We start from the raw sequence: 230,686 nt of genomic DNA, 5'->3' as shown, positions 1-230,686 counted from the left end.
ATGGTCGGCGTTGTGTTTTTCTTCGCAGCATTCATGTGGGTGTCAAGGGAATTTCTCTGGAGCGAGGGAGGACTTGTGGAGATCCCGGGACTGTCTGATGGAATGATTGCCGTTACGGCAGCGGTGCTGTTGTTTGCGATTCCCTCTAAAGTTGGCGGTCGCATTCTCAGTTGGGCGGACTCAAGAGATATCCCTTGGGGTGTGCTTCTCCTCTTTGGTGGAGGGTTAGCGATTGCAGCCGGCTTCCGTGAGACCGGCCTGTCTGATTGGATGGGTGAACAGCTTACGGTGTTGGATGGCCTTAATATGATCATTATTATCGCAGCAGCGACACTTCTGATTCTGTTGATGACGGAGATTACCTCCAATACGGCAACAGCGACGATGATTCTGCCTGTAGTCGCCGCACTTGCTCTTGCACTGAACATTCACCCGTTCGCGCTGATGATCCCGTGTGCCATGGCGGCCAACTGTGCGTTCATGCTTCCGGTTGGAACACCACCAAACGCGATTATTTTCGGAACAGGGAAATTGAAGATCATTGAAATGGTCCGAACCGGGTTTTTGGTGAATATCGTGGCAACGATTATTATTGTTTTGGCCGTGTACTATCTTGTTCCCGTGGTTTGGGGGATTGATTTGAATGTTTTGCCTGACGCACTCGATCAGTAAATAAAAGGGAAAACCCGTGAGGTCCTATAATCTCACGGGTTTTCTTGTCTAGCTCCAGTGGGTCAAAGCTCGAGATTTTTCAGTCCTGAACCGAAATCCAAAACCGAGATTTCTAGTCCAGGCCTCCAACAGTCTCGCTTCTGGGCAACCCATCTGCGCATTTCGGCTTTTCTGCCTTACACCGGAACAAGCGGCGTAAATACTTCAAAATGAATACGTGCTGGGTCCACACTCGCTCTTTGTAAATAGCCTTCCATTTGCTGTACAAACGGGACAGGGCCGCACATGTAGAACTCTTGATCTACTTCTGAAACCAGCCGGTCTATGTCGACTTGTGTGAGAAACGCCTCTTCTCCTGAGTCGGTATAGCGAAGATCTAAAGAGAGGTTTGGGTGACGGTCGGCTAGAGCCTCGATTTCGGCACGGAGCGCGTGAGTCTCTTCATTGTTTGTGGCATGAATAAATGTGACCGTTCGATTTAACTGGGTCTCCAATGCTCCTTTCGCCATACTCATCAGTGGGGTTAGGCCAATCCCGGCGCTAATGAGCACAAGGGGGTGGTCCGATTGGAGATCAGCGGCAAAGTCTCCCGCAGGGGCGGTTAATTCAACAACCGCTCCTTCTTCAACTTGACCATGCATATAGTTGGAGAGGGTTCCCGCCCCTTCTCGTTTAATCGATAAGCGGAAGTGCTCTTTCCCTGGTGCGTCCGATAAGCTGTATTGACGGAGATGTGTGTAGTCATCTGAGGTGCTATACCCTTTGACCGTCACGTATTGCCCTGGAGAAAAGGACGGAAGGAACCCTTTGTCTTCTGGCACGAGATAAAAAGAGGTAATCAAATCGGTTTCTTGCTCTTTCCGTTTCACAACAAAGCGACGATATCCTTCCCAGCCCCCGCTAGTGGAGGCGGCCTCTTCGTACATCTCTTTCTCAATGGAAATGAAGATCTCCGCAATAATGCCGTACGCGACTCCCCAAGCCTCTAGCAACTCATCTGTGGCCGCTTCTCCTAGCACTTCATCAATTGCCCCGAGTAAGTATTCTCCGACGATGGGGTAATGTTCAGGTTTTACTTGCAAGCTTCGATGTTTGTGGGCAATTTGTCTGACGACAGGCAGTAAGGATTCTAGGTTTTCAATGTTTGCCGCAGCGGCATAAAGCGTGTTGGCAAGTGCCTGTTGCTGTTTGGATTTCTGTTGATTGGCTTGGTTAAACATATTCAAAAGTTCCGGATGCGCTTCAAACATATAGGAGTAGAAGCGCTTGGTGATTGTGACGCCATGTTCGGCGAGTACAGGGACACTTGCTTTAATCAGAGCGATTTGCTTTGGTGTTAATGATTGAGCCATGAAATCCTCTCCTTCAATAAAAGATGTATTTATAATACAACTTTAATGATACACTCTTTGGCAAAGGAATCAAGCACTTTAGAAGACAATTCATTTTTTGGCAACATCTTTTTAGAAGAGTCTATGAAAACAGCTGTGCTATAATTGGAGGGAGGGGGTGAGGATCATGCAATTGACCTCGTACACCGATTATTCATTGCGGACGCTTTTGTATGTTGGAAGCCTGCCGGAAGAGAAGCGTGCACAAGTCAAAGATATCGCCAACGCCTATCATCTCTCATTAAACCATCTCCAAAAAATTGTTCACGATTTAGGAAAAAAAGAATTGCTTGAGACGGTAAGGGGAAGAAACGGTGGAATGAAACTAGCTAAAAGCCCTGAAGAGATAAATATAGGTGAGTTGATACGAATGCTCGAAGACCTAGAGTTAGTGGAATGCTTTAGTAAGGATGGAGGGTGCTTGATTAGCGGCTCGTGTCGGCTTCAATCCGTGCTATACGAGGCACGAGAAGCCTTCTTGCAAGTCCTCGATCGTTACACACTCGCTGACTTACTTCAGAATAAAGACGATTTATACGATCTTTTTAAAAAAGGTACATCTATATAGTCGAGAGCCTCTGGCTTCCAATTTGGAAGGTGGAGGCTTTTGTCTAGCTCCGGCGTGTAGAAGCGCCGAGATTTTTCGCCCCGATAACGAAATCCAAGTTCGGGATTTCTTTTATCGGGTCTCCAAAATTCGCGCTTCTAGGCGACCCGCCTGCGCCTTTCGGTGTTTAATTAAACGTTTGATTAACACGCCCGACTTGGTCCCCACTAAAGCCAACGTTTTTGATCTTTTTAGTTGATTTCCTAGTAAGCTTCTTATATATTAGTAAAAAGGTAGGAATACTTTATTATTTAGGAGGGGGATTTCGTTGTTTAAAAGATCCCGTTTTATATATCCCGTTGGTGTAGCACTCATTCTAGCGGGCTGTGCTTCTGAACCTGAAGAAAGCGAGGAAGCTACTTCTACGCCTTCTCCGGAGACAGAAGATGAATTAGCGATTGCTATAGGAAGTGACATTATTTCCCTTGACCCACAGGGGGCGAATGATCTGGCTTCCTCAAACGTGAACCAGAACATGTTTGATACACTCGTCACACTAAACATGGAAACACAGGAGGCAGAGCCGAATCTTGCGGAAGAGTGGGAAGAAATTGATGAAACGACTTGGGAGTTTACGCTTAGAGACGATGTAACATTCCACGATGGCAGCTCGTTTACAGCGGATGATGTGAAGGCGACCTTTGATCGAATTAACGATCCTGACGTCGCTTCCCCTCGAGCCAATCTATTTACCACCTTTGAAGAAGTAGAGGTGATGGATGAGACCACCGTTCGCATTCATCTCGAGCACCCATTCGCGCCACTTTTTAATCATCTCGCTCATGCGGGAGCGTCGATTTTAAGTGAGGAGCAGATCGAAGCTGATTATGAGTTAATGGAAGAAGGAAGTCAGCCGAGTTCTGTGATTAATGCTGAGCCGATAGGGACCGGACCCTTCGTTTATGAAAGCTGGGTATCCAATGAGTCGATTGCCCTGACACGCAATGACGACTACTGGGGGGACATGCCTCACTTTGCTTCTGTCCTGTTTGAGATTATTCCTGATGAGCAGACGCAAGTAGCGGAACTTCAGGCAGGTGGCATTGATATGATGGAATCGACTCTTCCTAATCAGGTGGCTGAGTTAGAAGCGGCGGAGGGCATTGATGTTATTCAACAAACCGGGAATGCAATGTTTTTCCTTGGCCTGCACACGCAAAAAGAGCCTTTAGATAACACGCTTGTGCGGCAGGCCATCGCTCATGCCATTGACAAACAAGAAATCATCTCAGGGGTTCTCGAAGACAATGCAACGGAAGCGAACAGTCCACTAACCCCCGCTGTTTTCGGGTATGACGACAGTTTGAACGGGCATGAGTTTGACCCTGATCGCTCAAGAGAACTACTGGAAGAGGCCGGTTACGCGGATGGGTTTGAGATTGAACTATGGATTGACGGCGATCAACAACGACAAGATATTGCGGTCATTTTAGAAAACCGGCTTGGAGATGTTGGAATCGAGGTGGACATCCAGACGATGGAATGGGGCACATATGTAGACCAGACCACAAGCGGCTTGCATGAAATGTTCCTTCTAAGTTGGACGAGCTCAACCCTAGACGCTGACCAGTCGATGACGCCTCTATTTGGAGAAGAGTCGGCGCTTGATCGTTTCTTTTTAGAGGACGATGAGTTTGAATCCATGCTTCAAGGAGCTCGACGGGAAACGGATGAAGGCGAAAGAGAAGCGATTTATGCGGAGATGCAGCAGTGGCTAGAAGATGAAGCGCCGATCGTTCCATTCTTCTACGCGGATAACATGTTTGCCACCCGTGATACGCTCGCCAACGTCCATAAACTGCCGAACAACCTTATCGACATCCCGAGTATTGAACGCGTGGACAGTGAGTAAACGAAGAGGCAGGCATTTTTCAGTTGTGAAAATGCCTGCCTTTTGATTTAGCTCCGGCGCCCTCTCGCTCGAAGTTTCTTCACACTGCCAGATCAAGCCAAAAACGGGCTCGATCCTGCCGTCGCTCCAGAACTTGTCGCTCGTGAGCAGGGCGCTTGCGCATTTCGGTATGGTCTAGCTCCGCGCTTCTGTTCGACCCTCCTGCGCATTTCGATCGCATTAACTCTGCAAGGTGAGATAGCGGATAAAACTAGCGAACGCGGCAATCGCAATCACAATCATATAGATGATGCATACTTTTCGTTCAGATGGATTGCTTGTATTTAATGATTTGATAATGAGCAAAGCAATCAGCACCATATTTAATAGAGAGATGATAAAGAACGACAACAGGTTCTGATAAATTTGTGATGAAACGATACCTGTGATATTCATTAGAACAACAATGATCATTAGCCACATGTAAATCATGAGTATTAAGGACGGCCGTTCTTTTCGTTTTGAAGCCATGAGTTCCCCACTCCTTAAAATTATCCTCATTTTCTATTTTACCATTTCCATAGAAAGGGCAACACCTTTCACAAGTTGTCGAATAATTCTTTCTTGTGCCATACAAGAGGAAGGCAATTTGGGCGAGGGGGTGGTGTTACTCCCAACAAGAGGCGCGAAGTCCAGGCGAGAGGAGCAGAATTCCGGATGAGAGGAGCAGAAATCCAGAAGAGGACAGCAATAATCCGGACGAGAGCGGTATCAAACCGTCAAGACCACGTCACAATCTCTACACACATCCGTCCCTACTGATAGTAAGAGCCTTAGCTCCTTCTCTGGGGAAGGAGCTAAGGCCCTAAGGGCTTGAGTTCGCCTACTTCTTAAATCACCGCTCCGCCATCGACGCTCAGTACGGTCCCGGTAATAAATGCGGCCTCATCCGAAGCAAGAAAGGCATAGGCATTTGCGACATCTTCAGGTCTTCCCATCACACCGAGGGGCGATTGTTCTTTCATCATCTCCAAAACCTTCGCTGGCATTTTAGCAGTCATAGGTGTAGCGATAAAGCCTGGGGCAATAGCATTCACGCGGATGCCGTACCTCCCTAGTTCCTTGGCCCAAGTTTTGGTCATGCTAATTACACCTCCTTTTGAGGCAGCGTAGTTGGTTTGCCCAAAATTCCCATAGAGCCCGACGACGGAGGCGGCATTAAGAATGACCCCTCCGTTTTGTTCCTTCATTACTGCGGCGGCCGCCTGACCGACATTGAAGACGCCTTTTAAGTTAATATCGATGACTTGATCCCACTGCTCTTCGCTCATCTTGGCGAGCGTCGCGTCTGCGGTGATCCCGGCGTTATTGATGACGGCATCAATGCGTCCGTAGCTTTCCAGGGTCTCCTTGAATAAGGCTTGAATGTCTTCCCGGCTAGTGACATTGGCCACCACTGTTTTGACCTCACAGGCATGCAGTTCGGCTTCAAGTTCCGACAACAATTCCGCCTGTAAGTCTGTTAGGATAAGAGTAGCCCCTTCTTTGGCGAATGTTTTCGCGGTAGCGGCTCCAATTCCACGAGCGGCGCCTGTAATCAGGGCCACTTTGTTCTCTAGTTTCATTTTCATCTCTCCTAACGATAGTGTCACGAATGGAATGCAATTTTCATGCCAAAGATGTAAGCGTTATCCATTATATAAGGGGGTGTATGTCTTGAAAACAAGGATCGAAGGCCATTCGCAAGAAGAGGTGGATGTCTACTCTCCTCCTTTTATTGCCACGCTTGAAAAGATGTTTGATCGCATCCCTGTGCCAGTAATTCTGTTAGCAAGGGATACGAGAATCTTAATGATTAACACGATATTTGCGGATTTTCTGGGCTATCATAAGGACGATATTATTGGGAAGCCTGTGCTCGAAGTCGATGCGAGCAGTCGTTTTCCGGAAGTGATTGATACGAAAACAGCGGAAATAGCCTGGAAGCATACGTTTTCCAATGGGCGTACGGCGATTGTCCACCGAATTCCGGTGCTTGATGATGAGAACGAGCTCATGTTTGGCTTTGGGCTATTGCTTTTTCAGGACATGAGTGAGTTTAAGAAGCTGATTGAACGTAATAAGCTGCTTGAAGATGAGCTAAAGAAGGCCAAGAAGCAGCTGCGTGAATACCACGGCGCGAAGTATACCTGGGGCGATATTGCCGGGAAGAGCAGGCCGATGCTTGATACGTTTACACTGTCAAAGAAGGCCGCGAAAACCAATTCCAACGTGTTGCTTCTCGGGGAGAGCGGCACAGGAAAAGAACTTTTTGCTCACTCCATTCATAACGAAAGCAGCCGTGGGCGAGAAAAATTTGTGAAACTGAACTGTGCGGCCATTCCAGCGGAACTGTTGGAGTCCGAACTTTTTGGGTATGAAAAGGGGTCATTTTCCGGAGCGAACAAAGCAGGGAAGGTCGGCAAATTTGAGCTTGCTGATAAAGGGACGATCTTTCTCGATGAAATCGGGGAAATGCCGCTAGGAATGCAAGTAAAGCTCCTGCGAGTTTTACAGGAAAAAGAGATTGACCGCGTCGGAGGGACGAGTCCGAAACCGATCGATGTGCGTGTGATTGCAGCCACGAATCAAAACCTATTGGAGTTAGTGAAAAAAGGGGAGTTCCGCGAAGATTTATACTACCGATTAAATGTGATGGCTGTCGAAATTCCTCCCCTGCGTGAGCGTGGGAAGGACATACAAACGCTAGCTCATTACTTAGTGGAGAAAGTAGCTAAACGATTGGGAAAGGCTGTAACGGAAATTTCAGAGCAGGCCATTGACTGCTTGCTTCGCTATCACTGGCCGGGGAATGTTCGTGAGTTAGAAAACGTACTGGAACGGGCAATTAATTTGACGGATACGAGCACCATTCAGTTGGAAGATTTGCCAAGCTACCTCGTATACCCGAAAGGTGAAGGTGATCAGGGAACATTAAAAATGAAACTTGCGGCAATGGAAAAGGAACTGATTGAAGAGGCACTAATAACCGCTAACGGAAATAAACAGAAGGCCTCAAAACAGCTAGGGATCAGCCGTACCTCGCTTTATGAAAAGCTTGAAAAGCACCAGCTTGGGTAGTAGTGTAAGGAAAACCGACGTATGTTCGGTTTTCCTTACACTTTTTTGGCCTCAGATTGCAAACGGTTCCCGTCAAAACGATTGGCACAGGTTTTGCATTAAGGTGAGTAAGAACAGGTTAAAGGAGGAGACACAATGAACGATAGAATGATAGCGCTTTTATTTGGAACTTCTACCCTAATGCTTGTTGCACTTTTGTTTGACGTTGTCTGGTTATTTGCCCTTTCATTCCCGATTGTTATGTTTGCATGGATGTTTTTAGGGGCGTTAAGGAAAGGAAGAATTGGGAGGGGTTATGCCTTTTCCTTAATCTCTGTACTCGTGATCTGGCTCGGCGGCTTTCTAACGATGGCGCTAATGGACGACACGGCCCAGCCGACCATCTATTTGTTAGGCTTTCCCGTTCCTACATTTATTATGGTTTACGGGGTTTGGCTCTTGCCCTTCTTCTTCGGTTCCTATCTTTATGGCGTGTTCTTTGAGAAAGACAGCATGAATCAAGCCGAGTGGGAGAGGATCAAGCAGGAGCTAAATGAAAAGGGAGGGAAGGCCTCATGAATACGATCATGATTATTGTAGCCCTGTATTTGGTTGTTATTTTCGCAATTGGCTACTGGGCGATGAAAAAGACAAAGACATCCGCGGACTTTTTTATTGCTGGTAAAAGCCTCGGTATGTTTGTGTCGGCGATCGCCATTTTCTCAACGTCGCTTAGTGGTTTTTTGTTCATTGGTGGCCCCGGCTTAACTTATGAGCTCGGAATGGGCGCTCTCTGGTTTACCTTCCCAACGACGATCTCTTTTGCGATGGCCTGGTATATTCTTGGAAAGCGCATGCGCCTTATGACAGAGGCAACCGGAGCGATGACGGTCGCTGACGCCGTCTATCATCGCTACAATAGCCGCGTGGCCAGTGGCTTAACCGGGGTTGCCACCCTTGTGGGCATTGTCGTCTTTCTCGGAACACAGGTGCTTGCCTTAGGAACGATTATTGCGTTCATTTTTGATATATCCGTGTCCGTTGGTGTGGTCATTGGCATGTTTATTGTCGCACTCTATTCTGCGGCAGGAGGCATTATGGCAGGGACGTACACGAGCGTATTTCAAGGTTCGATTATGGCAGTTGCCTCTCTCGTGATTTTCTTTATCTCCTTAAATGTTGGGGATGGTCTCACCAATATCACGCAAACGATCGCGACCCAGCCGTTTACGGACATGGGGCAGGCCATGCCTGAGTTTGTTGGCCCCTGGGGACTTGCGACGCCGATTCTCGCGATGAGCTGGTTTTTTGCTTTATCGATTGGCATTGTCGGCCAGCCCCATGTTGTCTCCCGTCTATATATGATTCAAGACGTAAGCAAACTAAAATGGGGACCTGCCTTGGCTGCCGTGCCAGCGGTGCTTGGTGGCTTGCTGCTTATCGGAGTGGGGCTGGTGATGCGCTATCTAGTTATCACGGGGGAAATGGCACCGCTTGCCAATCCAGACGATGCAATTCTCGTCTTCCTAGTTGAATATACGCCGGCGATCCTGGCAGGCATTGTTTTCGCTGGGGTGGCTTCTGCCATCATGTCCACCTGTGATGCTTTCATTAATATCGCTTCTGCAGCGATGGTTCGTGACATCCCATTTGCCCTTAATCGCACGCTTTCGGATGAAAAGCAACTAAAATTTGGGCGATTTGCGGTCGTCGTGATTTCCATTGTCACCGTACTTGCTGTGCTAAGTTTAGGCGACCGCGGGATTGCCTTGCTTGGAGCTGTTGGCTGGGGGACCTTCGCCGCTGCCTTAGCACCTGTCCTTGGTATTGGACTCAATTGGAAGAAAGCAACGAAAGAAGGGGCGATTGCTTCCATTCTTGTTGGGTTAGTGCTTAGTGTGGTGATCGAAGTCTTGGCGACGCTCGGCATATACACGCTTCCGCATGGCATCTACACCGGCGCCATTGCTATGGTGATTTCGATCATGACCTTTATCGCCGTTTCCTATGTAACCAAACCACAGCCGCTTCCGGAAAACATTGAGAGAGTGATGGACGCTTAGAGAGAGACAGAAAAAGGAGGGGAAGGAACATGAACGCACGTACTACTGTAGGTATTGCAAGTACTGGCATTTATCTTCCTGCCGGGCGTATGACGGCAAAAGAAATTGCCGAAGCCACAGGAGGGCACTGGACGAAGGAAGCTGTAGAAACAAAATTAGGTATTTACGAAAAAATAGTCCCTGGAGAGGAGGATGGCACGCAGGAAATGGGCGTATGCGCAGCGTTGGATGCGTTGAAAAATGGAGGAGTCGATGCGAAGGAGCTAGATGTTATCCTTTGTATCGGTGAGGAATGGAAAGAATATCCGCTCACGACTTCATCGATCTACATCCAAGAGCAAATTGGGGCGACGAACGCCTGGGGCATTGATGTGCAGCAGCGCTGCTGTACCTGTGTCGCTGCCATGAAAATCGCCAAAGACATGATGATAGCCGATGAAGAGGTCAAGACAGTGATGATTGTGGGCGGGTATCGAAATGGCGATTTGGTCGATTACAGCGACCCTGTCTCATCCATGCTTTACAACTTAAGTGCGGGCGGAGGGGCACTGATTTTAAAGCGAAACCACCCGTACAACGAGGTGCTCGGCACCCATCTTTTGACGGATGGCTCGATGGCCCGCGATGCGGGGGTAGAGGTCGGCGGCACTGCCAACCCGATCAATCAAGACAATTTACAGGAAGCTTACCAGTCGCTGAAACTGATGCGCCCGGACCATATGAAGGAACGGCTGAACGAAGTCTCAATGAAAAACTGGTTCAACTGCATAGACCGAGCCTTTGAGAAATCAGGCCTTTCCAAAGAGGAGTTGTCCTACCTAGCTGTCCTGCATTTCAAACCCTCTATGCATGCTTATATGCTCAAAACGCTAGGGCTAACGGAGGCGCACACTACCTATTTGAGCCGCTACGGCCATATGGGGCAAATCGATCAAATTCTTTCTCTTCATATTGGAAGACGTGAAGAGAAAATTCAAGAGGGGACGGTCGTGGCGATGATTGCTGCAGGCATTGGTTACGCCTGGGCCGCCAATGTCATCCGCTGGGGTCCTGTAAAGGAGAGAGAAGAATCATGATTTCATCCGTGGAAACGACGCATCAAAGACTTTATGAACAAAAGCGGCTGACGATCGAAGAAGCGCTGCGTTTGGTGAAGACCGGCGATCACATCGTCTCTGCCCTGGCCGCCGCAGAGCCGACCGGCTTGCTTTCCAAACTGCATACGGTGGCGGGGGAGGCAACGGATATGACCGTTTCCACCTGCCTTCCGATGCTAGACTATCCTTATTTTACGGATGAGAGGTATTTTGACCATTTTCACATGGAAGGCTGGTTCTACACCCCTGCAATTCGCAACATGCATCAAGCAGGGAATGTCTCATTTATCCCGAACCACCTGCATTTTGCTGGCTCCAAACGTCTCGACCATCGACAAGTCAATATTTTTCTCGGCAGCGCTTCCTTGATGGATGAGAAAGGCTACCTTTCCCTTTCGTTAAGTGCCACTTACGAGCGGGAAATCATGGAGGCCGCTGATCTTGTCATCCTCGAAGTAAACGCTAATATGCCGCGAACCTTTGGGGACACAACGGTGCATGTTCGCGATATTGATTATCTCGTGCGGCACGACGCTCCGATTCCGCAATTTCCATCGCCTGAATCAAACGAAAAAGACGAAGCGATTGGGGCCTACATTGCCGACTTCATTGAAGACGGCTCGACCATTCAATTAGGAATTGGCGGGATTCCAAACGCCGTCGCTTCCCAGCTTATGAACAAAAAGGATCTAGGCATCCATACAGAAATGCTGACGGATGGGATGGTCGACCTGTTTGAAGCGGGGGTCATCACCGGCAAGGAAAAAACGCTTGTGCCCAATCGTATGGTCGCCACTTTTGCCCTCGGTACCCAAAAGCTTTATGACTTTATCGATGATAACCCAGGTGTGCAGCTGATAAATGGGAACTGGGTCAACGATCCTTATGTGATCGGGCAAAACCACCAGATGACCTCGATTAATACGACGCTTGAAATTGATTTAACCGGACAATGCAGTTCCGAATCGATCGGCCACAAACAGTATAGCGGAACAGGAGGGCAGGCGGATACCGCCATCGGTGCCCAATTATCCAAAGGAGGGAAGGCTTTTATAGCCCTTTACTCGACGACCAATGTGCGAGTGGCCGGAAGCAGCGAACGGAAAACGGTTTCCAAAATCGTTCCGAGCCTTGCGGAGGGAGCAGCTGTGACCCTTTCACGCAATGATGTTGATTATGTTGTGACGGAGTACGGCGTTGCTTCGCTTAGAGGGACCTCGATTCGCGAGCGAGTGGAACGTCTGATTGCCATTGCTCATCCGGATTTCCGAGAAGAGTTGAGGAGGGAGGCAGAAGAGAGGGGAATTCGGTAGGGGGAGTGACTTTACAAAGAAGGAGAGGATGAAGATTGAAAGAAAAACGAGTGCTGTATGAGTTGGTCATGGTGATGAGTGCAATGGTTTTTCTTTTCTTTGGTTCGACAGCATCTGCGGAGGCACAGGGGACAACCAACGGGTCGTATAGCGGAAAAGCGTACCAGCTTTATTCGCCGGAAGCAGCTAGCAACACAGGAGAAAAGCCGCTCGTTGTGATGCTACATGGATGCACGCAGGACGCTAGCCAATTCGCCGCAGGAACAGAAATGAATACGGTCGCGGATCAAGAAGGATTCCTCGTTCTGTACCCAGAGCAAAGCACAAGAGCAGACATTACACGCTGTTGGAACTGGTTTGATTCTGCCCATCAGTCGAGAGGATCTGGAGAGCCAGCCGTCCTTGCTGGAATGGTCCAGAAAATCATTGAAGAAGAGGACGTAGATGAGGACCGAGTGTATGTCACGGGTCTATCGGCAGGAGGAGCGATGAGTGCGATTTTAGGTGCAACGTACCCTGATGTTTTCACAGCGATTGGTGTAGGTTCCGGGTTGGAATACAAGGCCGCCACTACCCAACTTGAAGGGTTGAATGCCATGAGCAATGGCGGCCCTGATCCTGTTCGGCAAGGAAGACTCGCCTATGAAGCCATGGGTGAACATGCACGTGTGGTTCCTACGATTGTATTCCATGGAACAAATGACTCAACCGTAGATGTGGTGAACGGTCATCAAGTGCTAACCCAGTGGGCCAAAACCAATGATCTTGCTTTAGATGGACGTGATAATGACCGAATTAACGACACAGCTGATGAAGTAGTGGAAGGGCAAGTGCCTGGCGGAAGAAGTTTTACCGAGGAAATGTACTACGATGAAGGCAACCAATTGGGGATGAAGAAAGTTCTTGTTGATGGGATGGGGCATGCGTGGTCGGGCGGCAGCGTGCAAGGAAGCTACACTGACCCTCAAGGGCCCAATGCAAGCGAAAAAATGTGGGCGTTTTTCAAAAATTTCTCAAGAAACGAAGGTTCATCTCCGCCACCCGAACCTGTGCCAGAGGAGCCATTTTTGAGAGCTGAGCCGGCTGGGGGTACGTTTACCGAGCCCGTTTCAGTGACATTAACGGCAAGTGAAGGGAGCGTTATTCACTACACGGTAGACGGAAATGAGCCCACTCGCTCTTCTTCCGTCTATGAAGAGCCTTTAACAATAGAAGAAGATGCCACACTGAAATTCATGGCAGTCGATGAAGCAGAAAATCAAAGCGATACGGTCACGGAAATCTACACTTTTGAGGAACAGGGGGTCCCGATCGAGAAAATCGCTCTAGGGGCTGAGCCGAATTATACTGGGTTTGTTGGCAGATTGGCAGCGGATGGTCTTGGGATCTCTTCGCTCAAAGTCGGGGATAAAGGCATGTATAACACGGATACCTTCCGTTCCATCGTATCTTTTCACTCCTCTGAGTTGGAAAAATTAGGTGGGGACGAGAAAATGAAACTTCGGTTGTACTTGAAAAAGAAGGAAGGAACTGTGAACCACATAACGATTGATGGACAAAATGGATATTTTGGCCCAAGTGCCTCGCTTGAACGGACCGACTTTCATGCTCCCGCAACCACAGAAAGCATCGCCTCCTTCTCTCTTGAAGAAAGCGCTGAAGAGTACGTGGAGGTGCAAATACCAACGTCCTTCGTCTCACAAGTCGGGGGAGAGGAAAGAATTCAATTCCGCCTAGCTGCTTCTACTCAGGCGGGGTTTCATCCGAATGTTTTAGAATTTTATTCAGCTGAAGATGAAGAGCTTGCACCAAAGCTAACAGTGGAAAGGGAATAGAAGCAGAGGGGGACTGTTGTAGCATTATAGAGGACTGATTCTAGGGATATGGGAGGGAGCTTACTTGTTAAAAAGTGGGCTTCTTTTTTGAGGTGGGTTAGTAAAGAATCGAAAACATCTTCCTCCTGAAATCGCCGCACGAAACGAGACTCACGGGCGAACATGGTGTTATGATCATAGAGGTAACCACCCCCAACCAGAGAGGAAGAACGCACTAACATGAGATCCGGCAACCCGAGTTTATCGACCCATCCATTCCGCGCTCGTGCGGCATCGGGTGAAAAGGTCATGACCTTAAATGGGACGCTTCACCGCGCGATGTTTTTGCTCGCGGTTACAGTGGCCGTGGCGACGTTCGCGTGGAGTACAGTTTCCGAACAACCCGAACTCATTCCAGTATTTATTTGGGGAGGGATTATCGCTGGGCTTGTGATGATGCTCGCCTCCATCTTTGCGCCTAGAATCGTGCCGTTCACAGCCCCTATTTATGTGATTTGTAAAGGGGGATTCATTGGAGCTTTTTCGTTTCGATACGAAGCCCAGTTTGACGGGATTGTTCTGCAAGCTGTCTACGTGACCTTTGCGGTATGCGCGGCGATGCTGCTTCTATACAGATTTAAAATCATTCGTCCAACGCCAAAGCTGCGCACGGGCATTGCGGTTGCGACAACGGCGATTTTCCTCGTGTACGTGGTCTCGCTAATTGGCAGGTTCGTCGGTTTTCACGTTCCGCACTTGCATGAATCGACGCCGCTTGGAATTGCGCTAAGCGTTGTTTTCGTGGCGGTGGCGTCGTTTAGCCTGATTGTCGATTTTGATGACATTGCCAAAGGCGTGAGGAACCGATCGCCGAAGCTTTATGAGTGGTACGGCGCGTTTAGTCTGCTGGTGACGCTGATCTGGCTCTATATTGAGATTTTGAGATTGCTACGGAAGTTGAGGAGTCGGTAGTTGCTTGGGAAGAAGCTGTTCCTGTTCTGGAAGGCTTCTTTTTTTGTCTAGCGCAGGCGGGTAGGAGCTTCGAGATTTGTGGCCCCCGCCTGCGCATTTCGGTTTTGTACTAAAACTCCCACCAATACGCATAAGAGATAATGACAGGTATCAATGGGCTGCCTTCGAGCATTCATTTATCCTTCATCCCTTGGCGCCTCCGCCTATGCTTGTTTCGTCTTTCCTCGCGGTCTTGTTTCTTTCTCCACTGTCTCCATTCTCTGTTCTCGCGTCTCTTCTTCACTTGTTCCTTCGTATTTTCTAGTCTCAGTGCTTTGAAAAGGGCCACGACCATTAGCACCATGATGATGGAAAAGGGAAACGCCACAAGGATCATCGCATTTTGCAAGCCCTGAAGACCGCCGCTGTAAAGAAGCACACCAGCGGTAAGCGACATTAGAACGCCCCATGTCATCTTCACTCGGGTGGGCGGATTTAATGAGCCGTTGGTTGACTGGCTTCCGAGGAAAAATGTCGCAGAATCGGCAGATGTCACAATGAAAAAAGCGACCAAAAAGAGTGTAACGTAAGAGGTAATGGTGCTGATTGGCATCGTTGCGAGCACGCCAAACAGTCTTTCCTCTTCAGCAAGAGAAGAGATGATCGCAAGGCCTTCCGACTCGACGGAAATCGCCGTCCCGCCAAGAAAGGAAAACCAAATGAATCCGACTACTGAGGGGAGAATCAGGACGAAAATGATGAATTCTCGGAGCGTGCGCCCTTTGGAGACACGGGCAATGAACGTGCCAACATAGGGAGACCAGGCCATCCACCAGGCCCAGTAGAACAGCGTCCACGCGTTGATCCACTCTCGACTTTCCGGGTTGGTTGGTGCAATGCGAAAGCTAAGCTCTGGCAGGGTTTGAACGTACCGGCCCAGCGTGTTTGTAAACAGGTTCAGGGAAAAGAGTGTCGAACCGAAAACCATAAAGAACAGAAGCAGCAAAAACACGAGTATCATGTTCACACTACTAAGAATACGTATCCCTTTATCCAGGCCCGTACTCGATGAAAATAGGAACAATACGGTAATGACCGCAATAACAACCACTTGCATCCAAAAGCTGTTCGGCAAATCTGTTAAGAAGGAAATTCCGCCGTTCACTTGAGCGGCGCCGAACCCGAGGGTGGTGGCGATCCCTGCAAGCGTGGCGACAATCGCAACAACGTCAATCCCCTTCCCAAGAGCCCCGTCTGTATTGAAAAGCGGTGAGAGCGTCGCACTGATCAACCCGGGTTTATCCTTGCGAAAGTTGAAATAGGCAAGACAGATGGCGACAATCGCGTAAATGCTCCAACCGTGAAAGCCCCAATGAAGGAACACAAATCGTAAAGACTCCATCGCCGCTTCCTCCGTGCCTTCCACAGCCGTGGGCGATTGAAGCGCATAATGAGCAATCGGTTCAGCCGCGCCAAAGAAAAGGAGGCCTACGCCAAGTCCTGCACTGAAAAGAAAGGCGAACCACGTGGGGTAGTTATACTCCGGCCGGTCGTCTTCCTTTCCGAGTCTGATTTTCCCGTAAGGACTGACCACAAAGACGAGGCAGACCACCAGAAAAAGCGTGACAACAATCAAGTAGTACCAACCAAAAAAAGTAGAAATAAACGATTGAGCCGTTTCTGTCATGGATTCAAACAGGTTTGGCACGAAAACACCAGTTAAAATGAAAACAATCATAATCCCAATGGTCCAGTAAAACACGGGGCTTACTTTGGCTTGATCAGCTTTTTCCATAGGATGAACGCCTCCTTGCAGCAGAGTAAGGAAAACTGCATCTAGGAGTAGAATGCCCGAAAATGTGTTAAACATTTGTTTAAATGGAAATTCGCCAATGCTGTTTGAAAAGAAGAAGCTCTTTGCGCGCTTCAGCAGCTCGGGAAGGGATTGTCAGTACGAACGTTATTGCGTAAAATAATAGCAGTCATCTTAGGAAGACAATGCTTGGAAGTGAAAATAAGAAACGTACTTCGAGCATCAGTTACGGCGGTGAGTTTGCTTTTGTTTATCTAACAAAGCACGCATCAAGAGTTCTCTTTCTCGCTGTTACTGTTCATTTTCTCCAGTAATTCAATGATTTTGTTGTTTTGATTAATCATCTCTTTGTTTTGATCCCGGATTTTGGAAAAATCAAAGACGAATACGAGCAAAATGATGACAATGAAAAGTCCCCACACATTACCCCTCCTTGCCTTGTGCCGTTAGTTTAGCTAGTAAATCGAAGTCTCTCTATTGTGAGTGATTAGTTTCAAGATGCCAACCAGCGATGACACTTTCTTTCTTGAAAAGTGAGTGGATACAGATTGAACCAAGGAGGACCGCTATGCCGATACACAACAAACTCGTGCGCGATCAAATTCCGGAATTGATTGAAAAGGCGGGCAAAACGCCTGTCACGCGTACGTTGGCTCTAGGAGAATACAAGCAGGAATTGCGCGCGAAACTCTTAGAAGAAGTTCAGGAATACATAGAAGCTGAAACGAACACAGAGGCGGTAGAGGAGCTGGCGGATGTACTTGAGGTGATGCGAGCATTGGCTTCTGTGCATGAAGCATCCATCGTAGATGTTGAGCGAGTTCGAAAGGAAAAAGCAAATAAGAGAGGAGGTTTTCGGGAGGGGATTTTCTTGGAAAAGGTCGTTGACGACTGAGGTTGAACATTATTCATAGATAGTGGCCGCCTCGATAGAAGCGACCAGACAAGGTGGGTCGTCCGTGTGAATCTCACGTCAAGCGTAGCCCCTAGGATGCGCTTCGTCAGACCCTTAGAAATAAAGCCCAGACTTAAACGGAGATTTCTCGGTCATTCGTTTGATGCGAGAAGCTGTTTTTTCTACTAAAAGCAAATCAGCATTAGAAATCGGTGAAAAATGGCAGACACGGTTGCGGACATAGTTGGTTTTCTTGAGGTCAGATGCAAGTTCGGGGGGGAATCGGTTGCTGTACATATGAAGCACATGCGCAATGGTTAGCTTGTACGAATCTTTGCTTTCATCAGGCACCCGGTAATGCCTCACCAGCATGCGGTGCATTTTAAACAATAAATCGTATGCGGCTGTGTTATTGTTCATACCAGCACTCACCTCCTAATTTCTAGTATACTACGAAATCAAAGCAATAGAAACCCGTTGTTTCCCTACCATTTACCGTGTTCCTGACGACATTTTTTCTTTCGTCTAACGAAGCAATTGCTTTAATCTAACTATCCTGATACGATTACCTTATCTTAATGATTGCTCTTATTCAGACATCGGGGAGAGCGACAGGTCTAGTAGAGCGATGCTGTTCTGAAAGAGGTCAAAGGGTTCTTTCTTTAACAGAGCAAAGAATTGAGTGTACAGCACAGACATTTACTGAAAGAGGGAGGGGAACGGCCATATGAAATACGGATTTTGGTTGCCGATTTTTGGCGGATGGTTACGCAATGTGGAGAATGAACAAATGCCAACGACGTTTGAGTATGCAAAAAAAGTCGTTCAAGCAGCAGAACAATGGGGATACGACACGACCTTAATTGCAGAACTCTATTTAAATGATATTAAAGGACCCGGCGAGGACGCGCTTGAAGCGTGGACGACGGCGGCAGCGCTCGCCTCGGTGACAGAGAAAATCGAGATCATGTCGGCCATTCGCCCGGGCTTTCATAACCCGGCGGTGGCGGCGAAAATGGCCGCAAATTTGGACCAGATTAGCAATGGCCGCTTTACTCTCAATGTTGTCTCTGCTTGGTGGGAAGAGGAAGCGCGTCAATATGGAGGGGCGTTTACCGAACATGATGAGCGTTATGCGCGGACTGAGGAATTTCTCGATGTGTTGAAAGGTCTGTGGCACGAGGAGACGTTTTCGTATGATGGCACGTATTATCAAGTGGAAAATGCCAAGTTGGCGCCAAAGCCCGTTCAACGGCCTCACCCCATTTTATACGCAGGGGGCGAGAGCGAGAAAGGCAAGGAAACGATTGCGGCCACGTGTGATGCGTATGTGATGCACGGGGGCACGGTGGAAGAAGTCGGCCTAAAGATTGAAGACATGAAAAAACGCCGTGCCGCCACCACTCATCCGCCTTTCTCCTCGTTTGGAATGGCCGCGTATGTGATTTGCCGCGATACGGAGGCAGAAGCTGAGGCGGAACTTAAGCGAATTACCGACGTCAAAGAATCGGATGCGTACGCAGGGTATAACGACTTTACAAGCAAATCGCAGCTGGAACAGCAAATCAAGCTGCAGGATTATTCGGTCTCCAACCGCGGCCTGCGTCCACAGCTGGTCGGAACACCCGAGCAAATTGCCCGACGTGTTCTTGAATACGAAAAGGTCGGGTTGGATTTACTGCTCTTGCAGTGCTCCCCTCAATATGAGGAAATGGAGCGCTTCTCTAAAGAGGTCATGCCACTTGTAGAAAAGCTGCGAAACTACACCAACACGTTTGCGTAAGGAGAGATTCCGATGAAAAAAATCTATGTCATTCACGAAAATCAAGAATGGACCGAGCCGCTGTTTCAGCGTCTGGAGGAGCTCGGCCTGCCGTATGAAGAGTGGCATCTCGGTTCAGGGGCGATCGACCTGAGCCAAGAACCACCAGAAGGAGTATTTTACAGTCGTATGAGCGCCTCAGCGCATACGAGAGGCCATCGTTTTGCTCCTGAGTTAGCAGATGCGGTACTTACCTGGTTGGAGCGCCATGGCCGAACGGTCATTAACAATCAACGAGCGCTGCAACTAGAAGTAAGCAAGGTTGTCCAATACATGGAACTTGAAAAACACGGCATTCGCACTCCGAAAACCATCGTCGCTGTCGGCAAAGAGGAACTGCTGCGAGCCGCCGCCTCGTTTGATGGACAAGCCTTTATTACAAAGCATAACCGTGCAGGAAAAGGGCTCGGCGTTCAACTGTTTCAGGATGTGTCCGCCCTAAAAGCCTACGTTGAAAGTGACGACTTTGAAGAACCTGTGGATGGCCTCACTCTCTTACAGGAGTATATTCAAGCCCCAGAACCGTATATCACGCGCTGTGAATTTGTTGGAGGAACGTTTATGTATGCTGTGCAAGTGGACACTTCGGGAGGCTTTGAACTATGCCCGGCGGATGCTTGTTCGATCGGCGATCTTTTTTGCCCGGTCGGAGAGGAAACCACCTCCAAGTTTCAAATTGTTGAGGCGTTCAATGAACCGATTTTGGAGAAGTATGCGTCCGTGCTGAAAGCGAACGGCATCCAAATTGCAGGGATTGAATGCATCCGAGATGAGAACGGCGCCCTCTACACGTATGACATCAACACGAATACCAATTACAACTCGGAAGCAGAACAACGAGCGAATGTCTTTGGCATGCTTGAAGTCGCGAAGTTTTTAGGAAAAACGTTGAAACAAGAAGAGGCTGTGTTGCTATAAAAAAACGGTGCAAAGGAGGGTCCTTTGCACCGTTCTTTATGGATGGGGGGGATTGTACTCTTTAATCAAAGGTGCCTTTCCAACAACGCGCGAACGCCATCAAATAAAATAGTCGTACCCTGCCCTTTCTGTTCTGCTATGATAGGGAGAGATGAAGAAATTTTCAATGAAATGAGGAGGGATAGCAAATGGTAGAAGTGAACAAAGAAACATTCATCTACAGTTTTGCAAAAGACGCAGAGGTGGCGGCAACAGTATCGTCAGGAAGCACGGTACGGTTGGAGACCTATGATGCCTTCACCAATCAAGTGACGGATGAAAAATCCACGTACGATGCGATCGACTGGGCCTCTGTGAACCCAGCGACAGGCCCAATCTATGTCGAAGGGGCGGAACCAGGGGATCGGCTGAGAGTAAGGATTGAAAAAATTGAGTTGGCACCGCAAGGCGTGATGGCGGTAAGCCCGGACCTTGGCGTATTAGGCGATGAGGTCGAATCTTTCGAGACACGAGTGATGGAGATTACAGAAGAAGGCGTCCAGTTTAATGATGCAATTACGATTCCCCTCCGGAAGATGATTGGCGTCATCGGCGTTGCCCCAAAGGGAGAAGCGGTTCCGTGCGGCACGCCTGGCGATCATGGTGGAAACATGGACAACACGAAAATTACGGAAGGAGCCACGCTCTACTTCCCGGTAGAAGCTCCCGGCGCCCTCTTTGCATTAGGAGACATCCATGCCGCGATGGGCGACGGGGAAGTAGGCGTGACAGGGGTAGAAGCCGCCGCGCATGTGACGGTCACGTTGAGTGTTGAAAAGAAAGCCGTACATCTGCCATGGCTAGAGGATGAACAATCGGTGTCCGTCATTTCCTCTGGGGATTCCTTTCAAGCATGTGTGAAGCGAGCGGTGAAAGAATTGGCGTCCCACGTACGCGATCACTCCTCCTTGTCTTATCATGAAGCCATAATGCTATTAAGTGCTTCGGCAGATGTGGAAGTGTGCCAAGTAGTCAATCCGTTGCTAACGGTCCGAATGACGATAAGCAAAGACATGTTGCGTCAAGCGGGTGTAGGCTTGTTAAGCGAAATGCGGTAACTTTTTTCAAAGTCATTCTAGCATCCTGTTCGTTCACGTTTGGCACCTCCCCATTTCGGCTATAGGAGGTAAAAGTACTAGAAAGGGGGAGGACAAAAGATGCCTTGGACCATGAATGATTACCCATCTTCTTATAGAAACCTCGACAAAAGCGTCCGTAAAAAAGCGATAAAAATAGCGAATGCCATGGTTCGTGATGGATATGACGAGGGACGAGCGATTCCCATTGCGACAGAGCAGGCAAAAGAATGGCATGAAAATGCAAGCCAAAAGGAAATCCAGCAGTTTCTCGAGAGTGCAGACACGAGCCCGGATGAGGAGCGGGATCCAAGTAGCCGACCAGAGCTGATGGAAAAGCCGCAATTTGTGACGCCTCACCCGGACGGCGGTTGGGCGATTCAAGCGGAAGGAGCGAAAAAGCCGGCGGAAGTTTATGAGAATAAGCAAGAAGCCGTCAAACGCGGCCGTGAAATTGCCCGTAACAAAGGGACGCACCTTGTGATTCATAAGCAGGATCATAGTGTGGAGGAAAAGGTGAATTACGAACGTTAATCAATAGGCGTGGGGCTCTCCGGTCATAAGCGACCGGGGAGCTTTTTGGTGGCAGCAGGTATAATTGTGCAACCTCTCAAAGATTCAACGTTTCTAGATCCGGTACCTATATTGAAAGACGTTACGGAACGTTTAATCAAACGTTTAATTAAATAGATATTCGTCCTGAACTTTTAGAAAATTAACTTGACAGTCAAAAAATGAATCACTAGAATGATGGTAACGTTTACAGCATGAATTACATAAAGGAAGTGAACACCCATTGTCTTTTCGCGAAAGGAAAACCGCCAAAAGAAAAGAGGAAATCATCCGTTCGGCCATGAGCATTTTAGCTGAAAAAGGCTACCACGGGACGACGATGGAGGAAATCGCATCGACGCTTCTGATGACGAAAGGTTCGGTTTACTACTATTTTAAAGATAAACAGGATTTGTTATTTCAAGGGCAAGAAATGCTCTTGGAACAAAGCATTAAAAATGTTCAAGCAGTTCAACGGCAGCACTTGCCTGTAATTGAAAAGGTAAGAAGGGCGGTGAAGGTTCACATCGAGTACCTCATCAGTGAACGATCTGGGTTTGAAATGATGTTGAATCCAAAACAATCGTTTTCAACCCAGCAGTTGGAGAAGATTCTGACGTTAAGGAATGATTATGAGAAATGCTTCGATCAAATGATTGAAGAGGGAATTGTAAGGGGTGAATTTGTTTCCTCGGACATAAAAGTAGTAAGAAACATTATGTTAGGAGCCATGAACTGGGTGACGCAATGGTATACAGTGGAAGGAGAAAAAGACCAATCGGAAATGGCCGAGGACGTTTCTAAGTATCTACTAAGAATTCTTGTTAAGGGAGGCATCAGCAATGAACATTGAACAGAGTGTGGCCGTCGTAACAGGAGGAGCGTCAGGCCTTGGCGAAGCGACTGTAAGAAACATCATCTCACAGGGGGGCAGAGCTGCTATTCTTGATTTAGCAGAAGAAAGGGGATGGAAACTGGCCGAGGAGCTAGGGGAGGCCGCTATGTTTGTGAAAACGGATGTCACGGATGAGTCCAGCGTGGAGGCTGCGCTGAGTCAGGCGGTCAACCGATTAGGTTTCATTCACATTCTCGTCAATTGCGCTGGAATTGGCAGTGCTGAGAAGACCGTCGGGAAGAGAGGTGTGCATCAATTGGATTCTTTCTCAAACGTCATCGAGGTGAATTTAATCGGTACCTTTAATGCCATTCGCCTCGCTGCTGAGAAGATGAGTACAAATGATATCAATGATGAGCAAGAACGAGGGGTCATCATTAATACGGCCTCGGTTGCCGCTTATGACGGCCAAATCGGTCAGGCTGCTTACAGTGCTTCAAAAGGGGGAATCGTCGGGATGACATTGCCGATCGCGAGGGATCTTTCCACGCTTGGCATCCGCGTGATGACGATTGCTCCTGGTCTGTTTGAAACACCGCTGTTTGCGAGCCTTCCGGATAAAGCCAAACAAGCACTCGGAGAAATGACACCGTTTCCATCAAGACTTGGCTATCCAGCGGAGTATGCCCAACTCGCCAAAAGCATCATTGAAAATCCGATGCTCAATGGCGAGACCATTCGCCTGGACGGGGCGATTCGGATGCAGCCGAAGTAACGACATCCAAAGGAGGATTCCCATATGGAAGCACCTTACCTAAGTGAAGAACATGATATTTTTCGTCAGTCCTTGCGCAAGTTTCTTGAAAAGGAAGCCGTGCCTTACTTTGACCAGTGGGAAGAGAACAAGCAAGTGCCAAGGTCTTTCTGGAAAAAGGCGGGCGAACAAGGCTATCTTTGCCCGCAAGTGGAGGAGGCATATGGAGGGGTAAACGCTGATTTTGGTTACGCGGTGGTCATCAGTGAAGAACTCGATAAGGTTGGTGCAGGACTTGTTGGAATCGGCCTTCATAACGACATTGTCATTCCCTACATTGAAACCTTTGGTACAGAAGAACAGAAGAAACGCTGGTTGCCTGGAGCAATCAGCGGGGATTTGATCTCGGCGATTGCGATGACAGAACCAGGGACAGGGTCCGATCTAGCCGCAATCAAAACGACGGCTGTCAAAGATGGCGATGACTACGTGATGAACGGCGAGAAAACGTTTATCACGAATGGGTTCTATGCAGACCTTGTGGTGGTGGTTTGTAAAACAGACCCTAAGGCCACCCCGCCTCACAAAGGAATCAGTCTATTTGTGGTAGAAGCCGGCACCCCGGGCTTTTCAAAGGGAAAAAAGCTGCAGAAAGTCGGCCAGCATGCGAGTGACACAAGCGAATTGATCTTCGAGGACGTCCGTGTTCCTGCTGCCAACATGCTCGGGGAGGAAAACAAAGGCTTTTATTATTTAATGGAAAAGCTGCAGCAAGAACGCTTAATGGTCTCGATTTCGAGCATTACAGCAGCTGAAGTCATGGTAGATCAAACGATTGACTACGTAAAACAACGAAAAGCGTTTGGGCGAAGCATCAGCCAGTTTCAAAACACACAGTTTAAAATCGCTGAAATGAAAACGGAAATTCAAATCGGAAGAACGTTTGTCAATAAACTCATTGATGATCATATCGCCGGAAAAGAGATGGTCAATGAGGTTTCGATGGCCAAATGGTGGATCACGGACCTCGCAAAGAAAGTGGCGGGGGAGTGTATGCAACTGCATGGCGGGTACGGGTACATGGAAGAATACGAGATTGCGAGAAGGTATCGTGATGTCGCTGTTAACTCGATTTATGCAGGGTCCAATGAGATTATGAAAGGGATTATTGCCAAAAATATAGGGCTGTAGAGAGGCGATCTGAATGAAATTTGAGGAGTTTTCCATTGGAGATCACTATGTCACTGAAACTGTTACCGTGACAAAAGAGGAGATTATTGAATTCGCGGAGAAATATGATCCACAGTACTTTCATATTGATGAAGAGGCTGCCAAAGAGAGTCCATATGGATCATTGATTGCCTCGGGATTTCATTCACTGGCCGTTGTCTGGGCGGAGTGGGTGAGAAAGGATATCCTTGGCAGCGATTGTCTAGGAGGCGTTGGAGCAGAAATACAATGGAAGGCTCCTGTGCGACCAAACGACCAATTAACAGGCGAGTTCACAGTCGTTGATAAGAAACAAGCGTCAAATGGAAAGCGTGGGCTACTAACGATAGACGTAGTGATCAAGAATCAAAACGAACAGAAAATACTGACCTCCAATACAGATGTATTTGTAGCGGTGTAATCAAAAAACAGAGGGGAAAGGAACATGCATATGCGTGAAGCTGTGATTGTAGAGGCGGTCAGAACACCCGTCGGTAAGCGAAACGGAGCGTTAAGTGGCATCCATGCCGCGGAACTCGGTGCGAAGCCGTTAAAAGAAGTGGTGAAAAGAGCGGGGGTTTCCCCTGAAGAGGTCGAAGATGTAATTTTTGGCTGTGTGACCCAATCTGGGGAGCAGGCTGGCGATATTGCAAGGCTAGCTGCGTTGATTGCTGATTATCCGATTGAGGTGCCCGGCACAACGATTGACCGTCAATGTGGCTCGAGCCAGCAGGCGGTGCATTTCGCTGCCCAGGCGATTATGAGTGGGGACATGGATGTTGTGGTCGCTGGCGGGGTTGAGAGTATGTCCCGTGCCCCGATGTTTTCGAATGTGCAAGGAGCGAAGATGAGTGAGGAATTGACCTCAACGTATGAAATCATCAACCAGGGGTTATCGGCAGAGTTGATCGCAAGTAAATGGGGGATCAGTCGCGAGCAAATGGATGCGTTTTCACTGGAAAGCCATGGGAAAGCTGTGGCTGCAAGAAGTGACGGGCGCTTCGTCCGGGAAATCATGCCTTTAGAAGTGACGCTTCCAGATGGAACGAAAACGACCATCAAAGAGGATGAAGGGCCGAGAGAGAATTCGACGCATGGAAAATTAGCTGAACTTCAACCCGCCTTTAAAGAAGACGGAAGCGTAACGGCTGGAAACTCGAGTCAAATCAGTGATGGAGCCGCAGCACTCCTGCTTATGTCTCGCGAAAAGGCGGAGGAACTTGGGTTGAAGCCTCGTTTTCGAGTCGTTGCCCGCTCTGTGGTTGGCTCCGATCCGACATTCATGCTGACAGGACCGATTCCGGCGACGGAAAAAGTGCTGAAAAAGGCAGGCCTCTCGATCGATGATATCGACATGTATGAAGTGAATGAGGCGTTCGCCTCTGTCCCGCTTGCTTGGCTGCACGAAACCGGTGCCGATCCCAAAAAGCTCAACCCGAATGGCGGGGCGATTGCGCTTGGCCATCCCTTAGGAGCAAGTGGCGCGCGGTTAATGATCACGATGATGCACGAGCTGGAGCGAACGGGAGGACGATACGGGCTGCAGACGATGTGCGAGGGGCACGGGATGGCGAACGCAACGATTATCGAGAGGCTGTAGCGACGAAAAAAGGAGGATCTTGAGTGCCGTTAACATCCATTCGAATTCTTGATTTGACCCGTTTGCTTCCAGGTCCTTACTGTACGATGCTTCTCGCTGATTTCGGGGCGGAGGTTATTAAAGTGGAGGATCCGAAAGTCGGCGATTATGCGAGAGCATATGAGCCGAAGCTTGGCGAGGATAGTGCTCTTTTTCATTCTCTCAATCGTAATAAGAAGAGCATTTGCGTTAATCTAAAGTCGGAAGAGGGAAAAGAACAGTTTCTCAAGTTGGTGGAAAACGCGGATGTGGTAGTGGAATCGTTCCGTCCGGGTGTGATGGAGCGACTGGGCCTAGGCTATGAACCATTGAACACCGTTAATCCCGCTCTGATCTACTGTGCGATCACAGGCTATGGGCAAACGGGCCCTTACGCAGACCGCCCCGGGCATGACATTAATTATCTTAGCTATGCAGGGTTATTGAACCTAATGGGAGAAAAAGACGGAAAACCGGTTGTCCCTGCCGCGCAACTCGCGGATATTGGCGGAGGAGCTCTTCCAGCGGCCGTAGGGATCCTGCTTGCTTTGTTCGAGAGAGAAAGATCAGGGAAAGGGCAATTCATTGATGTTTCCATGATGGACGGCGTTATTTCCTGGTTGCAAACGCTCCTTCCGAACTACTTAGTGGAGGATGTCGAACCGAGGAGAGGCGAGCAAGTGTTAAGTGGAGGGCTAGCCTGCTATGAGGTCTACGAAACGAAAGACGGCCGCTTTCTCTCTGTTGGCGCACTAGAGCCAAAGTTTTGGCAAAGCTTTTGTCAGGTGATCGACAGAAGGGACTTTATCCCGTTACTAGACGCGCCCCTACATGAACAGCACCGGTTAAAGTATGAGATCCAAACGATCATTTCGCAGAGAACACTGGCCGAGTGGCTCGACAACTTTTCCGGCAAAGACGCGTGTGTGGCTCCGGTTTTAAATTTTCACGAAATGGTTAACGATCCCCAAGTGTTGGCTCGTGAGATGATTCAATCCGTACATCATTCAACACTCGGGGGGACGAGGCAAATTGGCATTCCCATTAAATTATCAGAAACGCCCGGGAAAATACAATCGCAAGCCCCGAAGCTCGGGGAACACACGGCTAAGGTCATGGAGGAAATCGAGATTTCTAGGAAAACAATAAAGGAGCAAAGGAGAAACGTATAATGATGAACACACAGTTGACGTTGGCATCAATGATTGAACATACGGAAAGATATCTTCCCAAAAAAGAAGTCGTTTCACGGACGCTTGCTGGAACTAGAACGTTTACCTATCAAGAGATTGTACGGCGAACGCGCGCTCTTGCTAGTGCCCTTGAAAATCTTGGCGTTGAAAAAGGAGACCGAATCGGCACATTCGCCTGGAATCATCACCGCCATCTCGAAGCCTATTTCGCCGTTCCGAGTATGGGCGCAGTGTTGCATACGATCAATATTCGTTTATCGGAAGAGCATATCGCTTATATTATCAATCACGCGGAAGATAAGGTCTTACTCATCGATGAGGATTTGCTTCCTCTCATCGAAAAAGTCAAAGATCAACTCAAAACGGTCGAAGCCTTTGTGGTGATGACGGATGAAGACAGATTGCCCGAATCAACATTGGAGCCCCTGTATTCTTATGAAACCCTGCTTGAAAAGGCAGATGAAACCTATCAATTTGCTAGCGACATTGACGAAAATGACCCGGCCGGCATCTGCTATACGTCAGGGACGACCGGGAAACCAAAGGGAGTCGTGTATTCGCACCGCGGCATCTACTTACACAGCATGGCCATGGGGTTGGCTGATGCGGGTGGGCTCTCCGAATCCGATGTCGTCATGTCTGTCGTCCCAATGTTCCATGCGAATGCATGGGGACTGCCTTTTGCGGCGACTTGGTTTGGCTCCACACAGGTCCTTCCAGGTCCCAATATGACACCGAAAATCCTTGCTGAGATGATTGAAGAACAGAAGGTGACGATGACAGCCGGGGTGCCGACCATTTGGCTTGGATTGCTAAAAGAACTGGAGCAGGGCCGTTACAACACGAGCAGTTTACGGAGAGTTCTTTGCGGAGGCGCGGCCGCACCGAAAGGGATGATCAAAACGTTTGAAACCAAGTACGGGATTCCCTTTATCCATGCATACGGCATGACCGAGACGACCCCTCTCGTCACGCTCTCCAGACTGAAAAGCTACCAGTCCGATCTTTCTGAAGAAGATCGACTGGAACTGCGCTCGAAACAGGGGATGGTGGTTCCGGGACTTGAAGTGAAAGTGGTGAATGAAAACGGGGAAGCGAAAGCAGATGGAGACGATATGGGAGAGCTCCTCATTCGTGGGCCGTGGATTGCCGATTCATATTACAACGATGATCGGAGTGACGAGGCTTTTCGGGACGGGTGGTTGCACACCGGTGATGTGGTGACCATGGATGAAGAGGGAACGATTAAAATCGTCGATCGCACCAAGGATTTAATTAAGAGCGGCGGCGAATGGATTTCTTCCGTTGATTTAGAAAATGCACTGATGGCCCACGAGTCTGTGTTTGAAGCGGCCGTTGTGGCGATCCCTCACCCCAAGTGGCAGGAGCGTCCGATTGCGTGCATCGTGCGGAAAGAAGGGGAGGAGCACAACGTTTCGAAACAGGACATCATGGACTTTCTAACCCCACAGTTTGCCAAATGGTGGCTGCCGGATGAGGTTGTTTTCATCGCTGAAATTCCCAAAACATCAGTGGGTAAATTTTTGAAAACAGCGTTGCGGGATCAAGTGAAAAGTCAGGTTATGCAAGAGTAGTCACAGGGGAGTGGAGTGCTGGCGAGCGCTTCACTCCTTTGTTGTTCCGGGGCGTTCTGGAAGCGGACGTTGCCTTCATGTCGATTTCATTTCGCTTGGCAGTTGCTTATGTTGGCTCTTTTTCGCTATCATATAGGAAGTGCCTTTTCTGCACTCGGCTTTTTTTGCCAACAACCTGTTTCTATCACTGAAGGCACGATCCTTGTTCTAGGTGCGGAAGTTGAGCTACGTATAATTAAAGGGTGAAGCTATTCCTTCAATAGGCCTAGGCAGTGCCGGAAAGCTCAATGTTGAAGTAAAAGGAAGGTCATTGATGACGGAAGAAAATATAACGCGAATACATTTGAATGGCAAAGACTTTATCCTGATTGGCACCGCACATGTTTCCAAACAGAGCGCGGAACAGGTAAAGGCTGTCATAGAAGAAGAAAACCCTGACGCAGTCTGTGTCGAGTTGGATGAACAGCGTTACCAGTCAGCACAAGAGGACAACAGCTGGAGAGAGATGGATATTTTTAAGGTGATTAAAGAGAAGAAAGCCTCTCTCTTATTAATGAATCTTGCCATCTCTTCGTTTCAAAAAAAGATGGCCAAGCAGTTTGGAATTACCCCCGGGCAAGAAATGATTCAGGGAGTTGAGTCTGCTAAAGACACCCACGCAGAGCTAGTATTAGCGGATCGTAATATCCAAATTACGTTCGTTCGGATTTGGCGCAGCATCGGCTTGAAGGGAAAGGCTCTTCTGCTTGCACAAGTCATTGCTGGTATTTTCAGTAAAGAAACGATATCAGAAGAAGAATTAGAAAAAATGAAGCAGCAAGACACCATCAATACAATCTTGCAAGAATTTACCGATTCGTTTCCGAAATTAAAGGAGCCATTAATCGACGAGCGAGACAAGTATTTAGCTCAGAAAATCAAAGAAGCACCTGGCAAGAAGGTGGTTGCAGTTATTGGGGCAGCCCATGTCCCAGGGATTCAAGAGCAAATGAAACAGGATCATGATTTAACTAAATTGGAAGAAGTCCCACCAAAATCAAATGTACCGAAACTGATTGGCTGGTCTATTCCCATTTTTATTATAGCGATTATCGTGTATACGTTTATGACGAACCCTGCCGCGGGATGGGAACAAACCGTAAGCTGGATCATTTGGAATGGTGGCTTGTCGGCCCTAGGTGTAGTCATTGCATTCGGCCATCCACTAACGATTCTTACGGCCTTCTTGGTGGCGCCCCTCTCCTCGTTGAACCCTCTACTTGCGGCTGGCTGGTTCGCAGGATTCGTTCAGGCTTATGTTCGCAGACCGTACGTTCGGGACTTCGAGACACTAGCAGAGGATGTGTTTACAGTAAAAGGATTTTGGCGAAACAAAGCCACTCGAGTGCTGTTGATCGTTGTGCTTGCAAATGTAGGAAGCTCCATTGGAACCTTTATTGGCGGTGTAGATGTGATTCGGGTCTTTTTAGAAAATCTATAGGTGCCTTTCAACACACAAAGGGGATGATTTCTATTACTGGTGATAAAGAAACACAAATCATTGATCACATAATGGAAAAGATTATTTCTAAATCGATAGAACCTGAAGAAAAGCTTCCGTCTGAGAACAAATTGGCACAGAAGTATGATGTTCCGCGAATGACTGCTAGAAAAGCCTTAACGATTTTGGAAGAACGGGGCTATATCTATTCCAAACAGGGAAAAGGTAGATTCTTGAAACAAGCATCTAGACCGATACAGCTGAATCTAACGGGAAACACGAGTTTTACCGATAAAATGAAACAGGCTGGTTATGATTTAACAACAACAACGATGTACTGTGAACCAATAGCCTATGATAAAAAGGTTTTTGACCTATTACAGGCGGGAGTGAACGACAGCATCTATAAAATTGGCAGGCTACGTTACATTGACCGAGAGCCAATTGCCATACACCAGTCCTTTGTTAGTGAAGCGAAGTTCCCAACCATTTCTGATGAAGGCCCTGGGATTGTCTCTATGTTTGACTATTATCGGAGCTTAGGCTATAAAGCGTTTACGAGCAATCAAACATTTCTAAGTATTACCTTTCCCACATCTGACGAGCAACAGCAATTAGTTTGCGGCAGTATGGTGCCGCTTATTGTCGTAGAGAGTGATTGTTTGGATGCCGAGACGAACGAAAGACTGGAGCATACGAAAATTTTATATCGTAGTGATAAATTTAAATATGATATCACCATGAAAGAAGCAGGCGAGGGATGAAGCATCCCTCGCCTTTTTGGCTAGCTCTGGCAAAATCCTCGCTTCTAGGCGACCCGCCTGCGCTTTTCGGTATTGGCTAGCTCCGGAGGGTAGAAGCTCGGGATTTTTCAGTCCTGCCCTGAAACCCAAGGTCGGGGTTTCTAGTGCAGGCCTTCCAAGATCCGTGCTTCTGGGCGACCCGCCTGCGCCTTTGGGTATTGGCTAGCTCCGGCGGCAAGCAACTCGCCTATGCTTTTCGTTCTTTAAAGGCCTGTTTACAAATGCTTTACGTTTTCTTAAAACCAAAGCACTTGGCAACAAGTTACGATGGATTTGTAGAGGAGGTTGCATGAAATGAAGAGGCGTAGAAGAACAGAGATTCTTGTTCAAACGAGCGCTGATTTAGCAAAACAACTTGCAGAAACGATCTTGCAGAAACACAACTGTAAGGAAATTGTCTCCCCACGTTACGGGTTAACAATGGTCAAGATGCGAGAATCAGCGAAGCAGTCATTATTTTATATCGGTGAAGTACTCATAACGGAAGCGAAAGTGGAAATTCAGCAGCAGACAGGCATCGGTTTGGTGCAAGGGATGGAAGACGAACTGGCAAAGAATCTAGCGATTATTGATGCGGCTTACAAGGCCCATTTACCAGAAACGAAACAGTGGCAGTCGTTACTTTTACAAGCCGAAGCTGAGCTGAACGCAAAAAAAGCCAAAGAACAGGCGGAATTGCTTCAAACAAAGGTTCAATTTGAAACGATGGACGGGTAAGGTTGTTGAAAATACGGATCAGGAGAGATGATATGGTCATTGATGAAGTGCATGATTTACAGCAAGTGTACCGAAAGATCCTGCATTGTATGTCTCGTCCGGGGACGATTTCAAGCCTCAAGGAAGGTGTGGAACACGGCGACCTTGATGTGCCATGTTATGACGCCACTTTCCTTAGTGCGTTGACGTTGTTAGATGCAGAAGTATCATTTGCTGTTGTTTCAGAAAACAGTCCCTTTTTTAGCGAAACGCTTGCTGCCTATACATTGGCAAAAGTAGCACCCACTCATGAAGCGGATTACATCATTGTTTTGCAAGATGCATCGGAACACGCCGTTTTGGAAGCTTTGCATCAATGCAAGGTTGGACAGTTAATCGATCCACAGCGTTCGGCTACGTGGATAATGGAACGTTCACTCATCGAAAATCAAGCTGAGTTGCGGTTAACTGGGCCAGGGATTCAAGAGGAAGCCGTGCTGAAGATGGGTTTTCCAAGCAAGATGTGGCAAGTTCGAAACGAACGTGTGAAGGAATATCCACTGGGGATCGACATGATTTGCACAGATGTTCAGGCACAACTTGTCTGTATCCCCCGAACCACAAAGGTCGACGTATTGGAGGGAATGTAAATGGGGTATGTCGCCGTAAAAGGTGGGACCAAGGCAATTGAAGCCTCGCTAGAGCGGCTGAAGTACGAACGGTTGAAGGATGGAGAAATCATTGAGATCCAGACAATTATGGGCACGATGCGGGCGTTAATTGACCAAGTAATGTCAGAGAGTAGCTTATATTCGCCGTTTCTGGCAGCTTTATCTATCAAACAAGCAGAGGGCAGTATGGAAGAAGCTGTTTTTATCATGCGTGCACATCGATCGACGTTGCCAAGACTCTATTATAGCGACACCGTAGAATCGGAGACCATGTTCATCGAACGCCGCATCTCTGCAAGCTTTAAAGATATTCCTGGTGGTCAAATACTTGGAGCAACAACTGATTATACCCATCGATTGCTCGATTTTAGCTTAGTCAACGAGAGTGAAGACCGCAATGAAGCTTGGCTCTCCACCTATACACAAGCAGTAGAAACCATAGAAAGACAAGGCGACGAGGGTTTATATTTTCCTAAAGTAGTGGACTATTTAAGGCAGGAAGGGCTGTTCGAAGCCTATGACCTCAATAATACAAACCCGATGGATGTTACAAAAGAAACCCTTGCTTTTCCTGCTCCAAGAAGTGCTCGGTTACAAACGTTGACTCGCGGTCAAACAGGGGCCGTTACCGCCTTAGGCTACGCCTCTTTACGTGGGTATGGTCAAGTACACCCGACGGTTGGAGAAGTCAGGGTTGGAACATTGCCGATCTATGTTCGTCATCCGAATGAAGCTGAACAGGATGAAGCGGACAGTTACTATATTGGGGGTATAAAAGTATCTGAAGTCGAGTCCTTTGTACCGGTTCCTGTGAAAAATGAACAAAATGAAGAGGAATTAGAGTTCGAAATCGGCTACGGGATTTGCTATGGCCAAAATGAAACAAAAGCAATTGCGATGAGCATTTTAGATCAATGTTTGGAACACCCGGAAGCGGATTTCCCAACACATGATGAGGAATTTGTGCTTTTACATATTGATTCCGTGGAATCCACAGGCTTTATTTCACATTTGAAGCTGCCGCATTATGTGACGTTCCAATCCAAGTTAGATAGCATCCGTGAGGTAAAAAAGGAGAGGGAGCAGCATGAAGACAAAGACACACTTTGCCTTCTTCGATGAAGGATCAAAAAAAGAGATTCGTCGTGCGACGTTGAAAGCCGTTGCGATTCCTGGTTACCAAGTTCCCTTTGCATCGAGAGAAATGCCGATTGCTAGGGGCTGGGGCACTGGGGGACTTCAGCTGACCCTATCGTTAATTGGTAGGCAGGATACGTTAAAGGTCATTGACCAAGGCGCTGATGAATCTGTGAATGCCGTTAGCATTAAGAAATTAGTGAAGGAGACCACAGGCGTTGAATTAACGGAACAAACCGAAGCAGCAACGCTCATTCAATCTAGGCACCGTATTCCAGAGGTTGCACTAAGAGAAGATCAAATCCTCGTTCTGCAAGTCCCGACTCCAGAGCCGCTTCGCCATGTGGAAGCGCGTGAGTATGTCACAAAAAGGCTTCACGCAGAAGACGAGTACAGCGGGGCGTGGCTGCTATTGTTTGAGCAGATTATGAAATACGGCAAAACAGCGACAGGGGCAGATCACCCAGTTTATGTCAATGACCGTTACGTGATGGCTCCTAGTCCGATTCCAAGGTTTGATAATCCGAAAATGAATCATTCAAAAGCACTCATTCTCCTCGGGGCCGGGAGAGAGAAGAAGATCTACGCCGTCCCTCCCTATACCGATGTCGCCTCGCTTGCATTTGAAGATTATCCGTTCGCGGTCGAATCCGTTGCAGAACAAGAATGTCATTTATGCGGAGCAACTGATGTTTTCCTCGATGAATTCATCGAGGAAGCTACAGGAGGGAGCTATTATCAATGCAATGATACTAGCTATTGCATGGAGCGGTTAACTAGTGCGCAACTTCGGGAGGAGGCACAGGAGCATGTGTGAGCAAGCCCTATTACGTGTACGGAATTTAGACAAACGATTTGGTCCCGGCTGTCGGCAATGTACCCAGCAATCGTCTCGACATTTAGAGAAAAACTATTGTCCTGCTTGTGGCAGCGTATATGCCTGTCAGAATGTCTCCTTTGATTTATTTCCCGGAGAAATCCTCGGTATTGTGGGGGAGAGCGGCAGCGGCAAATCCACCATGATGCAATGTTTATACTTTGACACAGAGGTTTCATCTGGGGAAGTGCTGTTGAATGACCCGGAATTTCGCGAACAGAACGTGCTCCGTCTATCGTCTCAAAAAAAGAGGCATATTCGCAATCACAACTATGGGATGGTCTACCAGAACCCAGTGAATGGGCTGAAAATGAATTTCTCCTCCATGGGCAATATTGCCGAAAAGCTCATTGCAGCAGGCAATCGAAATGTAACGGAAATGGAAGGAACCGGAAGTCAGCTATTGGAAAATGTTCATATCCCTTTGGTTCGTTCCAAGGAAGAGCCCCGAAATTTCTCTGGGGGCATGCAGCAGCGGGTTCAAATTGCAAAGGCGTTATCCAATAACCCCCCCATCCTATTTTTAGATGAGGTGACGACAGGGCTTGACTTGTCTGTTCAAGCCAATGTGCTGGATTTGATTAAACAGATTCAACGAGAGTCTGGAATTAGCATGATCGTCGTTTCACATGACCTTGCCGTTATTCGGATGTTAGCGGACCGCACGATCGTGATGCTGAACGGTTCCATTATTGAGCAAGGCCTGACTGATCAAATTTTGGAAGATCCCCAACATGCGTATACGCAGCAACTCGTCTACTCGTTGTTATAGGAGGAATAGTTACGGTGTATGTGATTCATAATGGAAAAATCATTACAGAAGAAGCAATTGTCGAAGGCTGTGCCGTGATTGTCGAGGGAGAACGGATTAAGATGATGGTCCCGGAAGAAAGCATCAGAGACTATCCCCATGCGCATAAAATCGACGCTAATGGAGGGTTTATTTCACCCGGATTCATCGATATTCACTCTGATTATATTGAAACGGTCGCTTCCCCAAGGCCAACGAGCATGATGGATTTTCATATTAGCTTAAGAGAAGCAGAAAAAATATTAATTAGCCATGGCATTACGACCATGTTTCATTCGCTCTCGTTTTACCGTGAAGACGTGTTTACCCATAAGCCTTTGCGCTATCCAGAGAATGTGCAGCGGCTGGTGGATGCGATTGCCGCAACCCATAACGAGCTGCATTTAATTCGGCACCGGATGCATGCTCGGTTTGAAATTGACAATCTTTCAGAGGTAGACCGGCTCATTCAAAATATGGAAGAAAATAAGGTTCATCTTCTCTCCTTCATGGATCACACGCCTGGGCAAGGACAGTACCGAGATTTAGAAGTGTACCGACAAACATTACAGGGGTATCAAGATCTATCAGACGATGACGTGCAAACAATTATTTTAGATCGCCAGCGTACGGAATGTCTAACGATCGAACAGATAAAAGAGATAGCCGCTTGCGCCATTTCCAAAGGGATTGCTGTTGCTTCACATGATGATGACCATTCCGAGAAGTTAGATTTAGTCAGCTCATTTGGAACCACCATTAGTGAGTTTCCAATAACGTTGGAGGTCGCCAAGCACGCCAAAGAGTTAGGGTTACAGACATTGGCTGGCGCTCCTAATGTTATGCTTGGCGGCTCTCATTCTGGGAATCTATCAGCGGCTGAGGCTGTATCAACCGGTTGTATTGATATTCTATGCAGTGATTATTATCCAGCTGCCTTGCTACATGCCATTTTTGAATTAAGCGAAGGCTATGGCAATGATCTACACGACATGTTTATGAAGGTGACACTCAATCCAGCGAAAGCCGTGCGTATGGATGATGAAATTGGCTCTATTCGTTCAGGCAAGAAAGCGGATATCGTCGTGATTGAACGAATGGATGATGGCTATCCGATGTTAACAGCTACGATGGTGAATGGTTCGTTAATCACTACAACGAACTATCGGACAAATTGAAACGGATCGGAGGTTTCTGCAATGGCAATGTTGGAGATGAAGAACGTCGGAAAGCAGTTTACCATTCATCATCTTGGTAAAACGATGCAGGCAGTCGAACAGGTGAACGTTTCCTTGGAGTCAGAACAATTCATGGGAATCGTAGGCAAAAGCGGCAGCGGGAAGTCTACGATTCTGAAAAGCATTTACCGCACTTATTTGCCAGACAAGGGAAGTATTATGTACGATTCCAGGCGCTACGGGCTGATTGATTTGGCGCGCGCAACGGAGCGAGAGGTGCTGTATTTGCGAAAACACGAAATCGGCTATGTCTCTCAGTTTTTAAATGTCATGCCGCGTACGACATCTAGACAACTCGTAGAAAAAGCGCTGCTCGAGATGGGAGAACACGAGTCGATTGCCCAGTTAGAGGCGGAAAAGGCACTGGAGCATTTTGAGCTGGATCGAAAGCTATGGGATACCTACCCAAATACGTTTTCTGGAGGGGAAAAGCTACGCTTAAATATTGCAATGGCGACCGTAAAGAAGCCAAGGCTGCTTTTGTTAGATGAGCCGACCGCAAGCTTAGATCAACAATCGAAAATAAAGGTCCGTGAAATCATTGAAAAGCTAAAGGCAAATGGCACGACGTTGGTTGGTATCTTTCATGATATTGAATTTATGGAAGGCCTCTGCGACAAAGTCCTTGATATGAAATCCAATACAGTCCAGATTGCGAAGGAAGGGGAGGTTCTTCTTGAGGGCTGACCTCCATGTGCATAGCGATTATTCGGATGGATCGGAGTCTGTTCATAGGATCTTACAGAAGGCGGCTGCTCAAGCAGTGACGCATCTCAGTTTTGTCGATCATGATAGCACGGACGGGTTAATAGAAAAACAAGCATTGGGAGAATCTTTTGGCATTCACGTGATCCCTGGAATTGAGATTTCTGCTTACGATTTTAAACGGGATCGGAAAGTCCATGTGCTAGGGTATGACTACCAAACACCAGCGAAACATATAGAGCTCCTTTGCCAAGTCGTGCAACGAAGGCGTCAACACCATACGTTATGGCAGATGGAGCAAATTAATAAACGTGGGTATGACTTAGATAAACAAGCGATCATGAAGTCGGCAAAGCCTAGTCCAATCATTTATAAACAGCATGTGATGAGTCACTTAACGGAGGCGGAATTCGCCTCCTCCGACTATCAGTCACTGTATCAACAATTATTCAAAGGAAGCGGTCCTGCTTCAGGTGACATTACGTATGTGAATGCGGTTGATGCTGTACGAGCCATCGTCGCTGATGGAGGACTTGCAGTGATCGCCCATCCTGGCCAGCTTGATTCCTATGAGCTCATTCCTGAACTGATAGAGGTTGGACTAGGGGGGATCGAGCGAAACCACTCAGACCACACCGAAGAAGACCATCGGAAAGTAGAAGAATTGGCCGATAAGTACAGCTTGATCATGACAGGAGGGACGGATTACCACGCGCAATTTGGTATGCCCATTGCCATCGGCTCCCTCCCAAGTCCTTCACTTCCAATTCAGAAAAAGCGAAGCAAACCAATTGTTGAGGGAATGTAAACAAACTTAAGTGATGGTTAAATCTTGTAAATAAATACGATATTTAAAATTATTTGTGGTTTAATGAGAGAGGACAATGAAAGAAGGATATGGACATCTGGCATCTAGTGTGGTTGCCACAATCTATGGATAAGGAGTGTTTAACATGAGAAGAGCGTTGTCTAAGTTCGCTGTTTTACTCTTACTAGTCGTGTTTTTGGTTGGCTGTTCCACAAGTAGTGCAGATAGTGGGGGAGACGGTGATACCATTGATATTGTGTGGTATCCCAACGAATCTGGAGAGGATTTGAAATCCTCGCGTGATGAGATTGGGGACGTAATTGCCGACGCAACTGGAAAAGAGGTAGAACACCACCTAACGACAGATTATGCCATCGCGATTGAAACGTTAGTCAATGATAACGCAGATTTGGCTTTCATGGGTGCGCAAGGGTATGTCGAGGCAAGAGCTGGCAATGACGCCGTTCAGCCGTTGGTTGTTTCTACTGGGCCGTCAGGGACGATCGATGATGCTGTATACCACAGCTGGTTGGCTGCAAATGTAGAGAACCAGGAAACCTTTAAAGTAGATGGAGAATTCTCACTTGATACGATCGCTGATAAGACCATCTCTTTTGTTTCAAATAGCTCCGCATCGGGATTTAAAGCACCTGCTTCTAGTATTCTTACCCATTTCACAGAACAGGAGGAGTATGCAGATCTAACGGAAGAGGACTTGATGGAAGGTGGACCGCTTTTCTCTCAAGTGCTATTTGGCAACTCGCATCAAGGGGCTGCGGTTCATTTGTTGACCGAAAACGCGGAAGTAGCTGCGTTTTGTGACACGTGTGTGGAGAATTATGTGGAAGTGGCAGAAGGAGAAGAGAATACGGTTGGTTCCATTTATCGAGTAAAGGAGGACGCTGCTGAGCCGTTCCACCAAGTGACTGGTAGCGAATTTACGCTTATGAGTGTCACGCCTGTATTAAATGCTCCATTTGTTGCAAATATGGATACATTAGGGGAAGAGGATTATCAAAAGGTACAAGAAGCATTAACCTCTGACGAAGTCGCGAACAACGAATCCATCTTTGTACCGGAAGATGCAGAAGGGTCTGCTTTATTCTTTAAATCCGGTGACGAACGATTCGTTCCAGTAGAAGATGCTTGGTTTGATCCATTTCGAGAATTGTCTAAGTAAATACGGCTTGTAAATAAACCAATAGAGTATGCACGGTAAAAGGGCATACTCTTATTCCTTACAAACCGAGAGGAGAGTAAACATGGCATTGTTACAAATCGTGGGGCTTGGGAAATCGTATGATGCGGAAACAAGCGTATTAAAAAAGATTCACTTTGATGTAAAAGCAGGGGAATTTGTTTCCATTATTGGTCCATCTGGGGCGGGAAAGTCAACATTGCTTCGCTGTATTAATCGCATGGTATCAATTAGTGAAGGAACTGTACGTTTTGATCAACAAGATGTAGGTGGATTAAAGAAAAAAGAGCTAAGAAAGCTGCGTACGGATATAGGGATGGTGTTCCAACACTACAACTTGGTGCCACGGCTGACGGTTATTGAAAATGTTCTACATGGGCGCTTTGGCTATAAATCAACATTGCAGGGGGTCATGGGAAGATTTAGCGAAGATGAAAAACAACAGGCATTCTTCCTCCTTCAGAAGCTTGGAATCGAAGAACATGCGTATAAACGTTGCGATCAATTAAGCGGTGGACAGCAGCAGCGTGTCGGCATTGCTCGTGCACTCATTCAAGATCCGAAGCTAGTGTTGTGTGATGAGCCCATTGCCTCTCTAGACCCGAATTCCTCGAAGATTATTATGGATCATTTAAAGAGCATTACTTCGGAGCTAGGCATCACTTGCCTTGTCAATCTCCATCAGGTAGAAGTCGCTCAACAATACTCTGATCGAATCATTGGATTGAACGAGGGGGAAGTGGTCTTTGATGGAACGAATCACCAATTAACGACGGACCGCATCAACCGCATTTATGGGATAGAAACAAGAGAATTAATTACGGTGTAAGGAGAAATCAATAGTGAGTGAAAAAGTCATGCAAAAACGAAAATGGCACACAACGTTATTTCTAATCCTTATCATAGCGATTACGTATTTATCCGCGTTCATCACAAACTTTAACGTAGCGGATGGGTTAGTGGCATTTCCTCAAGCAATAGGATGGATGCTCTCTAATTTGCTCATTACCCAGGAATCACTAGAAAGACTTCCAACGATTCTAGAAAAGCTTACGGAAACGATCTTTATGTCGATTGCAGCGACAACCACAGCTGCAGTCGTTTCCATTTTTTTAGGAATCATGGGTTCAAAAACAACAAGCATAAACGGTGTGTTAAGTATCGTAGCGCGATTGGTTGCCTCTGTATCAAGAAACATTCCAGTCGTAGCGTGGGCATTGATTTTGCTGCTATCCTTTGGCCAAAATTCCGTAACAGGGTATCTAGCTTTGTTTGTAGGCACCGTTGGGTTCTTAACCAGGGCGTTCATTGAATCGATAGATGAAGCGAGTCATAGTTCGGTTGAGGCTTTAACGGCAACGGGCGCCACTTACTTTCACATTGTTAATAAAGCGGTCCTTCCACAAAGCCTTCCACAGATCATAAGCTGGATTTTGTTTATGATTGAAACCAATATCCGAAGCGCGACGCTGGTAGGAATCTTAACAGGAACAGGAATTGGCTTCACGTTTGATATGTATTATAAGTCGATGAATTATAACGCAGTGGCGCTTGTGACTCTTAGTATTGTCATTGCCGTCATCCTCATTGAATTGCTCTCAAACTATATACGGAAGGTGATTCTATAATGGAAATTGTATCAAAGCCGACGTATATGAAACGAAAAAAAGACGGTCGTATTTCCATTAAAGCCGGGAGTAAATCGGGGTTGGTCATTCGTCTAACCATCATAGCGTTCGTGTTGTTAACGATGATTGCTTTTTTGCTTTTTGATTACACCGGTCTACATATCCCTAGTGCAATCACGGAAACCGCCCATAACCTGCAAGTGATGTTCTTCCAACCTGCTTTAAATCATTTCAGTTGGGGGGAAGCTTTCTACCAAGTAGGAATCACCCTGGGGCTGGCTGTTCTATCAACAGTGCTTGGAGCCGTCATTGCCTTGTTTCTTTCATTGTTGGCTGCGACCAATCTTTCCAAAGAGTGGGTATCCAAAACAGTAAGAGTGATTGTTGCGTTTATTCGTGCAGTGCCAACCGTTCTGTGGGTATTGATTTTCGCAATCGCAGCAGGGCTTGGTAGCGAAGCAGCTGTTCTCGGGATGCTCTTTCATTCGATCGCTTATCTAGTGAAGGCTTTCTCCGAGGCTATTGAAGAAGTGGATGAAGGAATCCTGGAAGCATTGCGATCAACAGGCTCCAGCTGGTGGCATGTGGTCATGCACGGTGTCCTGCCTTCTACGTTTACATATTTATTATCCTGGACGTTTCTGCGCTTTGAAATAAACTTCGCGGTAGCGGTGGCAATGGGAGCTGCAGCAGGTGCTGGTGGAATTGGCTTTGAGTTATTCATGGCGTCCGGCTTCTACTTTGACCTCAGTGAGGTTGGGTTCATCACCTATGCGATATTACTGATCGCCATCATCCTAGAGGTATTCTCGGTCCAGTTAAAAAAACGTTATTTCCCTACGTCGGTTCGTCATTAAAGAAGAACGTAAGTGCCTATATGGATGAATTAGCGTGGAATACAAAGAGCGGCTCTCCAATAAAACAAAAAGGCAAACCAAAAAGCTGGAGCGCTCCAGCTTTTTGGTGTTTAGCTTCTAGTTGAGTCGTCAACGTTTGACAACAAGGGGAGAAAGACAATGTATGGTTCACCTACAGTTCGCTTAAACTAATTTGAAGTCATGAATGGACTAGTTCCCCCTAGTCGCAATGAAAAAGGTACTGGAGGAAGTGATAGCGTGAGCCCGAAAACCAAACCAATAATCGGAATTTCCAGTTCCGTTGAAACGCATAACAACATTCCAAGTGTCCTTGTACACGAGGCCTATATTCAATCCGTAATCGAAGCGGGAGGGGTACCGGTCGTTCTCCCGCTCGGTTCAGTGGAAATGGCAAAAGAGTGGATGTCTCTGTGTGATGGGCTCCTTTTAAGTGGCGGCGAAGACATTGACCCCCATTCGTTTCAGGCAGACCCGTCGCCCCAGCTAAAAACAACCAATGGAAAACGCGACAAACTCGAAATCGAGCTCACTCGAATCGCGCAAAAACAGCAAACGCCGATCTTGGGCCTTTGTAGAGGGATTACTTTGCTAAATGTCGCTTTGGGAGGCACAGTTATACAGGACATTCCAACCAAAAACCCGAAGGCCATTAACCATTATCAGCAAGCGGCAAGACCAGAAGCCACCCATGGTATTCATATTGATTCGAACAGCCGCCTCTATCAGGTTCTAGGGCGTTCAAGCACACGAGTCAACAGCATGCATCATCAGGCGATTGACGAGCTCGCACCTACGCTTAAAGCGGTGGCAACAGCTCCGGATGGGGTGATTGAAGCGGTTGAAGGAACAGAAGAGTCCCCTCTGCTGTGGGGCGTCCAATGGCATCCGGATGAGATGGCAGGTGAAGATCCAAGCATGGCTCGTTTGTTTAAAGAGTTCGTGATAGAGTGTATAAAAAAGAAGTAAGCGCATGAAGGACGTGATGGGATGGCTCCAACAAACTATGTATGGTATGCAAGCTATGGCTCGAATTTGAGTGTAGATCGGTTTTTATGCTACATCCAAGGCGGCAAGCCAAAGGGCTCTGAAAAAGTGGAAGTTGGGTGTAGGGATCCTTCACCCCCCGTTAACGAGGCCACATACATGATGAACTATCCGTTGTATTTCGCAAAAGAATCTGCTCGTTGGCAAAAGCAAGGTGTGGCTTTTATCGGACTGGACAAGGACGAGGACTACAAGACCTACAGTCGAAAATACTTGATTACAGAAGACCAATTTAAGGACGTTGTCAAACAGGAAAATGACGGCATTGAACTAACGTTTGATTTAGAAGAAGTCAAGAAAAGCGGGCATCAAACACTCCGGGATTCATGGTACGGAACCATTCTCTATGTGGGGGAAGAAGAAGGATACCCCATCTTTACGTTTACAGCAGATTGGGATTTGGACGTTCCGCTTAATCAACCTTCCGAAGAATACTTAAGCATGATCATGGAAGGGTTGAAAAAGAATGTGGGGCTGGGAAATGAAGAAATTGTTGCCTATATCGGCTCCAAACCAGGCGTGACGAGTCATTATAGAGGGGTGGAGATTGAGGAGATGATACAGAAATTATAATAAAGATGGGTCAATGTACAACCAGCAGAGGAAGGGGGAGGGAAGGATAAGCCCGTTTTCGGAAAGGCGACTTAAGTAATGACAAACGCTTACGGAATGGGGTACAATGTCTAGATAACGGGAATATGGACAAGAAGAAAAACTATCTGACGAACAGAAAGAGGCCATCGAATCCTTCTCTTGCAGCGACAGCAAGGGAAGTCCTACGGCTGTTGAGGGGTACTTAAAAGAACATGCGCTCACTGATCAGCATAAACGTGTAGCCAATACCCGACTGCTCTTTAGTGAATCTAAAGAGTGGGTCGGGTATTTTACGTTATAGCTAACTGCTAACTAAGGACGTTACGATAACACGAATCTAAGAAACGAGTCGGAAAGGAGTCGTTGAATGGCAAATAACAGACAGAAGAGCGAGACTCGTTTTAAAGTCGCGAACCGTGAAGCCTTGATTGGTTGCGCTTTGGCTGTATTTAATATGGTATGGTGGTTTGGCTTTGCTTTCGGGCTCGGGTCCAAGCCTCCGGAAGAGTACACGTATATCTTGGGATTTCCTGCGTGGATTTTTTTCAGCTGCATTGTCGGATTTTTAGTAATGGTTCTATTAGTCTCGCTGGTGGTGAAGTTTGTCTTAAAAGATGTCTCGCTTGAGGATGAAGAAGAGGAGGATTCCAAATGAATTGGGAAGTGGTCACTCCGTTATTGACCTTCCTCGTGCTAGTTTTTCTGGTTGGCATCTGGTCGAACCGAAAAATGGCCAAGTCCTCGTCGTTTCTTAGTGATTACTTCCTGGGCAGCCGCGAATTTGGGGGCATTGTGTTAGCGATGACAATGGTGGCGACATACGGAAGTGCCTCTAGTTTCTTAGGAGGGCCTGGTGCTGCCTATTCCATCGGCTTTGGCTGGGTACTGCTCGCTATGACACAGGTAGCGACGGGGTACTTTGTATTACTGATTTTAGGGAAAAAGTTTGCAATAGTCACAAGAAGATACAATGCCGTTACATTGATTGACTTTTTAAAGGAAAGATACAAAAGTACGTCGGTTGTGTTGTTGTCAGCAGGCAGCATCATTGTGTTCTTATTTTCTGCGATGGCCGCACAGTGGGTCGGAGGTGCTTACTTAATTCAGTCGCTAACCGGATTGTCCTACACGGCGGCTTTATTTATTTTTACGATCTCTGTATTGATCTATGTAACGATCGGGGGATTTCGTGCGGTTGCGATCACAGATACAATCCAGGGGATAGTGATGTTCTTTGGGACATTCATTTTGCTGATCGCAGTCATTGTTGCTGGCGGCGGATTATCAAACATTTTTGCTGATTTAGTGGCAGAAAATCCAAATCTGATTACGCCATACGGCCAAGACAGGCAACTGACCGCTGCCTATATCTCGTCCTACTGGATCCTTGTAGGAGTTGGCGTCGTCGCTTTGCCTCAAGTGGCAGTGAGGGCGATGTCGTACCGAAATTCAAGGGCCATGCACCGAGCGATTATGGTTGGGACGGTTGTTGTAGGTGTGATTATGTTGAATATGCATCTAATCGGTGTCTTTGCCAGACCTGTGCTGCCAGGCATTGACGTTGCGGACCAAGTGATTCCATTGATTGCTTTGGACGTTCTGCCCCCTTGGCTTGCTGGAATCGTCCTCGCGGCACCTTTGGCGGCGATGATGTCAACGGTGGATTCCTTGTTGCTGCTCGTTAGTTCTTCTGTGGTGAAGGATGTCTATATGAACTACATACGGCCAGCATCGTCCGATACCCATGTTAAAAAAGTCAGTATGGGCGTCACGGGGCTGATCGGTGTTGGGGCATTCCTCATAGCCATCCACCCTCCTGAGTTGCTCATCTTTTTAAACTTATTTGCCTTTGGCGGATTGGAAGCAGCCTTTATGTGGCCACTCATACTTGGATTGTATTGGAAATATGCGAATAAAAGTGGGGCGATCGCCTCGATGATTACGGGAATAGGCTCCTATATCGCCATTCATTTTTATAATGGAGCTTATGGTGATTTACTGGGTGTCCATACGGTGACTGTCCCCGTGGTTCTTTCGTTGCTAGCATTTGTGGTATTTAGCCTAGTGTTTAAGCAGGAAGCCTATGAATTTCCAGCACGAACCATCAGTAGAAAGACGTAACGAGACTTTTTCCCAATATAAATGGAAGCTTACTATTGATAACGTACAATGAGACCATAAAACAGAAGGAGGCGAAGCGATTGAATAGTAGGAAGGCCGTGCTCGCGCTCTCAGTAACGGCAGCGGCAGTCGTCTGGTCATCCGATGCAGAGGCTGCGACCACCACTGTACAGATTTTGCACACAAACGACTCTCATAGCAGGGTGTTTGAAGGAGAATTGGACGGCATGGGGTTTGCCAAGCTCTCTACGTTGATTGAGCAGGAAAAAGACGATCATTCCCTGCTTGTAGACAGTGGCGATACGTTTCATGGCACGACGTTTGCTTCGCTTGATCGCGGGGAACCGCTAGTTCAGGTGCTGAATGAACTAGGGTATGACGCCTTGGTGGCCGGCAATCATGACTTTAATTATGGTCTCGACCGACTCATGGAACTTACCGAGCAAAGCGATTTTCCTGTACTTGGCGCAAACGTACAGGATGAAGGTGGCGAAGCGATGCTAGAGCCTTACACCATTCACGAAGTAAACGGGACTTCCATTGGACTCTTCGGTCTTGCCACTCCAGAAACTGCGTACAAAACCAACCCTGAGAATGTCGCAGATGTCACCTTTGCAGACCCATCCGAAACTGCGGAGGAAATGGTCGCAGCTCTTGAAGAAGAAGGAGCAGATGTGATTGTGGCACTGGCTCATCTCGGCGTGGACAAGTCCAGTACCTATACAAGTGAGAAGGTCGCAGAAGACGTCGAGGGCATTGATGTGATTGTGGATGGCCATAGCCATACCACTCTGGAAGAAGGGCTGCAAGGAGCCAATGATACCCTTATTGCAAGTGCCGGCGAATACTTGCAGAATTTTGGCGTGGTTGAGCTGCAACTGGAAGACGGAGAGCTCCCGGAGAAAACAGCTCGGTTGATCAGCCAGGAAGAAGCGGAAGGCGTCGAACCTGATCCGGAAATAGAGACGCTGCTCCAAGAGATCGAAACCGCGCAAGATGAAATTCTCGCTGACGTCGTTGGGAAAACAGCCGTGGAGCTAAACGGGGAACGGGAAGCAGTGAGAGTAGAAGAAACCAATCTTGGAAATTGGATCGCCGACGTGCTTCGTGATGCCACGGGAGCCGACATTTCCCTGACGAACGGCGGTGGAATTCGTGCTTCCATCGCAGCGGGAGAGATCACAAAAGGAGATCTTGTTGCCGTCTCCCCATTTGGGAACTTCGGCGTTACGAAGGAAGTAACAGGAGCACAACTGGTCGCAGCCTTGGAAAATGGGGTCAAAGGTTATCCCGAACCAACCGGCGGCTTTCCGCAAATTGCAGGGTTCACGTTTCAATTTGATCCAGAACAAGCGCCTGGAAACCGTGTACACCACGTCGAAATCGATGGCGAGCCTTTGGAGGAAGAGGTAACCTACCTTCTTGCCACCAACGATTTCCTCGCAGCCGGAGGAGATGAATACGACAGCTTCGCCCAAGGGGAACTGGTCAATGAGTACAGCGCTATAGATGAGTTGCTCATTGAATCCCTCGAAGAAAACGGTGAAATTGCTCCAGAGGTAGGAGGAAGAATCGAAACATCAGTAGCATCTGAGGAAGCACTCTCTGTAGATGAACCAGACGCAAAAGAGGCAGGGGAGGGCGTCTACACCATACAGCCAGGAGATACTCTGTTTGAAATCGGTCTCCAATACAATATGTTATGGACGTTGCTTGTCGACATGAACCCTTCGATTCAAGGTCCGGATCTTAACTATGCTGGGGAGATGTTGTATGTGACTGAAGGTAAGTAGAGAGGACCTGTTGGGATGAACGAGGGAGCGCGGAGTTGTTGCTCCATTCATTACTTTCTCTTAGGGGTTTTCAGGATAATGGCACCGGCTTCCTTCTCGGTCGACGATTCCTGTGTCCCAAAGGGTGAGCATCCGATGCTTACCCTTTTTTCGTGTATCCAATCTTGCAACATCCACTGTTCGTTCGCGCCCGTTTGATTGATTGCACACATCTTTGAGAACCAACCACCCTACTTGCCTAGGACGACGGTTGGTGCCTTCTACACGCGATAATAATAATTCGCTCAGCATGGCTTTGTTTGGTTCCTCATTCGTCATGCCCTTACTTGTTTGAACACGAGGGAAAAAGGAAACGTCTCTGGCTAGCAGTAGTCGTGATCGATCTGCCCACCCGTTAAAAAATTCTGTCCCCCACTGTTCTGTTAACGCTCAAGACATCTATGTCGGTCGTAACCAGAGGTTTATTTCGGATAGGCCTAACCAAGGGCTGGCCCTCCCCCGAAATTGGATCGACAATACGTTTCGGCAAACGCCTGCATGCTGGAAAGCGACCACCGTCCATCTCCATCTCGCCAGTGACAGAGATTCTTATTACCTAGCTTGATGGCAAACGCTGCGGCAAGCAAATGCCGCGTCCATCCGCTTGCTAAGTGTCCGCTCCGGGTTTATCAAACGCTTTCCCTTCTTCACTTTGGAATTGACACATGAACAACATCAATTCCTACGCACGCTGGGGATTGAGGTTCCTCCAGAAGACCTTCAACATTCAACCAAACACCCATGTCTAAAATTCTTGCAGAACCGCAAATCTGTGCCCTATTTGCGGATTTTGGTTGCTTAGCACTTTAGACTCAAGTTTCATCAAGGCTCCGCGTTCAGCAAGTGGTTTGTGACGGCTTCTTCTTACTCAAACGTCAAACGATCGAACCGAATCACCATGTACCATCCTTGTAGGCACAAGCGTTTTAGCAAAAGAAGAACTATTGCCTTTAATGCGCTTGAACAAGGAGCTCGAACTTGTTTGACCCAGCTCACTTACAGGGATCTCAACGGTTGTTAACGATGGCGACAAAAAAGGCGTGTGGCTCGAGTTACTAAATCCAACGATAGAGAGGTCGGTTGGAATGTTCAATTGCATTTCCGCCGCCACCTTGTAAGTGCTTGTAACCTTGAGATCATCTGTGGCGAAGATCGCGGAAGGTTTTTTCTTAAAACTTAAAAGATGTGTTAAGGCTTCCTCGCTCTCCTGATTCGTGTACCCTCCGTTGACAATCAAGTTCTCACCAACGGGCAGGGCGTGATCACGCATACATTCTTTGTATCCTTGCAGGCGATCGGCAGAGACATGGTACTCCACAGGAGAATGGAGGCAGGCAATACGTTTATGTCCTTTTGAAATTAAGTGTTTGGTAAGACTGTAGCTGTCTGCATAGTTGTTTGTATCGACAGAAAAAACGTTCAAGTAGTTGCCATCAACTTTCCCAACGACAGCAATCGGCAGGCCGTATCGGTCAAGTTGTTCATAGAGATCCTCATGAATCGGCGAGCTAAGCATGATGATTCCTTTGATCATTTTCTGTTCAATCTTGGCTATACATTTGGCACGTTCGTCTTCGCTGTTCTTCGAGGTTTGCACGATGACGTCAAACGATTCCTCTTCTGCTTTTGCGGAAATGGTGTGCAGTATGTCTGAGAAAAATGGATTGTTCTCTGTCGTTTTTTTTGAGCGGATAACGACCATAATCGCATCGAATCCGGAGGAAAGCCCCCTAGCAAGTTTACTAGGTTGGTAGTTGAGTTCTTGAATTGCTTGTAGGACCCGTTTTTTCGCGTCCTCAGAGATGTTCGTCTGATTGTTTAATACTCGTGAAACTGTGGATTTTGAGACGTTCGCTACTTTGGCTATATCGTAAATGGTTGGCATGTAAAAAAACTCCTTTTAGGGAAGACATTTCTTTTAGTGTGCGTTATATAGTGAAGTCAGTATTGAAAAAAATCACTTATTGACAGAAAACGCTTCCCGTTATATATTACACTCATGGGAGCGGTACCACAAGCTGTTTGAACAAAAATGAGGAGCTTATCTTTTTTAGCTTTTTATGGGAGCGGTACCACGGGAGGTAGACAATGAACAAGATAAAGCAAAGACTGAGGCGGATTTATGGAGAACAGGAAAATATAGAGACGATCTATCATTCGATTTTGCAACGCATTGAGGAGACGAAAGCGAAGAAGTTGAAGCAAAGAAAACCACAGTGGGACGAGAAGGACGTTGTTTTAATCACGTATGGGGATCAATTCCAGCAAAAAGGACAAGCGCCGTTGAAAACGTTTAAGCAGATGTTTGATCGTTATTTAACTGAGTCGTTTTCGCTGACGCACATCCTCCCATTCTATCCATATTCTTCGGATGATGGGTTTTCTGTGATTGATTACAAGCAAGTGAATGAAGAGCTTGGCACGTGGAAGGACATTGAACACTTATCTCACTCCACAAGGTTAATGTTTGATCACGTATGCAATCACGTCTCCCAGGAAAGCCAGTGGTTCCAAAAATATCTAGCTGGGGATCCTGAAGTCGATAATTATTTCATCTCACCAGGTCCAGACGTGGACACTAGTGCTGTGACTCGTCCTAGAGCGACTCCGCTTCTTTCGCGGTTTACGATGCATGACGGGGAAGAGCATTACATTTGGACAACGTTTAGTCGCGATCAGGTCGATGTGAACTATGAGAATCCATTGGTTTTGCTTGAAATGATTGATGTTCTTTTGTTCTATATGGAGCAAGGGGCTGAATACGTGAGGCTTGACGCTATCGGGTTTATGTGGAAAGAGATGGGAACCGCTTGCATTCATCATGAAAAAACACACGAAATCATTAAACTGTTCCGTGATGTTACGGACCTGGCGGCTGAGGGGACGGTTCTCATTACAGAGACGAACGTGCCGCATGAGCATAATATTTCGTACTTTGGCAACGGAAACGATGAAGCTCATATGGTCTACCAATTCCCTTTGCCTCCACTGGTTCTCTACTCCGTTTATAAAGGAAGCGCAGAGGTACTTTCACAATGGGCAAGGTCCTTGCCTGCGGCTCGAGAAGAAAACACATTCTTCAACTTTTTAGCTTCGCATGACGGCATTGGGCTTAATCCAATACGAGGGTTAGTTCCAGAGAAAGAAATTCTTGATATGGTTGAGGGTCTTGAAAAAGAAGGCGCTCTTGTCTCCTCTAAACAAAATGAAGATGGGAGTGAAAGCCCGTATGAGCTGAATGTGACTTACATGGATGCCCTAAGCAAGCAAACAGATGATGATACGCTTCGGCTAAAAAGAATGCTTGTCGCCCACTCCATTTTGTTGACAATGCCGGGTGTACCCTCGGTCTATATTCAAAGTATGATTGGTTCCAGAAATGATGAGGCAGGGGTTGCGCAAACGTCGATGAATCGCTCGATTAACCGTAAAAAATTTGATTACCCGACGTTGCAGGAGGAACTCGACCACGAGGGCAGCCTGAGAGAGCAAACATTACTTGAACTTAATCGACTTATTGCAAAAAGGAAGAATGAACCGTTGTTCCACCCCGCTTCCAGAATGGAAGTCTTGCAAACGAACGAGAAACTCTTTGCTTTTATTCGCAAAAAGAGGAACGAGGAGATGCTGGTCGTGCATAACCTTTCAAGCGAGCAAGCGACGATGGGGTTGCATGGATCGTATGTGGACATCCTGACTGATCAAAGATGGGGAACGCCGACTTTACTAACGTTGGACCCTTATCAATTTGTATGGTTGAAAAAGGTAGAGGAGGGTGTTTGATGATAAAGAGGAGAATCGGAGGGTTTGTTCTTGGGGCCGCTGCCGGATTCCTTCTTGCTGGCTGTGGCGATGATGATGATCGGACAGTCGTGGAATTCATGCATTCGTCAGTGGAGCAGGATCGCCTTGCAGTGATCAATGAACTCGTGGCCAAATTTGAAGAGGAGAACCCCTCGGTTAAGGTTGAACAAGTGGCGACAGAAGAAGATAGCTACAACACGAGGGTAATTACACTGGCAATGTCTGGGCAACTGCCAGCCGTGATTGAAGTGAGTCAGGACTACGCCAAAGTGATGGATCGAGACGAGCTCATTGACAAACCAGCAGTGAATGGACTCTTAAATGACCTCGGAGCCGAAAACTATTATGATGGGGCGCTTGATGTGTTTCGTACAGAAGACGGGGAAAGTGTGACAGGCATTCCCATGAGCGGCTGGGTGCAAGGCATTTGGTACAACAAGGAGATGCTTGCGGAGGAAGGGTTTGAAGAACCGGAAACGTGGGAGGACGTCCTTGAAGTCGCGGAGACGTTTACTGATGAGAGCGAAAACAAGTATGGCATCGGGCTCCCTACGGTTGATGGTCTATTCGCGGAACAATCTTTTTCACAATTTGCTCTTTCCAATAATGCAAACGTTTTAAGTGAACACGGAGATCTGACGTTAAATACACCGGAAATGCAAAAAGCACTCGAGTTTTATCAATCGCTTTCCGCCTACACAATGCCAGGTTCTAACGATACGACAGAAATTAGGGACGCATTTACGAACGGCACGGTGCCAATGGCGATCTACTCGACGTACCTTCTCCCATCCATCTATGAGGAAGGTGAGGCCGATAATATTGGGTTCGCGGTCCCTACTAAAGAGTCCAGAGCTGTCTATGGAAGCGTGTCGTCGCTAACGATCTCTTCAGGCTTAGAAGAGGAAAAGAAAGAAGCTGCGGAGGCTTTTGTATCGTTCATGGCTCAACCTGAAAATACGGCGGAGTGGATTTTGATGTCCCCAGGTGGAGCTCAGCCGGTTCACGAGTACGTGGTGGAGGAAGAGAGCTACAGTGAACACGAAGTCGTGAAAGCGTTTGGCGGTTTGTCTGAGGAATTGGCGGAATCCTTTAATGATGTGCAGATATTTGGGTTGGTGGATGGGAAGAACTTTTTGAAGATGGGCGATATTTCCAGCTCTGGAGTGATTGCCAGCATGGTCAATGGTGTTACTGTTGGTCAGCGTGAGGTGAATCAAGAAATTGAGAACGCCGAAGCGACGATACAAGAAGCGATTAGTGAAGACTAGGCTAGGGGGACACTATGAAAAAGATAAAGAATAAAGGCGACCTTAAGCTTGCGCTCTTGTTGTTGTTTCCAAGTTTGTTTCTACTTGGTGTGCTTGTCGTTTATCCAATGTTTTATAACATTCAGCTCAGCTTCTTCGATCAGCCGATTAACCCGCGGCTGGAGTCGACATTTGTCGGGCTAGACAATTATTTAAGCATTGTTCGTGATACGGAATTTCTGCGGTCTTTGGGCATTACCATTCTTTACACGGTATTGACGGTGGGAGGCAGCACCGCGCTGGGGCTGGCTGTGGCGATTTTTTTCAACCGCCCGTTCATGTTTCGAAAGACGGCGCGTGCGCTCATTATCCTCTCGTACGTTACACCGTCGATTTCGCTCGTGTTTGCGTGGCGGTACATGTTTAATACTAACTACGGCATTGTGAACTACCTGGGGAGAGACGTCCTTCAATTATTCGATAGTGCTCCGCTCTGGTTTGACAACCCAGTAAGTAGCTTCGTGCTAGTCGTCCTCTATGCGATCTGGAGGTACTTTCCTTATGCCTTCATTTCCTTTTTAGCGATCCTGCAAACGATCGACAAATCGTTGTATGAGGCTGCATCGATGGACGGGGCCAATGCATGGCAGAAGTTTAAAGTTATTACGGTTCCTGGGATTATGCCTATTCTCGTGACCGTCATTACGTTGCGGACCATTTGGATGTTCTACATGTTCGAGGATGTGTATCTCTTAACGAATCAAGTGGACGTGCTCGGGATTTATTTGTATGAAACGGCTTTTGCTTACAATGACTTAGGGACAGCATCAGCGATATCGGTGATCTTGTTCGCGATCTTAATTGCGATCATTATCTTTGCCAGAAAGAGGGTGAATACGAATGGCAATGGCTAGTACAAAGAAAAGCAGAAGGGTTCGAAAGGCAGCTTTTTATCTTACGTTGATCGCATTGCTTGGTTTCAGTCTCTTTCCTTTCTTTATTATGTTGATGACATCGCTGAAAACAACGTCGGAGGCCATCTCGGTAGAGCCGACATTGTTTCCAAGAGAATGGACACTAGAACATTATCGTGCCATTTTTGATCCGGTCATCTTCCCCTTTCTCGACTATTTTCAGAACAGCTTAACCGTCTCGCTGACAGCGGCGTCTCTTTCTGTACTGGTGGCGATATTCGCTTCTTATGCACTGTCGAAGCTCAACTTTATGGGGAAGACGACGATTCATACAAGCTTCTACACGGTGTACATGTTTTCCGGGATTCTTTTAATTGTTCCGTTGTTTAAAGTGATTTCGGCATTCGGGTTGTATGATACGAGAACATCGCTGATTATCATCATGATTATCCAAACACTGCCGACAGCCGTCTTCATGTTAAAAAGTTACTTTGACACGATCCCAGATGAGCTGGAGGAGGCAGCAAGAATCGATGGATTATCCCGCTTCAAAGTTATTTTTAAAATCATCATCCCGTTATCGGTTCCGGGAATTGTCTCTGTATTTGTCTATGCGTTCATGATCGCGTGGAACGATTTTCTATTTGCCTCGATTTTCCTTTCGGATGTCGGGAATTTCACTCTCCCAATTGGACTGAACGCGTTATTTTCTACTCCTGATTACATCTGGGGACGAATGATGGGGGCTTCTCTGTTAACGGCCTTACCTGTAGTGATCATGTACGCGCTATCAGAAAGGTTTATCAAAGGGAACTTGACAGACGGCGGGGTCAAAGGCTAATAAATAAGAAATGGAGAGTGGAAAGAAATGAAGAAATTAATCGCACAAAGCCCTAGAGTGGCAGCGCTTGTTGAATACGAGGACCGGGAAGTCAGAGCTGAGGAAGTGAAAATCAAGGTCTCCCACGCTGCCCCTAAGCATGGAACGGAAGTCGCGGACTTTCGTGGAGTGACTCCTTTTATAGATGAGCAGTTTTCCGACGAATGGAAGATGTTTATGCCTCGTGAGAAGTCGGAGAAGAGAGGCATTGTTTTTGGCGAATTTGAGCTAGGCAATATGGTGGTTGGGAGCATTATCGAGAAGGGCGAGGAGGTCACGGAGTATGAAATCGGAGATACCGTTTGTTCGTATGGACCCATTAAAGAAACCGTGATTGTCAAGGCCGTCAATAATTATAAGTTGCGAAAAATGCCTTCGGGCGGCGATTGGAGAAACGCCGTATGTTATGACCCGGCCCAATTTGCGCTTGCTGGTGTCAGAGACGCCAATGTTCGTCCTGGGGACTACGTTGTCATTGTCGGGCTTGGGGCAATTGGCCAAATTGCGATTCAGCTTGCCAAGAAGGCAGGAGCGAGCATTGTTATTGGGGTGGACCCGATTAAGGAAAGATGTGACACCGCCTATGAAAATGGAGCAGATCATTGCTTTGACCCGACGTCCTCCGATGTTGGCTACGAGATTAAACGAGTGACCGATAAAGTAGGGGCAGACTCGATTATTGAGACGAGTGGCCATGTGACCGCCTTACAAAGTGCATTACGAGGGATCGCATATGGGGGGACAATTGCCTACATGTCATTCGCCAAAGCCTTTCCGGAAGGGTTGAATTTCGGAAAAGAAGCTCATTTTAACAATGCAAAAATTGTCTTTTCCCGGGCAGCGAGCGAACCAAACCCGGATTACCCGAGATGGTCGCGCAGGAGAATTGAGGAGACGTGCTGGGAGATACTTATGAATGGCCATCTTCGCTGTGAAAAGCTGATACACCCCATCGTTTCGTTTGAAGATAGTGCAGAAGGCTATATGAAATATGTTGACCAACAGCCGGAATTAAGCATGAAAATGGGCGTAAGTTTTTTAGATTGAGAACTTAGGAGGTAGCAAAAAGCCAGAACTCAACAGGGGGCGGACCAAAATGAAGCTTGGTACACAGAACCAGTCATTTTTTCCAGACGATTTTGAGGAGAAGTTCCATTATCTTAAAGAATTAGGACTCGATCGGTTTGAAATAGATGGGAGTGTACTCGTAAATCACTTTTCAGAAGTTGAAAAAGCGAGCCACAATACAGGGCTAGAGGTAAAAACTGCTTGTGGCGGGTACAACGGTTGGATTGGCGACTTTATTGAAGAAAGGCGCAAGAATGGTCTCAAAGAGATTGCGCAAATCCTAGAAAAGCTTGGGCAATTAAATGGTACGGGCATCATTGTTCCTGCAGCCTGGGGGATGTTTACGTATCGTCTGCCGCCAATGGATTCTCCAAGGAGCCAAGAAGGGGACTTTGGGGCTGTCAGTGATTCACTCACTTATTTGGATGAAGTGGCAAGGCGAACGGGAACAAAAGTTTTTCTCGAGCCGCTGAACCGCTATCAGGATCATATGATTAATACGGTGGCTGATGCGAGGCACTATATTAAAACGAATCAGCTTCGCCGTGTTAAAGTTATCGGCGACTTCTACCATATGAACATCGAAGAAGACGAGTTAACACGCTCGCTGCATGAAAACAAAGACATCATTGAGCATATCCATCTTGCTGATAATCATCGGTTCCAGCCAGGTAGTGGCTCGATTAATTTTAAAGCGAATTTTGAGCAATTGAGACAGGACGGCTATGAAGGCGACTTGATTCTTGAATGCCGCATCCGCGCAAACGATCCGAAGCAAGCGTTCGAAGAGTCAATCGACTTTCTTCAAGGAAGTCTACGTTAAAGGAGTTCTTGTATGGCGAAGTTAAAAGTGGCCATTATTGGGCCAGGACAAGTGGCCGAGAAGGCCCATCTTCCCTTTTATCGGTCGAAGGAAGGCGTTGAAGTCGTTGCTGTCGTAGGAAGAAACGCGGAACGAACGGCCGCTTATGCCAGGCGGCTTGGCATTCCTCGATATTATACAAATGAAGAGGAAATGTATGCACACGAACAACCGGATGCCGTTAGCATCTGCACGCCCAACAATCTTCACTATGAGCATGTTTTAAAAGCGCTCTCCTATCATTGCCATGTTCTTTGCGAGAAACCTCCTGCGATTAAAGCCTCGCAAGCAAAAGAAATGGCGATGCTAGCGAAGAAAAACAAGTGCTTGCTCGCCTACAACTTGCATCATCGTGCCTCCGATGATGCACGGCAGCTAAAGGCAGAAATTTCAAAGGGTACACTCGGTGAGGTCTATTGTGTGAAGGCAAAAGCCCTGCGTAGATCAGGTGTGCCGGGCTGGGGGACATTTACGAACAAGGAAATTCAGGGCGGAGGCCCATTAATCGATATCGGCATTCATATGCTTGATGCCGCCCTGTACCTTCTATCTTTTCCGAAAACCGTCAGCGTTCAGGCGAAGAGCTTTCAAAAGATCGGGACAAAGAAGAGCCACGGCACATTTGGAGAATGGGATCCGCACAAATTTACCGTCGAGGACTCGCTTTTTGCCTTTATTGAACTAGAAAATGACGGGCTTTTACAGGTAGAAACGTCGTTTGCGCTGCAAATGAAAGAGGAGTCGATCTTGAACGTCGAGTTGTTTGGCGAAGAGGCCGGAGCGACGCTTTTCCCGCTTCACATTTACGCCGATAAAGACGGAACGCTCGTTCATCACTTGAGGAAGCAGGAAGCCGACTCGTGCAGGCAGGAGAAGAGCATCCATGTATTCATCGATGGCTGTCTTGGAAGGCAAGCTGACCTCGTAACGGGAGAAGAAGGATATGTGCTCATGCGCATGATTGAAGCAATCTATGAGTCTGCGGAAAAAGGTGAGAAAATTAGACTATGAGACAAGATGCGTGTATCACGGAATCAGCGTTTGATCTAGAAGCAATCAATTCACTCGCAAGCAATATGGCTCTAAGCAACGGATACATGGGAGTTCGAGCTTCCCACGAGGAAGATTATCCGGAACAAACGCGGGGCATGTATGTGGCAGGTATATACAATCGCCCTGCGGGAAGTGCCTCCGCCGAGCTTGTCCATCTGCCAGATGTCCTCGCCTTTAAAATTGAACTGGATGGGGAACTATTCCATTTGATGAGCGGCGAAGTCCTTTCCTATTGCCGCCATCTCGACCTTAGTAACGGAGAGCTCATCCGAGAGATTGAATGGAAAAGTGGGAAGGGCTGGCGCTACAAGTTCAGCTTTCATCGCTTTGTCTCTAAACACGACAAACACTTACTTGCGACAAAGGTAGAGGTCACAAGCCTTGATAAAGACGCAGCGATCCGCATAAAAACAGGCATTGATGCTCAGAAAACGAATTTTGGTCAGCAACAGCTGATCGAACAGGAAGTACGCGTCTTCGATGAGCATATCATGCAGGGCACCTATCAAACCATCGAATCCGAAAAAAACATTCTGATCACCACCGCCTGCAAGACGACATTTGTCAGCGACCCTATTTTCAAATCGAAAAATAGGCAACTTCTGCTTCAACAGAGCGGCTCACTTAAAAGAGGGAGAAGCATAACCATTGAGAAAGTCACATCTGTGCACAGCTCATTGGATGAAAATTGGCGGACGTCTTTCTCCAGCCAGGCCAGCCATGAAATCAGCAAGAATGCTGAGCTTGGCTACGGAGAGTTGCTACGCCAATCAGCGGAAGACTGGCAGAGATTTTGGAGAAAAAAAGGAATTACCGTTTCCTCCAAGAATTCATTTGATCAGCTCGCGATTCGCTTTGCCTTGTTTCACTTGGAGAACATGATGCCCGCCCATAACGAAAAGCTAAGCATTGGAGCCAAAGGCTTAACCGGGGAAGGCTATAAAGGCCATGTCTTTTGGGACACGGAGATCTTTCTCTCGCCGTGGCACCTGCACAACGAGCCGAAAAATGCACGGAAGCTCCTACGGTACCGTTACAACCTCCTTCAACAAGCAAGAGAGAAGGCAAAACGAAACGGCTACACGGGCGCCCTTTTCCCATGGGAATCAGCATACACAGGTGAAGAGGAAACCCCTGAATACGCTGCGATGAATATTCGCACTGGAAAACGGCAGAAGGTTGCTTCCGCTCAGGCCGAACACCACATCGCGGCTGATATTGCTTATGCAGCAATCGCTTATTTCAAGGCGACAGGCGATGAAGCCTTTATGAAAAAGGAGGGTGTTGCTCTCCTAGAAGAAACAGCGAGGTTCTGGTTGAGCCGGGCAACAAAGGAGAACGACCAGCTCGTCATTAACGATGTAATCGGACCCGACGAATACACCGAGCACATTAACAACAACGCCTACACCAACTACCTGGTCCACTCCAACGTTAAACAGGCCTTGCGCTACTTGAAAATGTACGGGCACATTTCAAAAGCGTCCATCAATGAAATGGAGGCGTTTCTTGAGCAATTGTATCTCCCGCAAGTAAATCAAGAGGGCCTTATCCCTCAAGACGACACGTTTCTCTCGAAGCCTTCCATCAATTTAGAGCCATACAAGGACCGGCAAGGCAGCCAGAGCATTCTCCTGGATTACTCTCGGGCAGAGGTCAATGAGCTGCAAGTGTTAAAGCAAGCCGATGTTGTCATGCTGATGTATCTTTTTCCCGACTTATTCAATCAGGAAGTGATCGAGAAAAATCTTGCCTACTACGAAAAAGCTACTATCCATGACTCTTCGTTGAGCAAGGCCATCCACGCCATTGTTTCGGCACGCGTCGGTAACACCGAACAAGCCTACGCGTTCTTTCAAGAAGCGTGCTTGATTGACCTCGGGAAAGACCCGCACTCATCGGACGAAGGTATCCACGCCGCGTCGATTGGGTCCCTTTGGCTTGCCCTTGTTTTCGGCTTCGCCAATGTGTCATTTAAAGAAGAGACACTGGAGATCAGTCCTCGTCTGCCGCAGGCATGGCAAGAACTCACATTCCCTTTTCATTTCCGTAATCGGGAAATGCTCGTAAAGGTAACAAAAAAGCATGTTACAATTAAAAAACTAACTGGAAAGCCACTGCCCGTTCAATTCGAAGGAGCCACATACAAAATTGTGGATGAGCTTGTTCTGAAACGAACGGTCCTTGATCAACCAAACGAGAGCAACGTTGAGGCGGTTGTTTTTGACCTCGACGGGGTGATTACTGATACAGCCGAGCTCCATTTTAAAGCATGGAAGCAGCTCGCAAGTGAAATTGGAATTGATTTGCCGAAAGCATTCAACAACCAGCTCAAAGGAATCGATCGAAAGGAATCGCTCGAACGAATTCTAATCTATGGTCAGAAAGAACACCAATTTAGCAACGAAGAAAAAGAAACGCTGACGGCCCGAAAGAACAACGCCTATGTAGCGATGCTCCAGAGCCTAACAAAAGAGGACATTCTACCTGGAGTACTCCCTTTCATTGAAACAATTAAGGCAGAAGGACTTCCAATGGCGATAGCGTCTGTCTCTAGGAATGCGTCTTTCATTTTGAAGAAGCTAGGCATTCTGCAGTTGTTTGATCATTGTGTAGACGCCTCCACACTAAGCAGCGGAAAGCCAGATCCGGAAATCTTTCTAAAGGCCTGCGATGCGTTAAATGTCCCTCCCACGAAAGCGATTGGGATTGAGGACTCGCTGGCTGGGATGCAGGCGATAAAGGCGAGTGCGATGTTTGGGGTGGGGGTTGGTTCTGAGTTTGGAGCCACTAGTGCTGATTATGTAGTGGGCAAGACCGAAGAGTTGGATTGGGCAAAAGTGAAAAGGGCGTATCAAGAAGTGTAAATTTCCTATTCTGGATTGAGGCAAGAGATTTAAAAATAAGGATGAGATGGTTGGTTTTTATAGGTTAAACCATTTCAATAGGCCCTGGGGGTAACTCAATTACCTTCCCTGTTAGAGCAATGTTATTGTGTTGCCCTAACGGGGGCGGGGGTTATAGTGAATCGATTGCTTCTTTTACTAAATTAAAAGTCATAGCACAGCAATGGCTTTGATGGAGCTATGACCGGAGTAAAGCGAACCCGCTTCTCTCCAGAGGGGAGGCGTTCATCAATGACGTTATCATCATGCTTCCAACGGCCGCCCTCACCAGCAACGTATGTGTAAAGGTCCCGGTGGAGCTGTAAGATGACGTTCGAGTTAAGCGGAATGGCCTCATAAGATGCATGGATCGTATGTAAGACATCCCGGTATCCTGCGATTTCTCCCTCAGAGCGGTCAAAAGGTTCAGTCTTATTCGCCATGATCGTCTCAAGTCGCTTGTCGGTAATGACAATCCCTTCAATCACATTGGAAGCCTTCGTTGATTGAATCAACGCTACATCTCTAAGGGAACTTAGGATCTGAGGAGATTGTTTTTTGTACAAATCCTGCTTGCCTTTGTACTCACTAATCTTGCTAATGAGATGGACGGTTTCCATTGGCAACAGTGTAGTTTTTAATGCTTCATAGTCAAAGGTTTTCAAACCATACTCCTCGAAAACGTAGTCATTAATGTATTCATGACTATATTATATCCCAAATGAACCCATTCTTAAACGAATAAACGTATTCATTTTGTCTTTCGTGAGTATGTTTGTTTAGAGTTGATTTTATAATGAAAAGTGGGGGCAAAGGGGAATGTGAATGAGTACAAACTAGGCACCTTCTCAGAGGCGGTCACAACGCAAATCTTAGCACACTGGAGGTCCTTATCGAAAAGCTAATTGCCGTTTTGTCAACAGTGTGCTTTACCCCTGCCCGTCCCCGGCTTCATTTGCATTAACGTCCATCTTCTTTCTCTCAATCGCAGCCTTCCACTGTTCTAGATGAAATAGCCTTTCATTTACAACCATCATCCCACCTTCTAGCTTCCTGATAGAATCGGTATATTCTTTGTCCTTTTCCTTCAAGAACTTGTCCATGGCTGCAATTTGTTGCAAGGTTCCTTTTTGCATTCTTTCCATAGCATCTAGGCGGTTATGAACTTCCTTAAAGCCGTCATTCATTTGTTTTTCCATCGCATCTACGCGATCATTCATCGCATCCATGCGGTTACTCATCGAGTCCACGCGTTCATTCATCGAGTCCATGCGTTCATTCATCGAGTCCATCCGGTCATTCATCTTAATAAGAAGGTCTAAAATCTTCTTTTCGTTATCCATTTGTCATCCCCCTTGATTTTGATTGAAGCTATGGCGTAATTCACACAGCATCTGTCCGTTGACTCAGTATAGCACAGCAAAGGCTTCGATGGATCTTTGTGTAATCAAACGTTAAAATTAAATTCTACTAAGAAGAAAGTCGATACGTGGTAACTAACGCAACCCTAACGCAAACGGTAGCACCGCAACCTCCCCCCTGTTTCAAGAGTCCCGACAAGTGGTACTAAGATAACAGTACATAGTAAACTCTTGAGGAGAAGGTGAAGTTGTGTCGTTAGAAGTGGTGGGGTTTGCGCTGATTGTCCTTAGTATGATTTTAGTGATGGGGAAATGGATTAGGTTGAAAGTGCCGCTGTTTCAGAAATTGTTTTTGCCGAGTTCGTTAATCGGTGGGTTTTTCGCTCTGTTGCTTGGACCGGAAGTGCTTGGTCGGGTAATCACAGCAGTGAGTGGGAATGAGGTTATGGCTTTCGGCCTTTTTCCGGAAGACTTGTTTGAGGTCTGGTCAGGCCTCCCGGAGCTGTTGATTAATGTGGTGTTTGCGAGTTTGTTCATTGGGTTTGCTCTTCCGAACCTTAAAGAGGTCTGGCGTGTGGGTGGGCCTCAGGTGGCACTTGGGTATACGATTTCCTGGGCTCAGTATGTCGTGGGGATATTGCTGGCGATCACGATTCTCACTCCCTTTTTTAACATGAATCCAGCCGTAGGTGCTTTGATTGAGATTGGCTTTGTCGGTGGTCATGGGACGGCTGCCGGGCTAAGCGGGACTTTCGAGGACCTTGGTTTTGCCGAAGGGTACGATCTGGCGGTTGGCCTGGCTACCGTGGGAATTCTGTCCGGTGTGATCATCGGGATTATTTTGGTGAACTGGGCAGCGAGAAAAGGAGTGTCGCAAACGCTTCGTCACCCGGATGATATTTCGATTGACCAAAAAACAGGGATTGTCCAAAAAGAAAATCGCGAGTCGGCCGGAGAAGTGACCACCTCGCCGATGTCCATTGAACCCTTGGCCTTGCATGTCGGTCTGGTCGGGATTGCTATTTTTATTGGCTATTTTCTGCTCGAAGGCTTTGTTTGGCTAGAGGCTGTCACATGGGGAGCAGCGTCTGGGGTGTATTTGTTTGAGTATGTGCCATTGTTTCCTTTTGCGATGATTGGTGGGATTCTGTTGCAATTCATTTTAGGGAAAATGGATAAACGCAAGGTTGTTGACCGAGCGACGATCACCCGTATCCAGGGGCTCGCTCTCGATCTCTTGATCGTCAGCGCTATGGCAACTTTGGCCCTATCGGTGATCGGTGAAAATATTGTTCCATTCCTTATTCTATCGGTGGCAGGGGTTCTCTTGAATGTCTTCTTATTCTTGTACCTAGCCCCCCGAATGATCAAACGTTACTGGTTTGAACGGGGGATGGGCGATTTCGGACAATCGACGGGTGTGGCGGCGACAGGGATTATGCTATTGCGCGTCGTCGATCCAGAAAACAAGTCGCCGGCCCTCACCGCATTTGGCTACAAACAGATCCTGTTTGAACCGATGGTCGGCGGAGGTCTGGTGACCGCAGCCTCAGTTCCGTTTATCGTCCAATTTGGTCCGGTTCCTGTACTCGTTGCTGCCAGTATTTTTATGATCGCGTTTTGGTTGCTTGGGGTGTTGTATTTTGGAAAAGGGAAACCGGAGTGAAGGTTTTTCCTAAAAGACACAAAAAGAGAGCTGCTCCCAACGTTGGGGACCAGCTCTCCTCTTGCGTGCTTTAGTTTCCTTTTCGAATCTTTTCAATCTCATCGGCCACAAACTGTACTTGCGTTCCAACGACGACTTGAATGTTATGATCAGACACGACATTAATGCCCGGCACACCGGTACTTTTAATTTTCGCCTGATCGACTTGATTCATATCCTTCACTTCAAGACGCAGACGTGTGACACAGTTGTCGACAGAAAGGACGTTGTCATCGCCGCCAAGGCCTTCATAAATGGTAGCGGCCATTGCCCCTATCTTTGAGGTTCCTTCCTCTAGGTCATTGTCTGATTCATCCAAGCTTTCTCCTACAGGCTCACGCCCAGGTGTCGTGATGTTAAATTTCACGATGAGGAAACGGAACAGGAAGTAATAGATCACGGCAAAGACAAGCCCCTGAACAAGCAACATCCAAGGCTGATTCGCAAGTGGAAGCGGGAAACTCAAAATGAAATCCAGCAATCCAGCGCTGAAACTGAAACCGGCGGTCCATTGGAAAAAGGCAGCAATCGCCAAGGATAACCCAGTTAAAGCGGCGTGTACAACATAGAGAAACGGGGCAACAAACATGAACGCAAATTCAAGCGGTTCTGTGACACCTGTCAGAAAGGCTGCAAAACCAGCAGCAAGCATTAACGAGCCAATTTGTTTCTTTTTGCTTTCGTGTGCCGTATGGTATATCGCCAGTGCTGCTGCAGGCAACCCGAACATCATGATGGGAAAGAAGCCTGCCATATATCTCCCGGTGATGCCTAGCTCACCTGTGCTATTCCAGAAATTCCCGATATCGTTAATGCCAGCCACATCAAACCAGAAGACCGAGTTCAGGGCGTGATGCAGGCCCGTTGGGATCAAGAGGCGGTTAAAGAAGCCATACAAACCAGCGCCAATAAAGTCAAGCCGGCTGATCCATGTACCAAAGGAGACGAGTCCTGTATAGATAAACGGCCATAAAAAGAAAAGAAGGCCTGACAGAATGAGCATGAAAGCAGCTGTGACAATCGGAACCAGCCGTTTACCGCTAAAGAAGGCAAATGCATCTGGCAACTGCACATGACTGAAGCGATTGTACATAATCGAAGCAACGACCCCTGAAATAATTCCGATGAACTGGGTCTCTATGACACCAAAAGCCGCATTCACATTCTCCTCAGCCTGATTAGTCAGCTCGGCCACGGAGCCGAGAGACAATAAGTTTGTAATCACTAAGAAGGCGACCAACCCACTTAACGCGGCGGAACCATCTTTATCCTTAGACAAGCCCAGTGCGACACCGAGCGCAAACAACAGCCCCATATTGTCGATCAACGACCCGCCGGCCGTTTCAAGAAAAGCAGCAATGCTACTGCCTTCCCCCCACGGCGTGGCCCCAATCCAAGCTCCGACCCCGAGCAGGATCCCCGCTGCCGGCAAAACGGCAACGGGAAGCATGAGCGACCGGCCCAGTCGCTGCAAATAATTCATCATAACTCTTTCACCCTTTCTTCTATGAGTTTTTATAAAAAAGGCCATAAAAAAACCCAAATAGCGTAAGTCCGTTCCTAGATAGGATGGACGTTTGCTAATTGGGTTATGCCTGTTTTACCAGTAGCACTCCAAATGATTATGTGATTAATCTCCAAATATGGAGGGTGAGATACAGTTTTTCGTTGACTGAAAGATCCCATTCATAACGCTTTGCTAAAAAACGGGAGATTTTTTCCACGCATTCATAGGCGTAGGAATACTTATCTTTAATCATATGAATCATGTCCTGGTCCAACTCGTTTTGGTCCAGGTTTTCTTCATGCAGCTGACGCAGAACAAAATAACGAAGATGCGTGAGCAAACGGGAGTAGTTGGCCGACTCTTCATTTAGCTGCATCTCATAATGGTATTCAATAATTTCAATGATACGGTTTATCACTTCCGTCATTTTCATGGTTTCGGACAGTTGGTGACGGGGTCCTTGCGCATTCACAAAGTGGTAGGTTAAAAACGACTCTTCGCTTCTTGGGAGTAGCACATCTAGCTCGTCATAGACCACCCGGATCGCTTTTACCGCTGCTTGATGTTCTTTCGAGTAGAGCTTTTGTAGCTCCCATCGATCCATATGCAGATCATCGACATTATCCTTCACACGCTGTATGGCAAAGTTTAAGTGATCCGCAAGCGATAAAAACAGATGATGGCTGAGTTTCACACCAATAACGGCTTCCGCGGTTTTCATCATATTGGCGGTGGTTTCAAATATCGAGACCGGGATTTGATCAACCATTTCTAAAAAAGGCTGACGTGTTTTCGCTGAAGTTTCGGCAATAAATTTTCGCTTGATGGCTAATTCGTCAACGGCCTCGCCTTTTTCCTTGCCAAAGCCAACCCCAGTTCCAAGGACGATCCATTCCGTTCCGGAGGCGTCTTTAACTAAAGCAATATTGTTATTGAAAGACTTGATGAGGTACATTCCATTGACCTCCCCCTGAACGAAACCAGAAAGTAATGCCTGATCGAATCAGTAACACCCTTTACTATAAGCCTATTATATGATAAGACGGGGCTTGAGTAAATGAATAGTGAAAAATGATGTGGTGGGGTAAGGCAAAGTAAAATAATTGTTAGAAGGAAAGCTCTCCACCTTTTGACACCCTCCTCTCGACTCACGTACACTATGAGAAGCAGCACCATCAACTTAAAATGAGAGGATGTCCAGCATGGCTCAACCATCGGTTACACGGGATGTTAAAAAGGCGGAGCGCCTGTTCACAGTGTTGAATCTTCTTAACGAGCGAGAGACAGTAACAGCGGGTGAGCTTGCGGAGTACTGTCATACCTCCGTGCGAACGATTCGCAGAGATATGGCATTGCTAGAAAGTGTCGGCGTTTATTATGTGGTGGAAGGTAAGTTCGGCTACCGTTTGATTCAAGGCCCCCGTGCCCCAACTCGGAAGTTATCCCAAGAAGAGTGGCTCGCGTTGACCGTCTACCCTTTAGTGACAAATGAGATTATTTCTAGCGAACACCCGGTTCATCATGCCTACAAATCAGGCTTAGAGAAAATGAAAGGGCTAACACGCGAGGCTGCAACTCCTCAGTTGCTTTCGCTGAGTGAAGAGCTGGGAGAGCGGATTCGTATTCATGATCAAGCTGGTGAGAAAGACACGCATCAAGTGATGCCGCTTCTTTTTCAAGCCATCGCCGAAAACCGAGAAATTGAGATTGACTACTATGCGATCTATAGGGATACCACTTCAACGCGAATCATTCACCCGTACTACATCTTGCCTCGGAGTGGTCACCTCTATGTGACTGCGTATTGCACGAAGCGAGAGGACTTTCGCATTTTTCGGTTGAATCGCTTTCGGACTGTGAAGCTGCTGGAAAAGACATTTGAGATCGCGCCGACCTTCAACTTGGACGAGTATTTAGCCAATCGTTGGACAATCTTCGCAGATGACGAGGAAGAAACCACCTTTCGCGTTCGATTTCACAAAGACATTGCTCGCTACGTTCACGAATTTACCTTTTATGCAAAAACGGATGTGGTAATAGAGGAAGACGGTTCCGTACTGCTTGAAGCGACGCTAAAAAGCAGAAAGGAATTCCTGCGCTGGGTCCGTGGGTTCGGTCTTGATGCGGAGGTGCTTGAACCGGAAGATGTGCGCAAAGAGTTGCGTGAGGAATTTCAAAAGCAAATGCAGCGTTATACATAATACCTGTCAAGAAATCGTTACCAATTGCTTAAAATTTTTTTCTCATCCCTGACAGTAGTTGTCACCCCTAAAGGTAAGATGAATCCATAGAGCAAGTGAAAACACATCTTTGAGGGGGAAAACGGGAATGAAAACGTATGTAGGACTCATGGGAATGGCGGCGACGCTTGTACTGCTTGGTGCGTGCGAAGAATCTGCGGTGGAACAGGTCGATCAAGAGGCAGGTGCCGAGGAAACGGAAGCGCAGGCAAGCGAGGAATCAACAAATGACGAGGAAGCGACGGAGGATGAGGTTGTCGAGGACACGATCTCCACGGGCGATACGATGAACTTTGACGGGCTGGAGATTACGCTCAATGACGCGTACACCAGCGAAGGTTCGGAATGGGAGACGCCAGAAAACGGCCATTATGTGATCCTTGATCTAACCATTGCGAACACGACGGAGGAATCCGCTAATATCTCGACGCTCATGCAAATGAGTCTTCAAGACGGCGAAGGGTACACGCATGATGTGGCCTTGTATACAGAAGCCAAAGGATCTCTAGATGGCGAGATTGGCTCTGGGCGGGACATGCGCGGGGAAGTAGCATTTGATGTAGACGACTCTGAAGCCTACGAATTCATCTTTGAAAATCCGTTCACCAGTGGGCAAGCGATTTGGACGATTGAAGAACTTTAGTATTCGGACCCCTGACAGGGAGTGTCAGGGGTTTTGCATGTCGTGGAAGATTGTAACGTGATGACTGATTGTGGACTATGAATAGTGGGCTATTATCAGTTAAAATGGAAACAAGATAAAGATGATCACTAGGCTAATAGAAAGGGTTTGGGCCATGGGACTTGATTTTTTAGAAAGAATCTCACCCGATTTGTATCAGCTTGGGAAAGAAATCGAGCGTCTCCTTTTTAAAGAACCTCAGGCGGTCTTGTCGAAAGCGCGAATTTTTGCTGAGAAGTTGGCGCTGCTTCTAAACGAAAAAGAAGCCATTTCCGAAGTGTATGAGGTCAAACAGGTGGATCGCGTTCGGAAGCTGCAGCGCAAAGGCATCATTGAAGAGGAACAGCAACGAACGTTTGACTGGGTCCGAAGGGAAGGAAACAAGGCCGCTTACGAAGCAAGCTACGGTACGGTGGAACAGGCGATTGTCGCCCATCGGCATTTGTATGACCTTGCCGGCTGGTACCTTGCGGAGGGGAAGGTGTTTTGGGGTGGCCATCCGTTAGGAATAAAACACCCGCTCCAACCCTAGATTTGTTACGGTACAACGATCCGCCAGCACTTTCGCATAATGAAGAAAGGACATACCCTTAAGTTTCTCTAATAGAAGCTGAAGTTCTTTCTTTTCAAATTCCTCCCCCTCAGGGATAGAGAGGAGAATCACTGTGCCAAAAGGGTGAATTTCGTATCGATTCGCTCCTTTGTAGCTTTTGACGTCTGCCAGAATCAAGAGGGCGTCTTCATCATCGGCATAATAGACCATGCGGGCATCTTCGTTGACCCATCCTGTGTGTTCGATAACGATACTTTCGCCTTGTCGAGAATGGTCTTCAATAACTATGACTTCACGTAAGGACATGGGGGAGACCTCCTTAATAGGTTTGTTTTAGACAACAAAACGTTGTCATATGGGCGTTTTCATTTTGCTATACTGACTTCAGACGAATCTACAAGGGTGGGGTCTTCTTGGAAGAATCACAGTTCATTGTCAAATCGAACTTAAAAGAAATACTGGATAAAAAAGGGTGGTCCATTCGTAAATGCTCGGACATGTCAGGGTTGAAGTTCGAAACGGTGAGACGGCTTTATAATGATACAACGCAGCGTTATCAGCGAGAAACTCTTGCTGTTTTGTGTGAGACGCTTGAAGTGGAGATAAATGAATTGCTTAGTTTAGAAAAGAAATAATGGATTTTTGACAACGTAACGTTGTCATCTATAGAATAACCTTTTACAGTCTATTAGTCAAATAATAATTTGAGAATTGTTTGATTCATTTTGATAGAGACAAAAATCCAAGAGGTTTTTAAGCTATCAACCGAGTGAGTGCCTTCAAGAGATAATTGAAGAAAGGAGCAACCGTCATGAATCAGGTACTATGGCTTGTGTGGCAAAACCTTGAGACAAGAAGCAAGTATCATGTGGGAACCCTTATTCACAGTGAAGAAAACGGCTACTACATTGAATACTACAAAGGTCATAAGTCACGAGGGCTGCACGAGGCGATAGAAGCAGGCTTCACTTGTCTCACAGCTAGACCGTGTGTATTATGCTCCTTTCTTGTTTCACGCCTTTAGAAAGGCAAAAAAGTGGATCGACCCCAGGTTTAGAATTCCTAAGCAGTGGGGTTTTAATTATGTCTATTCAAGGTCCATTTTTGTGAACCCCTCTAAGCACTAACATCTGAGCCTAAAACAACGTATAATGAGCGTACCGAAAGGAAGTGAGCAATCTTGAACCTTTACAATTTACACAGTCACATGGATGCAAACATAGTGGATAGAGGGAGAGACTATGTTCGTCGCGGCCACGTGCTGTCGGTAGAAGCATTGGATCATTTGCGTTTCCGGGGCGAGGTGGAAGGCAGTGATGTGTACGAGGTGTATGTCCAACTTGATGAAGAAGAGGATGTGCTCTCGGCTGAGTGCGATTGTCCGTATGATTATGGACTGTTCTGTAAGCATATCGCGGCGGTATTGCTTATGCTTCAAGAGGATAGGAAAGAAGTGATTAACACACAACGTAGCGAGACCTCAAGGCGTGAGGATACATCCCTAAAGGCATTGCTTGAGAATGAGAGCAAGGACAGTCTTATTTATTTGATCGGTTTGCTTGCGGACGAGCATAGAAAGGTAGAACAGCGGGTGAGACTTTATGTAGAAGAGGACGGCAGGGGGTCTGGTGAGCTCGATGGATATCGAAAAATCATTCAGACCTACATTGAAGAATGTGAAGACCATCATGGATTTGTGAGATGGCGAGATACGGGGAAGGCCGTTAAAGGGGCGGAACTGGTGGCCGAGAAAGCGGAAGAAGCCGTGCTAAATAAGGAATGGACCCAAGCCGTGGAGATCAACCTTTGTATCATGGAGGAAATGGCTGATCTTATCCAGTTCGCGGATGATTCAAGCGGCGACATTGGGGATGTGATTGAAGAGAGTCTGGAACGCTTGCATGACATTATGGAAAAGGATCAATTGATGCAAGAGGGAAGAATGGTTATTTTTCAGCGCCTGTTGGAGGGATCAGCGCAGTCGCAATTTGAGGGCTGGCCCGATTGGCAACTGGCATTGCTTCGTTTTGCCTCGCAGCTTGTATTTACGGAGGAGATGCGAGAAAAATGGGAGAGACAAGCTTCTGTTTTGACGGCGAAGGAAAATGACGGGGGATGGACAAGGAACTACTTTTCTGAGGAAGTCGCGTTCATGCGTTATCAGCAGATGAAAAATGAGTCGGAAGATGAGCAGGCACGCGACTATGTGAAGGAACATCTCCATCTACCAAAGTTCCGAGAAATGGCTATAAGGGAAGCTTTACAAAAAGCCGAGTATGACGAGGCCATTTGTCTCGCGGAAGAAGGGGAAATGCAAGGGAAGGAGAGCGGGCTTCATGGCTTGGTTAACCGCTGGAAAGCATTTCGGTTCGACGCCTACGCTCGTTCTGGACAAATCGAAAAGCAAAGGGAGCTTGGGAAGGAGTTTCTATTGAATGGAGACTTCTCGTATTATGATCGACTCAAAGAAACGTATTCGCAGGAACAGTGGGTGGCTGTTTACAAGGATTTGCTACAAAGACTGGAGCAGGGCGGGAGAAGAAACGCTATCTATACGAAAATTTTAGTCGAGGAAGAAGAGTACACACGTCTCCTGGCTTACGTGAAGGAGCATCCAAACACGATTGAAACCTTTCATCCACTTTTAAAGGAATCCTTTCCTGAAGAGGTTAAGGAGTTGTTTTTAATCCATATTGAAAATCAAGCGGATCACTCAACCGATAGGAAACAGTATGCCGACGTTTGCAAAATCATCCGGAAGCTAAAGCAAATAGGAGGTCAGGAAGAAGCGAGGCAGATCGTGCAAAAACTGCTGGCTAAATTTCCAAGGAAACCTGCTTTTCGTGATGAGTTAATGAAAGTGGACACTCGGTAGGAAGGGAAAACGGCTTCTTCGGAGCAAAGAAGAACAAGAGTGTACGTTGATGCGATCACTGTATCTGAAGAGGGAGCCTGTCGAGTGAGGAGCAGCGCGGTGTGTGACGGGAAACGCGCTGCTCTCTCGTTACACTAAATGCCTGCACACATGGAAGCTTGTCATCTCTTCAGTCTATTAAACCATTCAGTTAGAAGGGTTTCCTCTTCCATGGTCTCTATCCGGTCATATAAGTAATCTTTATCGACTTGCGCTAGGTTTCGAGCAAGAAGCTGAAAACCCCATTTAGAGTCTTCTTCACTTTTCCAATGAACGGCTGCTCGCAATCGGTCCATGATGATATCCTCTCTGCCAATAAGGTAGATAAATTTTCCATCCTGAAGGTCGACCTTGAAAACTCTTTCATAGTCACCCTCTAGGCTATTGGATGGAATTTCAATTGCTATTTCAGCTTCTTTATGGAAAAAATCTTTTCCTTGTTTTTGGAAGCCTAGATTCATAAGTATCTGATATTTTAGAATATCCATCGGCTACAAAATCAATATCTCTTGTTGAGTAGTCTTGCTCGGTATATATTTCCACCGACAAGCCACCAACAACAATAGGCTGTATGTTGTGTGGCTCTAATAAAACAGTGAGAACAGACGCGGTCTGAATCATAGCTTCAAATTTTGAATTGTTGTGCTTCTGGTTGTTTATTATGTCACGGGCCTCATCAATATTCCATTCTTACCTTCTCTTGAAACGCGAAAGGATTTGCTCTTCTTCCTTGCTTCTGGGTCGTACACGTCCTTTGCGTAACCCTTTGGTCTCAATTTCTTGAATATAATCAGCAATTTTATCTTTATTAGCCTCTGAGTTTCTCTTAACCTCATTTTGAATGGAAGAGAGTGTTACAACGGTCATGTTTTTTCCACCCTTCAATTGCTTTTGCACACATACACCACCTTATTAGAGGGTATGTGCATTATTTAAAGTTATTATACCATTCTATGTAAGAGAGGTTAATCCCGGTATTTCATTCTGCGCTGCTTACATAATTTTCACTTTTTTGACTGCGCATCTGCTCTTCCCGCCATAATCACAGCCGTATAAGCTTTGAGGGTTAGACCCCACTATGACTGGGTGTTCGCGAGCATGGAGGGTAAAAAAACAGCGACCTGCGCATATCGGTCGCTGTTCCCACTACTTCTTCGTTCAGAGAGCAGTTCCACTACTCTTCTTTCAGATCCCCAATCGAATCAATATCCATATACTCAGGAACGACAAGGCCGATTCTCGTCCCCGTTGAGTTCGGTCCAAGGTCCTCAAATTGCCCTTCGTAGTCGTCGTAAATGTGCTGCTGAGATGGGAGCCAGGAAGCGAGCATCGCGTCGGCACTTTCAGAAGCAAGGGCTTCGTACATGGCGTTAATGGTGACTTCTGTCAGCGTCGGCTCATAACCGAGATCTTGAAGCATGACGCTTGCCATATTGGTGGCAGCTTCTGCATCTGCCCAGTTCACGAGAACAAGCTCAACGGCCTCCCCATTGCCTTCTTGGACACCGTCTGTCCATTCTTCCACGCGTTCAGGGTTTTCCTCCAGCCACTGGCGGGCGGCCTCTTCTGGATCCATTTCTTCTACTTCAATGAACTCCATCACTTGTTGCTGCTCATCCAACTCAAATTGAAATTGGTCGAGCAACTGATACGGGCCAGGAAGGTCTTCAGAGAGTCCGTGGCGCACGAGTGTATGTACGTCATTGTCTTCACCGTATACAAGGTTCGGGTCATCAAGGAACTTTAGGTCATGAACCGTAAACTTCCAATGCGGTTCCCAGCCTGTGACGATGATTGGCTCTTCATTTTCAATTGCATCTGCGAGCGTGGCAGTCATGACGGCGTCCGAACTCGTAACAAGCTCCCACTCCTCGCCTAAGTCATACTCGCTAAACGCCTCTTCTGTGAAATCCATAATGCCTGTACCGGGATCAATGCCGATGATCTCGTAGTCAACTTGTTCGCCGACACCGCCTTCCTCATTCTCTGCATCCGTGCTTTCGTCTCCGCAAGCTGCTAATACGGATGCGATTCCAATCGATACCATTCCACTCCATACATACTTCCTATTCATGAAAAAAGTAACCTCCATTGTCTTTGTCCAGATGGTCAGATCAATATAGCGTTCTTCATTTATACAACGTAACGGTGTCATCTTCCACGCGTAGTTTGTATTCCCGTAGCTTGTACTTTGGATTGGCAAGCATGCGGCCGTGGTCTTTTATATGAAACTCTCTCCCGTGCCAAGGGCAGCGGAGAATGTTTCCCTCGTTTTGATAATTGTACTCACCAATCTGGTCCGTCGGCTCGGGAGCCCCGCACAACTTTCCTTTCCCAAGAGGGGCCCCTTGATGCGGACAAAGGTTCGTGAATGCGTGGAATTCTCCGTCGCTCGCGCGGCAAATGACCACTGGTCGCCCATCAAACTCTGCCTCAAGCATCTCACCGGGGGCAAGATCGTCCGTCTGGCATATCACTTTTTGCATCGTGATTCTCCTTTTCTATCGAAGTTTGGGGTAGAAACGACGGGCGTTTTCAGAGAAGATGTTTCTCTTTAACTCTTCATCAAGCCGTGGCGGTAGCGCTCGCTCCGGGGAATCGTAGTCCCAGTGAGGATAATCGGTGGAGAATGCAATGATTTCGTCGCTTCCCATTTGCTCTAGCATCTGCATCAGTTCCCACTGCCTGAGCTCTTCAAGCGGTTGAGTCGTGAAACAGAGATGCTCCCTGACAATGTCACTGGGCATACGTTTGACCCACGGGACTTCATGACGCAAGTCTTTGTATTGCTGATCCATTTTTCTCATCAAAAATGGGGCATATGTAAAACCGCCTTCAATCATCATCAATTTCAAGTTGTTGAATTTTTCGAACACCCCTGAGAAAATCATGTTCGTTACTTGATTCATGTGTGCGGTGGGGATTAGCGTGTGCCACTCAATAAAATACCTTGGCCATTTCCCGAAATGAACGGGAGGCTCATTGTGATGCATACCAATCATTAACTGATGTTTCTCAGCCGCCTCGTAAATTGGGTGATAGAAAGGATCGCCCCATAGAATATCATCGATCGGCAACAAGATCTGTACCATTTTCGGGTGGTCCCCCACTCGTTCAATTTCTCGAACGGCGGCTTTTGGATCCTGGGCGGCAATATGGACAGAGCCATACAGTCTAGGGTCCTTCTCAAGCCAGTTTTCAATCTGCCAATCATTGTAGGCACTCGCAAGGGCGGTCGCCATTTCGTACCATCCATGCATCGAGGACGGGGAAGGATCAAGCGCTCCTGTGAGAATTCCATATTCATGGCCGCACTCATCCAGCAGTTGCTCCTGCATAAAGCCAAGGTCCGAACCAGCAGGCCGCCCATCCGGAACGCGTGCATCTGCCCGGTCGACACCGGCGACGGCCGGCTGTGTATAAGGCATATGTTTTTCCTGTGTCCAGTTGCAATCCGTTATGTAGCGACGCCACGGCTGTTCTAAGTAAGGGAGTAGATCCTTGTAACTGACCCGTTCATGAATATCGGTATCGATGAGGCCTATTCCCTTTTTTGTCGTAGACAAGGCATTTCCCCCTAGTTGATTTCAATTGATATAGACATTTTTAAATCCTAGCACAGGGGCTGGTCTGCGAACAAATGCGCTGAAGGGGGAAGAGCCAAGCTCTCCTCGCTCAGTGCGAGTCAGTGAAGGCCAGTGAGCGTTTTTTATATTTTTTCAGATTGATGAGGTGGGGAGATGTCGGGAAAGATGAATGACAAGTAAAAAACCTGAGCGGATCAGTAGAGGTGCAGAACTCGACAAAGGGGAAGCGCAACATAAATTCGGCATACAAAATAACTTAACCGCACCAGCTACATGGTGCGGTTAAGTGCTGACCGAAAATGCGTTCACTCACCCTGCTGATCCATGCCAAAACAAATCGGCTGAGGTATAGGCAAAGCCTTCCATGAGCCGACGGGAGGTGCGAGCGACGGCGGCTCTTTCAATGGTGACATGGTCATTGGTGTCGTTCACATTGACAGAGAACTCCATTTTCCCGGATGGATGACCAATGAGGACGGTTTCTGAATTGTGTTCTTGTTTTACACATTCGTTAACGATGGTTCCTTTCAGCTTGGAAGCAACAGCTGTACAGAGGCCACCTGTAACTGGAAAGGTTTTGTGCATTTTTTGCATGGACATCGCTCTACTGACGAAATCAATATCTTCCTTGTCAATGGTAGCGCCTGTGCTGCTTTGGTAAGCGATACGCGGAGCAACGAGGATTACCTTTGGACTGGCGGGTGTTCGTGTCGTCGCTTGCTGGGCTGTTTCCACGAAACCGAGGTGTTCGGCGACCGTTGAGCGAATGTCTTCGAGCTGGTGTAGATGAACAGCGGAGAGCTCGTGAGGTTGCTCTGTGCCCGTTAACCCTAAAGAACGAGCATGAACAAAGACCACAGGGGCGCTGGCATCAACCACGCTGACTTCAACGTCCCCCAAGCCACAGGAAAGAATTTCTTTACGCTTTCCGGTTGGAAACAGAGCGCCCGTTTTCGCCCCAGCAGCATCGAGGAAGTTCAGCAAAATTTTTGCCCCAGCGCCCGGGACGCCGTCAATTTGAAAAGTTCCGGTCGATTTAGCGCGACCGTCGACAACAGGGACGTGAGCTTCGATCACTCGGTTGGTATTTGTATTACATATGCGAATGTTTGTAAAGGGCTCTTTAGCTGGCACTAAGCCTTCATCAATCGCATAGGGGCCTACACCACTGAGTATGTTTCCGCAGTTGGAGTTATAATCAATTGTCCCGGTGCCGACGCCCACTTGACCAAATGTATACTCTACATCAGCATCTTCTCTCGGGGAGACGCGAACCATCGCAAACTTGCTTGTTAAGGAGTCTGCTCCACCCAAGCCGTCAATTTGCCGGGCATCGTCCCCACCATATAAGGAAAGGATTACTTGATCTCGAATGTCGGGATCAGAAGGCAGTTCGTTTTGCAAAACGAAGACGCCTTTGCTTGTTCCTCCCCGGATAATAGCAGCGCGTATACGTTCAAATTCTCTCATTGCAATTCTCCTCCTTTTTTACAGTCCAAGAACATTTTGTGGCCAATAGATACCAAGCAAAGAGCTAGCAATCGACAGCATCCCTAAGACAGCAGCGACGGAGAAACTTGTTTTCAAGAACGTAACTTTTGATTCAAGGATGAGAAAGGTGAAGAGGAAAACGGTCGTTGCCACAAGTAAACCGGAAAGGTAGATAAGTACGAGATAGCCAAGAAACCAGGCAATGTAGCGAAACGGTTTTCCAAAGAAGAAAAAATTCTTCCCTTCTTCATCACGAATCCGTAGATAGCAAATAAGCTGCATCACAAAGTAAATGCCAGAAAAAGCAGCTCCTGCAACGGAGACATACAATGGGAAAAACTGAGCAAGCCTCGAAAACTCCAGTGCACTAAGGGCAGCCAGAGAAAAGAGCACGAACAGAAATCCGGTGAATAGTACATTTAAGATGTCTTTATTCATGAGGAAATCTCTCCTCCCTTTGATTCGATCGTTTTACTAAAGCGCTTCATGATGGTACCACCTGTTAGAAGTAAGAGAATGATTACAGCCAACGTAATAACAAGCGGATTGCTTAGCCACTCCCAGCCGTAACGCTCGATAGAAATCCAGTAATACCGCTCTGCGGAAAGAGCAAGAACAAAACCAATCAGTAAAGGCGGGCGAGGCCAATCGAGAATTGTCATTACGTATCCGAGCAGACCGATGATGACAAAGACAATTAAATCACCCCAGGAAAAGTTGCTCTGATATGCACCAACGACGAGGAGAACAAGCAAGAAGGGGACGATTTTTTCCCCGGGTACCATGCTAATTTTTGAAATTGGTCGAATAAGGATCATGCAGAGAAGCGCACCAAAAATATTGGCAAATACAAGTGTCCAAACAATCGATAACGTCAAAGGCAATTCGCTTGTCAGCATGCGTGGCCCTGCTTCAAGACCCATAAGCGTCAGTCCGCCGAGCAAGATCGCCGTTGTTCCTGATCCCGGGATGCCAAAAAGGAGAGTGGGGACAAGGGAGCCGCCTTCTTTGGCGTTGTTGGCACTTTCGGGGGCGATAACTCCACGAATGTCACCTTTCCCGAAGTCGTTCTGTTTAACCGTTTTTTGTGCCGCTCCATAGGCAATCCAATCAACGACACTCCCGCCAAGTCCGGGGACGAACCCGATGAGCGCCCCGAAAACGGCACTGCGAAACACAAGGAACTTATTGCGCAGGGCGTCCATGACTCCTGTTAAAACGCCGCTTTTTAATTGTCCTGATTTTGCGATGCTTCCTTTTTCGGTCAGCATCGTGATCATTACTGGGAAGGCAAAGACTGCAAGCGCAACGACGGGTAAAGACAGACCATTAGATAAATAGAGTGAATCGAATGTGTAGCGGTATTCAGCGACAGCAGGTGCACTGCCAACCGAACCAATTAACAACCCAAGTAAACCAGAGATGACGCCTTTCATCGGCGACTTTCCAGCCAACAGCCCAGCCATACTGAGTCCAAGCATCGTCAGCATAAATAACTCGGGTGAGCTGAAGGCAGTGATGAGCGGTCTTGCAAATGGAATGGTCAAATAGAGGGCAAGACCTCCAATGACGCCCCCCACCATCGAGCAAAAGAAAGCAGCTCCCATGGCTCGAGAGGCTTGCCCCTGCTTTGAAAGGGGAAAGCCATCCATAATCGTCGCTTGAGACCCAGATGATCCGGGTATACCAAAAAGAATGGAAGGGAAGGTATCGCCGGTATGAACGACAGCGACCATCCCAATTAAAAGCGCCATTCCTACAAAAGGATCAAGCCCAAACACAAATGGAAGGAGCAAGGACATTCCTACTGTCCCACTCAAACCTGGAAGAAGTCCGACAATGATGCCGATGAATATTCCTAGAAACATAAAGCCGATTCTTGATGGGTGTAGCACAACGAGCAACGCTTCCCAAGCAGCTTCGAGCATATGCAGCCCCTCCTTTACAGTTTGTTGATATCTACGTCATATGTTTCAAGCAGAAACTCGGAAACCCAATCAAGCGTATCTGGAGACATCTCAAGCATGGCATCGACACGGGTTTGCAACTCACCTCCGGTAAATGGCTCATAATTCTCAAGAATTTCTTCCGATTGATCAATGAAAGACTCATTCTCAATCAAGCTTTCCATGGATTTGGCTAGGACTTCTTTATGCGTCTCGGGAGCGTCGCCATGAACCCAAATGACCTTTTGCATGGTAAAAGAAGCACCTACGAATTGCATGTAGGCTTCCCAAGCCTGCCCGCTAGGTGGTGTGCCATAGATGCTTTCGTGAACTTCTTCAATCGTTGGCAGTTCAGGAAATTGGGGGTCACGCACAAGGTCGCCATTCTCGTCGATTTGTCCGAAGCTATACATCGGAACAGCCGACCCTTCTTCAACAAGCGGTTCAACATTCTGGTTGTACGCAGTGGTTGTTTGGTAATCGATGTTGCTTTCCCCTTGTTCAAAAGCTACACGCGAAGGACCTCTACCTTCATAGCCGAGCACCGCTTTTACGTCCATATCAAGGACTTCAAAGGACAGCAAGGTGATAAGGTCTAACCCTGTCGGGGAGATGCCTGCGTAAAATAACTCATTTGTACTTTCGGCTAGCCCCGCCATGCCTTGCTCGGCAAATTCTGGAGCCATGTAAACAACTCCGCCGGTAGGAGCGCCAATGACCGGAGTCATCTCGCGTAGATCATATTGCACAGAAGGCTGATTGAGAATGAACGGGATATGTGTAGAGGCACTGGTGGTTAAAATACTATACCCATTAGGCTCCCGTGACAGGGAATACTCATTTGTGCCGGTGATGCTCCCACCTCCAGGAATGTTCTCGACCTGGACGCGAGGTTCTCCTTCGATATGACTACTGAAATATGGTGTCATAAAGCGAGCAAACACGTCCGTTCCACCACCAGCTTGATATGGAACGACAAACGAAATTTCTTGATTTTCATAAACAGCGCCCTCTGAAGCCTCGTTCTCTGTATCTGCATCAATCGTGTTGCAGCTTGCTAGAAGAATAAAAGAAGCACAGAAAGTTGTACAAAGCCATGTTCGATTCATCGTCTCACCTCTTGTAGAATATCTTGAATCAGATTGTAAGCGATTCCAACACATAAGTAAAATAGCATTATTCTATAAATTTCGATAAAAATAGTTAATAACCCCTCTAAAGTGGGGAGGAATTCGCTCTTCTTTGGCGTAAAGAAGAGTGAGGCAAATAAAGGAAGAAGGGAGAGATTATTTGTGGACCAAAAAGATTGGCAACTGATCAATACTCTTTACATCCACAAGAACATCACGCGCACGGCCGAAAAGCTTTTTGTGTCACAGCCCTCACTCAGCTATCGGCTAAAGCGAATTGAAGAAGAATTCAAGGTACCGCTATTTTTTAAGACGAAGAAAGGCATCGAGTTCACATCCGAAGGTGAATACCTCGTAGCCTATGCACGGCAGATGATCGATAAGCTGGAGGAAACCAAAGATTACCTGGCCAACATTCAGGACAAGGTAAGTGGCACGTTGCGGATTGGTGCATCCAGCAACTACGCTCAGTACTTACTTCCAAAGGTGTTGAAGGGGTTTTCAACAAAGTATCCGGATGTACGGTTTCAAGTACGGACAGGCTGGAGCACTCAAGTACTTGAGCTTCTTCAGCACTCTTCGGTTCATGTTGGCATTCTGCGCAGTGATTATACATGGTCCGGGGAGAAACATTTGCTAGGAGTAGAACAGCTGTCTCTAATTTCGAAAGACACGATTAATCTGGATAGCCTTCCAAAACAGCCTTATTTAAGCTACAGCACGGACAGCTCGTTGCGAGATACAATTCAAAGCTGGTGGAGTGATCGCTTTGAAGAACCACCCTATACAGAAATGGAACTTGATCGATTGGAAACGTGTAAAGAAATGGTCAAACAAGGGTTGGGTTATTCAATTGCTCCTGAAATCTCGCTTTCTGCTAGGGATGAACTTTTCATAAAGCCTCTGTCCTATACAAATGGAGAACCGGTCTTACGACGAACCTGGTTACTGTGTAGTAATCAGACATCGAATCTAGCAGTCGTTTCCCATTTTAAGGAGTACATTAAGGACTGGAAAGACACATAATAAAAATTTCTTATACCAGTTGAGAAAAAGAGAGTATTTTACAAACAACTAGCTCGCTCGCTAAGCTAAAAGAGAGGCAGGAAAGGATGGATCACATGCGAAGCTATAAACTAGGTGTGTTAGCTGGGGATGGAATTGGAAGAGAGATTATCGAAGCAACGACGGCCGTGCTTGAAGCTGCAGCAAAAAAGAAAGAGGTTAAAATTGAGTGGGTGCCCTTACCAATGGGATTTAAGGCGATTGAGAAAAATGAACAACCGATGCCGGAGTCGACGATCACTGCACTCACCGGGTGCGATGGTTGGCTATTAGGTCCCCATGATTCAGCGTCCTACCCAGAACGGTATAAGGCAATACGCAATCCAAGCGGAGAGCTAAGGCATAGGTTCGATTTGTATGCCAATATCCGTCCCGCGAAATCGAGCCCTTTCGTGGAAGGCCTTGTTCAAGACGCTGACCTCATCATTTACAGGGAGAATACAGAAGGTTTCTACGTGGATCGCAACATGTATCAGGGAGTAGGCGAATGGATGGTGACAACCGATGTCGCGGTGACGGCCGGTGTTTTTACCCGCCAGGCAATCGAGCGCATTGCTCATGCCGCCTTTCAAAAAGCAAGAACCCGCCGCAAGAAAGTGACCATTGTCCATAAGGCAAATGTGATTCGCCTTGGGACAGGGCTCTTTCTTCGTGTTTGTCAGGAAGTGGCCAAAGAGTATCCGGATGTGGAAGTGGATGATTACCACATTGATGCCATGTGCGCGCACCTCGTTCGCCGTATTCATGATTTTGATATCGTCGTAACGGAGAATATGTTTGGTGATATTCTTTCTGATCTGACAGGTGAGTTGGTCGGTAGTTTAGGACTAGCTCCTTCCATTAATGCCAATGATACCTACGCCATGGCGCAGGCGGCTCACGGCTCTGCCCCGGATATCGCGAATCAGGATATTGCCAACCCAATGGGCATGCTACAGTCGGCTGTGATGCTACTCGATTGGCTTGGTGAGCGTCATGATGATGTGAACCTAGGCGCAATGAGTGCGAGCATTGAGGAAGCTGTGTCAAAAACGTTGAGTCAGGGTGTTCGAACGAGAGATCTCGGAGGGGAAGCAGGGACAAGGGAGTTTGCCCAAGCCATTATCAAATCCTTGTAATAAAATATTTTTATGAGTAACGACAGAAAAATGATATTTCCTTTATTTCTTGTTTTTCTCTACACTGAAAGAGACAAAACGAATTAAAGGGAGCGTGTAGGGAATGAGGGCTACAGAAGAACCAACCGTAGATGTTGTGATCGTTGGGGCCGGCAATGCAGCGCTTTGCTCGGCGATTGCTGCTAGTGAAAACGGGTCAAAGGTGCTTGTGTTGGAGAAAGGACCAGAGCATAAGCGAGGCGGAAACTCTTTTTTCACCGATGGAGCGATTCGATGCGCGTACAACGATATCTATGGACTGCAATCGGTGATTCCGGAGTTGACGGATGAAGTGATTCAAGGGACGGTAATGCCGACCTATCAAGAATCGGATTTTATGGATGATTTGAAAAGAGTAACGAAAGGCAAGAGTGATCCAGCACTTGCACAGCAGCTTGTCATTGAATCATTTCCAACGATTCAATGGATGCATAAGCAAGGCGTTGTCTTTGAACTCAATGAAAACCAATACTTCGTTGAGCAAGGCAAGCGTCAGTTCTGGGGAGGTCTCCCTATGAAAACAGAGAGAAAAGGCATTGGTTTAATTGAAACTCTTTTCAATCGTGCGATAGAGCTTGGGGTAGATGTTTGGTATGGAGCGAGAGCGATTGAGATCCAGACAGAGGGTGGAAAAGCGAGCGCTGTTGTTGTCGAGAAAGATGGAACTAACCTTCAAGTGAAGACAAAAGTGGTTGTTCTGGCGTGTGGAGGCTTTGAAGCAAACACAGAAAAGCGGATGGAGCATATCGGCCAAGAGTGGGAAAAGGCGGTGGTGCGCGGAAGTGAATACAACACAGGCGACGGACTGGAAATGGCGCTCGCCATCGGAGCGCAAGCATACGGCGATTGGTCTGGGTGCCATGCGCACACAACAGATTACGAGGCGCCCCGTGTCGGTGACTACGCGAAGCCAGGCGATATTTACAAAAAATCCTCGTATCCACTTGGCTTAATCGTGAACACTGGAGGAAAGCGCTTTGTTGATGAAGGGGCAGATTTTCGCAATTACACATACGCCAAATACGGCAAAGAAACGCTCAAACAACCGAATCAAAAAGCGTTTCAACTGTTTGATGCGCAAGTTCGCAGCCACTTACGAACAGAGTACGACCTAGAAGAAGCAACGTGCCTCAAGGCTGATACGCTTGACGGACTAGCAGAGAAGATGGGAATTGATACAACGGCTTTCAAAGAGACGGTCGAAACCTACAATCAAGCCGTTCAAGAAGGCGACTACAACCCAGGCATCAAAGATGGCAAAAGCACGAAAGGAGTCACCCCGCCAAAATCCAACTGGGCACTACGGTTCAAACAAGCGCCATTCTACGCCTACCCTGTCACATGTGGAATTACCTTCACCTTTGGCGGCATTCACGTCAGCCCAGAAGGCGAGGTATTGGATAAAGAAGAAACACCTCTTCCAGGCGTCTTTGCAGCAGGGGAGATGGTTGGTGGTTTGTTCTATCATAACTACCCTGGCGGCTCCGGTTTAATGTCAGGGGCAGTCTTTGGCAAGCTAGCTGGGGAATCTGCGGCGCGCTTTGTGAAGAGGAGGGAGCAAGAGGGAGTAAGGGTAGGAGGTCAAAATTTAGATAGTGATAGAACATACTAAGGGAGAGTCCTCGATTTGACGTCTTTTTTGATTATTGAAAGATTAAGCAGTTTCTTTTGGTTTTTGTTAAAGGATAAATTATTTGTAACTACTTAGGTAGGTCTAAAAGAGGAACTTTCCAGATTGGATTGCGATAAGGGAGGTAAGTACCTTACGTTTCTGTTTTCGGAGAGTGGAAACGAAGCTGCGGATTCGCGAAGATCGCTCGGAGCCTTCGAGGGTGCGGAAAGCCCCGGAGACCTTTTGTTTCACTTTCATCATTCGAAGATCCTGCTCTGCCAAATTGTTATCAAAAGGGACACGATCATCTCGAATAAACCGCAAAATTGCGGTTTTGTGAAGTCGAAAACGTTCGCCCAGATTTTCACCCTTACTTTTTTTCTTTCGCCCGCGTTTAATGGGAGCGTTGGGATCAGGCGGTATATGCCACTCCTTTTCCCCTTGGTTTAAAATGATGTCGTAACGGGTTTCCAAGCGGAAACTTTGGAGGCTTCTATTGGAATCTCTGCTTCTCTGGCCTGCTTGGTCTCTGTCCATATTTCCAGAAGGAGGTTTTGCATATCTGCCGCCCACTGGTGGCCATCATAGTCGATGATCCCCTGGCATTCCCGCATAACGCATGGTCAAATGAGTAATCTGTTGTAAAATAGCTTGCCCAGCAGTCGTGAACCAGAATCCCTTCGTAGCTAGGAAGTATGCCGTGATCGTTGATGGCCTCTTTTCCTCGTTTTTCATGAACGTGATACAAGGTCCAATTGGAACTGCTTACTGTATGTAACCATTGCGTTTGATTTTCAATACGCATACCAGTCTCATCGGCAGGCAGGACATCGCTTTTTAAAATTTCCTGTTGAATGTAGGTCTCAATGGGTTCAAGCTTTTCATGATAGGTATTCAAGTAGTGGAGAAGTGTGGCTTCACTTGGACGATAGCCCGTCATGTCTTCAAAAAGCTGACTTATTCGATCAAGGGGTAAAAGTTGGTAGGTATGTAACTAAGCGCACCACGCAGCAAAGCTATTCCCGTACTGGACCGGCGCTTTTACGTTTTCCGGAAATGAGGCCTGTTGTTTGGCTGTGCAGTTCGGACAACATTTCTTTTAGGGGGCTTACTGCTGTTCGTACTTGGCGCTCCAGCCCTTTCAGACGGGTTTCCAGTTGTTCGACTTTGGATACAAGGTCTGTGATCACAGTTGCAATCTCAGATGGGGTTCCCTGACTAATCTTCTCTATTTCCCTGGTTGAGTAGGGCATGGTGTACATCTCCTTTCCAAACTGAGTTAGTAGATAGTACCCGTTTTGTAGCATCCTAAACATTAAGTGACCTAAGTAGTTAAAATTATTGTTAAACTAAGTTTATGAAGCCCCCTTTCAAAAGTCTCAACAGGTAAAACCTATTGAGACTTTCTTCTGTGTAGAGGAGTCGGGGCTCGTTGCGTGAGGGGTATTATCTGTTAGACAGAGCTTAAAGCCCGTCCCTCATAATCTAATTCTGGTAAATCAACACGCATGTGTTTATGCTCTAAATTTTTATCGGTTAGTTGTAATAATATAAATTTTTCTGTATATTTAAGTGTATTGAGCTTTCTTATTATCTTTCCTATTACGTGACCAATTATTTTTGAATTTTTCTATTTACAAACTGAAGTCATTTATATATACTCATTAGTAAGCGGTTTTAGTTAACCGTTTAACTAATAAAAAACGAGAAAAGAAAGAAATGAGTAATTATGGCTACTATTAGAGAAGTTGCAGAAAAAGCTAATGTTTCTATTGCTACAGTATCTTATGTACTTAACAATACCAAGCCAATCAGTAAGGAGGTTAAGTGTAGAGTTTATGAAGCAATAGCAGAAACTGGGTATGTAGCAAATAGTATTGCAAGAAGTCTTAAAAGACAGGAAACGAAGACAATTGGAATGGTAGTAACTTACATTGATAATCCTGTGTACTCTGGAATCTTTAAAAGTATAGAGAAAAAAGCTCAGCTCGAGGGATATGCTGTAATGGTTTGTACAAGTAACGACGATCCAGATATTGAAGAAGCACAGATAAAATTACTTTTGTCAAAAAAAGTAGATGGGTTGATTATCGTTCCTTCAAAAGGTAGCAAATTACAAAAAAATAGAATTCTTCCGCAAGGCTTCCCGATTGTATTAATTAATAGAGAGGTGCCAGGACTTGAGGCAAGTCTTGTAGCCATAAGAAATGAGGAAGCGGCCTATGAAGTGACGAGCCATTTGTATACACACCATCAAATAGAAAGTGTTGGTTTGATCATTGGCAGTGAAAGGCCAAACCGGCTATCAAGGGAAAGAAAAACAGGCTACCAAAAAGCATTAAAAAAACATGGGCTTCGGTATAGACCTGAATGGGAGATTGAAGGAGGCTCCAATTTTGAAGGGGGAATGAAGGCTGCGAAATGTATAATGGAGATGGAAACACCGCCACGAGCGATGTTCATTACAGGGACAACAATGATGTTGGGGTTCATGTTCCAATTGAAAAATATGGATGTGAAATGTCCGAGTGATATTGCAGTTATTGGTTTTAGTGACTCAAGTATGAGTGTATTGATAGAGCCAACCTTGTCGAGTATAGCACAGCCGATTGAGGAAATGTCCAACCATACATTGAAATTAATACTAGAAGCAATTGAAAACAACCATATGAAAATAAAGGAAGTAGTGTTGCCATGTACAATACATTACCGCAAATCTTGTGGTTGTGAATGGGAACCGAATTCAGCTTTTTATAATTCTAATTTAAAGTTTTAATTAGAATTGAAATCTGAATTCTTGATGAAACCATCCATCTTACAGGCCTAGAAAACTTTAAGGAATCAAGCCGTGGTTGAGTTCCCATATGTCATCGTTGGAGTGAAAAAGCAGAGAAGCGGCTGCTATTTAAATGTTTAAATACTGAATAGTAGACCGCTAACAGTTATTAAAAAGAAATTGGAAAACATTGATCAAGTAATATTATGGAGGAGTTGATAGTGGTCAAAGCCTAGTAGTAGGTCATTGTAAAAATGTTGCCGTTTATAGATATGCAAGCTAACCAATTGGAGATCCATGGTCGCATTTAGCTAAAAGTAAAACGCGAAAATAGTGATACGTACTTGATCACTTTTCGATTGACATGCAGGCCCGTCTTAATGCATATGTTGCCGATTCTTTGTTCGTATACCGACAGTCTTTAGGAAGAAGAATGCACTGTATTTAAACGTTTCACTAAATGGAGGTTTTAAATTATGAAAAAAAGGATTAAAGGTTGCATGATATTTTCAATGTCTTCCGCTCTATTTATTTGTGGGTGTAACTCTGGCTCCTCTGATTCCAGTGCTGGATCAACTGATGGCTTTTATGAAAGCGGTGACACTATCCAGACAGTAGTTCCGTTTAGCGCAGGGGGGGGGACCGACGTTACAAGTCGGTTATTTGCAGAATATTGGTCTGAGTATACAGAAGGAAACCCTGCCTTCCAAGTGGAAAATATTGAGGGAGGCGGCAGTGTAAATGGTGCTAATGAATTTGCTAACTTAAGGGAGGCGGATGGTTATAACGTCCTGTCAACCAGTGCTTCTACTAAAATACCCTACTTGATTGGAGAATCTCATGTGGATTTTGATCTACAAGGGTTACAACCTGTTGTTGGGTTCCCGACAGGAGTTGCCGTATACACTTCTCCATCCACAGGGGTCGAGGAACCAACAGATCTGTTAAACCCCGATGAAGAATTGGTAATGGCAGCAACAACACCAACTGGTATTGACGTAATGACTTTGCTAGCTCTTGAAGTCTTAGGAATTCGTGAAGACATGAATATTATCTTTGGTTATGAAGGAGCTGGAGCCTCTCGTGTTGCTTTTGAACAAGGAGAATCAAATATTGACTACCAAAGTGTTCCAGCATATTTGACGAATGTGACACCTATTATAGAAGCCGAAGAAGCTGTTCCACTTTTCACTCTTGGGTTTTTGGATGATGATAACAACCTAATCGAAGATCCAGCATTACCGGATCTTCCTACTGTAGAAGAAGTACATGTGGAAATGTATGGTAAGGATCCTTCGGGTGAAGCTTGGGATGCCTACTTAGATTTTGTTGGTGTAGTTAATAATTTGCATAGAGGTTTCTGGATGCATGAAGATGCACCTGAAGAAGCAGTTGAAGCATTAAGAGAAGGAGCAAGTTTAGCAGCAGAAGACCCTGATTTTTTGAATGAATCTGAAGAACAACTTGGTGGCTATGATCCATTGGTAGGAGAGGAGCTAAGCAATGCTGTCTCAAACCTACAGGAGATTGATCAAACCTCTTTAGACTATGTGCGGAATTTTCTGGAGAAGGAATATGATGTTACAGGTTTAGGGGAATAAATCCTATCTCATCAATTTTGGATGGCTCCAATAATATTGTGGTCATCCAAATAATCTGGGAGGCGAGATTCGCTCATGCTAGAAACTGCTCTAGAAGCGTTAACGTTGGTATTGGACCCCTCAAGAATTATATTTATTATTCTTGGAACTTTTATTGGGATTATAATAGGCATACTTCCGGGACTTGGTGGTCCTGTAGGTATGGCCCTGGTTTTACCTTTTATATACGGGATGGACCCAGTAGCTGGGATTGGATTATTAATTGGGATGATAGCGGTTATTCATACTGCTGACACGTTTCCATCCGTCCTACTTGGTGTTCCTGGGACATCGGGTTCTCAAGCAACTATCCTAGATGGTTATCCATTGACACAGCAAGGGCAAGGTGCCAAGGCCTTGGGAGCAGCTTTCTTTTGTTCTCTGATCGGTGGGGTCATTGCCGGAGTTGTGCTGTTCTTAGCAATTCCAATTGGACGTCCAATAATTATGGCTTTCGGGTCACCTGAGCTATTCATGCTTTCTTTGCTGGGTATCAGTATGGTAGGTATTCTTGCTGGTAAAGCACCAATTAGAGGGGTAGTCGCCGGTTTAATAGGTATGATGCTAGGTACAATTGGGGGAGCCCCAGGGGCTCCCGAATATAGGTTCACTTTTGATACGGTATATTTGTACAACGGTATACCTTTAGCGGTATTTGCTCTCGGTTTGTTCGCCCTACCTGAAATAATTCAACTCGTTTCAGAAAAGCGTAGCATCTCAAAGGTAGGAATATCAGGCAGTCGTCTAGAGGGTATTAAGGCAGCGATCAAGTATAGATGGTTGATGTTTAGAAGTGCAGTATTGGGATCATTTATAGGATTTATTCCAGGTCTGGGGGGCAGTGTAGTTGATTGGATAAGCTATGGTGTTGCTAAACAAACAACGAAAAACAATAACTTTGGTCAGGGTGATATACGTGGTGTGATTGCTCCAGAAAGTGCGAATAATGCAAAAGAAGGTGGGTCGTTAATTCCAACCTTGCTGTTTTCTATTCCTGGTAGTGGGACTACTGCAATATTATTAGGTGGCCTAGTGATGCTTGGGGTTGAAGCAGGACCAAACATGTTGGCTTCGGATTTGCCTATTACATTATCTATTGTTTGGACTCTAGTCATTGCAAATATTTTCGGAGCTTTATTGTGTCTTATGTTAGCTAAACGGATTTCGCTTTTGAGCACTGTTCCAGCCGTTAAACTCTTTCCTTTCTTGATTGTCATTATGATTTTTGGTTCATATCAGAGCACAAGACATTGGGGCGATATAGTGTTTTTCCTATTAATTGGTTTAATGGGATGGGCAATGAAGCATTTAGAGTGGCCCCGTGCCCCACTAATTGTAGGATTTGTTTTATCTACAGCTGCTGAACGGTACCTTCACCTGTCTATGTCTGGATATGGTTGGTCATGGTTAACGAATCCAATAGTCTTGATTATTGGATTACTAATATTGCTTCTATTATTCTCTACTGTTTTTATGAGCAGATTAAAATCTTTAAGCTTATTTAATGGAGGAAAATCAAATGACTAAGAGAGGCTATTATTTCATCTTTTCTGGCCTGTTGTTTGCTTTGTTTGCGTGGGCAATTTGGGAGTCTTTAGAGTTTCAACCAATCGCCCGCTATTATCCAATGTATATAGGCATAGCCGCTGCAAGTCTAATCGTGCTTGATGTGAGCCTACAGATTCAAAAGAATAGGAAATCAGTGCCTGCAGAGGAAGAGGAAGAAACAAGCACTGTAAATGGGAAGAGCTCACTTCTTTATGTAGCTTGGATTATTGGCTATTTGATACTTATCTATACTTTAGGTTTTGTTGTGGCCACAGGGTTATTTCTAATCTCGTTTCTTAAAGTTGAGGCGAAATTTAATTGGCTCAAAAGCGTTTTTTTCACCTTAATTGCAATTGGGATCATCTTTTTGTTTAGAGAATTTATGACGACTTATTGGCCAACCGGGCTTTATGAAGTTATTTGAGTGGCGAATGTCAAGGAAGGCCTTCTGTTATTTTGTATTTCAGTAAAGCAACATTTAGACCAAAACGAAGAGGTGTTGGAGCTAATAGATGCTTTGATATTTCATATTGGGGGCTGAAAAAATGGTAACACTGTTAGCGGCGTCAGGCATGTTAGGAACTGGTTTTTCCATTGAAAGCTTTAATCGAGCAATGAAGAATTGTCCAGATATGATTGGGTGCGATGCCGGATCCACCGATCCAGGTCCTTACTACTTAGGAAGCGGTCGTTCCATGGCTTCCAAGGAATCAGTGAAGAGGGATTTAGGAATAATGCTACGTGGGGCTGTGGAAAAGGATATTCCATTAATTGTTGGATCGGCAGGTACGGCAGGTGGTAATAAGCAAGTAGAGTGGACAGTTGATATTATTCGGGAGATTGCCGAAGAGGAAGATTTTCATTTCCCGATGGCGAAAATATATTCTGAAATCGATAAAGACTTACTACTAGAGTATTACTCTAAAGGGAAAATTAAACCTTTAGAAAATGCACCAACTTTAGGAGAAGAACAAATCAGACGGCTAAAAAGGGTTGTTGGACAAATGGGACCAGAACCAATTATTGATGCGTTAAATAAGGGCGCAAAAGTAATCATTGCAGGAAGGTCAAGTGATACTTCGATATTTTCAGCACTCCCGATTCAAAAAGGAATTAGCGATGGTAAGGTTTGGCATGCCGCCAAGATAATTGAATGTGGAGCTGGTTGTGTGGAGAATCGAAAACACCCTGATTCAATATTAGCGATGATTCACGACAACTATTTTACCATAGAGTCACCGAATCCTCAGTTTAAAGTAACGCCACTGAGCGTTCTCTCTCATCTTATGTATGAAAATCAAAACCCCTATCAATTGGTAGAGTGTAACGGAACTCTGAAAACAGAGGCTGCACGGTATGAATCGAATGGAAAAGGTGTTGATGTGTTTGATAGTGAGTTTAGTAGAAGTCATATCTACACCACGCGGTTGGAGGGAGTTGAGCATATAGGGCACAGGCGTATCGCTATCGGAGGAATAAGAGATCCATTCGTTTTAATGCAACTGTCGCAATTCATTGAAGAAGCGGTTTCTAGTGTTAACAAAAAAGTACAAGAAAGTTTGGGGATAAAAAAAGAAGAATATGATTTATCCATTCGGACATATGGTGCATCAGGCGTTATGGGAGAGAGGGAATCACATAAGGACGCTATTGGTCATGAAGTTGGAATATTATTTGATGTCATTGCACAAACGCCTGACAAGTGTAATTCTATCATGTCAATCTTGTGGCATACAGTGCTGCATCATCCGATTAAAGAGTGGTCAGGCTTAGTCAGTCAGATAGCTTTTCCGTTCTCACCCCCAGACGCGGATATGGGAGAGGTTTATGAGTTTTCTCTTAATCATGTGGTTGAATTGCAAGATCCTCTGGAATTAGTGGAAATTCATCATATTCAAATTTAATGAAGTGGAGGGGTCTATATGCAACTAGGTAGTCTAGCAAGGCTAATTCGTTCAAAAAACGCCGGTCCTTTTCTATTAACGATTGACATTCTATTTGAAGAGAATAGACACTATGAGCGAGTGAAAAAATCTGGGAAGCTGAATAAATCTAAGATCGCATTGTTGTATCAATTAAGGGAAGAGCAAATTCAGATTTATGAGTGTGATCAAGCAAAAGCAATAAAGATTTCTTTTCCTAGGAACGTGAGTGCAGGTAGTAGGTTTGATTTGGATGTATTCGGGGGGCAACAACATAGTCCACTTATAGAACTGGATATATAGCAAAGTATTACCATGGCTGCAAAATACAAGTCAAGTAGTGGTGGGTTATTAGAAACTATAAGGGAGGAAACATACGTGGAAAAAGAATATATTGTTAGCAGTTCTGATTATATTAGTATGGGAATGGAAGTTATAAGACAATATGGGGTATCTAAAGAGCATGCTGGTATTCTAATGGATAACTTTCTTGACTGTGATAAAAAAGGGATATTTACACATGGATTTGTTAGATTGCCCACGTATATTATGCAGATTAAACGAGGGAACATTAACCCGCAACCCAAGATTAATAAAATAAAAGACGATTCGATTGTGAAATTAATAGATGGGGATCACGCTTTAGGCGCAGTCGCCGGTCATTATGCTATGCAAGAAGCCATAAAAATTAGTAGCGAGTACGGAGTTGGGGTTGTTGGTGTAAGAAATAGCACGCATTTTGGCACCGCAGCCTACTACACTGAAATGGCTTCGCAAAACAACCAGATCGGCATCACCTTTACCAATGCATCACCAGGAATTGCTCCAACCGGGAGTTTGAAGCCCTTGCTTGGAAATAATCCATGGTCGATATCTGTCCCAACAAATTTCGCTTATCCAGTTACGATGGATATCGCAAATAGTATCGTAGCACGGGGGAAAATCCGTGTTGCAAACTCAAAAGGAGAGTCTATCCCATTAGGGTGGGCCATTAACAAGTTTGGCGAATCGACCACCGATCCGAAAGAAGCGTTAGATGGCGGCGCTATATTACCTATTGGAGATTATAAAGGTTATGGCATTACATTTATGATTGAAATATTAACAGGGGTCCTCACTGGTTCTGGTTTTGGCAATCAAAATGCTGGTGTTGCAGAAGATGGAAAAAGAAACAATGGTCATTTATTTCTATCTTTAAACGTAGAGAAATTTATGGAAATTGCTCATTTTAAGCAAAGAGTAGGTGATCTGGTTCATATGGTGAAATCACTGCCGAAAATTGATGAAAACAAAGATATTTTGTTGCCTGGGGAAATAGAATGGCAACGAAAGCTAGAACTAGAAGAAGGTACTGTTAAAGTCTCTGAACAAATTTATGATGTCATGGTGGATTTATCGAATGAATATGAGGTGAAAATACCGGCAAGTCAAGTAGTTACAACTTAAGTTAAACGTGGATATAAAATCAAAGATTAAGGGGAGTTTTTAATGAGTTGCTTTCGGGAGATACCAACGACATGTATTTCAGATTGTATGCAAGGTCTCAATAATATGGATCCATCCATTAAACCTTTGCATGGAGAACAAAGAGTCATGGGAAGAGCTTTTACAGTAAAGATGCCCGTTGGTGATAATTTAACCGTACTGCGCGCTATCCAAGAAGCGGAAGCAGGAGATGTTTTGGTTATTGATGCAAAAGGCGATTCCTACCGTGCGGTGGCGGGAGACTTTATTATAGGTTTAGCACAAACATTAGGTATTAAAGGGATTGTCACAGACGGAGCCATTCGTGATATAAAAGGAACAAAGCAATTAGGTTTTCCCGTTTTTTGCAACGGAGCGACGGTGGCAGCAAGCGGAAAAGCAGGTTGGGGAGAAATAAACGTTCCTATATCATGTGGTGGCACGACCGTTCATCCAGGGGATATTATCGTAGGAGACGCAGATGGTGTTGTTGTCGTCCCACAGGCAGATGAGGATAATATATTGGAAAAATCATTAGACAAACTTGATTTTGATTTGAGAAGAGCAGAAAAAGTTTCTGGCAAGGTAGAGGAAGTTGAAAAATATCTTAATGATTTTCTAGCAAAATAGATGAATTGTCTTGATAATAATGATGCCTTGTACTCAAGGATCGCCATTCAACAGTTTCTTAAAAAAATGAAACGATGAAGATGTAGAAATAGGTTGATTTATTGGGGTTTTGGGTTGTCAATGATTTTACTGCAAAAAAAAGGGAGATGGGTAGGGATGAAAAGTGTTATTATAGATCACTTTGGCGGGCCAGAGGTATTAAAAATAAAAGAAACAGACATACCGAAAATCAGTTCGACTGATGTCCTTATTCGAGTAGAGAAAACAAGTGTAAACTTCGCAGATGTTAAACAAAGGAATGGGAGGAAAGGCAAAGGTGATTTCCCCATAACACCTGGGTTAGATGCAGCAGGGACGATTGAACGTGTAGGAGAGCATGTCAAAGGGTTAAGGGTTGGGCAAAGAGTCATTGCCTTTCCTAACAATGGTTCTTATGCTGAATATGTCGTTGCAAAAGAAGCCTTAACTTTTGCTCTTCCGGACAATATTGATTTTACTTCAGCTGCAGCGTGCCCAACAGTTTCTTTTTTATCTTATAAACTCTTGCATGACGTGGCACGGCTACGCAACGGGGAAACCATTCTTGTACACGCTGCTGCTGGGGGAGTAGGTACAACTGTTATTCAGCTGGCTAAACTACTGGGTGCTGGGAAGGTAATTGGTACTGTTAGTGAGGAAAGTAAATTTTCAGTAGTTCAGGAAGCAGGGGCTGATCATGTGATTCTATATAAGGATTTCCCTTGTAAGGTAAATAAATTGACCGATGGTTTGGGCGTTAATATTGTTTTAGATTCTCTGTCCGGTAAAGTGTCCGAACAAAGTATGAGTTGTTTATCCTTGTATGGAAGACTGGTTCATTTTGGTGATTCTAGTGAAGAAGTTGGCATTTTTGAAACTAAAGAGCTCCATTCGAGTTGTCGATCTGTCTTAGGATTCAGCCTGGGCACGACCCGAAAGGAGAGACCAGATCTCTTAAAGGGAGCAGCAGATCAGGTATTCAAATACATGTCAGAAGGAAAACTAATGATTAAAATTGGCATGGAGTTTTCTTTAGAAGATGCATGTGAGGCTCATAAATTATTGGAGTCTAGAAAAAGTACAGGGAAAATCTTATTAAGTGTACGAGAGTGACCCGGCTTAATATAATAACAGGTTCGATAAATAAAACCCACGAATTCAGATATCTCCTAATTGAGAATTTTTTATTATATTGTTATTATGATTCGGTAACAATTTATGGGGAACATGATTAGACAAAAACAGGAACATCCAAATCATCTATCGTAATGATTTAGTACCAACACTCCCCATACGAAAGGATGATTTGGATGCTCCCCCACTGTGCTATAAGGAATGAATGCAAAACAGTCCCTTTTGCCATTGTTGGTCATGAAGAGATCCCTTGGTTATCCAAACGCTGGATTACACTGTCACTGCTGGCGATGTATAGCTTGAATTATGGGCGTTCCGCCATTGACCCGGTTAAATATTTAGTGTTGAGCCGATCTACCCCCTGTCCGATGTGGACCTTGTCGAGCGTTCCAAGTAGGAGATGTTGTATAAATATTTTTTGGGGATGGCACCAGAAGAAGAGGTCATCAACCCGAGTTCTTTAATGAAGTTCCGGAAATGCGGCTCAAGGATGTGAATCTCCTCGACTTGTTAATTAGAAAAAACGTTGAGATTGCCATGGAAAAGGGAATTATTGAGAGTGAAACGATCATTATTACTTTGAGGTAGAAAAATGCAAGACGTGTCCATTCCAAGAAGGGTGCTACAAAGCAGGGGCCAAAAGTAAAACGTACTCAGTGATGATTAAATCCCCTGAACACACCGCACAGATGGCTTTTGAAGAGACGGAGTACTTCAAGGAAAAGGCAAATTCATGCTATAAGATTGAGCCGAAAAACAGTGAGCTCAAGCATCGACACAGGTATGAAACCGCCTCATCTCCGGGTCTATTAAGCGGAGCTGCAAGGCGCCATGTCGATATTCACGGTCAACTTCTAACGAATGCTCAAGGTAATGGGGGAATAATCCCCCATTCCAATACTAAATCAACAAAAAACAGACCCCGGCTTCCTAAGTAAGGAATTTGGGGTCTGTTTATTTGGTTTATCAACCACCCTACGAGAAAAAATCATTTGTTTTTTAGTGGCCTCGAGGAACCCGCGGGTTTCCCACTCCTCTCGTCTGGATTCTGCCAGGATCAGCCGCCCTGATCCTGTATACCTGGGGGTGAGGTGTATTTCTTCTGTCCGGAAGTTGAGTTAAACATGCTCAAACGTTAACCTGACAGCTTTGGTGTGAGAACTGTGTAGGCTCGTTAAAGGGAAGCTGATTCACGGTACTTACAATGCTTCGAGTGCTGTTTTTGCTTTGCTTGCATGAATAGCTAGTTGAAATCTTTTCTTTAGAAAACCATCCTTCTTTAATTGGCTTATCGTAGCGCTAGTGGTCTCTCGTGTTGAACCAATCATGTAAGCAATGTCTTGATGTGTTAATTTCATTTCAATCGTTTGCCACTCTTGCTTTCGGTGCCCTGTTTTTTCACTTAACTTGAGAAGCAAATAAAGGACCCGGTATTTTACATCAACTAGCGCAATTTTTTCACTTAAACTATAGAGCTCGTTTAATCTTGTAGAGAGAATATTGATGAACCTCAGAGCGATTTTTGGGTTCTTTCCAATAAATGTTTCAAACTCATCTTTGCCTAGTATACATAGATAAGTTTCTGTCATCGCTTCTGCATAGATTTGGTCATCAGTTAAGGTCATCGTCGATGTTTCGCCAAAGATGTTTCCGTCTACGAGGATATCGACCGTAAACTGCTTTCCCTGTGCATTCATGCGATACAAGCGGACTTGCCCCTTTTTTAATAGAAACAAGGCTTCAATTGGATGCTCAGGCGATAAAATGAGGGTGCCTTTTTTAACGGGTTTCATTTCGCTCATTTGATCGATGAGTTGCAGTTCTTCCGTAGGGAGCTCATCAAATAGACTGATTTGTGATAGTAAAAATAGTTTATCCATATTCATCGCGCTCCTCTGCATACTTGGCTACTTTACTCTATTATAATTCATTCAGCCATAATGTAAGCCATCTTACAGAAAAAGACTGTTGAGATATTATAAGGTTAGAGTCAGGGAGGGGGCTACAGTGAATCGTCTTTTTGTTATAGATAGCTGTCAAATGTGTTATCAAGTGAAACAATATTTAAAGGGAAGCAATGTTCCATATGAAGAAATTAATTTATTTCATGTTTCTCATGCTGCAAAAGAACTGAAAAATAAAGTTGGCGAAGTTGTGACCCCGGTTCTTTTTACAAGAGACGATATTTACGTCGGGGATCGGATATTTACGGCAACAGAGAAGATAAAGGTGATTGGCGTGCACTCAACCGGTAAAAATAAGCAAGGTAACACCATGCATTTGACAAGTGGAAGTAAGCTTACCGGAGATCATGTTGTAAACAAGCATGATAAAGGTAGAAATTAAAAGGAGGTTTTTCATTATGTCAAAAGCAACATTTCAAATTTCAGGCCAAGCCGAGGGAATGAAATCAACATTAACTTCTGGAAACCACACCATCACTATTGATGAGCCAGCAACTATGGGAGGAACAGACAAAGGTGCTGATCCTTTATCTACGTTATTATTTGCGTTGGCCGGTTGTGAGAATGTCATTGCTAATTTCGTTGCGAAAGAATTGGAGTTTGATCTTCAGGGGATTACATTTAAGGTTAATGGTGAACTTGATACAAGAGGGTTAATGGGTGATCCGAATGTTCGACCATACTTTGAAAAAGTAACCATTCATGCGGATGTAGAGACATCCGAGTCTCAGGAGCGAATCGAACAGTTAAAAGAAATCACTGATCAACGTTGTCCGGTATTCACTACGTTAAAGGCAGCTGGGGTTGAGTTAGAAACAAATTGGTCAAAAAACTAACAAAGGGGGTACGCTGCAACATTCAGCGTACCCGCTTTACTCTTTAGTCGTACATGAAGAGGTTTCGGCACCGCTATGTTGGGTACATTACAGATCATAGTTAAAGAAGTTGCTAAAAACGTTGGTTTTACCTTTTTGAACACACACTCACGTAATGTGTACAATGTTCATAGAACGTTTTTGGAGGAGATCACAATGAAGAAGCTAATGATGAGCATCATCGGGCTATGCATCATGTTTCTTGCTGCTTGTAGTGGGCAGGAGCAGCAGACAAGTTCTGAGACGGATTCATGGGTAGAGAAGGATTGGTCAGAGATTGAAGAGTTGGCTGCCGGGACGACGGTGAACCTATTTATGTGGGGCGGTGACGATGGCATTAACCGCTATATTGATGAGTGGGTCACACCAAGGTTGGAAGAAGAGCATGATATTACACTGAGACGGACGCCGCTAGATACGCCGGAAATCTTGCAGAAGCTGTTAGTAGAAAAGCAAGCAAATCAAGAAAACGGCACGATTGACATGATTTGGTTGAACGGTGAAAATTTTAAAAATGCGAAGGAAAACGAGTTGTTAGCGCAACCGTTTGTTGAGAAATTGCCGAACTATCAAACGTATATTGATGGTGAGAATCCTGCCTTTTTAACAGATTTTGGGACGGCAACCGAAGGGTTAGAGGCACCTTGGGGGCGTGTTCAGTTCGTGTTTTTCTATGATTCTGCTAAAATTGACAGTCCGCCAGCAACAATAGAAGAGTTCGTGACTTGGATACAGGAGAATCCGGGGCGTTTTACATATCCAGAAGCGAGTGACTTCACGGGGAATGCGTTCTTACGTCACATGCTCTATTATGCAACGAACGACCAGTTGTACACACAAGACTTTGATGAAGCGATGATCACAGAGCAAGCGGAGCCAATGTGGGAACAGCTGCGTGAATTAAAACCAGCGCTTTGGCGAGAAGGGGAGACATACCCTGCTACATTAACGGACTTAGACCGCTTGTATAGCCAAGGCGAAGTGTGGATGACGATGGGGTATAACGAAGCTCGAGCGGAACAACTGATTGAGTCCGGAACGTTTCCTGAAACGACGCGCTCGTTTGTGTTAGATGTGGGCTCAATTGGGAACACTCACTTCCTGTCGATTCCATTTAATAGTCCGAATAAAGAAGGGGCGCTCGTTACGATTAATGGGTTGCTATCACCGGAAGCGCAACTCGAGAAGTTAAAACCGGATGGATGGGGAGAGAATACGGTTCTATCTCTTGACCTTCTCTCAGATGAACAACGTGAACAGCTTGAGACAATCGAGCGTGGCGAGTCGGTTTTGGCGGAGGAGGTTTTAGAGGAGGCCTTCCTTCCGGAGCTTGACTCGAACTATGTCGATTGGCTAAAGGAGCATTGGGTAGATGAGGTTGTTCAAACGGACTAGCGGGAATGTATGGGGCCTTTTCCCAGCACTGTTTTTTATCATCGTGTTTGTTGGCTATGGATTGATGATGGCACTCCAAGGTAGTATAACGACAGAAGAGGGGGGCTGGTCGTTAGAACCTTATCGTTTGTTGCTCGCGGAGCAAGGATTTCGAGACTCGCTCGTGTTCAGTTTGCGTGTGACAATCTTGTCGACGTTGATCTCGTTAGTCGTTGGTTTGTTGTTGACGCGGTTTTTATTTTATACGATTCGGGTGCAACATCAACGCTGGCTTGTGTGGCTCCCGCTCCTTTTCCCTCATTTCGTCGCAGGTTACATGGTCGTGTTGCTGTTTTCACAAAGTGGCTGGTTTTCAAGCTTGGCGTACCAGCTTGGCCTGATTAGCGACTTGGCTGATTTTCCGATATGGACGATGGATCGTCATGGGATTGGGATCATTCTCACTTATCTGTGGAAGGAAATTCCCTTTGTTATACTCATGCTTCTGCCTGTCTATATGCAACTAGACCGCCGCTATGTTGATGTGGTTCACACGCTTGGAGGCAGTCGGCTAGCCGCTTTTTGGACGGTGGAATGGCGGGCATTGTTTCCGGTTCTGATAGAGACAGGTCTTATTCTGTTCGCGTTTATCTTTGCCGCGTTTGAAGTGCCGTATTTGCTGGGTGTTACCTATCCGAAGATGCTTCCGGTCTTATCGTATCAATGGTTCTTTGATGGAAATTGGGAGGAACGCCCTCTGGCGTTAGCTGCGATGATTCTCGTGACCGCGGTCATTCTCGTTATAGCTCTTCTTGCGTTAGCGTTCATGCAACGTGGGCGCTTTCGAATGACGAGAGGAGGGGAGTAGCATGACACGGAAATGGCTTGTGATCGGCGTCGGACTCATGTTCACTTTTCCCATTCTTCTCCTAACTGTAAAAAGCTTTGCTTTTGACTGGTCGTGGGGGGAGCTTTGGCCGTCAAGTTTCCAATTGGCGAATTGGCAGACGATTTTTCGAGACGCGAACATCCGTCAAGCGCTGCTCCTGACGATTTCAATTGGGTTTGTTGTCGTTGCACTAAATCTATTGATTGGTATTCCGGCGGCAAAAGCGCTAGCCTTTACGCAATTTCGTGGAAAAGCACTAATTGACGTGTTGATGCTTCTGCCTCTTTTCATCCCGACGTTAGCCGTGGTGATGGGCCTGCAATTGACGATGATTCGGTTGCAACTGACGAACTCGTGGTATGGTGTGGTTCTCGTCCACTTAATTCCGACTGTGCCGTACACGATTCGTATTCTCCGTTCTGGTTACGAGCGAATCGGGGTGAAGTGGCAGGAGCAAGCTCAGGTGCTCGGTGCGACAGGGAGGCAGGCCCTCTTTACGGTTGAATTACCCTTGCTGATGCCGAGCATCCGCGCCGCGATGTATTTGACGCTCGTGATTTCATTTAGTCAGTATGTGTTAACTGCGATCATTGGTGGGGGAACGGTTGTGACATTAGCAATGCTTTATTTTCCGTATTTTTCTTCTGCGAACGAAGGAATTCTTGCAGCGTTTTCGATCCTGTTTGCGCTTATCCCGTTCCTATGTTTGGCTTTGCTGGAAGGAGTGGTTCGTTTATTTATGCCGGTACTGAAACGATAGATACTAATGAGGTGAAGAAATGCAGCCATTGCTCGTATGTAAGCAACTAGGAAAAGATTGGACTGGAACGGTGGTTTTTACCCAGGTGAGCTTCACGTTAGAAGCAGGGACAACGCTGAGCTTAGTTGGTCCATCTGGGACAGGGAAATCGACTCTTTTACGTGGCCTGGCAGGGTTGGAGTCGTTCTCGAAGGGAGAGATCTGGATCGAGGGTGAAAACATCTCTGCTAAACGAGCAGAGCAACGACCGATTGCGCTGATGTTTCAGCAACCATTGCTCTTTCCACATTTAACGGTGCTTGAGAATGTGGCCTATGGCTTGAAGGTTAAAAAGGTAAGGAAAGCGGAACGACTGAAAATCGGCAGGGACATGTTAGCGCGAGTGGGTTTAGCTACGTATGAAAAGCATTATCCATTTGAATGTTCAGGTGGACAGCAGCAACGAATTGCATTGGCCCGGGCGCTTGTGATGAAGCCAAAATTGTTATTGCTAGATGAACCATTTAGTAGCATCGATGCAACCTTACGTCAATCCTTACGCGACTGGATGCGCTCATTATTGAAAGAGGAAGGAATCACGACGATTTTCGTTACGCATGATAAGGAAGAAGCGATGTTGCTCGGTGACCAAGTTGCGGTGTTAATCGATGGACAATTACAGCAAATCGGTTTGCCTGAAGAGGTGTATGAGCGTCCCATAAATCAAAAGGTAGCACACTTTTTCGCTGAAGGTTTTTCCGATCAGGGGGTGTTTTACCCAGTGCGGTCCCTCGCCGTTGTAACAGATAGAGAGGAAATCGGAGAGAAGCAAGGAGCGATTTGGTCAGCAGTTATCGTGAAACAGGTGATGAAGTACGGGCAGCGATTTGCTCAAGTACGACTGGAGGAACAGCAGCGAACTTTGCTTCTACCTATTCATGAGTCAATGCTAGAAGGGCAGCAGGTATGGTTGCTTGCCGATCCTTGGCAAGCGATCACATTTGTTGAAGGACAGAGCCAATGAACATCCAACGAAAAACGATCATAAAACTAGCGCTTGTTATCGTAGTTGTTGGGGCTCTCCTCTGGATTAACCAACGCTTTTTCCAGGTGACACCAGAGCGAATACGGACATGGATTCTTTCATTTGGAGCGGTCGCGCCGCTTTTGTATGTCATGCTCTATATCCTTAGACCTCTGATTCTTTTTCCAGCATCGATTCTTTCACTTGCCGGAGGACTCGCATTTGGGGTGTGGGTGGGAAGCATTCTCACGTTAATCGGAGCAACTGGAGGAGCGGTCGTTTCCTTTATTGTTGCCCGCAATCTGGGGAGGTCGATGCAACAAAAGCAGTGGACCGGTCGGATGGAGACTGTCCAAGAGCAATTAGAGAAGCATGGATTTTTCTATGTGCTGCTTCTACGTTTGATCCCGCTTTTTCATTTTGATTTGATTAGCTATGTAGCAGGTGTGTCGAAGGTTCGCTTTCGTGCTTTTTTATCCGGAACGATAGTTGGGATGGTTCCGGGCGTTATCGCCTATACATTTCTTGGTTCAAGCCTTGTTGCTGGGGACCTTGTAACGATTGTGCTGGCCATTTTCGTTTTCTTGATTGTGTTACTTATTCCGGTGCTGGCGAGTAAAAAAGTAAAAGAAAAGTTCGGCATGAAAACGGCGAAAAAGTGAGGAGTCGGACTTATGTTAGATACGCATGGAAGAAAGTATGTTCAACCAGTAATTGGAGCGACGGCAAAGGGGCTAATACAAGTTGGACTAAGCGCCAATCAAGTGACCATGGTCTCCTTTGTCATCGGATTTTCCAGTGGGGTATGGATTTATTTTGATCAGCCGATTTTAGCAGTGATCGCTCTTTGGCTGTCTGGTTTTCTAGATGCCGTTGACGGTACGATGGCACGACTAACCAAGCCGTCTGCCTTTGGCACTGTGATGGATGTCACCTTTGACCGGATTGTTGAGATTAGCGTGATTTTAGGATTAGCTTTTCGGTTTCCAGAAGTGATGTGGGCGTTGCTGCTATTGAGTGTGTCAATTATTTTCTCGATGACCGTCTTTTTAACAGTGGGTGCCGTCACGGACAAGTCAGGGATGAAATCATTCTACTATCAAGCTGGTTTGGCTGAAAGGACAGAAGGATTTATTTTGTTCACGCTGATGATTTTACTGACGCCGTATTTGCTATGGCTGACGCTATTGTTTTTCGTTGTTGAGACGTTTACCGGAGTGCAACGGTTGCTAGAGGCAAAACGAGTGTTGCAAGCAAGGGAGGACGAGACGGATGAAACGATATGATTTAATTGTCATAGGTGGAGGGGCTAGTGGTCTGACGGTGGCCGCTGGAGCTGCCAGTTTCGGAATGAGTGTGGCTTTAATCGAAAAAGAGGCCCAACCAGGTGGTGACTGTTTGCATCATGGCTGTGTCCCCTCCAAAGCGTTGATTTCTGCAGCAAACGACGTTTACAGAGCAAGAAAAGCAGCGGCAAGCTTTGGAATGAACGTGACAGGTGATGTGGATTGGGCAGTCGTGAAAGAGCGAATTCGTTCAGCGATAGAGACGATTGCGGTTCACGATGACCCCGAGCGCTTTCGGAAAATGGGCGTAGATGTGATTCAGGGACTGGCAACGTTTGTGGATGAACACACTGTCCGGGTCACTGATACGGAAACCCTTTGGGGGAAACGAATGGTCATCGCCACTGGCTCTCGACCGCTCATTCCAGAGATTGAAGGCGTCTTGGAGGGAGATTTGCTCACAAATGAAACGATTTTTCGGATGGAGATATTACCGAAACGAATGCTTGTCATCGGTGCAGGTGCCAGTGGCTTGGAGCTTGCGCAAGCGCTGGGAAGGTTAGGCGTAGAGGTGACAGTTGTGGACCGGGGCGAGAGGCTGCTTCCCCGTGAGGATGAGGAAGTCGCTCAAAAGCTGGGCGCAGAGCTGGCGCAACAAATGACGATTCGGCAAAATGCGTCTGTCGCGAGGGCAAGCAGAGAGAATGGACATTGGGCTGTGACTGTGACAAGTGAACACGGGGATGAAAGAGTTGAAGTGGATGCGATTCTATCAGCAGCCGGACGATTGCCAAATAGTGAGGAGTTGCAACTTGAGCAGGCTGACATCAAGACGGAGAATGGGAAAATTGTCGTCGACGAACAATTACGGACATCGGTTTCTCATATCTATGCCGTTGGTGATGTGATCGGTTCATATCCATTTACCCATGCAGCGGGAGCAGAAGGGAAAACGGCTGTGGCAAACGTTGTCTTCGGTTTAAAACGAAAAATGCGCTATGATCATATGCCCTGGGTGGTGTATACAGACCCCGAGCTCTTTCACTTAGGCTTGACGGAGACAGAGGCAAGAGAACGATATGGCAATGCCATTTCCGTGTTTACACAACCACTGACAGGAGTAGATCGAGCGATTGCCGAACATGACACGGTTGGACTCATCAAAATGATCACCGATAAGCGTGGTTATATTATCGGGGCCCATGCGCTTGGGACCGGTGCAGGAGAATGGATGCAGGAGATCGTTTTTGCAAAACAGCACCGTCATAAAATTGGGAACCTCTCAGCCGTGGTTCATCCGTACCCAATTCGGGCTGGAGCCGTACAACAGACTGCAGATCAATTTTGGCGGAAAACATTCCAATCAAGCAAACTGGCAAAATTAGCACAAGCGTATGTCAAACGATTTCGCTAATGGTCGTTGGAGAAGGTCGGAAGGGGCTACATATGAAACAACTTGTCTTAATTGGCGGCGGTCATGCTCATTTGCATGCCATTCGACATTTCTCTACTGAGGTTCGGAAGCAATACGAGATTATACTTATTTCGGCATCGCCGTACCAATATTATTCAGGGATGTTTTCAGGTTATGCCGAAGGGTTGTATGAGCAGGACGGGATTCGTTTTGACCTTAGAGCGTTAGCCGAACAAGCAGGGATTCGCTGGATGGAAGGTTGCGTAACGAGGGTCGATCGTGTAGGACGGAGAGTCATGACGGATATGGGGGATGTCCTGCCATTTGATGTACTCTCAATCAATGTCGGCTCGGTATCAAACTCGCTTTTTGGTCATCAAGGGCTTGTGATGAAACCAAGTTATAAGATAACGGAGGCGATTCACAAAATGAGAATGGCGGAGAATCCGATTGTGATTGGAGGTGGAGCGGCCGGAGTAGAAATGGCGCTGTCGCTCGCTGCTTGGCGCGGGGCCCATCGAATCGGTGGTGTCATGCGAATGGTGACACGCTCCCGTCTTCTTCCCGATGGTTCTGACGGCTTGTCGAGAAAGGTAAAAGAATGGATGAGACGAGAAGGGATTCAAGTGTTTGAGAATGAGCATATTCATGACCTACAAAGGGGGAACTTGTTAACAGATCGTCAAGCTCTCATCGTTGATCAGATGCTAGTGGCAATTGGGTCGCAGTCTCCGTCATTGCTGCGTGAAAGTGGTTTTGATACAGACCGAGCCGGTGCAATGCTTGTCAACGATCACTTGCAATCTGAAACAGATCCAGGAATTTTTGGTGCTGGAGATTGTGTGACATTGTCTCGACACCCAAGCCTTCCGAAAAACGGTGTTTATGCCATCCGACAAGCCCCTGTCCTCTCTAAGAACTTACAGCGTTATATGATGGGAAAGCCATTAACCTCGTTTGAACCTCAGGAAACCTATCTGTCAATTTTATCACTTGGGAAGAAGAAGGGTTTGCTCCGATACGGCGATTTCTATTGGTTTGGGCACTCTTCATGGTTAATGAAGGATTGGATTGACCGAAACTTTATGCGCGCCAATTCGTTCATCTCGAGCTCTTCCAAAAGAAAATAAGCCCGTTCTATGGAGGAAGGAGAATCAGCTCGCCTTGAGAACTGGGCTAAGGAGTTAAAGGTGAAGTTGGGGGAGGTGTGGATCTTAGCGTAGACGCGATTGGTGGGAGCGCATTTAAACATTTAACTCATCTCGCTAAGACTGGCAGAAGAATTGTAACAATTGGTGGCACTAGAGATCCTGTGGCTAATTTGGTTATGCCAATTATTTTTTAAAAGCATCTTGATATTTTAGGGACTTCAATGGGGTCTGCCAAGGATTTTAGCAGCATGCTTTCCTTCTATGAAAAACACCGGCTTCAGCCTGTAATTGACAGTGTTTTCGCATTAAATAAAATTGAAGATGCTCATCGTTATTATATGGAAAATGGAAATCAATTTGGGAAAATAGTATTGCAGATACCGTGATAAACCATTTTGCAATGTTCTTATACACTGAACTATAAACTAAAATGGACTATACCTGCGAAAGGTGTAGTCTGTTTTCTGGTTCACTTCTTTAATTAAACGTTTGTTTAAACTTCAAGGGGAAGGTGTGGGGCTGGTGAAAACCGTGAATGCATTGGGAATATTTTAAAATCCATTGCCATTCGCTTACATCTAATTATAAAATGAAAATCAAGAGGGCTTAAAAGGAACTACATGGATTTGCCGTGCCTGAAGAATTCATATTTAGTAGTGGTTCGTAGAGAGGCTAGTCTTCGCCACATGGAACTTGAGGGATCAAGGGTTGTTGGATTAGTAAATACCCATGACTACTCACAAAAGAACTAAGAGCTTGCTAGATCCAAAACGAAACTGTAAAAACCTGTTCCCTGCAAGCATGCTTTCCGGGTTGTAAGCGACGAAGCTGTCGGGGGGTGCTGTTCACTGAATGGTTCTCAAGGAAGGGGGGGGGCGAGTTACTCTCATAAACGGGCGATAGTGGGAATCGGCGAAATGATCTATGCAAACTAATCTAGAGAATCAATCACAGACTCTAATAAAGAACTAAACGGAGGGATAGCCATGCAATCATGGAAACTGTTTGAGGGAATACCGACCACCTGCGTCTCAGACGCATTAAAAGGAAGCAACCACATGGACCAGGCGGTCAGGCCACTGAAGCCGGACTGGCATTTAGCAGGAAAAGCCTACACCGTCAGCATTCCAGCAGGAGAAAACAAAGCCGTTCTTCAGGCGATCTATCACGCAGAGCCTGGCGAAGTGCTTGTGATTGACGGCAAGTTTGCCACAGATCATGCGATCGCTGGTGACTTTATCGTCGGACTGGCACAAACACTAGGGCTAAACGGAATCGTATCGGACGGAGTCATTCGCGACATCAACGATACGGTCGCCTTGGATTTCCCTGTTTTCTGTCAAGGCACGACGCCAGCGGCAGGCAAGAAAACGAAGGAAGGCGAACGTCAGGTTCCGATCAATTGCGGGGGTGTGCAGGTACGGCCCGGGGACATTATTGTTGGGGACATTGACGGGGTGGTTGTCGTCCCAGCAGAGCAAGCAAAAGAAGTGCAGAAGGCGGCCCTTGAAAAAGTGAAGAGCGATGAAGAACGCTTGGAACGAATCAGCGGGAATCCGGAGGCTGTTCGGGAGTATTTGAGGAAGTTTTTGTGAGGTAGGGATGGGGTATTGAAAGCGAGAGAGGGAGAGCTGTGCCTTCCTTGTGTTGATGCAATACAGGATGTAAAACAAAACATCGAAAACAAATATACGAAAAGAGCGGCCAACCAGCCTCTTTACAATCTAGGATATCTACCTCAGCATTATTCTTCTTTTGAAGTAGAAAATGCTAACAACCTTCTTTATTTACTCAGAATGTCTCTTTTTCTGTATTTTTCCAGCATGAGGTGATGGTTACTCACCATCACCTCATGCTGGAAAGCTAATGAGGCTCCCCTTACTGACCTTCAAGCTTTTGAGCCTAGCTACGTTAATGTGTTCCTCTGACGGCTCTCATTCACTGACCTTAAAACATTACCGCATTTCTTAAAATTCTCTTGTTTTCGTTTTGTATGAAAGCGATTACTATTAATTTGAAAGGGTTCTATGATCATTTGCGCTAGATGTGCTAAAAGGGGGGCAATATGAAAAAGTATTTGAAAAGAGGACTGTTGGCTGGTGGGAGTGTGTTTGTGTTAGTGGCATGCAGTGATTCGGCGACAACGGAATCAGACGAAAGTATAGAACCTGTGAATTCAGCTGCTGAGCTGCCGGAACGATTTGAAGAACCGGTTACGCTCGACCTGGTCAAGCATGTCTCAGGGGACATCTTTTTCCGTGATGATGAAACGATGCAGGATAATGTTCACACCGATTGGGCTAAAGACACGTTTAACATTGATTTAAACTATATGTGGACAACGAGCGGACCTGGAGAAACATTTGATACCAAGCTTCAACTAAGCATGTCGGCAAATGAAGAGTTGCCGCCGATTTTGTCGCTCAGAAGTGATTTAACACAAGATCTCATTGATTCAGGACGCGTCATAGAGGTTGGAGAGGTGTTTGATAAATACGCGTCGGATACGTGGAAGGAGGCAATGGCGGCTGATCCGTACGCTTGGGACCCATATATTCGCGAAGATGGGCGTTATGCTATTCCTATTCTCGATTACGAAATGAATGGAGACACGGTGTTATTTATCCGCCAAGATTGGATGGATGAATTGGGGCTTGATGCTCCGGAAACGCTTGAGGATATTGAGATGATTATGGACGCGTTTGTGAATGAGGACCCTGCTGGTACTGGAGAGACCACGTATGGACTCGCAGTCGGGTTTGCGAATGCACTCAATACATGGATGTCAACGGCGGACTGGGTATTTGGAGCCTATGGTGCTATGCCTGACCAATGGAATTTGGCAGAGGATGGTACACTGGAACATGGATCGGTTCAGCCTGAAGTGAAGGAAGGTCTTGAAACGATGCAAGAATGGATGGACAAAGGCTATCTTCATCCGGAATCTGGCCTCTGGGATGAAGGCAAGGCAGCTGAGTTGTTTACCTCTGGGAGAGCAGGCATCATTGCTGGACCACACTGGATGCCGGATTGGCCGCTGAGTGAGCTGTTGCAAAACGTGGAGGGGGCAGAGTATAAGGCATACCCAATTCCTACTGGTCCTGAAGGACTTTCCGGGCGTTCAACCGGAATTACCTCCCAAAATGGCGCGGTCTTGATTAATGAAGACGCTACGGAAGAAGAAATTCAGGCGTTTTTTGTTTACCAAAACTATTTGTTTGAAAACTACGCCAACCCGGAAGAGGGAGGAGAGTTTGAATACGGATTTGCAGAAGGATACGACTATGTGTTAGATGGGGATGAAGTGAAGTATGGGGAGGATGACATTCCAGGAGGGCGTATCGATCCGATGAAATATACGATTACTTTTGAAGCGGCACGCATTCCGTCTCTGTATATCAACGCTCTGGCTGACTTTGCCCGGGGACAAGAGCCGCAGACACCCTTTGAACAGAAGATGTATCTCCACTATCCCGAAGAAGCATGGGAAGGGGCTCGAATTGTGGTAGATAATCAGGATGAACAAATTCCAAGTGTATTTACGGGTGCTCCAACCCCTACGATGCTAACGAGACAGGATACGCTTGATACGCTACTTCAGGAAGCGTTCAGTAAAATGATCTACGGAGAAATGGACATTAAAGAATTTGATGGAATTGTGGACCAGTGGAAAAGCTCTGGAGGTGATGATATTACAGTAGAAGTGAACGAATGGTATGAGACCGTTGAGGAAAACCGTTAGGAGAGCCCCTTCCGTTTAATACCATACTAAGAGGCAGTAAAAAAACCTTCCTCCCCCTCTTCTAGTACGCTACAATTTAACCATTATCGTAGAGGAGGGGGAGGGATGATAAAACGATTAACGCTGTTTCAAAAAGTCATAGTTCTTATGGTGGGACTTCTCGTTCCTGTAGTCGGTTTATACACGTATTCCAACTACGTAAGTGAACAGGTCATACGTGAGGAAATTCATACTCAAAACATGAGCAAATTGGACGTTGCCATGAACCGAATTGAAGCGGACTTGGAGCAAGTATCACAGTTTCTTGTCGCCCTTAGTGTAGACTCGGATGTCAGCAAACTACGTAATCTTGATTTGCTAAGCCATTATGAGGCGGTTGTTCTGCAAAATGCTGTACTGGAAAAGATGCTGACGTACCAACAATTAAGCAATATGCTCGTGGATGTCTCTATTTATTTGCCTGGAAAAGAAAGCGCCATCACAACCATGTCCGCTCATCCGGGCCCCCTTGGAGAGGAGGCAGAGGCATGGTTCTACGTTCATGAAAAAGGGACAAATGAGCGCAACTATTTCATAAGGCATCTTCGTTACCCGCTTCATGGGTTTGAAATCGGAAACGAAGTCGTCATAGAAGCGAGAGTCTATGAAGAGAGTGTGCGCCTTCATCTTGCTGAACTTGGCTCGAATGGGGCTGGGCAATCGGTATTCTACCATCCTGACTCTGAAACTATTGAGGCGGCAGGGGCAACAGAAGAATGGATATTCTCAAATATGGAAGACTTGAATCCGAATTTTCAGGAAAGGCAAGGCACGTTTTCCCTCAGACAAGGCCACGAAGACTATTTGATCAGCTTTATTCAATCTCCTTCATTAGGTTGGGTACTGGTTGACTATATACCAATGGAAGAAGTGCTTTCTCCTGTACAATCAACGCGGGTTTTATTCTATGGCTCGGTCTGTTTGCTTTTGCTGTTTGGACTTGTGGCGGCTGGGCTTTTATATAAACATGTCCATGTGCCGGTATATAAGCTAAAAGAGGCGATTCATCGATTTAAAGGCGGAGACTATAGCGTACGCATGGATTTGAAAAAAGAGAGTGAGTTCCAAACAGCAATGAGCGGGTTCAATGAAATGGCCGAGCGCATTCAGACGCTGATTGAGAAAGTCTATGAAGAAAAAATCCATTCTCAGGATGCTTCGTTAAAGCTGCTGCAAGCACAAATTAATCCACATTTTCTTTATAATTGCCTTTTTTATATGAAGAATATGGCGAAGGTTAAAAATACAGAGGCGGTTGAGGCGATGGCCTTACAGTTAGGGAGGTACTATCGCTTTCGAACGAAAGTGGAAGATGAAGAAACATACGTAGGCGAAGAACTAGAGTTGATTCAGAGCTTCCTGGAAATCCATGCCTTACGGAAATCGAGCCTCTCGTATGATGTATCAGTGCCAGAGCCAATGAAACAAGAGTTGATTCCAAGGCTACTCATTCAGCCCATCGTAGAAAATGCGATGCTACATGGCATTGAGCACATGGAGGAGCCGGGTCTGATCTTGGTAAAAGGGGAGATACGCGAAGGGTATATGAGAGTTGCCATTGACGACAATGGCCCAGGCCTTTCTGAAGAGAATCGTTCTTTTTTGCAACAGCAGATCGAGGAAGGGGAGCAAACATCAGAACGTTACGGAATGCGAAACGTACACCAACGCTTAAGAAACCGGTACGGGGGCCGGGCCGGATTGCTCCTCAAAAAGTCTGAACTAGGGGGCCTTAGAGTAGAGATCCTGTGGGAAGAACGTGCGGAAGGGAGGGAGGGATAGGTGTACCAACTGCTTTTAGTCGATGATGAAGAGGCGACGTTGCAGGGCCTGCAATCCCTGCCGTGGAAGGATATGGATTTCTCATCCGTTTATCTGGCGCGTTCGGCAAGAGAGGCCCTTTCGATCCTCGAACAAACGGAAATAGATGTCATGGTCTCAGATATTCGCATGCCTGGGAAGTTGGGGACCGATCTTCTTAAAGAAGTCCATGATGGAGGGCATCAGGTGAAAGCGCTCCTCCTCTCTGGTTACGCGGAATTCTCATATGCGACGGATGCTTTGCGTGCTAAGGCCGTTGACTATCTCTTAAAACCAGTGGCTGATGAGGAATTGCTGGACGCGGTTTCTCGGGCCCTTCAATTAAAGTTGGAAGTGAAGAAAGCAGAGACGAGGAGCCATTTGGAGTTAGGGGGAGCGGTTCTTCGTCCTTGGTTGGAGGAAGGAACAGAGGTCGGTCTTGTTTCGTTTTGCCAAGCAGAGGGTGTAGCATTTGATACAGAGGCTCTATGGTTGCGGGTTAACATGGGAGACCACGGTGTTGAAGTAGAGTCCAAGCAATTACGTTGGTTTGAACACATGATGAGTGATTATTTTCAAAACGGACGTACAGGCTTGATGACGTTGAAAGAAGGGTCGGGGCATTATAGTGTGCTGCTCTATCAGAAAACAAGTACTCCACCCGTAGATTGGGAAGCTTATATCCGGCATGAGTTAACTGATAATTTTTTGAAAACGATGAAAAGAACGTTTGCTGGCCCTATCACAGTAAAATTAAGCAGGAGGTTTTTGCTAGGGAAAAAAGGGGCTATAGTGTATCGCCAAATGAAAGAAAAAAGCAGAGAACCGCTATCTGCGGCAGAACAGCTTGTTAGCCGCGTGCAGCACTACGTATACACGCGTTTAGAAGAACATCCGAATTTGCAAAGTGTGGCTGATGATCTACAGCTTCATGCTGCCTATGTCTCCAAGGTGTACAAAGAGGTGACTGGCGAAAACTTCACCGACTATATCCATCGAACGAGAATGGAAAGGGCTGTGTTCCTGCTAAACGAAACGAACGAAAAAATCGCTGTTATTGCTAAAAAGCTTGGTTACGGGGACTCTTCGTATTTTATTAAAGTGTTCAAAAAGTATTTCAACGTGACTCCGCAGGAATTTCGAAGTGGATAAGAAAGGGGTGGACCTCATGAAGACTTCCACATCGACAACGGCAGGGCTTCCCATAAAAAAACGCAAACGCCCCTGGAATCTTAAGCGAAATTGGCCGCTTCACATTCTGGTTCTTCCGGCCATCCTGCTTGCATTTGTTTTTAACTATGTGCCGCTTGCAGGGATCGTCATGGCGTTTCAGGATTATAAGCCGTTCTTAGGGTTTTGGGATTCGGAATGGGTCGGCCTTGAACAATTTAGGCGTATTTTTGAATTCAGCGAAGGAAGGCAAGTAATTTGGAACACCTTTGTTATATCCATCTTCAAGATTATTTTTCAGCTCGTCATACCTATTATTTTTGCCTTGCTTTTGAATGAAGTGCGTATCATGGCGTTCAAGCGGTCCATTCAAACGCTTGTCTATTTGCCACACTTTTTATCGTGGGTCATCCTCGGCGGCATCTTACTTGATTTGCTTTCTGTCGATGGAGGGCTTGTGAATCAGTTCCTTGGCTTATTTGGGATTCAACCAGTCTTCTTCCTTGGAAACGGGGATTGGTTTCGTGTGACGGTCATTGCGAGTGATGTATGGAAGGACTTTGGATTTTCCGCCATTATCTTTCTGGCTGCGCTTGCCGGCATTAACCCAAGCCTGTATGAAGCGGCCACTGTAGACGGGGCCAATCGATTTCAGCAAGTGCTCCGCATTACGCTCCCGGGAATTCTTCCAATTACCATTGTGGTGGCGACACTTGCTTTAGGGAATATTTTAAATGCTGGATTTGACCAGATTTTTAACCTGTATAACCCGCTTGTCTATGACAAAGGCGATATTATTGATACGTATGTTTACAGGCAGGGGCTTCTCGGGGGCAACTTCAGCTATGCGACGGCCGTGGGGTTGTTTAAATCAATCATTGCTTTCTTTTTAATCGTACTGGGCTACCGCCTTGCCTATAAGTACGCAAACTACCGCATTTTTTAGGGGGGGATGGCATGTTTCATCGCAGCCGGTCTTACAAAGTTTTTTCAATATGCAATACGGTTTTTCTTACGTTGCTCGGGATTGTATGCATTCTCCCCCTGCTGCACATTCTGGCCGTTTCCTTCAGCGCTTCTGCACCTGCCAACGCGAATATGGTTCGTTTCCTGCCTATTGATTTTACCGTGGCAGCTTGGGAACAGACACTTGGTAACAATAATTTCCTGCGGGCGTTATGGATGGGGGTATACCGTACCGTTCTCGGCACTGCCATTAGTCTTGGTGTCATCACGCTTGCGGCTTACTCGTTGTCAAAAGAGGACCACGAGTTCCGAGGGAGGAAGCTGTACGTTTATTCCCTGGTGTTCATTATGCTTTTTAATGGTGGGTTAATTCCAACCTACATGCTTGTGCAGAATCTTGGGTTAATAAACACGATCTGGGCCTTGGTTCTTCCAGGAGCAGTGAACGTGTTCAACCTGATTTTGCTATTAAATTTCTTCAGGACTGGGGTTCCGAAATCGCTTGAGGAGGCAGCCCTTATTGATGGGGCAGGACATTTTCGAATATTGTTTAAAATCTATTTGCCCATTTCTCTTCCTGCGTTAGCAACAGTCGGATTGTTTACAATGGTAGGGCAGTGGAATTCATGGTTTGATGGACTCATCTACTTAACCGACTCCACTATGTACCCTCTGTCCACGTTTTTGCAAACGGTTATTGTGCAAAATGATTTCTCACAAATCAATGTGAATCCTGACGAAGTGCAGGCACTGTCTGAAAGAACTGTGCGTTCTGCCCAGATCTTTATCGGGGCACTTCCAATAATTCTTGTATATCCGTTTTTGCAGAAATACTTCGTGAAGGGTATTGTCTTGGGTTCGGTAAAGGAATAATGAAACAACCATTGGCTGGCTCCGGTGAAAAGGAAGTTTACGGTAAAACGCCGCAGCGTCGTTGTTTTTTCTTGCAATATATGTAATTTTGGTTTTTTCTGCGAAGTGGTGGAGAGATAAATGAAGGGAAACGTGGAAGAGCGTTAATGGAGGATCTTCCCCATCAACGCTTCTTTTTAGCGATGAATCGGTAAGGGTTAGCAAGCTTCCCGCTCCTACAAATCCTCAACCAGTCGCGACATCGTTGCCACAGTCTTTGCATTTGCCTTTAAGCAGGACACCAAACGTGTCATCGTGCAATGTATAGTCAACAATAGTGGTCACATAGCAAGTAGAACAGAACACATTGTTGATAAGCAGTTGCTGAGTCTCTTTAGGGAGCTTCGCCCATTTCCGGGCTGCATTCAAATCTGTTACGGACATCTAGCAAGCTCCTTTCCATTCCTTCTACCCTGTAGCATTTCTGGCTCAGTACAGGTACAAGCATATCATTTTCACTTGTAAATCGCACATCGTTGAAAATCCCAAGCCTCTTGAGTTTTGATACCCGCTAGGAAAGTGGTATTATAGCAGTAAGAAAGCAAAAACCAAGGAGGGATGAGTACAATGAACATACAAGCGCAACGAACACCCAATCCAAACGCTGTTAAATTCACGGCCGACCAAGTCATCTTTGAAAAAAGTACTTCAGTGAAACAGGGGCAGGAAACGGACCATCCTGTCGCAAAAGCATTGCTCGGTATTGATGGCATCGACAATATCTTTGGCGTCAATGACTTTGTGACTGTCAATAAAACCGAGGAGGCGGATTGGAACGATCTTTTGCCGCAAATTGAAAAAGCATTTGAAGACGTGAACGTGTAGTATTCTAACAGAGAGCCGTGGTTTGGCTCTCTGTTTTGTTGGAGCAAGCATGCCGCCTGCCATCTACTTTCATTCCTTCATCAGATCGGCGGAAGAAAGCTTCTCCTCGCATTCAAAACAATATAGCCGGTTCTCTTTATAGACGCCATTCAAAAAACCATCCATACAATATAAACGCTTGCCACATTGGGTACAGACCCCAACCTCTTCTTTCATGTAGCTCCCTCCCGCTACCCATGTTACCCATTTTGCTTTGTTAATAGCAAACTATTCCTCTACGTTTTCGCGGATCGTATACGGTTCACTCCCCATACCCTCAATGCGCTGAAAAGCTGTCGGGCGCGGACCGTTTTTGAGTCGCTGGGAGATCAAATGAGCAGACTCTTCAGGGCTAAGCACTGAGGTATCGATTTCCAAGTCATAGATTCCAGGCACATGAACGAGCTCTTGCCATAAGCGCACGGGTTTGGGCACCTTGCCATCGGCGGTGTAACCAGCATGCCAGGTATCGATCCGTCGTTCCATGACTATCTCGATGGGGCAGCGGATGCCTACGAATAAAACAGGTAGCCCCTTCAGAATTCTGGCACATCTTGGGAGAATCCCTCTAGGGACGGAATGCCCATCGTGGTGCCCAACATCGACCACGACGTTCAGCCCCAAGCGACTGTAAGAAGCGATTGTCTCATACATGGCTTGATACATGATCACAACGAAAGGTTCGAGGTCAGGGCGTTCACCCCCGGGTCGCAATCCAATCCCAGGCTGATACTGTTCGGGGGTCATCTGCATGAACCGGTCCACCCCTACGTTCATCCACACGCCTTCAAACCTGTTCTGAATTACAGCGGCGATGCTAGACTTTCCGGATCTTGGCGTACCGTTAAGAATGACAATTTCTCCGGGTTTTTCGACTTGTGCCATGAAGATCCCTCCTTCCCCACTCGCTACGACACGAGTCATTGGTTCTTCCTTCATTATAAGAAGCTTCATCCGTTAAGTAAACGCATACACAATTCCCTCATTTTGCAAATCAACAGTTGACAAACGCCTAGGGTTCACTTATCATAATTGTAAGAAAACTACCGTCACCCGGAAAAAGTCACCGATTATTTCCGTAATCGCTCCCTTTTTCTGTCTGGGATGGCTGATACAGAAAGTTCGAAGGTGCTAGCAATGTTCGATCAAGACACGGTGTACATTATTGGGGAAGCGAAATCTCCAGCGAATAATCCGATTACTGAAAAGTATAAGCTGTTTTTCATCGGGATGGTCATTGATGCCCATTCAGGAAAAATTGTCGATGTCGAGTGTTCGTCGATTTTAAATTTGACGAATGTCTTTATTCGCTCTCTGTTTGTAGGGAGACAAGTGGAAGATGAAGAGGCGATCGTTGCGTCAATCGAAAGGCGCTATTTAGGCTCTTCGCAAAAGGCACTAACGGTGGCCTACCGGAATGTGCTGACGAAATACCGTCAACAGAAAGAAAGCTAATTGAAAATACGCTGCTTTATCTGTTCAGGATAGAACCCAGCGAAAAGGTCGAGCGATCTTTTTGCTGGGTTCTTTTCTGTTGAGTGGACGAAGCGGTAAGGGGGATAACGATGATTGAGAGTGGATTTCTTTATGTGAGTGTGTTGATTGCGATGGCGGCGCTTGTCATTTATGCAGACAGGGGGAGGGGGTGGACGTTCTTTAAGTATGTGCCGGGGGTCGTGATGATCTATATTCTCGGGGCCACCTTTAATACGATTGGTCTCTTCGGGGAGTCGGAGGCGCTAGGAGAGACGTATTCACTTCTTCGAGACGCGCTTCTTCCGGCCATGATTTTCCTGTTGCTCTTTAGCTGTGATCTGCGCAAAATCGCGAAGCTTGGACCAAAGATGATTATCGCTTTTTTTGTCGGTACCTTCAGCATTGTCATTGGCTTTGCCCTTACGTATCTGCTTCTGCAAAGCTTCTATGCGGCGGATACGTGGCAAGGATTTGCGGCGCTGGCTGGCTCCTGGACCGGCGGGTCTGCGAATATGGCGGCGATTCAAGGGATTTTGGATGTTCCCGAAGGCATTTTCGGACAAATGCTGATTGTCGATACGATTGACTATTCGATTTGGTTGATGATGCTCTTTTGGATGGTTCCCTTTGCGGCGGCCTTTAATCGCTGGACGAAAGCGGATACGTCCGCTTTTGAGGAGATGTCGGCACGACTGGAGGAGGATGCAAGTGCTGAGCAAAAGAGCATTGACCTTGTGCAAATTCTAGGTCTGATCGGGGGCTCCTTGCTCGTATCAGCCATTGCGACCTCCATTGGGGAAGCGCTCCCGGAAATCGGTGACTTTATTAATCCGATTACCTGGACGATTTTGATCGTTTCTATTCTCGGCCTGATCGTTGCCCTTACGCCGCTTGGAAAAACAGCAGGTTCAATGGAAATCGGCAGCGCAATGCTCTATATCATCATTGCGTTGATCGCTTCTCGCGCCGATTTTTCACAAATCACTGAAGTTCCCATTTATTTGCTTTCTGGACTGCTTGTTCTCTTCATTCACGGTGTCGTCATGCTCTTGTTTGCAAAGCTATTCAAGGTTGATTTGTTTACGATGGGGATCTCCAGTCTTGCCAATGTGGGTGGGATGGCCAGTGCGCCTGTTCTGGCTGGAGCCTTCAGCAAGAACCTCGTTCCAATTGGTGTCATTATGGCCTTGATGGGCTCTTTTTTCGGGACCTACGCGGGGCTGTTTGTCGGTTGGATTCTAGAACGGCTGTAGAGGAGGGATGTTATGCAGATTAAAGAGGTGCACGTCTTTACACGGGAAATCCCGCTGAAGCGACCATTCGTCACAGCCTTACGCCGGGTAACGGCGGTTGAGGCATTGGTTGTTCAGCTGACGCTTGAGGACGGGACGACCGGCCAGGGCTCCGCAGTGCCGACCTTTGCGATCACTGGGGATTCTCTTGGCGGGATGAAGGAGGCGATTGAAGGGCCAATCAAAAGGCGTATTTTTGAAGAAAACCTCACTGATTTCAATCAGCTTCTTGACGCCGTTCAAAACGCCTGTGTCGGCAATTGCGGTGCAAAAGCGGCCGTTGACATGGCGTTGCATGATCTGCGTGCAAAAAGGCTCGGGGTTCCGCTGGTACAGCTGCTTGGCGGGAATGTGAAAACGGAGTTAGAAAGCAATATGACCCTTAGCCTCAGCGAACCAGAGGAAATGAAGAAACATGCCTCTAGGCACATCAGCGAAGGGTACCGAATGTTAAAAGTTAAGCTTGGCGATGCGTGGCAGCGGGACTTGGATCGCCTGCTTGCTTTGCAGGGGGAGCTGCCAGAAGGAATCCGTTTGCGCATCGATGCCAATCAGGGCTGGTCTCCAAAGGACGCCGTGCGTATCATTCACCTATTTGAGGAGGAGAAGCTGCCGATTGACTTTATCGAACAGCCCGTGGCCGCAGACGACCTAGACGGTCTTGCCTATGTCACGCAGAACGTTGGGCTACCGATCATGGCAGATGAGAGTCTAGCAACGGTCGCCGATGCCCTCACACTCGTCCACAAAAAAGCAGCAGACTTGTTTAATATTAAACTACTCAAATGTGGCGGCATTCGCGAGGCAATGACGATCGCGAGTATCGCAGAAGCCGGGCGTGTGCCCTGCATGATTGGCAGCATGATGGAAGCCACACTTTCCGTGACAGCCGCCGCCCATGTCGCAGCGGCTCACCCGAATATCACCATGACGGATCTCGATGCGCCGCTTTGGTTGGAGAGGTCCTACCCAGAAGGAGGGATGACGAGTGCTTACCCGCCGATGGTGACATTGGACGAACGGCCAGGTCTTGGCGTTGAACTTGCTATTGCAGAAGAATCCTAAATCGAAAGGACGAGCGCAAATGATCAAGAAACGATGGGGCTATGCCCTGCTAGGTGCAGTCGTCGCAACGAGTCTAGTTGGAATCTCAAAAAGTGGGTTTGCAAAAGAAGACCAGAAGTCTAATAGGGCTCAGGATACGGCCTATGTCAATGTATCAGTGGCCACAATCTGGGGAGAACCAGACAATCTTCGTGACATTGATGAACCCTCGGCCGCCGAAGTGGTCGATCCGTGGAGGTGGACCGAGAGCATGACGCTTGATGACAAGCTCTGGCTCGTCGGAAAGCTGGAAACGCAGGCTGTCTACGGACAGAAAGTAACGGTTCTAGAAGAGGACGGAGAATGGGTGAAGGTGGCCGTGGACGGACAATCGACGCCAAAAGAGGAGCTCGGGTATCCGGGATGGATGCCAAAAAGACAACTGACCGAGAACCCGACGCTTGCCTATATGGATCACCAGCCAGACGGGTATGTAACAGCGCCAACCGCCAACCTCTATAATGACTGGGGACTGGAGCAGGAGTACCTTGAAGTCAGTTACAACACCATCCTTCCTGTATTGCATGAGGGAGAGGGGCGAGCCCTCCTTTTAACCCCGGATGATGGTGCCAAGTGGGTCGACAGTGATGATGTCAATGTCTATGAAAACGAGGAGGCAATCCCTGCCCCCGAGGCAGAGGACTTGATTGAGGATGGAAAGCAGTTTCTCGGCCTTCCGTATCTGTGGGCCGGTGTCTCAGGATTTGGCTTTGACTGCTCCGGCTTTACCCACTCTCTTTATAAAGCGCACGGGATTGAGATCCCTCGGGACTCTGGCGACCAGGCAAAAGCAGGAACCTTCGTCGAGCGGGAGGACTGGCAGACTGGGGACCTGTTATTCTTTGCCCGCGATGGCGGGACGGGAACCGTTCACCATGTCGGCATGTACATCGGCGACGGGGAGATGATCCACGCTCCGAATTCTGCGAAGACCGTTGAGATTGTGAACGTCAATGATTTTGATTACACGAACGGCTATCACAGCGCTCGTCGTTACTTGGAAGACTAAGAGATGAGGACTTCTGCCCAAGGGTAGAAGTCCTTTCGTTTGAAGACTTCGTAGTTGCTTCATTCCAAACGGGGTGGAAGACGCTTGGCCCTTTTGAAAATTCGCGACGCCAGAGTATTGCTGTGACTAGAAATTTGATAAGCCACCAGATACTGTAAGGGAATTTTTCTAGACAAATAATTTTTAAAACTACTTTTCTTGTGAGTATTATTGATATAAGATTGAAACAAGGATAATGAGACTAGATCCATAGGGGAGAGGATAGCCTGATTTCATTTGAACCAAGAATGCCGCCCTGTATACTTCTTGAATTTGCTTGGGAAGGAAAACTTTTCTTCAGGGTTGGGGTGACTGAAATCGTCTTTCGCTTTTCTGTGTCGAAGTCGATCCGAGTTTGAGAGACGAACAAATACTTATTTGGGGAAATGGAGGCGTTGACCATTGGAAAAGAAGCCTTATGTTGATGTGCATTATCTCACCAATTTTTGTGAATATTCACGCATAATTAGGGGGGTGGCTAATATTCAAAAGGCCATTCCTAGCGAAGAAATTATTCCAATGAAAGATGAAAAGATTGTAGGTGAGTTCCAGTTTGCGATCTTTGACCCTTCGTCGTACCAGTCTTGGAATGAATTGCTTGGGCCGCTTGCAAATTCGGGCGAATTGGGGGACGGTTTACGCCTTCTTGTGAAACAATTCGAGCAGCATGGAGAGCAGTATTCAACCATCGCAATCATCTACTCTCACATCACGGTAGAGAGGGAAGGAAGGGAGGCGCAAATTATAGTGGAAGCGCTGGAGCAATTTGATGATTATCTAAAAGTATTAAATGTAGACTATCTGGCACTTTATGAATCGCCTGGGTATGAATTGCCTCGAGCGAAGCGCACTCCTGAAGGAATCAAGCAGTTAAGCGGAAAGTTTGTGCACTTCTATGAAAAAGTCGGTTTGCAATTTCTCGATCAAGACGGAACCAATGTGTTGCTGGGAAGTAGCGTTCCTTTACAACTTAAGACAAATATGGACACGTTACAGGAGGAATCGCCCTGGTTTCGTTTATGGTTGGTGAAGTGAATTTTGGAGGATTTGGTAACTGGCGACGGCGAATGACGAGGGGAGAAGGGGGTTGAATGGCAATAACTATGCTCCTTATTTGAATCCGGATATGGAGGATTTTGATGATTGACCGATGAACACGACAGCCATAGCCGGACAAGTCCTCACTAGCATGATCATGGACCATCTTGGCTTGTTTGGGGCCAAGTTGATCCCGATCACCTTCACGCGCGTAGCCGCCTTCCTTTAGTTGCTTACTTGATTGTGGCTTTTTTTTCACAAAAAGTAGAGGAGTCACTGTCCATTGCTGACTGTGGGTTCAAGTACCGTTAACGTATTATTGATCGTATTTAAATTCACTCTTGCACCGATTGGAATCGCTGCTTTGTAGAGGCCGTGAGCAGTTGCTACATTTGTCATCAGTGGCTTCCCAAGGGGGACTACAAACTCGGCAATTAAATCTTCGTAGGTCTTGCCATAAGCGACCGGACAATTTGTGCATTCGCCCATGATAATTCCGACACAATCTTGAAACTTCCCGGCGATGTCCAGGTGACTCATGTACCTGTATACCGTATTAATCGGTTCATGCGTGTCTTCAAGGAGTAAAATTTTCCCTGACGTGTCGATTTCAAAAGGGGTTCCCAGTGTATCCACAAATGAGGTTAGGTTTCCCCCGACAATAGGGCCTGTAACATTACCAGGGATTCTACTCACTAGAGGCATGCCCGGAGGATTTTGGATTTGTCTAGGTGAAGTGAACGTAGAGGTAGCCGAAAAAAACTGATCGTAATTGTACGCTGGCGTCCCCATGGTGAAGTCAATTAGCATGAGACTCTGAAATGTGATTAAATCGGCCTGTTGATAGAGGACATTGAGTAAAACTGTAATATCGCTATAACCACTTACTATTTTCGGGTTCTGTTGGATTACGCCATAATCAAGATAAGGAAGGATGCCAGCAACGCCGACGCCCCCTCTCGAGGGGAGAATCCATTTGATTGATTCATCCGTAAACATCCTCATTAAATCAGCCGCACGCTCTTCCGCTGTTCCGGCAAGAAAGCCGTCTTCGGCATACACCGATTGGCCGATCTCCACTTGAAAACCCATATTCCTAAGCGTATTGATTCTGTCATTAATGATCGTCGGATCGAGGGGGCTCCCAAGCGTCACAATTCCAACGGTGTCACCTGGTTGTAAGATCGGGGGTTTGGTTGCCATCACGCACGCCTCCCTTTTCGGGAAAGTATTTTCTGACCTTTAAGAATGTATATGTGAAAAAGGGAGGTTCATACATGGAAGCGGTTGGTTCTGCCAGGTAGGCCCTATGTAATGCTTCATGGAGGAAAGTGTTTCGCAAACGCCTTTAGACGGATGGAATTGAAAATGATCCACTATCATACCATTTGAAATTCCTTATTGAAAAAACGCTTACATATGTTGTACAATGAATCCAGTAACTTATACTAAACCGATTTAGTAAAAAGTATATGCTACCTGGACTTTTTTTGTCCCGAAACTAAATCGGTTTAGTAATAAGTCATAGGGGAGGAATCCAATGGCTGTGATCACAATGGCGGATGTGGCGAAACGTGCCGGAGTTTCCAAAAGTACGGTTTCGCAGTACTTAAATAAACGCTTTGATTATATGGGAGAGAAAACGAAGAAACGAATTGAGCAAGCGATTGAAGAATTAGATTACAGTCCGAATTTTGTAGCGCGTAGCCTCCGGCAGAAAAAAACAATGACGATTGGCGTCATTGTCGCAAATATCTTACATGATTTTTCTACACAGGTGATCCGAGCAATCGAGGATGCATGTCATGAACAGGATTTTCATGTGATTGTGTGCAACGCTGATGACGAACCTGTGAAGGAGAGGCGTTATATCGAGATGCTGCGGGCTAAGCAGGTGGATGGCATCATTGTTTTTCCAACGAGCGCAAATGTAACCCTTTACAATGACTTGCTTAGGGAAGGATACCCCCTTGTCTTTGTCGACCGAATGGTTTCGAAGGTGAATGTGAATGCTGTGATCTCGGACAATGAAGAGACGGTCCGATTGGCGGTGGGGGAGTTTGTAGCGAAAGGTTACGAGCGAATCGCCATGGTCCTTCCATCACTGGAGCAACAGCTTAGCCCCCGAGTGGAAAGGATGGAAGGCTACAAAAAAGCATTGGCTGAATACGGGCTGCCTTATTGCCCCTCCTATTTAGCGAGCGGTGAGATTGAGTACGTGCAACCGGCTTTTGCTAAAATGATTGCTTTGGAAAGCCCGCCACAGGCCCTTCTTGCTGGCAATGATTTGGTTTTATTTGAGGTGCTGGAGTATGCAAAAAGGGAGCAGATGCGCATTCCCGAAGATATTGCGATCATCGGAATTGATGATGTCAGCTTCGCAAATTTTTATAATCCTTCATTAACCACCGTGGCACAACCAACATTTGAAATGGGAAAGAAGGCGGCAGAACTGCTTCTTAAGCAAATTAAAAATGGAGAGTCCTCCCAGGAAGAGCCGTGTGTCCATCGCTTTCAACCCACGCTTAAAAGGCGGTCGTCTTCCTAGAAAACAAAAAAATGTTGGCGCTTTCGTTAATGAAAACCCAAGGGAAGGATGAGGGATGTTGAAAGGAGGAAGGCATGAAGAAAACAATCTTTCTTGCAAGTGTTGGGGTGGTCAGACTAGTTGCACTTGCTGGGTGTAACACAGCTGAGGATGCAGCTGGAGAGGCACAGGAAACGTTAATTTTAGCCACACAGCTTGATGCAAACAGCCCCTTTGGGGTGGGATTCGAGCGTTTTAAAGAGGTGATTGAGGAAGAGACGAATGGAGAGGTAACGGCAGAAATCCATACAGATGGTTCTCTTGGTGGGAATGAGGATTTGCTTCTGCAAAGCATTGCCTCAGGCGCCGTTGACATGACGGTCGTCTCACCTGGCTTCATGACGCAGGCAATTCGCGAAGTCGATCTGTTTTCGATGCCGTATTTGTTCACAAGTGAGGAGCATTGGGAACGGGTGGTTGATGGAGAAGTGGGGAAAGAGACGAACGCGATGATTGAGGAAGAGACGAATTTACGCGTACTTGGATACTGGAGCGCAGGCGTACGGAATTTCTATGGCTTTCATGAGGTGAATGCACCCGAAGATTTACAGAATGTCAGCATTCGGACGCAAGACTCCCCGGCGGTGCAAGATGCATGGTCTGCACTTGGAGCTATTCCAACAAGCGTGGCGTGGGATGAGATGTATCAAGCGTTGCAAAATCGCGTGGTGGATGCGTCGGAAAATGATTTTACCAATATGTATCAGTCGAGCCATCATGAAGTCACGCCGTATATCTCCCTGACAGAGCATGATTTTGCGACGCGGTTCTTTCTTACTTCCGACGTGGTGCTTGAGAGGTTTGATGCGGAGCAACAGGAGGCCATTTGGAAGGCAGCGGAAGAAGCAACGCTTGCGGCTCGAGAGGCCGACCGGGAGATGGCAGAGGATTCCTTAAAGCGTCTGGAAGAAGAAGGTGCGGTCTTGAATGAGGTGGACACGGCTCCATTTATGGAACAGACCGAGCACGTACGGGAGCAGGCAGCGAAAGACTTAGGGGCACTTGAACTCTATGAAGCGATTCAAGCATTAGCAGAGGAATGAGGAAAGGTGGCGAGTCACTATGAAAGCAATAATGAACGGCATGGAATATGTGTTGATGCGCTTAGCCGCCCTATTCTTTATCGTGTTTGTCGTTTGCATCATCTTGCAGTTGGTATCACGGTATGTGCCCAACATCACCATTCTATGGGCGGCGGAAGTAGCGACCTATGCCTTTGTCTGGACGGTTTTTCTTGGCGCAGCCGTGATGGTGAAGCATCAGGAGCATTTTAAGGTCGATTTTCTTTTTGATAAGCTAAGCGGTCTCTCATTGTTAATCGTGCAACTGATTAGTCATGTGTTAATTGCAGCATTTGGATTGATGATGACGGTGTATGGAAGCATGCTCGCCAAGTTATTTTGGGAGTGGACAGTGAACACCTTGCCCGAACTGCAACAAGGCTATCTTTGGCTTGTCTTGCCGATTTCTGGCGTAGCGATGATGATTTTCTCACTTGGCAATGCAGCGAGTGACTACCACTTCTATGCCATGGAGAAAAGGGGGAATCCATCATGACGGGCATCCTGCTTGTTGGCTTATTCATCGGATTGTTATTTCTTGGCGTCCCCATTGCGTTTTCGATTGGAATTGTCGCCTTTATTGGGATTTGGATGCTTGATTCCGTTCCTCTTGAACTCATTGTTCAAAGTATGTTCTCGGGGCTAGAATCATTTATCCTCCTTGCGGTTCCTTTGTTTATTCTTGCGGCAAATATTATGAACCAGGGGCAGATTTCCGACCGTCTGATCAAACTTGCCGTGGCTATGGTCGGTCATATCCGAGGTGGATTGGCTCAAGCAAATATCGTCGTGTCGATGTTTTTTGGCGGCATTTCCGGCTCTGCTCAAGCGGACACGGCAGGTGTGGGTAAAATCTTGATTCCGAGCATGATTAAGGAAGGCTATCACAAGGGGACAGCGGTTGGAACGACAGCCGCATCATCAACGATGGGCATGCTGATTCCGCCAAGCATTCCAATGGTTGTCTATGGAAGCGTTACAAGCGTGTCCGTCGGGCAAATGTTTGTCGGCGGTGTGATCCCCGGCCTTCTTATGGGTGTAGCGATGATGGGATTGGTCGGTTTTGTTTCGCATCGAGAAGCCTATCCACGGCATAAACGGGTAAAAATGAAAGACATCGGTCGTCAGTTTGTTCGATGTGTGCCACCGCTTTTGACGCCAGTCATTATACTTGGTGGGATTGTCGGCGGGTTTGTCACGGCAACAGAAGCGGCAATCATTGCCTGTTTGTACGCATTCATTCTAGCCATGTTCGTCTACAGGTCGATTACGATCAAGGATTTAACGGAAATCGTCTACGATACCATCAAATTAAGTTCGTTAACACTGTTTGCTCTCGCCACAGCGAGTGCGCTTGGACGGTTGTTTAGCTATTACCGAGTGCCCGATCAGATTGCTAGGGTCTTTGAAAACTCCTTTCCGCAGGAGTGGATGTTTCTTCTAGCTGTGATCCTATTATTTCTATTCATTGGCATGTTCTTGGATGCGATTCCAGCGATGATCCTCTTTGTCCCCATTGTGCTCCCAGCCTCTGAGGCGTTCGGTATTGATCCCGTTCACTTTGGGATTGTCATTGTCATGTGCCTGGCGGTCGGTTTAATTACCCCGCCGTATGGTTTATGCATGCTGCTGGCAAGTTCCATTGCCAAGCTTTCGGTAAGCCGCTCGATCGTATCGCTATTGCCATACGTAGGCATTATTATTGCTGCAATCACCGTTGTTGCGTTTCTTCCGCAACTGGCTCTATGGCTGCCAAGTTTTCTAGAATAGGAGAGGGGAAGGCAAATGAGAACATTTAAAGAAACCGCGCGTACGTGTGTGAATGAAGTACAGGTTGTTCTTGAATCCGTTAGTGAAGAGGAACTAGAAGGGGTCGCGAATGCTTTCATCAATGCGAAGCGGATTTTTATCAGTGGCGACGGACGCTCGGGTCTAATGGGAAAAGCGATCGCGATGCGTTTGATGCATGCAGGCTACAACGTGTTTGTCACAGGGGAGACGATTACACCAAGTATTGAAGCGGAGGATTTGCTTGTGTTGATTTCTGGCTCCGCCTTTGGAAACGGAGCGCATGGCTTTGTGTCTAAAGCAAAAGATGCAAAGGCTCAGGTTGCCCTTGTAACAGCCAATCCAGAAACGCCGCTCGCTAAATTCTGTGATGCGCTTCTGGTTCTACCTGCAGCAACGAAGAATCGCAAGTCTCATGAACCGAAAACGATACAGCCTTTAGGCAATCAATTTGATCAAAGCGTGCATGTGCTGCTTGATGCCCTGATTGTAAAACTTACAGAAACGAACCAAGAAACGATGCGGGCACGTCACGCAAACTTGGAGTAGATACGATGAGTGATAGAAAAAAACGTGTTGCGACCCAAGCGGTCACCTACGTTGAGAACGGAATGACACTTGGCCTCGGCTCTGGCTCAACGGTCAACGAATTTCTTGTTGTATTGGCAGACCGAGTGAAGAAGGGATTGAACGTGAAGGGAGTACCTTCATCACGCAAGACGGAAACGATCGCCAAAGAGTTAGGCATCCCTTTAATGGGTTTTCCAAAGGAAGGAACGTTGGACCTCGCCATTGATGGGGCAGACGAAGTGGACCCTAGATTGAACCTTTTAAAAGGAGGAGGAGGGTCTCTCGTACGAGAAAAGATCGTTGCTTCTTGTGCCAAACGATTGCTCGTGATGGTCGATGAAAGCAAACTCGTAGGAAGTCTGGGCGCTTACCCGTTGCCAGTCGAAGTGTTGCCGTTTGGCTGGGAACAAACCGCAGCGAGAATTTCTGTTCTTGGTGGTGAACCTGTATTGCGGCACAAGGACGGCGAGGTGTTTATTTCCGACAATAGCAACTACATCCTGGACTGTTCTTTTGGAACAATCACGGACTCAGAGAAGCTGCATCGATTGTTGAAACAGCTCGTAGGCGTTGTGGAAACCGGGCTGTTTGTTGGCATGAGCGATGTTGTTCTCGTGGCAACTAAGGCAGGAGTGGAAAAGTACGTACATGAGGAGGGAAGAATCGATGAATGATGTGATTACGATTGGCGAAGCAATGATCACCTTTAATCCGCATTCAACTGGCCCGCTTAAGTTTGTGAATGATTTCGAAAAGAAAGTAGGCGGTGCGGAGCTAAATGTGGCCATCGGCTGTTCCCGGCTTGGACTTCAGGTGGGCTGGATCAGTCGCCTAGGCAAGGATGAGTTCGGCCAATCCATTCGGACGTTTGCCCGAGGGGAAGGCATTGACGTTTCTGAGGTGGCACTCGTTGAAGGCTATCCGACGTCCTTGAACTTCAAGGAAATCATGGAAGACGGAAGTGGACGCACGATGTACTATCGCGATCATTCGCCAACGTCAACGATGACACCAGCGGAGTTAAAACCTGAATATTTTCGTGAGGCAAAGCTGCTCCATATTACCGGCATCTTCCCAGCAGTTGCCCCAGAAAACATGGAAGTGACAATGAGGGCGATTGCGCTTGCCAAAGAATATGGTCTAAAGATTGCTTTTGACCCAAACATTCGCTTGCGGCTATGGAACAAAGAAGAGGCAAGGGAAGCTCTTTTTCCATTGCTCGCTCATGTCGACATTCTCCTTGCGGGAGACGAGGAGATGAAAGTCATTCTCGGCGAGTCCGACCCTCATGCCATGATTGAAAAGGGCAAAGAGCTCGGTATCTCCCTCATCGCGATTAAAAGAGGGGAGAAAGGTTCTGTTGGCTATTACAACGGCGAAATCGTCGAAGCTGCTCCTGTAAAAGCGTCAAAAATTGCCGATACGGTCGGCGCGGGGGACGGGTTTGATGCGGGAATGATTTACGGATTCCTGCAAGGTTGGCCGCTATCTCGAATGTTGACATTTGCCAATACGATCGGGTCCATGGTGGTCAGCATCGTTGGAGATAATGAGGGATTGCCTTACTTAGAAGATGTGCAAGCAAAGACGGGGGAAATCGAACGAGTGGAACGGTAGGAGGAGTAGAAGCGCGATGAAATTACAACTGGCATTGGACCGTTTAACATGGGATGAGTGTTTGGCGCTAGCAAGAGAGACTGAAGCGAATGTAGATATCATAGAGATTGGAACGGGAGTAATTAAGGAGTACGGAATGGCGATCGTCCGCAAATTGAGCGATACCTTCCCCGAACATACGATTCTTGCAGACATGAAAATCTGTGATGCTGGCGAACATGAGGCGAAGCAAGCCTTCGACGCGGGGGCTGATATCGCCACAGTGATGGCATTTGCTTCAGATGCCACCATCCAAGGTACTCATCAAGTAGCAGAGAAGTATGGCAAACAGATGATGATCGATTTGCTTCAAGTTCGTGAACGAGAGAAGGTCAAACAACTCAAAGCGCTCGGCGTTTCCTTTGTTGGGCTGCATATTGGCAAAGACCAGCAGCAAGACCATCAGCTAAGTTCAGCGCTGTTCTCTTTAGTCGAAGACCTCCATCTAACCACCTCAGTGGCTGGAGGGGTCACATTGGCGAGTTTAAGAGGCATTTGTGAACACTCTCCGGATGTTGTGATTGTTGGGAGTGCGATTACAAAGGCTGACGATCCAGGTGGGGCAGCGAGGTCCATGCGAAAGATCATGCGTGATTCGGAAAAAAGATGAAGCGATTGGATATAGGAACCGCTCAAGCCAACGGCTAAAGCGGTTCCTTTTTCTATTGTCTATAAGCATGAAACCTTAGCGTTGTTGAAGGGAATGCCTAGTATGGCTCCGACCTTTGTAGGGGAGTAGGACGAACAAGTAACTGACTAGGCCTTTTGTGGTATAGACAACTAAAAAGGAAAATTGATACTCTACTTATGAAAGCCCTTTCAAATTATCTAAGCCCATCTCCTCAGACTTCGTTTGCATGATTCCATGCGGATGCGGTTTTGAAGTAGGGTAAGATTCAATTTTTGGAGAAGGGCACCTTTAGAAGCGCTACTTGAACGAGTGATTGGGGGGTGTGAAAATCAAGATAGCGATTACTAAAAAAAGGTTGTTGATTGCAATGTATTACATTACTTGAACGGAGGGATCAGATGAAAAAACGGACCATCGCGGTGGCGGCGCTCGCTTTAGGGATTTCTTCGATGCTGGTGGTGCCGGCAAGTGGCCATGAGCCACCGGGTAAAGCCAAAGGCAAGCAGAAAGATGAGGTTAAATTGGGGATCGATAGGTTTCTTGAAGAAGAACTCGAGCGTGTGAATGGAAAAAACGTCGGTTTGATCACGAACCCCACCGGTGTGGACCAGGAATTATCCAGCATTGTCGATCTGTTATATGATCATCCGGAAGTGAATCTTACAGCACTGTACGGGCCAGAACATGGGGTTCGAGGCGACGCCCAGGCAGGCGAGTATGTGGAATTTTATACCGATGAAAAAACCGGTTTGCCGGTCTACAGCTTGTACGGAGAAACCAGAACACCGACAGCAGAAATGCTCGAAGATGTAGATGTACTGGTGTTTGACATTCAGGACGTCGGCACAAGGTTTTACACATACATCTACACAATGGCCAATGCAATGGAAGCCGCGGAAGAGCAGAATATTGAGTTTATCGTGCTGGATCGACCGAACCCACTCGGAGGGGAAAGCGTTGCGGGGCCGGTTCTTGAGCCGGAGTATGCATCCTTTATCGGCCAATACCGGATTCCAATTCGCCACGGTATGACCGTTGGAGAATTAGCCACACTATTTAATGAAGAATTCGAGATTGATGCCGATGTAACCGTCGTGGAAATGGAAGGGTGGCAGCGTGAGATGACCTACGATGACACCGGGTTGGAGTGGGTGCTCCCATCGCCTAATATGCCGACGACCGATTCAGCCGTGGTCTATCCGGGAGGAGCCTGGTTCGAAGGCACCAATGTATCAGAGGGGCGCGGAACCGCTAAACCGTTTGAGTTGATTGGAGCGCCGTTTATTGATGGCACGGAACTTGCCGCGGCACTGAATGCGCTTGATCTTCCTGGTGTGGCCTTTAGGGCAAGTTATTTTACGCCACAGTTCTCCAAACATGCTGGTGAACTGTCCGGTGGTATTGAGATTCATGTGACGGACAAGGACGCGTTTGAACCGGTGTCGGCAGGCTTGCATATGGTCAAAACCATTCAAGATATGTATCCGGAGGACTTCGAGTTCCGCGCAGAAGACAGTGAAGGCATCTCTTTCTTTGACAATCTCGTCGGCAATGGCTGGATCCGTGAAGCCATTGAAGCAGGAACATCAGCCGAAGAGATCGAAGAACGTTGGCAGGAGGACGTAGCTGAATTCGAAAACTTGAGAGAAGACTATCTTCTTTATCATGACAAAGGAGGAAAGGGCAAAGAAAAGGGAAAAGGAAATCCTCATTGATAGAGCCTATGAAAAGGAGAGGATAGCGAGATGAGAAAGCGAACGGGATGGTTGGTGTTGCTAGGCTTGACGCTTGTGTTCACGAGTCTGTTCACCCCGGCGCAGACCGCAGCGAATAAGAAAAATGACAACGCGAACTACCATAAACGTTGGGTTGAAAAAACAATGAACGACATGACGCTTGATGAAAAAATCGGGCAGATGTTCATGGTTGGCTTTCAAAATGAGTCGGGGCCGGCATATGAAGTGAATGAGCAAGCCGAAACCATGATTAATGAGTATCATGTGGGCGGAATCATTTTATTTACAAGAAATGTCGACACCCCATCTCAAGTGGCCGGGTTAACCAATGCGTTGCAAGAACTCGCCTGGGAAAAGGAGAATCAAATCCCACTAATGGTCACCGCTGATCAAGAAGGCGGTCGTGTGATTCGGATTGAAAAGGATACGACGATCTTTCCAGGCAGCATGGCTTTAGGCGCCACTCGCTCCGAGGACCTTGCGTATGAAGCCGGACAAGTGACTGGGACGGAGCTTCAGGCGATGGGAATTAACGCGAACTTGGCGCCATCCCTTGATGTCAACAACAACCCGGATAATCCAGTCATTGGTGTACGTTCATTTGGCGAAGATCCCGATCTGGTCGCTGATCTTGGCACAGCGAACATTCAAGGGTTTCAGGAAGCCGGCGTCCTTGCGACAGCCAAACATTTTCCGGGCCACGGCGATACAGACGTAGATAGCCACATTGGCCTTCCGTCGATTCCTTACGATATGGAGCGACTGCGCGAAGTCGAGCTTGTCCCTTTCAAACGCGCGATCGATCAGGGCGTTGACATGATCATGAGCGCCCACATTACCTTCCCGGAAATCGATGATACCCCGGGTCTTCCGGGAACATTGTCTGAACCGGTCTTAACCGGAATTCTCCGGGAAGAACTCGGCTTTGACGGTGTGATTATAACCGATGACATGGAAATGGCGGCGATTGTTGACAACTTTGGTGCTGAAGAAGCAGCAGTCAAATCGATTCAAGCTGGGACCGATATCGTGCTGGTTTCTCACCGACTTGATCGCCAGAAGGCTTCCATTGAAGCGGTGAAAGAAGCGGTGGCGAGTGGGGACATTTCGAAAGAACGCATCGATGCCTCCGTTGAACGGATTCTTAAGGCCAAAGCCAAAAAAACGACGGGCAAGCCGATGATTCGAACCCCTTTTGTAAATGAAACCCACGTGCCTAAGAACGTCGGTACCGAGGACCATCAGCAAGCTGCTGCGGAAATCGCGAGACAAGCCATCACACTGGTCCAGGACAACGACGACCGTTTGCCGGTAGATGCTACGCAAACCGAGGATGCCTTTGTGGTTAGCGCGGAAAATGCGGATGCGTTTGGCAAGGCCATCGAAGCGCACGGCGTGAAAACGACCGTTCAGTCGACGGGCACTCAGCCATCGGAATCGGAGGTGACTGAGATCGTCCAGGCGGCTGCGGGTCATGATCTGGTTGTTGTCGGAACCTCAAGCCAGGAACACGGCAAACTTGTGGAAGCACTCGAAACCAGTGGTTCAAACGTTATCATCGTTGGTTTGGACACGCCTTATGATCTGAGAGGGTTTCCGGATGCGTCCACGTATCTTGCCGCCTACGGATACCAACCCGCCTCCCTTGAAGCTGCCGCGGCAAGCATTTTCGGTGATATCGATCCGGAGGGCCAACTGCCGGTGACGATTCCCGGATTGTATGAGTATGGGCACCCAAAATAAGGACTTGTTGAACTTTGAAAGAGTCTGTTTTGGAGGAGCAATTGCATAAACATAAGCGCCGTATCACTACCAGAGTGATACGGCGCTTTTTAATGGGGCTGGTACTTTGCGAAAGCCCTCTTACCTATCCGTGGCAGCCTCAATAATGAGCACGACCGCGGTAATCGCATGCAACGCCCAGCCGACAAACGGAATCCAGGCGAGCAAGGAGGTGATTATACCAAGAATGTGACCGGCTTTTCCTCTATAATGAATCGCCGCGAAAACGAGCCCAACAATATGAAGAATCAACATGAAGCCAAGCGGCGAATAGCCCATAAAAACAACAAAACTTCCGCCTAAGACGGGGATTGCGAGAAGCGCTTCGAACGTACCGGAAACTGATTTTAAGACGCGACTGACCATTAGATCAACTCCTATAATTAGCTTAGATAACGTCATTTCTTTTTATAGTATAGCAGGAGCGGGCGTCAACATTCGAGAAATAACAACATTCTCATACGACTGGCTCGGAGTGAAATGATGTAGACAAGGCTTAGATGCTGATGAAAATGAGCGATAAGGTGAACGAGTTGCTGGTTTCAGTTAGATTTAAGGCCTCTCACCGTTTAAGCCACCCCTATTAAACCCCAACACAAAATAATTTAAGAATTTTTATAGTTAAAAAGACCTTAATTTACCATTCCTTATTTACTAATCTGACTTTTGGGTTTACTATACTTTATAAAGGCACTGGATAAATTAACTGACTAAAATCTAGAATTAACGTTGATTTAAAGTAAAAAGAGCGCTTTATAGGAGTTGACCATCGATCTTTTTAAAGAGAGCGCTAGATGTTAGGAGTTGATGCATGATTTGACACTTGAAAAAAAGGTGCACTTAATACAGGCCATGAACCGATCAAATATCCTCAATCTCATTCGATTAGAGGGTCCGATTTCAAAGAGGGCTGTGGCCAAGCGAATTCAAGTAAGTCCGACAACGGTAAATTCCATTGTTTCCGATCTAATGAGAGAAGGCTTTGTCAAGGAGAAGGGGGTTGGTTATTCTACGGGTGGGAGAAAACCGGTGCTCTATACATTTGATCCTGATGTGAACTTCGTTATTGCCGTATCCCTCAGCAATTCATCCATACGAATTGCCAGCTTGAATCTTAACGGTGACATCAAGGAGATCAAAACGCATGCCACCGAGAAAAGGCAAGGACGTGCCTATATCGAACTTTTTTTGAATGCGCTTACACTATTTGTTGAACATTTAGAAGATCTCTCGCGTTGTGTGGGGATTTCAATTATAGCCCCAGGGGTGGTTGACGCCAAACGGGGGGTGATTAAATACAACGCAAGGCTTGCTCTTTTTGAAGTGGGAATTAAGAAGTTAGTAGAAGAGACATTCGGAATCACGACCTTCTTGGACAATGACACCCATTCATTTGTTATAGCTGAGCGTTATTTTGGCGCAGATGCTTATAGGAACTTGCTCTACATTACAGTCGGGGAGGGAGTTGGGTCTGGCATTCTTGTGAACGGAGAGATTTACCGAGGGCATAGTGGCAGCTCTGGGGAGATTGGTCATATGGCCGTCGTACAAGGAGGTGCACCGTGCTCTTGCGGAAATAAGGGCTGCTTGGAAAACTATGTGAGCTGGCCAACGATTCACTCGAAAATCGTGTCTGCGCTGTTAACACAAGGAGTGGAAACTTCTATTTCCGCACACATAGACGGCGACTTTAACAGTATCACTCCCGAACTTTTTGTGGAGGCGGTGGAAGAAGGAGACCCACTGAGTATGCAACTCATTGAAGAAATGGCGGAATATCTTTCCGTGGCTATTGTCAATGCGGTGCACTTACTAAATCCAGAGGCGGTGGTATTAAGCGGAGAGTTGGTTCAAGGGAATGAGACACTGCTCGCTCTTGTTCGCGAGAAGGTATCACGCCGAGCGCTTCCGTCGGTGGGGGCAAACGTAGGCATTCATATGACTTCTCTACGCGGCGATATCGAAATGTTAGGAGCTTTATCGGTTTTGTTGCAGGAAGAGATGCATGTTGGTCGATACAGTCGACTTTAGACTGATATCTTGATCCATACGGAGGTAGATTCGTTTGAGGAGATACGCGGGAGTTTGTCTATTGGCAGCTGTCCTTTTAGGAGGGTGTAGCGAGGCAACGACCTCCGGGCAGAAGACACTTGAGGTTGCACTGTGGGACGAAAATGCAAGCGATGCCGTGAACCGTGCCATCGAAGCTTTTAATGAAAAGCATCCGGAGGTTGAAGTGAATGTCACCTATAGTCCTTTTGCCCAATATTTTACCACGCTCCGAACAAGTATTGGTGGGGGGAGTGGGCCGGATATCTTTTGGATGAATGCTGTTAATTTTTATGAATATGCAGAGCCTGGACTGATAAAAAATTTGGAGCCCTTTATTGCTGGGGATGATGAGTTTAGCAAGGAGGATTACTACGAAAGCATTGTTGAACTGTACAGCTATGAAGATCAACTCCATGGCGCCCCGTACTTTGTTGATGCCGTCGGGCTTTACTATAACAAAGAGTTATTTGACCAAGCTGGCATTGATTATCCGGATGAATCATGGACATGGGAAGATATAGAAACCGTTGGCGCCGAGCTGACGGATCCAGAGGAAGGGGTGTACGGGTATGCAGCTCCGATTGTAAGCAATCAGGGAGGCTACTACAACTACATACCTCAGGCTGGAGGAGAAATTGTAAGTGAAGACCAGCAAAGTTCTGGCTTTGATTCGGAGAGTGCGAAAGAAGCGTTCCGTTTTATGAAACGAATCGTTGACAAAGGAATATCTCCTGACATCAAATCACAAATTCAAAATGACCTGAACCAAATGTTCATGTCTAACCGTATCGCGATGCTGCCAGCGATTTCGGTGATGTCGATTGAATTTAATGAAGCGATGGGCGATCAAATCGACATAGCACCATTGCCAGAAGGAGAAGAAGACACTGCGGTTGTGCACGGCATCAGTTGGGCTATGAACGATCATGTTGAGGATGAGGAGCTTGCCTGGGAGTTAATGAAAGAACTTACCGGTGAGGCGGGCAATGAACAGATTGCTGAAAGCGGATTCTCCACTCCTGCAAGGCTAGATGCTGGAGACCTTTGGCTTGAGTCGATTCCACATATGAACCTGGAAGTTTTTATTGACGCCCAGGAGACAGGAACCCCTTATCCGCTCTCTCGAAATACAGCAGAGTGGCAGCGGATGGAGCAAACGGAGATTCAAGGGGCATTCCTTGGAGAAGAATCCATCGACGATACCCTTGATCAAGTGGCTGATGAAATGAATCGGATTTTGAGGCAAGGTCAGGAGCCGGACTAAGAAAGGAGTCGAGCTATGCAAAGTCAAACAGCTGGAACATCTAAGCCTCATAAGATCAATAGGGGAGTGGGAAAGAATAAGCGGAAAAGAGATGCTTTATGGGCGCTATTATTTATAGGCCCGACGTTTCTAGGCTTGTTTACCTTTTACATTGGACCCGCGATTGCATCGTTCGCTTTGTCGTTTACTTACTGGGATGGTTTAACATCACCAACATTTGCTGGGCTGGACAATATGGTTGCCTTGTTGACAAGTCCTATCTTTCTACGGTCTCTGTTAAACACAGTTGTCTTCATGCTCGTGGCCGTGCCAGTATCGGTGGCGGTCGCTACCTTGGTAGCGGTGCTGTTGAATCAAAGAATTAAAGGAATGATCTTGTATCGCGCCCTCTATTTCTTGCCTGTTGTGACAATGCCGATTGCCGTCGGGATGGTATGGAAATGGTTGTATAACACTGAATACGGATTATTCAACTATGTATTGAGTGCAGTTGGTTTGCCGCAGCCCGAGTGGTTGTTTGATCCGAGTATTGCGTTGCTTTCGGTCATCGCTGTGTACGTGTGGATGACCATTGGAAATAATATCATTTTAATTCTTGCGGGGCTGCAGAATGTTGACCCTACGTACTATGAGGCTGCTGAAATTGATGGGGCTTCTCGTGTTAAACAGTTTTTTAGCATTACGCTCCCACTCATCACACCGACATTGTTCTTTGTCATCATCACGGCGATGATCAGTTCACTGCAAGTGTTTGATTTGATTTTTGTGATGATTGGGGACACGACGGCACTTGTTGGACCGTTAAGAACCATTGTGTATGGCGTCTATGAGTCAGGCTTTATGTTCTCGCAAATGGGTTATGCTTCTGCGCAAGCATTTATCCTGTTCTTGTTGATTTTGGTCATTACCATTATTCAATTTGCTGGCCAGAAGAAGTGGGTTCATTACGATGGATAGTACAAGAAGGGAGTGCTAGGCTTTGAGGGAAGCAGGTATCCATGTGTTGCTCATTATCGGGGCGGTTATTATGATTATTCCATTTTTGTGGATGATATCGACTTCGTTAAAGACGTACCTTGAGTCGATGCAGGTTCCGCCAACGTTTTGGCCGCATGAGCTCGTGTTCGAGAACTTTGCCAATGTCTTTGAGAATGGGGACTTTCTCACCTATTACTTTAATACGTTTTTTGTAACAGTCGCGCGAACGGCAGGTCAGCTCCTTCTCTGTTCGATGGCGGCATTTGCTTTTGCTCGTCTTGACTTTCCGTTCAAAAACACGTTGTTTATTTTGATCCTTTCGGTGTTGATGGTTCCAATGCAAGTGATTCTTATTCCTAATTACGCCATTTTGACCCAACTTGGCTGGATTGACACCTTCTATGCCTTAATTGTACCGGGCATTTTCAGTGCCTTTGGCGTTTTTCTCCTTCGTCAATTCTTTATGGGCATTCCTAAAGAGCTAGACGAAGCTGCCATTATGGACGGGTGTTCCATGTGGGGCGTTTACTGGCGTGTCATCTTGCCGAACGCTAGACCCGCACTTGCTGCACTTGGGATTTTTACGGTACTTGCTTCATGGAATGATTTTATGTGGCCGCTCGTTATGACCAACTCTGCAGATATGCGTGTTCTTTCCGTTGGCATTGCCAACTTTGAAGGGCAGTACGGAACGGACTATCCACTCTTGATGGCAGCGGCGCTCATGTCGACAATCCCGATGTTGATTATGTTTTTATTCTTACAAAAGCAACTAATAGCAGGAATTGCCCTAGGTGGGGTTCGAAAATAGTAAGGAATAAATAAAACGTATTGAAAAAAGGAGATGAAATCATGGTTCGAGTACTCGTAGTAGGACTAGGCACAATGGGGTCAACCCATGCCGCTAGCTTTGCAGCAATGGAAAATGTTCAGTTAATGGGTGTGGTGGACAAAAATGCAAAGCTCGTAAATACACTTGCCAAAAAGCTAGATACAAAGGGTTTTGCCAGTTTTGAAGAGGCGGCTAGCTACTTGGAAGGGCAAATTGACGTGGTTTCCGTCTGTCTGCCAACTAATCAGCATGCGACTTATGTGAAAAAAGCGGCGGATATCGGAGCCGACGTTATTTGTGAAAAGCCGCTTGCACGGCAGCTGGGTGAGGCGCGAGAAATGATGGACTATTGCAAGAAAAAAGGTTCGAAGCTTTTTGTTGGCCATGTGGTTCGCTTCTTTCCAGAATACGTCAAGGCAAAAGCAGTGATGGAGGAAGGCAAGGTTGGAGAGGTGGCAGTGGCCCGAACAATGCGTGGTGGGCCTTTTCCGAGGGCGTCCGAAAACTGGTACGCCAATTACGATAGTAGCGGTGGCCTTATTCTCGATATGATTATTCATGATTTTGATTTTCTGCGCTGGACCTTTGGAGATGTCGAGCGTGTCTATGCGAAGAATCTTGCAGGGACAACAGGCGAGAATGAGGCGATGAAGGACTACGCGCTCGTCACGCTTCGCTTCAAAAGCGGTGTCATCGCCCATGTTGAAGGGTCGTGGGCCCATAAGCAGTTCCACACATCTTTTGAATTTGCAGGCAAAGACGGCGTCATCAGCTACAGCAGTGCCAAAGAAAAGCCTGTGGTGACTGAGAGGATCGCAGAGGAAGGGGAAGCATCGGGTGGTGTGTCTGTTCCCGAGAGTCCGCTAGCCCAGTCGCCTTACGACCGAGAGCTCCACCACTTTATGGACTGTATACAGACGGGCAAGGAACCAGTGGTCACGGCTGAAGATGCGTATAAAGCCATGGAGATCGCTCTCGCTGCGTTGCAGTCCATTGAAGAGAAGCGCCCGGTGAGCTTAGAAGCACAAACAATTCAACCCTAATACTGGAAAAAAGGAGGAGTTCAAGATGAAAGTTGGAATCATTAGTTTTGCCCATGGCCACGCCCATGCGTATGCAAGTAGTTTAGTCGGGATTGAAGGAGTCGAGCTCGTTGGAATTGCCGATGAGGACAGAGATCGAGGAGCAAGTGCAGCGGATACGTACCACACCTCGTATTATCAGAGCTACGAAGAACTGCTTGAGGAGAGACTTGATGCGGTTGTGGTGACTTCTGAAAATGCTCGCCATGCTGAGCACGCGGTGGCGGCAGCTAGAGCAGGGGCGGCTGTTCTATGTGAGAAGCCTCTTGCGCACACGGTTGAAGATGCAAAGAGAATCATTCAAGTTTGCGAAGAAGAGGGCGTTTTGCTGCAAACGGCTTTCCCGGTACGTTTTAATGAAGCGATTAAGCGTGCGAAACAGCGAATTGATGAAGGAGAAATCGGCGAAATTCTCGCAATGAAAGGAACGAACCGTGGCAAAAATCCAGGCGGTTGGTTTAACGAGAAAGAGCTTTCTGGTGGAGGGGCGGTGATTGATCACACGGTCCATGTAGTCGACATCATGCGCTGGGTGACCGGAAGTGAAGTCCAAGATGTCTATGCGGAAGTGGATCAACTATTCACTGAGAAAGACATTGACGATTCGGGGCTTCTGACGATGACGTTTGAAAATGGAATCTTTGCGACGCTTGACTGTAGCTGGTCGCGCCATCAGAATTTCCCGATCTGGGGGGATGTCACGGTTGAATTTATCGGATCGAAAGGAACGCTTACGGTCGATGCCCAGGGACAGAAGTTTGATGTCTTCCAAAATAACGGTCTGGAATACGCCTTCTGGGGAGATGACATGGACGATGGCCTCGTCCGAGACTTTATCGCCAGCGTCAAAGCGAAAGCAGCACCATCCATTACAGGAACGGATGGCTTGCGTGCATTAGAGGTGGCAAAAGGGGCGTATCAGGCGGCAAGAGAAAAGCAGCCAGTCTCTGTTTCAAGGTAGAAAAGCCAGAACCACCACTAAGTGTAGACCTCTAATCAATGGTCAACCGAAAGGGATGAATAAAATGAAAAAAGGAATTAACCAATGGTGCTACCCTCCAGGAACACCGCTTACCGATGTGCTGACATGGACAAAGGAAGCTGGGTTCGACGCTATTGAACTAAATGTGAGTAAGCCCGGTGACGTCGGATTGAACCTCGAGACGACGCTAGAAGAAGCGAAGGAAATCAAGGCAAAGGTGACAGAGGCAGGGCTTGCGATTGAAAGTCTGTCAACGGCGCTTCTGTGGGAATTTCCGCTTTCGGCAGGTGAGGAGAAAGTACGAGAGCAAGGAAAGAATGTGGTGCGGAAGATGCTTGAACTCGCAAATGCCATGGAACTTGATGCAATTTTGGTTGTTCCCGGACTTGTTACCTCTGAGGTAGCATATGACGAATGCTACCGTCGCAGCCTTGACTCTATCAAAGAACTGGCTCCTTATGCAGAGGAGCTGGGGGTGAAGATTGGCATTGAAAATGTCTGGAACCAGTTTTTGCTTTCTCCCCTGGAGATGGTGGCATTCATTGATGGATGCGATTCGGAGTTTGTCGGTGCGTACTTTGATGTCGGCAACGTCCTGCAATTTGGCTTTCCGGAGCAGTGGATTCGTATTCTAGGAAATCGCATTGTCAAGGTTCATGTCAAAGACTTTAACAAAAAGGTGGGCAATATCACCGGATTTACCAATCTGCTTGCAGGTGATGTGAACTGGCCAGCGGTGATGCACGAGCTAAACGAAATCAACTACACGGGGGCGATCAGCGCTGAGCTATCGGCGTACGCTAATCATCCAGCGGCGCTTGCCCACGACACAGCCAGGCATATGGATATTCTGCTTTCAATGGGACAGGAATCAACAGCAAATAGATGGAATTGTGCAGTCATTAAAAATCGTGGGTTCCCGTCCGAGTAGGGATGGAATACGGCAGAAGGCTTTGTAGTAAGGAAACATCAGAAGGCTAGAGGAGAAGTAGGATCCTTTAGTACAAAATTGGAGGTCATGAAAATGGAACAACAAGTTCACGTTGGTTTTATAGGAGCAGGGGGCATTGCCCAGGCGCATTTGAAGAATGTGGCCGCGAATCCAAAAGCAAAGATTGTCGCTATTTCTGATATTTCCCCGCAGGCAGTGGAGGCGCAATCCGAAGTATACGAGGCAAGCGCCTACACTGATGCCTACGAGATGCTTGAGGCCGAAAAGCTGGATGCTGTCTTTCTAAGCATTCCCCCTTTTGCCCATGGGACGCTTGAGGAAGACATTGTCGCCAAGGGCATCCATTTATTTGTGGAAAAGCCGGTGGAGCTGGACCTTGAACAAGCGAAGAAAAAATGGAAAGTGATCGAGGAATCAGGCGTTCTTCACGCCTCCGGGTACTGCTTGCGTTACTGGGATGTTGTGCAAAAGGCAAAAGATTTCCTTCAAGGCAGAGACGTAGCTCTAGTCCGTGGACACTATCTAACCTCATTTGTGGAAACCCCTTGGTACCGTCTAGAAGACAAGTCGGGCGGGCAGCTTGTTGAGCAGTCTACGCATATTCTTGACCTTTTTCGCTATCTTGGCGGAGAGATCGTTGAAGTAAGCGGCCATATGGCGCTGCAAGTCAGTCAAGATATTGAGGGAATCACGATACCTGATGTAACGGCGGTCACGACTCGATTTGCATCCGGGGCCATTGGCCAGCTCTCTAGCACCTTCATTCAAAGCGATCATCGGATGGGCGTGGAGCTAATGGGCAGAGGGTTCCGCGTAACGCTTGAAGGAGGGACACTGACGATCGTGGACAATGGAGAGAAAGAAGTGTTTGAGTCGGAGGTCGATTTTTACGAAGTGCAAGACGCTGCCTTTATCGAGGCGGTACAGAAGAAAGAGGCTGCTCTTATTCTTGCTTCTTATGAAGAGGGGATGAAAACACTCGAGGCAACACTAGCAGCCAAGCAGTCAAATAAGGAAGGAAAAGTCGTAACCCTTAATCATATAAGAGTTTAGAGGAGGCCGATGATGAAGGCAGGAATTAGTTCGTATAGCTTGCACCAGGCGATGCAGGCGGGGGAAATGACCATTCTAGACGTTGTCGATTATGTCGCGGATGTTGGAGGGGAACATATTGAGATTGTTCCCGTCGGTTTCAATTTGCTCGAGGATCCGGCGCTCGTAGATGAGATTGCAAGCAAGGCCAAAGCACGAGGGCTAGAAATTTCCAACTATGCGGTTGGCGCTAACTTCATTCAAGAGTCAGAAGAGGACTACCGCGCGGAAATCGAGACGATGAAGAAGCAAGTGGATATAGCCGCTCGACTCGGGGTCTCGCGGATGCGACATGATGTCGCTTCGCGTAAGCTGGAGGAGACGTCCTACGCGTTTTTTGAAGAAGACTTGCCAAAGCTTGTCGCTGCGTGTCAGGAAATTGCAGACTACGCCAGTCAGTACAACATCATTACAAGTATTGAGAACCACGGCTTCTACGTGCAGGCAAGCGAACGAGTGCAGCGGATAGTCCGTGCAGTGAATCGAGACAATTTTAAAACAACCCTCGATGTCGGAAATTTCCTCTGTGTGGATGAGGACCCAGTCGCTGCAGTGGCGAATAATCTGCCATACGCATCGATGGTTCATTTTAAAGACTTTTACTACCGCGACGCTTCTTTACCTGTTAAAGAAGGCTGGATCAAGACAGCGAATGGTCGTTACTTGCGCGGGGCGATTGTCGGTCATGGGGATGTCGCAATTCCTGAAATTACAGCCCTTATCCAAGAAGCTGGCTATGATGGCTATGTGTCGATTGAATTTGAAGGAATGGAAGACTGTCGCAAAGGAGCAAAACTGGGACTTGATTCAATCAAACAATTATGGAAAGAGCGGGTGAAGTAAAATGAGCGAACAAGTGAAAATTGGAGTGATTGGCGCTGGCAGCATTTCGGATATGCATCTGAAGTCGTATGCAGCAAGTGATAAGGCGGAGCTCGTGGCCGTGTGTGACCAAAACGAGGAGCGCGCTAAGGAGAAAGCGGCGCTTTACGGAGCGAAAAGGATATACACAAATCATGAAGAGCTACTTCAAGATCCAGAGATTGAAGCGGTTAGCATCTGCACATGGAACAATAGTCACGCAGAAATTGCCATTGATGCACTCCGCGCAGGCAAGGATGTGCTTGTGGAAAAGCCACTGTCGACAAGCGTGGAAAAAGCGCTGAAAGTCGAGGAAGCTGTCAGAGAAACAGGGAGGAAGCTTCAAGTAGGCTTTGTGCGTCGCTATGCCTCGAATACAGAGCTCGTCAAAACATTTGTTGATCAAGGGGATCTTGGCGATGTTTATTACGCGCGTGGGGTTACGCTTCGTAGACTCGGCAACCCCGGTGGATGGTTCGCTGATAAGGAACGTTCTGGCGGAGGTCCGCTTCTGGATATTGGTATTCACGTCATTGATGTGCTCTGGTATCTGATGGGACGCCCGAAAGTGAAATCAGTGAGCGGCAATGTGTACAGTCATCTCGGCAACCGTGCCAACGTCGAGCATCTTTCGTTCTACAAGGCCGCCGATTACGATCCTTCCAAGAATTCTGTTGAAGACTTTGCGAACGCACTCATTCGCTTTGAAAATGGCGCATCGATGAGCGTCGATGTTAGCTACACCATTCATGCGGAAAAAGACGAAATGTCAGCGAAGCTTTACGGGACAAAAGGCGGGGCTGTGGTCGAACCGAAACTAGAGCTTGTGTCGGAGAAGTACAATACGATGCTGAACATTCTTCCACAAGTGGATAAGACAACGCTTGATTTTGGTGAGGCTTTTCAAAATGAAATTGATTGGTTTCTGAAAGTGTGTCAAGGAGAAGAGGAGACGAGAAGTCCGGTCGAAGATGGCGTGGAGATGATGAAGATTCTTTGCGGGATTTATGAGGCAAGTGAACAGCAAAAAGAGATTGTCTTTGAGGGTAGCCCCAATATGATCTAAGGGGGGCGGGGGCTGCAGGCGCCAGTGGTTCGTGAGTTCTGGCGCCCTTTTACTTAAGAGGAGACTATGGGTTCGATGAATAAGAAGCAACCGTTTACCATGCTGAAAGTGTTTAATTTCTTTCTCTACGGGTCCATCTCCATCTTGCTTTCCTTTTTTCCGCTTTACTTTCAAGAAGTCGGCTTAAGCCAAGTGGCGATCGGGATGCTGATGGCAGGTGGTCCTTTCGTTTCCATCTTTGCCAATCCTTTCTGGGGGTATTGGAGCGATCGCTTGCAGGATATCAGGCGCGTGTTGATCGTGATGTTAATAGGAAATGTGATCATTGTGCAGTTTGTGTTTCAATTGCAATCACTCACGTATGTTTTCATGGCGATGCTCGTCTTTTTCATGTTTCAAACACCGCTGCTTTCTCAAAGCAACAGCATGATCCTAAATGCGGTGGAGGGGACGGCGCATAAGTTCGGTTCCATTCGTGCCTGGGGTTCCCTGGGGTGGGCTCTTCTTGCCGTAGCCGCAAGTCCTCTCATTGATCTGATTGGGATTGAACAGCTTTGGGTGCTTTACACAATTCTTCTTCTTATTACTATCATCTGTAGCTTTAAACTCCCACGAAGCAAGGCGACAAAACGAACGAAGCTCACGAGGGAGGACTACAAGCGAGCTTTTTTTGGAAACAAGTACTTCATGCTCTTCGTTCTTCTTGGTATTCTCATTTCCGTACCGAATTCAATGAATCAGACTTTCTTCTCTCTTTACATCGATCAGCTGGGTGGCTCTGTTGTTCTCATCGGGTGGGCCGCTTTTCTGACAGCGATCTTTGAAGCTCCTGTATTTCTATTGCTTGATCGATTCTTGAAAAAAGATCTCAAGACGATGATGGGGTGTTTAATTGCTGTCAGCTCTCTTTATCTCCTAAGATGGATACTGATGGCGTCTGCAACAAGCCCTCTTGAAATCATGTTCTATCAAATGCTTCATTGTGTAACCTTTGGCGGATACTACTACATCGGTACCGTTTTAACGGCCATGCTTATTCCTTCTCAACTAAGAGCCAGTGGGCAAGCCGTGTACGCTCTCACCTGGGGTGGAGTTTCTGGGATCATTGCTGGCTTCTTAGGGGGCTGGTTATTTCAAGAGCTCGGACCGAGAACGATGTACACATTTTCAGCGGTACTGACCGTTTTTGGTGTAGTTGGTTTTACGCTGATGTGGTGGCGATTAAGAAAGGTCGAAAAATACGAAGATAGGAAAGAAGTTTCAAGTAGATAAAGCTAGAGCAATCGAATCTAGAGTTTCGAAAAAACAAGAGAGGATGTTAAAAATGAGCGATATGCTAGTGCCTTTGTATACGGTGCCTGAAGAGACATTTGCAAGCGAGCAAATTGTGATTCGTAGAGCTCTTGCGCCAGAAAAGCGCCTTGTTCTGGACTGGGTGCAGAAGCATTTCAACGCGGGCTGGGCAGACGAGTGTGATGTCGCCTTTAGCCGAGAACCGGTGGCCTGCTATATTGCTACTCGTGATCAAGAACTGCTTGGCTTTGCCTGCTACGACGCTACGTTGAAAAATTTCTTCGGTCCAACAGGTGTGAAGGAGGAAGTACGAGGACAGGGAGTTGGCAAGGCTCTTCTTTTTCGCGCGATGCACGCGATGAGGGAAAACGGGTATGGATATGGAATTATCGGTGGTGCAGGGCCTGTGGAGTTTTATGAGAAGGCGCTTGGAGCGATTGAAATTCCGAATTCAAAACCGGGGATCTATCGTGGCATGCTTAGAGGGTAAAAGTGGCTGGTGAGATTTAGTTATGAGAATATGTTTCCGGAATCAGAATTACGGAAACGAGTCACGTTCTTGACAAACATAATTGGATCAAGAAGAGGTTCTCTTGGGTTATCCATATGCTGGATTATCCCTTCATCTTTAATTGATGAATCCAGAGACACACTGGCAGGATTACCGGTTTATATGACCAACGCACATGTATGTAGCATCTTTACACTTTTTACGACACCGTAGATTTTCCGCAAAAAAGTCAGAATAGTATTGATTAAATTTTTTCTTTCTGGTATTATCAACTTAATAAAGTTACTGGAAAAATAAAGTCTGTATAAGCAGACAAGCGAACATGGTATTAAGAAACTCTGCAAAAATGATAAAGAAAGGCAGAAATCAATTAGTAAACAAAAAATGTTAAACGCTTACATTAAAGGGTTTTTTGCATAAGGAGGTGAATGAATGAGGCGTACAGGGGATTTAAAGTTAATGCAGCAACTGAATCGCTCCATTATTTTGAACACCATTAGAGAAAGCGGTCCGATTTCCCGCTCTCAAGTTGCTCAGAAGATCCGGGTAAGTCCAACGACAGTAACTTCTGCCGTTGGCGAACTCCTGGAACAGTCACTTGTAAAGGAGGTTGGGAGCGGATCTTCTAATGGAGGCAGGAGGCCGGTAATGCTGGCGTTTAATCCAGAGTCTAGGTTCGTTATTAGCGTCGTCATTGATTCATTGGAATTATCTATCGGAAAGGTGAATTTGGCGATAGATGTAAAGAAGAAAGTTCATCATGCCATACCTAATGACGGCCGCTTTCTTGAACTTTTAGTAGAAAAGCTCCAACTTTTTATAGACGAGGAAGAAGATTTGAAAGACTGTGAAGGGATATCTGTCATTGTTCAAGGTATCGTGGACTCTGAACAAGGCATTATTCAACATAATAATCGATTGGATTTATATGATTTGCCGCTCAGAGATATATTAGAAGAAAGGTTTTCGATCAAGTGCTATGTTGAGAACGATACGAATGGTTTGCTGCTCGCTGAAAAATACCTTGGCAAGCTACAAGGTGATTCCGATTTGCTATACGTTGCAATCGGAGATGGAGTTGGGGCGAGCTTCTTTACGAATGGGGCTCTTACGCGGGGGGCGAATGGAGGGGCAGGAGAGTTCGGTCATACGTCAGTAAATGCCAACGGTCTTCCATGTAAATGTGGCAATCGGGGGTGTATTGAAAATTACATTAGCTGGCGCGCGATTGAAGCCCGATTGAAAGAGGACTTAGCCAAAGAAAAACTGGTTTATTCCTCTCAAGATTCAGTGAAACCGGAGGTTTTTTGCGAACGATTAAGAAAAGGAGAACCAGTTGCGGCAGCCATTTATAAGGATGTTTTAGAGTATTCAACGGTGGGCATCGTGAATCTTGTTAATATTTATAACCCTTCTTTCGTACACCTTGGTGGAAGCTTGCCGTACTTGCTTCCAGAGTTCGTGAAAGAATTAAGTGAAAAAGTCAAACAGAGATCTCTTTCTTCACTCTCGAATAACCTAGTTATTCAAGGAGCTTCCTTTGGTCCGGATGCGGGGATTAAAGGGGCTGCCACAGTGTTGCTTCACGATTTTTTTGAGTTTTCCTTGTAATAATAGAGTAAAAAGGAGAGTTTCCCCTGGGCATAAGAGTTCTAATATTATTATGGTAGCGCTCTCGTTGATGGAGTGAAAGTGGAATGTACTGGATTGGATTGGTACCTCAGTAGAGTGCGCAAAGTAACACTTGGTCAGTCTTCAGAAAGTACATCGACTCTAGAAAGGAGTACTGGATGAATATCGCGATTGTCGGAAGTGGGCACTTAGCAAAGCGTTATTATTCGATGCTTAAAACAAAGGAAGAAGTCACACTTGTTGGCATTATTAGCCGGCAGATACATCAAGAGAGATCAGAGTTTAAAATGACACCGATTGTAACTAGTCTCGAAGAACTGCCAGACTTAGATATTGTTGTTATATGTACACCAACTTTTACTCATCTGAATTGGATTGAAAAGGCAGCGGCGAGAGGAGCTCATATTATTTGTGAAAAACCGCTAGCACTGTCAAGTGAGGAAGCTAGAGTGGCGATTGATTGTTGCAAGAAAGCCGGTGTTCATCTTCTAGTTGGGCATACCCTTCGTTTCTTTCCTGAATATAAATCAGCGAGAAGAGAGGTGCTGAACGGGAAAATTGGCAGGCCAGGATTAATTCGAATGAGCCGTGCCACAAGGGCTCCAGCGGGCAGAAATGCATGGTACAAGGATGAATCAAAAAGCGGGGGGCTTTTTCTAGACTTGGCTGTCCATGACCTAGACTGGATTCATTGGACTTTTGGAAATGTTGAGCGGCTCACAGCGAAACGAGTGGCAAAAGACGAGGAGGGGTCTTCATACTCATATGGGCTCATCATATTACGTCTTGTGAGTGGTGCAATCTGTCACGTAGAAGTTTCCTGGGCTGCGAATGAGTTTCAGACATCCTTTGAACTGACAGGAGACCGAGGGTTGCTTACATCAGAAAGTGCCAATCGTACACCTCTCAAGTTGACCGTTCGTGATCAGGCTGAGGCAAAAGAAGCATTGCTTCCTACGACAATACTCGCTCAATCTCCTTATGAAACCCAGTTAAACCACTTTATCCGTGTCATTGGAGGACAAGAGGAAAGTTGTATTATACCGGACGAAGCATTATACGCCATAGAAATGGCTGAAGCGGCCATCAAGTCAAGTCGAACTGGGCACGCTGTGACTCTAGGGAAAGGGGACCCTCATTATGAACGTTGGACTGCTGAGTAGTGCCCACTTGCACGCAGGTGCTTACGCAAAGGCGTTGATAAAACACTCTGATGTTAACCTAGTTTCAGTTTGGGATGAGGATGAGATTCGAGGCAGACGTTTTGCTAACGCATACGAAGCAGCTTTCTATGAGGATCTTAGCCAGTTTTTTTCATCGGGTATCGATTCCGTGGTAATATGTTCCGAAAACACAAAGCACAAAGAACACGTTTTGGCTGCAGCCATGGCGAAAAAAGCGATTTTATGTGAAAAACCTTTAGCTACTTCGACCAAGGATGCTGAAGAAATGATCATGGCTTGCCATCAAGAAAATGTGCCCCTTCACGTCGCTCATCCAGTCCGCTTTTCACCTATCATAACCAAGACAAAAAAGTTGCTTGATGAGGATACAATTGGAAGGGTAGTTGCGGTAAATGCCACCAATCAAGGACAAATGCCAGGTGGCTGGTTCGTGAATAAGTCGCTTTCTGGTGGAGGCGCGGCAACCGATCGTATCGTTCACATTATGGATCTCCTTTACTGGATGCTGGGTACGGAAATGAAAAGTGTGTATGCCGAACTTGATACTCGTTTTCATGCGATTGAAGTAGAAGACTGTGGGCTCGTCCTTGCAGAGCTTACGAATGGAACGTTTGTTACCATTGACCCTAGTTGGTCAAGACCAACGACGTTTCCGAAGTGGGGGGATGTAAGGATGAAGTTGATTGGGACAAAGGGAAATCTTGAGGTTGACATTCTCGCCCAGCATTTCACCTATTATGCAGGGGTTTCTGAGAGAACGGAACAGCTGAACTGGTCCGAGGACATGAACCAACGATTAATCGATGATTTTATCGCGCGTATTCAATACAGGCAACCGCCATTTATATCAGGCGAAGATGGCAAGAAAACAGTAGAGGTCATTCAAGCTGTTTACCGGTCTGCTGCTTCCAACCAAACGGTTCAAATGAAACCGCATCTTGCGTGATAGAGGAGGGGTTCGATATGGAAGAAAAACCAGCGGTAGCAACTAATTTATCTTATGGCAAGCCTCCAAAAAAGAAATTCTTATCATCGAAGGACTGGGCCGGTCTCGCTTTTTCAGCACCGCTTATCATTGGTGTTTTTGCGTTTGCGATCTATCCAATGATTGCAGCCCTCATTTTAAGCTTCCAGCGCTCGTCGGGTTCTCTTGCCGGATCATGGGTGGGCTTTGGTAATTACCAGCGTGTCCTTGATGATTCTATGTTCTGGCAGGCGCTTGGAAATACATTGTATATGGGGGTCTTTACTGTAATCTTAGGTGTAAGCCTATCGTTTATACTGGCTACGTTAATTTACAATGTGCCAAGTTCGCGATGGCGAAATTTTTTTAAAGGTGTATATTTTTTGCCAAATGTTGTTTCTATGGTTGCTACGGCAATTCTCTTCCAGTTAATCTTTCATCCAGGCAATGCTGGAATTTTGAATTATGTGCTTGGCTGGGTGGGTATTGAACCTGTTGGCTGGTTTACAGACCCAAATGTCTCAAGGTTCAGTATTGTGCTAATGACACTTTGGGGAATGCTTGGCTACAACACAATTATTTTTCTAGCAGCTTTAACAAGCGTACCAAATGATTTGTACGAAGCAGCGGAAATTGATGGTGCCAACTGGTTTAAGAAATGGTTCTACATCACAGTACCATACTTGCGCTCGATCATTATGTTCATGGTTATTATAACAACAATAAATTCCATGAAGCGATTTACCGACGTCTGGCTAATTGGAGGAACTGCAGGGAATCCAAGTGGTTCTCTGATGAGTGTTGTGTTGTATATTTATCGAAACGCCTTTCATTCTAACCAAATGGGAATCGCCACAGCAGCCTCTTATTTGCTTTTCTTATTGATCCTGGTCTTAACCATTATCATGCTGCGCGTGAATAAGAAAAATCAATTTGACTAGGGAGGGTATTCGGAATATGGAAAAAAACATTGGAGTTGGCCCAATTAGTAAGTTTTCGCCTCAGCCGTCTTACAAGCGCACGAAGAAAGTACAGGCGAACACTTTGGTTATCCTGTTAACCCTTGGCTCCCTTATTATGGTTATTCCCTTTATTTGGATGTTATTAACAAGTTTTGACTGGGCAGCAAGGTTAAACATTCCGTTCCCGCCAAGGTTCTGGCCTGCGGATTTTTCCACCGATACGTATACGGCTGCTTTTTCGAATATGCCAATGCTGCGCTATATGTTTAACTCTTTTGTTGTCTCTTTTGGGGTCATTGCCATTAGCTTGATGTCAGCTCTGATGTCAGGCTACGCCATCTCCAAATTAAAGTTTAAAGGGTACATGATTGTGCTTGTCCTCGCTTTGAGTACAATGATGATCCCGTTTGAAATGACGATGATCCCTCAGTACTTGTTGTTCTCTAACTTGAATTTACTTGATACGTATTGGGCTTTTTACCTCCCAGCATTGAACTATGCGTTCGGGACATTTTTAGCGAAATCTTTCATTGACCAGATGCCCTCGGCACTTCGAGAAGCGGCCATCATTGATGGAGCCGGAGAGTTCAAAGTGTTCTTTCGTGTCTATTTGCCACTATGCGTACCAATCATCGCAACGATGGCAATTTTGCAGTTTTTGGCCGTTTGGAATGACCTGCTCTGGCCACTACTTGCATTAAATACTCCAGATAAATACACGATTCAGCTTGGCTTAGCATTGTTCACATATAATCAGTCTTCACCGTTGCCATCCATTATTCTTGCGGCAACAACTGTCAGCCTAATTCCTGTTGTTATTCTTTACTTATTCTTACAGAAATACATCGTCGAAAGCATTGCACTTTCGGGGATTAAGCAATAAAAAAAAGAAATTGAAAGGAGTGTATGCGCATGAACTTGAATCGAACTCTAATAGTCGGAAGGGCGACATCCCGAATGAGGAAATGACGATTTTAGAGAACACGAATGGATGCTTCACTTCAAAAACGACTAGGTTATCCATCAGAAATGAAGAGCCCTTGGGAAGGCTGTCCGTGAGGAGCTTCCGGTAGCAGAGAGTATGAAGGCGGTGAAAGAACATGAGTAGGACGGTTAGTATTCATAGAGTTTAAAGGCGTGAAAGGCTGTGAGAAAGGGGCGAGAATCGTACCTCAATCATCTAGGGGAAGTGGCGCAAGACTATAAGAACGGCGTTTGAAAGCTAGTAGAGGAATGTTACGTTTTATGAAGGGCTTACACTTTTAAATAACGGGGAGGTTTACTTATGAAAAAATGGATGGGGCTTATTCCGGTGGCAGCGACTGTATTGGTGATGGGAGCTTGTTCGTCTGACTCCTCTTCGGACAATGTAGAATCAGCGGATGAGATTGAAGTGGTTTCAGAAATGGAAGGAAATGTACGACTTGCCGTAGCGGGGATGCAGCTTGAAAATGGTGTCGATCCCATTACCGGTATTCCTGTTGTTGGGCTTGAAGAATTTATTGAAACTTCATTTAATGGAAGGTACCCGAATATCACCGTGGAAGTGACGACCGTTCCTTGGGAGAATGCAATGGCTGGACAGACGGCTCTATTGCAATCAAGTGATGTCGATGTGCTCTATACAGGTGGTGCATTTGCTTCACAATGGCATCAAAGAGGCCTATTAAATGATATTAATACACTGATAGAAGAAGATGAGTCTTTTGACACTTCCATGTATTTAGAAGGAATATGGGAGACAAACTACAGTGTCATCGGCTTTGATGAAGAAACGCGCTTTGGGTTGCCTGCTATTGCCGGTGCTCGAATGACGATGTACGATAAGAAGCTTTTTGATGATTGGGGCGTGGAGTATTTATCGGATAATCCTACACCTGAAGAAATTCTCGAAAAGGCTGCGCAAATGACGGGGGAGAATCCTGAGACAGGAGAGCAGAATTTCGGTCTTTGGTTTGATGGGGCTTCTCTAAATAGCTCAACGTTTATTGCCCTCATGCATGCTTACGGGGCAAACGGTGGGGAGGGGACACTCGATGACCCAGGCAATATTGAGTGGAATCTAAATTCACCGGAAATGAGAGAAGTGATGGAAACCTATGCAGCATTAACAGAATTTGCTCCGCCTGAATTTGTCAATACGCAAGGGATGGAGAATTTCGGGACGGAAAATAACAATGTCGCCATCTATTTAGACGGAAATGGAGCAGCAGTCATGGGGAATATTTAGGAAATGACAATGAAGAAATCTTGGAGCGCTATGAACCAGCTATGAACCTCGGAGTTGATGGAAATGGTTGGGTTCCTATTGATCCATATGTTATGGCAGAGAACGTGCAAGATGAAGAAGCGGCCTGGGAATTGATGAAGTTTATGGCTGGACCCATTGCTCAAGAATGGGGATATGATAACTTTAAATTCAACCCAACGTTGACAGAAGCAGACTTCGTTTTAGATGAAGACAAATTTACGGAACAGAACAGAGAAATCGCGGACGTTTCTCAGTCTATTATTGTTGACGAGGCGAATCCTTTTGTTTCAGGTGAACTAACGCCGCGTTTAAACGGCTTTGTTAGCTCTATTGCCGCCGGCGAAGAAATTGACATTGACGATTTCCTTAAGGATTTGCAGGCACAAGCAGAAAATTGGTCAGAGGATAATCAGTAATACGAATAGAAAGTACTTGATGAGCCCGTGATGATGTCACGGGTTTTTTTAGGAGTTAAAAGGGGATATAAGAGTCCATATTACTCAAGCTCAAATTCTTAAGGGTAAGAGCTCACCTGTTGTACGATTTAAAAAAAGATTGCTTTTATTCTGCCTGTTTGTTTGGCTCATTTACTGCATCACCTTGCCCTTTATCTAAATATAGAATTAAAAAAACAGAGAGAAATGGAAATAAACTTAGCAGCAAAAACGCTTGTTGAAACGTAACATTCAAGAGGAGCACACCAACGAGCGCTGTGCTTCCAATGGTAGCTAGATTTAGAGAGCTAAAATACAGGGACGATGAAAAGCCTTCGCGATCTTCAAAGCTATCCTGAATGTATAGAAGTAAGGTAATGAACATTACACCTACGTAAAAAGCACTGATAGCTTGTAAGGCAATAATCACAACGATACTGTTAGATAGACCCATTGCCAAAAAGAACAGTGTTTGAACAAATGCGCCTGAGACTAGTAATTTTTTGTTGCCATACTTATCACTTAAGTAACCGACGAGGGGAAATATAAACAGCTCAGAGATTGGGCCGACAGCAAACACAGCTCCTAAATATGCAGGATTAAATGAATCATTCACATATAAAGTGATGAGTGTCGGAAAAGCTGTGTGCCCAAAAAACATAGAAACAACTAAGGCAACGGATGAAACGGTTAATAGCACGTTTCTTCTTCGTGTTTGATTGCTCCTCAATTTCTTAGACTTAGCTGTTGCCTCAACTTTCTTATTATCTGAGATAGTCATTTGTACAAAAAAAGACAAAGCAAAATATAATGCCGCATAAATAAGGAAAAACATATGAAATGATGTAAGCTGGTAGATCATTACTCCTAAAAATGGCCCAATGCCATAGCCAAGGGAAACGCCGAGGCGAACTGATGAGGTGATAAATCCCTGATATGCTTCCTTCCGATGATCACGGATTTTGTCTTTTAAAATCGCCATAGGGATAGAACCAGCGGATATTTGAGTCACCCAACTTGCAAGAATAATTACAGGCACATATGGGAAAAAAGCATAAAGAATACCCCTTACAGCTGAAAGAATAAGTTGCAACTGAAGAAAAATTTTCCTTTTCCCCAACTTATCGCTCACATGTCCAATCACCATGTTTAAGACAATACTGCCAATCCCTAAAATGGATACTATGAACATTACAAAGGATACAGAAGATCCAACCTCTTCTAGCAACCAAATAGGGAAAATGGGGATCATCATAGCCGCAAGAGTGGACATAAGAACATTAACCATCAATAAAGAGCGAAAATCACGAGTCAGAAATAAAATCGATAATCGATTTTTAAGTGGTTTGCCACCTTCTTTCTTACTTAGTTTTTTTCTTCCGATCAAACTAACACCTCCTTGATTGAGTTATATTGATTTGAAAAAACCGTTTTTAGAACAAAGTTAGGGGATGAAAGTGTCGCTGGAATTTAGTATGAATCCCTTGTCAATTTGACTTTTACATATATGCTTTGTCCAGTATCTCTTTTGTAATAGGAACAATTTACGAACCACTAATGATTTTAACTGTAAAAACATTCATCTATGATGGACCTAATATGAGTGAATTCATCTGTTACATCCTCTTGAAAAGCGTAAATATTTCTATGACTACTTATTGGGGAAAATGAAAATAAAAAGGGATTAAGTTGACTTGCTTCTACCATACTATTTAAAGCGTTATCCTTATCCCCCTCTTTAAAATAGGCTATTCCCAAGTTAATCCATGCATGTGCAAAATTCTTTTCTTCTTTGATCACATTTAGAAAACAATCCTTTGCATGATTTACTGCATTTTGCTTAATGTAAAGCATACCAAGCAAGTTATACAATGTAGGATTCCAAAACGCTTGAGACTGGATTTCCAATGCTTCTTCTAGTGTAGAAATAGCCAGAGTGTAATTGTCCGTAACCATATAAAACCTAGCTTTAAACGTCCTAGGTATCTTGTTAAATGAGTCCAAATTAATGGCCTGCTCAATTGCATTAAATGAGTCATTGAATTTTTTTGCTACCGCCAGAGAAAGAGCATAGTACCACCAAGAAGCAGCGTCATCAGGATGTTTACTCAATTGGGTTTCTAGACGTTTAGTGTAACTTCGATTTTTCATAAGCAAATGATTGTTATCTTCAAGGTACCCAAAATGATGGACATAGATGGTTGAAATTTCAGGTACCACTCCTGTTCTTTCTAACGAGTAATTTACGGTTTCATGGATATCCTTCTCAAACTCGATTTCTTTTTTATTGGGAAAGAGTCTTGTAACAGGAAAAGAAGAGAACCTCCCGTTTGGGTAGTAGTTCTGAATTAGAAAGGCATAGCTTTTTTGTGAGTCTTTTACTAAATTCGATAGATTTTCTTTGCTTTTATTAGCGAGTGCTTCATCGGAGTCGATACCTAAAATCCAAACACCCGTTGCTTTTTCAATAGCGAAGTTTCTGGCTTCTTTAAAGCTAAACGAATCAAATGGATAAGAATATACCTTTGCCCCATACTTATTAGATATAATCTGAGTCTTGGGGTTCACCCCATTATCCACTACTATTATTTCATCGACAACATCACAAACACTTTCCAAGCACCTTGCGAGAGAAGCTCCATCATCTTTTGTCAAGACACACGCGCTTATTTTCATATTGACCTCCAATTCTATCTTGAATAAATCATACTCTGTTGTTTGTAATTTGTACTCTGATTAAGGTAAATAACGCTAATCTTATAACTCTCAGGTTGTTTTGTAATTTGTGTGACTTGTTTTAACTTCTGAATATTGTAAACGACCACTTTATTTCCGCATAAAACGCCCCGAAATTTGCAAATTCCCACAGATTGAGGAATGATGAGTCCCGCCGATAGAATGTGCTACGATTTTTGCATAGTATTTCGGGGGGATTGTTTTATGATTCTTATTCATGACTTTGACACTGATTTGGATACTTATGCAGAAAGAGGGAAAGACAACCGATTTTCCGTTCGTGGAATCCTGTTCTCTTGTCATTCAAGGCGGCGCCTCCATCGGTATGGGTTTTATTGGCGTTATGGAGTTACCTTCAGTTATTTTATCTAGTACTTTCTTCAATGCACTGTAATTCATGAACATCAGATATTATTGCAATTTTTCTCTTCATTAAGCGTAACAATCCTTGTAGCTTTCCTTAGACACTTATTTCTACACGATCACTATTTTCACCTTTAAAATAATATGGCTCTTGAACACGCGTCTTATTTCAAAAGCGTGCCACAACCAGCAGCAACGCACGGTCATAAGTGCATGTCATTGATAAAGGAAAAAAGTTGGGAAGGATATGTATGAGTAAAATGTTCATGGGAGAATAAAATCCCTTGATTTCCAGAACGCAGGAGACTGGGTTCTGGAAATCAAAGGGCAGCAAGCGGAAGCGTGGTAGGGATAAGCAAATCCCGTGAAAAAAAGGACCCTCTTTTGTATAGTTAAAGTCGACAAAAACCAACTAGACAGAGAAGAGGGTCCCTACTATGAAAGATATCATATCTACTATCACGATGAAAGAGTTAGAACAGTTGACGTTCCGTGCACTCCAAGAAAGTTTTTCCCAGGTGATGGTTCAGACCTTACTTGAATTAGATCAGGCTATGGCAATGGGGAGAGATAAGAAGAGATTTCATCTCAAGGACAAGAGAACGTTAACGTTTGAATCCGTGTTTGGTCAGGTGGAACTTCAAAGAAATTATTATCAAGATCGAGAAACCGGCAAGTACGTGTATCTCCTGGATCAATAGTTGGCTTTTGATGGAACGAAAGGGGTGAGCCCTGTGGTGCAGGAGTGCAGGATATGGCGATTGAATTGGCTGTTACAGGTGTATCGTATCGCCAAGCAGGGAAGGCCTTGGAGAAACTCTTAGGCTACCCGGTCATCAGCCATGAGGGCATTCGCCAGCAACTCTTAAACACGGAAGTCGTTTCAAAGGAGCCCGATCAGTTAAAACATGAGGTTCTTTTCGTGGAGGTGGATGGTCTGTACATCAAGAGCCAAGAGAAAAACAAGAAAGGCAAAGAGGTCAAAATCGCAGCTGTTCAACAAGGATGGGAAGTCAATGGAAAGCGGGCAAAGTTGCTTGGAAAGCGTCACTATATTCACGAGGGGAACCTCCCGTTCTGGGAAGGGTTTGAGCAGTTTTTAATGGCAACCTATGATTATGATCCAACTCGGCATCACCTTGTGATCAATGGGGGTGCGCAAATTGGATCACCGCATGCCGGGGCTACTTTCAACACAATATCACTTTTGTTATTGACCGCTTTCATATTGCTCGAGACGTCCAACGCATCTTTCGCGATCACCCCCGGTATCGAGCCATCCGGAAGAAACTCGCAGTCTATGATGCTGAAGGGTTCATGGTGGAATTGAACAGTGCCGTTGGAACGATGGGTCATGAGAAAAAAGAAGAACGGTTAGAGGAATTAATCGCCCAACTTTCTCAGTATCCAGAAGCCCTTGAGGATTACAGGGAAGCGTTAAAAGAGAAAGGAATCGAAGCAGAGACATTCCGTCCGATGGGAAGTGCAGAAGGAACGATGAGTGTCTTCGTCAAGCGATTAAAGCACGGACGAAGTTGGAGTGAAAAAGGGCTGGATAAATTCATGGATGTGATGGTCGCGCTCAAAGATAAATTGGAAATCAAAACCCTTCAAGGTCAACTCACACAAGGGCTCGACCTTGAGGAACGTAAAAAGGAAGAAAAACCTCCAAAGCATTTCGTAGAGAGGCTGAAGAACAGCGCGACAGAAGCTACACGTAACAACATGGCGTATCTCCAACAAACCACTGGGAACCTGTTGTAGAAGCACTGAAAGGACTGAGAGGGATTTAAAAAACGAAATCTAAGAACGGGAGATGACGATCAACAAGAGAAAGCGCTACCAAAGAAAGAATGGAACGATGCAGAAAGAGGGTTTACCAAGCTTCAGAAAAAAACTCCCACAAATACTTAACTCAATCGAAGGATATCCGCAACCTAACCAAAGACGTTGCGTTTTTGGTATAATAAGAAGAAAACGACAGGAGAATGAAAATGCGACCCAAACTGCTGAAGCGGTTGTCCCTTGATCGTCTGATGGATCTAAAAGTTGACTATGCGTTTAAACAACTGTTCGGAAGTGAGAAAAACAAGGAGATTACTGTCGTCTTCTTAAATGCCGTGCTTCAGCGAAACGACCATCATCGCATCAAAGAAATCTCATTCGCGAATGTGGAAAGAGGTGCTGATTATGAGGGAGACAAAGAGTCGCGTCTTGACATTGTAGCGGTCACGGATGCAAGGGAACAGGTCAATATTGAAATTCAATTTACGAACAAGTACGATATGGTGAAACGATCCCTGTACTACTGGTCAAGTTTGTACCAAAAGCAACTGACAAGACGTATGTCCTATACTCAGTTACAGCCGGTGATCGCGATTAATATCATGAATTTTGATTTATTTAAGGAAATCGATCGCTTCCATACTTCCTATCGCTTGTATGAAGACCGTGATCACACACTGCTTACTGACGTGCTGGAATTTCATTTTCTCGAAATGCCAAAGTTGATTCGTGATTGGAAAGAAAACAAATTAGATCCGTGGAATGATAGGTTGGCACGGTGGTTGTTGTTATTAGGCATTGTCGATCATCGTAAAAACAAAGTGTATGAAGATATTTATAAGGAATTGGAGGAGATCGCCATGGAAGATAGAACCCTTCGGAACGCATTTCACGATTGGGAAACGTTAAGTGCCTCACAGGAAGAATGGCTTGCCTATGAAGGGCGGCTGAAACGGGTGTTGGACGATGAATCCGCGCGCAATGATTCGGAAATCCGGGAGAAAGAAGCACGCAAAGAAGGGCAGAGGGAAGGGCAAAAGGAGGGACGAAAAGAAGGAATGGTTGAGTCCACACTCCTAATTTTAAAGGTGAAATTTCCTGATTATTCCCTGGACGCTGTCTCAGAGAAAATGAAGTCCATTGAAAGTCTTGAGTCGCTTGAAAAGCTCCAAAAAGAGTTAGTTCAAGTTGAAACGTGGGCGGAAGTGAACCAATTGCTAGAAAGGTCATGATGCATACAAACTGGAGGAGATCGCCATGGAAGACAAAACCCCTCGGAACGCTTTTCAAGGTTGGGAAACGATAAGCGCCTCACAGGAAGAATGGCTTGCCTATGAAGGGCGGCTGAAACGGGTGTTAGACGATGAATCCGCGCGCATTGATTCGGAAATCCGGGAGAAAGAAGCACGCAAAGAAGGGCAGAGGGAAGGACGTAAGGAAGTACGAGAAGAAGGTCGTGAGGAAGGGCGAAAAGAAGGAATGGTTGAGTTCGTACTCTTATTTTTAAAGGTGAGGTTTCCTGATTATTCCCTGGACGCTGTCTCAGAGAAAATGATGTCCATCGAAAACCTTGAATCGCTTAAAGAGCTCCAAAAAGAGTTATTTCAAGTTGAAACGTGGGCAGAAGTGAAGAAGTTGCTGGAAAGGTCATAAGGCATATAGCCCATGTCCACTAGTGAGTATCTAACCCATACCTTGAAGCCAAAAAAATCATGAGAGACTGAATCCCATGATCTTTTGGCTTCTTTTTCACTGTTTTGATAGAGTACTTGTCTAGCTGTTGCTCGTTCACTTCATTCTTTTTTCTAGCCAGCACACGATCTTAAAAACCAAAGGCCTCTTCTTTCTTCTGCCGTATTGGCGGAAGCTGTTTTCACTACATAGCTCATGGAAATCTTGTTTTCATAAAATTTTATTCTAATTTCCCCTAATTTACAGACGTATACTTTTTAATCGCTGGTAAAATTTCCGTACCGATGAGCTCAATATTTTTCATTAATTTCTCAAACGGTACGCCGCCAAAGTCCATTTGGCCGATAAAACGTTGGTGCCCAAATAGTTCATGTTGGTATAAAATCTTTTCAATAATCTCTTGCGGGCTACCGATATTCATCACATTATGAGGATCGGCCCCCTGGGCAAATTGTTGTTCTGGAAAACCGCGTCCGTTTGTTTTTTTCATTCCTTCGTTGATGTGAGGATAATAGTCTTTTAGTGCCTGCTGCGTTGTTTCAGCGACATAGAAAAAACCAGCTGTTGAAATGGGAAGGGTTGAAGGGTCAAAGCCATTTTCTTTGGCGGCCTCGCGATAGGCATCAATCGAACGTTTAAAATGCATAGCTGGTCCCCCTAAATGAGCAAGGAACATCGGGACGCCTGCATAACCGGCCTTTATCGCACTTGCTGGTGAACCGCCGACAGCACGCCAGATCGGAAGCTTGCCTTCTAATGGGCGAGGAAGAACCTGTGCATTGTTTAAAGGGGCACGGAATTCCCCACTCCAATTGATGACTTCCTCTTCATTGATCTGTCTTAACAGATCGAATTTCTCCTCATACAACGCTTCATAATCGCGGAGGTCATAGCCTAGTAAGTCGTAAAGTCCCACTCTGGAGGCGCGGCCTGCAACGATTTCGGTACGACCTCCCGAAATTAGGTCCACAGTCGCAAAATCTTCATAGACACGAACGGGATCCGATGTGCTAATAATCGTGGAGGAACTCGCTATTTTGATACGTTCAGTCGCTTGAGCAATTGCGGATAACACGACGGAATGAGCCTGTGTGGCGAAATATTCTTGATGACTTTCTCCTACACTGATAAAGTCGATCCCTGCCTGCTCCGCTAGCTTAGCGAGCTCAATAATTTCTTGAATGCGTTGCTTTGCTGAGATGCGCTCACCTTTTTGCGGGTTCGGTAGATGATCCCCTAATGTATAAAGGCCGAACTCCATTCCCTGGCTTGGGTCTATACGAAATTCCTTCAATTCAATCGTACCTTTCTATGGTTAGTTCTCTTTCTCATTATATTATGCGCTATATGAAGCTATTAAGGAAGTGTACACTTAAAAGTGCTATAGTATACAAAAGGGATGATTGGAGGGGAAGTGGATGCCTTCTGAAAAATAGGAAAAATGAAGTGGAGCGTAGAAAAAGAGGACAAACACTCTAATAAAATAGCAAAGGGAGGCACTTTATGACGATTCCAATGATCAATTTACTCACAGGCGAAAAGATCCCGAATGTCGTTAGTTTCAGAACAGAGGAACAGCAGTTGGCTTGGCTAAAAGATAAAAAGAGACGCCAAGCTTTGGAAAAACAAGGTTCCATTCCGTTTATTGCTTGCTATCATACACCGATCCAAACAATTTCTTCAAAACTATCCCTCACCGAAGCAGGCGCATTGTTCAACTTGTTATTTTATGTGCCGTTAAATGCTGGTGGAAGATTATCTCATAACGGACAAGCGCTTACTCAACAAGACATTCAGCGCATCATAGGGCGGAAGCTAACGCAAACAAAGGCGATTCTTAAAAAGCTGGAACAAGTCGAACTTTTGCTTCCTGAGAAAGAAGGACGTAAAAAAACGTACCGAATCAACGAGCACTTCCATCGTCGGGGAACGCTCTCCAACCAACTATTCACGAAAGTGATCTATCCAAGTGAGCGATCACACATCCATGCATTGCCGTTAACACAGGCCGGTTTATTGTATAAACTGCTCCCGTATATCCACTACCACACGAATATTATCGTTTCAAACCCCAACGAAGAAGACGAAACCAAAATCCAACCGATGACCCGCGAAGAATTAGCGAAAGCCATTCAACACTCTCCAACTGAACTAACAAAATTGATGCAAGCTCTTCATGCAAGAAAGCTAATTTTAACAAGCAGCTACACGCGGGAACAAATCTACACCATTCACCCAGACCTGATGTACCGTAAAAACAGCGATGGCCAAGACTTTTACACTTCATTTCTCCGCCATACGTTTCTATTTATAGAAGAAAATCCGACTCGTTAGGCTGTTTTATGAAAGAAAATCCGACCCTTTCGTTTGAGTTAAAAGTGGCACGAAGCCCTTGCCATGTCTAAGGTTGAAGAAGTCACCGCTCACTTGCCGCTCTTTATTCTTGCGCCACGGTTTTTGCTTCCTCGAATAGTCAGGCGGCTCTATTTTGGCGGTGCTGTTTGGCAAGACCATGGACATAAGGAGCAGAGAGGCACGGTTATAAGTAGATGTCATTAGTTTTATTATTGTTAATAAGATTCAGTTGTGAAGTTTTTATCGATTTTTGAAAAAAGATTCCCTCTTCAAACGTTTGAAGGGCTTTTCTTATCCTACCTCTTTTCTCAAAGGGGATGTAATATTATCTACCATAGTTCCGATGGGTTCCAACAAAAACATTTCTGTAGAAGGGAGGGGATAGTAGATCCAGATGAAGCACCAATGAAGACCCCTCCCGCAAACAACCATTCCAAAAGTATGTCCGATGGCAAAAAACCTTTAGTTTACCTTTAAATTATATTCCTCCAAGCATTTTCAAGGGCCACCGATATTCACTTATATACTAGACAAGCGTTTTCAACACCGCTGAATGAAAAATCAGATCGAGCTCTTCTCCGGCATGAGCAGGTTCAGCGCGTGTAATAGTGAGAGGGACGACCTGATTGGTAGATAAAGTAAAAGGCCCTATCGCCGACTCTGTCAACTTTTGGCCAGTTACGACTTGAACACTATTGCCGACCTGAACACGATAGCGGAAATCTGGTTTGGCTTGACCTTCCAGGTTGAGAGATACCTTCCCATCCGTGCGGGTCGATAGATAGGCGGTCAGTCGCACGGTGGTCTGAACGACACTTTTGTAATTCCCCTGGTCTGTATAGCCGTGCCTGAGATACAGGCTCTTTGGGTGGATCGTCCATGACCCGTCAGATTCAGCAATCGTGCGTTCGGGAAGGATGCGCAGCTTTCCGTCTAGCTCAACTTTGATGACTGGAAGAACCTCATCTATAGGTTCTTCGGGCAAAGTGATCACAAGATTGTTTTCCTTGTGTGACCATTGAAGTGTGCTGGTTGCGCCGTTTTCTGCGACCTGAAGGACGTCCGTTGCAAGACCAGATAGTGTTAGTTCCCTGCTCTTTGGCCAGTCCGTCACGAAAAGGAACAAGTTTTCATTGTCGGCCATGACCTCCCCCCAGCTTTGTTTACCAAATTGGGTAGCAGAGAGTCCTAGGCATGCGCCTGAATGCCGGTTGAGCCAGGATCCGATGCCGCGTAAGACATTGGCTTCGAATTCGACAATAGAACCATCTCCACGAGGTCCAATGTTGAGCAAGTAATTTCCACCATTCGCTCGGACGCTCACTAAGCTTTTTGCAAGTTCCTGTACCTTGGTCGAAACGTTGTCGCGCTCCTGCCAGCTTCTGTATCCCCAAGTCGAATGGTAGATGGAAGCGGGTGTCTGCCAAGCCCCATCAAGAGTGACTGAAGGTACTTCGTTGTCCCCCAACGTACGAAAATCACCCACGTTGTTCCAAATTCGACTATTGACAACGGCCTCGGGCTGAAGTTCGCGGACAATGCTTTTGAATTTCATGCTTTGTGAAAGTGTTGGGGAGGACATGTCGAACCACACCTCGGCGAGGGGGCCGTAATGGGTCAATAGCTCACGTAATTGGTTTTCAATCATCGGTTCCATCGACTCCGGAATTGGGTTGCAATTATTTAAATCGAACCCGTGCCCTTGGTGCCAGTCTACTAAAGAAAAGTAGATACCGAGCTTCAAGCCGTGATTCCGACACTCCTCGGCTAGTAGTTTCAAAGGGTCTTGACCGAACGGAGAGCTATCTACGATATTGTAATCAGTAGTCGTCGTGCTAAACATACAGAATCCATCATGATGTTTCGTTGTGAAAACAATATACTTCATACCTGCGTCCTTGGCCAGGGAGCAAATTTCCTTTGGATCGAATTTCTCGGCTGAGAATTGCTTAGCCACCTCTAGATAATCACGATCAGAAATGTCGGCCCACATCTTAATCTGCTCATTGTACCCTTTGGTCACAGGTTTCCCATTCCATACACCAGCGATTTTAGAGTACAGCCCCCAGTGAATGAACATTCCGTACTGTAGATGTTGCCACGCAGCGATATTTTTATTGACATGTTGTTCAATTCTGCTGGAAACTCCTTGCGGTTGATTAAGCTTGTTGTCTGTTGGATACATTATCTCACTTTTTTCCATGCTGATAACCCCCTCCATCATAGTAATGAAAAATCTACTTTGTACAATATAGCATCTACGGTATAATGTCCAGAATTTTTTGTCACAAAAAGAGGTCATTAATTCACTGATGTTAAAAATATGGTTGACAATTATTATGAACTCATCTATAGTTTAGAAAATTGCTCCAAAAGAAAACGCTTCCAAAAATTATTTTTTATTGGTGTGAGATGCCTGGTAAGTGAATGAGTCGTTTTGGTAGAAAGGGTAGATTCAATGAAGCTGAGTTGTTAGTAAACTGTACTGATTTTTCCATTGCCGGTAAAATGCTGTTTCAAAAAATGCTGGTTAAGCACTTTTTCTTTTTCATTTATTTCTTCAGTGGATGAAATAAATCAGGAATTGTCTAAAAATTATGAGGAGGGATTGTATGAAAAAGCAGTGGATTGGTTCAGTTCTAGTATCGGTTTTGGCTCTTAGTCTATTCGCTTGTAGTGAAGCGGAAGAAACAGGGGGAGAGGATGAAGGGGGAGAAAACACAGGTCAAAGTGATGAGGCGATTGTCATTGGCGTGAATGAGAATTTTATTTCAATGGACCCACAAAATACTGGAGATGGAAATTCGCGGACGGCCCAGCACTCAATGTTTGAAGGGTTGCTTGGTTTTAACGAGGAAGCAGAGATCATTCCAGTGTTGGCTGAAGATTATGAAGTGAACGACGAAGGTACAGAGTATACGTTCCGTTTACGAGAAGGGGTTCAGTTTCATGATGGATCTCCATTTAATGCGGAAGTCGCGAAAGCAAATATTGATCGTGTAGCCAATCAAGACAACGGTATTCGCGGGAATCGGGGCTTCCAGTTTGTTTCGGAAACGGTTATTGAGGATGACTACACGGTGAAAGTAATTCTTGAGAAACCATACAGTTCAATGCTTGATAAGTTTGCTACACTGCACATGATTGGTGGGGAGATGATTGATGCGGATGATAATGAGCTTGCGATGAATCCTGTAGGCACAGGTCCTTTCCAATTTGTAGAGTGGGATCAGGGAAGTTCGCTGTTTGTGGAAGCATTTGATGATTACTGGGAAGAGGAGCTTCCAAAGGTAGCGGGACTTGAATATCGCCCAACGCCTGAAAACGGGGCGAGGTTAGCGATGCTGCAGACAGGAGAGGCAGGGTACATTTTTCCATACCCAGATCAGAATTTAGAGGAAGCGGAAACATCAACGGATTTTTCAGTTGAACTAACGCCGTCAACGGTTCAAAACTATATTACGATGAACACGATGAAGGAGCCGTTTGATGATCCGAACGTGCGTCAAGCTTTGAACCACGCCATCGATAAAGAAGCCTACTTGAATGTGGTAAAAGCGAGTCTTGGGGAGGAGCTTGACTCCGTCATTACGAGACAGACCGCTCGCTATGAATCTCAGGGAGTATACGAGTACGACCCTGAAAAAGCAAAAGAGCTATTAGCAGAAGCAGGATATGAAGATGGCTTTAGTACGACGATTTGGGGAAATTCCCATTCCGATACGATGCGAGGAATGCAGTTCATCCAGCAGCAGTTAAGTGACATTGGCGTAGAGGTTGAGGTGCAGTCGATGGAAGAAGGGACTCTTCATGAGCAAATTTACGGGGTTGAGGGTCCAGAAGATGCAGAAGTTGAGATGTGGTATGTGAGCTGGGCTGCTTCGCCTGGGGATACGGATCATGCCATTCGCCCACTCCTCAGCAGTACCCAATATCCACCGACTGGCGCGAATTCCGCGTATTATCAAAACGAGGACGTAGATGGTTGGATTGAAGAAGCGATACATTCAGGGGATCCAGAAGAACAGGAAAGATTGTATGGCGATATCCAAACGCAGATCTATGAAGACGCCCCCTGGATTTTCCTTGCAGAGAGCGTGATAGCCCCAGGGAAGGCTTCAAATGTTGAAGGAATTTATAATCTTTCGACTGGAACGATTAGTGTACGGAATGCTGAAATAATTAATGACTGACGCACACCGAATCGCGCGGAAAGGAGACTGTAATGCTCGCGTTTCTTGGCAAGCGAATTCTTGAAACCATCCCAATCTTGTTGATTGTATCGGTTCTTGTCTTCTTCTTCACTCACCTTATTCCAGGGGACCCGGCTCGCCTTGTTGCCGGGCCCGATGCTTCCCTTGAGGAAGTGATTCAGATTCGAGAGAATTTAGGCCTTGATCAGCCAGTGTGGAAGCAGTATCTCGATTATATGGGAGGGTTGTTCACTGGTAACTTAGGAACCTCTCTCGTCACTGGGCATGAGGTATCGTCAATGATCGCCGACCGCTTTATGCCGTCCCTTTACTTGACGTTTTTGAGCATGGGCTGGGCGCTTGTCTTTGGCGTAATCATCGGAACCGTTTCAGCCGTATTTAAAAATAAGTGGCCGGATCTTCTAGGGATGTTGACGGCTGTGTCAGGGATTTCACTTCCAAATTTCTGGCTTGGCTTGCTATTGATCCAATTATTCTCGGTTTCACTCGGGTGGTTTCCAACAGGTGGAATCCAGACATGGCAGGGATATATTCTTCCATCCATTGCACTTGGTGCAGGAATTATGGCAATGATTGCAAGGTTCACTCGTTCATCCCTTTTGGACACACTTAAGGCAGATTTCATACGTACGGCCAGGTCAAAAGGGTTAAAAGAACGGATTCTGATTCCAAAGCATGCGTTAAGGAATTCTATGATCCCCGTCGTCACGATTGCGGGATTGCAGTTTGGATTTCTTCTTGGTGGGTCGGTTGTAGTCGAGACCGTCTTTAATTTCCCTGGGATGGGGCGTCTCCTGATTGACTCAATTTCGTTCAGGGATTACCCAACGATTCAGGCGCTGCTGCTGTTGTTTTCGTTTTACTTTATTTTCGTGAACTTAGTGGTTGATATTCTATACAGCATGCTCAATCCAAAAATCAAGTACGAAAGTTAGGAGGAAATGGGGATGGCCATGCCACAAACCGAACAAAACCCAACTGGTCCGGTGCAAGTGGAAGAAGCGATGTATTCTCCGTTTCGCCATTTTTTTCGCAAGTGGCGCAAGCAAACCTTCGCTTTTTTTGCCGGGATCTTCATTATCGCTCTGATTCTTGTGGCTATCTTTGCTCCGTACCTGGCTCCTTATGACCCGTATGAACCGGACTATGCCAACATTCTTGCAGGTCCTTCCGCTGACCATCTAGCTGGGACGGATGAGTACGGGAGAGATATATTTAGCCGCTTAATTGAAGGGTCGCGCATATCGCTCAGTGTCGGTTTCATATCAGTGTTTGCTGGGGGAGTCGTTGGGACGATCCTCGGGCTTCTGAGTGGATATTTTGGCGGGTGGCTCGATCGCTTAATCATGAGAACGAGTGATATTATGTTTGCTTTCCCTGACTTGCTGCTTGCGATTGCCATTGTTGCGATTCTCGGGCCGGGCTTGACCAACATCGTGATTGCGCTATCGGTTTTTTCGGTCCCGAATTTTGCGAGGCTTGTTCGAGGGGCGACTCTAGAGGGAAAAGAGGCGGAATATGTGGAAGCGGCTCAGTCAATGGGGGCTTCCAATTCACGAATTATTTTCAAACACGTGTTCCCAAGTAGCATTGGCAGTCTTCTCGTCTTCTGTTCCATGCGAGTGGGCAATGCCATTCTTGCTGCCGCGACGTTAAGCTTTCTTGGTTTGGGTGCGAGTCCCGAGACGCCTGACTGGGGAGCGATGTTGAGCATGGGCCGTGACTATCTTGGATCCGCTTCCCATGTCGTTCTCTTTCCAGGGCTTGTTCTTTTTTTAACGGTCCTTGCGTTCAATTTAATTGGCGACGGACTCCGAGACGTCCTTGATCCGAAGACAACGAATTAAAGGAGGGGTGTGAATTGGAGAAGTTCTTAGAAGTTAACGGGATGGAAACACAGTTTGTACAAGATGAAAAGCCGCTGAAAATCTTAAATGATATTACGTTCCATGTTGAAAAGGGCGAGGTGCTTGGCCTCGTTGGCGAGTCTGGGAGTGGAAAGAGTGTGACTTCGCTTTCGATTATGCAATTATTTAAAGGAACGACAGGCAAAGTAACGGCCGGAGATGTGGTGTTTAAAGGAGACCGGATCTCGTCGTATAACGAGGCGAAGATGCGAAACGTTCGCGGGAAGCAAATATCGATGATTTTTCAGGAACCAATGACCTCTCTCAATCCCGTCATGAAAATTGGCGAACAGGTAACAGAAATGATTCGCCTTCATTTGCCATATAGCAAAGAGCAGGCGAGAGAGCATGCGGCCAATATGCTACATAAAGTTGGCATTTCCAGAGCTGAAGAAGTATTAACGGAATATCCGCATCAGCTGTCGGGAGGGATGCGGCAGCGAATCATGATAGCGATTGCCCTTTCATGCAATCCGGAACTGTTGATCGCAGACGAACCCACAACGGCCCTCGATGTCACGATTCAAGCGCAGATTCTCGAATTAATGAAAGAGGTTCAGAATGAAGTAGGCATGTCAATTCTACTGATTACTCATGATCTTGGCGTCGTATCGGAAATGTGTGACAGAGTCATTGTCATGTACGCGGGCCGCATCGTCGAGGAAGCTTCAGTGATGGAGCTTTTTGAGTCACCGAAACACCCGTACACAAAAGGGCTAATAGATTCCGTGCCAAAGATCGGGCAGCGGCTGGAGAAACTATGGTCCATCCAGGCAATGTGCCTCACCCTACGCAAATGCCCCAAGGCTGCAAGTTTGCCCCCCGGTGTGAGAGGGCCATGGACATTTGCACAGCGGAAGAACCGCCTCTACGAGAACTGGAAACAAGCCGCCGTTGTAGCTGCTGGCTTTATGAGGAGGAGCTGTAATGGGAGAATCGATTTTACATGTAGAGAATGTAAGCAAAGTTTTTCAACTAAAGACAGGACCGTTTAAGCAAAAACGAGAGCTGCAAGCGGTGAAAGACGTCTCCCTGACGATTAAACGAGGCGAAACCTATAGTCTGGTTGGGGAAAGTGGGTGCGGGAAATCAACGACAGGCCGGTTGCTCAGCCGCCTGCTGAAACCAGAGAGTGGATCAATCTGGTTTGATGGGGAGGATCTTTCGACGAAGACAAAGCGGGAAATGAAGCCCTACTATAGACGAATTCAAATGGTGTTCCAAGATCCATATGCATCACTAAATCCGCGAATGAAAGTCATCGACTTGATCTCTGAACCTTTGCTGATTCATATGAATCTATCTAAAAAAGAACGGGAGAAGAAAGTTTTAGAAATGCTCGAGATTGTCGGCCTTAATCAAAAGTCGGCCTATAAATATGCGCATGAGTTCAGCGGCGGCCAAAGGCAAAGGATAGGAATTGCTCGAGCGCTGATGGTTCGTCCAGACTTGATCATTGCAGATGAACCGGTTTCGGCTCTTGATGTCTCGATTCAATCCCAGATTCTCAATCTCTTTAAGGATTTGCAAAAGGAATTTAACCTCGCTTACTTATTTATTTCCCATGACTTAAGTGTGGTGGAGCACATTAGCGATAAAGTGGGTGTCATGTATTTAGGCAGCCTGGTCGAGTCTGGCAATAAGCGGGATCTGTTTGCACATCCACAGCACCCGTACACAAAGGCCCTTCTTTCAGCTGTGCCTGTCATCAATCCTCGTGTGAAAAGAGAGAGGATTCTATTGAAAGGAGGGTTGCCGAGTCCTGTTGATCCGCCCACAGGATGTCGTTTTCACACACGTTGTCCAGTAGCTATGAAGAGGTGCAGCACCGATGTACCTGCTCTTGTCCATCGAGAGGGAATGGAACAGCTAGTCTCTTGCCATTTGTACGATGAAATCAAACCAAAAAAAGAAAAGGTGTGAGAAAGATGAAAGTAGGACTTAGTTCATACAGTGTGTTAGGCGCATTGAAAGACGGACGAATGACGATCATTGACGCGGTGCAGTGGGTCGCAGACAACGGTGGCACCCACATGGAGTTGGTTCCGTATGGCTATACTGTCGTAGACAATTACGATTTAGCGACAGCGATTAAAGAAAAAGCTGAGGAGGTGGGCATTGAACTCTCGGCCTACTGTATGCCAGCCAATTTCATTCAACCAACAGAGGAAGAATTCAAAGAGGAAGTCGAGCGTATCCAGGCTCATGTGGATGTTGTCAACCATATGGGGATTAAAATCTTACGCCATGACGTGGTCACTTTTACGGTGCCCGCTGAAGAAATGACGATCCACCATTTTGACGACCATTTTGATGAAATCGTTAAGGGAAGCCAGCTCATTGCTGATTATGCGAAGCAGTATGGGATGACGACAACGATTGAAAACCATGGGTTTAACGTTCAGTCGAGCGATCGCGTGCAGCGGGTCCTCCGTTCTGTCAATCGCGACAATTTCAAAACAACGCTTGATATTGGGAACTTCCTTTGTGCAGATGAAGACCCGCTTGTAGGCGTTCGTAAAAACCTACCCCACGCGGCTACAGTTCATTTCAAAGATTTCTACGTTCGTCCTTACTACGAGAACCCAGGAGAAGGAAAGTGGTTCCGTACGGTGAATGAGAACTATTTGCGCGGGGCCATTGTCGGCCACGGAGAGCTTCCGATCCGCGAAATCATTCGCTTGCTTAAAGTGGGAGGCTATGATGGCTATCTTGTCGTTGAATTTGAAGGGATGGAAGACTGCCTGGAAGGCTCTCGGATTGGCATGGATAATGTGAAGCGCCTTTGGGAGGAAGTGAGTGTCGATGGTTGGAAATCCGTTGCCGAGGGAGTGGCGCGGTAGATGTTGAATGTAGTAGTCATTGGTGTCGGGACAATTTCAGAGATGCACCTTAAATCGTATGTGAACAATAGAAACGTTCAGCTATATGGTGTATGCGATGTAAATGAAGCACGAGCAAAAGAGAAAGCGACAACGTATAACGCTTTGAATGTCTATACGAGTACAAAGGACGTCTTTGCTGATCCAAATGTCGACGCTGTTAGCATTTGCACATGGAACCAAACACATGCGCACCTCTCCATTGCTGCATTGGAAGCTGGAAAGCATGTGCTTGTCGAAAAGCCAATCGCCATGACCGTAGAAGAAGCGGAACGGATTCAGCGAGCAGCAGAGAAAAGTGAAGCAATTTTACAAGTTGGATATGTGAGGCGTTTTGGCACAAATACAGAAGTGCTTAAGTCCTTTGTTGATCAAGGAAGGCTCGGGGATCTTTATTACGCCAAAGCTTCATGCCTTCGAAGGATTGGCAACCCAGGTGGCTGGTTCGCAGATAAGGAACGTTCTGGAGGAGGCCCGCTTATTGACTTAGGGGTTCATGTCATTGATATCTGTTGGTATCTGATGGGCAGACCAAAGGTCAAAGTGATAACCGGCCATGTGTATGATTACCTTGGCAATCGCGGAAATATCGAACATCTGTCCTTTTACAAAGCAGCAGATTACGACCAGAGCAAGAACACGGTCGAAGATCTCGCCAATGCGCTCATCACCTTTGAAAACGGTGCATCACTTATGGTGGATGTTTCCTACTCCTTACACGCTAAGAACGATGAGCTAGCTGTTAAGTTATTCGGAACCAAAGGCGGCGCAGAACTTGAGCCTGAACTTCTTATGGTCACAGAAGAAAACAATACAATTTTAAATGTGGAGCCTCAAATTAATCACCGCTCCTTTGATTTCACGAATGCCTTTCAGAATCAAATTAACGCATTTGTCGATGCTTGCATCACAGGTGGACCTTCTCCTGCACCGGTCGAGGATGGCGTGGAGCTCATGAAAATACTTGAAGGTGTCTATACTGCGTCACTGCAAAAGTATCCGGTTCAACTGTAAAATACGGTAAAGCGTCTGATAATCAGACGCTTTCTCTTCTTTTTTGGGGGAGAAATGCCATACTAGAGATAGAAGCAACGGATGGGAGAAGAAAGGAGAAGCAGTCATGTTAAAGCACGATCAGTTTTTTATTAAAAAAAAGAACAAGCAGTGGGTGTATGACATCGTTCAAGCGTATGGTCCAATCACCAAGCCAGACATTGTGAAGCAAACTAAAATGAGTCCGACCTCGATTGGTCGAATCGTTTCTGAATTGATTGAGGAGAATTTAATTAAAGAGAGACAGCATGCGACAAACAGCGTGGGGCGTAACGCGGTGCAACTAGAACTTCAGAAAAACGCAAAATGGTCTATAGGCATTGAAATTGACTTGGATATCGTTCGTTTGGGGATCATGAATCTTAACGCGGAGCTAGTTTTGCTTGAGAGCTATACCCATCACACAAGAGAACGACCGGAAGAAACACTTGCTTTCATTTGTGAACAAATCAATCAGGTGATTGGGCAGGAACAGCTAAAAAAAGAAAACATACTTGGAATTGGTATTGGCATTCCGGGTTATGTTGACGACGTGAATGGAATACTTATTCGTTCGGGCCAGCTCATGTGGAAAGACATTGCTGTGAAGAGTGTGATAGAGAAAGAAACTAAATTAAATGTGGTCGTGGATAACGAGTTGAAGATGAGAGCTATCGCCGAAAAACACGCTCGAACATTCGAAGATGACGCCAATATTGTCTTAATTGGCATAGGTTCTGGCATTGGCTCAGCCATTATCATCAACGGGGAAATTTATAGGGGGGATACAAACAAAGCCGGGGAAATCGGTCACACGATTGTGAATCCGCAAGGGAATTTATGTGATTGTGGAAGGATGGGATGCCTTGCGACCTATACTTCAGAAAAAGCGCTCTTGCAGCAAGCTAGTAGTGGACTTGATGTTCAAACAATGAGCGAACTTTTTCGTTTGTACAGTCAAGGAAACCAAGGGGCTGTTAATATTTTTGATCAAGCGACAACCTATCTTGCTATTGCGCTTGGAAACGTGTATTCAACATTTGATACCACGAGCATCATTTTGAGCGGGAGCTTCTTTCAAAAGTCTTTCGAAATACGAGAATTAATGAACAGAAAAATGAGTCAATACATGCCGTATAATCATCAGGTCGACATTTTTTATTCTGATTTAAAAGAGAGTGGGGTTGTACATGGAGCTGCTCTGGTAACAGGGAACGCCTTTTTCTCATTGGATTAACATGGAAGACAAATACAGTACAAGGTCTCTCCAATTTCAAACAAAAACGAGTTGTTATCATACGGGAGAAATAGCGAAGTTCACTACATGGTGACGATACAGGGCCAGTTCATCTATGCACATGGCTGTTGGGTACCAATGGGACCTTGTGGATACGGAAAAAGCTATTGGCTTCATGGGAACACGGTATTACGAAGTCGTCGTAGACTATTTAAACACTAACCAAGAAAGATAGTAACCCTTGCTAAACTTCCCTTGTTCAATTCCTACACAAAAACCCCCACACCTCATGGCTATTTCACCACAAGGTCCGGGGGTTGAAATCTATTTTGACCCTTTTAGATACAGCTCGCTCCCCACACCAAACGCTCCCTCAAAATGATTCGTAAATTCCTCAATGCTATCGGTCGTTCCTTGATGAACAATGAGCGTCTCTAGAATATCAGGCGCTACGGTGGCTTCATGGACGCCAGCCAGTAGCGCTTCTTCGACTTGACGGACGTTTTTAAAGCTTGCCGCGAGGACACGTGTAGACATTCCGTAATGGTTAAAGAGAGTCACGATCCGCTTAAGCACTTCACGGCTATTTCCGTGGGCCGCGTCGATTCGATTGACGTAAGGAGCCACATGAGTAGCGCCAGCTTTACCGGCAAGGAACGCTTGTTGCACGGTGAAAACGCCTGTCGCCGTCACTGAGACCTTTTCTGAGGCGAGGGTCTTGATGGCTTTAAACCCTTCTTTAGAGACGGGGATTTTAATAGCGATTTCACGGTCAAAGGCAGCCTGAATCCGGTGTCCCTCAGCAATCATTCCGTCAGCATCTTTGGAAACGACTTGGATATGAAGGGTCTGTTCCGGTTGCAAGAGCTGATCCAGTTTCTTTACCTGATCTTCCGCCTGTACCCTATCGTTTTTCGCGAGGATCGTTGGGTTTGTGGTGATTCCATCTAGAGGGAACCACTCGGATAGCGATTGGAACGCTTGAACATCTGCTGAATCCAGTAACAATGAAAAGCTCATAGGAGGCCTCCTTGATTCGTTCGTGTACCCGTGATACTCCGTCTATTTTCTCGTGACGGTAATAGAATCCCCTGTATTGACTTCTGGGAGCTCACCGTCTTCAATAGAGAGCGTGCCAGGCAATTCTGCTTCCGTTGCACCGTCGGCTTTAATGGTAATATGACCGAGCGAGTCAAGGTTTTTGTTAACAGCGCTTCCTACAGCTGTAATTTGAAACGACGTATCAGCGATGGAGAGTGTGTCTCCGGCTTGAATTTGATCGTTCAGCTTGTTTTCTTCATGAAGAATGCAAAACTCAGCAAGCTCCTCTGGTGCATTGTTTTTAAAAAGAATAAGCATCTTGTCTGCTAGAAAATCTGATGCACTTGGGCCTAGTTTAGTTACAACGGTTGTGTAAATGTTCATTGGTACATCTTGCTCCTTCATTGTAGTATTTTTTAGGAATCATACATGCCGTAGCTTGCGAGCCATGCTACAAAAACGGTGGGCGCTCCTGTTAGAAACCTTCCATACAGAACAGCGGGCACCCCCACCTCGACCGTTTCAGGTTCGGCTTCAGCAAGTCCAAGGCCTACGGGAACAAAGTCGGCAGCTGCTTGTGCGTTAATGGCAAATAGTGCGGGCAGGGCAAATTGAGGGGGGATGTTGCCCCGGCCGATTTCTACCCCAATTAGTGTTCCAATCACTTGCGCAATGACGGCGCCAGGTCCAAGGAATGGTGACAAGAGAGGGAAGGAAACAATGGCCGATAAGGTCAAGAGCCCCCAAATGGTTCCACCGAGTGGCTGTAAAACATTCGCGATCACATCGCCAATCCCTGAAGCAAGGATCAAGCCGATTAACAGGGAGACAAAGGCCATAAAAGGAAGAATGGTCTTTAATATCGTATCAATCGCATCGCGACCCGCCTGGTAGAAAACGTTGACAATCCCACCCATAGCTTTCCCGATTCGAGACATGATATTGTCATTGGTATCGGTAATTTTCTTGGAGCTGTCATACTTGCCAGCTGGCTCTGCTTGTCCTCTTTCAGCGTTGTTCTCAGGAGAGACCTCTGCTTGAGGTTCATCAACAGAAGCGTTTTCCTCTGTCAATGAAACCTGCTGCGGTTTTACACCAGACACATAAATGTCTTCCACAATAAATTTCGCCATCGGTCCACTCTGGCCGGTAGGCATAATATTAATCGTAGGAATGCGCTTTTTCGGGTAAAGTCCAGCACGGAGCGTCCCGCCGCAATCAACAATGACACAGGCGATTTGGTCCTCAGGTACGGACGTGTTAAAGCCATTGACAAGTTCTGCACCGGTTAGCTCAGCGATACGGGCGCCTACATCCGATATAGGACCGCCTGTGATATTTACAATCTTATTTTTCTGCTCATTGGGTTGAATGACTAGCGGTCCACCAAAACCACCTGGGCCTTTTTCAATTCGTACTGCTTGGTAATTAGCCATTTGAAGAGCCTCCAATTGATTCTGATACCGTTGATTTTAGCTTTACCTTCTGTTGTTTCTCAACGTAGGCAACCATCCAGTCCGTGACAAGACCCCGGAACATGTTCATGACCATACCGACAAGAAAATAGCGTATGGCCAATTCAGCAGTTGAATGGCCAAGCTGTGTGATGCCCGCTGCAACTCCCAAAAAGACAAAGAGCTCTGCTGGGTTCACGTGCGGGAATAAGCCGTTCATAGAGTGACAATTGTAGCTTGCCGACGCATAATAGCCAGGTTTGTAACGCTCTGGCATAAACCGGCCAAGCGATAAGGTCATCGGGTTTAAAAAGAAAAAGGTCCCGAGCACCGGCAAGACGAGGTACCGCGTAAAGATATTTCTTGAAGATTTTGCGGCGAGCTTTTCGATTCGTTCTTGGCCAACAAATTGAATTAACGCATTCATGGCAACTAGTAACATAATAAGAAGAGGAACAATACCCGTAACAAGGCCTACGAACGTTTCGCCCCCTTCTTCAAATAGGCCGATAAACCATTCGGCTCCATTCACTAACCAATCCATTATTGTTTCACCTCACGTTTTTTTGTGAACATCGTTACTACTTTTTCCAGGGGAGCCTTTGGTTTAGGGACTTCTCCGCCAGCTTGAACAATTCGGTACACATGCCGAGCATCATCAAGAGCTTTTTTGGAGAAGCGATCCAGCTTACCTTCGACTTCTGGGCTTGTACGAAATAGCGGCTGATTAGCCAAGGCATCGACAGGCTTAAACCGTGCAAAGATGGTCAACCCCTGCATTTTTTCTGCTCTTACAATGTTGGCTTGTTTGTCCACGGACAAAAGCAGCACAACGCCCGTTCGAATAAATCCCCTTGAACGTCCAATGGCGACTTTTCCTTCTGAACGCATCAACGTATATTGCTGGTTGAAGTTCTTCATTTGCCAGAATCCTAATACACTCTGGAGCAAAAAACCAAGACCTAAGCATAAGGCTACAATCAAAATTGTCACCGGTTATTCCTCCCAATTTAGTATTGCTTCTGCTGTTTCTTCATCGGTTACTAAATGCGTCAGGTAATCGCCTCTAAGAGCACCGACAATGGACGCCACTTTTTCCCTTGACTCGGCAACGGCTATCGTTGCACGGTTTTCTCGTAATCGCTCGAGTTCAATAGCCACCGCGCGTTCGCGTAGGTCGGCATTTGTTTCGACTCCATCAATCGTATAAAAGCGTGAACAAATATCGCCCACTATGTTTTCGGATTCAAGCTTTTTTGCCTCTCCGTCTCCAAGGAACCCCGTCCAGACTAAGTTTGATGAACGGATAGGGGCACCAATTCCGATGATGGAAACCGTCATTTCCTTCCAGAGGTGACGAACATCTTGCATATAATCAGAATCCATAATCTCATCTCTGGTTTCTTTTGACTGAACAATGGCAGCGGAATCAATATAATACGCTTTTGATTTAAACGCTTTCGCGAAACTGTAAGCGATTGTATTCACGTGATGATCCACACGCATTTTTCCAGGACCACCTACAATCGGCACAAAGCGAATATCACGCTTTCGTCCTTTTTCGATGACATCTGCCATTGTCCCGACGGTCGAACCCCAGGCAAGCCCGACAACATCTCCATCCACGAGGATGCTATCCACGAGAGAAACGGCTGCTTTCCCGATCAATTCAAGTCGATCTCGACGGGATGTCTCTGGCTCAACAGGAACAACGAAAACTTCAGCAAGTCCATATCGTTCCGCCAGTTGTTTCTCAAGCTCGACACGAACGCGCTGGGTCTCGACAATTTCGATGCGAACAACTCCGATATCCCTTGCTTTTTGCAGCATCCGTGTGACTGTCGTCCGATAGATTCCTAATCTCTTTGCAATCTCGTTTTGGGTGAGTGATTCTTCATAATACATTTTAGACACGATGATCAGACTTCGTTCTTCATGCCAATTCAAAAACCTACCCCCTAACTCTGCACATATGTGCAATGTGTGACCAAAGGTGTTGACTTGGTAAAGTATAAGGCGCTTACAGTGAGTAGTCAATAATCTTTCGCTTGTGGATTTTAATTCCAAACGATTTTGCACATATGTGCAGAAGGTGACGGTTTGTTGTCAAACTCATGCTATTGAGAGCTTGGGGGATAGGGGAGCGAGGGATCACTTATCGCACGCGTTGGAGAGGGTTCATCGCTTCATAAAAAAGTGGGGGGTGGTGCCCCCACTGAATAAAATGTTCGTTAGCCGCGGGATTTTCCGCCTGAAATATTAACGGTTGTGCCAGTAACATAGCTTGCACGCTCTGAAGCTAAGTAGGCAATGGCTTCACCGATCTCATCAAGCTTTCCAACACGTCCGAGTGGGATGGATTTGCTGTAATCTGTTCCAAGACCTTCTACTGTTACGCCGCGTGTATAAGCCAGTGCCTCGTTATACGCATCGGTCGTTAAGCCTGTTTTTTCATTAATGCCAGGCGCAATGCCGACGACACGAATGTTGAATTTGCCTAGTTCTTTCGCCCAAGAACGGGTAAACCCGTTGATGGCCCCTTTTGTGGCAGAATAGACGCTTTGTCCCGCAGACCCTTCCATTCCTGCTTCAGAAGAAACATTTATGATGACGCCCTTGGTATTTTTGATCATTTCTCTTGCTGCCGCTTGCGCACAGAGGTAAGGGCCTTTCTGATTCACGGCCACCATGAAATCAAAATCCTTTTCACTGATCTCATATTCTGGCTTTTCGCCACGGTCATCCACGAGCAAGCGTGGCAAATTTACTCCAGCGTTGTTGACCAAAATATCGACGGTTCCAAAGAATTCAATGGCTTTGTTTGTCATGGTTTCAACGCTTTCTTTGTTCGTAACGTCGCATTGAATATGATAAGTCCCATCCCTTTGTTCACCAGTTTCTACATTCAAATCAGCAATGGCGACCTTTGCTCCATTCTTTACTAAGTGATCTGTGATGTGAGCGCCAATTCCCGACGCCCCCCCTGTGACAATCGCTACCTTAGTTTCTAATTGAAGCCATGATTCGTTCATTTCAGTTTCCTCCTTTAAATCGCATAGGTTAGTATGAGCATTTGTAACATCGACGATTTGCAGCTTCTTGCTTGTGCATGAAAAAGCTACTTACTTCTTGTCCGAGTAAATGATACAGGCATTAACAATGAATATCAAGTGTAAATAAGGATAAAGGATATGAAAAGAAGATGTTTTAAGGTATAATACAAGAAAAAACATGCACTTTCTTGAAGGAGGTGAGCCCTATGCTGAAGAAGGAAAGACAGAACGAAATCATAAAGATGATTCAAAATGAGGGAAAGGCAATAGCAAAAGAACTAAGCATACACTTAAATGTCTCAGAAGACACCATAAGAAGAGATTTACGAGAGATGGACGCAAAGGGACTGATCCAACGAGTGCATGGCGGGGCATTCCCCATTTCCCAAAGTGCGATTACATTTGCAGAGAGAAATGAAGAATTATTGGAGTCAAAAAGAGTGCTGGCGATGAAAGGGTTGGAGTTGGTAACGGACGGACAAGTCATCTTGCTAGATGGGAGTACAACGAACCTTCAACTTGCAAAAGAGCTTCCTGAACAGTTACATGCAACCATCATTACAAATAGCCCCACCATATGTCTCGAGCTTTCTGGACATCCACACTTGGAAGTCATCACGTTAGGAGGAACATTGTTTAAAGACTCTTTAGTAAATGTTGGCTTACCTGTTATTAAAACATTAGAAGATCTAAGAGCGGATCTTTGTTTTTTAGGAGTCTATTCGATTCACCCTGAATTTGGAATAAGTGAACCTCACATGGAAGAGTCGTTTGTGAGACAGCAAATGATCAAAAGTTCAAATAAGATTGCCACGCTTGTGACGAAAAATAAGCTGAATACGATCTCTAATTACAAGATCGGATCGATTGCTAGTCTCGATTACTTAATTACTGAGGGAGAAATCCCATCCCACGTTTTGAAGGGCTATGAGGATGTAGATATTGAGGTTATTAGATGTTGAATGCAGAATGTCATTGTCGGCGCCACATGCTTGTGAAAACCAGTAGGCACCGGGTGATTTGTAGAAGCCACATGCTGTCAACGCGGATTAGAAAACGTTCTGGAAAGCACCACAGTTCCTTCACAAGGGCAACTGGAGCTTGGCAAGATGCGTAAGATCCTTGGGTGAACGGAAGTGAGAAGTGACCATGGTTTGAAATCATGCTAAGGTGGAGAGCCTAGAGACGAAAAAAGGACTCCATGCAAAGGAGGAAATGAAAGTGATCCAGCGCTACAAAGTATTATTCACCAATTTGCAGAACGTGCCCGAAGTCTTAACGGAGGAAGATCGGCTGGTTGATGAATTGCATGATTTTAAGGATGTCGCTCGTGCGGTTAAAGAGGGGCGAGAGGGTCCGTACCAGGCGTTCGCGTCTTTCTTCTTCTATATGCCAAATGGCAACAATACGTATGCATTTGTGGAAGAGCATGAAATTGGTAAGTTTTATGATTATTTTAGGTGAAACCAACCAGGGGGTTAGCGGTGGCTGATTCCTGTTGGTTTTCATTGAACCACCCCGCTCTTCGGTTTAGCCTTCCTCCCACCCGTTCTTATGATCCTTACCTATACATACTGAGACTTTTTTACAACACTGTTACACAATCGCCAATGATATTATTGATATTCAACTCTCCAGCTCGGGTATAGACAATGGAACAATTGTTAGGAGGAGTAGCTATGACGTTCGAATCCTTATTCATTGGATTTGCCTTTGTTTTCATTCAACTCTATGCAAGCCGTATTATTTCCTCATCAAACCTCTCGACACCGAAGTGGCTTTCGCTTTCAGGTGGAGTGGCGATCGCATACGTGTTCGTTTATATCCTCCCCACCCTTCACGAGGAACAGAGCGATCTTGGGGGAAGCCTAGCTCTTGACTCGGAGCTATATTTCCTTGGTTTGATTGGGTTGTTGGTCTACTTCACCATCTATAAGTTGGCGGCCAGCAAACGGGAAGAAGCCAAGCAGACACGCTTCTACTTTGTCCAAGTGGGCTTTTTTGCGCTTTATACGTTTATGGTTTCTTATATTGTTTTTTCCTCGGATGTTCAAGTGGTGCAAGCTGTATTCTATGGAATGGCTGTAGGTCTGCACTTTATCGGGATCTCGCATAACCTCTGGCTTGAGAATAAGCACCTTTACCTGAGATATGGGCGGTTTATGTTGGCAGGAGCCACGCTGCTCGGGGCTGGTATCGGGGCAGTTGGGCCTCCCTCGGGTTTGTATGTCGATGCAATGATTGCGTACACGTCCGGGGCGATGATTTTTAACGTGATTAGTAAGGAAATCCCCGCTGAACGAAATGCGCACTTGCCAACATTTTTGGTTTCAGCTATGACGTACGCTACGCTTATCATTGGTTTGAAAGCTTTGTTTGATTGGTGAGTGGAGTGGGGGAGATATGGGCGTCGGAACCCCTTTTAGAACCTACAATTCTTACCTTTTGGCTATGCATCGCTCCTGCATTGACAACGCTCGACCATACATAGCTGATCGCTCCCGTATCGTTTTTCATGATGGTGAAGGCATTGTCCTCAAGTGGAGCACGACTTTTTACAAAACTTTGTCTTGAGCATAGAAGTTCCTCGGTTTTTAACTCGGGAGCCATCACTTTCGAAGAGTCCAATTGTCCGCCTAATCAAATCAGGATTAAGTGGATTATCCTGACTACATTGAGTGGTAGAAGAAGCGCTTTAGCGAGGAATGAGGGTCGGGGATAAGACGTTAAATTGCACGTTTCTGATGTGTTATGAGTAGGATTGCAGGGTAACAAGAGCTTCATATAAATTTTCCCGAAATAGTGAATCGACACGATAACCGGTAGAAGTCGTCTCCCCTCTTAGTTATGGGGGACGACTTTTTTGCTAAGGAACGGAAACCGCTTGGAGGGTGTAAAAAGCCAAGGCGCTTGAGTCGCTAATTTGAATACGTTTTCAAAATTTGATGCAACTTCAAGGCATGACCGGGCTGCCCATCCACTTTTAACTGCCCCGTCATGAAAGCCACGGTGGGGTTCAAGTTGCCGTCTAACAATTTTCCTAGATGGGCCTCACTCATTTTTAACGTGCACGCGTCTTCATCTGGAGTGGGGTCCGTTTCCACGGTCACTTGGCCACCAGAAAAAAAGACGCCGTAACGTCCTTCTGGCGTGAGTTCAAAATGGTACCGCCTTTCCAATCCCTGAATCTGTTCAGGTTGATCGTTGATTTTAACAGCTAGATGTTGAAGTCTCTCTTCCGTTGTCATACTTATCCTCCCACTATAAGAATGAATGCTATCCTATTATACATTAAGCTTTTCTTTTTGAAAAGTTAGACACCGGTGTCGATTGCATGGTACACGCTTCTAACAAAGGAAGAAGTGCAAGCAAAAGCTGATCACAATTGAGCGCAACGCCCACAAAGAGCCTCCTACTTAGCCTCGCACTTTTGGACCGGGATGATTTTCTATACGTAAACCATCCATGTTAAGGTAGTGTCAGCTAAAGGAGTGAGGTTGATGCTAAGCAATGAGGAGTATAGCAAAGAAACGCTGGTACGGTTGTATGAGATGCTCGATCAAATTGGAGATGAAGGCGATTATCTGCACTTTAATTTGTTTGAGCCGTTTTTGGCAATGGCTTCGTCTAGCTTATTGGTGAAAGAAGATGAGGAAGAGTTTGTTGAACGATTGGAAGAGGTGACGCGGAAATTTTCCAAGATGCAAGAAGAGGAAGAGCTCAGGTCTAAAAATGGGTAAGAAAAAACAGGACTGCCTTAATAGGGCAGCCCCTTCTTGTTCTAATAGAGAAGCTCTACAAACTGTGTGTTTCCAGTGATATAGAGGCCGCTTCTCAGCCTGTACATCGTTGACCCATTCACGGTGAGTGCAGAATCAACGGTGAACACTTCTCCTTGATTCACGATTGTATACCTTGCGTTCCAATCTGGCCGGTTGTAGACCCACAGCTGCGAGGAAATCACTCTGACTCTACGCGGTAGGTTGCTTCCGCCGGAAAGCTCTTCTTTAAAGCGAGCCCAGTCATTTAACAGGTTGGCTGGGCAATTTTTTCCTGTCCAATGCTGGTGAGTGACGACGTTCGCCACACCAATGCCTAGTTCACTCATGAGATGTTGGATTAAAGCAACGGCAGAGGCGCGCGTTTGCGCAAAGTTGCCGTCTCGATTGACGCAGAGCTCAATGCCGATAGAAGCGGCATTCCCTGCTCTTCCTGCATGCCAACCGACTTCGTTCGTCGGAAGGTGCTGGATGGTTTCTCGATCGTCTACGGTGTAGTGCCATGACACTTGGCGGTTCTGGGCATCTTGGCCTTTAACATACGCAGCGTGCATCGCTGCGTTGGCACCAATACTCGTATTGGCCGTTTCGTGTACGGTGATATGGGTCGGTGTTAACGGAGTGCCCGGTCGGTTGCTGTTGGTGGATGGAATGAGATCCTGCTTGATTGTACCCATTAAGATGAAAACCTCCTTATTCCTCGCTCTGATGTTTGGTGCGTTCGAGCTTTTGAATCGCTTGAGTTAAGTTGTCGATTTTTCGTTCGAAGCGAACGAGCAAATACATCGCTACCAACGTCGGAAACCCGAAATTCCCGAGAAAAATGACCCAGTTTGGTAAGTGTTCCATGGAACGCCTCCTTCTTGTTAAGGTGTAAGTAAGAAAGAAGAAAAGCCGTTTAAAAAACAACCAGTGGAAAGAAAAAAGAAGCAGCCTTTTCGGTAGGCTGCTTCCATCCCTGTATCTGATCTTTGCATGCAAAAATAAAAAAGCTGCTCTCCTTTTTGGGGAGAACAGCTTTTGTCTAGCTTCGGCGGGTAGAAGCTCGGGATTTTCTAGTCCTGGCCCGAAATCCAAAACCGGGATTTCTGATCCAGGCCTTCCAAAATCCGTGCTTCTAGGTGACCCGCCTGCGCTTTTCGATCTCATGTTTATAATCAAAACCCAGCCTTGTACTGAACGGGCACATCCATGTCTTTCTTCAGCTGTTTCGCGGCTTCCAGTGCCCAGTACGGGTTTCTGAGAAGTCCGCGACCGATCGCGATTAAGTCGGCGTCTTCGGTACCAATGACGTTGTTGGCGAGTGCGGGTGCATCGAGACGACCGACAGCCATTACCGGAACGTCAAGCGCTTCTTTTAATTGGCGCGCATACGGCACTTGGTAACCACCGTGCGTACCGGGTCTCCCGTGGGGCGTGATCGGTCCCTCGCCGCCAGCGCTGACATCGAACATGTCCACCCCTGCCTCTTGATAGGCTTTTGAGAAGTCGATCGCTTCTTTCATGCCATAGCCGCCGTCTACAAATTCTGTTCCGGAAATGCGCATCAAAAGCGGCATTTCTTTAGGCATTTCGCTTTTGACTGCTTGAATGACTTCCACACCAAAGCGAGTCAAATCTTGACCGTATTTGTCCGTTCGTTTGTTAGATAGCGGCGAATGGAACTGGTGAATCAGGTAGCCATGAGCGCCGTGAAGTTCAATTGTGTCCACGCCAGCTTCGACGGCTCGTCTCGCTGCTAAACGGTATTTTTCAACCATTTCCTCGACTTCTTCTGTTGAGAGCGCGCGTGGCGTCTTAAACGTTTCGTCAAAAGCAATGGCAGACGGGGCAACAGGCACCTTGGCATCTTCTGCTTTTCTCCCAGCATGAGCGATCTGAATGCCTACTTTGGCGCCATGCTTGTGGGCATTGTCGACAATTTCTTTAAAAGCGGACGTGTGCTCATCAGACCACAGACCTAAGCAATAATCGCTAATACGACCATCCGGCTCAACATTGGTCATCTCAACGATGATCAGTCCGGTGCCGCCCACGGCTCTGCTTGTATAATGAAGAGTGTGCCAGTCGTTTGGAATCCCGTCTTTCGCCTCGACCGAATACTGGCACATCGGGGACATCACCACGCGGTTTTTCAGGGCTAGATCCTTCAATTGGTAGGGGGTAAATAAATCAATCATGGTAAAGGCCTCCACTCTCTAAAAATCCTTTGATAGCTAGTAAACTACAATAGCGTTTGATCTTCAAGGAAAATGAACTGAATTGAATTTCATTGCGTTATAATGAGAAGATGAACGAAGGAGGAATGAGCATGAAGCCTAAAATCAAAGATGTTGCCAAAGTGGCAGGAGTCTCGCCCACAACGGTTTCTCGTGTCTTAAATGATCGTGGTTACATAAGTGAAACAACACGGAAAAGTGTCTATGATGCGATGCACCAGCTGAACTATATTCCCAATGACCTTGCCCGCTCTTTGTTTAATCAGCGGACCCATGTGATTGGGCTGATCGTTCCAACGACGAGTAACCCCTTTTACGGAGAACTAACGGCAGCGATCGAAAATTATTGTTCGGCTCAAGGGTTGAAAGTGCTGCTCTGTAATAGCTTGAACCGGGTCGACAAAGAGAAGCAATATTGGGAGATGCTGCGAAGAAATCAAGTGGACGGTGTCATTGTTGGGACGTACAACCGCGGGCTTTTGGATTATGACGGTCACAATTTGCCGATTGTCGCGATTGACCATTATCTATCGAAGGCGATCCCAGTCGTCGGTTCGGACAACTATGCTGGAGGCAAGTTAGCAACAGAAACACTGCTTTCCAAGGGTTGTAAACATGTGCTCCATGTTAATGGACCGCTGGAACTCGAGACACCAGCTAATCTACGTAGAAAAGCCTATGAGGATGTGATGGCACAAAACGGGTTGCCACACGTTACATATGAAGTGCCTCATGTGTTTGATAGGAACGAACAGGAGCGGGTCATCAAAAAAATGTTTGATGAGCATCCCGACGTTGACGGTGTGTTTGCTAGCGATGATCTGATGGCGCTCGCAGTTATTAGGGAAGCAAGAAAGCGAAGGCTATCGATTCCAAAAGAGTTGAAGGTCATTGGGTATGATGGGACAGAGATGGTGCGAACAGTGGAACCGGAGCTCTCAACGATTTGCCAGCCGATTTCTACCATCGCTGAAACGTCCGTGACTTTGCTGCAAAAACAAATCGAAGCTCCTGAGAAAAAAACAGTGCGGGAAACATGGCATGAAGTGGAGGTGTTTCAGGGAGGGACGGTGTAAAGCCGGCGGATGCCTTTGGTAACCCGCATTAACAACAGGACGACGGTCTGTGCGTGAAGGACGATCTTGCTGGCAAGACTTCTGTGTTCTTCACTTACAGCGGTCGTATAGTTTATGTCAACCGGTTGACATAAACAAACAGCTGACGTATACTTCTTTTCAAGAAAGCGATTTCAGTTAAGGGGAGGTCTTATGAAAACTATAAGGGTAGGTGTACTGTTTCTTTCTTCCGTTGTCTTAGCAGCGTGCAACAGCGACGAGAACCAATCCGGTGCCCCGCAGGACGACATCGTTATGTGGGTGCATATGTCCAGAGAGTCCGCCGAGGGAGAAGTTCTGCAAAATACGGTCGATCAGTTTAACGAGGAATATGAGGGTGAATATAAAGCGGCCATTGAATTTATTCCACGCGGCGGTGGTGGCGGTGGATATGAAGACAAGGTCAATGCCGGCGTGTCAACCGGGACGCTGCCTGATGTCCTTACATTAGATGGCCCGAATACGGCTGCCTATGCAGAGGCTCAAATTATCGCTCCGCTCGATGGGTACATCGAGGATGAGGAGGATTTTTACCCAAGCGTCATTGAACAAGGGACGTACGACGACCAGCTATATGCAATCGGTTATTCGGAGTCGGGCGTAGGCATTTATTACAACAAAGAGATGTTTGAGCAGGCCGGTATTGATTCGGAGAACCTGGCTACGATTGATGATCCTTGGGACTGGAATGAGTTTACCGATGTTGCCAAAAGGCTCTCCGAGGAGTTCGGCACGCCAGCGATTGATATGATGCTGAATGATAACAGCGAGTGGCTCATGTATGCATTTACGCCTTTTTTGTGGTCACATGGCGGTGACGTTGTTTCGGAGGATGGGGAGGAAGCGGTTGGTGTGTTTGACGAGCAGCAGTCGCTAGAAACCCTTCAGTTCATTCAAAACCTTCTGCAAAACGACTACACGACTATATCGCCTACGGACAATGCCTTTCAAACGGGCCAATATCCTATGCTGATGAGCGGGTCATGGACGATTCAGGAGTTGGCAACCAGCTATCCTGATATTGAATACGGCATGATGCCCTATCCTGTCTCTCCGGATACGAACGAACTTGTTTCTCCGACGGGAAGTTGGCAGTATGCAATTTCCAGCACAACTGAAAACGAAGAAGGAGCGGGTGAACTGGTTCAATTCCTCACTTCTACTAAAGCGATTGCCGATGTCAGTCTAAGGAACGGCGTCCTTCCTTCCCGGCAATCCTCGACCGATATGATTCAAGATGAAGTCCCAGAACAATTAAAGGTACTGATTGAGCAAAATGAGAAGTCGGGTCGTGCAAGGCCTGTTTTGCCAGCCTATCCACAAGTGAGCAGAGCCTTCCAGCAAACCATTGGCGCGCTGGAATACTATGAAGGCGAGGAGGAACTTAGAGAGTTGCTGGATGAACGTGCTCAGCAAATGCAGACATCTATAGACAGACGGTAAGGCCAACCTTACACAGCGGAGGTGTACCTATGAAACGAATGACAGCCACTATGCAGCCTTATTACTTTCTACTGCCGGCTATGCTATTGTTGGGTTTGTTTTTATTTCTGCCGGTGTTGTTAACGATCTATTATTCTTTCACAGATTACTACATGCTTACCCCGGGTACCGGAGTTTTGCTGGGTTAGATAATTTCACTCAGCTAGCAAGTGATCCGGTCTTTCTGGAAAGCTTGAAAAATATCGGGCTTTTCGTCATCTGTGTTATTCCGCTCCAGGTAGGCACCGCGCTCGGGCTGGCATTAATTATTAACAAGAAGCGTAGAGGGAATCTTTTCATAAAAATTGCGTTCTTTTCCCCAGTTGTGATGTCGCTCGTTGTTATCTCGGTGCTATGGCTGTACTTGCTTAATCCATCCGACGGCTTGATTAACTCGGCCCTGCAAACAGTAGGGATTAGCCCTCAGCCCTTTCTGACAAGTCCGAACCAGGCCATGTTAGCGATCGTCTTTGTATCGGCCTGGCAAGGCGCAGGTTACCAAATGCTTATTTTCCTTGCCGGCCTGCAGAACATTTCGCCTGAGGTGTATGAAGCTTCGAGGATAGATGGCGCGAACAAATGGCAGAACTTTGTTCATATTACGTTGCCGTTGCTTAAACCTACCTCGACGCTCATCCTATTTACAACGTTAATCGGGGCGTTCAAATTGATTATTCAACCGATGATCATGACTCAGGGAGGCCCGTTGAATGCGACGATGACCCCTCTTTATTATATCTATCAAACAGGGTTCACGGATCGATTTGTCGGGTACGCAAGTGCGATTACCGTTATATTCGGGCTGCTGATTGCGGTTGTCTCGTTTTTGCAACGCAAGCTTACCAAAGAGGAGGAAGCCTAGATGTCAAGAAAGCGAAAATGGAAAGTAACGTTAGAATATGTCTTGCTGATTCTGCTGGCTTTTCTATTTGTTTTTCCCTTGCTATGGATGTTTGCTTCCTCATTGAAACCGGAAGCTTCTATCTACCAAGATTTAACTAGTATTAAGGCATTGCTTCCCTCTCTCCAGCCGAGCGATTGGCTTGAACCTTATCGTGAATTGTTTTCCCGGTTCAATATCCTTGGCTACGTAGCTAATAGCTTGCTATACGCGACCATTATTACAGTCGGTTCCATCGTTGTAAATGCGATGGCGGGATTCGCGTTTTCAAAGTTCACGTTCAAGGGCAAGTATCTTTTATTTGGCATGCTACTGGCCTTGCTGATTGTCCCTATGGAAACGATGATTATCTCTCAATTTACAATCATTCACCACTTGGGGCTTGTGGATACACGGATTGCCGTCGTGTTGCCGATGATAGCCAATGTATTTTTCATTTATTTATTTCGCAACTTCTTTATGGCTGTCCCTACTTCGGTTCTTGAGTCCGCGAGAATTGAGGGAGCAAACAACTGGACCATCTTCTGGAGAATCATGATGCCCATGTCCAAACCAGCGATTGCCACTGTCGGCACGCTCTCGTTTATTGCCAGCTGGAATGACTACTTGTGGCCGCTCATGATTCTCACAGATACGAGCAAGCATCCACTGCAAGTAGCGATTACAAACATTAATGTCACAGAGCCCGTCTTTACAAACCAAATTATGGCGATTTTGACGATCTCCACTATTCCGCTCATCATTGTCTATATCTTTGCACAGAAATACTTGTTGCAAGGGCTTGGATCATCGGGGACGGGTGATAAGTAGAAACGGGTGGGAAAAGACAGACAAACAGAATCATCGCTTTGATGGTTGTAAAAGTAAGCAATATGTCGGTTGCGAAAACCATTGAGAGAGAAAAGGAATAGAGCAAAAGGATCAACTAGTGGTACAAGGAGGACTAACGATGGAAAAGGTTCAAATGAACAGCACACATGAAGAACGCATCAAACAAGCGACGGAGGCGGTCCGTGAACAGGCAAAGACAATTGACTCAACCTACCGTCTCGGCTACCATCTCATGGCCCCATCTGGCTGGATCAATGATCCGAACGGGCTGATCTTTTATAAAGGGGAATATCACGCATTCTATCAGCACCATCCCTATGATGCGACGCATGGGCCGATGCACTGGGGCCATGCCAAAAGTCGCGACCTTATTCATTGGGAGCATCTCCCTGTCGCTCTTGCCCCAGGAAACGCTTTCGACACAAGTGGCTGCTTTTCCGGCAGTGCTGTAGAGGGTGACGACATGTTAACGCTTATCTATACAGGACATAATGTGACCGATTCAGGAAGCGATGAATTTTTTCAGAACCAAAACATTGCCAGGAGCAAAGACGGCCTTGTGTTTGAGAAGGCTACTGAAAACCCGGTGATTCCGCAGCAGCCAGAGGGAACGACACAGGATTTCCGCGATCCCAAAGTGTGGAAACACGGCGACAAATGGTATATGGTTGTAGGTTCGACAGAGAAAGAAGGCAGGAGGGGGCAAGTGCTGCTTTACGCATCGTCCAATCTATCAAATTGGGTCTATCTTGGCGTTCTGGCCCATAGTGACGGCACCGAAGGGTATATGTGGGAGTGCCCCGACTTCTTTGAACTTGATGGAAAGCATATACTCTTGATTTCTCCACAAGGAATCGAAGCGGAAGGAGAGCGTTATCTGAATCATCATCAGACGGGATTTCTTATTGGTGACTTTGACTACGAGACGCTGACATATACTCGTGGAACGTTTACAGAGCTTGACTTCGGCCATGACTTTTATGCTGTGCAAACGTTCAAGGATGAAAAAGGGCGCCGCATTGCGTTTGGCTGGATGGATATGTGGGAATCGCCGATGCCGACGCAAGCTCACGGCTGGTCAGGGGCTTTTACTTTACCAAGGGAACTCTCCATGTCTAATCAGGGACGATTGCTGATGAATCCAGTAGAGGAAGTGGCGCAGCTGCGAAAGGAAGAAGTGCCACTAGATATAGAGGCTGTGCAGGATGAAGAGGTGTTGCTGCCGCTCGCTGGCGAAATGATCGAGCTGGAGCTTTCTTTGAAAACGGGGACGACTACGGAATGCGGGGTCAAGCTTCGTTGTTCGGAAGACGGAGGGGAGGAAACGGTGCTTTCCTTCCATGCAAAGGAAGATAAGCTAGTGCTTGATCGCTCTCGTTCTGGAAAAGGAGTGAGTGGTATACGTACAGGGCTTGTGGAAGCAAGTGAAAGCCTAGACCTGCGTATCTTTGTCGATCGCTCCTCGGTCGAAGTCTTTGTGAATGGCGGGGAAACGGTGCTGACAAGTCGGATCTATCCGTCGGAGGGGAGTACAGGTGTGAAGCTGTTTTCCAGGGGCGGGGACGTGCAACTCTCATCGATTCGCGGGTATAGGTTGAAAGATACGTGGAGTGAGTAGGAGATCTTTCAGTTGCCGAGTGCAGGGGAGCGCCTTTGTTCTCGGTTTTTTTGCTTGTGCCTAGGAAAGGAAGGAGTGGTCCAAGGTGAGGAGAGAGGGATGCGGTTTTATGACAGAGCCGCTGAACCGGTTTGTAATACGACTACGAATGCGACACTAATAATCATCCGCAGTTTTAAATGGAATTACAATTGCAAAAACTAAATATTTAGAAAAGACAGCCAATTGTTTGTTTCCTCGTTAAATTGGATATTTTTAAAGCCCATTTTTTCATAAAATAAATGGAGGGGTCCGTCACTATACTCAACGCCTACAATTCGCATGGCGGTGAGTTCTTTGATAACTTTGCAAAGATTTTTAGTCTCGTCGACAACCTCACGGCCAGGTAGAATTCCTTTGTAGTCATCGGAACGACCTAACTGAGCAAGAATGATTCAACGTCCTTGTTCTTTTTGCAAACAAAAGTAAAGAGATGATCTGCAAGAAGTTGATCATCTCCAATTTCTTGGTACTCGTTAATTAAGTGGTGCAAGCTTTTAATTTCCATTGCGAATACCCTTTCTAGCTGCAATGATTTTTTTAGCCTCTGCTCTACGTTGTTCTGGTGTCGAGAAAAAATCATTGGCCATTTTAGATGGCTTCACTGTTCTAACAGGTAAATTAGCAATTGCTTCAGCTTCATTTTGAGAAATGACAAAACGGTTAGTATTTATGCTTGTCGCCATATCTTTTGCCTCCTTGTCAGACATCCCCATCCTCCTAACTGGATTTTGGGAGTCAGTCTGCCCTGTTAGATCTATACTATACCAAAGCTACTAAAATGACAAAGTATTATAAAAACCTTTTCCCTTAGGGAAGCAAAAATAAACGCATCCAAATGGCCTCCCGAGACGGAAAGGGAACTTACTGAAACGGGAGCCAAATAACTGAATAGGGAGAGAACGATACAAAAATAACCCTCCAAGAGTAGATATCCATATAGAGAGACCCAACAACTTCCTCTTTACGATAGACGGACCATAATAAACACCTCTCGCCTTATAGCCCACTACACTACACTCAAAAAGGGGTTGCAACTTTCTGAAATTAGGCGTACGATGTGATTTATACAAAAAAGTAAATCATCTACCAAGTAGTTGGAGTGAGGGAGAGTTAGAAAATGAAAACCGTAGCATCCATCAGCCGTTTTGCTGGAAAATACTTTGCTTTTTTCGTCATTGCGGCTGCTATTATCGCCTATTTTTTCACTGGTTTGTCTGTGCTTACGGGTGCGATCAACATTCTTCTCGGGTTGATTATGTTCGGAATGGGCTTGAACTTAAGAGCCAATGACTTCGCGATGGTTTTTAAGAAACCAAAGATCGTCATCTTTGGCGTGCTCTTGCAGTTTACAGTGATGCCACTGCTCGCGCTGGCTATTGTCTGGTTATTGAACCTCCCACCTGAAATAGCCATCGGCGTCGTTTTGCTTGGCTCAGTACCGGGAGGAACGTCTTCCAACGTCATGGTGTATCTCGCGAAGGGAGATTTGCCTCTATCCGTGTCGATGACGACACTCTCTACGCTGTTTGCGCCTCTAGCGACGCCGTTTATCATGTACTTGGTCGCCAACAGCTGGTTGCCTGTTGATCCATGGGCGCTGTTTGTTTCGATCACACAAGTCGTGTTGCTTCCAATTGTGTTAGGTGTGTTGTGTAACTACTTATTCGGAAGAGGCGTCGAGAAGGTCACGCCTGCACTCCCACTCGTTTCTGTAACAGCGATTATCCTGATCGTGATGGGAGTGGTCGCGGCGAACGCTGGCAACATTATTGAAGTAGGACTCCCTGTATTTCTTGCGGCTTTCCTGCACAACGGGGCGGGTTACTTGTTCGGCTATCTTCTTGCCGTTCTCCTTCGCGCAAGTCCTGCGCAGTGTCGGGCGGTTTCCATTGAAGTGGGCATGCAAAATTCAGGCCTAGCCAGCAGTCTCGGCGCTACGCATTTTGGTCCGCTAGCGGCTTTGCCTGGTGCGATTTTCAGTGTTTGGCATAATATCTCGGGTCCAATTCTTGCAAGTTTTTGGAACCGTCGACCGCTTGAGGATCGTCACGCCACAGACGAAAAACGGAGTGCGTAAAGAGAGAAGAAGATGAGGCGAGATGCTTTGTCTTCTTTCTGTCTAGCTCCGGCGGGTAGAAGCGTCGAAATTCTCTAGTCCTGCAGAAATCCAAGACGGGGCTGGCGAGTAGCAGGCCTCCCACAATCCTCACTTCTGTGCAACGACTCAGAGGATGGGGGCAGGGGCACAAAAAGCCACGGGGAGCGAAAAAGCTACCAAGCGTATAAGTCGGGCTTGTTAGCCTTATTTTTAACAGTCCTTCTCTTCTCATCCAAAGGTTGAGGGGCTTAAACCCCATCCATATAAGGACGAACAGTCTCCAAATGCGTCCCCACATCAATTCCCGCACCCGTCACAATCACCGCCGTCGGTCCCTTAGGACGAATGTCTCCGTGTAACAGTGCACCGACGCCAACAGCCGCCGCTCCCTCGACGACTAAGCGGTGGTGCTTGTACAGAAAAGCCATTCCTCTAGCGATGCTCTCCTCAGAAAGGCGGAAGCGCGTGTCGACATACTGTTTGACCGCTTCCAATGTATAGCGGTTGTCTGCGCCAATCCCGCCAAGCAAGCTATCAGCGAATGTCGGGTGTTCGGGAACGTCGACTGGGCGCCCAGCGGCCAAACTTTCTTCCATCGCCGCTCCCTTTTCGATACTTATGCCGGCAACGGTAATCGAGCGGTCGGTTTCCTTTAATGCCAGTCCGACGCCACCAAGTAAGCCGCCTCCAGATAGGCCTGCGATGACGGTATCAATCTCAGGCAAATCTTCTAGTAACTCAAGGCCAAGAGTGCCTTGGCCAGCAATGATGGCTGGATGATCAAACGGGGGAACGAGAGGAAGTCCCTCTTTCTCGCTCATCTGAAGGCAGGCCGCTCCGGCTTCATCCTGACTTTTCCCGGTGATCACAAGCTCTGCGCCGCTTGCTCGAAGCGCCTCTTTCTTCGCCTCGGGCACCGCTTCTGAGACAAAGATGACTGCACGAATCCCGGCCTGTTTAGCCGCATAGGCAACCGCTAATCCGTGGTTGCCTGTCGAAAATGCCGTGACCCCACGTTGTTGCTCAGCCACTGGCAGTGACTGCAAAAAGTTAAGCGCGCCCCGTAGCTTGAAGGAGCCACTAGGTTGGAGGGTTTCTAGCTTTAGCCAGACGGGAACCCCGCACTTCTCTGATAACACCGCGCTTTTTATAAGTGGTGTTTTCGTAAGATAGGGTTGAAGTCGTTTACGCGCTTGCCATACCGCTCGCATGAAAATCTGTTGCTGCATGTCGTCTCCTCCTAACAAAAGTCTCTTGGCCTACATTGGACAGAAGGCGACAAACTCCTGCCTTGGCGAAAATTAAATTTCCAGATGAAGCAGGAAAACGTAAGTCTTCTATTTAAAAAGATAGAAAGAGTGTCATTCGCAAAGGAGAGAGGATGAATGAGATGGACATTTTTAAAGAAAAAGAGATCCGGGAGCAGGTCACCATTTCTAAAGAAGCGCTGACAGAGGTGGAGGAAGCTTTTCGCCATTTGTATAAAGGGCAGGTCTCGCAGCCGCCGGTCATTCGCGTCGACGTGCCGGAGCATCGTGGGGAGACGGATATTAAAACCGCTTATATTCCAGGGTTTGAGACGTTTGCGATCAAAGTTTCTTCTGGTTTCTTTGATAACCCGAAAAAGGGGTTGCCAAGCCTTGGAGGCTTGATGCTGGCGATGGATTCAGAAACTGGCGTGCCGAAAGCGCTGCTACAGGACAACGGCTACCTGACGGACGTGCGTACAGCACTTGCCGGAGCAGTTGCAGCATCGAAACTTGCGAAAACACACATCAAGAGTGTGGGCGTCATCGGCACAGGCATGCAAGCCCGGCTGCAAGTGGAAGCGCTGAAACTTGTTCGCTCGTTCGCGCAGGTGCATGTGTACGGACGGACGCAGGAACATGCCAAGGCGTACAAGCGGGACATGGAAGAGGCGTACGGAGTGACGGTACAGATCGAATCAGATGTTGAAAACGTGGTTAAGGCGAGCGACCTTATCGTAACGACAACACCGTCAACGGAACCACTTATTCAAGCAGAATGGCTGCATCCGGGTTTGCATATCACGGCGATGGGATCGGATGCCGAGCACAAAAACGAGCTGTCACCGAATGTATTTGAGAAAGCAGACTTGATTGTGGGCGATTCCAAATCTCAAGTGTTCACAATCGGAGAGCTGCATCACGCAGCGGAGGTCCGAGAAGAGGACGTGACAGAACTTGGAGCGATTGTTCACGGCGACGCTTTGGGGCGCACAACGGACGAGCAAATTACCGTTTGCGATTTAACCGGAACTGGGGTGCAGGACACGGCCATTGCCAATTTTGCGCTGAGAAGGTTGTCAAGGTAAAGCAAAAGGCGTTGAGAGTGCCACTCAAGGTTTTGCTTCTGAATTTCTACCCATTACGTGACAATCGCCAAAAAGAGTGATAGAAATAAAAGAAGCAACTTCGTTTGTGGAGGCGTTGGTCATGCAAAAACTCGAGGGGACATTACATCATCTAGCTGTCGGCTTGCCGAAGCAAATGACGTACGAGGAAACAAAGAAGATGAAAACAGGCATCTGCAAAGAGAACGTCGATGAGGTCTATCTTGCCAAAGAAGGTTTCCGCGGCGATGGCGTCGCAGACTTGAAAAATCATGGTGGATTTGAGCGCGCGGTTTGCCTGTATTCGGCGGAGCACTACCCTTTCTGGGAAAAAGAGTGTCAGGCGAAGCTGCCACCCTCAGCGTTTGGTGAAAACTTGACGGTGGCGGGCATGACGGAAAAAGATGTTTGCATCGGTGATGTCTTCCAAGCAGGAGACGCGGTGATACAAGTGACTCAAGGGCGTGTTCCTTGCAAAACAATAGACCGAAGAACCGGGCTTGGCGGGCACTTTAAGCGCATTGTCGAGACGGGATACACAGGGTATTTTTGCAAAGTGCTAGAGGAAGGCATCATTCGCGCTGATTCAAACATTAGGCTGGTAGAGCAGGATGGTACGGGAATTTCGGTGCTGCGTGCGCATCGACTGTACTTTCAACAGGAGAAGGATTGTGAAGGGGTTGCTGCTCTCCTCGAAGTTCATGCACTCGCTGAAAAGTGGCGGAGGCATTTTAGGAGGTTGTTGGATTAGGGTTGGTTATATAGAAAGGGAAAAAGCACGCACGAGTCCCTGCTAGCTCAGCCGGTGAATGAGGGGCGTCCATAAAGAAGCTCCACTCAAGGCACATCAATCGCGCCTGCGAAAATCCCATTAATAGAGTTTAAGTGAACGCTCTACTTAATAATAAGTGATTCCCTCATATGTGGTGCCTACACTCTTTCATTAAGAGTGCAGGAGAGCCAATGAAGCGAAAACGTGCATAAGCGGCAACACAAAAGATCCTACCAGCAGCCAATCCCCCCGGTACCTTGTTAGTGACGAAGCAGACCAAGAGGGGAACCGAGAGGCAAGTACGTTCTAAGTTTTCTCCCCTTCAAACATCTCAATCGCCTGGCGACGTCTTTCTTTATGGTTCACCATTGGTTCAGGGTACTGTTTGCCGATGATGCATTCGGCTTTCTCTTGTTGTTCAGATGACATACGGTGGGGTTCATGAATGTAGTCAAGGGGTAATTCTTTTAGTTCTGGTAGGTACATTTTAATAAAGGTGCCATCTGGGTCAAAACGTTCGGACTGTCGCGTTGGATTGAATACGCGAAAGTACGGCACTGCGCCAGTTCCTGTGGAGGCGGCCCATTGCCATCCGCCGATGTTTGATGCTGGATCGTAATCAATCAGCATCTCTTCAAAGTGCCGTTCGCCAAGTCGCCAGTCCAAAAGAAGATCTTTTGTTAAAAATGAAGCGACGACCATGCGCAAGCGATTATGCATCCACCCCTCTTGTTGCAATTGTCTCATCGCAGCATCGACGATTGGAAAGCCGGTTTCCCCACGTTTCCAGCGTTCCAACTCTTCCTCGTCATAAGACCAGTCGAGATTTCTGTACGTTTGATTCCATTCTTCATCTTTTCCGTTTGGATGAGCGTAGTAGATCATATTGTAAAAGTCTCGCCATGCGAGTTCTTGGATAAAGGTATCTGCGCCTTTGCTGCCTCCGTACTTGTCTTCAACAATTTGCAACGCTTTATGCACCATGCGTGGGGACAATGCGCCTGTGCGCAAGTACGGGGATAATCGACTCGTGCCATCGATAGCTGGAACATCACGTTCCTCATGATAAGTAGCAAGTCCATCGTTTAGAAATGTTTTCAGCCTTTCTCGACCGTTCACTTCTCCTGCCCTGTCGCTCCATTTTCCAGTCTTTTGCTGCATTAATTGATTGTACGCCTCTCTGCCTTTCGCAAAGGTGTCGCGCTGATCGATGGAAGTAGATTGTAGTTTCTGTTCATCGATGATACGCAACTCTGGTTTTGGCAGAGATCTCCACTTTCTGTAATACGGCGTAAACACTTGATACATTGAGCCGTCCTCTTTCGTGACTTCCTCTGCTCCGTGCAAATGGTGATCGGTATATAGATGAACAGAAACCCCTTTTGCTTCTAAAAGCTTTTGCACCGCCTGATCGCGTTGCCGTCCGGCACCGCTCTCATCTTTATTAAAATGAACCTTTCTTATGTCCTTCACTTGCTCTAACAGTTCACGAAAGGCTTCTTCCGGTTCTCCGTGTAGAAAATGGACAGAAACTCCTTTATCTTTTCCAGCGTCGACAAATGCTTTTAAGGATTCGTAAAAATAATCATGTCGCTGTGAAAAAGATTTTGTCATCTTCGGGTTAATGTGAAAAACAAGCATGACTCGATCATCACCTTCACAGGCATCAAGTGCAGCTGCGAGAGCTGTGTGGTCGTTCCAACGCAGGTCGCGGCGAAACCAGACAATGTGAATGCTCATGCCCTAAAACCTCCTCGTTCGATCTTCAAAGAAAAACAAGCTGTCACACAGCACGTTTGGCCTACAGCAACGTTTTATGTTGGTATTCTTTACATAATCAATCGATTATAATAGGAGTATTCTTATCGTATTTGGGGGTGGAACTTTAGTCATCGCTGCTGCATCAAATTAATCGCTTGTAGCGAATGAATTTATAAATCACAGCCCTTGCATCAAAGGGAGTTAAGGCAAGAAAAAAATGACCTCCCCAAGTCTCGTATAGTGTCATCGACAAAACACCCCAAAACGAATGGAGGAATACTTCCTATGGCTACTATACAACAAATGAGCTTATCTGGCATCGAAGACTTATATGAGATGGGCCTCCCCATCGCTATGGCGCAATCATTTCCGCGGTTGATTTGGGTGCGATTTGTCATGTAGTGACCCCAAAGTCCCGGTTTGGGCCCCAGAAGAGCTAAATGAAGAAGCGATGGTTATTTCGATTTTTGTCCGTATGTAGAAGACACCCCAAATACCAAACAGCTCGTACGATCGCTGATAAGCACAATGATTTAGGGAATTCTTTGAAATGGGACGCCATTATACTTGTGCGAGGGAATGCATTTTCTTGTTCCCTTTCCTATTTCGCATCAACTCTCCATTCTGGTTTTTTAAAAAACCGTCGCGCCCCGCAATGTTCCGCTTCATACTTCGTACTTGCCAGCTTGATTTGTTCGACAGACGTCCCTGTTTTAGGCGCATGAATCATCTCCCCGTCCCCGGCATACATGCCCACGTGATGGACCGCTCCTTTTCCTTCTTCATGGGCAAAATAAAGAAGGTCGCCTAGCTCTAGCCTTTCGTCTTCAATCGCCTCCCCGGTCCTTGCCTGATCCGAGGCATCTCTCGGGATGGTGATGCCGCTTGCTCGGTGCATCGTGTAGACGAAGCCTGAACAGTCAAACCCGTAGCCGCTCATCCCACCCCATAGATAAGGGAGTCCTAAAAACTGGCGGGCACTCTCAAGCAGCTGGTCGCTGGTGGCGGGGCGCTTTTCGTATTCGATATCTCTGGCGTGAAGGAAGCCGGGCCCAAGAGGCGTTTCAACTCTAGCACCGAACTCGGATGTCTCAATAATGGCAAGCTCGGTTTGAAAACTGAGCTTAAGCCACGGTCGTTCGTCTTCTGTAAAAAGCCAAGCGGTGTTTGTGCTAACGGTGACGATATGGTGATGGGAGCTTGAAGGTCTTTTCCTTTTGGTTAGTTGGGCAGCAGGGATCCAGCCGGGATAGCCGCGCGTATCCTTTTTGCACGGCTGGTGCGGCACAATCACGGCTGCCCACTCCTGATCGATTCTTTCAATATATACTTCTTCATTAAAGAGCACCTGGCTCTGAACCAAGTTGTCGTCGCAGAGCGCGAGAAGCTCGTTATAGGAAAGCTGGTTCAGCCAGGCATCCAAGTCAGCAGGAGAGGTGAGGGCCGGTTGGTCAGCGGGGCGGGGAGAGGCCTGATTTGTCCATAACGTAGCGGCGGGAACGTTTATGCGTGCGGTTTCCATTTCCGAAGCACCTCCTATGTTTGGGAGTTTCATGAGAGATTTCCTTCTGTACTTTCTGAATATATAACATAGGAGATTCGCAATGTAAGGTCCATGTTCCTGCTTTACTACAAAAAATAGTTGAAGGAAAAGAAGAAAAGTGGTCAGGGAATCTCGGGCAAAAACGACAGATCCTCGTACTCATGATCAGGCGACAGCTGAAGCTCTTCTTGCGGCTGCCCGTTTCGGTTAATCCATGCGGTCTGAAACCCAAAGCTTTCCGCTCCTGAAATGTCCCATCCGTTCGAAGAGGCGAAGAGGATTTGCTCTCGTTTTAAGTCAGTGTGCTCTAAAATTAAATTGTACGCGGCTGGCGACGGCTTATATTGCTTGCGTTCGTCTACGCTGAGCGTGACGTCAATGAATGTGTCCAGGCCGCTGTTTTGGAGAAGAGGGCGCAGCATATTCACAGAGCCATTGGAGAAAACAATGGTTTGTTTGCCTTTGTTTTTAAGTGCTGTTAGAACAGGTGCCGACTCCTCAAATGGAGGAAGATGTAAATAGGCTTCCATCAATTGTTGTTCCAGTTTCGGCGTAAGTGGAACTTCCACGGCGTTTGCCGCAAAACGTAAGGCATCTCTTGTGACATCATAAAACGAGTGGTACCTGCCCATGATTTGCCTCAGGAAGGAGTAGTGAATTTGTTTTTCCCGCCAAATGGTACTAAGATGCTTTCCTTTCCCGGGATAAAATCGTTCGACATCCGTCCTTACAGAATGTACATCAAATAATGTACCGTATACATCAAATACATATGCTTGAACCATCCAAAATCGTCCCCTTCTTTGCCGAATAGGTGTATGGGGAGATAATCCCCTTCTTCCTATTTTCCCCGAATTGATGTTGGTTAACCTTTTCTAGTTCGCCCGTGCTCGGTTCACAGAGATGACAGTAAGGATGGTTCAATATGGGTACTCTATTCAGAAAGCGAGTATAAGGGCACTCGTTAATAATGACGTTGGATCCAAGTGAATGTCGAGCCGCTAGCAGCGAGCGCCGCCCGTCCGTTGCTCTTTCTTTCACTAACTTTTAGTATTCACCCTCAATCAAAACGGGTAAAGACCTCTAACCAAATCTCTAAGGAGGCAAAGCAGATGAGAGTCGTCACAGGTGCAGAAATGCAGAACATCGACCGCTTCACCATCGAGCAGTTAGGCATCCCAGGTGTGGTGCTCATGGAAAATGCAGGCCGTGCGATTGCGGAGCAGCTTCTTTCTCTCTACGAAACAAACGAACGTTTTCTTATTTTGATTGGGAGCGGGAACAATGGAGGAGATGGGTTTGTCATCGCTCGGGTGCTTCAGGACATGGGCAGAGGCGTAGACGTTTGTGTCGTGCCGAAGGAGGAGACGTTCACGGGCGATGCCAAATTACATAAAGAGATCTATGAAAATGCTGGGTATGGGTGGTCTGCTCTAGAGGAAAATCAGCTGTCCCAAATGCTTCTGCGGGTGGATGTGATTGTTGATGCCTTGCTTGATACAGGCGTCTCAGGGGAGGTTCGAGAGCCGTACGCTTCCCTCATTGAAGACGTGAATCAAGCAGGGAAAATCGTGGTCGCTGTGGATCTGCCGAGCGGGGTCCCGGCTGATGAATCCCCCGTGCCAGCAGGAGCCATCAGAGCGAATCGCACCTTTACGCTGCAGCTGCCAAAACGAAGCTATTACACTTATCCAGCCCGCCGTTACTACGGCGAGACCGACGTCCTTCCCATCGGAATCCCGCCGCTAGCGCTGGAGCAAGTCACCACCGAGCGCCGGGTGTGGGGGGCAAATGCTACGATGGCTCACTGGCAAAAGCGAGCTCCTGACAGCCACAAAGGACAGAATGGCAAAGTTGGTATTATTGCAGGTAGTCAAGCAATGCCAGGGGCGGCTGCCTTTGTCAGCGAGGCAGCCGTTAAAAGCGGGGCAGGCCTTACAACTCTGGGGACTGTCAAAGAAAACCTTCCTGTCATTGCCTCCCACGTGAAAGAAGTGATGTATGCACCGATGAGCCATGTTGAAGGAGCGCTTGCTCCAAGCCGAGAGGAGCTGTTTTTCCTTCGCGACGGAAAACAGGTTATCGCTATAGGTCCAGGGATAGGGCGCAGTGAAGCGAGTGGAGAGATGTTCCAAGTGTTGATCGAGCACTACGAAGGGCCGCTGGTCGTGGATGCTGATGGCCTGCATTTTCTCGGCGAGATGCTTGATAAGGTAAGGGAGCGTAAACCCCCACTCATTATCACCCCACATACAGGCGAAATGGCGGCACTGACAGAGAAGAAAAACGCGGAAGTCAATGCCAACCGTTTTGAGGTAGCGGAGTCGTTTGCTTGCGACTACGGAGTCTACGTCGTTCTTAAAGGCCCGAATACGCTTGTTGCCACGCCCGAAGGAAGGACATGGATCAACGATAGCGGCAACGCGGGGCTGGCCAAAGGGGGATCGGGCGATGTTCTCACCGGCATGATCGCTGCTTTTGTGGCACGTGGGATAAATAAACAAATTGCTCTTTCGACGGCGGTGTTTTTACATGGCCATACGGCGGACTTTTTGCTGGCGCAAGGAAAGACAACAGTGGAGACCCTGACCCCGAGTGAGATTATGGAGGGGGTAGGAGAGGCGTTTAGAGAACTTCATAAAAATAATGACGCGAACGAAAAGCCATGAGGCTGGGCCTCGTGGCTTTGTCCAGCTCCGGCGGGTAGAAGCGTCGAGATTTTTCGCCCCGATAACGAAATCGAAGGTCAGGATTTCTATTATCGGGTCTCCAAAATTCGCGCTCCTAAGCGACCCGCCTGCGCTTTTCGGATTAACTAATCACAAGCTCTTCTGTTTGCGCCTCTCCGCTTCCATCTTCCCATTCAACCGTGATCGATAGCGTATTATTTTCTTCCATCAATTCACCCACATCCATTTCGTTGGCTTGAATCGATTCTGTTTCATCTTCAGATGGAACGGCAAACTCAGTAGGTGCGCCCTCATCCTCATGCCATGTGGCGGTATACGTATAGATAGCTTCGTTGCCAGTTACATCCTCATCGCCGTCATAGGAAAGGTCGATCAATGTCCCGGATGTGTCGCTGTCTGTATAGAGTTCAGCGCTCCAATTCTCCCCGTTCGTTGAATAATCGCTATCGCCACAAGCCGATAGAACAAAGAGTGTGGCAAATGCTAGTGTTCGTTTTTTCATCAATGAAACCTCCAAAAGAATGGCTGTATAGGGCTTTTATACCCTTTTCTGTGGGTGGACAAACACGAACGCCGAAACAGGAATTAGGAAGAAGATCGTTTCAGCGCCTCTACCCATAACCCAGACTGGACAGGTTGACAGTGCTGAAAAACACTCATACAATGTTCTTCAAGTAAACACTCAAAGAGCAAGGGAGCCCAAAGCGATGGCTAATGAGAATGAGACACTAGAAGAAGAACGCTCGATGAAGCTGTTCGTGGTGCTGACGCGGACATTAGAAGCTATCAAGAAAAAAATCGAGAAAGATATTCGCTCCCACGGCCTGAACCCGACGGAATTTGCCGTCATGGAGGTACTCTACAGCAAGGGAGACCAGCCCGTACAGAAAATTGGCGAAAAAGTATTAATCGCTAGCAGCAGCATCACGTATGTCGTGGATAAACTTGAAAAACGGGGATATACAACGCGGAGACGCTGTCCCCAAGACCGTCGCGTGACGTTTGTGACACTGACAGAAACGGGGTATCAATTTCTTGACGACATCTTCCCGGATCACCGAAAAGCGATTTCAGAAATTATGGGAGGACTTTCCACAGAGGAGAAAGATGCACTGATTAAACAGCTTAAAAAGCTAGGTGTACATGCGCAAGAATTGTAAAAAAGGTGGTTGACAACTGTGAGGAGACTCGATATAATTATCTCGAATTAAGGACATCCCATTTAGGGGTTTTGTTTTTCTCACATATCTCAAATTAGGAATAGTTGACTTCGAGGGAAATAGAAAAGCTTCTCTTGTAGGGGCAATGTATAAATAATGGAAGGGAGTGAAGGCTATGGGCAAACGTACGCTTGGAATCCATCATATTACAGCGATTGTCGGCGATCCGCAGGAGAATGTTGATTTCTATGCAGGTGTGCTTGGTCTTCGTCTTGTGAAAAAGACGATTAACTTCGATGACCCGGGCACGTATCATCTCTATTTTGGGGACGATGGAGGAAACCCGGGGACGATTATGACGTTTTTCCCGTGGCCAGGGGCGCATCAGGGGCGGATCGGTGCAGGTCAAGTAGGAACGACCGCATTCGCCGTGCCAAACGGGTCCATGTCATTTTGGGAAGAGAGACTAGAAACATTCGGTGTTAGCTATCGTGTCGAAGAACGCTTCGGCGAGCGCTCTGTCACGTTCACCGATACTCATGGCCTGCAGCTTGCGCTCGTTGAACGCTACGAGGGGAAGGCCAGTGAGTGGTCATTCAACGGTGTGTCCCCGGCAGAGGCCATCAAAGGCTTTGCTGGAGCGGTTTTGTTGACAAGTCAGCCCGAGAAAACGTCAGAACTTCTAGAAGAAACGATGGGCTTTGAGCGCGTCGGGGAAGAAGGGGGCTACGTTCGCTTCCGTTCAAAAGCGGACATTGGCAACACCGTGGATGTCTGGCAACAGGCGGTCGCTCGCGGGGCGTTAGGTGTCGGTACGGTGCATCATATCGCCTACCGTGCGAATGACGATGACGATCAACTTGACTGGAAGCAACATGTCGAGAGTGCGGGCTATCACGTTACGCCGGTACAACCTAGGCAGTATTTTAACGCGATCTATTTTCGTGAGCATGGGGAAATCCTTTTTGAAATCGCCACTGATCCGCCAGGCTTTGCCCACGATGAGTCATACGAGACAATGGGAGAGGCACTGAAATTGCCTGATTGGTATGAGCCCCAACGGGCGAAAATTGAACAAATCCTTCAGCCGGCAACTGTTCGTGAAATCGAAAAGCTGTAGAAGCTGTTGGGGAGTCAGTTAAAACGTCCAGACTAAAGCTGGAGGTGAGCGACAAAAAGAATTTAGCTAAGGAGATGGAGTAAATCATGGGTTTTTTATCAAGATTATTCGGGAACGAAGACAATAATCAACCAAAAGAGGAGTCGATTCAAGTGGAAAACGTAAAACTAGCAGTCATTTATTATAGCTCAACCGGAACAAACTACCAAATGGCGCAGTGGGCCAAAGAAGCGGCAGCAGCCACAGGGGCAGAAGTGAAACTACTTAAAGTGCCAGAACTTGCGCCAAACAGCGCGATCGAGTCGAACCCGGCTTGGAAAGCGCATGTCGAAGAAACGAAAGACGTTCCTGAAGTGACAACAGACGATCTTGACTGGGCCGATTCATATATTTTCAGCGTACCGACTCGTTTCGGAAACGTTCCAGGGCAAGTGAAGCAGTTCTTTGATACAGCTGGAGGCCTATGGGCAAACGGAAAATTGGCTAACAAAGTGGTCAGCGCCATGTCTTCCGCGCAAAATCCACACGGCGGCCAGGAGGCGACAGTGCTCAACCTTTACACAACGATGTACCACTGGGGCGCGATTGTCGCTGCACCTGGATATACCGACGCTACTGCGTTCACCTCAGGCGGAAATCCGTACGGCAATAGTGTCACTGTTGACGGCGAAGGCAACATGCAAGAAGACGTCGAAGAAGCCGTTAAACATCAAGCGAGACGCACAGCAACCGTTGCTAAGTGGGTCAAAGCGGGAATGCAAGGCTAGACTTATACTAGAACAAAGAAACAGGGGCGAACCACGCGAGGTTCCGCCCCTGTTTTCGTTGTTTATATTGTCGCAGGGAAGAGCAACCATGCAATCTTCGAAAGAACAGCTGCTCTGAGTCAGGTTGACTTTTGTCCCCACCCTACAAACATATGCGAGAAAGCAAACGATATGACAGTCTTTGGGGACGTGAAGTAGCAAAGAACTGAGGGTTGCTGTTCCTGATTTGATTCACTTTCATCTCCAAGACATAGTGGTTTGAGGTGGTTTCTTACGTATCCTCATTGGCCTCAATGACCCCACACGCAAGGCGGTCACCGGCGTCCCCAGTACTAAGGGTTTCTTCATCGGGCCCAGGTTCCTCTTGTTCCTCTGACTGATAGCGGTCTGGAATGTTTCCAACATTGTCAGGACCTTCATGGATAATAACTGCACCATTTTCAACCAGATCTTCCGGCGTAAAGCCATCGACCACAACGGTCATCGCAGCTGAACCGTCTTCATTAACGAAAAGGGGAGGCATGTCCCCGGCATGATTTGCGTGATCCGTGTCTTCCGGATTGTAATGACTTCCGGCTGACATGAATGCGCCTTCGCTGTCGTCCGCATCACAGGCATTGTTTTCATGCACGTGGAAGCCGTGGACTCCTCCTGCAGGCAACCCTTCGACCTCAACATTCACCATGGTCTGGCCGCTCTCTTGCTCGGAAAAATGGACCTCTCCGAGCGATTCGCCACCCACGTCTTCCATAGTGGCGAGGGAGACAACGTCCTCCTCTGCGCTTTGATCCGTTCCTTGATCTTCGGTTCCAGGATCGCTGGTTTCTTCTAAGTCACCATTCCCGCAAGCAACAAGCAATCCCGCAACGCCACACAGCCCCACTGTTTTTAAAACTTTCATGTTACTAAGTCCCCTTTCTAAAACCTAAAGTAGTCTCAGAATGCTATAGCCGGAAGAGGGGGGAGTTCAAACGTCTTCAGGTTGGGAAAATTCTCTCCGTTTTACTGAAGAGAGTTTTCCCGCGGTGACTTAAAGAAACGCTTGCACCGCATCAATCAAGCTATACGTTCCAAGACCAATGCAGATCAGCACAATGACACCGCCAACGATGTTTAGCTTAAGGGAATTGACGTAGTTGCCAAGCAAATTTTTGTTATTGACGACAATGAGCAAGAAAATCGCAACAATGGGTAGGATGGCGCCGTTAAGTGCTTGCGCAAATAAGATGATACTCAAAGGTTCAAAGTTTGTTGCCGATGCTCCAATGCCGATCATAATGACGATCGCGAAAATCAGTTTAAAGCGCCGACTGTTAAAGCCGGTTCCCCAGTTCATGATGCCACTAATTGTATAAGCAGCACCGAGTGGAGAGGCGATCGCTGAGGAGAAGCCCGCAGCGAGCATTCCTATGCTAATGAAAGCGGTGGACCATTCTCCTAAAAGTGGTTCAAGCGCAAGCGCCAGTTCGGCGGCGCTTTCAACATCTGTTCCGCGGATGACGGCCCCTGCTGTAATCAGAATAGCTGCTGTGATCAAGCCGCCAACGCCGATCGAGATGATAATATCCCAACGTGCAGCTTTTAAATCGGCAGGTTTGCTCCAGCGTTCTTGAACACTGGATGAATGGATGAAGAAATTATAAGGAACGACGGTCGTGCCGATCAGAGCCACAATCACAAGAATCGAACCACTGGGAATAGTGGGTACAAAAGCTCCTTGAAAGACGTCGCCGATGTTTGGCTGAACAACAATCATCGTCGTCACAAACGTAATGCTCATCACGACAACAAGAGCTACTAGGAGTTTTTCAAACACTTTATACGTACCAAGCAGTCCAAGAATGAGAATGATCGTACCGAGAATTGGTCCGATGATGTTTGACGGTATGCCGGTTAACAAGGATAACCCAAGCGCTCCTCCTGTTAGATCTCCTGAAATGTAAGCAGCGCAGCCGAGGCCAATAGAGACGCTAACGAGACCGATTGTTCCATACTTTAAAATCGGCTGTGAAAATTGATCACGAATCGCTTTAGCAAGGCCTTTGTTTGAAATGATCCCCAGACGTGCAGCCATCTCTTGTAAGAACATCGTCGTTACAATGGAGAATACGACCGCCCAAAGGATCGCATACCCGAAAGAAGCCCCGGCGCTGGTTGCCGTTGTAACAGTTCCTGGTCCAATGAACGAAGCGGCAATGATCGCGCCTGGACCAATGACTTTTGCTTTTGATTTCAGCCTTTCAGAGAGTGAAGCATTGGCCATGTTTCATTCCTCCTAGTGGACAAATGTCAAATCAACTTTAAAGCGCCCAAGATACAGCTGCGCCAATGACCACAATGGCGCCAATAATAATCAGGATTTGTCTAATCATGTGAACTCCTCCTTTTTGAGTATTCATGCCAATCATTCATGAAGATGGTATTCCTTAAAAAGCAACCGTTCAAACGGGGCAAATGACTTATTTTCTATCCAGACCAATGGAGGGAGGGAGAAAGGGGCTTTTGATCCGCCACTATCTTTCGGAGACACATTCCACTAGTTGTAAGAAACGAAATATTTTTTAAAAAATTGGTTATGAGGCAGGACTTTGACCAGAGATTGTCTAAAAGTTCTAGTAACGGTTTGAAAACTGAAAATCCAGGAGGGGGAAGGATGAGAGAGGTTCTTTCGAGACGTGAATATGCGGAAATCATTCAGCAGATCTACCAAGAGAGCAATAGCAGCAGTGCCAAGGTGATTAAGGAAACACTGAGGTCCAGAAATATCAAACCAAATTCTGTTGCTTTTGCGTTCAATACGAGAAATTTCACACAGATCATTGAGGAGTCACTGGTGGGAGTAAAGAAGAAGAGAAGGGTTTGAGCGCTTAGCGAGAATACGGATAAAAAAGCTCAGTCAGCTACTGAGCTTTTTTCTTGTCTAGCCGAGATTTTTCAGACCTGGCCCGAAATCCAACCCCGGGATTTCGAGTCCAGGTCTTCCAAAATTCGCGCTTCCAAGCAACCCGCCTGCGCTTTTCGGTAGCATGTACGTACTAATCTGTAAACGCCCCGCCGTAATCGGCAAGCTTATCACGCCAGACGGTATGGAAGTGTAGGTTCTCGGGGTCGGCTACGCCCTCTTTCGTGGATATTTCAATCCAGACACGAGGCCCATCAATCCGAATGTAGGAACCAGGGTCCTTAAAGTTTCTCGAACCAGCCCAGCCAATGTAAGTATCTGCTAAGGCCTCTTCCGTGAAATAAGCATCGAGCAATGCTCCGGCGGTTTCGTTTGAGGCGCCCGTGACCCAGGCTTTCATAGCCTCTTTCACATACGCTTGCTGGTGGATGGCGAGGTCCGTATAGCGGATGCCTTCGCTTGCTGGAAATTCCCCGTCTTTCCCCGGCCCTACAGCGACATCTTCAAAGCTGCCAGAAAGCTTGGCTGCCTTCAGCTGATCTTCACTGAAGGAAGAAAGCATCGCGTACATTGCGGTTTGCTTTGGCTCAAGAGGCACAACCGTTTTCTCATCCCATCCAAACGGCTGCGGTTCAATTCCTGTAAATTGCGGTGTTGCGCTTTCTTCCTTCGCGTTCACGACAATGTTCTCAGCTAGATGATGCCCGCTAAACTGAATCATCCACGGGTCGGTCTTTGAAGGCGTACCAACGAGGGCGATAAAATACAAATTCGCTCCCCATTCAGGTTCCTTGTAAGTATTTTTTAAAAATGCATCTGCTTTCATAATCTCCGCGAGCGTCTGAAAGCCTTCCTCGCTCAAAGAAGATTTAACAAGCGCTAACGCCGCTATGACGCTTTCATCCGATAAGTCACCAAGAGCCAGTCCGTTACGGTTCTCATAAGAAGCAGGCAGGTTCGACCAGCGAGCCGCGTTTTCTGCAGTGAATTGATAGAGAATGTCCTCCCGCTCCTGCTCAGTCAATGTCCCTAAAAAGGCGTTGGCGAGGGCCAGAGAATCATCCTCTTCAGAAATCTCCCTTTCCAGTGACTGGTCCACCAGTTCAATAATAGACTCCGTCGTTTGAGAGCGGGGCTTGGCAAGAGTCTCTGTGGATTCTTCTCCTTTGGAATCAACGTCAAGCTCTGTAGGAGAGTCTGATACTTGGCACCCGCCTAAGAGAAACATGATCATAGATAGGCTAATCAAATATTTGCTCGTAAATGGTTTCATAGGTACCTCCATATATGGGATCTATCAGCTAGTTTTCCACAGGAGGAAGATTTTTCATTCATTTTTTCACGAATTTTTGTAGGGATTGGTCTTTTGACAAGAACACGATGTAGATACAAGCATGAAACAGCTGTGAGAGGCATGAGAAAGGAAGTAGGAAGCAGGTAAATAAGTGAGGAGGCATGTAAATTCTAAAAATCGGCAGGTAATTTCCTGATATCGGCAGGTAAAATTTTAAAATCGGCATGTAAAACGGAAAATAGGGGGATTGAAAGCAGATGAAGGGGGCGAAGCTTGCTTTGTTAGCGATCAAAAGAGCCCCCAGTCAAGGGAACCCTTTTGAAGTGCCGTTTGTTACCACTCGGCAATGCTACCGTCCTTATGACGCCAAACAGGGTTGCGCCAGTTATGGCCTTCGCCCGCTTGTTGGCGGACAAATTCTTCATTGATCTCGATCCCAAGGCCTGGGCCGTCGGGAATCTTCACATAACCCTTTTCATAGTGAAAGACGCTTGGGTCCTTAATGTAATCAAGCAGGTCATTCGTTTGATTGTAGTGAATGCCAAGGCTTTGTTCTTGGATAAAGGCGTTGTGGCACGTGGCGTCCACTTGTAGGCAAGCCGCCAGAGCAATCGGGCCGAGCGGGCAGTGTGGGGCAGCGGCGACATCAAACGCTTCTGCCATGGAAAGGATCTTTTTGCATTCCGTAATTCCCCCCGCGTGTGAAAGGTCTGGCTGAATGATGTCGACATAGCCTTCTTTGAGCAAGTTCTTGAACTCCCATTTGCTGTACATTCTTTCCCCTGTAGCAATCGGCGTGGTCACATGCTGAGCGATTTCACGTAAGCCTTCATTGTTTTCAGGAAGAAGCGGTTCTTCAATGAACATCGGACGATACGGCTCCAATTCCTTTGCAAGTACCTTTGCCAGTGGACGGTGCACACGGCCATGAAAGTCAATTCCTATCCCAATGTCATTCCCGACCGCCTCACGGATAGCGGCGATGCGAGCGACGGCGTCATCCAGTTTGCTGTAAGAATCAATGTACTGCAATTCTTCTGTGGCGTTCATTTTCACCGCTTGAAATCCTTTTTCCACAACCGCTTTAGCTGCAGCACCTACGTCGCTTGGGCGGTCGCCGCCAATCCAAGAATACACCTTGATGGAGTGGCGCGCTTGGCCTCCGAGCAGTTCATGAATCGGCGCATTGTAATACTTTCCTTTAATATCCCACAACGCTTGGTCAATTCCAGCAATGGCGCTCATAAGAATAGCGCCCCCGCGGTAAAAGCCGGCTCGGTACATCTTGTTCCAATGATCTTCAATGTTGAGGGGGTTCTCCTGAAGCAAACCTTCCATGAGTTCATCGACAGCCGCTCGAACGGTAGCGGCCCTCCCTTCGATGACAGGCTCTCCCCAGCCACTAATTCCTTCATCGGTTTCAATTTTAATAAAAAGCCAGCGCGGTGGGACGAGAAAAGTTTCGTAGTTTGTAATCTTCATGGGTACCTCCAGATGTTAATTCAGTAGATTTGAGATGAACGATGCTTTCTTTGTCAGTTCTTCAATGATAAATGGACGTTGCTTGAGCATTCGTTCTTTCGGACCTGCCACACTAATCGCCGCTTGCATTGTGCCAGTCGGTCCATAGATCGGGGCGGCGAGACAGTAAAGACCTTCTTCGTTTTCTTCGTCATCGATGGCGTAGCCTCTCTCTTTGGAAGCGGCCAGCTGGACTTCCAGTTCATCCTTCTCCGTGATCGTATTTGCGGTAACAGGCGCAAGTGTTAGATTTTCAATCAGTTCCCTGCGCTGAGTCTCCGGTAGAAAGGTAAGAAAGGCCTTGCCTAGCCCTGTACAGTAGAGAGGCTTTGGATAACCAGGACGGGCGGTGGTTTGAATCGAACGGTTGTTATTGATCTTGGAGATATAGACAAGCTCATCCTTTGCAAGCGTTGCCATAAAAACGGTTTCTTGAACCGCTTCCATTAATACGCGCAAGAACGGCTCGCTTAGTTGGGATAAGTTAAATTGATCCATTGCCACGGTTCCTAACTGAATCAGTTTCACGCCTAACTTATACCGCTTCGTTCCAGGAAGTAACGTCACATACCCTTCGTTTAGGAGGGTGTTGATCAACTGAAACGTACTGCTTTGAGGGATGTTTAACGATTCGCTAATTTCTTTGACCGTTCGCCCATCTGGGTAATGGGAAAGCTCTTGAAAAATGTGCAAAACCCTTACAGCCGATTTTACGGACATGGTTTACTCCTTTCTAAGAATTTCACATGTAATTTTAAAATCTATTCACAATATACTTGTACTATAGCAGGAGTTGTCTCTGATCTCAACGAAAATAAAATTTTATATGTGATTATGATTTTCATACTTGAAAAAATAAGCGCTTTCCTGCATACTGAATGACAGCGTTTTATTGAAGAAGGTACTCAGATAAATAGGTCATAGGAGGAACGTGAAATGTCTACTGCAGGCTTAATCATTGTAACAATACTTGGGATTGCTATGCTGCTTTTTCTCATTATACGTTCGAAAATGCAAGCGTTTTTAGCGCTGTTACTTGCAAGTATTTTTATTGGCATTTTTACCGGGATGGACCCGATGGAGCTCATCGAAACGATGGAAGCGGGAATGGGCGGCACGCTCGGATTTATTGCCATCGTCGTCGGGCTTGGTGCGATGTTCGGGGAATTGTTACGCGTCTCCGGGGGAGCGGAACGACTGGCCTTTACACTTGTTGATAAGTTTGGCGAAAAGAAGTCTCCATGGGCGCTAGGTATTACGGGGTTTGTTGTTGCGATTCCGGTCTTTTTAGATGTTGCGTTAGTGATCTTGATCCCGATTCTATATAGCCTTGCCCTTAGAACAAAGAAATCGTTGCTCTATTATGCCATCCCGCTTCTAGCAGGCCTCGCCGTGGCTCACGCATTCATTCCACCAACGCCAGGGCCGATCGCTGTAGCTTCTATACTGAATGTAGAACTCGGCTGGGTGCTACTATTTGGTGTGATTGCTGGTTTTCCAGCCATGGTGTTAGCTGGACCCGTGTTTGGGCGATACATTGGCAATAAAATTCATATTGGCGTTCCTAAACATATCGTAGAAGAAGCAGCAGGTCAAGCTGAGAAAAAAGAACTGCCTAGCTTTAAGCTGATTGCGTTTATTATCCTGTCTCCGCTTGTTCTTATTTTAATGAATACTGCCGGTGATGTGTTGCTTGAAGACGGTACAGTGAAAACCGTGGTTACTTTTATTGGTCATCCCTTTATAGCACTGATTTTTGCAACTCTCCTGGCCATGTTCTTTCTTGGCAAAAAAAGAGGCTACACGAAAGAGGACTTGCAGTCACTTACAACGAAAGCGTTGGAACCTGCGGGGATCGTGATCCTGATTACAGGTGCGGGTGGTGTGTTTAAAGAAGTGTTGATTAACAGTGGCGTTGGTGATGTGATGGGAGAAATGATGGCTTCTACCGGCTTCCCGCTTGTCCTGCTTGCCTTCTTGATTGCCACCTTTATCCGGATTGCGCAAGGGTCAGCGACGGTGGCGATGATCACAGCCGCAGGCCTTGTGTCACCGATGGTCGAGATGACTGACCTCTCACAACCTTCGTTAGCACTAATTACGATTGCCATCGCTTGCGGTGGAACCGTTGTTTCCCATGTGAACGATTCAGGTTTCTGGTTGGTGAACCGGCTTTTAGAGATGTCCGAGAAGGATACGCTAAAATCTTGGACGGTCATGGAGACGATTGTGGGCGGCGTAGGGTTTCTAGTCGTCTTCGCGTTGAGTTTCTTCTTTTCATAGAATACGGGGAAAGGTGTGCAGCGTTTTGCACGCCTTTTTGAGGAAAAAGGCCAAGGAGTTGTCCTTTTTCTAGAGAAGAGATGAAGGGCGAAATGCAAGATCAAGAAGAAGCTGAAACAGATGAAGGTTCCGAAGCATAACTTTAGAAAATGACATGAACCACTCAGGCAGTCACAAACCTGGGTGGTTTTTTAGGGAATCTTTCCCTCTTGCGGATTATAAAAAAGGCATACATTCTAGTGTGAAGTCGTATGATAAGGATAAAATAATCAGAAATAACAGACAACATCTATCTCACAATTTTTTAGGTATTAAAGCAGCACGCTTGTCCATACTTATAAGGAAGACTACGATTCTCTGAATCAAAGAAAGTGGGTGCTTCTCATGGTAGAGATGATCAAACACAGACCGCCACTTATCAGCAAAGCCAGCTTTGAAAGAGACTACGCAGAGAAGGCTGACATCGATTTGGTGGAGTATCAAGAATGGATTAGAACAGAGCGTTGTTTTTGCGGGAAATGTTTAGGGTGGAGAGCGGTGTTTAAGTAGAGGATAGGGATAAAGCAAAGAAACCATGGCGTCTTGCCATGGTTTTTTCAAATGGTGCGTGATAGATTGAAGAGTGAGGGTGGGAAGGAGAGGGAGCGTGTGGAGAATGAACAATTGCGAACATTTACGGAAGATGGACGGGAGGAGGGAGTGAACAGTCGAGCAGACGTGCACAGGCTCGGCCTCTGGCATGAGACGTTTCATTGCTGGGTCGTTAGTATAGAAAACCGCCTCCCCTACTTGCATCTGCAGCTACGGTCCAGTGGAAAAAAAGACTTTCCGAATCTGTTTGACATTACCGCTGCTGGGCATCTATTGGCGAGTGAAACGATAGCCGATGGGGTGCGTGAAGTGAAAGAAGAGCTTGGCATTGACGTCAGTCTTGATCAGCTGCTCCCGCTTGGAGTGTTGAAAAACGTTATTATTCAAGAGGAGTTACTTGATAGAGAATTATCGAACGTTTTTCTTTATGTGAAAGAAAATGAATTCGAGGGCTACGAGCTTCAAGAAGAGGAAGTCGCCGGTATAGTGAAGGTGAAGTTCGATGATTTTTGTGCACTGTGTGCTGGGAGCGAGGAAGAAGTGACGGCTGAAGGCTTTGTGGTTCAAGAGGATGGTGAACGGAAAACCGTTCACAGAAGTCTTACTCTTTGCGATGTGGTCCCGCATAGCCGAACGTATTTTGAACAGGTTTTGCGAGCGATTCAAGAGGAGCTGGAGGGTCAAAGAGTCCGGAAATAAAAAAGAAGGATCTCCCTAACTTTCTCCGAACTATAGGTATGTAAAAGACTGAAAAAAGATCGAACGGGAGGCCAATATGAAGCACCGACCAGAAACAAACGAGTACCCAAGCTATTATGCAAAATACATTGATTTGCTTCCTGAGCAAAACATCATCGAACAGTTGAACGATCAGAAGGATGAAATGGCAGAGATGCTAGAGCCGGTAACCGAGAGACAGAGCCTTTTTCAATACGCCTCTTTAAAATGGAACATAAAGGAGGTCGTTGGTCACCTGACGGATGTGGAACGGATCATGGCGTATCGCCTTCTTTGCATCGCGCGGGGGGAGGCAACTTCACTCCCAGGTCACGACGACCAGGCGTATGTGGCCAAAGCTTCTTTTAACGAACAACCCCTTCATGAGCTCATCGCCCATTTTAAAGCGGTGCGGCAGTCGACGGTACTCTTACTTCACAGCTTGCCCACTGAAGCTCTTGACCGTAAAGGGGTCATGAATAATGAAGCCGTCACGGTGCGAGCACTGCCTTTCATCATTGCCGGGCATGAACGGCATCATCGCCAATTAATCAAGGAAAGGTATGTCGATTCTGTTGATTATCCGGCGCGTTAAAAAAACCTACGCCTGCGCTACTGTCCATCGCTGCTTGACAAGAAGTGTGGTGAACCAGGAGTACTTGCACATAACGATGTGAGTCCAAGCATATCTTGTACCGAAAGAGTCACAAATAAGGAGGTAGAGGATATGTCAATTTTAATCACGATCATTGTCGGTGGATTGATTGGTTGGGCTGCGGGCGCGATTACAGGGCGAGGGGTTCCCTTTGGCATTATCGGAAATATTATTGCGGGCTTAATAGGAGCCAACCTAGGAACATGGTTGCTTGGGAGCGTCGGGCCGCAGCTTGGTGGTTTTCATATTATTCCTGCCTTGCTAGGTGCGATCATTCTTGTTTTGATCGTCAGCGCGATTTTACGAACATCGAAAGTGTAAAGCAGAACCACGCGGGGGCGCTCGCGTGGTTTTTGTAATTACTCCAAGAGTGGAGGTTGTCCTTCCCCCTTTGCTTCTGCCTCTCACGCAAGAGGGGGATGTCACAAGATAAGGTGAGCGAAAAATAAAAAACGATCTCCCCCGGGCAGAGATCGTTTTCCAGTTCAGACCAAATTATCAAGCATCATCGTCGCGACTGAGAAGTAAATCAGTAGGCCAAGAATATCATTTAACGTGGTGATAAACGGGCCAGAAGCGACAGCGGGGTCAATTTTGAATTTATTGATGATGAGAGGCACGATCGCCCCGATAACAGCCGCCATGCTTAAAGCAAGAAAGAGAGAGATCCCAACGATAAAGGCCAGTATCCAATTGTTTTCGTAGAAAACAGTGATAATGCCCATCAACACGATCATGCAGACGACGCCAAGCATCAGTCCGGTTCCTAACTCGCGCTTCACAATTCTCCAGACGCCATTTTTCTCAATCGAACCCGTCGCAAGCCCGCGAACGGCAACGGCGAGAGATTGAGTCCCCGTGTTTCCTGCGGTCCCCATAATGAGAGGCATAAAGGCCGCGAGCAGGACGATTTGCTCAAGCGTTTCCTCAAATTGCCCAATAATATTGGCGGTAATCAGTCCAAAAAACATTAACAAGATAATCCAAGGTGCCCGTTTTTTTGCTGCTGTAAAAGCAGTGAGCGAGACGTCTGTGGTGCCTTTGGATGCCGTGAATTCGCCAAAGTCTTCAGTGGTCTCTTCTTCAAGCACATCAATGACGTCATCGACGGTGATAATCCCTACGAGCAGCCCCTCTGGAGTAACAACCGGCACCGCTAGAAAGTCATATTCACCAATGAGTCGTGCCACATCTTCCTGATCCGCATCCTCTGCGACGGAAACAACTTGCGTGCTCATAATGTCTTCAATCGTTACGTCAGGCTCGGCAATGATTAAGTCTCTCAAGGAAACAACGCCGGCCAGTTTTTGATTCGTATCCACCACATACAGGTAATAGATCGTTTCAGCTTCAGGTGCGGTTTCACGAAGTTCTTTAATCACTTCTTTTGCCTGAGAGGAAATCGAGACGCTTATAAATTCTTTTGTCATGATGGCCCCTGCCGTTTTCGGTTCATAGGCCATCAGTTCAATGACTTCTTTCGCTTCCTCTTGGTCCATCGAATCGAGAATCTCATCCGCGTTATCCACTTCGATTTCAGCGAGAAAATCGGCCACGTCATCGGCAGACATAAAGTTAAACATCGAAACGGCGTATTGAAAGCTAAGCAGGTGATAAACCTCTGACTGTTCCTCGATATCAAGCCCTTGGAAAACATCCGAAAACTCTTCAGGGCTTAAAAAGAGCAGCACCTGCTTTCGCTGAGGATGATCCATTGACTCAAACAGTTCCACTTGATCTGTAGGATGCAGCTCAAGAAACGTTTCTCTAAACGCTCTGAGATTACGGTCTACTAAATACTTGACGACGTGTTCTTTGTATTGGTTTCGTTTTTTATCGTTGAGTTTATCCATGTGTGACTCCTCCTTTAAGAAGAGAGTCTATTTATTCTGTAAGAGGCATGCTGGCGCAGAACAAATACCCTCCTCGAAAGATGCTTCTATCTACTATACCCGATTTTGTGAACGGCCTCTGATTGGGAAGGCTATCCATCCCACACCACCTCCTATTATAGAAACCCGTTTGTGTAAAGGCGACAAACGCAAAAAACACCCCCGTCCGTGGAGGTGCAAACACATGCGAAAAAAAGTGTGTCAGGACACACGCTTCGTGGCGCCTCCATTCGTAGAGCTTTAGCACTGTGCGGCATAGGCGTAGCCAGCTACATTAAAAACCACCTTATGTCGATGGTTTCTGTTGACCCATTGGCGTCTTTGGACATTTTTGGGTAGTAGCGTCTCTCCTGCACAGGAGCCTCACCTAACGAGGAATATAAGACAACTGCATGATCCACTTTACAGGGGAGCGCCTCCGATGTCAATGGGGCGAAGGGGATCTCTTTGAACCGTGGCAACAAAAGAGGTCGTCGTGACCCAATCTAGTGTATACTATGGGTGAAATCGTCGATGTGTTTCTAGAAAGGGTTTAAATCATGAAATCTTTTTTTTATATGCTTGGATTGAGTGTAAAGCTGCCACAGCGAAAAGCTGTATTCGTGTTAAATCGCAAAAGAGTCGCAGGGCCTTTTTTCTATCTATGCCTCTTGCTGTTTGTGGTGAGTATCCCACTTGGAGCACAGATGTTTTTGGAGTCTGTCGGTCCCTTGTCGGAGCTTCCGGTTTTTTTGTTTGTCCTGTATTTTCTCCTTATCTTCTACCCGCTGTTTGTGTTGGCGGTCTTAGCGGTGCTTTCGATTCTAACTGCGGTCATTTATGTTGTCAGTCTGTGTTTACATCGAAAGCTCACGTATTTAATGATCTGGAAAATCACGTTGTTTGCGGCAACACTTCCGTTAGTTGGGTATGGATGGTTAGTCATGGTTCAGTGGGAATTTATGGAGGGGTGGGTGGGTCTGAGCACTCTGTTTATGCTTGTTGTGCTCATAAAGACGGTGTTGATTTACCCGCCGATCAAAAGGAAGAAAGGGTGAGCAGGAAATGCTTATCCTTAAAGCATGCGCCAGCAGTTTTTTTGAAAGAATCGGAAAGAAATAGCCCGTAGTAGCTGTAAAAAGTACTTGAAAAAAGATATACTTACATAGAAGACAAGTAGTGGAAAGGATGAATAGAGAATGAGAGATGTCGCGATTGTAAAACAACAGCGCAATGTGCTTCGAGAAGAACTCGGCAAATGCGTCAATAAGGTAAAAGAAATGCAAGTCGATGAGAAAAGTTTCAAAGAGCTCGACCAGCATGACCAGCAAGTGTACATTTATTTAGATCGTACGATGCAAAAGCTGCGCACGCAGATCAACACGCTTGAATTTGTCCTCAACGAAGACACAAAACTAATTGACCCGTACTTTGATCGCGCAGCTGAAAAGCTGAACATCAACAAGGACACGCTCTTTAGCGCGAAGAAGCCGGAAGAGGAAGAAGAAGGCAGCTATAAGCTGGATATGAGCAGTATTGAGAATAAGCATTAATTGAAGGAGAAGCCCCAGGCATTGAAGTAATGTCTGGGGCTTCTTAATGAGCGAATAATAAAACAGAGGTCTTTTTATTCACTTTTTAACGTTTTACCTGCCGATTGCAACCTCTTGCGATTACATGTCTTTTCCTTCTTTTACCGGCTTCAATCCTACCTATACATCCCTTCCACTAGGCATTCCCCCTCGACCGCCATGGTCTAAAGAAGCCAAGTGGGGAAAACAGAGGATTGAATTGAGAAAAGGGGAGGGGAAACATACTAGAACTTTTCTTTCTTAATTTAAATTGGGAATATTTTAAAATCTATTGCAAGCCTCTAATTCTATTTATAAAATGAGGAGGGTAATGAGAAATGTTTTTGCAAATAAATGGAAATTTAAAGGAGGATGAAGATGAACTACATAGCTGAAATGAACGCACTTCATGTACGGCAGGAGACTGATCCACGTAGTCCCAAAGCGACTGTTCTTTGGTATGCATTAATGGATGTTTGCAACAAAACAGGTTGGATGAAGCAATTTTCCGTAGCTGCTGCTGTGCTTTGTTTTAAGACAGGGCTTACGGAAGATCAAGTTTTCAAAGCCCGCCGAGAGTTAGTCAAGAAGGGCTACATCACTTTTTATAGTCGTCGAGGCAAAGCAGCGGTCTACGAAATTCATTCCTTGCTTACAGATTACTCGACCACCCCCCAAGAAAATTCCTCAGAGGTATAAAATAAATTCATTGGACAAGCAAGAAAGACTCATCCAAATAAATCTCAGGATTTCTGCATAAAGCGCTAGAGCAACTGCATGGAGATTCGCACAGAGAAGTGCACGATAAAGTGTATGGTGAAACGCATGGAGATGCGCAAGACATTCGCATGGAGAAGTGCATGGAGAAATGCACGGAGATATGCATGCATTAGTTAAATAATACAAAACAAAACCAGACCATACAAAAGCAGCCGCCGCTGTTTTAAGCGTGGGGTTCCACTGTTACAAACAAGTGTTTCAGGTAGGCTTTTCGATGGCCCAAGAAAACGATGCGAGAATGGGGCATGTGCAGCGCCAATGAGAACCCCATAGCCATCGTGATTAAGGGGGATTCATCTAGTTGGGAAAAGAGGAGCCTTGATGTAAGAAAAACGACTTCATGTTATAATATATGCAAACTATTTGAAATGAGGAGAAAATGATGGATTTACTCGATCCGAAAGTTGATTTCGTTTTCAAACGCATTTTTGGAAGTGAGGAGAATAAAGATGTGCTCCTTCGGTTTTTAAACGATGCATTAACGGAATCGGTCACGTCGATCTCCCTTGTGAATCCTTATATTGACAAAGATGCACTTGAAGATAAACAGTCGGTTTTAGACATAAAAGCGGTAACCGCCAAAGGAGAACAAATCAATATTGAAATTCAATTATCCAATAAGCAAGATATGGAGAACGAACGCTGTATTATTGGGCGAAACTGTATGAAGAACAGATGCAGGAAGGAGAAGAATACCGGGATCTTAAAAAGACCATAACGATCAATATTCTGGACTTCAATAGGGTGGATAATCATCAATATCACAATATTTTTCATTTGCGTGAGGATACGACCCATATTCTTTTAACGAATGACATTGAAATCCACTTCATGGAGCTTCGGAAGCTGGGTGAGGAACATTATGATTTATCGGATCGATTAACAAAATGGCTGTTATTCTTGAAGGGGATTCAGGCACACGAATGGGAGGAACTAGCGATGGAAACACCCGAGTTGAAAAAAGCGATGACTACCTTGGAATTTTTAAGTCAGGACAAAGAAATGCGTCGACTGTATGAAATGCGCCAAAAGTCGCTGTTAGATGAACGTTCGGCGTTGGGGAAGGCGCGAAGGGAAGGGAAAGTAGAAGGGAAGGAAGAAGGGAGAGAGGAAGGGAAAGCAGAAGAGAAAAAAGAAGTAGCCATTAAATTATTTGCAGACGGCATGAGCATAGCGAAGGTTGCAGAATTGACAGGACTATCTGAGACGGAAATTGAAAAATTGAAAAAGCAATAGGTCGAGACATTAAGATCAAGAGAATCTTGCCGCTATCGGGCGCGAAAATTGAAAAATCTTTGCGCCTATTTTTGATTTAAGTTACACAAGCGTGATCTAACTCCACCGTCTTTAGACGGTATACGCTTTTAGCCTTGAATGTAAGAGTCCATACTTGAACTGAGGTGAAAGTATGGACGGCTACAAGAAAAGCAGTCATGCAGTTTATAGGGCAAATCGTTTATATTGGGAAACAAATAAAAGATGAGAATTGGGAAACTCTCACTATCCCTAAAGGAAAATCAGAAGAATATTTACAACAAAAGCTGAAAGAAATCAGTCACAAAGGGGTTAACCTTATTCAATCATCGAGGCGCAAGAATTGAATAAGACACAGCGCCCGTCTTTGCATATTAGGGTTAAATTGGGGATACCGTTATAATTGGAGTTGAATTAATTAGACTTTTCCCCAATAGAAGAGGTGTGATTATTTGAAAGCTAATGTAACCGTTTCAAAAAACATAGTGCTATTAGCTATATTTTCGGGCAGCCGATTGGGGTATCCAAAGAACCCTTGTTGGTCGTGGGTTTGAGGTTGTATGGATAGATAGACCTTAGCGAATGATGTAGGCAGTGAGCTGACGAGATTTCGACCTCAACGGCATAAGCAGCTATCCACCAATCGTACGTTTTTTGTCAATCTTTTCTTCGCCTCTTTTTGGTACGATAGGAGGGAGGTGGTAACCATGAGGGTTAAGTCTGGATTTATTTTTCCATTGGTCTTTCTCGGGTTGTTTGAACTGATACGTGCGGTGTTTAACTGGGTGGTTCCATGGACACTTGCCACAGATTTCCTCTCTCTTAGTGTCATCATGATGACGCTGATCCCTGCATCGCTCCTTGTGGTTGCGAAAGTACAGGAGTATTTAGAAACGCCGGCACGAGAGCGTGAAGGGCGTGTGCAGAGAGTGATCATTCCTAAAATGATGGCGATCCTCGCGTTTGGCTCCGTCTTCATGCTTTTAATGCGCGTATATTTGCTGCTGGCAAACGAGGTCTTTCATGTTGCGCAAGTAGCTGGACTCGCGCAACTGTTTACAATCGCTCTTCTCATTGTCCCGTGCTCACTGATGGTGAGCCGTAAACTATATGAACAAGTTTCTTAAGCTGATCCGTCAACGTTAGACGGTCAGCTTTTTTTCATAGCAATAAAATGGGAGTTTGCGGCCTTCGTAAAACATCTCGCCCACTTTGTGATAATCAAGTCGTGCAAACAGTGCCTGTGCTTTTTCGTTGAGAGAGTAAGTGTCAATTTTCATCGAGCGCAGTCCCTGTTCGATGGCAAAGCTCTCTGCAAAGCCAATGAGTTCAGAGGCGAGTCCTGATTTTCTGGCCTTTGGATCGACGGCGAGGCGGTGAAACGTCGCCGCTAAGGCATCCGCTGTTTCCCATAAAACGTCTTTGAATTCAGGGGCTAAGTTCCGGTCGACGGCAATCATCCCTAGAATGGTGCCTGCTTCTTCTTTTATAAAGAGGGAACCTTGAGCGATGTCGTTCTCAAAATGCTCGGCCGTGGGGTAGGTCTCGTCCCACTGATCGCTGCCTTCTGCGTTCATAAGGCGGGTGGCTCTGCTGGCAATCGCTGTAATGGTTGTTAAATCTTGACTGGCGGCTTGTCTAATCATGAGTTCCTCCTGGGGCTTGATCGCTATTAGTATAGCTTATCAACCTCTGCCTTCGCAAAAAGTTTGCAGAGGGTCGTATCCCCGTGTAGTGCCCTTTACTTTTCCCATAAGTCTCTGCAGATGAAGCTTAAACAAAACCATTACCAACATATGAAGTTTCGCCTGCGTGATTTTATAGAGAAACCAAGGGAGGGAGGGCACGTAGTCGTGAATCGCTATAATGATTTCCCTGCTTTGCGGGATTTCCCTAAATTCTAGACGAGCGCGGTCGTTTGATCGGGCGTTGACGAATAAGCCACCGGTGATGTGGAACAGGGCATGATCTGCCGTGCCCTGCTCCGTTGAAAACGTCAGTTGAAGCAGCGTCCATTTCCGTAAAAACGGTTTGATTTGAACGTTGCTGTGGGCGTCCATCTCTACACGAAGCAGAGGACTTCCTATGTCCGCAAGCCATCTGGGGTATTCTCTGGCCACCCACTGGGCATCCGTCCCCTGCGGCAAGGGCATGCGCTGGAGTGAGCGCACGTCATTTTTTACCTTTGCTTTGTTTTCGCTCATGCCATCATTCCTACTTTCTAACTGGCGCGGTACGATCGTTGTTAGCCGCTTGACGAGCGTTTTCACCCTTGGAAAGGGGGGTTTTTTTGCTTCCGTGCTTGCCTCCATTTGAAACGTCGATGCTGGGACTCCGTATTGTTGTAGTGTGCGTTCGACTTCTAGTCGACTTCGTAAACGACGAGAACGCTGTCGCTTGGAAACGTTTGAGGGAATAGCGTCGCTTACATAGAGGATATGTTTGATGCTATGATCTCGAGCTGCGCGGGCGAAATTGTCCGCAAGAATGATATCGATGTCCTTGTCTTTCGCCTGTGTTAATTGGGCGGTAGACACTGCAGGTGAGTGGATATAAATGGCATAATCAGCACCTTCGAGAGCTTTCTGCGTCTCCTGCAGGGAAAATAAGTCACAAGGGTGTGCTGTATGGTGCTCGGCGTTTTCTTTTTGATCAGCGTTTTGAACCAAGGAGGTGACGTCCGAGAATTCGGATAATCGGTCGATCAAATTCTGCTCCATAGGGGTATTGGTGCCAGTTAGCACGACTACAGGTCGTTTCTCCTTCATTCTGATCACTCCTCTTCTTCTTTTGGCCAATGCAAGACTATCGAAAAAACTGATCTAGAATTGTAGGTGGGGTGTCCCTAGTAAAAATCAAAACAGCAGCTGCGGCGAGAAAAATAAGGATGATCACCCAGAACGTTCGACTTGTTTCCATAGTATCCTCTCCCTCCGATAGGCCTCTTACGATCATTTTATAGAAAAAGATTGGCTGGAGCTACTGAGAGAAAGGATAAAAATCGGAAACCGGATTTTCACAACTAAACCGTTCATTTCATGACGAGAGACAGGCCTGCCCGGATGAGACAAACGGAGAGAGAACTATTTTTATTGTGTAGACAACTGTCCATTCATAATAAACATAGATTGACTTATCTGACAACTAGGTGTACAATAGTTTCGACTCATTAAAAGAAGCACTAGGAATCTAGGAGAGACAAGAGGAAAGAGGCGGACGTTAATGGCAAAGCAGATGTTGGAAGTGATGAAAAGTGTTCATGGAAAGCCAAAGCCAGAGGCAGACGAGCTGGGCTTTGGTACCTATTTTACGGATCACATGTTTGTGATGGACTATACAGAAGACCAAGGCTGGTACTGTCCACGAATTATCCCCTATCAGCCGATTACGATCGATCCTGCCGCCAAAGTTTTTCACTATGGTCAGACGGTGTTTGAAGGGCTAAAGGCGTATCATGGGAGCGACGGGGAGATCCGTCTTTTTCGACCGGAGGAGAATCTCGCCAGACTCAATCGCTCGAATGATCGCTTGAGCATTCCGCCAGTGGATGAAGCGCAGATGCTTGCGTATCTTAAAGAGCTCATTAGTGTTGATAAAGAGTGGATCCCGAGGGAAGTGGGGACGTCGCTTTATATTCGCCCTTTTATCATTGCAACAGAGACGAAAATCGGGGTCATTCCTTCGTATGCTTATAAGTTCATAATCATTCTGTCGCCAGTAGGCGCGTACTATGAAGAAGGCATGGATCCCGTGGGAATTCTCGTGGAAGATGAGTATTCGCGCGCTTCTCGGGGGGGGACCGGGGAGGCCAAGACAGGAGGGAACTACGCTGCCTCCTTTAAAGCTCAGGAGCGAGCCACGGCGAGCAACAAGTCACAAGTTCTCTGGCTGGATGGCATAGAGAAGAAATTCATTGAAGAGGTTGGCAGTATGAACGTTTTCTTTAAAATCAATGGAGAGGTACACACCCCGATGTTAAATGGCAGCATTCTTCCAGGCATTACTAGAAAGAGTGTGCTGGAACTTCTTCACGACTGGCAGATCCCTGTTCATGAACGAAGGATTTCCATCGATGAGATTATCGGCGCCCATCGTAGCGGCACGCTTGAAGAGGTGTTTGGCACAGGTACAGCAGCCGTCATTTCACCTGTGGGTGTGCTCCAGTGGGAAGAAAAGGAGTATGTGATCAATAACCGGGAGACTGGAACGCTAGCCAGTCGTTTATACGAAACGGTCACTGGGATTCAAACCGGCGAGCTTCCCGATCCGTATGGATGGACACAGACCATTGCAACAAAAGAGGTCGTCCTATAAAGAATTCAAAGGGCTCACGGGTTGAGCCGTCTCTCTGCGTTCTCAGAGAGACGAAGCTCGCAGAATGGGTGAATATTCGATTTAACAAAAGGGCGGAACTGGGCTACAATAGCAAGAGCTACGTTAAAATAAGCAGGCAGTTGAGAGGGAGAGATGAACGATTGTGAGTGAGTTAGAAGCATTATCTGTACGCGAATTAAACGAACGACTAGAACACTTGGAAAAGACCTACGGACGATTCAAAGAAGAGAATTTGAGCCTAGACATGTCTCGAGGAAAGCCTTGCCCTGAGCAGCTTGAGTTGTCAATGGAAATGCTGGACGTGCTTTCATCGACGTCACCGATGGAGACAGAGAACGGTGTCGATATTCGTAACTACGGGCAGTTGGATGGGATCCCTGAAGCAAAAAAACTTTTTGCGGAACTGCTCGGTGTGGGCCCGGAAGAAATCCTCGTAGGTGGGAACTCAAGTTTAAGCTTAATGCATGATGCGGTGGCCCGCGCCATGTTTCACGGTGTCAAAGGAAGTGAGAGGCCATGGGTTCAGCTACCAAACGTGAAGTTCCTTTGCCCGACCCCAGGGTATGATCGGCATTTTGGCATCTGTGAACTTTTTAATATTGAAATGATCAATGTCGAGATGACGCCAGAAGGTCCGAACATGGATCAAGTGGAAAGGCTCGTGGCAGAGGACGAGGCGATCAAAGGAATATGGTGCGTGCCGAAATATAGCAATCCGCATGGAATTACGTACTCTGACGAGGTCGTTGACCGCTTTGCGACAATGGAAACAAAGGCGAATGATTTTCGTATTTTCTGGGATGATGCCTATACCGTCCATCATCTAACAGAACAGCCAGACCAGCTTAAAAATCTACTTGCTGCAGCCAAAGAGGCCGGAAATGCTGACCGCGTATTCATGTTTGCCTCCACATCGAAAATGACCTTTCCAGGGGCAGGAGTAGCAGTGATGGCCGCAAGTGCGGAGAATTTAGAGTTTCTTCGCAAGCAGCTTGCCGCACAAACGATTGGTTCTGATAAGATCAATCAGCTTCGTCACGTCCGCTTCTTTGAAGAAGTAGAGTCCATCGAGGCACATATGAACAAACACGCTGCGGTGGTTAAGCCTAAGTTTGATCAGGTGCTCGAAGCCTTTCGCAGAAACTTAGGGGGCAAAGGCATCGTTTCTTGGTCGGAACCAAACGGCGGGTACTTCATTAGCCTTGATACACTTAAGGGCTGTGCCAAAGAGGTCGTGGACATGGCTGGGGAAGCAGGAGTGAAGCTAACCGGAGCAGGGGCGACCTTCCCTTATGGCATAGACCCAAAAGACCGCAACATCCGAATTGCGCCAACCTTCCCTTCCACCACTGAGCTTGAGAAAGCCATGAACGTTTTCTGTGTGTGTGTGGAGATCGCTAGCATCAAAAAATTGCTAGGGGAAAAGTAAGGAATGGAGATACGCGCGCTTAAGAACGAAGAAACGTTGCCCTTGGATTTGCTACTGCTTGCTGACCCAAATGAAAAACTGGTGAGGGAGTACGCAGCCCGCGGAACTTGTATGGTTGCCGAAGTGGATGGGGAGGTTGTGGGGCAGTATGTTCTTCTCCCAACTCGTCCGGGCACAGTAGAGCTTGCGAGTGTTGCCGTCACTCCGCGCGAGCACGGCAAAGGAATCGGCAAAGCGCTTGTAAGGCACGCAGTGTCCAGCGCTCGTGCCATGGGGTTTGCAACGATCGAGGTCGGGACGGGGAATTCAGGCATGGGACAGCTCGCCCTTTACCAAAAATGCGGCTTTCGCATGGTGGGCATCGATGTTGATTTCTTTGTTCGACACTACGACGAGGAGATTGTGGAGGACGACATTCAGTGTCGCGATATGATTCGCTTGTCACAGGATCTATACTAAAAAACACCGGCGAGGGACTGCTTCCCACGTCGGTGTTTTGCGGTTTGTCTAGCTCCTCGCTTCTGAGCGACCCTCCTGCGCTTTTCGGATTGTCTAGCTCCGGCGGGTAGAAGCGTCAAGATTTTTCAGCCCTAACAACGAAATCTAAGGTCGGATTTCGTTTGTCAGGCCCTCCAAAATTTGCGCTTCTGAGCGACCCTCCTGCGCTTTTCGGATTAATCCTGATCCGTCAACAAAATCGGTCCATCCTTCGTAATCGCCAGTGTATGCTCATACTGAGCGGAAAGCGTTCCGTCGGACGTCCGCGCGGTCCAGCCGTTTGCGTCCATCTTGCTGTTGTAGCGTCCGATATTTACCATCGGCTCAATGGTGATGACCATGCCTTCACGAAGGCGGAGCCCACGTCCTTTTGCCCCGTAGTGCAAGACTTGAGGGGGTTCATGAAGCGTCGGGCCAATGCCGTGGCCGGTGAAATCACGAACAATGGAATAGCCTTTCGGTTCTGCGTAAGATTGAATGGCATGCCCAATGTCACCGAGGCGGTTGCCCACCTGGGCTTGCTCAATCCCTTTATAGAGGCTCTCGTAAGTCACATCTAACAAGTCTTGAGCGGTTTTGTCAATCTCTCCAACGGCGTAGGTCCACGCGGAGTCAGCCAGGCCGCCGTTAAGGTTGAAGACGGAATCAATCGTGACAATGTCTCCGTTTTTCAGAGGCTCTTTTCGAGGAAAGCCGTGACAGATCTCATCGTTAACGGAGGCGCAGGTGGCGTATTCATAGCCATTGAAGCCTTTTTGTTCGGGGGTGGCCCCGTGTTTCTTCAAGAAGCGTTCGACGAATTGATCAATGTCATGCGTCGTGACTCCGGGCTTAATCAGCTCAGCGATTTCCAAATGACAGGAAGCCATCAATTTTCCTGCCTCGTGCATGAGCTGTATTTCTCGTTCGGATTTCAAGGTAATCATTTCTTCACCACTTTCCCGTTAATACCAAAATAAAATGCCTTCAGGGGAGGCTTTCGCTGAAGGGTTCCCTCTTTTTTTTGCCCGTATAGAGCATTGATATGCTCACTGCTTATTTAATGCTCTCTTTCCTCTGCTCTGCTTCGTCAACCGGCGCACCGCCGCGGGCGAGTATGAAAAAGGACAGAAGCGCAGCCGCACTTGCTAGGCACATGATCGCCCCCATCGGCACCGCTGTCTCTTCACCAGCAATCCCGACGAGAGGGGCGGATGCGGCGCCTAATAAGAACGGAAGCAACCCAAGCAAGGCACTGGCACTGCCCGCTCGGTGTCCTTGCGTCTCCATCGCAAGAGAGAAAGACGTTGTACCGACCATTCCAATACAGGAAACAAATAAAAAGACAGGGATAACAATGCTAAGTAGAGGCCCTTCAAGAAGGGTCATGATTAAAAGCAGTGTACCGCCAGAAGAAGCGATTATTAAAGCGAAACGCAAGAACGTTCTCTCCGGAATAATCCCCGCGTAGCGTCCCACTAAGTGCGTTCCAACAATAATTCCAAGGCCATTGAGAGCAAAAAGAAGACTGAAGACTTGAGGAGAGACATTGTAGATTTCCTGGTACACAAAAGGGGTTCCCGAAACATAAGCGAAGATTCCTGCCGTCATGAATCCTTGCGTCAAAGCAAAGCCCATAAAACGGCGATCCTTGACTAAATCAGCAAACGTTTTCAGTGTATACGCAATAGAGCTAGGCACTCGATGTTCCGGCGGCAACGTTTCCTTTAACTTCCATAACACAACGACGCTCATGAGAAGCCCAATGATGCTTAGGAGCAAAAAAATGCCGTTCCAATCGGTAAACGTTAAAATTCCGCCACCGACGACGGGTGCAAGAATGGGAGCGAGACCATTAATAAGCATGAGTAGTGCAAAGAACTTGGTTAATTCTCTTCCACTAAAAATATCGCGGACTACGGCTCTAGAAATGACGATACCGGCTGAAGCGGTGAAGCCCTGCAAAAACCGCCCGACAATCAAAGTAGTGATGTTTGGTGCGAACGCACAGAGAAGCGACGCCCCCACATACAAAATAATCGCCACAACGAGTGGAGTACGTCTGCCTTTAGCATCACTCATCGGTCCGATAAAGAGCTGACCAAGCGCGAGCCCAAGTAGGCAAGCGGTGAGGCTAAGCTGTACAAGGGAAGCACTCGTGTTTAGATCACTGGCAATCTGAGGGAAGCTCGGCAAATACATATCAATCGTCAGTGGCCCGAAAGCAGCAAGCGATCCTAGAAGAAAAGCCAGTGCAAACCGTTTTTTTCCTGTTGGAGTTTCACCCATTTTTCACAACGACCTTTCCTTAAGAATCATCGCACAATCTCTTTATTGTAACTCAAATTCAGAAAAAGGGAAGGTCCTGTGCGTATATTTTAACTAAACAGTAAGAACGAATCGCTCCAACCAAATCTCTCCAAATGTTTAACGGGGCTGAAAAAGGGAAAAAGTAAGTCGAGGTTTTTTTGATAGGAAAGGTGAGAAAAAAGATGAATCGATATACAGAGACGCTATTTTCGCAAGAACATATCAGCAATCACATTTTGAAAAATCGCTACATTGTCGGGCCAATGACACGCGTTAGTTCTGAAAAGGATGGAACGCCCAATGAGCGTGTGCATAAGTATTATGAACGATTCGCCAGAGGCGGCTTTGCAGTGGTGATTACCGAAGGAATTTACCCCGATACTTCTTATAGCCAGGGCTATGAAAATCAAGCCGGTCTTGCCACGATGAAGCATGTGGAAGCATGGAAGCCCATTGTTCGGAGTGTCAAAGAGCACGGTGCGAGAATCATTGCCCAGCTCATGCATGCCGGAGCCCAATCACAAGGAAACTATCACACCGAGGAGACCGTCGCCCCGTCCCCATTTTCGCCACCAAGCAAGAAAGTAGAGGTATATGGCGGAGAGGGAGAATTTCCTGTCGCGACGGAACTTTCAAAAGAAGGGATCAGAGAGGTGAAAGCTGGCTTTATCCAAGCAGCCAAACATGCAGCAAGCGCTGAGTTTGATGGCATCGAGCTTCACGGGGCGAACGGCTACTTGTTGGATCAGTTTCTGTCGGAAGTGAGCAACCAGCGTAACGATGAGTATGGAGGCTCCGTTGAGAACAGAGTACGCTTCCTCGTAGAGCTCATTGAGGAAGTACGAGAGGCTGTCGGGACAAACATGATGGTAGGCATCCGCATCTCGCAGATGAAGGCCACAAATGGGGAGTATAAATGGCCTGGAGGTGAAAACGACGCAAAAATCATTTTTTCTAAGCTTGGGGAGACGAGCGTCGATTACATTCACATTTCAGATGATGATGCAAGCACACCTGGATTCGGTGCGGAGACGATAACGATGGCACAGGCGGCTAAGCGCTTTGCTGAAAAACCCGTGATCACATGTGGGGAACTCGGGGACCCCGATAAAGCGTCTGCCCTCATTGAAAAGGGACACTGCGATTTTATAGCAATCGCTCGTCAAGCACTTGCCAACCCGGATACGCCTCATCGTGTTGAACAAAACTTGCCCCTAGACGCATTTGATGCAAAGGCAATCATGACACCCAAGGCGTACGTGAAAGACTTTGAGCTTGAGATGGAGATAATTGAGGGACGATAAGAGTGCTCGCTTGGAGTTGGAAGTCAAAAGCGCGGGGCAGAGAGTAGAGCAAGAACACACTTCCTGAAGGTTCCTACCTGCTTTTTAACAATTGAACCTGCTATTGGGCTGGCTCACTCACTATCAAAGCCAGCCCTTTTTTTGTCTAGCTCCCGCGAGTAGAAGCTCGGGATTTTTCAGTCCTGCACCGAAATCCAAGTTCGGGATTTCTAGCGCAGGCCTTCCAAAATCCGCGCTTCTAAGCGACCCGCCTGCGCATTTCGGGTTGTCTAGCTCCGGCGCCCACTTGCTCGAGGTTTCTTCAGACCGCCAGATCAAGTCAAAGAGCGACTTGATCCTGCCGTTCTTCCAGAACTTGTCGCTCGTGAGCAGGGCGCCTGCGCATTTCGGTATTGTCTAGCTCCGGCGGGTAGAAGCGTCGAGATTTTTCGCCCCGACAACGTAATCCAAAACCGGGATTCCTTTTGTCAGGTCTCCAAAATTCTCGCTCCTGTTCGACCCGCCGCCGCTTTTCGGTGTCTAGCTCCGGCGCCCACTCGCTCGAGGTTTCTTCAGACCGCCAGAT

Annotated in this window: 223 protein-coding genes, 9 pseudogenes and 1 riboswitch (1 of these 233 cut by a window edge); of the genes and pseudogenes, 168 read left to right on the top strand and 64 right to left on the bottom strand. The window is 46.5% G+C overall.

From position 1 onward, the window contains the following. Positions 1-672, top strand: partial view of an SLC13 family permease gene (locus AVZ68_RS03360; RefSeq protein WP_059103132.1) — the end only. The gene continues 987 nt to the left of window position 1, outside the view; only the last 672 of its 1,659 coding nucleotides appear in the window; its start codon lies off the left edge, out of view; it ends in the stop codon at positions 670-672. Positions 673-848: 176 nt separating this feature from the next. On the opposite strand, the gene hmpA is transcribed toward AVZ68_RS03360, so the two are convergent. Further along, complete coding sequence (hmpA, locus tag AVZ68_RS03355) at positions 849-2,024, bottom strand: NO-inducible flavohemoprotein (RefSeq protein WP_059103131.1); 1,176 nt, start codon at positions 2,022-2,024, stop codon at positions 849-851. A 166-nt stretch (positions 2,025-2,190) separates the two neighbouring features. Here hmpA and AVZ68_RS03350 point away from each other — a divergent pair, with 166 nt between their 5' ends. After that, entirely contained in the window at positions 2,191-2,631 is a 441-nt protein-coding gene (locus tag AVZ68_RS03350) for an Rrf2 family transcriptional regulator (protein WP_059103130.1), read from the top strand. 307 nt (positions 2,632-2,938) lie between these two features. After that, on the top strand, positions 2,939-4,522 hold the full coding sequence (locus AVZ68_RS03345; protein WP_059103129.1) for a glutathione ABC transporter substrate-binding protein: 1,584 nt from the start codon (positions 2,939-2,941) through the stop codon (positions 4,520-4,522). A gap of 219 nt (positions 4,523-4,741) precedes the next feature. On the opposite strand, the gene AVZ68_RS03340 is transcribed toward AVZ68_RS03345, so the two are convergent. Both AVZ68_RS03340 and fabG read right to left on the bottom strand, forming a co-directional pair. Further along, on the bottom strand, positions 4,742-5,032 hold the full coding sequence (locus AVZ68_RS03340; RefSeq protein ID WP_059103128.1) for a hypothetical protein: 291 nt from the start codon (positions 5,030-5,032) through the stop codon (positions 4,742-4,744). A 359-nt stretch (positions 5,033-5,391) separates the two neighbouring features. Continuing rightward, the gene (gene fabG, locus AVZ68_RS03335) at positions 5,392-6,126 is read right to left on the bottom strand and encodes a 3-oxoacyl-[acyl-carrier-protein] reductase (RefSeq protein ID WP_059103127.1); all 735 of its coding nucleotides are present in this window, start codon (positions 6,124-6,126) and stop codon (positions 5,392-5,394) included. Between the two features lie 91 nt (positions 6,127-6,217). Between fabG and AVZ68_RS03330 the strand changes: the two genes are divergently transcribed. The 7 genes from AVZ68_RS03330 (at position 6,218) to AVZ68_RS03300 (ending at position 14,859) form a co-directional block, all read left to right on the top strand. After that, entirely contained in the window at positions 6,218-7,621 is a 1,404-nt protein-coding gene (locus AVZ68_RS03330) for a sigma-54 interaction domain-containing protein (protein ID WP_218970830.1), read from the top strand. A 135-nt stretch (positions 7,622-7,756) separates the two neighbouring features. Next, a complete protein-coding gene (locus AVZ68_RS03325) occupies positions 7,757-8,179 on the top strand; it encodes a hypothetical protein (RefSeq protein WP_059103126.1) in 423 nt (140 codons plus the stop codon). Further along, positions 8,176-9,663, top strand: a complete 1,488-nt coding sequence (locus AVZ68_RS03320; protein ID WP_059103125.1) for a sodium:solute symporter family transporter — start codon at positions 8,176-8,178, stop codon at positions 9,661-9,663. The genes AVZ68_RS03325 and AVZ68_RS03320 overlap by 4 nt, the downstream gene beginning before the upstream one ends. A gap of 29 nt (positions 9,664-9,692) precedes the next feature. Then, positions 9,693-10,739, top strand: coding sequence for a 3-oxoacyl-ACP synthase (locus AVZ68_RS03315; RefSeq protein WP_059103124.1), 1,047 nt, complete (start codon positions 9,693-9,695; stop codon positions 10,737-10,739). Then, on the top strand, positions 10,736-12,073 hold the full coding sequence (locus tag AVZ68_RS03310) for an acetyl-CoA hydrolase/transferase family protein (RefSeq protein ID WP_059103123.1): 1,338 nt from the start codon (positions 10,736-10,738) through the stop codon (positions 12,071-12,073). The genes AVZ68_RS03315 and AVZ68_RS03310 overlap by 4 nt, the downstream gene beginning before the upstream one ends. A 35-nt stretch (positions 12,074-12,108) precedes the next feature. Then, on the top strand, positions 12,109-13,908 hold the full coding sequence (locus AVZ68_RS19625) for an extracellular catalytic domain type 1 short-chain-length polyhydroxyalkanoate depolymerase (RefSeq protein ID WP_245628046.1): 1,800 nt from the start codon (positions 12,109-12,111) through the stop codon (positions 13,906-13,908). Between the two features lie 219 nt (positions 13,909-14,127). After that, positions 14,128-14,859: a Bax inhibitor-1/YccA family protein gene (locus AVZ68_RS03300; RefSeq protein WP_059103122.1), complete on the top strand. Its 732-nt coding sequence runs from the start codon at positions 14,128-14,130 to the stop codon at positions 14,857-14,859. A 172-nt stretch (positions 14,860-15,031) separates the two neighbouring features. Here the strand turns inward: AVZ68_RS03300 and AVZ68_RS03295 are convergent, their stop codons facing one another. Together AVZ68_RS03295 and AVZ68_RS20455 are read right to left on the bottom strand one after the other, a co-directional pair. Then, positions 15,032-16,633 (bottom strand): BCCT family transporter, encoded by a 1,602-nt coding sequence (locus AVZ68_RS03295; protein WP_059103121.1) that lies wholly within the window; start codon positions 16,631-16,633, stop codon positions 15,032-15,034. A gap of 287 nt (positions 16,634-16,920) precedes the next feature. Next, positions 16,921-17,073, bottom strand: a complete 153-nt coding sequence (locus AVZ68_RS20455) for a hypothetical protein (RefSeq protein ID WP_180316665.1) — start codon at positions 17,071-17,073, stop codon at positions 16,921-16,923. A 146-nt stretch (positions 17,074-17,219) separates the two neighbouring features. Here AVZ68_RS20455 and AVZ68_RS03290 point away from each other — a divergent pair, with 146 nt between their 5' ends. Further along, positions 17,220-17,546 carry a nucleoside triphosphate pyrophosphohydrolase gene (locus tag AVZ68_RS03290; protein ID WP_059103120.1) on the top strand — a complete coding sequence of 109 codons (327 nt, stop codon included), beginning with the start codon at positions 17,220-17,222 and terminating at the stop codon, positions 17,544-17,546. Between the two features lie 114 nt (positions 17,547-17,660). Here the strand turns inward: AVZ68_RS03290 and AVZ68_RS03285 are convergent, their stop codons facing one another. Beyond that, positions 17,661-17,966: a hypothetical protein gene (locus tag AVZ68_RS03285; protein ID WP_059103119.1), complete on the bottom strand. Its 306-nt coding sequence runs from the start codon at positions 17,964-17,966 to the stop codon at positions 17,661-17,663. A gap of 307 nt (positions 17,967-18,273) precedes the next feature. Here AVZ68_RS03285 and AVZ68_RS03280 point away from each other — a divergent pair, with 307 nt between their 5' ends. The 30 genes from AVZ68_RS03280 (at position 18,274) to AVZ68_RS03135 (ending at position 47,618) form a co-directional block, all read left to right on the top strand. Further along, complete coding sequence (locus AVZ68_RS03280; RefSeq protein WP_059103118.1) at positions 18,274-19,329, top strand: LLM class flavin-dependent oxidoreductase; 1,056 nt, start codon at positions 18,274-18,276, stop codon at positions 19,327-19,329. A 12-nt stretch (positions 19,330-19,341) separates the two neighbouring features. Further along, positions 19,342-20,286 (top strand): ATP-grasp domain-containing protein, encoded by a 945-nt coding sequence (locus AVZ68_RS03275; protein WP_059103117.1) that lies wholly within the window; start codon positions 19,342-19,344, stop codon positions 20,284-20,286. 188 nt (positions 20,287-20,474) lie between these two features. Further along, positions 20,475-21,383 carry an acetamidase/formamidase family protein gene (locus AVZ68_RS03270; protein WP_059103116.1) on the top strand — a complete coding sequence of 303 codons (909 nt, stop codon included), beginning with the start codon at positions 20,475-20,477 and terminating at the stop codon, positions 21,381-21,383. A gap of 99 nt (positions 21,384-21,482) precedes the next feature. Next, positions 21,483-21,935 (top strand): DUF2188 domain-containing protein, encoded by a 453-nt coding sequence (locus AVZ68_RS03265; RefSeq protein ID WP_059103115.1) that lies wholly within the window; start codon positions 21,483-21,485, stop codon positions 21,933-21,935. 262 nt (positions 21,936-22,197) lie between these two features. Then, positions 22,198-22,806: a TetR/AcrR family transcriptional regulator gene (locus AVZ68_RS03260; RefSeq protein WP_059103114.1), complete on the top strand. Its 609-nt coding sequence runs from the start codon at positions 22,198-22,200 to the stop codon at positions 22,804-22,806. Continuing rightward, positions 22,796-23,563 (top strand): 3-hydroxyacyl-CoA dehydrogenase, encoded by a 768-nt coding sequence (locus AVZ68_RS03255; RefSeq protein WP_059103113.1) that lies wholly within the window; start codon positions 22,796-22,798, stop codon positions 23,561-23,563. The genes AVZ68_RS03260 and AVZ68_RS03255 overlap by 11 nt, the downstream gene beginning before the upstream one ends. A gap of 24 nt (positions 23,564-23,587) precedes the next feature. Then, positions 23,588-24,733, top strand: a complete 1,146-nt coding sequence (locus AVZ68_RS03250; RefSeq protein WP_059103112.1) for an acyl-CoA dehydrogenase family protein — start codon at positions 23,588-23,590, stop codon at positions 24,731-24,733. 13 nt (positions 24,734-24,746) lie between these two features. Further along, positions 24,747-25,172: a MaoC/PaaZ C-terminal domain-containing protein gene (locus AVZ68_RS03245; RefSeq protein WP_059103111.1), complete on the top strand. Its 426-nt coding sequence runs from the start codon at positions 24,747-24,749 to the stop codon at positions 25,170-25,172. Positions 25,173-25,202: 30 nt separating this feature from the next. Continuing rightward, a complete protein-coding gene (locus AVZ68_RS03240) occupies positions 25,203-26,351 on the top strand; it encodes a thiolase family protein (protein ID WP_059103209.1) in 1,149 nt (382 codons plus the stop codon). Positions 26,352-26,374: 23 nt separating this feature from the next. Continuing rightward, the gene (locus AVZ68_RS03235; RefSeq protein WP_059103110.1) at positions 26,375-27,541 is read left to right on the top strand and encodes a CaiB/BaiF CoA transferase family protein; all 1,167 of its coding nucleotides are present in this window, start codon (positions 26,375-26,377) and stop codon (positions 27,539-27,541) included. Continuing rightward, the gene (locus tag AVZ68_RS03230; protein ID WP_180316664.1) at positions 27,541-29,157 is read left to right on the top strand and encodes a long-chain fatty acid--CoA ligase; all 1,617 of its coding nucleotides are present in this window, start codon (positions 27,541-27,543) and stop codon (positions 29,155-29,157) included. The genes AVZ68_RS03235 and AVZ68_RS03230 overlap by 1 nt, the downstream gene beginning before the upstream one ends. Positions 29,158-29,470: 313 nt before the next feature. Then, positions 29,471-30,637, top strand: a complete 1,167-nt coding sequence (locus AVZ68_RS03225) for a TraB/GumN family protein (protein ID WP_059103108.1) — start codon at positions 29,471-29,473, stop codon at positions 30,635-30,637. Positions 30,638-30,660: 23 nt separating this feature from the next. Beyond that, positions 30,661-31,401, top strand: a complete 741-nt coding sequence (locus AVZ68_RS03220) for a GntR family transcriptional regulator (RefSeq protein ID WP_059103107.1) — start codon at positions 30,661-30,663, stop codon at positions 31,399-31,401. Between the two features lie 333 nt (positions 31,402-31,734). Then, positions 31,735-32,157: a phosphonate C-P lyase system protein PhnG gene (gene phnG, locus AVZ68_RS03215; RefSeq protein WP_059103106.1), complete on the top strand. Its 423-nt coding sequence runs from the start codon at positions 31,735-31,737 to the stop codon at positions 32,155-32,157. Positions 32,158-32,189: 32 nt separating this feature from the next. Next, positions 32,190-32,786 carry a phosphonate C-P lyase system protein PhnH gene (gene phnH / locus AVZ68_RS03210; protein ID WP_059103105.1) on the top strand — a complete coding sequence of 199 codons (597 nt, stop codon included), beginning with the start codon at positions 32,190-32,192 and terminating at the stop codon, positions 32,784-32,786. After that, positions 32,787-33,929 (top strand): carbon-phosphorus lyase complex subunit PhnI, encoded by a 1,143-nt coding sequence (locus tag AVZ68_RS03205; protein WP_059103104.1) that lies wholly within the window; start codon positions 32,787-32,789, stop codon positions 33,927-33,929. Further along, positions 33,895-34,761 (top strand): alpha-D-ribose 1-methylphosphonate 5-phosphate C-P-lyase PhnJ, encoded by an 867-nt coding sequence (locus AVZ68_RS03200; RefSeq protein ID WP_059103103.1) that lies wholly within the window; start codon positions 33,895-33,897, stop codon positions 34,759-34,761. The genes AVZ68_RS03205 and AVZ68_RS03200 overlap by 35 nt, the downstream gene beginning before the upstream one ends. After that, positions 34,754-35,593 (top strand): ATP-binding cassette domain-containing protein, encoded by an 840-nt coding sequence (locus AVZ68_RS03195; RefSeq protein ID WP_059103102.1) that lies wholly within the window; start codon positions 34,754-34,756, stop codon positions 35,591-35,593. The genes AVZ68_RS03200 and AVZ68_RS03195 overlap by 8 nt, the downstream gene beginning before the upstream one ends. 14 nt (positions 35,594-35,607) lie before the next feature. Continuing rightward, positions 35,608-36,789 carry a phosphonate metabolism protein PhnM gene (gene phnM, locus AVZ68_RS03190; protein ID WP_059103101.1) on the top strand — a complete coding sequence of 394 codons (1,182 nt, stop codon included), beginning with the start codon at positions 35,608-35,610 and terminating at the stop codon, positions 36,787-36,789. Positions 36,790-36,810: 21 nt separating this feature from the next. Beyond that, positions 36,811-37,536, top strand: coding sequence for a phosphonate C-P lyase system protein PhnL (phnL, locus tag AVZ68_RS03185; protein ID WP_059103100.1), 726 nt, complete (start codon positions 36,811-36,813; stop codon positions 37,534-37,536). Next, the gene (locus AVZ68_RS03180; RefSeq protein WP_059103099.1) at positions 37,526-38,362 is read left to right on the top strand and encodes a PHP domain-containing protein; all 837 of its coding nucleotides are present in this window, start codon (positions 37,526-37,528) and stop codon (positions 38,360-38,362) included. Before phnL ends, AVZ68_RS03180 begins: the two co-directional genes overlap by 11 nt. A 145-nt stretch (positions 38,363-38,507) precedes the next feature. Next, the gene (locus tag AVZ68_RS03175) at positions 38,508-39,542 is read left to right on the top strand and encodes a PhnD/SsuA/transferrin family substrate-binding protein (protein WP_059103098.1); all 1,035 of its coding nucleotides are present in this window, start codon (positions 38,508-38,510) and stop codon (positions 39,540-39,542) included. 82 nt (positions 39,543-39,624) lie between these two features. Continuing rightward, on the top strand, positions 39,625-40,389 hold the full coding sequence (phnC, locus tag AVZ68_RS03170) for a phosphonate ABC transporter ATP-binding protein (RefSeq protein WP_059103097.1): 765 nt from the start codon (positions 39,625-39,627) through the stop codon (positions 40,387-40,389). A gap of 13 nt (positions 40,390-40,402) precedes the next feature. Then, positions 40,403-41,188 carry a phosphonate ABC transporter, permease protein PhnE gene (gene phnE / locus AVZ68_RS03165; protein WP_059103096.1) on the top strand — a complete coding sequence of 262 codons (786 nt, stop codon included), beginning with the start codon at positions 40,403-40,405 and terminating at the stop codon, positions 41,186-41,188. Next, a complete protein-coding gene (locus AVZ68_RS03160; protein ID WP_059103095.1) occupies positions 41,188-42,045 on the top strand; it encodes an ABC transporter permease subunit in 858 nt (285 codons plus the stop codon). Before phnE ends, AVZ68_RS03160 begins: the two co-directional genes overlap by 1 nt. 258 nt (positions 42,046-42,303) lie before the next feature. Further along, the gene (locus tag AVZ68_RS03155) at positions 42,304-43,032 is read left to right on the top strand and encodes a gamma-glutamyl-gamma-aminobutyrate hydrolase family protein (protein ID WP_059103094.1); all 729 of its coding nucleotides are present in this window, start codon (positions 42,304-42,306) and stop codon (positions 43,030-43,032) included. A gap of 21 nt (positions 43,033-43,053) precedes the next feature. Continuing rightward, positions 43,054-43,683: a hypothetical protein gene (locus AVZ68_RS03150; RefSeq protein WP_059103093.1), complete on the top strand. Its 630-nt coding sequence runs from the start codon at positions 43,054-43,056 to the stop codon at positions 43,681-43,683. A 388-nt stretch (positions 43,684-44,071) separates the two neighbouring features. After that, a complete protein-coding gene (locus tag AVZ68_RS03145; protein WP_059103092.1) occupies positions 44,072-44,359 on the top strand; it encodes a YhdT family protein in 288 nt (95 codons plus the stop codon). After that, positions 44,356-45,825, top strand: a complete 1,470-nt coding sequence (panF, locus tag AVZ68_RS03140; protein ID WP_059103091.1) for a sodium/pantothenate symporter — start codon at positions 44,356-44,358, stop codon at positions 45,823-45,825. The genes AVZ68_RS03145 and panF overlap by 4 nt, the downstream gene beginning before the upstream one ends. Before the next feature lie 80 nt (positions 45,826-45,905). Beyond that, entirely contained in the window at positions 45,906-47,618 is a 1,713-nt protein-coding gene (locus tag AVZ68_RS03135) for a 5'-nucleotidase C-terminal domain-containing protein (RefSeq protein ID WP_059103090.1), read from the top strand. Positions 47,619-47,678: 60 nt separating this feature from the next. Here the strand turns inward: AVZ68_RS03135 and AVZ68_RS20100 are convergent, their stop codons facing one another. Beyond that, the gene (locus AVZ68_RS20100) at positions 47,679-47,936 is read right to left on the bottom strand and encodes a hypothetical protein (protein ID WP_157404563.1); all 258 of its coding nucleotides are present in this window, start codon (positions 47,934-47,936) and stop codon (positions 47,679-47,681) included. Between the two features lie 589 nt (positions 47,937-48,525). Further along, complete coding sequence (locus AVZ68_RS03130) at positions 48,526-49,542, bottom strand: LacI family DNA-binding transcriptional regulator (protein WP_059103089.1); 1,017 nt, start codon at positions 49,540-49,542, stop codon at positions 48,526-48,528. A gap of 203 nt (positions 49,543-49,745) precedes the next feature. On the opposite strand from AVZ68_RS03130, the gene AVZ68_RS03125 reads away from it, so the two are divergent. From AVZ68_RS03125 to pgmB, 9 genes and pseudogenes are all read left to right on the top strand, one after another. Beyond that, complete coding sequence (locus AVZ68_RS03125) at positions 49,746-51,440, top strand: alpha-amylase family glycosyl hydrolase (RefSeq protein WP_059103088.1); 1,695 nt, start codon at positions 49,746-49,748, stop codon at positions 51,438-51,440. Beyond that, positions 51,440-52,732, top strand: coding sequence for an ABC transporter substrate-binding protein (locus AVZ68_RS03120; protein WP_059103087.1), 1,293 nt, complete (start codon positions 51,440-51,442; stop codon positions 52,730-52,732). The genes AVZ68_RS03125 and AVZ68_RS03120 overlap by 1 nt, the downstream gene beginning before the upstream one ends. Positions 52,733-52,746: 14 nt before the next feature. Next, positions 52,747-53,625 carry a carbohydrate ABC transporter permease gene (locus AVZ68_RS03115; RefSeq protein ID WP_059103086.1) on the top strand — a complete coding sequence of 293 codons (879 nt, stop codon included), beginning with the start codon at positions 52,747-52,749 and terminating at the stop codon, positions 53,623-53,625. Continuing rightward, positions 53,618-54,466 carry a carbohydrate ABC transporter permease gene (locus AVZ68_RS03110; protein ID WP_059103208.1) on the top strand — a complete coding sequence of 283 codons (849 nt, stop codon included), beginning with the start codon at positions 53,618-53,620 and terminating at the stop codon, positions 54,464-54,466. Before AVZ68_RS03115 ends, AVZ68_RS03110 begins: the two co-directional genes overlap by 8 nt. A gap of 27 nt (positions 54,467-54,493) precedes the next feature. Further along, positions 54,494-55,552: a zinc-dependent alcohol dehydrogenase gene (locus AVZ68_RS03105; protein ID WP_059103085.1), complete on the top strand. Its 1,059-nt coding sequence runs from the start codon at positions 54,494-54,496 to the stop codon at positions 55,550-55,552. A gap of 49 nt (positions 55,553-55,601) precedes the next feature. Continuing rightward, a complete protein-coding gene (locus AVZ68_RS03100; protein WP_059103084.1) occupies positions 55,602-56,396 on the top strand; it encodes a sugar phosphate isomerase/epimerase family protein in 795 nt (264 codons plus the stop codon). Positions 56,397-56,408: 12 nt separating this feature from the next. Beyond that, a complete protein-coding gene (locus AVZ68_RS03095) occupies positions 56,409-57,446 on the top strand; it encodes a Gfo/Idh/MocA family protein (RefSeq protein ID WP_059103083.1) in 1,038 nt (345 codons plus the stop codon). Next, positions 57,443-59,692 (top strand): annotated as a pseudogene (locus AVZ68_RS03090) (glycoside hydrolase family 65 protein); the annotation flags it as partial. The gene AVZ68_RS03095 and the pseudogene AVZ68_RS03090, both read left to right, overlap by 4 nt. 15 nt (positions 59,693-59,707) lie before the next feature. Then, positions 59,708-60,355, top strand: a pseudogene (gene pgmB / locus AVZ68_RS21135) (beta-phosphoglucomutase); the annotation flags it as partial. 182 nt (positions 60,356-60,537) lie between these two features. Here pgmB and AVZ68_RS03085 read toward each other — a convergent pair. Beyond that, positions 60,538-61,038: a Fic family protein gene (locus AVZ68_RS03085; protein ID WP_180316663.1), complete on the bottom strand. Its 501-nt coding sequence runs from the start codon at positions 61,036-61,038 to the stop codon at positions 60,538-60,540. Positions 61,039-61,302: 264 nt separating this feature from the next. Then, entirely contained in the window at positions 61,303-61,716 is a 414-nt protein-coding gene (locus AVZ68_RS03080) for a hypothetical protein (RefSeq protein ID WP_059103082.1), read from the bottom strand. Positions 61,717-61,984: 268 nt separating this feature from the next. Here AVZ68_RS03080 and AVZ68_RS03075 point away from each other — a divergent pair, with 268 nt between their 5' ends. Next, entirely contained in the window at positions 61,985-63,400 is a 1,416-nt protein-coding gene (locus AVZ68_RS03075; RefSeq protein ID WP_059103081.1) for a sodium/glutamate symporter, read from the top strand. A 70-nt stretch (positions 63,401-63,470) separates the two neighbouring features. Here AVZ68_RS03075 and nagE read toward each other — a convergent pair whose 3' ends face one another. Together nagE and AVZ68_RS03065 are read right to left on the bottom strand one after the other, a co-directional pair. Then, on the bottom strand, positions 63,471-64,925 hold the full coding sequence (gene nagE, locus AVZ68_RS03070) for an N-acetylglucosamine-specific PTS transporter subunit IIBC (RefSeq protein ID WP_059103080.1): 1,455 nt from the start codon (positions 64,923-64,925) through the stop codon (positions 63,471-63,473). A gap of 136 nt (positions 64,926-65,061) precedes the next feature. After that, positions 65,062-65,901 (bottom strand): PRD domain-containing protein, encoded by an 840-nt coding sequence (locus tag AVZ68_RS03065; RefSeq protein ID WP_059103079.1) that lies wholly within the window; start codon positions 65,899-65,901, stop codon positions 65,062-65,064. Positions 65,902-66,148: 247 nt separating this feature from the next. On the opposite strand from AVZ68_RS03065, the gene AVZ68_RS03060 reads away from it, so the two are divergent. The 3 genes from AVZ68_RS03060 (at position 66,149) to AVZ68_RS03050 (ending at position 68,400) form a co-directional block, all read left to right on the top strand. Continuing rightward, on the top strand, positions 66,149-67,147 hold the full coding sequence (locus AVZ68_RS03060) for a helix-turn-helix transcriptional regulator (RefSeq protein ID WP_059103078.1): 999 nt from the start codon (positions 66,149-66,151) through the stop codon (positions 67,145-67,147). A gap of 127 nt (positions 67,148-67,274) precedes the next feature. Continuing rightward, complete coding sequence (locus AVZ68_RS03055; protein ID WP_059103077.1) at positions 67,275-67,829, top strand: DUF4352 domain-containing protein; 555 nt, start codon at positions 67,275-67,277, stop codon at positions 67,827-67,829. Positions 67,830-67,983: 154 nt separating this feature from the next. Next, positions 67,984-68,400 carry a hypothetical protein gene (locus tag AVZ68_RS03050; protein ID WP_059103076.1) on the top strand — a complete coding sequence of 139 codons (417 nt, stop codon included), beginning with the start codon at positions 67,984-67,986 and terminating at the stop codon, positions 68,398-68,400. On the opposite strand, the gene AVZ68_RS03045 is transcribed toward AVZ68_RS03050, so the two are convergent. Further along, positions 68,371-68,727, bottom strand: coding sequence for a hypothetical protein (locus AVZ68_RS03045; protein ID WP_059103075.1), 357 nt, complete (start codon positions 68,725-68,727; stop codon positions 68,371-68,373). The genes AVZ68_RS03050 and AVZ68_RS03045 overlap by 30 nt on opposite strands. Positions 68,728-68,834: 107 nt before the next feature. Here AVZ68_RS03045 and AVZ68_RS03040 point away from each other — a divergent pair, with 107 nt between their 5' ends. The 3 genes from AVZ68_RS03040 (at position 68,835) to AVZ68_RS03030 (ending at position 71,296) form a co-directional block, all read left to right on the top strand. Then, positions 68,835-69,056: a helix-turn-helix domain-containing protein gene (locus tag AVZ68_RS03040; protein WP_245628045.1), complete on the top strand. Its 222-nt coding sequence runs from the start codon at positions 68,835-68,837 to the stop codon at positions 69,054-69,056. 176 nt (positions 69,057-69,232) lie between these two features. Next, positions 69,233-69,445, top strand: a complete 213-nt coding sequence (locus AVZ68_RS03035) for a hypothetical protein (RefSeq protein ID WP_059103074.1) — start codon at positions 69,233-69,235, stop codon at positions 69,443-69,445. Positions 69,446-69,643: 198 nt separating this feature from the next. Then, the gene (locus AVZ68_RS03030) at positions 69,644-71,296 is read left to right on the top strand and encodes an SWIM zinc finger family protein (RefSeq protein ID WP_180316662.1); all 1,653 of its coding nucleotides are present in this window, start codon (positions 69,644-69,646) and stop codon (positions 71,294-71,296) included. A gap of 161 nt (positions 71,297-71,457) precedes the next feature. Here AVZ68_RS03030 and AVZ68_RS03025 read toward each other — a convergent pair whose 3' ends face one another. From AVZ68_RS03025 to AVZ68_RS02985, 9 genes are all read right to left on the bottom strand, one after another. Continuing rightward, the gene (locus AVZ68_RS03025) at positions 71,458-71,823 is read right to left on the bottom strand and encodes a hypothetical protein (protein WP_059103072.1); all 366 of its coding nucleotides are present in this window, start codon (positions 71,821-71,823) and stop codon (positions 71,458-71,460) included. Between the two features lie 202 nt (positions 71,824-72,025). After that, a complete protein-coding gene (locus tag AVZ68_RS03020; RefSeq protein WP_059103071.1) occupies positions 72,026-72,232 on the bottom strand; it encodes a hypothetical protein in 207 nt (68 codons plus the stop codon). A gap of 277 nt (positions 72,233-72,509) precedes the next feature. Beyond that, a complete protein-coding gene (locus AVZ68_RS03015) occupies positions 72,510-73,409 on the bottom strand; it encodes a glycine betaine ABC transporter substrate-binding protein (RefSeq protein WP_059103070.1) in 900 nt (299 codons plus the stop codon). Positions 73,410-73,464: 55 nt separating this feature from the next. Next, positions 73,465-73,821, bottom strand: a complete 357-nt coding sequence (locus tag AVZ68_RS03010; RefSeq protein ID WP_059103069.1) for a Rieske (2Fe-2S) protein — start codon at positions 73,819-73,821, stop codon at positions 73,465-73,467. A 15-nt stretch (positions 73,822-73,836) separates the two neighbouring features. Further along, positions 73,837-74,901, bottom strand: coding sequence for an amidohydrolase family protein (locus tag AVZ68_RS03005; RefSeq protein WP_059103068.1), 1,065 nt, complete (start codon positions 74,899-74,901; stop codon positions 73,837-73,839). 330 nt (positions 74,902-75,231) lie between these two features. Then, positions 75,232-76,392 carry a 2-methylaconitate cis-trans isomerase PrpF family protein gene (locus AVZ68_RS03000; RefSeq protein ID WP_059103067.1) on the bottom strand — a complete coding sequence of 387 codons (1,161 nt, stop codon included), beginning with the start codon at positions 76,390-76,392 and terminating at the stop codon, positions 75,232-75,234. An 18-nt stretch (positions 76,393-76,410) separates the two neighbouring features. Next, complete coding sequence (locus AVZ68_RS02995) at positions 76,411-76,851, bottom strand: hypothetical protein (RefSeq protein ID WP_059103066.1); 441 nt, start codon at positions 76,849-76,851, stop codon at positions 76,411-76,413. After that, positions 76,848-78,341: a tripartite tricarboxylate transporter permease gene (locus tag AVZ68_RS02990; protein ID WP_059103065.1), complete on the bottom strand. Its 1,494-nt coding sequence runs from the start codon at positions 78,339-78,341 to the stop codon at positions 76,848-76,850. The genes AVZ68_RS02995 and AVZ68_RS02990 overlap by 4 nt, the downstream gene beginning before the upstream one ends. Before the next feature lie 14 nt (positions 78,342-78,355). Beyond that, entirely contained in the window at positions 78,356-79,468 is a 1,113-nt protein-coding gene (locus AVZ68_RS02985) for a type 2 periplasmic-binding domain-containing protein (RefSeq protein ID WP_059103064.1), read from the bottom strand. 183 nt (positions 79,469-79,651) lie between these two features. On the opposite strand from AVZ68_RS02985, the gene AVZ68_RS02980 reads away from it, so the two are divergent. The 3 genes from AVZ68_RS02980 (at position 79,652) to tcuA (ending at position 83,323) form a co-directional block, all read left to right on the top strand. Beyond that, the gene (locus AVZ68_RS02980) at positions 79,652-80,515 is read left to right on the top strand and encodes a LysR family transcriptional regulator (protein ID WP_059103063.1); all 864 of its coding nucleotides are present in this window, start codon (positions 79,652-79,654) and stop codon (positions 80,513-80,515) included. A gap of 95 nt (positions 80,516-80,610) precedes the next feature. Beyond that, positions 80,611-81,672 (top strand): isocitrate/isopropylmalate dehydrogenase family protein, encoded by a 1,062-nt coding sequence (locus AVZ68_RS02975; protein WP_059103206.1) that lies wholly within the window; start codon positions 80,611-80,613, stop codon positions 81,670-81,672. 103 nt (positions 81,673-81,775) lie between these two features. Then, positions 81,776-83,323, top strand: coding sequence for an FAD-dependent tricarballylate dehydrogenase TcuA (tcuA, locus tag AVZ68_RS02970; RefSeq protein WP_059103062.1), 1,548 nt, complete (start codon positions 81,776-81,778; stop codon positions 83,321-83,323). Positions 83,324-83,425: 102 nt separating this feature from the next. Here tcuA and AVZ68_RS21005 read toward each other — a convergent pair whose 3' ends face one another. The 3 genes and pseudogenes from AVZ68_RS21005 to AVZ68_RS02955 form a co-directional block, all read right to left on the bottom strand. Continuing rightward, positions 83,426-83,860: an IS66 family transposase gene (locus AVZ68_RS21005; RefSeq protein WP_082676269.1), complete on the bottom strand. Its 435-nt coding sequence runs from the start codon at positions 83,858-83,860 to the stop codon at positions 83,426-83,428. Next, positions 83,817-84,296 (bottom strand): annotated as a pseudogene (locus AVZ68_RS02960) (IS66 family transposase); the annotation flags it as partial. The pseudogene AVZ68_RS02960 and the gene AVZ68_RS21005, both read right to left, overlap by 44 nt. 43 nt (positions 84,297-84,339) lie before the next feature. Further along, positions 84,340-84,576, bottom strand: a complete 237-nt coding sequence (locus tag AVZ68_RS02955) for a hypothetical protein (RefSeq protein ID WP_059103059.1) — start codon at positions 84,574-84,576, stop codon at positions 84,340-84,342. 476 nt (positions 84,577-85,052) lie between these two features. Here AVZ68_RS02955 and AVZ68_RS02950 point away from each other — a divergent pair, with 476 nt between their 5' ends. The 11 genes and pseudogenes from AVZ68_RS02950 to AVZ68_RS20095 form a co-directional block, all read left to right on the top strand. Then, positions 85,053-86,099, top strand: a complete 1,047-nt coding sequence (locus AVZ68_RS02950) for a LacI family DNA-binding transcriptional regulator (RefSeq protein WP_059103058.1) — start codon at positions 85,053-85,055, stop codon at positions 86,097-86,099. A 476-nt stretch (positions 86,100-86,575) separates the two neighbouring features. Further along, positions 86,576-87,700 (top strand): type 2 periplasmic-binding domain-containing protein, encoded by a 1,125-nt coding sequence (locus AVZ68_RS02945; protein WP_059103057.1) that lies wholly within the window; start codon positions 86,576-86,578, stop codon positions 87,698-87,700. A 75-nt stretch (positions 87,701-87,775) separates the two neighbouring features. Beyond that, positions 87,776-89,266 carry a tripartite tricarboxylate transporter permease gene (locus AVZ68_RS02940; RefSeq protein WP_059103056.1) on the top strand — a complete coding sequence of 497 codons (1,491 nt, stop codon included), beginning with the start codon at positions 87,776-87,778 and terminating at the stop codon, positions 89,264-89,266. Beyond that, complete coding sequence (locus AVZ68_RS02935) at positions 89,259-89,711, top strand: tripartite tricarboxylate transporter TctB family protein (protein WP_059103055.1); 453 nt, start codon at positions 89,259-89,261, stop codon at positions 89,709-89,711. Before AVZ68_RS02940 ends, AVZ68_RS02935 begins: the two co-directional genes overlap by 8 nt. Before the next feature lie 121 nt (positions 89,712-89,832). Beyond that, positions 89,833-91,191, top strand: a complete 1,359-nt coding sequence (locus AVZ68_RS02930) for an acyclic terpene utilization AtuA family protein (protein WP_059103054.1) — start codon at positions 89,833-89,835, stop codon at positions 91,189-91,191. Between the two features lie 18 nt (positions 91,192-91,209). Then, positions 91,210-91,512: a DUF4387 domain-containing protein gene (locus AVZ68_RS02925; protein ID WP_059103053.1), complete on the top strand. Its 303-nt coding sequence runs from the start codon at positions 91,210-91,212 to the stop codon at positions 91,510-91,512. A gap of 75 nt (positions 91,513-91,587) precedes the next feature. Continuing rightward, a complete protein-coding gene (locus AVZ68_RS02920; protein WP_059103052.1) occupies positions 91,588-92,655 on the top strand; it encodes an Ldh family oxidoreductase in 1,068 nt (355 codons plus the stop codon). A gap of 42 nt (positions 92,656-92,697) precedes the next feature. Next, complete coding sequence (locus tag AVZ68_RS02915) at positions 92,698-93,303, top strand: RraA family protein (RefSeq protein WP_059103051.1); 606 nt, start codon at positions 92,698-92,700, stop codon at positions 93,301-93,303. Positions 93,304-93,459: 156 nt separating this feature from the next. Further along, complete coding sequence (locus AVZ68_RS02910; protein ID WP_059103050.1) at positions 93,460-94,434, top strand: quinone oxidoreductase family protein; 975 nt, start codon at positions 93,460-93,462, stop codon at positions 94,432-94,434. A gap of 314 nt (positions 94,435-94,748) precedes the next feature. Then, positions 94,749-95,031: pseudogene (locus AVZ68_RS20640) on the top strand (transposase); the annotation flags it as partial. Further along, a pseudogene (locus tag AVZ68_RS20095) lies at positions 95,022-95,313 on the top strand (transposase); the annotation flags it as partial. The pseudogenes AVZ68_RS20640 and AVZ68_RS20095, both read left to right, overlap by 10 nt. Positions 95,314-95,654: 341 nt before the next feature. On the opposite strand, the gene AVZ68_RS02900 reads toward AVZ68_RS20095, so the two are convergent. Next, positions 95,655-96,335 (bottom strand): Crp/Fnr family transcriptional regulator, encoded by a 681-nt coding sequence (locus tag AVZ68_RS02900; protein WP_059103049.1) that lies wholly within the window; start codon positions 96,333-96,335, stop codon positions 95,655-95,657. Between the two features lie 127 nt (positions 96,336-96,462). Between AVZ68_RS02900 and AVZ68_RS02895 the strand changes: the two genes are divergently transcribed. The 17 genes from AVZ68_RS02895 to AVZ68_RS02820 all read left to right on the top strand — a co-directional run bounded on the left by AVZ68_RS02895 (position 96,463) and on the right by AVZ68_RS02820 (position 113,761). Continuing rightward, a complete protein-coding gene (locus AVZ68_RS02895) occupies positions 96,463-96,801 on the top strand; it encodes a glutaredoxin family protein (RefSeq protein WP_059103048.1) in 339 nt (112 codons plus the stop codon). Positions 96,802-96,814: 13 nt separating this feature from the next. Next, positions 96,815-97,255, top strand: coding sequence for an OsmC family protein (locus AVZ68_RS02890; RefSeq protein WP_059103205.1), 441 nt, complete (start codon positions 96,815-96,817; stop codon positions 97,253-97,255). A 195-nt stretch (positions 97,256-97,450) separates the two neighbouring features. Beyond that, a complete protein-coding gene (locus AVZ68_RS02885; protein ID WP_059103047.1) occupies positions 97,451-98,689 on the top strand; it encodes an ABC transporter substrate-binding protein in 1,239 nt (412 codons plus the stop codon). Further along, positions 98,667-99,536, top strand: a complete 870-nt coding sequence (locus AVZ68_RS02880) for an ABC transporter permease (RefSeq protein ID WP_059103046.1) — start codon at positions 98,667-98,669, stop codon at positions 99,534-99,536. The genes AVZ68_RS02885 and AVZ68_RS02880 overlap by 23 nt, the downstream gene beginning before the upstream one ends. A gap of 1 nt (position 99,537) precedes the next feature. Further along, on the top strand, positions 99,538-100,317 hold the full coding sequence (locus AVZ68_RS02875) for an ABC transporter permease (RefSeq protein ID WP_059103045.1): 780 nt from the start codon (positions 99,538-99,540) through the stop codon (positions 100,315-100,317). A 19-nt stretch (positions 100,318-100,336) separates the two neighbouring features. After that, positions 100,337-101,320, top strand: coding sequence for an ABC transporter ATP-binding protein (locus AVZ68_RS02870; protein WP_059103044.1), 984 nt, complete (start codon positions 100,337-100,339; stop codon positions 101,318-101,320). Continuing rightward, complete coding sequence (locus AVZ68_RS02865; protein WP_059103043.1) at positions 101,317-101,982, top strand: TVP38/TMEM64 family protein; 666 nt, start codon at positions 101,317-101,319, stop codon at positions 101,980-101,982. The genes AVZ68_RS02870 and AVZ68_RS02865 overlap by 4 nt, the downstream gene beginning before the upstream one ends. Before the next feature lie 12 nt (positions 101,983-101,994). Then, a complete protein-coding gene (locus tag AVZ68_RS02860; RefSeq protein WP_059103042.1) occupies positions 101,995-102,606 on the top strand; it encodes a CDP-alcohol phosphatidyltransferase family protein in 612 nt (203 codons plus the stop codon). After that, positions 102,593-104,020, top strand: a complete 1,428-nt coding sequence (locus AVZ68_RS02855; RefSeq protein WP_059103041.1) for a dihydrolipoyl dehydrogenase family protein — start codon at positions 102,593-102,595, stop codon at positions 104,018-104,020. Before AVZ68_RS02860 ends, AVZ68_RS02855 begins: the two co-directional genes overlap by 14 nt. 32 nt (positions 104,021-104,052) lie before the next feature. Further along, entirely contained in the window at positions 104,053-105,150 is a 1,098-nt protein-coding gene (locus AVZ68_RS02850) for an NAD(P)/FAD-dependent oxidoreductase (protein ID WP_059103040.1), read from the top strand. A 242-nt stretch (positions 105,151-105,392) separates the two neighbouring features. Beyond that, complete coding sequence (locus AVZ68_RS21000; protein ID WP_082676265.1) at positions 105,393-105,557, top strand: zinc-binding dehydrogenase; 165 nt, start codon at positions 105,393-105,395, stop codon at positions 105,555-105,557. A 600-nt stretch (positions 105,558-106,157) separates the two neighbouring features. Next, a complete protein-coding gene (locus tag AVZ68_RS02845; protein WP_059103039.1) occupies positions 106,158-106,766 on the top strand; it encodes an RraA family protein in 609 nt (202 codons plus the stop codon). A 470-nt stretch (positions 106,767-107,236) separates the two neighbouring features. Next, positions 107,237-108,913: a type 2 periplasmic-binding domain-containing protein gene (locus AVZ68_RS02840; RefSeq protein WP_059103038.1), complete on the top strand. Its 1,677-nt coding sequence runs from the start codon at positions 107,237-107,239 to the stop codon at positions 108,911-108,913. Positions 108,914-109,018: 105 nt separating this feature from the next. Then, positions 109,019-110,734, top strand: coding sequence for a sensor histidine kinase (locus AVZ68_RS02835; protein ID WP_059103037.1), 1,716 nt, complete (start codon positions 109,019-109,021; stop codon positions 110,732-110,734). Beyond that, positions 110,735-111,904 carry a response regulator gene (locus AVZ68_RS02830; RefSeq protein ID WP_059103036.1) on the top strand — a complete coding sequence of 390 codons (1,170 nt, stop codon included), beginning with the start codon at positions 110,735-110,737 and terminating at the stop codon, positions 111,902-111,904. Between the two features lie 16 nt (positions 111,905-111,920). Continuing rightward, positions 111,921-112,868, top strand: coding sequence for an ABC transporter permease (locus AVZ68_RS02825; RefSeq protein WP_059103204.1), 948 nt, complete (start codon positions 111,921-111,923; stop codon positions 112,866-112,868). Between the two features lie 11 nt (positions 112,869-112,879). After that, positions 112,880-113,761 (top strand): carbohydrate ABC transporter permease, encoded by an 882-nt coding sequence (locus AVZ68_RS02820; protein ID WP_059103035.1) that lies wholly within the window; start codon positions 112,880-112,882, stop codon positions 113,759-113,761. A 225-nt stretch (positions 113,762-113,986) separates the two neighbouring features. Here the strand turns inward: AVZ68_RS02820 and AVZ68_RS02815 are convergent, their stop codons facing one another. After that, entirely contained in the window at positions 113,987-114,184 is a 198-nt protein-coding gene (locus AVZ68_RS02815; protein ID WP_157404559.1) for a hypothetical protein, read from the bottom strand. Positions 114,185-114,367: 183 nt separating this feature from the next. Between AVZ68_RS02815 and AVZ68_RS02810 the strand changes: the two genes are divergently transcribed. Further along, positions 114,368-114,625, top strand: a complete 258-nt coding sequence (locus tag AVZ68_RS02810) for a NifU N-terminal domain-containing protein (RefSeq protein ID WP_059103034.1) — start codon at positions 114,368-114,370, stop codon at positions 114,623-114,625. Between the two features lie 69 nt (positions 114,626-114,694). Here the strand turns inward: AVZ68_RS02810 and AVZ68_RS20450 are convergent, their stop codons facing one another. Both AVZ68_RS20450 and AVZ68_RS02805 read right to left on the bottom strand, forming a co-directional pair. Next, a complete protein-coding gene (locus AVZ68_RS20450) occupies positions 114,695-114,841 on the bottom strand; it encodes a hypothetical protein (protein ID WP_180316659.1) in 147 nt (48 codons plus the stop codon). Positions 114,842-114,892: 51 nt separating this feature from the next. Continuing rightward, a complete protein-coding gene (locus tag AVZ68_RS02805) occupies positions 114,893-115,549 on the bottom strand; it encodes a chloramphenicol phosphotransferase CPT family protein (protein ID WP_059103033.1) in 657 nt (218 codons plus the stop codon). Positions 115,550-115,801: 252 nt separating this feature from the next. On the opposite strand from AVZ68_RS02805, the gene AVZ68_RS02800 reads away from it, so the two are divergent. From AVZ68_RS02800 to AVZ68_RS19605, 6 genes are all read left to right on the top strand, one after another. Next, the gene (locus AVZ68_RS02800; RefSeq protein WP_059103032.1) at positions 115,802-116,119 is read left to right on the top strand and encodes a DUF3870 domain-containing protein; all 318 of its coding nucleotides are present in this window, start codon (positions 115,802-115,804) and stop codon (positions 116,117-116,119) included. 110 nt (positions 116,120-116,229) lie between these two features. Next, positions 116,230-117,393, top strand: coding sequence for a DUF819 family protein (locus AVZ68_RS02795; RefSeq protein WP_059103031.1), 1,164 nt, complete (start codon positions 116,230-116,232; stop codon positions 117,391-117,393). Positions 117,394-117,405: 12 nt separating this feature from the next. Further along, the gene (locus tag AVZ68_RS02790; RefSeq protein WP_082676264.1) at positions 117,406-118,497 is read left to right on the top strand and encodes a dipeptide epimerase; all 1,092 of its coding nucleotides are present in this window, start codon (positions 117,406-117,408) and stop codon (positions 118,495-118,497) included. 19 nt (positions 118,498-118,516) lie between these two features. Beyond that, positions 118,517-119,545, top strand: a complete 1,029-nt coding sequence (locus tag AVZ68_RS02785) for a C40 family peptidase (RefSeq protein ID WP_059103030.1) — start codon at positions 118,517-118,519, stop codon at positions 119,543-119,545. 513 nt (positions 119,546-120,058) lie between these two features. Then, positions 120,059-120,619 (top strand): hypothetical protein, encoded by a 561-nt coding sequence (locus AVZ68_RS02780; protein WP_157404558.1) that lies wholly within the window; start codon positions 120,059-120,061, stop codon positions 120,617-120,619. A gap of 115 nt (positions 120,620-120,734) precedes the next feature. After that, entirely contained in the window at positions 120,735-120,851 is a 117-nt protein-coding gene (locus AVZ68_RS19605; RefSeq protein WP_082676263.1) for a DMT family transporter, read from the top strand. A gap of 44 nt (positions 120,852-120,895) precedes the next feature. On the opposite strand, the gene AVZ68_RS02775 is transcribed toward AVZ68_RS19605, so the two are convergent. Beyond that, positions 120,896-121,825, bottom strand: coding sequence for a S66 peptidase family protein (locus tag AVZ68_RS02775; RefSeq protein WP_059103028.1), 930 nt, complete (start codon positions 121,823-121,825; stop codon positions 120,896-120,898). A gap of 337 nt (positions 121,826-122,162) precedes the next feature. Between AVZ68_RS02775 and AVZ68_RS02770 the strand changes: the two genes are divergently transcribed. From AVZ68_RS02770 to nagZ, 10 genes are all read left to right on the top strand, one after another. Then, entirely contained in the window at positions 122,163-123,170 is a 1,008-nt protein-coding gene (locus tag AVZ68_RS02770; protein ID WP_059103027.1) for a LacI family DNA-binding transcriptional regulator, read from the top strand. 74 nt (positions 123,171-123,244) lie between these two features. Next, entirely contained in the window at positions 123,245-124,252 is a 1,008-nt protein-coding gene (locus tag AVZ68_RS02765) for a TRAP transporter substrate-binding protein (protein ID WP_059103026.1), read from the top strand. A gap of 19 nt (positions 124,253-124,271) precedes the next feature. Further along, positions 124,272-124,766 carry a TRAP transporter small permease gene (locus tag AVZ68_RS02760; RefSeq protein WP_059103025.1) on the top strand — a complete coding sequence of 165 codons (495 nt, stop codon included), beginning with the start codon at positions 124,272-124,274 and terminating at the stop codon, positions 124,764-124,766. Continuing rightward, on the top strand, positions 124,763-126,040 hold the full coding sequence (locus tag AVZ68_RS02755; RefSeq protein WP_059103024.1) for a TRAP transporter large permease: 1,278 nt from the start codon (positions 124,763-124,765) through the stop codon (positions 126,038-126,040). The genes AVZ68_RS02760 and AVZ68_RS02755 overlap by 4 nt, the downstream gene beginning before the upstream one ends. Before the next feature lie 15 nt (positions 126,041-126,055). Further along, positions 126,056-126,607, top strand: a complete 552-nt coding sequence (gene hxlB, locus AVZ68_RS02750; RefSeq protein WP_059103023.1) for a 6-phospho-3-hexuloisomerase — start codon at positions 126,056-126,058, stop codon at positions 126,605-126,607. Between the two features lie 5 nt (positions 126,608-126,612). Next, positions 126,613-127,302: a ribose-5-phosphate isomerase RpiA gene (rpiA, locus tag AVZ68_RS02745; RefSeq protein WP_059103022.1), complete on the top strand. Its 690-nt coding sequence runs from the start codon at positions 126,613-126,615 to the stop codon at positions 127,300-127,302. After that, positions 127,295-128,245 (top strand): sugar kinase, encoded by a 951-nt coding sequence (locus AVZ68_RS02740; protein WP_059103021.1) that lies wholly within the window; start codon positions 127,295-127,297, stop codon positions 128,243-128,245. Before rpiA ends, AVZ68_RS02740 begins: the two co-directional genes overlap by 8 nt. Positions 128,246-128,261: 16 nt before the next feature. Further along, a complete protein-coding gene (gene hxlA / locus AVZ68_RS02735) occupies positions 128,262-128,894 on the top strand; it encodes a 3-hexulose-6-phosphate synthase (RefSeq protein WP_059103020.1) in 633 nt (210 codons plus the stop codon). Positions 128,895-129,313: 419 nt separating this feature from the next. Continuing rightward, positions 129,314-130,630: an exo-beta-N-acetylmuramidase NamZ family protein gene (locus AVZ68_RS02730; protein ID WP_059103019.1), complete on the top strand. Its 1,317-nt coding sequence runs from the start codon at positions 129,314-129,316 to the stop codon at positions 130,628-130,630. Between the two features lie 30 nt (positions 130,631-130,660). Next, positions 130,661-132,394: a beta-N-acetylhexosaminidase gene (nagZ, locus tag AVZ68_RS02725; RefSeq protein WP_059103018.1), complete on the top strand. Its 1,734-nt coding sequence runs from the start codon at positions 130,661-130,663 to the stop codon at positions 132,392-132,394. A 120-nt stretch (positions 132,395-132,514) separates the two neighbouring features. Here the strand turns inward: nagZ and AVZ68_RS02720 are convergent, their stop codons facing one another. Then, positions 132,515-132,799 (bottom strand): hypothetical protein, encoded by a 285-nt coding sequence (locus AVZ68_RS02720; RefSeq protein WP_059103017.1) that lies wholly within the window; start codon positions 132,797-132,799, stop codon positions 132,515-132,517. Between the two features lie 441 nt (positions 132,800-133,240). Here AVZ68_RS02720 and AVZ68_RS02715 point away from each other — a divergent pair, with 441 nt between their 5' ends. From AVZ68_RS02715 to AVZ68_RS20635, 19 genes are all read left to right on the top strand, one after another. Then, positions 133,241-134,464 (top strand): ROK family transcriptional regulator, encoded by a 1,224-nt coding sequence (locus AVZ68_RS02715; RefSeq protein ID WP_059103016.1) that lies wholly within the window; start codon positions 133,241-133,243, stop codon positions 134,462-134,464. A gap of 61 nt (positions 134,465-134,525) precedes the next feature. Beyond that, on the top strand, positions 134,526-135,749 hold the full coding sequence (locus AVZ68_RS02710; protein WP_245628044.1) for an ABC transporter substrate-binding protein: 1,224 nt from the start codon (positions 134,526-134,528) through the stop codon (positions 135,747-135,749). Between the two features lie 15 nt (positions 135,750-135,764). Then, entirely contained in the window at positions 135,765-136,706 is a 942-nt protein-coding gene (locus tag AVZ68_RS02705; RefSeq protein ID WP_059103014.1) for a carbohydrate ABC transporter permease, read from the top strand. Positions 136,707-136,776: 70 nt separating this feature from the next. Further along, positions 136,777-137,538, top strand: a complete 762-nt coding sequence (locus AVZ68_RS02700) for a carbohydrate ABC transporter permease (RefSeq protein WP_082676286.1) — start codon at positions 136,777-136,779, stop codon at positions 137,536-137,538. Between the two features lie 41 nt (positions 137,539-137,579). Then, positions 137,580-138,602, top strand: coding sequence for a Gfo/Idh/MocA family protein (locus AVZ68_RS02695; protein WP_059103012.1), 1,023 nt, complete (start codon positions 137,580-137,582; stop codon positions 138,600-138,602). A 25-nt stretch (positions 138,603-138,627) separates the two neighbouring features. Next, entirely contained in the window at positions 138,628-139,602 is a 975-nt protein-coding gene (locus tag AVZ68_RS02690; protein ID WP_059103011.1) for a Gfo/Idh/MocA family protein, read from the top strand. A gap of 64 nt (positions 139,603-139,666) precedes the next feature. Further along, positions 139,667-140,554 (top strand): sugar phosphate isomerase/epimerase family protein, encoded by an 888-nt coding sequence (locus AVZ68_RS02685; protein ID WP_059103010.1) that lies wholly within the window; start codon positions 139,667-139,669, stop codon positions 140,552-140,554. 93 nt (positions 140,555-140,647) lie between these two features. After that, positions 140,648-141,628 (top strand): Gfo/Idh/MocA family protein, encoded by a 981-nt coding sequence (locus AVZ68_RS02680; protein ID WP_059103009.1) that lies wholly within the window; start codon positions 140,648-140,650, stop codon positions 141,626-141,628. A 12-nt stretch (positions 141,629-141,640) separates the two neighbouring features. Then, a complete protein-coding gene (locus AVZ68_RS02675; protein WP_059103008.1) occupies positions 141,641-142,510 on the top strand; it encodes a sugar phosphate isomerase/epimerase family protein in 870 nt (289 codons plus the stop codon). A gap of 1 nt (position 142,511) precedes the next feature. Continuing rightward, entirely contained in the window at positions 142,512-143,594 is a 1,083-nt protein-coding gene (locus AVZ68_RS02670; RefSeq protein WP_059103007.1) for a Gfo/Idh/MocA family protein, read from the top strand. A gap of 75 nt (positions 143,595-143,669) precedes the next feature. Beyond that, complete coding sequence (locus AVZ68_RS02665; protein WP_082676285.1) at positions 143,670-144,866, top strand: MFS transporter; 1,197 nt, start codon at positions 143,670-143,672, stop codon at positions 144,864-144,866. Between the two features lie 52 nt (positions 144,867-144,918). Further along, a complete protein-coding gene (locus AVZ68_RS02660; RefSeq protein WP_059103005.1) occupies positions 144,919-145,377 on the top strand; it encodes a GNAT family N-acetyltransferase in 459 nt (152 codons plus the stop codon). A gap of 453 nt (positions 145,378-145,830) precedes the next feature. After that, positions 145,831-147,009: an ROK family transcriptional regulator gene (locus tag AVZ68_RS02655; RefSeq protein WP_059103004.1), complete on the top strand. Its 1,179-nt coding sequence runs from the start codon at positions 145,831-145,833 to the stop codon at positions 147,007-147,009. 179 nt (positions 147,010-147,188) lie between these two features. Continuing rightward, on the top strand, positions 147,189-148,193 hold the full coding sequence (locus tag AVZ68_RS02650) for a Gfo/Idh/MocA family protein (protein WP_059103003.1): 1,005 nt from the start codon (positions 147,189-147,191) through the stop codon (positions 148,191-148,193). Next, a complete protein-coding gene (locus AVZ68_RS02645) occupies positions 148,171-149,160 on the top strand; it encodes a Gfo/Idh/MocA family protein (protein ID WP_059103002.1) in 990 nt (329 codons plus the stop codon). Before AVZ68_RS02650 ends, AVZ68_RS02645 begins: the two co-directional genes overlap by 23 nt. A gap of 17 nt (positions 149,161-149,177) precedes the next feature. Beyond that, positions 149,178-150,119, top strand: coding sequence for a carbohydrate ABC transporter permease (locus AVZ68_RS02640; RefSeq protein WP_059103001.1), 942 nt, complete (start codon positions 149,178-149,180; stop codon positions 150,117-150,119). Positions 150,120-150,135: 16 nt separating this feature from the next. Continuing rightward, the gene (locus AVZ68_RS02635) at positions 150,136-151,023 is read left to right on the top strand and encodes a carbohydrate ABC transporter permease (RefSeq protein ID WP_082676262.1); all 888 of its coding nucleotides are present in this window, start codon (positions 150,136-150,138) and stop codon (positions 151,021-151,023) included. Between the two features lie 402 nt (positions 151,024-151,425). After that, positions 151,426-152,370, top strand: a complete 945-nt coding sequence (locus tag AVZ68_RS02630; protein ID WP_245628043.1) for an ABC transporter substrate-binding protein — start codon at positions 151,426-151,428, stop codon at positions 152,368-152,370. Positions 152,371-152,390: 20 nt separating this feature from the next. After that, positions 152,391-152,807: a type 2 periplasmic-binding domain-containing protein gene (locus tag AVZ68_RS20635; protein ID WP_245628042.1), complete on the top strand. Its 417-nt coding sequence runs from the start codon at positions 152,391-152,393 to the stop codon at positions 152,805-152,807. 145 nt (positions 152,808-152,952) lie between these two features. Here the strand turns inward: AVZ68_RS20635 and AVZ68_RS02625 are convergent, their stop codons facing one another. Both AVZ68_RS02625 and AVZ68_RS02620 read right to left on the bottom strand, forming a co-directional pair. Further along, positions 152,953-154,212, bottom strand: coding sequence for an MFS transporter (locus tag AVZ68_RS02625; protein ID WP_059103000.1), 1,260 nt, complete (start codon positions 154,210-154,212; stop codon positions 152,953-152,955). A gap of 176 nt (positions 154,213-154,388) precedes the next feature. Further along, a complete protein-coding gene (locus tag AVZ68_RS02620; RefSeq protein ID WP_059102999.1) occupies positions 154,389-155,501 on the bottom strand; it encodes a glycosyltransferase in 1,113 nt (370 codons plus the stop codon). Between the two features lie 860 nt (positions 155,502-156,361). On the opposite strand from AVZ68_RS02620, the gene AVZ68_RS20820 reads away from it, so the two are divergent. The 4 genes and pseudogenes from AVZ68_RS20820 to AVZ68_RS02605 all read left to right on the top strand — a co-directional run bounded on the left by AVZ68_RS20820 (position 156,362) and on the right by AVZ68_RS02605 (position 159,362). Next, on the top strand, positions 156,362-156,625 hold the full coding sequence (locus AVZ68_RS20820) for a UPF0236 family transposase-like protein (protein WP_281176575.1): 264 nt from the start codon (positions 156,362-156,364) through the stop codon (positions 156,623-156,625). 53 nt (positions 156,626-156,678) lie between these two features. Further along, positions 156,679-157,688 (top strand): annotated as a pseudogene (locus AVZ68_RS02615) (ISLre2 family transposase). Positions 157,689-157,918: 230 nt separating this feature from the next. After that, positions 157,919-158,941: an Rpn family recombination-promoting nuclease/putative transposase gene (locus tag AVZ68_RS02610; RefSeq protein WP_059102998.1), complete on the top strand. Its 1,023-nt coding sequence runs from the start codon at positions 157,919-157,921 to the stop codon at positions 158,939-158,941. 25 nt (positions 158,942-158,966) lie between these two features. Then, positions 158,967-159,362, top strand: a complete 396-nt coding sequence (locus AVZ68_RS02605) for a hypothetical protein (protein WP_059102997.1) — start codon at positions 158,967-158,969, stop codon at positions 159,360-159,362. 274 nt (positions 159,363-159,636) lie between these two features. On the opposite strand, the gene AVZ68_RS02600 is transcribed toward AVZ68_RS02605, so the two are convergent. Beyond that, positions 159,637-160,695 carry an LLM class flavin-dependent oxidoreductase gene (locus AVZ68_RS02600; protein WP_059102996.1) on the bottom strand — a complete coding sequence of 353 codons (1,059 nt, stop codon included), beginning with the start codon at positions 160,693-160,695 and terminating at the stop codon, positions 159,637-159,639. Positions 160,696-160,904: 209 nt separating this feature from the next. Between AVZ68_RS02600 and AVZ68_RS02595 the strand changes: the two genes are divergently transcribed. After that, positions 160,905-161,735 (top strand): hypothetical protein, encoded by an 831-nt coding sequence (locus AVZ68_RS02595; RefSeq protein WP_059102995.1) that lies wholly within the window; start codon positions 160,905-160,907, stop codon positions 161,733-161,735. Between the two features lie 547 nt (positions 161,736-162,282). Here AVZ68_RS02595 and AVZ68_RS02590 read toward each other — a convergent pair. After that, positions 162,283-163,959, bottom strand: coding sequence for an alpha-L-fucosidase (locus AVZ68_RS02590; RefSeq protein ID WP_059102994.1), 1,677 nt, complete (start codon positions 163,957-163,959; stop codon positions 162,283-162,285). A 409-nt stretch (positions 163,960-164,368) separates the two neighbouring features. On the opposite strand from AVZ68_RS02590, the gene AVZ68_RS02585 reads away from it, so the two are divergent. From AVZ68_RS02585 to AVZ68_RS02550, 8 genes and pseudogenes are all read left to right on the top strand, one after another. Continuing rightward, positions 164,369-165,949 carry a glutathione ABC transporter substrate-binding protein gene (locus tag AVZ68_RS02585; RefSeq protein ID WP_059102993.1) on the top strand — a complete coding sequence of 527 codons (1,581 nt, stop codon included), beginning with the start codon at positions 164,369-164,371 and terminating at the stop codon, positions 165,947-165,949. A gap of 32 nt (positions 165,950-165,981) precedes the next feature. Next, complete coding sequence (locus AVZ68_RS02580) at positions 165,982-166,905, top strand: ABC transporter permease subunit (RefSeq protein ID WP_059102992.1); 924 nt, start codon at positions 165,982-165,984, stop codon at positions 166,903-166,905. Between the two features lie 12 nt (positions 166,906-166,917). Next, complete coding sequence (locus tag AVZ68_RS02575) at positions 166,918-167,817, top strand: ABC transporter permease (RefSeq protein WP_059102991.1); 900 nt, start codon at positions 166,918-166,920, stop codon at positions 167,815-167,817. A gap of 41 nt (positions 167,818-167,858) precedes the next feature. Continuing rightward, a pseudogene (locus AVZ68_RS02570) lies at positions 167,859-168,805 on the top strand (ABC transporter ATP-binding protein). After that, positions 168,805-169,800 (top strand): ABC transporter ATP-binding protein, encoded by a 996-nt coding sequence (locus AVZ68_RS02565; protein WP_059102990.1) that lies wholly within the window; start codon positions 168,805-168,807, stop codon positions 169,798-169,800. Before AVZ68_RS02570 ends, AVZ68_RS02565 begins: the two are co-directional and overlap by 1 nt. A 5-nt stretch (positions 169,801-169,805) precedes the next feature. Beyond that, a complete protein-coding gene (locus AVZ68_RS02560; protein WP_059102989.1) occupies positions 169,806-170,720 on the top strand; it encodes a sugar phosphate isomerase/epimerase family protein in 915 nt (304 codons plus the stop codon). Further along, positions 170,721-171,773, top strand: coding sequence for a Gfo/Idh/MocA family protein (locus AVZ68_RS02555; RefSeq protein WP_059102988.1), 1,053 nt, complete (start codon positions 170,721-170,723; stop codon positions 171,771-171,773). It abuts the gene before it with no gap. A gap of 106 nt (positions 171,774-171,879) precedes the next feature. Continuing rightward, positions 171,880-173,028 carry an ROK family transcriptional regulator gene (locus tag AVZ68_RS02550; RefSeq protein ID WP_059102987.1) on the top strand — a complete coding sequence of 383 codons (1,149 nt, stop codon included), beginning with the start codon at positions 171,880-171,882 and terminating at the stop codon, positions 173,026-173,028. 324 nt (positions 173,029-173,352) lie between these two features. Here the strand turns inward: AVZ68_RS02550 and AVZ68_RS02545 are convergent, their stop codons facing one another. The 7 genes from AVZ68_RS02545 to AVZ68_RS02515 form a co-directional block, all read right to left on the bottom strand. Continuing rightward, positions 173,353-174,048, bottom strand: coding sequence for a transaldolase family protein (locus AVZ68_RS02545; protein WP_059102986.1), 696 nt, complete (start codon positions 174,046-174,048; stop codon positions 173,353-173,355). 42 nt (positions 174,049-174,090) lie between these two features. Next, on the bottom strand, positions 174,091-174,453 hold the full coding sequence (locus AVZ68_RS02540; protein WP_059102985.1) for a PTS glucitol/sorbitol transporter subunit IIA: 363 nt from the start codon (positions 174,451-174,453) through the stop codon (positions 174,091-174,093). Between the two features lie 32 nt (positions 174,454-174,485). Beyond that, positions 174,486-175,505: a PTS glucitol/sorbitol transporter subunit IIB gene (gene srlE / locus AVZ68_RS02535; protein ID WP_059102984.1), complete on the bottom strand. Its 1,020-nt coding sequence runs from the start codon at positions 175,503-175,505 to the stop codon at positions 174,486-174,488. Then, positions 175,498-176,067, bottom strand: coding sequence for a PTS glucitol/sorbitol transporter subunit IIC (gene srlA, locus AVZ68_RS02530; RefSeq protein WP_059102983.1), 570 nt, complete (start codon positions 176,065-176,067; stop codon positions 175,498-175,500). Before srlA ends, srlE begins: the two co-directional genes overlap by 8 nt. Beyond that, positions 176,067-176,516 carry a transcriptional regulator GutM gene (locus tag AVZ68_RS02525; protein WP_059102982.1) on the bottom strand — a complete coding sequence of 150 codons (450 nt, stop codon included), beginning with the start codon at positions 176,514-176,516 and terminating at the stop codon, positions 176,067-176,069. Before AVZ68_RS02525 ends, srlA begins: the two co-directional genes overlap by 1 nt. Before the next feature lie 3 nt (positions 176,517-176,519). Further along, complete coding sequence (locus AVZ68_RS02520; protein ID WP_059102981.1) at positions 176,520-177,470, bottom strand: sugar-binding transcriptional regulator; 951 nt, start codon at positions 177,468-177,470, stop codon at positions 176,520-176,522. Positions 177,471-177,754: 284 nt separating this feature from the next. Next, positions 177,755-178,555: an SDR family oxidoreductase gene (locus AVZ68_RS02515; protein ID WP_059102980.1), complete on the bottom strand. Its 801-nt coding sequence runs from the start codon at positions 178,553-178,555 to the stop codon at positions 177,755-177,757. Positions 178,556-178,782: 227 nt separating this feature from the next. Here AVZ68_RS02515 and AVZ68_RS02510 point away from each other — a divergent pair, with 227 nt between their 5' ends. The 3 genes from AVZ68_RS02510 (at position 178,783) to AVZ68_RS02500 (ending at position 180,963) form a co-directional block, all read left to right on the top strand. Continuing rightward, a complete protein-coding gene (locus AVZ68_RS02510; RefSeq protein ID WP_059102979.1) occupies positions 178,783-179,538 on the top strand; it encodes a DeoR/GlpR family DNA-binding transcription regulator in 756 nt (251 codons plus the stop codon). A gap of 259 nt (positions 179,539-179,797) precedes the next feature. Then, positions 179,798-180,040 carry a hypothetical protein gene (locus AVZ68_RS02505; protein WP_059102978.1) on the top strand — a complete coding sequence of 81 codons (243 nt, stop codon included), beginning with the start codon at positions 179,798-179,800 and terminating at the stop codon, positions 180,038-180,040. 215 nt (positions 180,041-180,255) lie between these two features. After that, entirely contained in the window at positions 180,256-180,963 is a 708-nt protein-coding gene (locus AVZ68_RS02500) for a DUF3270 family protein (protein WP_059102977.1), read from the top strand. Between the two features lie 531 nt (positions 180,964-181,494). On the opposite strand, the gene AVZ68_RS02495 is transcribed toward AVZ68_RS02500, so the two are convergent. Continuing rightward, positions 181,495-181,824: an SCP2 sterol-binding domain-containing protein gene (locus tag AVZ68_RS02495; RefSeq protein ID WP_059102976.1), complete on the bottom strand. Its 330-nt coding sequence runs from the start codon at positions 181,822-181,824 to the stop codon at positions 181,495-181,497. 252 nt (positions 181,825-182,076) lie between these two features. Between AVZ68_RS02495 and AVZ68_RS02490 the strand changes: the two genes are divergently transcribed. Then, the gene (locus AVZ68_RS02490) at positions 182,077-182,316 is read left to right on the top strand and encodes a hypothetical protein (RefSeq protein WP_059102975.1); all 240 of its coding nucleotides are present in this window, start codon (positions 182,077-182,079) and stop codon (positions 182,314-182,316) included. Between the two features lie 41 nt (positions 182,317-182,357). Here the strand turns inward: AVZ68_RS02490 and AVZ68_RS02485 are convergent, their stop codons facing one another. The 3 genes from AVZ68_RS02485 to AVZ68_RS02480 all read right to left on the bottom strand — a co-directional run bounded on the left by AVZ68_RS02485 (position 182,358) and on the right by AVZ68_RS02480 (position 184,535). After that, positions 182,358-183,032: an N-acetylmuramoyl-L-alanine amidase gene (locus tag AVZ68_RS02485; protein ID WP_059102974.1), complete on the bottom strand. Its 675-nt coding sequence runs from the start codon at positions 183,030-183,032 to the stop codon at positions 182,358-182,360. 16 nt (positions 183,033-183,048) lie between these two features. Beyond that, positions 183,049-183,204 (bottom strand): YvrJ family protein, encoded by a 156-nt coding sequence (locus AVZ68_RS19595; RefSeq protein WP_082676260.1) that lies wholly within the window; start codon positions 183,202-183,204, stop codon positions 183,049-183,051. Between the two features lie 308 nt (positions 183,205-183,512). Beyond that, positions 183,513-184,535 carry an NADH:flavin oxidoreductase/NADH oxidase gene (locus AVZ68_RS02480; protein ID WP_059102973.1) on the bottom strand — a complete coding sequence of 341 codons (1,023 nt, stop codon included), beginning with the start codon at positions 184,533-184,535 and terminating at the stop codon, positions 183,513-183,515. Positions 184,536-184,666: 131 nt separating this feature from the next. Between AVZ68_RS02480 and AVZ68_RS02475 the strand changes: the two genes are divergently transcribed. The 5 genes from AVZ68_RS02475 (at position 184,667) to AVZ68_RS02455 (ending at position 190,521) form a co-directional block, all read left to right on the top strand. Continuing rightward, complete coding sequence (locus AVZ68_RS02475) at positions 184,667-185,650, top strand: LacI family DNA-binding transcriptional regulator (RefSeq protein ID WP_059102972.1); 984 nt, start codon at positions 184,667-184,669, stop codon at positions 185,648-185,650. A 192-nt stretch (positions 185,651-185,842) separates the two neighbouring features. Continuing rightward, positions 185,843-187,132, top strand: a complete 1,290-nt coding sequence (locus AVZ68_RS02470; protein ID WP_059102971.1) for an ABC transporter substrate-binding protein — start codon at positions 185,843-185,845, stop codon at positions 187,130-187,132. Between the two features lie 232 nt (positions 187,133-187,364). Then, positions 187,365-188,033: a carbohydrate ABC transporter permease gene (locus AVZ68_RS02465; RefSeq protein WP_245628041.1), complete on the top strand. Its 669-nt coding sequence runs from the start codon at positions 187,365-187,367 to the stop codon at positions 188,031-188,033. Continuing rightward, positions 188,034-188,882 (top strand): carbohydrate ABC transporter permease, encoded by an 849-nt coding sequence (locus AVZ68_RS02460; RefSeq protein ID WP_059102970.1) that lies wholly within the window; start codon positions 188,034-188,036, stop codon positions 188,880-188,882. A gap of 139 nt (positions 188,883-189,021) precedes the next feature. After that, positions 189,022-190,521 carry a glycoside hydrolase family 32 protein gene (locus tag AVZ68_RS02455; RefSeq protein WP_082676259.1) on the top strand — a complete coding sequence of 500 codons (1,500 nt, stop codon included), beginning with the start codon at positions 189,022-189,024 and terminating at the stop codon, positions 190,519-190,521. Positions 190,522-190,936: 415 nt separating this feature from the next. Here AVZ68_RS02455 and AVZ68_RS20815 read toward each other — a convergent pair whose 3' ends face one another. Both AVZ68_RS20815 and AVZ68_RS02450 read right to left on the bottom strand, forming a co-directional pair. Continuing rightward, on the bottom strand, positions 190,937-191,068 hold the full coding sequence (locus AVZ68_RS20815; protein WP_281176573.1) for a hypothetical protein: 132 nt from the start codon (positions 191,066-191,068) through the stop codon (positions 190,937-190,939). Beyond that, positions 191,058-191,270, bottom strand: coding sequence for a hypothetical protein (locus AVZ68_RS02450; protein WP_059102969.1), 213 nt, complete (start codon positions 191,268-191,270; stop codon positions 191,058-191,060). Before AVZ68_RS02450 ends, AVZ68_RS20815 begins: the two co-directional genes overlap by 11 nt. Positions 191,271-191,680: 410 nt before the next feature. On the opposite strand from AVZ68_RS02450, the gene AVZ68_RS02445 reads away from it, so the two are divergent. Continuing rightward, on the top strand, positions 191,681-192,640 hold the full coding sequence (locus AVZ68_RS02445; RefSeq protein ID WP_059102968.1) for a bile acid:sodium symporter family protein: 960 nt from the start codon (positions 191,681-191,683) through the stop codon (positions 192,638-192,640). A gap of 269 nt (positions 192,641-192,909) precedes the next feature. Here AVZ68_RS02445 and eutB read toward each other — a convergent pair whose 3' ends face one another. Continuing rightward, entirely contained in the window at positions 192,910-193,890 is a 981-nt protein-coding gene (gene eutB / locus AVZ68_RS02440) for a hydroxyectoine utilization dehydratase EutB (protein ID WP_059102967.1), read from the bottom strand. Positions 193,891-194,051: 161 nt separating this feature from the next. On the opposite strand from eutB, the gene AVZ68_RS02435 reads away from it, so the two are divergent. Both AVZ68_RS02435 and AVZ68_RS02430 read left to right on the top strand, forming a co-directional pair. Further along, positions 194,052-194,996 (top strand): cyclodeaminase, encoded by a 945-nt coding sequence (locus tag AVZ68_RS02435; protein ID WP_218970828.1) that lies wholly within the window; start codon positions 194,052-194,054, stop codon positions 194,994-194,996. A 121-nt stretch (positions 194,997-195,117) separates the two neighbouring features. Continuing rightward, positions 195,118-195,765, top strand: a complete 648-nt coding sequence (locus AVZ68_RS02430; protein ID WP_059102965.1) for an MOSC domain-containing protein — start codon at positions 195,118-195,120, stop codon at positions 195,763-195,765. A gap of 327 nt (positions 195,766-196,092) precedes the next feature. Here AVZ68_RS02430 and AVZ68_RS02425 read toward each other — a convergent pair whose 3' ends face one another. The 3 genes from AVZ68_RS02425 to AVZ68_RS02415 all read right to left on the bottom strand — a co-directional run bounded on the left by AVZ68_RS02425 (position 196,093) and on the right by AVZ68_RS02415 (position 199,875). After that, a complete protein-coding gene (locus tag AVZ68_RS02425; protein WP_059102964.1) occupies positions 196,093-197,526 on the bottom strand; it encodes a cryptochrome/photolyase family protein in 1,434 nt (477 codons plus the stop codon). A 622-nt stretch (positions 197,527-198,148) separates the two neighbouring features. Beyond that, positions 198,149-199,069 carry a C40 family peptidase gene (locus AVZ68_RS02420; RefSeq protein ID WP_059102963.1) on the bottom strand — a complete coding sequence of 307 codons (921 nt, stop codon included), beginning with the start codon at positions 199,067-199,069 and terminating at the stop codon, positions 198,149-198,151. Between the two features lie 143 nt (positions 199,070-199,212). After that, complete coding sequence (locus tag AVZ68_RS02415; protein ID WP_059102962.1) at positions 199,213-199,875, bottom strand: haloacid dehalogenase type II; 663 nt, start codon at positions 199,873-199,875, stop codon at positions 199,213-199,215. Positions 199,876-200,202: 327 nt separating this feature from the next. On the opposite strand from AVZ68_RS02415, the gene AVZ68_RS02410 reads away from it, so the two are divergent. Then, on the top strand, positions 200,203-201,759 hold the full coding sequence (locus tag AVZ68_RS02410) for a bifunctional ADP-dependent NAD(P)H-hydrate dehydratase/NAD(P)H-hydrate epimerase (protein ID WP_059102961.1): 1,557 nt from the start codon (positions 200,203-200,205) through the stop codon (positions 201,757-201,759). A gap of 142 nt (positions 201,760-201,901) precedes the next feature. Here the strand turns inward: AVZ68_RS02410 and AVZ68_RS02405 are convergent, their stop codons facing one another. After that, positions 201,902-202,282: a hypothetical protein gene (locus AVZ68_RS02405; protein ID WP_059102960.1), complete on the bottom strand. Its 381-nt coding sequence runs from the start codon at positions 202,280-202,282 to the stop codon at positions 201,902-201,904. Positions 202,283-202,487: 205 nt separating this feature from the next. On the opposite strand from AVZ68_RS02405, the gene AVZ68_RS02400 reads away from it, so the two are divergent. The 3 genes from AVZ68_RS02400 (at position 202,488) to wrbA (ending at position 204,827) form a co-directional block, all read left to right on the top strand. Further along, complete coding sequence (locus AVZ68_RS02400) at positions 202,488-202,940, top strand: MarR family winged helix-turn-helix transcriptional regulator (protein WP_059102959.1); 453 nt, start codon at positions 202,488-202,490, stop codon at positions 202,938-202,940. Between the two features lie 175 nt (positions 202,941-203,115). Beyond that, positions 203,116-204,060, top strand: a complete 945-nt coding sequence (locus AVZ68_RS02395; RefSeq protein ID WP_059102958.1) for a ring-cleaving dioxygenase — start codon at positions 203,116-203,118, stop codon at positions 204,058-204,060. Between the two features lie 86 nt (positions 204,061-204,146). Continuing rightward, positions 204,147-204,827, top strand: coding sequence for an NAD(P)H:quinone oxidoreductase (wrbA, locus tag AVZ68_RS02390; RefSeq protein WP_059102957.1), 681 nt, complete (start codon positions 204,147-204,149; stop codon positions 204,825-204,827). A gap of 271 nt (positions 204,828-205,098) precedes the next feature. On the opposite strand, the gene AVZ68_RS02385 is transcribed toward wrbA, so the two are convergent. Both AVZ68_RS02385 and AVZ68_RS02380 read right to left on the bottom strand, forming a co-directional pair. Then, positions 205,099-205,728, bottom strand: a complete 630-nt coding sequence (locus AVZ68_RS02385; RefSeq protein ID WP_059102956.1) for a superoxide dismutase family protein — start codon at positions 205,726-205,728, stop codon at positions 205,099-205,101. Positions 205,729-205,857: 129 nt separating this feature from the next. Further along, entirely contained in the window at positions 205,858-207,090 is a 1,233-nt protein-coding gene (locus AVZ68_RS02380) for an Nramp family divalent metal transporter (protein ID WP_059102955.1), read from the bottom strand. 390 nt (positions 207,091-207,480) lie between these two features. On the opposite strand from AVZ68_RS02380, the gene AVZ68_RS02375 reads away from it, so the two are divergent. Next, a complete protein-coding gene (locus AVZ68_RS02375; RefSeq protein WP_059102954.1) occupies positions 207,481-207,690 on the top strand; it encodes a hypothetical protein in 210 nt (69 codons plus the stop codon). 172 nt (positions 207,691-207,862) lie between these two features. On the opposite strand, the gene AVZ68_RS02370 is transcribed toward AVZ68_RS02375, so the two are convergent. The 3 genes from AVZ68_RS02370 to AVZ68_RS02360 form a co-directional block, all read right to left on the bottom strand. Further along, positions 207,863-209,002 carry a DUF3500 domain-containing protein gene (locus AVZ68_RS02370; protein ID WP_059102953.1) on the bottom strand — a complete coding sequence of 380 codons (1,140 nt, stop codon included), beginning with the start codon at positions 209,000-209,002 and terminating at the stop codon, positions 207,863-207,865. Between the two features lie 354 nt (positions 209,003-209,356). Next, positions 209,357-210,505 carry a galactonate dehydratase gene (gene dgoD / locus AVZ68_RS02365; RefSeq protein ID WP_059102952.1) on the bottom strand — a complete coding sequence of 383 codons (1,149 nt, stop codon included), beginning with the start codon at positions 210,503-210,505 and terminating at the stop codon, positions 209,357-209,359. 15 nt (positions 210,506-210,520) lie between these two features. Beyond that, on the bottom strand, positions 210,521-211,264 hold the full coding sequence (locus AVZ68_RS02360; RefSeq protein ID WP_059102951.1) for an IclR family transcriptional regulator: 744 nt from the start codon (positions 211,262-211,264) through the stop codon (positions 210,521-210,523). A gap of 216 nt (positions 211,265-211,480) precedes the next feature. On the opposite strand from AVZ68_RS02360, the gene AVZ68_RS02355 reads away from it, so the two are divergent. The 4 genes from AVZ68_RS02355 (at position 211,481) to AVZ68_RS02340 (ending at position 215,111) form a co-directional block, all read left to right on the top strand. Continuing rightward, on the top strand, positions 211,481-212,827 hold the full coding sequence (locus tag AVZ68_RS02355) for a GntP family permease (protein ID WP_059102950.1): 1,347 nt from the start codon (positions 211,481-211,483) through the stop codon (positions 212,825-212,827). A 648-nt stretch (positions 212,828-213,475) separates the two neighbouring features. Further along, positions 213,476-214,117, top strand: coding sequence for an NUDIX hydrolase (locus tag AVZ68_RS02350; RefSeq protein WP_059102949.1), 642 nt, complete (start codon positions 213,476-213,478; stop codon positions 214,115-214,117). A 76-nt stretch (positions 214,118-214,193) separates the two neighbouring features. Further along, complete coding sequence (locus AVZ68_RS02345) at positions 214,194-214,730, top strand: DinB family protein (protein WP_059102948.1); 537 nt, start codon at positions 214,194-214,196, stop codon at positions 214,728-214,730. A 132-nt stretch (positions 214,731-214,862) separates the two neighbouring features. Then, the gene (locus AVZ68_RS02340) at positions 214,863-215,111 is read left to right on the top strand and encodes a GlsB/YeaQ/YmgE family stress response membrane protein (RefSeq protein WP_059102947.1); all 249 of its coding nucleotides are present in this window, start codon (positions 214,863-214,865) and stop codon (positions 215,109-215,111) included. Positions 215,112-215,275: 164 nt separating this feature from the next. Here the strand turns inward: AVZ68_RS02340 and mgtE are convergent, their stop codons facing one another. Continuing rightward, the gene (mgtE, locus tag AVZ68_RS02335; RefSeq protein ID WP_059102946.1) at positions 215,276-216,643 is read right to left on the bottom strand and encodes a magnesium transporter; all 1,368 of its coding nucleotides are present in this window, start codon (positions 216,641-216,643) and stop codon (positions 215,276-215,278) included. Between the two features lie 256 nt (positions 216,644-216,899). Next, positions 216,900-217,064, bottom strand: a riboswitch (M-box (ykoK) riboswitch). Positions 217,065-217,221: 157 nt separating this feature from the next. On the opposite strand from mgtE, the gene AVZ68_RS02330 reads away from it, so the two are divergent. The 6 genes and pseudogenes from AVZ68_RS02330 (at position 217,222) to AVZ68_RS02310 (ending at position 221,393) form a co-directional block, all read left to right on the top strand. After that, complete coding sequence (locus AVZ68_RS02330) at positions 217,222-217,719, top strand: hypothetical protein (RefSeq protein WP_059102945.1); 498 nt, start codon at positions 217,222-217,224, stop codon at positions 217,717-217,719. Between the two features lie 141 nt (positions 217,720-217,860). Continuing rightward, positions 217,861-218,214 (top strand): hypothetical protein, encoded by a 354-nt coding sequence (locus tag AVZ68_RS02325; RefSeq protein WP_059102944.1) that lies wholly within the window; start codon positions 217,861-217,863, stop codon positions 218,212-218,214. A gap of 396 nt (positions 218,215-218,610) precedes the next feature. Continuing rightward, positions 218,611-218,931 carry a helix-turn-helix domain-containing protein gene (locus tag AVZ68_RS02320; RefSeq protein ID WP_059102943.1) on the top strand — a complete coding sequence of 107 codons (321 nt, stop codon included), beginning with the start codon at positions 218,611-218,613 and terminating at the stop codon, positions 218,929-218,931. 460 nt (positions 218,932-219,391) lie between these two features. Beyond that, a pseudogene (locus AVZ68_RS02315) lies at positions 219,392-220,248 on the top strand (Rpn family recombination-promoting nuclease/putative transposase). 206 nt (positions 220,249-220,454) lie between these two features. Continuing rightward, positions 220,455-220,613 (top strand): annotated as a pseudogene (locus AVZ68_RS19590) (DUF1572 family protein); the annotation flags it as partial. Between the two features lie 360 nt (positions 220,614-220,973). Beyond that, positions 220,974-221,393, top strand: coding sequence for a hypothetical protein (locus AVZ68_RS02310; RefSeq protein WP_059102942.1), 420 nt, complete (start codon positions 220,974-220,976; stop codon positions 221,391-221,393). Between the two features lie 15 nt (positions 221,394-221,408). Here the strand turns inward: AVZ68_RS02310 and AVZ68_RS02305 are convergent, their stop codons facing one another. Both AVZ68_RS02305 and AVZ68_RS02300 read right to left on the bottom strand, forming a co-directional pair. Beyond that, on the bottom strand, positions 221,409-221,912 hold the full coding sequence (locus AVZ68_RS02305) for a GNAT family N-acetyltransferase (RefSeq protein WP_059102941.1): 504 nt from the start codon (positions 221,910-221,912) through the stop codon (positions 221,409-221,411). A gap of 39 nt (positions 221,913-221,951) precedes the next feature. Further along, positions 221,952-223,034, bottom strand: a complete 1,083-nt coding sequence (locus AVZ68_RS02300; RefSeq protein WP_059102940.1) for a Rossmann-fold NAD(P)-binding domain-containing protein — start codon at positions 223,032-223,034, stop codon at positions 221,952-221,954. 454 nt (positions 223,035-223,488) lie between these two features. On the opposite strand from AVZ68_RS02300, the gene AVZ68_RS02295 reads away from it, so the two are divergent. From AVZ68_RS02295 to AVZ68_RS02285, 3 genes are all read left to right on the top strand, one after another. Then, on the top strand, positions 223,489-224,580 hold the full coding sequence (locus tag AVZ68_RS02295) for a branched-chain amino acid aminotransferase (protein ID WP_059102939.1): 1,092 nt from the start codon (positions 223,489-223,491) through the stop codon (positions 224,578-224,580). 163 nt (positions 224,581-224,743) lie between these two features. After that, positions 224,744-226,030: an aspartate aminotransferase type Ic gene (locus tag AVZ68_RS02290; RefSeq protein WP_059102938.1), complete on the top strand. Its 1,287-nt coding sequence runs from the start codon at positions 224,744-224,746 to the stop codon at positions 226,028-226,030. Between the two features lie 3 nt (positions 226,031-226,033). After that, on the top strand, positions 226,034-226,489 hold the full coding sequence (locus AVZ68_RS02285) for a GNAT family N-acetyltransferase (protein WP_059102937.1): 456 nt from the start codon (positions 226,034-226,036) through the stop codon (positions 226,487-226,489). A gap of 215 nt (positions 226,490-226,704) precedes the next feature. Here AVZ68_RS02285 and map read toward each other — a convergent pair whose 3' ends face one another. Both map and AVZ68_RS02275 read right to left on the bottom strand, forming a co-directional pair. Next, positions 226,705-227,454: a type I methionyl aminopeptidase gene (gene map / locus AVZ68_RS02280; protein ID WP_059102936.1), complete on the bottom strand. Its 750-nt coding sequence runs from the start codon at positions 227,452-227,454 to the stop codon at positions 226,705-226,707. A 109-nt stretch (positions 227,455-227,563) separates the two neighbouring features. Continuing rightward, positions 227,564-228,796 (bottom strand): Bcr/CflA family multidrug efflux MFS transporter, encoded by a 1,233-nt coding sequence (locus tag AVZ68_RS02275; protein ID WP_059102935.1) that lies wholly within the window; start codon positions 228,794-228,796, stop codon positions 227,564-227,566. 203 nt (positions 228,797-228,999) lie between these two features. On the opposite strand from AVZ68_RS02275, the gene AVZ68_RS02270 reads away from it, so the two are divergent. After that, a complete protein-coding gene (locus AVZ68_RS02270) occupies positions 229,000-230,121 on the top strand; it encodes an oxidoreductase (RefSeq protein WP_059102934.1) in 1,122 nt (373 codons plus the stop codon). A gap of 319 nt (positions 230,122-230,440) precedes the next feature. On the opposite strand, the gene AVZ68_RS20555 is transcribed toward AVZ68_RS02270, so the two are convergent. Beyond that, on the bottom strand, positions 230,441-230,686 hold a 246-nt coding region (locus AVZ68_RS20555), incomplete at its 5' end, for a hypothetical protein (RefSeq protein WP_059102932.1).

The organism is Shouchella shacheensis, from assembly GCF_001484965.1.
Taxonomy (GTDB): Bacteria; Bacillota; Bacilli; order Bacillales; family Bacillaceae_D; genus Shouchella; species Shouchella shacheensis.
Note: the sequence above shows the minus strand (reverse complement) of the source record. Positions and strands in the feature narration are given on the sequence as shown.

Bases quoted from the DNA above. Each gene is read 5' to 3' on its own strand.
- hmpA (WP_059103131.1), bottom strand. From the start codon at position 2,024: ATGGCTCAATCATTAACACCAAAGCAAATCGCTCTGATTAAAGCAAGT.
- AVZ68_RS03060 (WP_059103078.1), top strand. From the start codon at position 66,149: ATGGCTCAACCATCGGTTACACGGGATGTTAAAAAGGCGGAGCGCCTG.
- AVZ68_RS02885 (WP_059103047.1), top strand. From the start codon at position 97,451: ATGAAGAAGCTAATGATGAGCATCATCGGGCTATGCATCATGTTTCTT.
- AVZ68_RS02810 (WP_059103034.1), top strand. From the start codon at position 114,368: ATGAACATACAAGCGCAACGAACACCCAATCCAAACGCTGTTAAATTC.
- AVZ68_RS02680 (WP_059103009.1), top strand. From the start codon at position 140,648: ATGGAACAACAAGTTCACGTTGGTTTTATAGGAGCAGGGGGCATTGCC.
- rpiA (WP_059103022.1), top strand. From the start codon at position 126,613: ATGAGTGATAGAAAAAAACGTGTTGCGACCCAAGCGGTCACCTACGTT.
- AVZ68_RS02580 (WP_059102992.1), top strand. From the start codon at position 165,982: ATGCTCGCGTTTCTTGGCAAGCGAATTCTTGAAACCATCCCAATCTTG.
- AVZ68_RS02875 (WP_059103045.1), top strand. From the start codon at position 99,538: ATGACACGGAAATGGCTTGTGATCGGCGTCGGACTCATGTTCACTTTT.
- AVZ68_RS03275 (WP_059103117.1), top strand. From the start codon at position 19,342: ATGAAAAAAATCTATGTCATTCACGAAAATCAAGAATGGACCGAGCCG.
- AVZ68_RS03055 (WP_059103077.1), top strand. From the start codon at position 67,275: ATGAAAACGTATGTAGGACTCATGGGAATGGCGGCGACGCTTGTACTG.
- wrbA (WP_059102957.1), top strand. From the start codon at position 204,147: ATGGGTTTTTTATCAAGATTATTCGGGAACGAAGACAATAATCAACCA.
- AVZ68_RS20100 (WP_157404563.1), bottom strand. From the start codon at position 47,936: ATGACGAATGAGGAACCAAACAAAGCCATGCTGAGCGAATTATTATTA.
- AVZ68_RS02325 (WP_059102944.1), top strand. From the start codon at position 217,861: ATGAGAGATGTCGCGATTGTAAAACAACAGCGCAATGTGCTTCGAGAA.
- AVZ68_RS02510 (WP_059102979.1), top strand. From the start codon at position 178,783: ATGCTGAAGAAGGAAAGACAGAACGAAATCATAAAGATGATTCAAAAT.
- AVZ68_RS02295 (WP_059102939.1), top strand. From the start codon at position 223,489: ATGGCAAAGCAGATGTTGGAAGTGATGAAAAGTGTTCATGGAAAGCCA.
- AVZ68_RS03350 (WP_059103130.1), top strand. From the start codon at position 2,191: ATGCAATTGACCTCGTACACCGATTATTCATTGCGGACGCTTTTGTAT.
- AVZ68_RS02870 (WP_059103044.1), top strand. From the start codon at position 100,337: ATGCAGCCATTGCTCGTATGTAAGCAACTAGGAAAAGATTGGACTGGA.
- AVZ68_RS02850 (WP_059103040.1), top strand. From the start codon at position 104,053: ATGAAACAACTTGTCTTAATTGGCGGCGGTCATGCTCATTTGCATGCC.
- phnL (WP_059103100.1), top strand. From the start codon at position 36,811: ATGGCAATGTTGGAGATGAAGAACGTCGGAAAGCAGTTTACCATTCAT.
- phnC (WP_059103097.1), top strand. From the start codon at position 39,625: ATGGCATTGTTACAAATCGTGGGGCTTGGGAAATCGTATGATGCGGAA.
- eutB (WP_059102967.1), bottom strand. From the start codon at position 193,890: ATGCAGCAACAGATTTTCATGCGAGCGGTATGGCAAGCGCGTAAACGA.
- srlA (WP_059102983.1), bottom strand. From the start codon at position 176,067: ATGGATTGGTTAGTGAATGGAGCCGAATGGTTTATCGGCCTATTTGAA.
- phnH (WP_059103105.1), top strand. From the start codon at position 32,190: ATGGTCATTGATGAAGTGCATGATTTACAGCAAGTGTACCGAAAGATC.
- AVZ68_RS02500 (WP_059102977.1), top strand. From the start codon at position 180,256: ATGACGTTCGAATCCTTATTCATTGGATTTGCCTTTGTTTTCATTCAA.
- AVZ68_RS02775 (WP_059103028.1), bottom strand. From the start codon at position 121,825: ATGGCAACCAAACCCCCGATCTTACAACCAGGTGACACCGTTGGAATT.
- AVZ68_RS02880 (WP_059103046.1), top strand. From the start codon at position 98,667: ATGAGGTTGTTCAAACGGACTAGCGGGAATGTATGGGGCCTTTTCCCA.
- AVZ68_RS02845 (WP_059103039.1), top strand. From the start codon at position 106,158: ATGCAATCATGGAAACTGTTTGAGGGAATACCGACCACCTGCGTCTCA.
- AVZ68_RS03125 (WP_059103088.1), top strand. From the start codon at position 49,746: ATGAACAAGATAAAGCAAAGACTGAGGCGGATTTATGGAGAACAGGAA.
- AVZ68_RS02565 (WP_059102990.1), top strand. From the start codon at position 168,805: ATGGGAGAATCGATTTTACATGTAGAGAATGTAAGCAAAGTTTTTCAA.
- AVZ68_RS02720 (WP_059103017.1), bottom strand. From the start codon at position 132,799: ATGGTCAGTCGCGTCTTAAAATCAGTTTCCGGTACGTTCGAAGCGCTT.
- AVZ68_RS02770 (WP_059103027.1), top strand. From the start codon at position 122,163: ATGGCTGTGATCACAATGGCGGATGTGGCGAAACGTGCCGGAGTTTCC.
- AVZ68_RS02675 (WP_059103008.1), top strand. From the start codon at position 141,641: ATGAAGGCAGGAATTAGTTCGTATAGCTTGCACCAGGCGATGCAGGCG.
- AVZ68_RS20815 (WP_281176573.1), bottom strand. From the start codon at position 191,068: ATGGAAATTAAAAGCTTGCACCACTTAATTAACGAGTACCAAGAAATT.
- AVZ68_RS02405 (WP_059102960.1), bottom strand. From the start codon at position 202,282: ATGAAAAAACGAACACTAGCATTTGCCACACTCTTTGTTCTATCGGCT.
- AVZ68_RS02765 (WP_059103026.1), top strand. From the start codon at position 123,245: ATGAAGAAAACAATCTTTCTTGCAAGTGTTGGGGTGGTCAGACTAGTT.
- AVZ68_RS02430 (WP_059102965.1), top strand. From the start codon at position 195,118: ATGCAAAAACTCGAGGGGACATTACATCATCTAGCTGTCGGCTTGCCG.
- AVZ68_RS19595 (WP_082676260.1), bottom strand. From the start codon at position 183,204: ATGGAACACTTACCAAACTGGGTCATTTTTCTCGGGAATTTCGGGTTT.
- AVZ68_RS02485 (WP_059102974.1), bottom strand. From the start codon at position 183,032: ATGGGTACAATCAAGCAGGATCTCATTCCATCCACCAACAGCAACCGA.
- AVZ68_RS02650 (WP_059103003.1), top strand. From the start codon at position 147,189: ATGAATATCGCGATTGTCGGAAGTGGGCACTTAGCAAAGCGTTATTAT.
- AVZ68_RS03290 (WP_059103120.1), top strand. From the start codon at position 17,220: ATGCCGATACACAACAAACTCGTGCGCGATCAAATTCCGGAATTGATT.
- AVZ68_RS03340 (WP_059103128.1), bottom strand. From the start codon at position 5,032: ATGGCTTCAAAACGAAAAGAACGGCCGTCCTTAATACTCATGATTTAC.
- AVZ68_RS02435 (WP_218970828.1), top strand. From the start codon at position 194,052: ATGGACATTTTTAAAGAAAAAGAGATCCGGGAGCAGGTCACCATTTCT.
- AVZ68_RS03065 (WP_059103079.1), bottom strand. From the start codon at position 65,901: ATGTACCTCATCAAGTCTTTCAATAACAATATTGCTTTAGTTAAAGAC.
- AVZ68_RS02930 (WP_059103054.1), top strand. From the start codon at position 89,833: ATGGTAACACTGTTAGCGGCGTCAGGCATGTTAGGAACTGGTTTTTCC.
- AVZ68_RS02490 (WP_059102975.1), top strand. From the start codon at position 182,077: ATGCTAAGCAATGAGGAGTATAGCAAAGAAACGCTGGTACGGTTGTAT.
- AVZ68_RS03000 (WP_059103067.1), bottom strand. From the start codon at position 76,392: ATGAGAGAATTTGAACGTATACGCGCTGCTATTATCCGGGGAGGAACA.
- AVZ68_RS03050 (WP_059103076.1), top strand. From the start codon at position 67,984: ATGGGACTTGATTTTTTAGAAAGAATCTCACCCGATTTGTATCAGCTT.
- AVZ68_RS03080 (WP_059103082.1), bottom strand. From the start codon at position 61,716: ATGGATAACGAAAAGAAGATTTTAGACCTTCTTATTAAGATGAATGAC.
- AVZ68_RS02545 (WP_059102986.1), bottom strand. From the start codon at position 174,048: ATGAGCTTTTCATTGTTACTGGATTCAGCAGATGTTCAAGCGTTCCAA.
- panF (WP_059103091.1), top strand. From the start codon at position 44,356: ATGAATTGGGAAGTGGTCACTCCGTTATTGACCTTCCTCGTGCTAGTT.
- AVZ68_RS02700 (WP_082676286.1), top strand. From the start codon at position 136,777: ATGATTATTCCATTTTTGTGGATGATATCGACTTCGTTAAAGACGTAC.
- AVZ68_RS02755 (WP_059103024.1), top strand. From the start codon at position 124,763: ATGACGGGCATCCTGCTTGTTGGCTTATTCATCGGATTGTTATTTCTT.
- AVZ68_RS02640 (WP_059103001.1), top strand. From the start codon at position 149,178: ATGGAAGAAAAACCAGCGGTAGCAACTAATTTATCTTATGGCAAGCCT.
- AVZ68_RS03230 (WP_180316664.1), top strand. From the start codon at position 27,541: ATGATGAACACACAGTTGACGTTGGCATCAATGATTGAACATACGGAA.
- AVZ68_RS02840 (WP_059103038.1), top strand. From the start codon at position 107,237: ATGAAAAAGTATTTGAAAAGAGGACTGTTGGCTGGTGGGAGTGTGTTT.
- AVZ68_RS02330 (WP_059102945.1), top strand. From the start codon at position 217,222: ATGAAATCTTTTTTTTATATGCTTGGATTGAGTGTAAAGCTGCCACAG.
- AVZ68_RS03015 (WP_059103070.1), bottom strand. From the start codon at position 73,409: ATGAATAGGAAGTATGTATGGAGTGGAATGGTATCGATTGGAATCGCA.
- AVZ68_RS02420 (WP_059102963.1), bottom strand. From the start codon at position 199,069: ATGGAAACCGCACGCATAAACGTTCCCGCCGCTACGTTATGGACAAAT.
- AVZ68_RS02795 (WP_059103031.1), top strand. From the start codon at position 116,230: ATGATTGAGAGTGGATTTCTTTATGTGAGTGTGTTGATTGCGATGGCG.
- AVZ68_RS03240 (WP_059103209.1), top strand. From the start codon at position 25,203: ATGCGTGAAGCTGTGATTGTAGAGGCGGTCAGAACACCCGTCGGTAAG.
- AVZ68_RS02300 (WP_059102940.1), bottom strand. From the start codon at position 223,034: ATGAAGGAGAAACGACCTGTAGTCGTGCTAACTGGCACCAATACCCCT.
- AVZ68_RS02410 (WP_059102961.1), top strand. From the start codon at position 200,203: ATGAGAGTCGTCACAGGTGCAGAAATGCAGAACATCGACCGCTTCACC.
- AVZ68_RS02835 (WP_059103037.1), top strand. From the start codon at position 109,019: ATGATAAAACGATTAACGCTGTTTCAAAAAGTCATAGTTCTTATGGTG.
- AVZ68_RS02460 (WP_059102970.1), top strand. From the start codon at position 188,034: ATGTCAAGAAAGCGAAAATGGAAAGTAACGTTAGAATATGTCTTGCTG.
- AVZ68_RS02605 (WP_059102997.1), top strand. From the start codon at position 158,967: ATGGAAGACAAAACCCCTCGGAACGCTTTTCAAGGTTGGGAAACGATA.
- map (WP_059102936.1), bottom strand. From the start codon at position 227,454: ATGATTACCTTGAAATCCGAACGAGAAATACAGCTCATGCACGAGGCA.
- AVZ68_RS02800 (WP_059103032.1), top strand. From the start codon at position 115,802: ATGTTCGATCAAGACACGGTGTACATTATTGGGGAAGCGAAATCTCCA.
- AVZ68_RS02360 (WP_059102951.1), bottom strand. From the start codon at position 211,264: ATGTCCGTAAAATCGGCTGTAAGGGTTTTGCACATTTTTCAAGAGCTT.
- AVZ68_RS02445 (WP_059102968.1), top strand. From the start codon at position 191,681: ATGAAAACCGTAGCATCCATCAGCCGTTTTGCTGGAAAATACTTTGCT.
- AVZ68_RS02310 (WP_059102942.1), top strand. From the start codon at position 220,974: ATGAGGGTTAAGTCTGGATTTATTTTTCCATTGGTCTTTCTCGGGTTG.
- AVZ68_RS02655 (WP_059103004.1), top strand. From the start codon at position 145,831: ATGAGGCGTACAGGGGATTTAAAGTTAATGCAGCAACTGAATCGCTCC.
- AVZ68_RS02560 (WP_059102989.1), top strand. From the start codon at position 169,806: ATGAAAGTAGGACTTAGTTCATACAGTGTGTTAGGCGCATTGAAAGAC.
- hxlA (WP_059103020.1), top strand. From the start codon at position 128,262: ATGAAATTACAACTGGCATTGGACCGTTTAACATGGGATGAGTGTTTG.
- AVZ68_RS02375 (WP_059102954.1), top strand. From the start codon at position 207,481: ATGAGAGAGGTTCTTTCGAGACGTGAATATGCGGAAATCATTCAGCAG.
- AVZ68_RS02515 (WP_059102980.1), bottom strand. From the start codon at position 178,555: ATGAACGAATCATGGCTTCAATTAGAAACTAAGGTAGCGATTGTCACA.
- AVZ68_RS02910 (WP_059103050.1), top strand. From the start codon at position 93,460: ATGAAAAGTGTTATTATAGATCACTTTGGCGGGCCAGAGGTATTAAAA.
- AVZ68_RS02760 (WP_059103025.1), top strand. From the start codon at position 124,272: ATGAAAGCAATAATGAACGGCATGGAATATGTGTTGATGCGCTTAGCC.
- AVZ68_RS02555 (WP_059102988.1), top strand. From the start codon at position 170,721: ATGTTGAATGTAGTAGTCATTGGTGTCGGGACAATTTCAGAGATGCAC.
- phnG (WP_059103106.1), top strand. From the start codon at position 31,735: ATGAAGAGGCGTAGAAGAACAGAGATTCTTGTTCAAACGAGCGCTGAT.
- AVZ68_RS02995 (WP_059103066.1), bottom strand. From the start codon at position 76,851: ATGAATAAAGACATCTTAAATGTACTATTCACCGGATTTCTGTTCGTG.
- AVZ68_RS03105 (WP_059103085.1), top strand. From the start codon at position 54,494: ATGAAGAAATTAATCGCACAAAGCCCTAGAGTGGCAGCGCTTGTTGAA.
- AVZ68_RS02985 (WP_059103064.1), bottom strand. From the start codon at position 79,468: ATGAATCGAACATGGCTTTGTACAACTTTCTGTGCTTCTTTTATTCTT.
- AVZ68_RS03145 (WP_059103092.1), top strand. From the start codon at position 44,072: ATGGCAAATAACAGACAGAAGAGCGAGACTCGTTTTAAAGTCGCGAAC.
- AVZ68_RS02990 (WP_059103065.1), bottom strand. From the start codon at position 78,341: ATGCTCGAAGCTGCTTGGGAAGCGTTGCTCGTTGTGCTACACCCATCA.
- AVZ68_RS02475 (WP_059102972.1), top strand. From the start codon at position 184,667: ATGAAGCCTAAAATCAAAGATGTTGCCAAAGTGGCAGGAGTCTCGCCC.
- AVZ68_RS03175 (WP_059103098.1), top strand. From the start codon at position 38,508: ATGAGAAGAGCGTTGTCTAAGTTCGCTGTTTTACTCTTACTAGTCGTG.
- AVZ68_RS20820 (WP_281176575.1), top strand. From the start codon at position 156,362: ATGAAAGATATCATATCTACTATCACGATGAAAGAGTTAGAACAGTTG.
- AVZ68_RS02610 (WP_059102998.1), top strand. From the start codon at position 157,919: ATGCGACCCAAACTGCTGAAGCGGTTGTCCCTTGATCGTCTGATGGAT.
- AVZ68_RS02345 (WP_059102948.1), top strand. From the start codon at position 214,194: ATGAAGCACCGACCAGAAACAAACGAGTACCCAAGCTATTATGCAAAA.
- AVZ68_RS03035 (WP_059103074.1), top strand. From the start codon at position 69,233: ATGAATCAGGTACTATGGCTTGTGTGGCAAAACCTTGAGACAAGAAGC.
- AVZ68_RS02285 (WP_059102937.1), top strand. From the start codon at position 226,034: ATGGAGATACGCGCGCTTAAGAACGAAGAAACGTTGCCCTTGGATTTG.
- AVZ68_RS02950 (WP_059103058.1), top strand. From the start codon at position 85,053: ATGGCTACTATTAGAGAAGTTGCAGAAAAAGCTAATGTTTCTATTGCT.
- AVZ68_RS02915 (WP_059103051.1), top strand. From the start codon at position 92,698: ATGAGTTGCTTTCGGGAGATACCAACGACATGTATTTCAGATTGTATG.
- AVZ68_RS02480 (WP_059102973.1), bottom strand. From the start codon at position 184,535: ATGATTGATTTATTTACCCCCTACCAATTGAAGGATCTAGCCCTGAAA.
- AVZ68_RS02320 (WP_059102943.1), top strand. From the start codon at position 218,611: ATGAACTACATAGCTGAAATGAACGCACTTCATGTACGGCAGGAGACT.
- AVZ68_RS02590 (WP_059102994.1), bottom strand. From the start codon at position 163,959: ATGGAAAAAAGTGAGATAATGTATCCAACAGACAACAAGCTTAATCAA.
- nagZ (WP_059103018.1), top strand. From the start codon at position 130,661: ATGAGAAAGCGAACGGGATGGTTGGTGTTGCTAGGCTTGACGCTTGTG.
- AVZ68_RS03010 (WP_059103069.1), bottom strand. From the start codon at position 73,821: ATGCAAAAAGTGATATGCCAGACGGACGATCTTGCCCCCGGTGAGATG.
- AVZ68_RS03285 (WP_059103119.1), bottom strand. From the start codon at position 17,966: ATGAACAATAACACAGCCGCATACGATTTATTGTTTAAAATGCACCGC.
- AVZ68_RS02805 (WP_059103033.1), bottom strand. From the start codon at position 115,549: ATGGCACAAGTCGAAAAACCCGGAGAAATTGTCATTCTTAACGGTACG.
- AVZ68_RS02705 (WP_059103014.1), top strand. From the start codon at position 135,765: ATGCAAAGTCAAACAGCTGGAACATCTAAGCCTCATAAGATCAATAGG.
- AVZ68_RS02645 (WP_059103002.1), top strand. From the start codon at position 148,171: ATGAACGTTGGACTGCTGAGTAGTGCCCACTTGCACGCAGGTGCTTAC.
- AVZ68_RS03300 (WP_059103122.1), top strand. From the start codon at position 14,128: ATGAGATCCGGCAACCCGAGTTTATCGACCCATCCATTCCGCGCTCGT.
- AVZ68_RS03265 (WP_059103115.1), top strand. From the start codon at position 21,483: ATGCCTTGGACCATGAATGATTACCCATCTTCTTATAGAAACCTCGAC.
- AVZ68_RS03110 (WP_059103208.1), top strand. From the start codon at position 53,618: ATGGCTAGTACAAAGAAAAGCAGAAGGGTTCGAAAGGCAGCTTTTTAT.
- AVZ68_RS02660 (WP_059103005.1), top strand. From the start codon at position 144,919: ATGAGCGATATGCTAGTGCCTTTGTATACGGTGCCTGAAGAGACATTT.
- AVZ68_RS03045 (WP_059103075.1), bottom strand. From the start codon at position 68,727: ATGTCCTTACGTGAAGTCATAGTTATTGAAGACCATTCTCGACAAGGC.
- fabG (WP_059103127.1), bottom strand. From the start codon at position 6,126: ATGAAACTAGAGAACAAAGTGGCCCTGATTACAGGCGCCGCTCGTGGA.
- AVZ68_RS03270 (WP_059103116.1), top strand. From the start codon at position 20,475: ATGGTAGAAGTGAACAAAGAAACATTCATCTACAGTTTTGCAAAAGAC.
- mgtE (WP_059102946.1), bottom strand. From the start codon at position 216,643: ATGGATAAACTCAACGATAAAAAACGAAACCAATACAAAGAACACGTC.
- AVZ68_RS02940 (WP_059103056.1), top strand. From the start codon at position 87,776: ATGCTAGAAACTGCTCTAGAAGCGTTAACGTTGGTATTGGACCCCTCA.
- AVZ68_RS03320 (WP_059103125.1), top strand. From the start codon at position 8,176: ATGAATACGATCATGATTATTGTAGCCCTGTATTTGGTTGTTATTTTC.
- AVZ68_RS02355 (WP_059102950.1), top strand. From the start codon at position 211,481: ATGTCTACTGCAGGCTTAATCATTGTAACAATACTTGGGATTGCTATG.
- AVZ68_RS02575 (WP_059102991.1), top strand. From the start codon at position 166,918: ATGGCCATGCCACAAACCGAACAAAACCCAACTGGTCCGGTGCAAGTG.
- AVZ68_RS02955 (WP_059103059.1), bottom strand. From the start codon at position 84,576: ATGCCCTACTCAACCAGGGAAATAGAGAAGATTAGTCAGGGAACCCCA.
- AVZ68_RS02865 (WP_059103043.1), top strand. From the start codon at position 101,317: ATGAACATCCAACGAAAAACGATCATAAAACTAGCGCTTGTTATCGTA.
- AVZ68_RS02665 (WP_082676285.1), top strand. From the start codon at position 143,670: ATGAATAAGAAGCAACCGTTTACCATGCTGAAAGTGTTTAATTTCTTT.
- AVZ68_RS02740 (WP_059103021.1), top strand. From the start codon at position 127,295: ATGAATGATGTGATTACGATTGGCGAAGCAATGATCACCTTTAATCCG.
- AVZ68_RS02385 (WP_059102956.1), bottom strand. From the start codon at position 205,728: ATGAAAGTTTTAAAAACAGTGGGGCTGTGTGGCGTTGCGGGATTGCTT.
- AVZ68_RS03310 (WP_059103123.1), top strand. From the start codon at position 10,736: ATGATTTCATCCGTGGAAACGACGCATCAAAGACTTTATGAACAAAAG.
- AVZ68_RS02900 (WP_059103049.1), bottom strand. From the start codon at position 96,335: ATGGATAAACTATTTTTACTATCACAAATCAGTCTATTTGATGAGCTC.
- AVZ68_RS03315 (WP_059103124.1), top strand. From the start codon at position 9,693: ATGAACGCACGTACTACTGTAGGTATTGCAAGTACTGGCATTTATCTT.
- AVZ68_RS02730 (WP_059103019.1), top strand. From the start codon at position 129,314: ATGAAAAAACGGACCATCGCGGTGGCGGCGCTCGCTTTAGGGATTTCT.
- AVZ68_RS02635 (WP_082676262.1), top strand. From the start codon at position 150,136: ATGGAAAAAAACATTGGAGTTGGCCCAATTAGTAAGTTTTCGCCTCAG.
- AVZ68_RS03195 (WP_059103102.1), top strand. From the start codon at position 34,754: ATGTGTGAGCAAGCCCTATTACGTGTACGGAATTTAGACAAACGATTT.
- AVZ68_RS02470 (WP_059102971.1), top strand. From the start codon at position 185,843: ATGAAAACTATAAGGGTAGGTGTACTGTTTCTTTCTTCCGTTGTCTTA.
- AVZ68_RS02620 (WP_059102999.1), bottom strand. From the start codon at position 155,501: ATGAAAATAAGCGCGTGTGTCTTGACAAAAGATGATGGAGCTTCTCTC.
- AVZ68_RS02925 (WP_059103053.1), top strand. From the start codon at position 91,210: ATGCAACTAGGTAGTCTAGCAAGGCTAATTCGTTCAAAAAACGCCGGT.
- AVZ68_RS21005 (WP_082676269.1), bottom strand. From the start codon at position 83,860: ATGGACAGAGACCAAGCAGGCCAGAGAAGCAGAGATTCCAATAGAAGC.
- AVZ68_RS02945 (WP_059103057.1), top strand. From the start codon at position 86,576: ATGAAAAAAAGGATTAAAGGTTGCATGATATTTTCAATGTCTTCCGCT.
- AVZ68_RS20450 (WP_180316659.1), bottom strand. From the start codon at position 114,841: ATGAAAGAAGAGGTTGGGGTCTGTACCCAATGTGGCAAGCGTTTATAT.
- tcuA (WP_059103062.1), top strand. From the start codon at position 81,776: ATGAGGGCTACAGAAGAACCAACCGTAGATGTTGTGATCGTTGGGGCC.
- AVZ68_RS19605 (WP_082676263.1), top strand. From the start codon at position 120,735: ATGAACACGACAGCCATAGCCGGACAAGTCCTCACTAGCATGATCATG.
- AVZ68_RS02855 (WP_059103041.1), top strand. From the start codon at position 102,593: ATGAAACGATATGATTTAATTGTCATAGGTGGAGGGGCTAGTGGTCTG.
- AVZ68_RS03250 (WP_059103112.1), top strand. From the start codon at position 23,588: ATGGAAGCACCTTACCTAAGTGAAGAACATGATATTTTTCGTCAGTCC.
- AVZ68_RS02400 (WP_059102959.1), top strand. From the start codon at position 202,488: ATGGCTAATGAGAATGAGACACTAGAAGAAGAACGCTCGATGAAGCTG.
- AVZ68_RS02340 (WP_059102947.1), top strand. From the start codon at position 214,863: ATGTCAATTTTAATCACGATCATTGTCGGTGGATTGATTGGTTGGGCT.
- AVZ68_RS02540 (WP_059102985.1), bottom strand. From the start codon at position 174,453: ATGAACATTTACACAACCGTTGTAACTAAACTAGGCCCAAGTGCATCA.
- AVZ68_RS03150 (WP_059103093.1), top strand. From the start codon at position 43,054: ATGGCTCCAACAAACTATGTATGGTATGCAAGCTATGGCTCGAATTTG.
- AVZ68_RS02690 (WP_059103011.1), top strand. From the start codon at position 138,628: ATGAAAGTTGGAATCATTAGTTTTGCCCATGGCCACGCCCATGCGTAT.
- AVZ68_RS02820 (WP_059103035.1), top strand. From the start codon at position 112,880: ATGTTTCATCGCAGCCGGTCTTACAAAGTTTTTTCAATATGCAATACG.
- nagE (WP_059103080.1), bottom strand. From the start codon at position 64,925: ATGATGAATTATTTGCAGCGACTGGGCCGGTCGCTCATGCTTCCCGTT.
- AVZ68_RS03120 (WP_059103087.1), top strand. From the start codon at position 51,440: ATGATAAAGAGGAGAATCGGAGGGTTTGTTCTTGGGGCCGCTGCCGGA.
- AVZ68_RS02550 (WP_059102987.1), top strand. From the start codon at position 171,880: ATGTTAAAGCACGATCAGTTTTTTATTAAAAAAAAGAACAAGCAGTGG.
- AVZ68_RS02415 (WP_059102962.1), bottom strand. From the start codon at position 199,875: ATGGTTCAAGCATATGTATTTGATGTATACGGTACATTATTTGATGTA.
- AVZ68_RS03130 (WP_059103089.1), bottom strand. From the start codon at position 49,542: ATGCCAACCATTTACGATATAGCCAAAGTAGCGAACGTCTCAAAATCC.
- AVZ68_RS02670 (WP_059103007.1), top strand. From the start codon at position 142,512: ATGAGCGAACAAGTGAAAATTGGAGTGATTGGCGCTGGCAGCATTTCG.
- AVZ68_RS02785 (WP_059103030.1), top strand. From the start codon at position 118,517: ATGATCAAGAAACGATGGGGCTATGCCCTGCTAGGTGCAGTCGTCGCA.
- AVZ68_RS02450 (WP_059102969.1), bottom strand. From the start codon at position 191,270: ATGTCTGACAAGGAGGCAAAAGATATGGCGACAAGCATAAATACTAAC.
- AVZ68_RS03220 (WP_059103107.1), top strand. From the start codon at position 30,661: ATGATTTCTATTACTGGTGATAAAGAAACACAAATCATTGATCACATA.
- srlE (WP_059102984.1), bottom strand. From the start codon at position 175,505: ATGGCTAATTACCAAGCAGTACGAATTGAAAAAGGCCCAGGTGGTTTT.
- AVZ68_RS02790 (WP_082676264.1), top strand. From the start codon at position 117,406: ATGCAGATTAAAGAGGTGCACGTCTTTACACGGGAAATCCCGCTGAAG.
- AVZ68_RS02715 (WP_059103016.1), top strand. From the start codon at position 133,241: ATGCATGATTTGACACTTGAAAAAAAGGTGCACTTAATACAGGCCATG.
- AVZ68_RS02305 (WP_059102941.1), bottom strand. From the start codon at position 221,912: ATGATTAGACAAGCCGCCAGTCAAGATTTAACAACCATTACAGCGATT.
- AVZ68_RS03325 (WP_059103126.1), top strand. From the start codon at position 7,757: ATGAACGATAGAATGATAGCGCTTTTATTTGGAACTTCTACCCTAATG.
- AVZ68_RS03280 (WP_059103118.1), top strand. From the start codon at position 18,274: ATGAAATACGGATTTTGGTTGCCGATTTTTGGCGGATGGTTACGCAAT.
- AVZ68_RS02395 (WP_059102958.1), top strand. From the start codon at position 203,116: ATGGGCAAACGTACGCTTGGAATCCATCATATTACAGCGATTGTCGGC.
- AVZ68_RS02975 (WP_059103206.1), top strand. From the start codon at position 80,611: ATGCGAAGCTATAAACTAGGTGTGTTAGCTGGGGATGGAATTGGAAGA.
- AVZ68_RS21000 (WP_082676265.1), top strand. From the start codon at position 105,393: ATGGGGTCTGCCAAGGATTTTAGCAGCATGCTTTCCTTCTATGAAAAA.
- AVZ68_RS03205 (WP_059103104.1), top strand. From the start codon at position 32,787: ATGGGGTATGTCGCCGTAAAAGGTGGGACCAAGGCAATTGAAGCCTCG.
- AVZ68_RS02825 (WP_059103204.1), top strand. From the start codon at position 111,921: ATGAAGACTTCCACATCGACAACGGCAGGGCTTCCCATAAAAAAACGC.
- AVZ68_RS02685 (WP_059103010.1), top strand. From the start codon at position 139,667: ATGAAAAAAGGAATTAACCAATGGTGCTACCCTCCAGGAACACCGCTT.
- AVZ68_RS02630 (WP_245628043.1), top strand. From the start codon at position 151,426: ATGAAAAAATGGATGGGGCTTATTCCGGTGGCAGCGACTGTATTGGTG.
- AVZ68_RS02495 (WP_059102976.1), bottom strand. From the start codon at position 181,824: ATGACAACGGAAGAGAGACTTCAACATCTAGCTGTTAAAATCAACGAT.
- AVZ68_RS03100 (WP_059103084.1), top strand. From the start codon at position 55,602: ATGAAGCTTGGTACACAGAACCAGTCATTTTTTCCAGACGATTTTGAG.
- AVZ68_RS02815 (WP_157404559.1), bottom strand. From the start codon at position 114,184: ATGTCCGTAACAGATTTGAATGCAGCCCGGAAATGGGCGAAGCTCCCT.
- AVZ68_RS03245 (WP_059103111.1), top strand. From the start codon at position 24,747: ATGAAATTTGAGGAGTTTTCCATTGGAGATCACTATGTCACTGAAACT.
- AVZ68_RS03295 (WP_059103121.1), bottom strand. From the start codon at position 16,633: ATGGAAAAAGCTGATCAAGCCAAAGTAAGCCCCGTGTTTTACTGGACC.
- AVZ68_RS03025 (WP_059103072.1), bottom strand. From the start codon at position 71,823: ATGGATATTCTAAAATATCAGATACTTATGAATCTAGGCTTCCAAAAA.
- dgoD (WP_059102952.1), bottom strand. From the start codon at position 210,505: ATGAAGATTACAAACTACGAAACTTTTCTCGTCCCACCGCGCTGGCTT.
- AVZ68_RS02425 (WP_059102964.1), bottom strand. From the start codon at position 197,526: ATGAGCATTCACATTGTCTGGTTTCGCCGCGACCTGCGTTGGAACGAC.
- AVZ68_RS02455 (WP_082676259.1), top strand. From the start codon at position 189,022: ATGGAAAAGGTTCAAATGAACAGCACACATGAAGAACGCATCAAACAA.
- AVZ68_RS02860 (WP_059103042.1), top strand. From the start codon at position 101,995: ATGTTAGATACGCATGGAAGAAAGTATGTTCAACCAGTAATTGGAGCG.
- AVZ68_RS02595 (WP_059102995.1), top strand. From the start codon at position 160,905: ATGACGATTCCAATGATCAATTTACTCACAGGCGAAAAGATCCCGAAT.
- AVZ68_RS02695 (WP_059103012.1), top strand. From the start codon at position 137,580: ATGGTTCGAGTACTCGTAGTAGGACTAGGCACAATGGGGTCAACCCAT.
- AVZ68_RS03255 (WP_059103113.1), top strand. From the start codon at position 22,796: ATGAACATTGAACAGAGTGTGGCCGTCGTAACAGGAGGAGCGTCAGGC.
- AVZ68_RS02935 (WP_059103055.1), top strand. From the start codon at position 89,259: ATGACTAAGAGAGGCTATTATTTCATCTTTTCTGGCCTGTTGTTTGCT.
- hxlB (WP_059103023.1), top strand. From the start codon at position 126,056: ATGAGAACATTTAAAGAAACCGCGCGTACGTGTGTGAATGAAGTACAG.
- AVZ68_RS02275 (WP_059102935.1), bottom strand. From the start codon at position 228,796: ATGGGTGAAACTCCAACAGGAAAAAAACGGTTTGCACTGGCTTTTCTT.
- AVZ68_RS02370 (WP_059102953.1), bottom strand. From the start codon at position 209,002: ATGAAACCATTTACGAGCAAATATTTGATTAGCCTATCTATGATCATG.
- AVZ68_RS03160 (WP_059103095.1), top strand. From the start codon at position 41,188: ATGGAAATTGTATCAAAGCCGACGTATATGAAACGAAAAAAAGACGGT.
- AVZ68_RS02380 (WP_059102955.1), bottom strand. From the start codon at position 207,090: ATGGCCAATGCTTCACTCTCTGAAAGGCTGAAATCAAAAGCAAAAGTC.
- AVZ68_RS03115 (WP_059103086.1), top strand. From the start codon at position 52,747: ATGAAAAAGATAAAGAATAAAGGCGACCTTAAGCTTGCGCTCTTGTTG.
- AVZ68_RS02585 (WP_059102993.1), top strand. From the start codon at position 164,369: ATGAAAAAGCAGTGGATTGGTTCAGTTCTAGTATCGGTTTTGGCTCTT.
- AVZ68_RS02270 (WP_059102934.1), top strand. From the start codon at position 229,000: ATGAATCGATATACAGAGACGCTATTTTCGCAAGAACATATCAGCAAT.
- AVZ68_RS03225 (WP_059103108.1), top strand. From the start codon at position 29,471: ATGACGGAAGAAAATATAACGCGAATACATTTGAATGGCAAAGACTTT.
- AVZ68_RS03095 (WP_059103083.1), top strand. From the start codon at position 56,409: ATGGCGAAGTTAAAAGTGGCCATTATTGGGCCAGGACAAGTGGCCGAG.
- AVZ68_RS03200 (WP_059103103.1), top strand. From the start codon at position 33,895: ATGAAGACAAAGACACACTTTGCCTTCTTCGATGAAGGATCAAAAAAA.